The 222,778-nt window shown below is 55.7% G+C and carries 225 protein-coding genes, 4 tRNA genes, 1 other RNA gene and 1 pseudogene (2 of these 231 cut by a window edge); 125 read left to right on the top strand and 106 right to left on the bottom strand.

Annotated elements, in window-relative coordinates; genetic code table 11:
- Positions 1-456, top strand: partial view of a GlxA family transcriptional regulator gene (locus AC2FH9_RS01730; RefSeq protein WP_142634201.1) — the 3' portion only. The gene continues 549 nt to the left of window position 1, outside the view; only the last 456 of its 1,005 coding nucleotides appear in the window; its start codon lies off the left edge, out of view; it ends in the stop codon at positions 454-456.
- 7 nt (positions 457-463) lie between these two features.
- On the opposite strand, the gene AC2FH9_RS01725 is transcribed toward AC2FH9_RS01730, so the two are convergent.
- The 5 genes from AC2FH9_RS01725 to AC2FH9_RS01705 all read right to left on the bottom strand — a co-directional run bounded on the left by AC2FH9_RS01725 (position 464) and on the right by AC2FH9_RS01705 (position 6,445).
- The gene (locus AC2FH9_RS01725; protein WP_496870552.1) at positions 464-1,024 is read right to left on the bottom strand and encodes a sarcosine oxidase subunit gamma; all 561 of its coding nucleotides are present in this window, start codon (positions 1,022-1,024) and stop codon (positions 464-466) included.
- Positions 1,017-3,962, bottom strand: coding sequence for a sarcosine oxidase subunit alpha family protein (locus AC2FH9_RS01720; RefSeq protein WP_496870551.1), 2,946 nt, complete (start codon positions 3,960-3,962; stop codon positions 1,017-1,019). Before AC2FH9_RS01720 ends, AC2FH9_RS01725 begins: the two co-directional genes overlap by 8 nt.
- Complete coding sequence (locus AC2FH9_RS01715; protein ID WP_496690657.1) at positions 3,959-4,246, bottom strand: sarcosine oxidase subunit delta; 288 nt, start codon at positions 4,244-4,246, stop codon at positions 3,959-3,961. Before AC2FH9_RS01715 ends, AC2FH9_RS01720 begins: the two co-directional genes overlap by 4 nt.
- Positions 4,247-4,260: 14 nt before the next feature.
- Positions 4,261-5,511 carry a sarcosine oxidase subunit beta family protein gene (locus tag AC2FH9_RS01710; RefSeq protein ID WP_496695231.1) on the bottom strand — a complete coding sequence of 417 codons (1,251 nt, stop codon included), beginning with the start codon at positions 5,509-5,511 and terminating at the stop codon, positions 4,261-4,263.
- 85 nt (positions 5,512-5,596) lie between these two features.
- Positions 5,597-6,445 (bottom strand): LysR family transcriptional regulator, encoded by an 849-nt coding sequence (locus AC2FH9_RS01705; protein WP_496870548.1) that lies wholly within the window; start codon positions 6,443-6,445, stop codon positions 5,597-5,599.
- 108 nt (positions 6,446-6,553) lie between these two features.
- On the opposite strand from AC2FH9_RS01705, the gene AC2FH9_RS01700 reads away from it, so the two are divergent.
- Genes AC2FH9_RS01700 through AC2FH9_RS01675 form a run of 6 tightly spaced genes read left to right on the top strand, consistent with a single transcriptional unit; the run spans position 6,554 to position 12,242 of the window.
- Positions 6,554-7,153, top strand: coding sequence for an amino acid synthesis family protein (locus AC2FH9_RS01700; RefSeq protein ID WP_142634190.1), 600 nt, complete (start codon positions 6,554-6,556; stop codon positions 7,151-7,153).
- Positions 7,125-7,904, top strand: coding sequence for an alpha/beta fold hydrolase (locus tag AC2FH9_RS01695; protein ID WP_496870546.1), 780 nt, complete (start codon positions 7,125-7,127; stop codon positions 7,902-7,904). The genes AC2FH9_RS01700 and AC2FH9_RS01695 overlap by 29 nt, the downstream gene beginning before the upstream one ends.
- Positions 7,901-8,809: a flavin reductase family protein gene (locus tag AC2FH9_RS01690; RefSeq protein ID WP_496870544.1), complete on the top strand. Its 909-nt coding sequence runs from the start codon at positions 7,901-7,903 to the stop codon at positions 8,807-8,809. Before AC2FH9_RS01695 ends, AC2FH9_RS01690 begins: the two co-directional genes overlap by 4 nt.
- A gap of 12 nt (positions 8,810-8,821) precedes the next feature.
- The gene (locus tag AC2FH9_RS01685) at positions 8,822-9,856 is read left to right on the top strand and encodes an LLM class flavin-dependent oxidoreductase (RefSeq protein ID WP_496750519.1); all 1,035 of its coding nucleotides are present in this window, start codon (positions 8,822-8,824) and stop codon (positions 9,854-9,856) included.
- Between the two features lie 8 nt (positions 9,857-9,864).
- Positions 9,865-11,343, top strand: a complete 1,479-nt coding sequence (locus AC2FH9_RS01680) for an aldehyde dehydrogenase (RefSeq protein WP_496870541.1) — start codon at positions 9,865-9,867, stop codon at positions 11,341-11,343.
- A gap of 32 nt (positions 11,344-11,375) precedes the next feature.
- Positions 11,376-12,242: an urea carboxylase-associated family protein gene (locus AC2FH9_RS01675; RefSeq protein WP_496704751.1), complete on the top strand. Its 867-nt coding sequence runs from the start codon at positions 11,376-11,378 to the stop codon at positions 12,240-12,242.
- On the opposite strand, the gene argE is transcribed toward AC2FH9_RS01675, so the two are convergent.
- The 3 genes and pseudogenes from argE to AC2FH9_RS01660 form a co-directional block, all read right to left on the bottom strand.
- Positions 12,239-13,396, bottom strand: a complete 1,158-nt coding sequence (gene argE, locus AC2FH9_RS01670; RefSeq protein ID WP_496870539.1) for an acetylornithine deacetylase — start codon at positions 13,394-13,396, stop codon at positions 12,239-12,241. The genes AC2FH9_RS01675 and argE overlap by 4 nt on opposite strands.
- Positions 13,393-13,626: pseudogene (locus AC2FH9_RS01665) on the bottom strand (M24 family metallopeptidase); the annotation flags it as partial. The gene argE and the pseudogene AC2FH9_RS01665, both read right to left, overlap by 4 nt.
- 82 nt (positions 13,627-13,708) lie before the next feature.
- On the bottom strand, positions 13,709-13,909 hold the full coding sequence (locus AC2FH9_RS01660) for an aminopeptidase P family N-terminal domain-containing protein (protein WP_496749043.1): 201 nt from the start codon (positions 13,907-13,909) through the stop codon (positions 13,709-13,711).
- A gap of 86 nt (positions 13,910-13,995) precedes the next feature.
- Between AC2FH9_RS01660 and AC2FH9_RS01655 the strand changes: the two genes are divergently transcribed.
- The 6 genes from AC2FH9_RS01655 (at position 13,996) to AC2FH9_RS01630 (ending at position 21,840) form a co-directional block, all read left to right on the top strand.
- Positions 13,996-15,039 (top strand): pyridoxal-phosphate dependent enzyme, encoded by a 1,044-nt coding sequence (locus tag AC2FH9_RS01655; RefSeq protein ID WP_496749042.1) that lies wholly within the window; start codon positions 13,996-13,998, stop codon positions 15,037-15,039.
- Positions 15,040-15,615: 576 nt separating this feature from the next.
- On the top strand, positions 15,616-16,707 hold the full coding sequence (locus AC2FH9_RS01650) for an ABC transporter ATP-binding protein (protein WP_496749041.1): 1,092 nt from the start codon (positions 15,616-15,618) through the stop codon (positions 16,705-16,707).
- A gap of 100 nt (positions 16,708-16,807) precedes the next feature.
- Positions 16,808-17,896, top strand: coding sequence for an extracellular solute-binding protein (locus tag AC2FH9_RS01645; RefSeq protein WP_142634172.1), 1,089 nt, complete (start codon positions 16,808-16,810; stop codon positions 17,894-17,896).
- 70 nt (positions 17,897-17,966) lie between these two features.
- Positions 17,967-19,241 (top strand): ABC transporter permease, encoded by a 1,275-nt coding sequence (locus tag AC2FH9_RS01640; RefSeq protein WP_271946783.1) that lies wholly within the window; start codon positions 17,967-17,969, stop codon positions 19,239-19,241.
- Between the two features lie 5 nt (positions 19,242-19,246).
- A complete protein-coding gene (locus tag AC2FH9_RS01635; protein WP_281972192.1) occupies positions 19,247-20,458 on the top strand; it encodes an ABC transporter permease in 1,212 nt (403 codons plus the stop codon).
- Between the two features lie 161 nt (positions 20,459-20,619).
- Positions 20,620-21,840: an aminopeptidase P family protein gene (locus tag AC2FH9_RS01630; RefSeq protein ID WP_496870536.1), complete on the top strand. Its 1,221-nt coding sequence runs from the start codon at positions 20,620-20,622 to the stop codon at positions 21,838-21,840.
- A 21-nt stretch (positions 21,841-21,861) separates the two neighbouring features.
- Here AC2FH9_RS01630 and speB read toward each other — a convergent pair whose 3' ends face one another.
- A complete protein-coding gene (speB, locus tag AC2FH9_RS01625) occupies positions 21,862-22,836 on the bottom strand; it encodes an agmatinase (protein WP_496870534.1) in 975 nt (324 codons plus the stop codon).
- 136 nt (positions 22,837-22,972) lie between these two features.
- Here speB and AC2FH9_RS01620 point away from each other — a divergent pair, with 136 nt between their 5' ends.
- From AC2FH9_RS01620 to AC2FH9_RS01610, 3 genes are all read left to right on the top strand, one after another.
- Positions 22,973-23,815 (top strand): glycosyltransferase family 25 protein, encoded by an 843-nt coding sequence (locus AC2FH9_RS01620; protein WP_496695254.1) that lies wholly within the window; start codon positions 22,973-22,975, stop codon positions 23,813-23,815.
- Positions 23,816-23,909: 94 nt separating this feature from the next.
- Complete coding sequence (locus tag AC2FH9_RS01615) at positions 23,910-24,311, top strand: group I truncated hemoglobin (RefSeq protein WP_345741800.1); 402 nt, start codon at positions 23,910-23,912, stop codon at positions 24,309-24,311.
- Complete coding sequence (locus AC2FH9_RS01610; protein WP_496695256.1) at positions 24,308-25,366, top strand: adenylate/guanylate cyclase domain-containing protein; 1,059 nt, start codon at positions 24,308-24,310, stop codon at positions 25,364-25,366. Before AC2FH9_RS01615 ends, AC2FH9_RS01610 begins: the two co-directional genes overlap by 4 nt.
- Before the next feature lie 5 nt (positions 25,367-25,371).
- Here AC2FH9_RS01610 and AC2FH9_RS01605 read toward each other — a convergent pair whose 3' ends face one another.
- The 8 genes from AC2FH9_RS01605 to guaA form a co-directional block, all read right to left on the bottom strand.
- Positions 25,372-25,986, bottom strand: coding sequence for a TetR/AcrR family transcriptional regulator (locus AC2FH9_RS01605; protein ID WP_142634158.1), 615 nt, complete (start codon positions 25,984-25,986; stop codon positions 25,372-25,374).
- A gap of 104 nt (positions 25,987-26,090) precedes the next feature.
- Positions 26,091-26,960 carry a polyphosphate kinase 2 gene (gene ppk2, locus AC2FH9_RS01600; protein WP_281994702.1) on the bottom strand — a complete coding sequence of 290 codons (870 nt, stop codon included), beginning with the start codon at positions 26,958-26,960 and terminating at the stop codon, positions 26,091-26,093.
- A gap of 49 nt (positions 26,961-27,009) precedes the next feature.
- Positions 27,010-27,969, bottom strand: coding sequence for an alpha/beta fold hydrolase (locus tag AC2FH9_RS01595; RefSeq protein ID WP_496870233.1), 960 nt, complete (start codon positions 27,967-27,969; stop codon positions 27,010-27,012).
- A complete protein-coding gene (metA, locus tag AC2FH9_RS01590; protein WP_496870531.1) occupies positions 27,953-28,870 on the bottom strand; it encodes a homoserine O-acetyltransferase MetA in 918 nt (305 codons plus the stop codon). Before metA ends, AC2FH9_RS01595 begins: the two co-directional genes overlap by 17 nt.
- 39 nt (positions 28,871-28,909) lie before the next feature.
- Positions 28,910-29,782, bottom strand: coding sequence for an ATPase (locus AC2FH9_RS01585; RefSeq protein WP_496870530.1), 873 nt, complete (start codon positions 29,780-29,782; stop codon positions 28,910-28,912).
- A gap of 233 nt (positions 29,783-30,015) precedes the next feature.
- On the bottom strand, positions 30,016-31,140 hold the full coding sequence (locus AC2FH9_RS01580; protein WP_142634147.1) for an OmpP1/FadL family transporter: 1,125 nt from the start codon (positions 31,138-31,140) through the stop codon (positions 30,016-30,018).
- Positions 31,141-31,265: 125 nt separating this feature from the next.
- Positions 31,266-32,165 carry a DMT family transporter gene (locus AC2FH9_RS01575; protein WP_496870528.1) on the bottom strand — a complete coding sequence of 300 codons (900 nt, stop codon included), beginning with the start codon at positions 32,163-32,165 and terminating at the stop codon, positions 31,266-31,268.
- 96 nt (positions 32,166-32,261) lie between these two features.
- The gene (gene guaA / locus AC2FH9_RS01570) at positions 32,262-33,821 is read right to left on the bottom strand and encodes a glutamine-hydrolyzing GMP synthase (RefSeq protein WP_281994698.1); all 1,560 of its coding nucleotides are present in this window, start codon (positions 33,819-33,821) and stop codon (positions 32,262-32,264) included.
- A 276-nt stretch (positions 33,822-34,097) separates the two neighbouring features.
- On the opposite strand from guaA, the gene AC2FH9_RS01565 reads away from it, so the two are divergent.
- Positions 34,098-35,642, top strand: a complete 1,545-nt coding sequence (locus AC2FH9_RS01565; RefSeq protein ID WP_496870526.1) for a trimethylamine methyltransferase family protein — start codon at positions 34,098-34,100, stop codon at positions 35,640-35,642.
- Here AC2FH9_RS01565 and AC2FH9_RS01560 read toward each other — a convergent pair.
- Positions 35,635-35,943 carry a DUF6477 family protein gene (locus tag AC2FH9_RS01560; RefSeq protein WP_142634139.1) on the bottom strand — a complete coding sequence of 103 codons (309 nt, stop codon included), beginning with the start codon at positions 35,941-35,943 and terminating at the stop codon, positions 35,635-35,637. The genes AC2FH9_RS01565 and AC2FH9_RS01560 overlap by 8 nt on opposite strands.
- Positions 35,944-36,184: 241 nt before the next feature.
- Here AC2FH9_RS01560 and AC2FH9_RS01555 point away from each other — a divergent pair, with 241 nt between their 5' ends.
- Positions 36,185-37,291, top strand: a complete 1,107-nt coding sequence (locus AC2FH9_RS01555) for a DUF6456 domain-containing protein (RefSeq protein ID WP_496870524.1) — start codon at positions 36,185-36,187, stop codon at positions 37,289-37,291.
- Between the two features lie 52 nt (positions 37,292-37,343).
- Positions 37,344-38,264: a hydrogen peroxide-inducible genes activator gene (locus tag AC2FH9_RS01550; protein ID WP_496700205.1), complete on the top strand. Its 921-nt coding sequence runs from the start codon at positions 37,344-37,346 to the stop codon at positions 38,262-38,264.
- Between the two features lie 46 nt (positions 38,265-38,310).
- Here the strand turns inward: AC2FH9_RS01550 and AC2FH9_RS01545 are convergent, their stop codons facing one another.
- Positions 38,311-38,859, bottom strand: a complete 549-nt coding sequence (locus tag AC2FH9_RS01545) for a peroxiredoxin (RefSeq protein ID WP_496691335.1) — start codon at positions 38,857-38,859, stop codon at positions 38,311-38,313.
- A gap of 265 nt (positions 38,860-39,124) precedes the next feature.
- Here AC2FH9_RS01545 and lipA point away from each other — a divergent pair, with 265 nt between their 5' ends.
- Both lipA and AC2FH9_RS01535 read left to right on the top strand, forming a co-directional pair.
- Positions 39,125-40,075 carry a lipoyl synthase gene (gene lipA / locus AC2FH9_RS01540; protein ID WP_496696084.1) on the top strand — a complete coding sequence of 317 codons (951 nt, stop codon included), beginning with the start codon at positions 39,125-39,127 and terminating at the stop codon, positions 40,073-40,075.
- Positions 40,072-41,217, top strand: coding sequence for an amidohydrolase (locus tag AC2FH9_RS01535; protein ID WP_496870521.1), 1,146 nt, complete (start codon positions 40,072-40,074; stop codon positions 41,215-41,217). Before lipA ends, AC2FH9_RS01535 begins: the two co-directional genes overlap by 4 nt.
- 51 nt (positions 41,218-41,268) lie before the next feature.
- Here the strand turns inward: AC2FH9_RS01535 and AC2FH9_RS01530 are convergent, their stop codons facing one another.
- Together AC2FH9_RS01530 and hpt are read right to left on the bottom strand one after the other, a co-directional pair.
- Positions 41,269-42,273: an alpha/beta hydrolase gene (locus tag AC2FH9_RS01530; protein ID WP_496870519.1), complete on the bottom strand. Its 1,005-nt coding sequence runs from the start codon at positions 42,271-42,273 to the stop codon at positions 41,269-41,271.
- Positions 42,274-42,464: 191 nt separating this feature from the next.
- A complete protein-coding gene (hpt, locus tag AC2FH9_RS01525) occupies positions 42,465-43,004 on the bottom strand; it encodes a hypoxanthine phosphoribosyltransferase (RefSeq protein WP_496695281.1) in 540 nt (179 codons plus the stop codon).
- Between the two features lie 72 nt (positions 43,005-43,076).
- On the opposite strand from hpt, the gene AC2FH9_RS01520 reads away from it, so the two are divergent.
- Together AC2FH9_RS01520 and AC2FH9_RS01515 are read left to right on the top strand one after the other, a co-directional pair.
- Positions 43,077-43,523: a type II toxin-antitoxin system RatA family toxin gene (locus tag AC2FH9_RS01520; protein WP_142634123.1), complete on the top strand. Its 447-nt coding sequence runs from the start codon at positions 43,077-43,079 to the stop codon at positions 43,521-43,523.
- A 38-nt stretch (positions 43,524-43,561) separates the two neighbouring features.
- Positions 43,562-44,857: an MmgE/PrpD family protein gene (locus tag AC2FH9_RS01515; RefSeq protein WP_496870518.1), complete on the top strand. Its 1,296-nt coding sequence runs from the start codon at positions 43,562-43,564 to the stop codon at positions 44,855-44,857.
- Here AC2FH9_RS01515 and pyrC read toward each other — a convergent pair.
- On the bottom strand, positions 44,854-45,891 hold the full coding sequence (gene pyrC, locus AC2FH9_RS01510) for a dihydroorotase (protein WP_142634119.1): 1,038 nt from the start codon (positions 45,889-45,891) through the stop codon (positions 44,854-44,856). The genes AC2FH9_RS01515 and pyrC overlap by 4 nt on opposite strands.
- Positions 45,892-46,052: 161 nt before the next feature.
- On the opposite strand from pyrC, the gene AC2FH9_RS01505 reads away from it, so the two are divergent.
- Positions 46,053-46,961, top strand: a complete 909-nt coding sequence (locus AC2FH9_RS01505; RefSeq protein ID WP_271946832.1) for an AAA family ATPase — start codon at positions 46,053-46,055, stop codon at positions 46,959-46,961.
- Positions 46,961-48,217: a vWA domain-containing protein gene (locus AC2FH9_RS01500; RefSeq protein WP_496785219.1), complete on the top strand. Its 1,257-nt coding sequence runs from the start codon at positions 46,961-46,963 to the stop codon at positions 48,215-48,217. Before AC2FH9_RS01505 ends, AC2FH9_RS01500 begins: the two co-directional genes overlap by 1 nt.
- A gap of 3 nt (positions 48,218-48,220) precedes the next feature.
- Here the strand turns inward: AC2FH9_RS01500 and AC2FH9_RS01495 are convergent, their stop codons facing one another.
- On the bottom strand, positions 48,221-48,721 hold the full coding sequence (locus AC2FH9_RS01495; protein ID WP_246097135.1) for a hypothetical protein: 501 nt from the start codon (positions 48,719-48,721) through the stop codon (positions 48,221-48,223).
- 225 nt (positions 48,722-48,946) lie between these two features.
- Here AC2FH9_RS01495 and AC2FH9_RS01490 point away from each other — a divergent pair, with 225 nt between their 5' ends.
- The 5 genes from AC2FH9_RS01490 (at position 48,947) to AC2FH9_RS01470 (ending at position 54,847) form a co-directional block, all read left to right on the top strand.
- Complete coding sequence (locus tag AC2FH9_RS01490; protein ID WP_496870516.1) at positions 48,947-49,915, top strand: XdhC family protein; 969 nt, start codon at positions 48,947-48,949, stop codon at positions 49,913-49,915.
- Complete coding sequence (locus AC2FH9_RS01485) at positions 49,912-50,913, top strand: molybdopterin-binding protein (protein WP_496870514.1); 1,002 nt, start codon at positions 49,912-49,914, stop codon at positions 50,911-50,913. The genes AC2FH9_RS01490 and AC2FH9_RS01485 overlap by 4 nt, the downstream gene beginning before the upstream one ends.
- A 147-nt stretch (positions 50,914-51,060) precedes the next feature.
- Positions 51,061-51,546: a (2Fe-2S)-binding protein gene (locus tag AC2FH9_RS01480; RefSeq protein WP_142634109.1), complete on the top strand. Its 486-nt coding sequence runs from the start codon at positions 51,061-51,063 to the stop codon at positions 51,544-51,546.
- 54 nt (positions 51,547-51,600) lie between these two features.
- Positions 51,601-53,961, top strand: a complete 2,361-nt coding sequence (locus AC2FH9_RS01475) for a xanthine dehydrogenase family protein molybdopterin-binding subunit (RefSeq protein WP_281994691.1) — start codon at positions 51,601-51,603, stop codon at positions 53,959-53,961.
- 94 nt (positions 53,962-54,055) lie between these two features.
- The gene (locus AC2FH9_RS01470) at positions 54,056-54,847 is read left to right on the top strand and encodes an FAD binding domain-containing protein (protein WP_142634105.1); all 792 of its coding nucleotides are present in this window, start codon (positions 54,056-54,058) and stop codon (positions 54,845-54,847) included.
- 52 nt (positions 54,848-54,899) lie between these two features.
- Here AC2FH9_RS01470 and AC2FH9_RS01465 read toward each other — a convergent pair whose 3' ends face one another.
- Complete coding sequence (locus AC2FH9_RS01465; protein ID WP_496870512.1) at positions 54,900-55,799, bottom strand: MurR/RpiR family transcriptional regulator; 900 nt, start codon at positions 55,797-55,799, stop codon at positions 54,900-54,902.
- Between the two features lie 83 nt (positions 55,800-55,882).
- On the opposite strand from AC2FH9_RS01465, the gene AC2FH9_RS01460 reads away from it, so the two are divergent.
- From AC2FH9_RS01460 to AC2FH9_RS01450, 3 genes are all read left to right on the top strand, one after another.
- Positions 55,883-56,650 carry a beta-keto acid cleavage family enzyme gene (locus AC2FH9_RS01460; protein WP_496749018.1) on the top strand — a complete coding sequence of 256 codons (768 nt, stop codon included), beginning with the start codon at positions 55,883-55,885 and terminating at the stop codon, positions 56,648-56,650.
- Entirely contained in the window at positions 56,647-57,963 is a 1,317-nt protein-coding gene (locus tag AC2FH9_RS01455; RefSeq protein WP_496870509.1) for an aspartate aminotransferase family protein, read from the top strand. Before AC2FH9_RS01460 ends, AC2FH9_RS01455 begins: the two co-directional genes overlap by 4 nt.
- Before the next feature lie 70 nt (positions 57,964-58,033).
- Complete coding sequence (locus tag AC2FH9_RS01450; RefSeq protein ID WP_496870507.1) at positions 58,034-58,426, top strand: hypothetical protein; 393 nt, start codon at positions 58,034-58,036, stop codon at positions 58,424-58,426.
- 48 nt (positions 58,427-58,474) lie between these two features.
- Here the strand turns inward: AC2FH9_RS01450 and infC are convergent, their stop codons facing one another.
- The 7 genes from infC to cobA all read right to left on the bottom strand — a co-directional run bounded on the left by infC (position 58,475) and on the right by cobA (position 64,098).
- A complete protein-coding gene (infC, locus tag AC2FH9_RS01445) occupies positions 58,475-59,056 on the bottom strand; it encodes a translation initiation factor IF-3 (RefSeq protein ID WP_246097134.1) in 582 nt (193 codons plus the stop codon).
- 123 nt (positions 59,057-59,179) lie between these two features.
- Positions 59,180-60,013, bottom strand: coding sequence for a ferredoxin--NADP reductase (locus AC2FH9_RS01440; protein WP_496695304.1), 834 nt, complete (start codon positions 60,011-60,013; stop codon positions 59,180-59,182).
- Positions 60,014-60,122: 109 nt separating this feature from the next.
- The gene (locus tag AC2FH9_RS01435; RefSeq protein WP_496695306.1) at positions 60,123-60,530 is read right to left on the bottom strand and encodes a DUF934 domain-containing protein; all 408 of its coding nucleotides are present in this window, start codon (positions 60,528-60,530) and stop codon (positions 60,123-60,125) included.
- Positions 60,527-61,288 (bottom strand): phosphoadenylyl-sulfate reductase, encoded by a 762-nt coding sequence (locus AC2FH9_RS01430; RefSeq protein ID WP_496749015.1) that lies wholly within the window; start codon positions 61,286-61,288, stop codon positions 60,527-60,529. The genes AC2FH9_RS01435 and AC2FH9_RS01430 overlap by 4 nt, the downstream gene beginning before the upstream one ends.
- Positions 61,278-62,942, bottom strand: a complete 1,665-nt coding sequence (locus tag AC2FH9_RS01425) for a nitrite/sulfite reductase (protein ID WP_496870505.1) — start codon at positions 62,940-62,942, stop codon at positions 61,278-61,280. Before AC2FH9_RS01425 ends, AC2FH9_RS01430 begins: the two co-directional genes overlap by 11 nt.
- Before the next feature lie 65 nt (positions 62,943-63,007).
- The gene (locus tag AC2FH9_RS01420; RefSeq protein WP_496749013.1) at positions 63,008-63,322 is read right to left on the bottom strand and encodes a DUF2849 domain-containing protein; all 315 of its coding nucleotides are present in this window, start codon (positions 63,320-63,322) and stop codon (positions 63,008-63,010) included.
- Positions 63,322-64,098 (bottom strand): uroporphyrinogen-III C-methyltransferase, encoded by a 777-nt coding sequence (gene cobA, locus AC2FH9_RS01415; RefSeq protein WP_496749012.1) that lies wholly within the window; start codon positions 64,096-64,098, stop codon positions 63,322-63,324. Before cobA ends, AC2FH9_RS01420 begins: the two co-directional genes overlap by 1 nt.
- Before the next feature lie 142 nt (positions 64,099-64,240).
- On the opposite strand from cobA, the gene AC2FH9_RS01410 reads away from it, so the two are divergent.
- Positions 64,241-64,720, top strand: a complete 480-nt coding sequence (locus tag AC2FH9_RS01410; RefSeq protein WP_142634084.1) for an Lrp/AsnC family transcriptional regulator — start codon at positions 64,241-64,243, stop codon at positions 64,718-64,720.
- A gap of 3 nt (positions 64,721-64,723) precedes the next feature.
- Here the strand turns inward: AC2FH9_RS01410 and AC2FH9_RS01405 are convergent, their stop codons facing one another.
- Entirely contained in the window at positions 64,724-65,905 is a 1,182-nt protein-coding gene (locus AC2FH9_RS01405) for a cytochrome P450 (protein ID WP_496870502.1), read from the bottom strand.
- Between the two features lie 47 nt (positions 65,906-65,952).
- Here AC2FH9_RS01405 and AC2FH9_RS01400 point away from each other — a divergent pair, with 47 nt between their 5' ends.
- From AC2FH9_RS01400 to AC2FH9_RS01375, 6 genes are all read left to right on the top strand, one after another.
- Positions 65,953-67,686, top strand: coding sequence for a sensor histidine kinase (locus AC2FH9_RS01400; protein WP_496870501.1), 1,734 nt, complete (start codon positions 65,953-65,955; stop codon positions 67,684-67,686).
- Positions 67,683-68,912 (top strand): sigma-54-dependent transcriptional regulator, encoded by a 1,230-nt coding sequence (locus AC2FH9_RS01395; protein ID WP_271946867.1) that lies wholly within the window; start codon positions 67,683-67,685, stop codon positions 68,910-68,912. Before AC2FH9_RS01400 ends, AC2FH9_RS01395 begins: the two co-directional genes overlap by 4 nt.
- A gap of 362 nt (positions 68,913-69,274) precedes the next feature.
- Entirely contained in the window at positions 69,275-70,276 is a 1,002-nt protein-coding gene (locus tag AC2FH9_RS01390) for a DctP family TRAP transporter solute-binding subunit (protein WP_496679567.1), read from the top strand.
- A 113-nt stretch (positions 70,277-70,389) separates the two neighbouring features.
- Positions 70,390-71,067 carry a TRAP transporter small permease gene (locus tag AC2FH9_RS01385; RefSeq protein WP_142634075.1) on the top strand — a complete coding sequence of 226 codons (678 nt, stop codon included), beginning with the start codon at positions 70,390-70,392 and terminating at the stop codon, positions 71,065-71,067.
- On the top strand, positions 71,067-72,443 hold the full coding sequence (locus AC2FH9_RS01380) for a TRAP transporter large permease (protein WP_496870500.1): 1,377 nt from the start codon (positions 71,067-71,069) through the stop codon (positions 72,441-72,443). Before AC2FH9_RS01385 ends, AC2FH9_RS01380 begins: the two co-directional genes overlap by 1 nt.
- A 156-nt stretch (positions 72,444-72,599) precedes the next feature.
- A complete protein-coding gene (locus tag AC2FH9_RS01375) occupies positions 72,600-72,911 on the top strand; it encodes a DMT family transporter (protein WP_496870498.1) in 312 nt (103 codons plus the stop codon).
- Here the strand turns inward: AC2FH9_RS01375 and tpiA are convergent, their stop codons facing one another.
- The gene (tpiA, locus tag AC2FH9_RS01370) at positions 72,912-73,661 is read right to left on the bottom strand and encodes a triose-phosphate isomerase (protein ID WP_496870497.1); all 750 of its coding nucleotides are present in this window, start codon (positions 73,659-73,661) and stop codon (positions 72,912-72,914) included. It lies immediately after the preceding gene.
- A gap of 116 nt (positions 73,662-73,777) precedes the next feature.
- Here tpiA and AC2FH9_RS01365 point away from each other — a divergent pair, with 116 nt between their 5' ends.
- Entirely contained in the window at positions 73,778-74,701 is a 924-nt protein-coding gene (locus tag AC2FH9_RS01365; protein WP_496870495.1) for an isopenicillin N synthase family dioxygenase, read from the top strand.
- On the opposite strand, the gene AC2FH9_RS01360 is transcribed toward AC2FH9_RS01365, so the two are convergent.
- Positions 74,698-75,063: a HesB/IscA family protein gene (locus AC2FH9_RS01360; protein ID WP_142634067.1), complete on the bottom strand. Its 366-nt coding sequence runs from the start codon at positions 75,061-75,063 to the stop codon at positions 74,698-74,700. The genes AC2FH9_RS01365 and AC2FH9_RS01360 overlap by 4 nt on opposite strands.
- A 200-nt stretch (positions 75,064-75,263) precedes the next feature.
- Between AC2FH9_RS01360 and AC2FH9_RS01355 the strand changes: the two genes are divergently transcribed.
- Positions 75,264-75,593 carry a hypothetical protein gene (locus AC2FH9_RS01355; protein WP_496749008.1) on the top strand — a complete coding sequence of 110 codons (330 nt, stop codon included), beginning with the start codon at positions 75,264-75,266 and terminating at the stop codon, positions 75,591-75,593.
- 22 nt (positions 75,594-75,615) lie between these two features.
- On the opposite strand, the gene AC2FH9_RS01350 is transcribed toward AC2FH9_RS01355, so the two are convergent.
- The 3 genes from AC2FH9_RS01350 to AC2FH9_RS01340 all read right to left on the bottom strand — a co-directional run bounded on the left by AC2FH9_RS01350 (position 75,616) and on the right by AC2FH9_RS01340 (position 77,244).
- Positions 75,616-75,978, bottom strand: a complete 363-nt coding sequence (locus AC2FH9_RS01350; RefSeq protein WP_142634063.1) for an SUF system Fe-S cluster assembly protein — start codon at positions 75,976-75,978, stop codon at positions 75,616-75,618.
- A gap of 97 nt (positions 75,979-76,075) precedes the next feature.
- On the bottom strand, positions 76,076-76,354 hold the full coding sequence (locus AC2FH9_RS01345) for an NfeD family protein (protein WP_142634061.1): 279 nt from the start codon (positions 76,352-76,354) through the stop codon (positions 76,076-76,078).
- A complete protein-coding gene (locus AC2FH9_RS01340; RefSeq protein WP_142634059.1) occupies positions 76,354-77,244 on the bottom strand; it encodes an SPFH domain-containing protein in 891 nt (296 codons plus the stop codon). Before AC2FH9_RS01340 ends, AC2FH9_RS01345 begins: the two co-directional genes overlap by 1 nt.
- A gap of 173 nt (positions 77,245-77,417) precedes the next feature.
- On the opposite strand from AC2FH9_RS01340, the gene AC2FH9_RS01335 reads away from it, so the two are divergent.
- Both AC2FH9_RS01335 and tgt read left to right on the top strand, forming a co-directional pair.
- Positions 77,418-78,329, top strand: coding sequence for a nucleoside hydrolase (locus AC2FH9_RS01335; RefSeq protein ID WP_496695324.1), 912 nt, complete (start codon positions 77,418-77,420; stop codon positions 78,327-78,329).
- 63 nt (positions 78,330-78,392) lie between these two features.
- Positions 78,393-79,523 carry a tRNA guanosine(34) transglycosylase Tgt gene (gene tgt, locus AC2FH9_RS01330; RefSeq protein WP_496870492.1) on the top strand — a complete coding sequence of 377 codons (1,131 nt, stop codon included), beginning with the start codon at positions 78,393-78,395 and terminating at the stop codon, positions 79,521-79,523.
- Between the two features lie 49 nt (positions 79,524-79,572).
- Here the strand turns inward: tgt and AC2FH9_RS01325 are convergent, their stop codons facing one another.
- Positions 79,573-80,742, bottom strand: a complete 1,170-nt coding sequence (locus tag AC2FH9_RS01325) for a sugar-transfer associated ATP-grasp domain-containing protein (protein ID WP_496870490.1) — start codon at positions 80,740-80,742, stop codon at positions 79,573-79,575.
- Between the two features lie 351 nt (positions 80,743-81,093).
- Here AC2FH9_RS01325 and lon point away from each other — a divergent pair, with 351 nt between their 5' ends.
- Positions 81,094-83,502, top strand: coding sequence for an endopeptidase La (gene lon / locus AC2FH9_RS01320; RefSeq protein WP_496749005.1), 2,409 nt, complete (start codon positions 81,094-81,096; stop codon positions 83,500-83,502).
- Between the two features lie 112 nt (positions 83,503-83,614).
- Here the strand turns inward: lon and AC2FH9_RS01315 are convergent.
- Both AC2FH9_RS01315 and AC2FH9_RS01310 read right to left on the bottom strand, forming a co-directional pair.
- A tRNA-Val gene (locus AC2FH9_RS01315) sits at positions 83,615-83,689 on the bottom strand.
- A gap of 143 nt (positions 83,690-83,832) precedes the next feature.
- Positions 83,833-85,659, bottom strand: a complete 1,827-nt coding sequence (locus AC2FH9_RS01310) for a M10 family metallopeptidase C-terminal domain-containing protein (protein WP_496870488.1) — start codon at positions 85,657-85,659, stop codon at positions 83,833-83,835.
- Positions 85,660-86,221: 562 nt separating this feature from the next.
- Between AC2FH9_RS01310 and AC2FH9_RS01305 the strand changes: the two genes are divergently transcribed.
- From AC2FH9_RS01305 to uvrA, 3 genes are all read left to right on the top strand, one after another.
- A tRNA-Asp gene (locus tag AC2FH9_RS01305) sits at positions 86,222-86,298 on the top strand.
- A gap of 44 nt (positions 86,299-86,342) precedes the next feature.
- Positions 86,343-86,419 (top strand) — tRNA-Asp (locus tag AC2FH9_RS01300).
- A 168-nt stretch (positions 86,420-86,587) separates the two neighbouring features.
- Positions 86,588-89,446: an excinuclease ABC subunit UvrA gene (uvrA, locus tag AC2FH9_RS01295; RefSeq protein ID WP_496870486.1), complete on the top strand. Its 2,859-nt coding sequence runs from the start codon at positions 86,588-86,590 to the stop codon at positions 89,444-89,446.
- A gap of 17 nt (positions 89,447-89,463) precedes the next feature.
- Here uvrA and AC2FH9_RS01290 read toward each other — a convergent pair whose 3' ends face one another.
- From AC2FH9_RS01290 to AC2FH9_RS01260, 7 genes are all read right to left on the bottom strand, one after another.
- Positions 89,464-89,790 (bottom strand): site-2 protease family protein, encoded by a 327-nt coding sequence (locus AC2FH9_RS01290; protein WP_496870484.1) that lies wholly within the window; start codon positions 89,788-89,790, stop codon positions 89,464-89,466.
- On the bottom strand, positions 89,724-89,909 hold the full coding sequence (locus AC2FH9_RS01285; RefSeq protein WP_496693334.1) for a hypothetical protein: 186 nt from the start codon (positions 89,907-89,909) through the stop codon (positions 89,724-89,726). Before AC2FH9_RS01285 ends, AC2FH9_RS01290 begins: the two co-directional genes overlap by 67 nt.
- Before the next feature lie 354 nt (positions 89,910-90,263).
- A complete protein-coding gene (locus AC2FH9_RS01280) occupies positions 90,264-90,656 on the bottom strand; it encodes a hypothetical protein (protein WP_496870482.1) in 393 nt (130 codons plus the stop codon).
- Between the two features lie 95 nt (positions 90,657-90,751).
- Positions 90,752-91,624, bottom strand: a complete 873-nt coding sequence (gene mmsB / locus AC2FH9_RS01275) for a 3-hydroxyisobutyrate dehydrogenase (protein WP_496870480.1) — start codon at positions 91,622-91,624, stop codon at positions 90,752-90,754.
- 3 nt (positions 91,625-91,627) lie between these two features.
- On the bottom strand, positions 91,628-92,668 hold the full coding sequence (locus tag AC2FH9_RS01270) for an enoyl-CoA hydratase/isomerase family protein (protein ID WP_496870478.1): 1,041 nt from the start codon (positions 92,666-92,668) through the stop codon (positions 91,628-91,630).
- Positions 92,669-92,675: 7 nt separating this feature from the next.
- Positions 92,676-93,818, bottom strand: coding sequence for an acyl-CoA dehydrogenase family protein (locus AC2FH9_RS01265; protein WP_496695337.1), 1,143 nt, complete (start codon positions 93,816-93,818; stop codon positions 92,676-92,678).
- A gap of 128 nt (positions 93,819-93,946) precedes the next feature.
- A complete protein-coding gene (locus tag AC2FH9_RS01260; RefSeq protein WP_142634035.1) occupies positions 93,947-95,062 on the bottom strand; it encodes a carboxylate-amine ligase in 1,116 nt (371 codons plus the stop codon).
- Between the two features lie 144 nt (positions 95,063-95,206).
- Between AC2FH9_RS01260 and AC2FH9_RS01255 the strand changes: the two genes are divergently transcribed.
- Together AC2FH9_RS01255 and AC2FH9_RS01250 are read left to right on the top strand one after the other, a co-directional pair.
- Positions 95,207-96,052 (top strand): class I SAM-dependent methyltransferase, encoded by an 846-nt coding sequence (locus AC2FH9_RS01255; RefSeq protein WP_496870476.1) that lies wholly within the window; start codon positions 95,207-95,209, stop codon positions 96,050-96,052.
- A gap of 77 nt (positions 96,053-96,129) precedes the next feature.
- A complete protein-coding gene (locus AC2FH9_RS01250; protein ID WP_496695341.1) occupies positions 96,130-96,606 on the top strand; it encodes a fasciclin domain-containing protein in 477 nt (158 codons plus the stop codon).
- A gap of 55 nt (positions 96,607-96,661) precedes the next feature.
- Here the strand turns inward: AC2FH9_RS01250 and AC2FH9_RS01245 are convergent, their stop codons facing one another.
- On the bottom strand, positions 96,662-97,249 hold the full coding sequence (locus AC2FH9_RS01245; protein ID WP_185956612.1) for a L,D-transpeptidase: 588 nt from the start codon (positions 97,247-97,249) through the stop codon (positions 96,662-96,664).
- Positions 97,250-97,450: 201 nt separating this feature from the next.
- Positions 97,451-98,950 carry a CoA-acylating methylmalonate-semialdehyde dehydrogenase gene (locus AC2FH9_RS01240; protein WP_281972157.1) on the bottom strand — a complete coding sequence of 500 codons (1,500 nt, stop codon included), beginning with the start codon at positions 98,948-98,950 and terminating at the stop codon, positions 97,451-97,453.
- Positions 98,951-99,051: 101 nt separating this feature from the next.
- Between AC2FH9_RS01240 and AC2FH9_RS01235 the strand changes: the two genes are divergently transcribed.
- The 3 genes from AC2FH9_RS01235 (at position 99,052) to coaD (ending at position 101,029) form a co-directional block, all read left to right on the top strand.
- Positions 99,052-99,954 carry a LysR family transcriptional regulator gene (locus AC2FH9_RS01235; RefSeq protein ID WP_496870474.1) on the top strand — a complete coding sequence of 301 codons (903 nt, stop codon included), beginning with the start codon at positions 99,052-99,054 and terminating at the stop codon, positions 99,952-99,954.
- Between the two features lie 60 nt (positions 99,955-100,014).
- Positions 100,015-100,452 (top strand): CBS domain-containing protein, encoded by a 438-nt coding sequence (locus tag AC2FH9_RS01230; RefSeq protein WP_142634023.1) that lies wholly within the window; start codon positions 100,015-100,017, stop codon positions 100,450-100,452.
- Between the two features lie 85 nt (positions 100,453-100,537).
- Complete coding sequence (gene coaD / locus AC2FH9_RS01225; RefSeq protein WP_142634021.1) at positions 100,538-101,029, top strand: pantetheine-phosphate adenylyltransferase; 492 nt, start codon at positions 100,538-100,540, stop codon at positions 101,027-101,029.
- Here the strand turns inward: coaD and gap (AC2FH9_RS01220) are convergent.
- The 3 genes from gap (AC2FH9_RS01220) to gap (AC2FH9_RS01210) all read right to left on the bottom strand — a co-directional run bounded on the left by gap (AC2FH9_RS01220) (position 101,021) and on the right by gap (AC2FH9_RS01210) (position 103,324).
- Positions 101,021-102,025 (bottom strand): type I glyceraldehyde-3-phosphate dehydrogenase, encoded by a 1,005-nt coding sequence (gene gap, locus AC2FH9_RS01220; RefSeq protein WP_496748996.1) that lies wholly within the window; start codon positions 102,023-102,025, stop codon positions 101,021-101,023. The two genes, coaD and gap (AC2FH9_RS01220), sit on opposite strands and share 9 nt — an antisense overlap.
- Before the next feature lie 82 nt (positions 102,026-102,107).
- Entirely contained in the window at positions 102,108-102,251 is a 144-nt protein-coding gene (locus AC2FH9_RS01215; RefSeq protein ID WP_496679620.1) for a hypothetical protein, read from the bottom strand.
- Between the two features lie 71 nt (positions 102,252-102,322).
- Complete coding sequence (gene gap, locus AC2FH9_RS01210) at positions 102,323-103,324, bottom strand: type I glyceraldehyde-3-phosphate dehydrogenase (protein ID WP_142634017.1); 1,002 nt, start codon at positions 103,322-103,324, stop codon at positions 102,323-102,325.
- A gap of 184 nt (positions 103,325-103,508) precedes the next feature.
- Here gap (AC2FH9_RS01210) and AC2FH9_RS01205 point away from each other — a divergent pair, with 184 nt between their 5' ends.
- Entirely contained in the window at positions 103,509-104,471 is a 963-nt protein-coding gene (locus tag AC2FH9_RS01205; protein ID WP_496870471.1) for a DUF808 domain-containing protein, read from the top strand.
- 58 nt (positions 104,472-104,529) lie between these two features.
- Here AC2FH9_RS01205 and tkt read toward each other — a convergent pair whose 3' ends face one another.
- Positions 104,530-106,554 carry a transketolase gene (tkt, locus tag AC2FH9_RS01200; protein WP_496870470.1) on the bottom strand — a complete coding sequence of 675 codons (2,025 nt, stop codon included), beginning with the start codon at positions 106,552-106,554 and terminating at the stop codon, positions 104,530-104,532.
- A gap of 234 nt (positions 106,555-106,788) precedes the next feature.
- Here tkt and AC2FH9_RS01195 point away from each other — a divergent pair, with 234 nt between their 5' ends.
- From AC2FH9_RS01195 to AC2FH9_RS01185, 3 genes are read left to right on the top strand one after another with little or no spacing between them, the layout of a single operon-like run.
- Positions 106,789-107,535, top strand: a complete 747-nt coding sequence (locus tag AC2FH9_RS01195; RefSeq protein WP_496748995.1) for a hypothetical protein — start codon at positions 106,789-106,791, stop codon at positions 107,533-107,535.
- Positions 107,535-107,930: a cell division protein ZapA gene (locus tag AC2FH9_RS01190; protein WP_281994664.1), complete on the top strand. Its 396-nt coding sequence runs from the start codon at positions 107,535-107,537 to the stop codon at positions 107,928-107,930. Before AC2FH9_RS01195 ends, AC2FH9_RS01190 begins: the two co-directional genes overlap by 1 nt.
- Before the next feature lie 32 nt (positions 107,931-107,962).
- Complete coding sequence (locus AC2FH9_RS01185; RefSeq protein WP_271946931.1) at positions 107,963-108,280, top strand: MliC family protein; 318 nt, start codon at positions 107,963-107,965, stop codon at positions 108,278-108,280.
- Here the strand turns inward: AC2FH9_RS01185 and grxD are convergent, their stop codons facing one another.
- From grxD to AC2FH9_RS01155, 6 genes are all read right to left on the bottom strand, one after another.
- Positions 108,281-108,643 (bottom strand): Grx4 family monothiol glutaredoxin, encoded by a 363-nt coding sequence (gene grxD, locus AC2FH9_RS01180; RefSeq protein WP_496748994.1) that lies wholly within the window; start codon positions 108,641-108,643, stop codon positions 108,281-108,283.
- A 1-nt stretch (position 108,644) separates the two neighbouring features.
- Positions 108,645-108,920, bottom strand: coding sequence for a hypothetical protein (locus AC2FH9_RS01175; protein WP_496870468.1), 276 nt, complete (start codon positions 108,918-108,920; stop codon positions 108,645-108,647).
- Between the two features lie 238 nt (positions 108,921-109,158).
- On the bottom strand, positions 109,159-109,395 hold the full coding sequence (locus AC2FH9_RS01170; protein WP_142634001.1) for a BolA/IbaG family iron-sulfur metabolism protein: 237 nt from the start codon (positions 109,393-109,395) through the stop codon (positions 109,159-109,161).
- A gap of 134 nt (positions 109,396-109,529) precedes the next feature.
- Positions 109,530-111,689, bottom strand: coding sequence for a phosphoribosylformylglycinamidine synthase subunit PurL (gene purL / locus AC2FH9_RS01165; protein WP_496700435.1), 2,160 nt, complete (start codon positions 111,687-111,689; stop codon positions 109,530-109,532).
- A gap of 234 nt (positions 111,690-111,923) precedes the next feature.
- Positions 111,924-114,173 (bottom strand): mechanosensitive ion channel family protein, encoded by a 2,250-nt coding sequence (locus AC2FH9_RS01160; protein ID WP_282027424.1) that lies wholly within the window; start codon positions 114,171-114,173, stop codon positions 111,924-111,926.
- Positions 114,174-114,450: 277 nt separating this feature from the next.
- Positions 114,451-115,356, bottom strand: coding sequence for a LysR family transcriptional regulator (locus AC2FH9_RS01155; protein ID WP_142633997.1), 906 nt, complete (start codon positions 115,354-115,356; stop codon positions 114,451-114,453).
- 169 nt (positions 115,357-115,525) lie between these two features.
- Here AC2FH9_RS01155 and AC2FH9_RS01150 point away from each other — a divergent pair, with 169 nt between their 5' ends.
- The 10 genes from AC2FH9_RS01150 (at position 115,526) to AC2FH9_RS01105 (ending at position 126,942) form a co-directional block, all read left to right on the top strand.
- On the top strand, positions 115,526-118,945 hold the full coding sequence (locus AC2FH9_RS01150) for an indolepyruvate ferredoxin oxidoreductase family protein (RefSeq protein WP_496870466.1): 3,420 nt from the start codon (positions 115,526-115,528) through the stop codon (positions 118,943-118,945).
- Positions 118,946-119,023: 78 nt separating this feature from the next.
- Positions 119,024-119,902 (top strand): lysophospholipid acyltransferase family protein, encoded by an 879-nt coding sequence (locus AC2FH9_RS01145; protein ID WP_496748989.1) that lies wholly within the window; start codon positions 119,024-119,026, stop codon positions 119,900-119,902.
- An 8-nt stretch (positions 119,903-119,910) separates the two neighbouring features.
- Positions 119,911-120,720 (top strand): glutamate racemase, encoded by an 810-nt coding sequence (murI, locus tag AC2FH9_RS01140; RefSeq protein WP_271946944.1) that lies wholly within the window; start codon positions 119,911-119,913, stop codon positions 120,718-120,720.
- Positions 120,721-120,814: 94 nt separating this feature from the next.
- Positions 120,815-121,843, top strand: coding sequence for an N-acetyl-gamma-glutamyl-phosphate reductase (gene argC, locus AC2FH9_RS01135; RefSeq protein ID WP_496695358.1), 1,029 nt, complete (start codon positions 120,815-120,817; stop codon positions 121,841-121,843).
- A gap of 7 nt (positions 121,844-121,850) precedes the next feature.
- Positions 121,851-122,297, top strand: coding sequence for a cytochrome c maturation protein CcmE (gene ccmE / locus AC2FH9_RS01130; RefSeq protein ID WP_281972148.1), 447 nt, complete (start codon positions 121,851-121,853; stop codon positions 122,295-122,297).
- A gap of 121 nt (positions 122,298-122,418) precedes the next feature.
- Positions 122,419-123,030 (top strand): holin-associated N-acetylmuramidase, encoded by a 612-nt coding sequence (locus tag AC2FH9_RS01125; protein WP_496700242.1) that lies wholly within the window; start codon positions 122,419-122,421, stop codon positions 123,028-123,030.
- Positions 123,021-123,599, top strand: coding sequence for a holin family protein (locus tag AC2FH9_RS01120; protein WP_496700958.1), 579 nt, complete (start codon positions 123,021-123,023; stop codon positions 123,597-123,599). The genes AC2FH9_RS01125 and AC2FH9_RS01120 overlap by 10 nt, the downstream gene beginning before the upstream one ends.
- A 75-nt stretch (positions 123,600-123,674) precedes the next feature.
- Positions 123,675-125,639, top strand: a complete 1,965-nt coding sequence (locus tag AC2FH9_RS01115) for a heme lyase CcmF/NrfE family subunit (RefSeq protein WP_142633981.1) — start codon at positions 123,675-123,677, stop codon at positions 125,637-125,639.
- Complete coding sequence (locus AC2FH9_RS01110; protein ID WP_142633979.1) at positions 125,636-126,094, top strand: cytochrome c-type biogenesis protein; 459 nt, start codon at positions 125,636-125,638, stop codon at positions 126,092-126,094. Before AC2FH9_RS01115 ends, AC2FH9_RS01110 begins: the two co-directional genes overlap by 4 nt.
- 71 nt (positions 126,095-126,165) lie before the next feature.
- Positions 126,166-126,942 (top strand): enoyl-CoA hydratase-related protein, encoded by a 777-nt coding sequence (locus tag AC2FH9_RS01105; protein WP_142633977.1) that lies wholly within the window; start codon positions 126,166-126,168, stop codon positions 126,940-126,942.
- 5 nt (positions 126,943-126,947) lie between these two features.
- On the opposite strand, the gene bmt is transcribed toward AC2FH9_RS01105, so the two are convergent.
- Positions 126,948-127,961 carry a betaine--homocysteine S-methyltransferase gene (bmt, locus tag AC2FH9_RS01100; protein WP_496870462.1) on the bottom strand — a complete coding sequence of 338 codons (1,014 nt, stop codon included), beginning with the start codon at positions 127,959-127,961 and terminating at the stop codon, positions 126,948-126,950.
- Positions 127,962-128,079: 118 nt separating this feature from the next.
- Positions 128,080-128,397, bottom strand: a complete 318-nt coding sequence (locus AC2FH9_RS01095) for a DUF1476 domain-containing protein (RefSeq protein ID WP_142633973.1) — start codon at positions 128,395-128,397, stop codon at positions 128,080-128,082.
- Between the two features lie 186 nt (positions 128,398-128,583).
- Here AC2FH9_RS01095 and purC point away from each other — a divergent pair, with 186 nt between their 5' ends.
- The 7 genes from purC to AC2FH9_RS01060 all read left to right on the top strand — a co-directional run bounded on the left by purC (position 128,584) and on the right by AC2FH9_RS01060 (position 137,549).
- The gene (purC, locus tag AC2FH9_RS01090; protein WP_271946969.1) at positions 128,584-129,339 is read left to right on the top strand and encodes a phosphoribosylaminoimidazolesuccinocarboxamide synthase; all 756 of its coding nucleotides are present in this window, start codon (positions 128,584-128,586) and stop codon (positions 129,337-129,339) included.
- A 129-nt stretch (positions 129,340-129,468) separates the two neighbouring features.
- On the top strand, positions 129,469-130,128 hold the full coding sequence (locus AC2FH9_RS01085) for a MarC family protein (protein ID WP_271946972.1): 660 nt from the start codon (positions 129,469-129,471) through the stop codon (positions 130,126-130,128).
- Between the two features lie 95 nt (positions 130,129-130,223).
- A complete protein-coding gene (gene purS / locus AC2FH9_RS01080; protein ID WP_142633967.1) occupies positions 130,224-130,454 on the top strand; it encodes a phosphoribosylformylglycinamidine synthase subunit PurS in 231 nt (76 codons plus the stop codon).
- Positions 130,455-130,476: 22 nt separating this feature from the next.
- Entirely contained in the window at positions 130,477-131,145 is a 669-nt protein-coding gene (gene purQ, locus AC2FH9_RS01075; protein WP_271946978.1) for a phosphoribosylformylglycinamidine synthase subunit PurQ, read from the top strand.
- 36 nt (positions 131,146-131,181) lie between these two features.
- The gene (locus AC2FH9_RS01070) at positions 131,182-132,960 is read left to right on the top strand and encodes a sensor histidine kinase (protein WP_496803657.1); all 1,779 of its coding nucleotides are present in this window, start codon (positions 131,182-131,184) and stop codon (positions 132,958-132,960) included.
- Positions 132,961-132,972: 12 nt separating this feature from the next.
- Positions 132,973-134,307: a sigma-54-dependent transcriptional regulator gene (locus AC2FH9_RS01065; protein WP_142633961.1), complete on the top strand. Its 1,335-nt coding sequence runs from the start codon at positions 132,973-132,975 to the stop codon at positions 134,305-134,307.
- A gap of 506 nt (positions 134,308-134,813) precedes the next feature.
- Positions 134,814-137,549 (top strand): Rne/Rng family ribonuclease, encoded by a 2,736-nt coding sequence (locus AC2FH9_RS01060; RefSeq protein ID WP_496870460.1) that lies wholly within the window; start codon positions 134,814-134,816, stop codon positions 137,547-137,549.
- A gap of 45 nt (positions 137,550-137,594) precedes the next feature.
- Here the strand turns inward: AC2FH9_RS01060 and AC2FH9_RS01055 are convergent, their stop codons facing one another.
- Positions 137,595-137,828 (bottom strand): sulfurtransferase TusA family protein, encoded by a 234-nt coding sequence (locus AC2FH9_RS01055; RefSeq protein ID WP_271946987.1) that lies wholly within the window; start codon positions 137,826-137,828, stop codon positions 137,595-137,597.
- A gap of 105 nt (positions 137,829-137,933) precedes the next feature.
- On the opposite strand from AC2FH9_RS01055, the gene AC2FH9_RS01050 reads away from it, so the two are divergent.
- From AC2FH9_RS01050 to AC2FH9_RS01035, 4 genes are all read left to right on the top strand, one after another.
- Complete coding sequence (locus tag AC2FH9_RS01050) at positions 137,934-138,686, top strand: cytochrome c biogenesis CcdA family protein (RefSeq protein ID WP_271946989.1); 753 nt, start codon at positions 137,934-137,936, stop codon at positions 138,684-138,686.
- Between the two features lie 63 nt (positions 138,687-138,749).
- A complete protein-coding gene (locus tag AC2FH9_RS01045) occupies positions 138,750-139,964 on the top strand; it encodes a hypothetical protein (RefSeq protein WP_496870458.1) in 1,215 nt (404 codons plus the stop codon).
- Positions 139,961-141,310: a cytochrome P450 gene (locus tag AC2FH9_RS01040; RefSeq protein WP_496870456.1), complete on the top strand. Its 1,350-nt coding sequence runs from the start codon at positions 139,961-139,963 to the stop codon at positions 141,308-141,310. The genes AC2FH9_RS01045 and AC2FH9_RS01040 overlap by 4 nt, the downstream gene beginning before the upstream one ends.
- A gap of 72 nt (positions 141,311-141,382) precedes the next feature.
- Positions 141,383-142,264, top strand: coding sequence for a fructose bisphosphate aldolase (locus AC2FH9_RS01035; protein WP_271946996.1), 882 nt, complete (start codon positions 141,383-141,385; stop codon positions 142,262-142,264).
- A 6-nt stretch (positions 142,265-142,270) separates the two neighbouring features.
- Here AC2FH9_RS01035 and AC2FH9_RS01030 read toward each other — a convergent pair whose 3' ends face one another.
- The 4 genes from AC2FH9_RS01030 to fumC all read right to left on the bottom strand — a co-directional run bounded on the left by AC2FH9_RS01030 (position 142,271) and on the right by fumC (position 144,724).
- Positions 142,271-142,873 carry a DNA-3-methyladenine glycosylase I gene (locus AC2FH9_RS01030; protein ID WP_496870454.1) on the bottom strand — a complete coding sequence of 201 codons (603 nt, stop codon included), beginning with the start codon at positions 142,871-142,873 and terminating at the stop codon, positions 142,271-142,273.
- Between the two features lie 68 nt (positions 142,874-142,941).
- On the bottom strand, positions 142,942-143,157 hold the full coding sequence (locus AC2FH9_RS01025; RefSeq protein WP_271947000.1) for a ribbon-helix-helix domain-containing protein: 216 nt from the start codon (positions 143,155-143,157) through the stop codon (positions 142,942-142,944).
- Positions 143,154-143,330 (bottom strand): DUF4169 family protein, encoded by a 177-nt coding sequence (locus AC2FH9_RS01020; RefSeq protein ID WP_142633944.1) that lies wholly within the window; start codon positions 143,328-143,330, stop codon positions 143,154-143,156. Before AC2FH9_RS01020 ends, AC2FH9_RS01025 begins: the two co-directional genes overlap by 4 nt.
- Positions 143,330-144,724: a class II fumarate hydratase gene (gene fumC / locus AC2FH9_RS01015; protein ID WP_281994652.1), complete on the bottom strand. Its 1,395-nt coding sequence runs from the start codon at positions 144,722-144,724 to the stop codon at positions 143,330-143,332. The genes AC2FH9_RS01020 and fumC overlap by 1 nt, the downstream gene beginning before the upstream one ends.
- Before the next feature lie 206 nt (positions 144,725-144,930).
- Between fumC and AC2FH9_RS01010 the strand changes: the two genes are divergently transcribed.
- Positions 144,931-145,494: a hypothetical protein gene (locus AC2FH9_RS01010; protein WP_281972138.1), complete on the top strand. Its 564-nt coding sequence runs from the start codon at positions 144,931-144,933 to the stop codon at positions 145,492-145,494.
- 34 nt (positions 145,495-145,528) lie between these two features.
- On the opposite strand, the gene AC2FH9_RS01005 is transcribed toward AC2FH9_RS01010, so the two are convergent.
- The 7 genes from AC2FH9_RS01005 to AC2FH9_RS00975 form a co-directional block, all read right to left on the bottom strand.
- Complete coding sequence (locus AC2FH9_RS01005) at positions 145,529-145,987, bottom strand: SspB family protein (protein WP_281972137.1); 459 nt, start codon at positions 145,985-145,987, stop codon at positions 145,529-145,531.
- A gap of 76 nt (positions 145,988-146,063) precedes the next feature.
- Entirely contained in the window at positions 146,064-147,320 is a 1,257-nt protein-coding gene (gene chrA, locus AC2FH9_RS01000) for a chromate efflux transporter (protein WP_496748979.1), read from the bottom strand.
- A complete protein-coding gene (locus tag AC2FH9_RS00995; RefSeq protein WP_496708427.1) occupies positions 147,317-148,120 on the bottom strand; it encodes a chromate resistance protein ChrB domain-containing protein in 804 nt (267 codons plus the stop codon). Before AC2FH9_RS00995 ends, chrA begins: the two co-directional genes overlap by 4 nt.
- 129 nt (positions 148,121-148,249) lie before the next feature.
- Positions 148,250-148,681, bottom strand: coding sequence for an ester cyclase (locus tag AC2FH9_RS00990; RefSeq protein ID WP_142633933.1), 432 nt, complete (start codon positions 148,679-148,681; stop codon positions 148,250-148,252).
- Between the two features lie 100 nt (positions 148,682-148,781).
- Positions 148,782-149,127, bottom strand: a transfer-messenger RNA (tmRNA) gene (ssrA, locus tag AC2FH9_RS00985).
- Between the two features lie 37 nt (positions 149,128-149,164).
- Entirely contained in the window at positions 149,165-149,527 is a 363-nt protein-coding gene (locus AC2FH9_RS00980; protein WP_496748978.1) for a DUF4345 family protein, read from the bottom strand.
- 7 nt (positions 149,528-149,534) lie between these two features.
- Positions 149,535-150,269 (bottom strand): FadR/GntR family transcriptional regulator, encoded by a 735-nt coding sequence (locus AC2FH9_RS00975; protein ID WP_142633929.1) that lies wholly within the window; start codon positions 150,267-150,269, stop codon positions 149,535-149,537.
- 87 nt (positions 150,270-150,356) lie between these two features.
- On the opposite strand from AC2FH9_RS00975, the gene AC2FH9_RS00970 reads away from it, so the two are divergent.
- From AC2FH9_RS00970 to AC2FH9_RS00890, 17 genes are all read left to right on the top strand, one after another.
- On the top strand, positions 150,357-151,148 hold the full coding sequence (locus AC2FH9_RS00970) for a DUF2182 domain-containing protein (protein WP_496748977.1): 792 nt from the start codon (positions 150,357-150,359) through the stop codon (positions 151,146-151,148).
- A gap of 4 nt (positions 151,149-151,152) precedes the next feature.
- Positions 151,153-151,857 (top strand): DUF1326 domain-containing protein, encoded by a 705-nt coding sequence (locus AC2FH9_RS00965; protein WP_281994647.1) that lies wholly within the window; start codon positions 151,153-151,155, stop codon positions 151,855-151,857.
- A 140-nt stretch (positions 151,858-151,997) separates the two neighbouring features.
- A complete protein-coding gene (locus AC2FH9_RS00960) occupies positions 151,998-153,101 on the top strand; it encodes a dimethylsulfoniopropionate demethylase (protein ID WP_496748976.1) in 1,104 nt (367 codons plus the stop codon).
- A gap of 85 nt (positions 153,102-153,186) precedes the next feature.
- Positions 153,187-154,182, top strand: coding sequence for an acryloyl-CoA reductase (acuI, locus tag AC2FH9_RS00955; protein WP_496870451.1), 996 nt, complete (start codon positions 153,187-153,189; stop codon positions 154,180-154,182).
- A 186-nt stretch (positions 154,183-154,368) separates the two neighbouring features.
- Positions 154,369-154,932 carry a ribosome recycling factor gene (gene frr, locus AC2FH9_RS00950; RefSeq protein ID WP_142633921.1) on the top strand — a complete coding sequence of 188 codons (564 nt, stop codon included), beginning with the start codon at positions 154,369-154,371 and terminating at the stop codon, positions 154,930-154,932.
- A gap of 9 nt (positions 154,933-154,941) precedes the next feature.
- The gene (gene uppS / locus AC2FH9_RS00945; RefSeq protein ID WP_271947031.1) at positions 154,942-155,673 is read left to right on the top strand and encodes an undecaprenyl pyrophosphate synthase; all 732 of its coding nucleotides are present in this window, start codon (positions 154,942-154,944) and stop codon (positions 155,671-155,673) included.
- Positions 155,670-156,452 carry a phosphatidate cytidylyltransferase gene (locus tag AC2FH9_RS00940; RefSeq protein ID WP_281972132.1) on the top strand — a complete coding sequence of 261 codons (783 nt, stop codon included), beginning with the start codon at positions 155,670-155,672 and terminating at the stop codon, positions 156,450-156,452. Before uppS ends, AC2FH9_RS00940 begins: the two co-directional genes overlap by 4 nt.
- Positions 156,452-157,627 carry a 1-deoxy-D-xylulose-5-phosphate reductoisomerase gene (gene dxr, locus AC2FH9_RS00935; protein ID WP_496870449.1) on the top strand — a complete coding sequence of 392 codons (1,176 nt, stop codon included), beginning with the start codon at positions 156,452-156,454 and terminating at the stop codon, positions 157,625-157,627. The genes AC2FH9_RS00940 and dxr overlap by 1 nt, the downstream gene beginning before the upstream one ends.
- A 1-nt stretch (position 157,628) precedes the next feature.
- Positions 157,629-158,981, top strand: a complete 1,353-nt coding sequence (gene rseP, locus AC2FH9_RS00930) for an RIP metalloprotease RseP (protein ID WP_496748973.1) — start codon at positions 157,629-157,631, stop codon at positions 158,979-158,981.
- 92 nt (positions 158,982-159,073) lie between these two features.
- Positions 159,074-159,202 carry a hypothetical protein gene (locus AC2FH9_RS00925; RefSeq protein ID WP_496695396.1) on the top strand — a complete coding sequence of 43 codons (129 nt, stop codon included), beginning with the start codon at positions 159,074-159,076 and terminating at the stop codon, positions 159,200-159,202.
- Positions 159,203-159,330: 128 nt separating this feature from the next.
- Entirely contained in the window at positions 159,331-161,691 is a 2,361-nt protein-coding gene (gene bamA / locus AC2FH9_RS00920; RefSeq protein WP_142633911.1) for an outer membrane protein assembly factor BamA, read from the top strand.
- Between the two features lie 108 nt (positions 161,692-161,799).
- Positions 161,800-162,282 carry an OmpH family outer membrane protein gene (locus tag AC2FH9_RS00915; protein ID WP_496695397.1) on the top strand — a complete coding sequence of 161 codons (483 nt, stop codon included), beginning with the start codon at positions 161,800-161,802 and terminating at the stop codon, positions 162,280-162,282.
- 72 nt (positions 162,283-162,354) lie between these two features.
- On the top strand, positions 162,355-162,828 hold the full coding sequence (gene fabZ, locus AC2FH9_RS00910; RefSeq protein ID WP_496691266.1) for a 3-hydroxyacyl-ACP dehydratase FabZ: 474 nt from the start codon (positions 162,355-162,357) through the stop codon (positions 162,826-162,828).
- Positions 162,825-163,610, top strand: coding sequence for an acyl-ACP--UDP-N-acetylglucosamine O-acyltransferase (gene lpxA, locus AC2FH9_RS00905; protein ID WP_271947043.1), 786 nt, complete (start codon positions 162,825-162,827; stop codon positions 163,608-163,610). Before fabZ ends, lpxA begins: the two co-directional genes overlap by 4 nt.
- A 4-nt stretch (positions 163,611-163,614) precedes the next feature.
- Positions 163,615-164,409 carry an LpxI family protein gene (locus tag AC2FH9_RS00900; RefSeq protein ID WP_496748972.1) on the top strand — a complete coding sequence of 265 codons (795 nt, stop codon included), beginning with the start codon at positions 163,615-163,617 and terminating at the stop codon, positions 164,407-164,409.
- Positions 164,409-165,566 carry a lipid-A-disaccharide synthase gene (lpxB, locus tag AC2FH9_RS00895; RefSeq protein WP_281994639.1) on the top strand — a complete coding sequence of 386 codons (1,158 nt, stop codon included), beginning with the start codon at positions 164,409-164,411 and terminating at the stop codon, positions 165,564-165,566. Before AC2FH9_RS00900 ends, lpxB begins: the two co-directional genes overlap by 1 nt.
- On the top strand, positions 165,566-166,147 hold the full coding sequence (locus tag AC2FH9_RS00890) for a cadmium resistance transporter (protein WP_496870447.1): 582 nt from the start codon (positions 165,566-165,568) through the stop codon (positions 166,145-166,147). The genes lpxB and AC2FH9_RS00890 overlap by 1 nt, the downstream gene beginning before the upstream one ends.
- Here the strand turns inward: AC2FH9_RS00890 and mnmA are convergent.
- A complete protein-coding gene (gene mnmA, locus AC2FH9_RS00885) occupies positions 166,144-167,289 on the bottom strand; it encodes a tRNA 2-thiouridine(34) synthase MnmA (RefSeq protein WP_496794262.1) in 1,146 nt (381 codons plus the stop codon). The two genes, AC2FH9_RS00890 and mnmA, sit on opposite strands and share 4 nt — an antisense overlap.
- A gap of 129 nt (positions 167,290-167,418) precedes the next feature.
- Here mnmA and sciP point away from each other — a divergent pair, with 129 nt between their 5' ends.
- The 5 genes from sciP (at position 167,419) to AC2FH9_RS00860 (ending at position 173,084) form a co-directional block, all read left to right on the top strand.
- Positions 167,419-167,712 carry a CtrA inhibitor SciP gene (sciP, locus tag AC2FH9_RS00880; RefSeq protein ID WP_496870446.1) on the top strand — a complete coding sequence of 98 codons (294 nt, stop codon included), beginning with the start codon at positions 167,419-167,421 and terminating at the stop codon, positions 167,710-167,712.
- An 82-nt stretch (positions 167,713-167,794) separates the two neighbouring features.
- Complete coding sequence (gene ctrA / locus AC2FH9_RS00875) at positions 167,795-168,511, top strand: response regulator transcription factor CtrA (RefSeq protein ID WP_281972126.1); 717 nt, start codon at positions 167,795-167,797, stop codon at positions 168,509-168,511.
- Positions 168,512-168,634: 123 nt separating this feature from the next.
- A complete protein-coding gene (ligA, locus tag AC2FH9_RS00870; RefSeq protein WP_496870445.1) occupies positions 168,635-170,761 on the top strand; it encodes an NAD-dependent DNA ligase LigA in 2,127 nt (708 codons plus the stop codon).
- Positions 170,758-172,848 carry an ATP-dependent DNA helicase RecG gene (gene recG, locus AC2FH9_RS00865; protein ID WP_496748967.1) on the top strand — a complete coding sequence of 697 codons (2,091 nt, stop codon included), beginning with the start codon at positions 170,758-170,760 and terminating at the stop codon, positions 172,846-172,848. Before ligA ends, recG begins: the two co-directional genes overlap by 4 nt.
- Positions 172,849-172,910: 62 nt before the next feature.
- Positions 172,911-173,084 carry a hypothetical protein gene (locus AC2FH9_RS00860; protein WP_496676229.1) on the top strand — a complete coding sequence of 58 codons (174 nt, stop codon included), beginning with the start codon at positions 172,911-172,913 and terminating at the stop codon, positions 173,082-173,084.
- 186 nt (positions 173,085-173,270) lie between these two features.
- On the opposite strand, the gene AC2FH9_RS00855 is transcribed toward AC2FH9_RS00860, so the two are convergent.
- The gene (locus tag AC2FH9_RS00855; protein WP_142633886.1) at positions 173,271-173,909 is read right to left on the bottom strand and encodes a MarC family protein; all 639 of its coding nucleotides are present in this window, start codon (positions 173,907-173,909) and stop codon (positions 173,271-173,273) included.
- A gap of 60 nt (positions 173,910-173,969) precedes the next feature.
- Entirely contained in the window at positions 173,970-174,422 is a 453-nt protein-coding gene (locus tag AC2FH9_RS00850) for an iron-sulfur cluster assembly scaffold protein (RefSeq protein ID WP_496870444.1), read from the bottom strand.
- A gap of 48 nt (positions 174,423-174,470) precedes the next feature.
- Between AC2FH9_RS00850 and hisI the strand changes: the two genes are divergently transcribed.
- Positions 174,471-174,860, top strand: a complete 390-nt coding sequence (gene hisI / locus AC2FH9_RS00845; protein ID WP_281972122.1) for a phosphoribosyl-AMP cyclohydrolase — start codon at positions 174,471-174,473, stop codon at positions 174,858-174,860.
- Positions 174,861-174,864: 4 nt separating this feature from the next.
- Here hisI and gluQRS read toward each other — a convergent pair whose 3' ends face one another.
- From gluQRS to AC2FH9_RS00825, 4 genes are all read right to left on the bottom strand, one after another.
- Entirely contained in the window at positions 174,865-175,761 is an 897-nt protein-coding gene (gene gluQRS / locus AC2FH9_RS00840; RefSeq protein ID WP_496870443.1) for a tRNA glutamyl-Q(34) synthetase GluQRS, read from the bottom strand.
- Positions 175,758-176,372 carry a class I SAM-dependent DNA methyltransferase gene (locus tag AC2FH9_RS00835; RefSeq protein WP_496748965.1) on the bottom strand — a complete coding sequence of 205 codons (615 nt, stop codon included), beginning with the start codon at positions 176,370-176,372 and terminating at the stop codon, positions 175,758-175,760. Before AC2FH9_RS00835 ends, gluQRS begins: the two co-directional genes overlap by 4 nt.
- Before the next feature lie 37 nt (positions 176,373-176,409).
- Positions 176,410-177,750 (bottom strand): methylenetetrahydrofolate--tRNA-(uracil(54)-C(5))-methyltransferase (FADH(2)-oxidizing) TrmFO, encoded by a 1,341-nt coding sequence (gene trmFO, locus AC2FH9_RS00830; RefSeq protein WP_496691256.1) that lies wholly within the window; start codon positions 177,748-177,750, stop codon positions 176,410-176,412.
- A 261-nt stretch (positions 177,751-178,011) separates the two neighbouring features.
- Positions 178,012-178,797, bottom strand: a complete 786-nt coding sequence (locus AC2FH9_RS00825; RefSeq protein WP_496870442.1) for an enoyl-CoA hydratase — start codon at positions 178,795-178,797, stop codon at positions 178,012-178,014.
- Positions 178,798-178,855: 58 nt separating this feature from the next.
- Between AC2FH9_RS00825 and AC2FH9_RS00820 the strand changes: the two genes are divergently transcribed.
- Complete coding sequence (locus tag AC2FH9_RS00820; RefSeq protein WP_142633872.1) at positions 178,856-179,299, top strand: PaaI family thioesterase; 444 nt, start codon at positions 178,856-178,858, stop codon at positions 179,297-179,299.
- 59 nt (positions 179,300-179,358) lie between these two features.
- Here AC2FH9_RS00820 and AC2FH9_RS00815 read toward each other — a convergent pair whose 3' ends face one another.
- On the bottom strand, positions 179,359-179,586 hold the full coding sequence (locus tag AC2FH9_RS00815) for a DUF1127 domain-containing protein (RefSeq protein WP_142633870.1): 228 nt from the start codon (positions 179,584-179,586) through the stop codon (positions 179,359-179,361).
- Between the two features lie 99 nt (positions 179,587-179,685).
- Between AC2FH9_RS00815 and AC2FH9_RS00810 the strand changes: the two genes are divergently transcribed.
- From AC2FH9_RS00810 to rpsI, 4 genes are all read left to right on the top strand, one after another.
- On the top strand, positions 179,686-181,089 hold the full coding sequence (locus AC2FH9_RS00810; RefSeq protein WP_271947069.1) for an aminotransferase-like domain-containing protein: 1,404 nt from the start codon (positions 179,686-179,688) through the stop codon (positions 181,087-181,089).
- Positions 181,090-181,100: 11 nt separating this feature from the next.
- Positions 181,101-181,631: a GNAT family N-acetyltransferase gene (locus tag AC2FH9_RS00805; protein WP_496870441.1), complete on the top strand. Its 531-nt coding sequence runs from the start codon at positions 181,101-181,103 to the stop codon at positions 181,629-181,631.
- A 147-nt stretch (positions 181,632-181,778) separates the two neighbouring features.
- Positions 181,779-182,237, top strand: a complete 459-nt coding sequence (rplM, locus tag AC2FH9_RS00800; RefSeq protein ID WP_113790645.1) for a 50S ribosomal protein L13 — start codon at positions 181,779-181,781, stop codon at positions 182,235-182,237.
- 5 nt (positions 182,238-182,242) lie between these two features.
- A complete protein-coding gene (rpsI, locus tag AC2FH9_RS00795) occupies positions 182,243-182,728 on the top strand; it encodes a 30S ribosomal protein S9 (protein ID WP_281972117.1) in 486 nt (161 codons plus the stop codon).
- A 102-nt stretch (positions 182,729-182,830) separates the two neighbouring features.
- On the opposite strand, the gene AC2FH9_RS00790 is transcribed toward rpsI, so the two are convergent.
- The 11 genes from AC2FH9_RS00790 to AC2FH9_RS00740 form a co-directional block, all read right to left on the bottom strand.
- Positions 182,831-183,919 (bottom strand): SGNH/GDSL hydrolase family protein, encoded by a 1,089-nt coding sequence (locus tag AC2FH9_RS00790; protein ID WP_496870440.1) that lies wholly within the window; start codon positions 183,917-183,919, stop codon positions 182,831-182,833.
- Positions 183,920-184,072: 153 nt separating this feature from the next.
- The gene (locus AC2FH9_RS00785; protein ID WP_496785145.1) at positions 184,073-184,738 is read right to left on the bottom strand and encodes a YrbL family protein; all 666 of its coding nucleotides are present in this window, start codon (positions 184,736-184,738) and stop codon (positions 184,073-184,075) included.
- A 144-nt stretch (positions 184,739-184,882) separates the two neighbouring features.
- Entirely contained in the window at positions 184,883-186,043 is a 1,161-nt protein-coding gene (locus tag AC2FH9_RS00780; RefSeq protein ID WP_496870439.1) for an ABC transporter substrate-binding protein, read from the bottom strand.
- 29 nt (positions 186,044-186,072) lie between these two features.
- On the bottom strand, positions 186,073-187,959 hold the full coding sequence (locus AC2FH9_RS00775; RefSeq protein WP_496870438.1) for an AMP-dependent synthetase/ligase: 1,887 nt from the start codon (positions 187,957-187,959) through the stop codon (positions 186,073-186,075).
- Between the two features lie 4 nt (positions 187,960-187,963).
- Entirely contained in the window at positions 187,964-188,737 is a 774-nt protein-coding gene (locus tag AC2FH9_RS00770) for an ABC transporter ATP-binding protein (protein ID WP_496748962.1), read from the bottom strand.
- Positions 188,734-189,498 (bottom strand): ABC transporter ATP-binding protein, encoded by a 765-nt coding sequence (locus AC2FH9_RS00765; RefSeq protein WP_496691247.1) that lies wholly within the window; start codon positions 189,496-189,498, stop codon positions 188,734-188,736. Before AC2FH9_RS00765 ends, AC2FH9_RS00770 begins: the two co-directional genes overlap by 4 nt.
- Positions 189,495-190,592, bottom strand: a complete 1,098-nt coding sequence (locus AC2FH9_RS00760) for a branched-chain amino acid ABC transporter permease (protein WP_142633851.1) — start codon at positions 190,590-190,592, stop codon at positions 189,495-189,497. Before AC2FH9_RS00760 ends, AC2FH9_RS00765 begins: the two co-directional genes overlap by 4 nt.
- 3 nt (positions 190,593-190,595) lie before the next feature.
- Positions 190,596-191,471 carry a branched-chain amino acid ABC transporter permease gene (locus AC2FH9_RS00755; protein WP_496870437.1) on the bottom strand — a complete coding sequence of 292 codons (876 nt, stop codon included), beginning with the start codon at positions 191,469-191,471 and terminating at the stop codon, positions 190,596-190,598.
- Positions 191,472-191,542: 71 nt separating this feature from the next.
- Complete coding sequence (locus AC2FH9_RS00750; protein WP_496870436.1) at positions 191,543-192,574, bottom strand: zinc-binding dehydrogenase; 1,032 nt, start codon at positions 192,572-192,574, stop codon at positions 191,543-191,545.
- Positions 192,575-192,775: 201 nt separating this feature from the next.
- Positions 192,776-193,297: a hypothetical protein gene (locus tag AC2FH9_RS00745; protein ID WP_281972111.1), complete on the bottom strand. Its 522-nt coding sequence runs from the start codon at positions 193,295-193,297 to the stop codon at positions 192,776-192,778.
- Positions 193,298-193,641: 344 nt separating this feature from the next.
- A tRNA-Ser gene (locus AC2FH9_RS00740) sits at positions 193,642-193,731 on the bottom strand.
- 144 nt (positions 193,732-193,875) lie between these two features.
- Here AC2FH9_RS00740 and AC2FH9_RS00735 point away from each other — a divergent pair.
- The 9 genes from AC2FH9_RS00735 to AC2FH9_RS00695 all read left to right on the top strand — a co-directional run bounded on the left by AC2FH9_RS00735 (position 193,876) and on the right by AC2FH9_RS00695 (position 201,291).
- Positions 193,876-194,697, top strand: a complete 822-nt coding sequence (locus AC2FH9_RS00735; protein WP_496870711.1) for a DUF2059 domain-containing protein — start codon at positions 193,876-193,878, stop codon at positions 194,695-194,697.
- Entirely contained in the window at positions 194,697-195,494 is a 798-nt protein-coding gene (locus AC2FH9_RS00730) for a DUF2059 domain-containing protein (RefSeq protein ID WP_496748959.1), read from the top strand. Before AC2FH9_RS00735 ends, AC2FH9_RS00730 begins: the two co-directional genes overlap by 1 nt.
- 210 nt (positions 195,495-195,704) lie before the next feature.
- Positions 195,705-196,322, top strand: coding sequence for a 50S ribosomal protein L21 (locus tag AC2FH9_RS00725; RefSeq protein WP_271947092.1), 618 nt, complete (start codon positions 195,705-195,707; stop codon positions 196,320-196,322).
- An 11-nt stretch (positions 196,323-196,333) separates the two neighbouring features.
- Complete coding sequence (gene rpmA, locus AC2FH9_RS00720; protein ID WP_120635433.1) at positions 196,334-196,603, top strand: 50S ribosomal protein L27; 270 nt, start codon at positions 196,334-196,336, stop codon at positions 196,601-196,603.
- 93 nt (positions 196,604-196,696) lie between these two features.
- The gene (locus AC2FH9_RS00715) at positions 196,697-197,305 is read left to right on the top strand and encodes a LysE family translocator (RefSeq protein ID WP_496870435.1); all 609 of its coding nucleotides are present in this window, start codon (positions 196,697-196,699) and stop codon (positions 197,303-197,305) included.
- The gene (locus tag AC2FH9_RS00710; RefSeq protein WP_142633834.1) at positions 197,302-197,838 is read left to right on the top strand and encodes a GNAT family N-acetyltransferase; all 537 of its coding nucleotides are present in this window, start codon (positions 197,302-197,304) and stop codon (positions 197,836-197,838) included. Before AC2FH9_RS00715 ends, AC2FH9_RS00710 begins: the two co-directional genes overlap by 4 nt.
- 37 nt (positions 197,839-197,875) lie before the next feature.
- The gene (obgE, locus tag AC2FH9_RS00705; RefSeq protein ID WP_496695437.1) at positions 197,876-198,910 is read left to right on the top strand and encodes a GTPase ObgE; all 1,035 of its coding nucleotides are present in this window, start codon (positions 197,876-197,878) and stop codon (positions 198,908-198,910) included.
- On the top strand, positions 198,898-200,004 hold the full coding sequence (gene proB, locus AC2FH9_RS00700) for a glutamate 5-kinase (protein ID WP_496748958.1): 1,107 nt from the start codon (positions 198,898-198,900) through the stop codon (positions 200,002-200,004). The genes obgE and proB overlap by 13 nt, the downstream gene beginning before the upstream one ends.
- Positions 200,005-200,028: 24 nt before the next feature.
- Positions 200,029-201,291 carry a glutamate-5-semialdehyde dehydrogenase gene (locus tag AC2FH9_RS00695; protein WP_496870434.1) on the top strand — a complete coding sequence of 421 codons (1,263 nt, stop codon included), beginning with the start codon at positions 200,029-200,031 and terminating at the stop codon, positions 201,289-201,291.
- Here AC2FH9_RS00695 and AC2FH9_RS00690 read toward each other — a convergent pair.
- Positions 201,288-201,884 carry a histidine phosphotransferase family protein gene (locus AC2FH9_RS00690; protein WP_496870433.1) on the bottom strand — a complete coding sequence of 199 codons (597 nt, stop codon included), beginning with the start codon at positions 201,882-201,884 and terminating at the stop codon, positions 201,288-201,290. The two genes, AC2FH9_RS00695 and AC2FH9_RS00690, sit on opposite strands and share 4 nt — an antisense overlap.
- 42 nt (positions 201,885-201,926) lie before the next feature.
- Between AC2FH9_RS00690 and AC2FH9_RS00685 the strand changes: the two genes are divergently transcribed.
- From AC2FH9_RS00685 to tsf, 5 genes are all read left to right on the top strand, one after another.
- Positions 201,927-202,109, top strand: a complete 183-nt coding sequence (locus AC2FH9_RS00685; RefSeq protein ID WP_008756567.1) for a DUF3553 domain-containing protein — start codon at positions 201,927-201,929, stop codon at positions 202,107-202,109.
- A 97-nt stretch (positions 202,110-202,206) separates the two neighbouring features.
- On the top strand, positions 202,207-202,962 hold the full coding sequence (gene olsB / locus AC2FH9_RS00680; RefSeq protein WP_496870432.1) for an L-ornithine N(alpha)-acyltransferase: 756 nt from the start codon (positions 202,207-202,209) through the stop codon (positions 202,960-202,962).
- Positions 202,963-202,966: 4 nt separating this feature from the next.
- Complete coding sequence (gene olsA / locus AC2FH9_RS00675; protein WP_496870709.1) at positions 202,967-203,803, top strand: lyso-ornithine lipid O-acyltransferase; 837 nt, start codon at positions 202,967-202,969, stop codon at positions 203,801-203,803.
- 167 nt (positions 203,804-203,970) lie between these two features.
- Positions 203,971-204,762, top strand: a complete 792-nt coding sequence (rpsB, locus tag AC2FH9_RS00670; RefSeq protein ID WP_142633821.1) for a 30S ribosomal protein S2 — start codon at positions 203,971-203,973, stop codon at positions 204,760-204,762.
- A gap of 77 nt (positions 204,763-204,839) precedes the next feature.
- Entirely contained in the window at positions 204,840-205,715 is an 876-nt protein-coding gene (tsf, locus tag AC2FH9_RS00665) for a translation elongation factor Ts (RefSeq protein WP_142633819.1), read from the top strand.
- A gap of 394 nt (positions 205,716-206,109) precedes the next feature.
- Here tsf and AC2FH9_RS00660 read toward each other — a convergent pair whose 3' ends face one another.
- The 3 genes from AC2FH9_RS00660 to AC2FH9_RS00650 form a co-directional block, all read right to left on the bottom strand.
- Positions 206,110-206,865, bottom strand: a complete 756-nt coding sequence (locus AC2FH9_RS00660; RefSeq protein ID WP_142633818.1) for a LuxR family transcriptional regulator — start codon at positions 206,863-206,865, stop codon at positions 206,110-206,112.
- 5 nt (positions 206,866-206,870) lie between these two features.
- Positions 206,871-207,311: a type II 3-dehydroquinate dehydratase gene (gene aroQ / locus AC2FH9_RS00655; RefSeq protein ID WP_496700298.1), complete on the bottom strand. Its 441-nt coding sequence runs from the start codon at positions 207,309-207,311 to the stop codon at positions 206,871-206,873.
- A 100-nt stretch (positions 207,312-207,411) separates the two neighbouring features.
- A complete protein-coding gene (locus AC2FH9_RS00650; RefSeq protein ID WP_496870431.1) occupies positions 207,412-208,407 on the bottom strand; it encodes an NADPH:quinone oxidoreductase family protein in 996 nt (331 codons plus the stop codon).
- Between the two features lie 151 nt (positions 208,408-208,558).
- Here AC2FH9_RS00650 and AC2FH9_RS00645 point away from each other — a divergent pair, with 151 nt between their 5' ends.
- Together AC2FH9_RS00645 and AC2FH9_RS00640 are read left to right on the top strand one after the other, a co-directional pair.
- A complete protein-coding gene (locus tag AC2FH9_RS00645) occupies positions 208,559-209,377 on the top strand; it encodes an SDR family NAD(P)-dependent oxidoreductase (RefSeq protein WP_496870430.1) in 819 nt (272 codons plus the stop codon).
- A gap of 24 nt (positions 209,378-209,401) precedes the next feature.
- Positions 209,402-210,421, top strand: coding sequence for a phosphotransferase family protein (locus AC2FH9_RS00640; protein ID WP_496870429.1), 1,020 nt, complete (start codon positions 209,402-209,404; stop codon positions 210,419-210,421).
- 12 nt (positions 210,422-210,433) lie between these two features.
- Here the strand turns inward: AC2FH9_RS00640 and AC2FH9_RS00635 are convergent, their stop codons facing one another.
- Positions 210,434-211,045 carry a 2-hydroxychromene-2-carboxylate isomerase gene (locus AC2FH9_RS00635; RefSeq protein WP_496870428.1) on the bottom strand — a complete coding sequence of 204 codons (612 nt, stop codon included), beginning with the start codon at positions 211,043-211,045 and terminating at the stop codon, positions 210,434-210,436.
- A 183-nt stretch (positions 211,046-211,228) separates the two neighbouring features.
- Between AC2FH9_RS00635 and AC2FH9_RS00630 the strand changes: the two genes are divergently transcribed.
- Positions 211,229-212,446, top strand: a complete 1,218-nt coding sequence (locus AC2FH9_RS00630) for a serine hydrolase domain-containing protein (protein WP_496870427.1) — start codon at positions 211,229-211,231, stop codon at positions 212,444-212,446.
- Between the two features lie 49 nt (positions 212,447-212,495).
- Positions 212,496-213,365 (top strand): acyl-CoA thioesterase, encoded by an 870-nt coding sequence (locus tag AC2FH9_RS00625; protein ID WP_496870426.1) that lies wholly within the window; start codon positions 212,496-212,498, stop codon positions 213,363-213,365.
- On the opposite strand, the gene AC2FH9_RS00620 is transcribed toward AC2FH9_RS00625, so the two are convergent.
- The 9 genes from AC2FH9_RS00620 to AC2FH9_RS00580 form a co-directional block, all read right to left on the bottom strand.
- On the bottom strand, positions 213,362-214,129 hold the full coding sequence (locus AC2FH9_RS00620) for an SDR family oxidoreductase (protein WP_496870425.1): 768 nt from the start codon (positions 214,127-214,129) through the stop codon (positions 213,362-213,364). The two genes, AC2FH9_RS00625 and AC2FH9_RS00620, sit on opposite strands and share 4 nt — an antisense overlap.
- A gap of 121 nt (positions 214,130-214,250) precedes the next feature.
- Positions 214,251-215,480 carry an acyl-CoA dehydrogenase gene (locus AC2FH9_RS00615; protein WP_281972097.1) on the bottom strand — a complete coding sequence of 410 codons (1,230 nt, stop codon included), beginning with the start codon at positions 215,478-215,480 and terminating at the stop codon, positions 214,251-214,253.
- A 121-nt stretch (positions 215,481-215,601) separates the two neighbouring features.
- Entirely contained in the window at positions 215,602-216,291 is a 690-nt protein-coding gene (gene phoB, locus AC2FH9_RS00610) for a phosphate regulon transcriptional regulator PhoB (RefSeq protein WP_142633798.1), read from the bottom strand.
- 11 nt (positions 216,292-216,302) lie between these two features.
- Complete coding sequence (phoU, locus tag AC2FH9_RS00605; protein ID WP_271947126.1) at positions 216,303-217,004, bottom strand: phosphate signaling complex protein PhoU; 702 nt, start codon at positions 217,002-217,004, stop codon at positions 216,303-216,305.
- A 16-nt stretch (positions 217,005-217,020) separates the two neighbouring features.
- A complete protein-coding gene (gene pstB, locus AC2FH9_RS00600) occupies positions 217,021-217,818 on the bottom strand; it encodes a phosphate ABC transporter ATP-binding protein PstB (protein ID WP_142633794.1) in 798 nt (265 codons plus the stop codon).
- A gap of 12 nt (positions 217,819-217,830) precedes the next feature.
- On the bottom strand, positions 217,831-219,192 hold the full coding sequence (gene pstA / locus AC2FH9_RS00595; protein WP_496870424.1) for a phosphate ABC transporter permease PstA: 1,362 nt from the start codon (positions 219,190-219,192) through the stop codon (positions 217,831-217,833).
- The gene (gene pstC / locus AC2FH9_RS00590; RefSeq protein WP_496688112.1) at positions 219,189-220,661 is read right to left on the bottom strand and encodes a phosphate ABC transporter permease subunit PstC; all 1,473 of its coding nucleotides are present in this window, start codon (positions 220,659-220,661) and stop codon (positions 219,189-219,191) included. The genes pstA and pstC overlap by 4 nt, the downstream gene beginning before the upstream one ends.
- A 78-nt stretch (positions 220,662-220,739) precedes the next feature.
- Complete coding sequence (locus AC2FH9_RS00585; RefSeq protein WP_142633790.1) at positions 220,740-221,780, bottom strand: substrate-binding domain-containing protein; 1,041 nt, start codon at positions 221,778-221,780, stop codon at positions 220,740-220,742.
- A 195-nt stretch (positions 221,781-221,975) separates the two neighbouring features.
- Positions 221,976-222,778, bottom strand: partial view of an ATP-binding protein gene (locus AC2FH9_RS00580; RefSeq protein WP_496870423.1) — the 3' portion only. The gene runs 244 nt beyond the window's last position; the window shows 803 of its 1,047 coding nt (coding positions 245-1,047); its start codon lies off the right edge, out of view; it ends in the stop codon at positions 221,976-221,978.

Genomic DNA, 222,778 nt, shown 5'->3' with positions numbered 1-222,778 from the left:
CATGAGGTTGCGTGCTGGTTTCAACATCCGATGATGCGCGGTGCGGCAGTGCGTCAGCAGGTGCCCAATGCGACAGCGCCAAGAACGGGAGACCGCCTTCCACCGCTTGTTTCACGCAGCGTTGAAATGTTTGCCGCCAATATAGGTCAAGCGATCTCGATTGCCGAAGTTGCGAAACAAATGGGCGTCACGCCCCGTCAGATCGAGCGGGCATTCAAACAGGCAACCGGACACAGCCCCAGCCATTATTACCGCGCAATGCGGATGAAGGCGGCGCGTCAGATGGTGGTTTATACCAAAGACCCCATTTCCCAGATCGCGGCCGCTGTCGGCTATGGATCTGTTGCGCCCTTGGTGACACATTACCGGTCGGCTTTTGGCCTGAGCCCCAGCGAGGACAGGCGCCGCATCAACCGTTTCCGGGTTGAGGATAACGCCCCTTTGCCCTCGGTCTAGGCGCTGACTAAAGCGCCGATCGCATCGCCGTCAGGATCGCATGGTGCAGAGATTTGGCGGACGAGCGCGGACCGTACAGGCTGTAGTGATCCGAACTACGACACAGCACGAAACAGCCAATATGGTGGATCGAGCTGCGCGCCGCCGTTCCCATAGTCAATATGCGCAGATCCAACTGGCACAAAAGCTCCAGCACTGCTTGAATGTTCGCACCAGCCAGGTCGAAACGCACCCAGGCATCGGTCTGTTCAGTGACAGAGGCCGCAGACCCAATGGCAGATTTTACTTGCGTAGCAAGGTCCTCGTGCGTGTCATGCGGTGCTTCAACCATCCATTGCCCTGGCCCCGCCCAAAAGGCGGTGATTGCGGTTCCTTCAAACCTCTGGACCTTTGGTGCCTCAGCGCCAATTAATTTCTTTAATGCGGCTTTGGCCGCTGTTTCCTGACCGAGCCGCGCCGCGACTGATGCCAACGCCACGTCCGGTATCTCGGAACAGGTGACAGGCCCAACCGTGTTTACCCGAGGGTCAGCCGCGCCGAGGGCGGTTATCGCAACCAGATTATCCACGCAGACGTTCTCCTTCCGGGTCAACGAAATGGGCCGAGACAATTTCCACCTCGACCGTCAGGTCCGTCAGCGGAGAGACAAGGCGCATTTTTTCGCCCAGCCTGTCGCCGCCGTTTTTCAACAGTCCCAGCCCAATGCTACTGTTCAGAATGGGTGAGTAGACGGCTGAGGTGACATAGCCCTGATCATGGGCTGCATCGACCGGGCCGTCAGTGTTCATCAGGTGGCCACCGGCGGTTACCTTGTTTTCAGGCTCCAACGGTTTGATCCCCACCAGCATCAGCGCGTCCGGTTGGATCAGTGCCTCGCGTTCCGACAGGGTTGATCCGATGCTGTCCTTCTTTTTGGACACCATGCGGCCCATTCCCAGGTTCAGGGCGGTTGTGGTGCCGTTCAACTCGCTGCCTGCAGCATGGCCTTTTTCGACCCGCATGACGCCCAGTGCTTCGGTGCCATAGGGGACAACGTCGAACTCTTCGCCCTCGGTCATCAGCCTGCGCATCAATGCGTCGCCATAGCGAGAGGGAACCGCGATTTCGAATGCCAGCTCGCCTGAAAAGGAAATCCGGAACAGCCGCGCCCGAAGGCCGCCGCACACGGTGATGGTTCCACAGGCCATAAAGGGAAAGGCCTCATTCGAGATGTCGAATTCCGGGTCGATGATTTTTCGCAGCAGCTTACGGGAATTGGGCCCGGCAACGGCATATTGCGCCCATCCTTCAGTGGTGGATATCAGCTGCACATCCATGTCCGGGCACAGGCACTGGCGCACGAATTCCATGTGGCGATAGACGACTACGGCATTTGCGGTCGTGGTAGTGACGACGAAATGATCCTCGGCCAGCCTTGCCGCTGTGCCATCATCCATCGCCATGCCATCTTCGCGCAGCATCAGGCCATAGCGGGTTTTGCCGACTGCCAGCTTGGCGAAAGCATTGGCATAGACGCGGTTCAGGAACGCTGCCGCATCGGTGCCCTGGACGTCGATTTTGCCCAAAGTCGTACAATCGCACACCCCGACCGAGGCGCGGGTCTGGCGCACTTCACGGTCCACGCTCTCGCGCCAATGGGTCTCGCCGGGCAGGGGGAACCACTGCGCACGAAGCCAGTTTCCAACCTCGACAAACACCGCGCCGCGTTCTTCGGCCCAGTGATGTGAGGGCGTCAGGCGCGTAGGGTGGAACTCTTTGCCCTTCATCCGGCCTGCGAAAGTAGCAATCGGGACGGGGGTATAGGGCGGGCGGAAGATGGTGGTACCGGTCTCGGGGATCGACTTACCGGCCAGCTCGGCCATGATCGCCAGCCCGCCGATATTCGAGGTCTTGCCCTGGTCCGTGGCCATGCCCAGCGTGGTATAGCGTTTCAGATGCTCGACCGAACGGAAGCCCTCCTGATAGCTGAGACGGACATCCTTGACCGTCACATCGTTCTGTTGGTCAAGCCAGGCGCGTTTGCAGCCCTGGACGTACCAGAATGGTGTCTGCGCGATGGGCGCGTCCTCGGCCTCGGGCAGATCGGGTTTGGCACTGGTAAGGTCCAAAGCGGCGATTGCGGCCTCGGCGCCAGAGCGCAGCGCGCCGTGGGTCGACATATCGCCGTTTGCCGCGCCGGCAACGGACATGCCCACCGGCAGGTCCGCGCCGGGAACAAAGGCGGCCAGCGTCTCATCCCAGGTGGGGCGGCCCCGCTGATGACAGGTCATGTGGACATTCGGGTTCCACCCACCAGAAACGCCCAAGGCACCACATTCCAATGTCCGGGTTGAGCCATCGGGCAGGGCGACTTCGACAAAACTCAGCCCCAGACGGCCCTTGGTATTTGTGACCTGAGCGCCCTGTAGAACTTCGTATTCGTGGCTGATTGGCGCGTCCTTGCGTACATCGATCACCGCGGTGATTTTCACACCTTTGGCGTGCAGATCAGCTGCGGTGCGGTGACCGTCATCGTTGTTGGTAAAGACCGCGACGCGCTGCGATACCGCTGCTCCAAACCGGTTGGCATAGGTCCGCAGGGCGCTGGCTGTCATGATGCCGGGGCGATCATTGTTCTCGAATGCGATTGGCCGCTCGGTCGCGCCTGCGCACAGCAGCGCCTTTTGGGTATAGATGCGCCACAGGACTTGCCGGGGTTTGCCTGCGGGCAGGCTGGGCAGGTGATCGCCCGTACGCTCGACCGCGCCATAGATGCCGTGGTCAAACGCGCCAATCACTGTGGTGCGCGGCATCAGGCGCACATTGGGAAGCGCGGACAGCTCGGCCACAGCCTGCGCCGCCCAGTCAGACGCCGCAGCATCGTCTATGGTGAGTGTTTCGCTGTTCAGGCGACCGCCCAGGGCGAAATCCTCATCCGCCAGAATTACATCCGAGCCCGCACGACCCGCGGTCAATGCCGCCATAAGACCGGCTGGTCCGGCACCAATGATCAGCAGATCGCAATGGCGAAAACCCTTGTCGTATTCGTCCGGGTCCTCTTGCATCGAAAGCGATCCAAGCCCGGCTGCGCGACGGATTGTAGGCTCGTACAGCTTTTCCCAGAAGGCTGCAGGCCACATGAAAGTCTTGTAGTAGAAACCCGCAGACAGGAAGTTGGAAAACATGTCATTCACGGCCAGCGCGTCGAATTTCAGGCTGGGCCAGCGGTTCTGTGATCGCGCCTCAAGCCCCTCGAACATCTCGATGGTTGTTGCGCGGGTATTGGGCTCTTTGCGGGGGCCCGAGCGCAGTTCGACTAGGCCGTTCGGCTCTTCGGATCCTGCGGTCAGCAATCCGCGCGGACGGTGGTATTTGAAAGACCGCCCGATCAGACGCACATCATTGGCCAGCAGGGCAGATGCCAAAGTGTCGCCGGGATGGGCGGTATAGCTGCGCCCGTCAAAGCGGAAGTTCAGCGTGGTGTTGCGGTCAATCTGTCCGCCATTCAGCCGGTTCACCTGCGTCATTTGGAGCGCCCCCGTTCGCGGGCCACATCGCGGGCCAGTTCCACCTTTGAAATCTCGTGGGTCAGCGTGTTGCGCGTGACGACCAGCCAGGATCGGTCACCTGTTTCATGGTACCAAAGTTCACGGTGCTCGCCTGCCGGGTTGTCACGCAGATAGGCATAGTCGTGAAAGACCTCGGCGGCATTTTCCGCCTGCCAATCGGGGCGGTCAATCAGCGCGGCGTCGCCCAGATAGGTGAATTCCGATGCATCGCGAGGCCCAAGAAGGGGGTGGTTGATTATCATGTCTGGTGTCCCCTTTAATGCAGGTTGGGCTGATTGCCCGCGCCTTTTTCGTCGATCATCCGGCCGGTGCGGAACCGGTCCAACCGATAGGCCGTTGCGACAGGGTGCGGTTCGTCCTTCGCAAGCAGATGTGCAAAGCAATAGCCCGAAGCCGGAGTTGCCTTGAACCCGCCATAGCACCAGCCCCCGTTGAAATAGAGGCCCTCGACCGGCGTTTGGTCAATGATCGGTGAGCCATCCATCGACATATCCATCACGCCGCCCCACATCCGCAGCAACCGGGCGCGTCCGATCATCGGCATCAATGCCATGCCACCTTCGCAAACATCCTCGACCACGGGCAAGTTGCCGCGTTGGGCATAGGTGTTATAGCCGTCAAGATCGCCACCGAACACCAGTCCGCCCTTGTCAGACTGACTGACATAAAAATGCCCCGCGCCATAGGTGATGACACTGGGCAGGACAGGCTTTAGCCCCTCAGATACAAAGGCTTGTAGAACGTGGCTTTCGATAGGCAGGCGCAGTCCGGCCATCCCCATAACGCGCCCCGAACTGCCCGCAACGGCGCATCCGACTTTGGAGGCGCCGATAAAGCCTTTGGTTGTTTCGACCCCAAGACATTTGCCATCTTCGATCCGCAGCCCGGTAACTTCACAGTTCTGGATAATATCGACGCCATGCAGGTCGGCTGACCGGGCATAGCCCCAGGCCACTGCATCATGGCGCACGGTACCGCCGCGCCGTTGAACAAGGCCGCCCTTGATCGGAAAGCGAGCGTCGTCGAAATTCAGATAAGGGTGTTCGCGCCGCACCTGATCTGCGTCCAGCAATTCGGCATCGGCCCCGTTCAGGATCATCGCATTGCCACGTCGCGTATAGGCGTCACGCTGTCCGTCTGTATGGAACAGATTGACGATACCGCGCTGACTGACCATTGCGTTATAGTTCAGGTCCTGCTCGAGCCCTTCCCACAGCTTCAGCGAGAACTCATAGAACGGCTCATTCCCATCCAGCAGGTAGTTCGAGCGAATGATCGTGGTGTTTCGGCCCACATTTCCGCCACCGATCCAGCCTTTCTCGATTACGGCAACATTTCGTTGGCCGTAGATTTTGGAAAGGTAATGCGCGGTTGCCAGACCATGCCCGCCGCCACCGATTACGATGATGTCGTAATGGGCCTTAGGTTCAGGTTCACGCCAAACCGGTTTCCACCCTTTGTGGCCGGTTAGCGCCTCTTTGATAACTCGAAAGCCGGAATATCTCATGAATCGGACCTTTTCTTCCAAACTTCATTATTTTCGGGCGCGGCGATATCCCCATATGCGACATGGGTGTGTCTGAATCAGACCCTCAGGCACAAGAAATAAGGCCGGAAAACCAATCGGTGAAATCCGATACCTCGGCTGAGTTGCGAAGGACGGATAAAAAATAGCCCTCACTGGCGGGTGCGGAATCTTTGCTGGCAAGGCGGACTTTGCCTGATTTCAGGGCTTGCTCTGCGATGATAGAATTCACCAGCGCAACACCGCTGCCTGAAACAGCAAGTTGCAGGGCGAGGCCATAGGAATCCACAAAATATGATGGCTTGCGCAGTTTCTGGCCGGTGATTTCACCCCATGACGCCCAACTGTCCGATGTTCCAACGGATTCGATCAGGGGCAGTTCAAACCAATTGCCGCTTAGATTCGGCGACACCACCGGGACAAGGCGATTGGGATTCAACGGTTTCGCATTTTTCCCGACTTGTTTTTCTGAACCAAAGCGTACCTCAATATCGGCGCGCGATGCTGCGTATTCGTCAGGCCAGATCGTGCTGACAAATCGGAGTGAGGTTTCCGGGTGCTGGGCCTGAAATTCGGGTAATGCCGGCGAGATGACCCATTCGATGATGCTGATAGAGGCAGCCACCGTGATATGGCGAGCTTTTTCTTCGGCCAAATAGGGTGAGGCTGCGGAGTGCAGCATATCCAAGGCTGCCTCGACCTGTGGCAGCAGCTTCCGCCCTTCATCCGTCAAAGAAAGACCGCGCGCGTGGCGGTGGAACAGAACGACGCCCAGACGGGTTTCCAAGGCTTTGATTTGTTGGCTGACTGCGGATTGCGTCAACCCGATTTCATCTGCCGCCGCAGTCGAACTGAGCCGCCGTGCGGCCGCTTCGAACGACCGAAACCACGTTAGAGGAGGGAGTGTTTTTGCCATCGGTAACTGACCTATTAGTGCTATTAATACCTAAGGCTCAAGTTCTTTCGTTTGTCAAAAGATGTTTCTAACGGTGATATTTCCTCAAGCAGATTTGGGGAGACGGCAGTGCAGCCAAATATCAGAAAAATAGTGACTTTCGACGAAGAGGTTCTGGTTGAAGGATTTCGGGCAGCGGAACGCCCGTGGCGCATGTTTGCCGTAGCGGCGGTTGTGTCGAACCCCTGGGCTGGCCGGTATGTCGAGGATCTGAGGCCGGAAATTCTGGCCTATGGACCTGTGCTGGGGCAAATGTTGACTGACCGGATGGTCACGCTTGCAGGCGGCGGCGAGGTGATCGAAGCCTATGGCAAAGCGGCGGTCGTTGGGCTGGATGGCGAGGTCGAACATGCCTCGGGCCTGATCCACACGCTGCATTTCGGGAATTACTATCGTCAAGCGGTTGGGGCCAAGTCCTATCTGTCCTTCACCAATACCCGCGGTCCGGCGAACACTCCGATCATGGTGCCCATGATGGACAAGAATGATGCCGGGCGTAGATCGCATTATCTGACGCTGCAGTTTGCAATCCCCGACGCACCGCGCGCGGATGAAATTGTGGTCGTGCTGGGTGGCGCAACCTCGGGCCGTCCCCATCATCGGATCGGCGACCGTTATCAGGACCTCAAGGATTTGGGCCATGACGTGGACAACCCGGCCTCGGTCTGAACTCAGCACCCTGGCGGTGATTGATCAGGGCCAAGGGCCGCTGGTTATTCTGCTGCACGGGGTTGGCCTGCGGGCCGAGGCGTGGGGCGCGCAGATCGACGCCCTGGTCGCGGCGGGGTATCGTGTCTTGTGCCCGGATATGCCAGGACATGGTCAGTCGAGCTTTGATCATCCGACTGGCTTGGAGGCCTACGTGCACCGCACGGCGTCCGTGCTGACAGAGCCCGCTGTCTTGATCGGCCATTCAATGGGCGCCCTGATAGCGCTCCGACTGGCGGCGGATGTGCCAGATAGCGTTCTTGGCGTTGCGGCATTGAATGCGATCCATCGGCGTCCGGTTGCCGCGCACAAGGCCGTCGTCGCACGTGCCTCGGCCTTGGAGGTATCGGGGCCAAATGATCCCACGGTCACGTTGCAACGTTGGTTTGGCGAAGCCTCGTCCGCCGAGCGACAGGCCTGCAGGCGCTGGCTAACTGAGGTTGATCCGGCGGCCTACAAATCCGCGTATACCGCTTTTGCCCAAACGGACGGTCCTTCCGATGATGAACTGGCCCGTATCGCTTGTCCCGCCTTGTTCATGACCGGCGCGGATGAGCCGAATTCGACGCCTGAAATGTCTCGGGACATGGCGCGTTTGGTTCCCTCGGGACAAGCGTCAATCATCGCAGGTGCCGCACATATGTTGCCGATGACTCATCCCGCCGAAGTAAACGCACAGCTGTTGGAATTTGTGGGGGGGTGCCAGCCATGACAAGTATGGACCCCCGAGCTTTGCGTGACGCCTTTGGCAGCTTTATGACCGGGGTGACAGTGGTGACGGCACGGGATCCGCAGGGCGCGCCAGTTGGGTTCACCGCAAACTCGTTTTCGTCCGTATCGCTTGACCCGCCATTGCTGCTGGTGTGTCCGGGGAAGTTTCTGTCCAGCCACGATATTTTCGCCAACTGCACCCGGTTTGCGGTGAATGTGCTTGCAGATGGACAGCAAGAGATATCGAATACTTTCGCTGGGTATAAAGGGGACCGGTTTGCAAAGGTCGCGCACAGCAATGGTCTTTATGATCTGCCCCTGATCGACGGTGCGCTGGCGCAGTTTTGCTGCGAGACCCATCAGGTCCTTCCCGCCGGTGATCATACCTTATTGATCGGTGAAGTGGCAGAGTTCTCGCACTCGGTCGGGCAGGGTCTTGGATATGTCGGAGGGTCGTATTTCAGCCTGGGGCTCGAACGTGAAATCGACGCCATGGTACCGACGATATGCGGCGCGATCATCCGCAAAGATGACAGTGTTTTGCTGGAGCAGAGCAACGGTGCCTATCGTCCCGTTCAAATCGCCGGGGTCGAGCGGGGTGGGCAGCGAAACCGGTTGACCCAGGGCCTGTCCGAACGCGGGCTGAAGGTGCAGGTCGAACAGGTCTATTCCTCATTCGACGATGCGGAAACAAAGCAGCATTACACCTATTTTCTGGCCAGCTGTTCCCGACCAACGCCGCTTGAGGGCGCCGAATGGATCAGAACGGATGACCTTCCGAACCTGAAATACGTGTCCGGCGGTGTCCGCCACATGATGACCCGCTATGCGATGGAAGCCAAAGAGGGGGATTTCTCTCTCTACCTAGGTGACGCCTCGCAAGGCGACATTCACAGCTTACGATAAAGGAGCAGGTCAATGGAATTTTCCCTGTTTGCCCATATGGAACGTTTGTCGCCAGATCAGCCGCATGACGTTCTGTATGACGAATTCGTCAGCCTTGTGAAAATGGCGGACGAGGGCGGGATGCGCGCCGTCTGGACGGGTGAGCATCACGGGATGGAGTTCACCATCGCGCCCAACCCCTTTATCTCGCTAGTCGATCTGGCTCATCACACCCGGAATGTACGGCTGGGGACGGGTACGGTAGTCGCCCCGTTCTGGCATCCGATCAAATTGGCCGGAGAGGCCGCCGCGGCAGATCAGATTACCAAAGGCCGGATCGAACTGGGGATCGCACGCGGCGCATATTCGTACGAGTATGAGCGCCTGATGCCGGGGATGGATGCCTGGGAGGCGGGCCAGCGGATGCGCGAAACCACCCCTCTGCTTCCGCAAATCTGGCAGGGCGATTGCGCGCATGAGGGTGAGTTTTATTCCTTTCCGGCGACCACATCTGCGCCGAAACCGTTTCAGAAAAACGGTCCGCCGATCTGGATCGCGGCGCGGGACCCCAATAGTCATGAATTCGGTGTCCACAACGGGTTTAACATCCAGGTCACTCCCCTGTGGCAGGGCATGGAAGAGATTGAAACGCTGATGGACCGCTTCAATGCAGCCTGCGACAGCCATACCGGACCGCGCCCTAAAATCATGCTGTTGCATCACACATATGTCGGCAAAGACGCAGACGATGTTGCGCAAGGCGTTCAGGAATTGCGCCGGTATTACAACTATTTCGGTGCCTGGTTCATGAATAAACGCCCGGTCGCACAGGGTTTGATCCAACGGATCACCCAGGACGAGATGGATGCAAACCAGATGTACACAAGTGATAAGCTGGCGCGCGACCTGACGGTTGGTACAGCGCAGCAGGTTATTGACCGGATCAAACGTTATGAAGATTTGGGCTATGATGAGTTTTCGTTCTGGGTCGACAGCGGGATGACGAACGAGCGAAAACGTGCCTCTTTGGCGCGGTTCATCGACGATGTCATGCCAGCCTTTCAGTGAGGAACACTATGGGAAATCTACTGCATTTTCAGCTTTTCATTGATGGCGCCTGGTCTGAGGGGGCGACGTCTCAGGTTATGACATCTGCAAATCCCGCAACTGGGCAGGGGTGGGCTACGTTTTCCTGTGCGGCACCTGAGGATGTCGACAGGGCAGTCGCCGCCGCCAAACGTGCGCTTGATGATCCGCAATGGCGCGACATGACGGCCACCGCGCGCGGCAAGCTTCTTTATCGCCTGGCCGACCTAGTTGCCGAAAACGCTGCACGGCTTGGAGAATTTGAGACAACAGACAGCGGTAAACTGCTGGCAGAAACCTCGGCGCAAACTGGGTATGTCGCGGACTACTACCGCTATTTCGCAGGGCTTGCGGATAAGGTTGAAGGGACGGTTCTGCCCATCGACAAGCCGGATATGCATGTGTTTACCACGCGCGATCCCATTGGTGTTGTCGCGGCTATTGTGCCCTGGAATGCACAAATGTTCCTGACGGCGACCAAGTTGGGCCCGGCGCTTGCGGCTGGGTGTACCGTCGTGCTGAAGGCATCCGAAATCGCGCCGGCCCCGATGCTGGAGTTCGCGCGTTTGATTGAACAGGTAGGATTCCCCGCGGGCGTTGTCTCGGTCATCACCGGGGATGCGGAAAACTGTGCAATTCCACTGACCCGCCATCCCGATCTGGATCGCATCGCCTTTACCGGTGGCCCCGAGACAGCGCGCCATGTGGTCAGGAATTCCGCCGAAAACTTCGCCGTCACTTCGCTGGAGCTTGGTGGCAAGTCGCCGATACTTGTTTTTGAAGACGCGGATCTGGATGGGGCCGCAAATGGCCTGATCGCCGGAAACTTTGGCGCGTCGGGGCAAAGTTGCGTTGCGGGCACGCGCGGGCTGGTGCAGCGATCCGTTCTGCAAGATCTGATCGGCCGCATCAAAGAAAAGGCGGGTGCAATCGTTCTGGGTGACCCGCTGGATGCCGGTACCCATGTCGGACCGCTATGTACCATGGCGCAAGTGAACAAGATCGAAGAGACCCTGGCCAAGTCAGCGGAGCAGGGGGCCGTGGTCCATTTCGGCGGGCAACCTGCGGATCGGCCCGGCAATTACATGAACCCAACACTGGTCGAGTGCATATCGCCCGAGACCGAGACGTTGAAAGTTGAGATGTTTGGCCCGGTTATGTCTCTGCTGCCCTTCGATACCGAAGAAGAGGCCATAGCATTAGCCAACAGCACGGTCTTTGGGTTGGGGTCTGGCGTGTTCACGCAGAATCTGGCGCGGGCGCATCGGGTGTCCAAGCGGATCAAGTCGGGGATTTGTTGGGTTAATACCTATCGCGCGATCTCTCCTATCGCGCCGTTTGGCGGATTCAATCAATCAGGGTATGGCCGTGAAGCCGGGGTTGAGGCGATCCTGGATTACACCCGGACCAAGACCACCTGGATCAGCACCTCGCAAGAGCCGATGGCGAACCCGTTTGTGATGCGCTAGGTCTGTTGTCAGACAGATATCGGAGCGCGGTCATGAAGTTGAAACATCCGAATTTTGAACCTCCGGCAGACGCAAATGACCGGAGGGCGATCCCTCCAGTCATTTGCTATCCGCCCGAAACGATACCGCAACCTGATCTGGCTGCGTTGACTGACCTGAGGCAGCGCGCGGTGAAAACCGCCGAAGTCATAGCAGCCCCGCGTGATGCGGCCTGTATTGAAGTGCCCGCGGGGGCCTTTATTCGGGTGGTGTCGGTCGATGGCGCGCAGGTCGGTGATCTGAACATGTGGTACAAGCACGACCTGACCGAACGGTTCTATTCCGGCAAAACCCGCGCGCTGCATGGCACGCATCTGTCGACCGGGGATCGGATGTGGTCAAGTTTTCCGAATATGCGGCCCATGGCGACCATCGTTACGGATACTCTGGATTGGTATGGGTTCGATTCATACGGCGGATCCGTGCATGACGTAATCGGGACCCGCTGTGACCCCTATACCGGGCGACTGCTGTCTGGCGATGACTACCATTATTGCTGCCATTCCAACCTGACACGGGCATTGGCCAGCCATTGTGGCCTGCCGCTGCATGAGGCCGAAATGCACGTCCACGACGTGTTGAACGTCTTCATGTGCACCGGATTTACGCAGGACACAGGCCAATACTTCATGAAGGCAAGCCCGGTGCGTCCGGGTGATTATCTGGAATTCTACGCCGAGATTGACCTGATCGTCGGCCTTTCAGCTTGTCCCGGGGGCGATTGCTCGTCCGAGCATTCCTCGGACGCAGCCGCCTGTTATCCATTGGTTATGGAAGCCTATGACCCCGGTGAAGACATCCGAAACGCGCATATTCAGCCCAAGCGATCTGCTTATGATCGCACTCATGGGGCAGGTTAAGAGGTCAGGCGTTGCCCAAGCCGGTCCAGCATCCGACAGCATAGGTCGAGCTGTTCGATCTCGACGTACTCATCTGCTTTATGGGCCTGTGTGATCGAGCCGGGACCGCAGACAATCGCGTGGGTGCCAAGCTGCTGAAACAGGCCAGCTTCAGTGGCGAATGACACAACACCTGTTCCGTTCGCCCCGGTCAGCTCGGCAACCAGTTTGCGGGCGGCGTTTTCTTCCATGGGCTCAAGGCCTGCAACCTCGGCCGTGATATCCTGCGTGATGCTGGCTTCACTATGGACGGCCTGCATTTCGGGCAGCAGGCTGTGCGTCACATAGTCAGTCAGGGTTTGCTTGACGAAATCTGCATCGCTGGCCTGAACCGGGCGCATTTCCCAGCCGACATCGGCTTTGCTGGCAATGACGTTATGGGCGACGCCGCTATTGAAGAACCCCACGTTTATAGTGGTCCAGGGTGGCTCGAAGGGGCTGTTTGTTGGCGCGCGGGATTTCAATATCTGGCGCAGTTCCAGAAGTTTTCCTACATAGCGTGCCGCGTATTCCGCCGCATTAACCCCATCATCGGGGGCCGAGCTGTGTCCTTCGAGCCCGACAAATCGTGTCGTGTATTCATAGCACCCCTTATGCCCTTCGATCAGGCACATTTCGGTGGGCTCTCCGATTATTGCGATATCTGGCACAATTCCTCGTTCGGAAAGATCGTTCACCATGTTCTGCGCGCCCAAACATCCGGTTTCTTCATCATAGGTGAAGGCAAAGTGCAGCGGTTGGGTCAGTTTTCTGGCATCCAGCGTTTCGGCAAGTGCAAGTGCGGCGGCGATGAAGCCCTTCATGTCACAGGTGCCACGTCCGTAAAGTCTGCCATCTTTCTCGGTCATCAAAAACGGGTCTGATGTCCAGTTCTGATCCGCGACGGGAACCACGTCCGTGTGGCCGGATAACAGGATGCCGCCGGGAATGTCTGGGCCTATGGAAGCAAATACATTGGCCTTGGTGCCAGTATCATCCTGGGTTTCGATGCAGCGTGCACCCAAGGCCTGCAACCTGTCCCTTAGATAGCTGATGATCTGAAGATTGCTGTCTGCAGATACCGTTTCAAACGCGATCAGATCGGCGAGGATATCTTGGGTTCTTTGCAGGGTCATGGCTTTACAAACAGCTTTCTTGGGCGGTTACAGTAACATTCGGCAGGACCGGTATCGGTTATCAGGATCGACTCGGTGATCTCTAACCCCCAGTCATTCAACCAGAGGCCAGGCATAAAGTGAAACGTCTTGCCAGGTTCCAGGATTGTCTCATCCTCGGGACGCAGAGATATCGTGCGCTCACCCCAGTCCGGGAGATAGCTCAGACCCACTGGATAGCCGCAGCACGCGCGGCTTTCAATGTGGACGTATCTGACAATCAGGCATCCACACTGTATGTCGTTCCCCATTAGTATCCTGATTGCGTCCCCACTAGATCGGGTCTGCGTCATGAAAGACCAAAACGCCCTGATGGACGTAGAACGACCACCCCTCGTATCCGGTTAGCCACGTCATGTTCGAAGGGGCTTCGAAGAACAGCGCGTCCAGCCCGGCCTTGGCCATGGCTTTTCGTGTTTTGGACAGCTGGCGGTTAAATTCCCCCCGTGTGAATGCCGGATTCACATAGCTCATCGGATCCTCGTGTCGTGATTAGAGACGTGTTGACAGAACTTTACGAATCCGATCACGTCAATGGACAACTCAGGAAGGAAATACTGTTGAAACTCAGTTCAAACCCACACCGCGGCAAGGAAAAATTGATTCCTGATGCTCCATTTCCTTCGATAAACGCGGCTCGCGTAGCTGATTTGTTAACAGTATGCCCTGCAGCAGCAGAAACCAATCTGGTTGAAGCCAAGGATTTGGCCAATGTCGCCGATCTATGGGTCAAAGATGAGCGTGGGCGCATGAACCTCGGGTCATTCAAGGCTTTGGGGGCTGCCTATGTCATCGCCCGTCACGCTGCTGATCTGGCGCAGACACCGGATGAGTTTACTTTACGCGGGATAACCTATGTCACCGCTAGCGCGGGTAACCACGGGATGAGTGTAGCAGCAGGTGCACGGATATTTGGGGCTGATGCAGTGGTCTATATCGCCGAAACCGTACCTGAAAGTTTCGCGGAACGCCTTCGTGCGCAAAAAGCCAGGGTCGTTCGTCAAGGCACGGATTATGCCGCCAGTATGGAGGCTGCTGGCAAAGCGGCGCAGGCTAACGGTTGGACATTGCTATCTGACAGTTCGTGGGACGGGTATTACGAGCTGCCGCACACCCTGATGGAGGGGTATCTGCAGATGGCTGCAGAAGCGGTGCGCCAATGCCCAAATGCGCCCACGCATATCATTTTGCAGGCCGGGGTAGGTGGGCTGGCAGGGGCGGTTGCAGCTTATGCGCGCCATGCCTGGGGGGATGGACCCAAGATCATTGTCGTGGAACCCGAAGCGGCCCCTGCGTTGCAAGCCAGTATCGAAGCAGGTACCTGCGTCTTTGCGGATGGGCCTGACAGCATCATGGGGCGGCTGGACTGTAAAGAACCCTCGCTGATCGCGCTGAATGGTCTGGCGCGGGATGCAGACTGTTTTCTGACGCTCTCGGATGACGACGTGGTGCGGTATTTACCGGCCATGGCAGAGGCTGGGTTGGCGACAACTGCTTCGGGCGGGGCGGGCGTCGCAGCAGCGATGAATGCAGATGTCTGCGAGGCCCTGAACATTGGGAGCGATGCCCAAGTTCTGTGCATTTTATCCGAAGTGCCGGATTGAAGAAGGTCAAGAAACATCTGAATCCTGCCCCGGAATAAGCGCAGGAAGCCGCAAGTTAAGAGGGTGCAACTGCCCCCAAAGGCAGAATCCGATTGCGCCTGAAAACGGGAGGTGCGCAAATCCGAACCTCCGCCCTATCAAAATGAGATTAATTGCCCCCCAAAGCGCGGTTTTTAGATTGGATTGCGCCAGATAATTTTGGCGTTTTCCAATCGGTCGAGGAATTTCGACATGCGAATCTCTCAGCACCTCAGTATCGATGCCGAGGTCTGGGTTGCGAGATGTGGTGGTTTAGGTTGTAATTATAACCTATTAAAAATATTATATTAATGTTGTGGGTGAGGAAGTTGAATAGAGGCGAATGAAGCAAGTTAATTACGCTATTCAAGGCCTTGCGTTGCGGGCGAGATATCGAAATATCAGTTGAGCAGAAGTGAATTTCAGGATTCTTTGTCGCCTAGCTGTCACATTTATGGTTGCGTGGTTGGTCCCCCATGTCCTTAAATAGGGTGGACTGGTCTTTGAGATCCGGATGAACCGGGCAAGCAAAGACCGCACAGGGGAGCCAAGTTGGTAATGTCAAATGACGCAGCGTTCGTCGAATTTCAGCGTGTTCAAAAATCTTATGACGGCGAGATACTCGTCGTAAAAGATCTTAACCTCTCAATGCCAAAGGGTGAGTTTCTGACAATGCTGGGCCCCTCTGGGTCTGGCAAGACAACTTGCCTAATGATGTTGGCCGGATTTGAAACCGCTACTCATGGCGAAATCATGTTGGACGGACGCCCGATCAACAACATTCCACCACATAAGCGCGGGATTGGCATGGTGTTTCAAAACTATGCATTGTTCCCGCATATGACTGTGGCTGAAAACCTTTCGTTCCCGCTTGAAGTGCGCAACATCGGCAAAAGCGATCGGGAAGAAAAAGTGAAGCGTGCGCTGGATATGGTCCAGATGGGCGCCTTTGGCAGCCGCCGTCCGGCGCAACTGTCCGGCGGTCAGCAACAGCGGATCGCCTTGGCCCGTGCCTTGGTGTTCGAGCCCGAGCTGGTCTTGATGGACGAGCCACTGGGCGCGCTGGACAAGCAACTGCGTGAACATATGCAGTTCGAGATTACCCGTCTGGCGCATGAGCTGGGGATTACGACAGTTTACGTGACCCACGACCAGACAGAGGCGCTGACGATGTCGGATCGCGTGGCCGTGTTCGACGACGGACGCATCCAGCAGCTTGCGCCGCCGGATCTGCTGTATGAAGAGCCCGAAAACAGCTTTGTTGCCCAATTCATTGGCGAAAACAACACGTTGGAAGGCGTTGTTAAATCAATCAGCGGCGACTCCTGCGTGGTTGCTCTGGATGATGGGTCAGAAATCGACGCCAAACCGGTCAATGTCACTGCAGCCGGTGAACGGACCAAGGTTTCAATCCGTCCCGAGCGGGTCGAATTCAACAAAGATCGCCTGCATGCTGATGCGCATACGCTCAAGGCGACTGTCAAAGAATTCATCTATATGGGTGATGTCTTCCGGTTCCGCCTGTCCGTGGCGGGTAATGAAGACTTTATCATCAAGACCCGAAACGCCCCTGACGCGATTCGGTTGTCGCCCGGCCAGGAAGTTGAAATCGGTTGGTTGGCCCATGATTGCCGGGCACTTGACGCCTGATGCAGAACGTCCCCTGGTGGATCGCTGGGGGTAAATGGCGGCCGGGTTGCCCCGTGATCCGGTCTGTTCAGAAATTTACGGGTATAACAGGGAGTTAACAATGAAAGTTAAGACCACTTTGATGGCAAGCGCCATTGTTGCCGTGGCCGGAGGCGCCATGGCCGAGGAGATGACGATTGTCTCGTGGGGCGGCGCCTATTCCAAGTCACAGCTGAAGGCGTATCACGAGCCCTATTCTGAAAAGAGCGGCATCACTATCCTTAACGATGACAGCTCGGCCGAAGCGGTTGCCAAGCTGCGCGCGATGAACGAAGCGGGCAACATCACCTGGGACGTAGTGGATGTTGTTGCTGCGGACGCAATTCGTCTGTGTGACGAAGGTCTGGCGATGGAGATCGACCCCGACACCATGCTGGCCCCGGCGCCCGACGGCACTTCGGCTGCCGATGATTTCGGTGACCTGCTGGTCAGCGAATGCTTTATTCCGCAGATCGTGTATTCGACCACATTTGGCTATCGTACGGACCTGGTTGGTGACACACCTCCGACAGATGTCTGTGCCGTATTTGATCTGGAGGCCTATCCGGGCAAGCGTTCACTGGAAAAGCGCGCCATCAACAACATGGAATGGGCGCTGATCTGTGATGGCGTCGCCAAAGATGACGTTTATGACGTTCTGGCGACCCCTGAAGGTCAGGATCAGGCGTTGGCGAAACTGGGAACCATCAAGGACAACGTCGTCTGGTGGTCCGCGGGTGCCGACACGCCGCAGCTTCTGGCCGATGGCGAGATCATCATGGGCTCGACCTATAACGGCCGTCTGTTCAGCGTGATCGAAGAGCAGAAGCAGCCCGTTGCCATGCTGTGGGACGCGCAGATCTTTGACCTGGATGGCTGGATCATCCCCGCCGGTCTGAGCGAAGAGCGTCAGCAGCGTGCGCTGGACTACATCATGTTCGCAACGGACACGCAGCGTCTGGCGGATCAGGCCAAGTACATCTCGTACGGTCCGGCCCGTGCCTCGTCGGCTCCGCTGGTTGGTCAGCATGCCGAGCTTGGCATCGACATGGCGCCGCACATGCCGACCGATCCGGAAAACGCCAAGAACACGTTCCTGTATAACTACGAGTTCTGGGCGGATTACCGCGATGACATCGAAGCGAAATTCCAGGCTTGGCTTGCGAAATAATCGTTTGATTTCATGAAACAGTCGGGGGCGGTGCGCCGCCCCCAGACCCAAGCAGAGTCAAGGGGCACAGATGACTGACGCAAGCCAAAATGCGGGGCCGATGCTGGCAGCGGACGGAACGCCGCTTAAGCAATCGCTGGCACGTTCACTGCGGCGGCAGAAGTTACGAGCATTGATGCTCGTCGCTCCGCTTCTGCTATTTGTCATGTTTTCCTTTATCGTGCCGATTGCTTCAATGCTGTTCCGCTCGGTTGAAAACAGCATGGTTTCAGAGACCCTCCCGCTTACGGTGGAAGCCCTGCAAAGCTGGGACGCCCAAAGCGGTGAGCTTCCGGACGAAGCAGTATACGACGCATTCGTTCGCGACATGGTCGTTGCCGTTGATAGCAAAACCCACACCCGCCTTGGCTCGCGTCTGAACTACGAGGAGACTGGCATGTCTTCTTTGTTCCGCCGCTCTGGCCGGAAAATGGGCAAGCTTGACCCTGAAACCGATGGACCCTTTAAGGAACAGATCATCGAGATTCACGAGGGCTGGGGTGATCCTAAGACGTGGGCCGTGATCAAGACCCATTCGCCAACGGTTACCAATGGTTATTTCCTGAACGCGGTCGATATGCGCCGCACGCCCGAAGGCGCGCAGTCGCAGCCTGAAGACAAGCAGATTCTGATCAAGCTGTTTGGCCGCACATTGTTCATGTCGCTGGTGATTACAGTGTCCTGTATCCTGCTGGCCTATCCGGTTAGCTACCTGCTGGCGACCCTACCGATGCGGGTGTCGAACCTGCTGATGATCCTTGTCCTCTTGCCTTTCTGGACCTCACTTCTGGTGCGGACCTCGGCGTGGAAAGTGATGTTGCAACAGCAGGGCGTGATTAATGAAACATTGGTCTGGCTTGGACTTGTGGCCGATGATGCACGACTGGTGATCATCAATAACCAGATCGGCACGATCATTGCGATGACGCATATCCTGCTGCCGTTCATGATCCTGCCGATGTATTCAGTGATGCAGACGATCCCGGTGACTTACACGCGCGCGGCGAAATCAATGGGCGCGACCAATTGGACGACGTTCTGGCGCATCTACTTCCCACAATCCATTCCGGGTATCGGAGCGGGCTCGATCCTCGTATTCATTCTGTCGATCGGATACTACATCACGCCTGAAATCGTTGGCGGCACAAAGGGTGTCTTCATCTCGAACCGGATCGCCTATCACATCTCGTCCTCGCTGAACTGGGGACTGGCTGCGGCCTTGGGTACGATCCTGCTGGGTGTCGTCATGCTGCTCTACTGGGTCTACGACAAGATCGTGGGCATTGATAACGTGAAGTTGGGATAATCGACATGGCTGCACTTACACCGATATCCCGCAAACCGCTCTCCATGGTTCTGCCCAGTGTCGCCTTGGCGGGTGCCTTCGCCGGTGTCTTTGTCGGCGCGGGCAACGGCTCGATCCTTTTGGGCATTCTGGGTGGCGCAGCTCTGATCGCCGCGCTGGCCTGGGTCTACATCAACGTTCTGAAGAACGAAAAACTGGCGCGCTGGATCAATATCCTGGGTTTCGGCATCATCGGTTTCCTGTTGTCAGGTCCGATGGGTGGCATTCTGGGCCTGTTGGGCGGTTGGTTTTTTATCTTCTTTATCTATTGGCTCTATGAAGGCCGGTATCGCCGTAAACTGCTCAGCTATCTGACGCCAAAACAGGTATTCTATCACTATCTGTTCCGGGTTATCTGCGGTGCGATCTTCGTGTTCCTGATCACCCCGATCCTTGTGGTTCTGCCGCTGTCGTTCAACGCGCAGGACTTCTTTACCTTCACCCCTGAGATGCTGAGTCTGGACCCCGAAGGGTATTCGCTAAAGCATTACCGCGATTTCTTCACCAACAATGAATGGCAGCGCAGCTTCAAGAACTCGCTGATCATCGCGCCGATTGCGACGATCATCTCGGTCTCGCTGGGCACGTTGGCGGCCATCGGCCTCAGCCAGAGCCACGTACCCGGCCGCCGCGTCATCATGGGCGTCCTGATCTCGCCGATGATCGTGCCGTTGATCATCTCGGCCACCGGCATGTTCTTCTTCTACAGCGATATCGGTCGCTTCATGGAAGGCACGCTGGGCATGAACAAGAACTTCGTGGGCTATGTGAAAGTTGTCCTTGCCCACGCCGTTCTGGGCATCCCCTTCGTCATCATCACCGTGACTGCGACGCTGGTGGGCTTTGATCGCTCTCTGACGCGGGCGGCGGCGAATATGGGCGCGGGTCCGGTGCGGACGTTCTTCAAGATCCAGATGCCCTTGATCCTGCCGGGCGTGATCTCGGGCGGCCTCTTCGCCTTTATCACCTCGTTCGATGAGGTGGTTGTGGTGTTGTTCGTTGGCTCTGCCAGCCAGAAGACACTGCCATGGCAGATGTTCACCGGCCTGCGCGAACAGATCAGCCCGACCATTCTGGCAGTAGCGACCATCCTTGTGGTGATCTCGATTGCGCTGTTGACCACGGTAGAACTGCTGCGGCGGCGGTCTGAACGCCTGCGGGGGCTCAGTCCCGCTTGACGCGACTCACAAGGTGATTTAGCGATTTCACCATGCACCCCGGTCACGATGGCGTCGTGACATCTAGGCGGGTGCATGGCTCTCGGTTCCCGAGGCCGCTTGTCCTGAACGCCGGGACTTGTGGCCGGGCTTTGCCTGTCCGGCATCGAGGAGAGACCAAGATGAATGATCTAAACAATCGCCCCGAATTCTTTACCTGCCACAACGGTGACAAGGCGCCTTTGCCCTTTAGTAAGGCGGAATATGCACGCCGTCTGGCCAGCTTGCGCGCCACGATGGCCGCCCGCGATATTCCAGCAGTTCTGCTGACTTCCATGCAAAACATCGCCTATTACTCGGGCTTCTTGTATTGCTCGTTCGGGCGTCCTTACGGTTGCGTTGTCACTCAGGACAAATGCACCACTGTGTCGGCCAATATCGACGCCGGCCAGCCTTGGCGTCGCTCGGTTGAAGACAATGTGATCTATACCGACTGGAAGCGGAACAATTACTGGCGCGCGGTGGCTGATCTGATTGAATCAGCCGGTCGGGTCGGGATCGAAGGCGATCACATGACACTGGCAATGCGCGACACCGCACTGGATATGCTGGGCGGGCCGGAATTGGTGGATATTGCACCTGACACGATGGCCGCACGTATGGTCAAGTCAGCTGAAGAGATCGAGCTGATCAAAGGCGGCGCACACACTGCAGATGTGGGCGGCGCAGCCATTCACGCGGCGATCCGCGAAGGCGCGACCGAGATCGATATCGCCATGGCGGGCCGTGACGCGATGGAGGCCGAGATTGCTCGTGCTTACCCAGAAGCCGAGTACCGTGACACCTGGGTCTGGTTCCAATCCGGCCTGAACACTGATGGCGCACATAACCCGGTCACCAAGCGGGCGCTGGAAAAGGGCGATATCCTGTCGCTGAACACATTCCCGATGATCTCGGGCTATTACACTGCGCTGGAACGCACCTTGTTTCTGGGCGAACCCGACGCTGACAGCCTGCGCATCTGGAAGGCAAACGTCGCCGCGCATGAGTTGGGGCTGAGCCTGATCAAACCGGGCGCGACCTGCTCGGGGATCACGGCTGAGATCAACCGTTTCTTCGCCGACGAAGGCCTGCTGCAATACCGGTCCTTTGGCTATGGCCATTCCTTCGGCATACTCAGCCATTACTACGGTCGTGAAGCGGGTCTTGAACTGCGCGAGGATATTGACACGGTTTTGGAACCCGGCATGGTCGTGTCCATCGAGCCGATGCTGTGGATACCTGAAGGTCAGAAAGGCGCCGGAGGCTACCGTGAGCACGACATTCTGGTGGTCGAAGAGGCCGGTGCCGAGAACATCACCGGCTTCCCCTATGGGCCTGAGCACAACACGATCAGCGCCTGATCACATGGGCAGGAGGGGCGATTAGCCCTTCTTGCCCCGTTCGTGAAAGATGAAGCCGATAAAGTTCAACAGCAGCTGTGCCGCCAGAATCTGCGTGCTTTCGGTTGGGTCGTAACTTGGGGCGACTTCAACAAGGTCGATCCCGACCACGTCACCGCGTTTCGCCAGCCCCTGAAGAATTTCCAGCACATCGTAATACAAAAACCCGCCATGGCTGGGCGTACCCGTGCCAGGTGCGATTGAGGGGCAAAACGCGTCGATATCAATCGTAACGTAATACCGCGCGCCCTCGGGGATGCGCTCCAATACACCCTCGGTGCCCAACTTGCGCACCTGTCGTACGGACAAGATGTCCGAGCCGCGAGCGCGGGCATCCTCATACCCTTCCTTGGCGGTTGATGACACGTTTCGGATCCCCAACTGGGTCATGCCGGCGACATAAGGCTTTTCAATCGCCCGCCGCATCGGATTGCCGTGGCCAGCAGTGACGCCATGACGCTCGTCAACGAAATCCAGATGCGCGTCGATCTGGACCACATGGATCGGACCGTTCTGCGCGCAATCTGTGGCAAAGGCGTTGATGCAGGGGATATTCACCGAATGATCGCCGCCGATGGTGACGGGCAGGGCGCCTGCGGACAGAATACGTTCGACGCCGTATTGAATATTGGCGTGGCTCTCATCTGTCTTGGTGTGGATAATATCGGCATCCCCAATATCGACCATCCGCTCCGATCCATCCAGATAAGTGGCGTCATCCTCATGGTCATAGGCCCCGGCATGGCCAAAGCTGAACAGGGTTGAGGCCTCGCGTACAGCACGCGGCCCAAAGCGCGCGCCGGACCTCCATTGGGTGCCAAAGTCGAAAGGCGCCCCCATGACTGCGACATCCGCGTCGATATTGTCCCAATCCTCGACATACGGCGCTTTGCCGAAGGTCGAAATGCCGACGAAAGGCAGATTAAGCCGCCCACCGCTATACCCATGTGATGACATGGCGAGTTTCCCGTTTCTTGCTGTTCAACGGCAGCTTAGACAGGAATTCCAGGCGGCGATAGGTGGGGGTGATCTGTGGGCTTGATTGTCCGATTGTGCGATGTGTATCTGGTGCAGGCATTAAAAAGGAACAGCCGTGGGCCATCATGAACTGCCACCGGGAACGGGTGTCTACTATATCAATCTGGATCGGGTACCCGAGCGGCGCAACTTTATGGAGGCGCAGTTCGCCCATACCGGGCTGATTGGGGCCGCGCGTTTCAGTGCGACCGACGCGCAACAAGAAGGCGCACTGGATGGTCACGGCTATGTTGCCGGTTCTGGCAGCCGCTGGGGTCTGAAACAAAGTGAAGTCGCTTGTTTCGAAAGCCATCGCGCCGTTTGGAAGCGTGCCGTTCAGCAAGACCTGAAGGCTGTTGCGATCTTTGAAGACGATGTCGAAATGTCGACCCAAGCTGGCGGTGTGATTGCCAGATTGCTCGAAGCAGGGTCAGGGTTCGACTTCCTAAAGCTGGACTATTCCCCCCGGTCGCTGAGGTTTGGCCCGGAACAGCAGATATCCGGCGTACCGGTTCGCCCGATGCTGGAAATGGCACCCAGCGCGGCCGCATATATCCTGTCGCAGGCGGCCTGCCGTAAATTGCTGAAGTGGTCCGAGAAATACTCGGATCACCTGGATGATTTTGTATCTATCCCCCGCCCGGATTGGCAAATGTATCAGTGTTTTCCAGCAGTCGGCGTTCAAATGATCTGGTCGAAACAGCAAGATCAGGCTGAAGATACCGTGAAAGTCAGTGAACGTTCACAAAACAGAAAGACCAATAGCGGTCTGGATAAGGGACCCCTATGGTTTCGCATTCGTCGCGAATTGCAGGCCGCGAAACGCAAGTTGTATTGGCGCCAGAGAGGCGAAGCCCGATTGCTTGAAAGCGGGGGTTATGTCGGATTTATCCCCTGTGCCGAAGACCTGAGGGTTTAGTTTAGATCGTAGGCTGATCACGGCTTTCCAACCAAGCAAAAATAGTAATTCTCGATAAGCGTTAACAAAACTGTCAAATTGATATAATCTTCCAGTGTTGTTGGTGTTTTTCCGGTTTGGGGTTGGTGTGGGTCAGACAATCTATGAGCATTATGGCGGTTTCAAAACGATCAGCCGGATCGTTATGACCTTTTACGAAATGGCACTGGAGTCTGATCAGATCGGTGACCATTTCGAAGATATCGACATGCCAAGGCTGATTGATCACCAGACCAAGTTCGTATCGTCTCTGATCGGTGGCCCGACATCTTTTAGTGATGATCGAATTGAAGCGGTTCACAGAAATCTGAACATCTCGCACGCAGATTTCGACGAAATGGCAGATCTGTTTGGTGAAGCGCTGGCGTTACATGGAATGGAAGATCGGCACGTAAAGATTGCCTTGGGAGCGATCGAATCCAAACGTGCAATTATTGTTACGCGCGATGCGGCATGAGCATTCTTGCGATCAATGAACAACTGCTGCGCGCGATCGGTGTTGGTGTCGCAGTGGTTCGGGCTTCGGATCTTACATTCGTATTCTGCAACGGCCCTTTTCAGGAATGGTTTGGCCCTCCGGCTGATGGACAGACATTGTTGGATATTTTTCCTGACCTTGATGCGCGTGAACTTGAAGACGTAAAGCAATCTGGGCTCAGATACTCGGTCGAATTGCAGATCAAGCCGAAACGCAGGACACTGGTTTTCGCAACGGCAGTTTCTCTGGCAAACGGTCTTTCGGAACAGGTTCTGGTCATCGAGTTTCAGAACATCACCAAAATCCGCGAACTTGAAAGCATGATTGACAGCTACTCGACTATGGTCGAACGCAACACGCGCGAGTTGGAGCGTGAGAAGGAGCGGGTTGAAAGGCTGTTGCTGAACCTGATGCCGCGCGCTGTTTATGAAGAATTCAAGACATTCGGTGTGGTCACGCCGCAGCTTTACGATCAGGTGTCAGTTGTGATGCTGGACTTTGTGGGGTTCACGGATTTTGCCGCCAAGACGGACCCGACGGTTACCCTAAGCGAGTTGAATGACATCTTTACGGCCTTTGACCGGATCGTCGAACAGTTCGGATGTGAGCGGATCAAGACTATTGGCGATGCTTATCTTGCGGTGTCAGGCATGCCGGATGCTACGCCAGATCATGCGACTGCTGCTGCCCATTGTGCAGTCAGGTTCCTTCGCTATCTTGAGCGGAGAAATGAAAGCCATCCGCACAAGTGGCAGGCACGTGTGGGGCTGGGTATGGGGCCAGCGGTAGGATCTGTGGTTGGTATTCAGAAATATGTCTATGATGTTTTCGGGCCCGCCGTGAACATCGCTTCCCGGCTACAAGTCTTTGCAAACCCAATGAATATTGTTGCGCCTGAAGAAATGAAATACGCCCTGATTGACGAGTTTCAGGTCTCTGATATCGGGCGTGTGGACATCAAGGGTATGGGTGAGATGGATCTGATTAATGTCACATCCGGTCTCAGCATACCGCAACGGAAACCGGTGTTCTGACGGCCTTATTCGTCCGGAGGCACCAGCCCTAGTCCCCGCAAATAAATACCGATCCCCGTTTCCAAAAGATCTTCGGGCGGGAAGGGTGCGGTGGCGCCGGTGTTACGGGCAAACAATTCGACTACACCGTGACTCAGCGCCCAGATATGTGCGCTGAACATTGAAGCCGGCGGACGTTTTTCCGGCGGAATATGTTGCGACAGATCGGCTGCAGCTTTTTCTAGAACATCTCTGGCCCGGTTTGCAGCCAGGGCAAGTTCTGGGGTGCGGTTGACGGAAATCCCACTTTCGAACATCGCGATATAGTGGCCAGGATTCTTGCGAGCAAAGGCCAGATAGGCGCGCCCGGTTGCTTCGAATGCAGCCAGCGCCGAAGGCTGGCCTTTGTCATAAGCGAATTGAATTAGATCGGCGAACATCTCGAACCCCTGACGCGCCGCCTCGGCGATCAGGTCCTCGCGCCCGTGATAGTGGCGATAAACAGCTGCAGGCGTGACGCCTGCCGCTTTTGCAGCCTCTGACAGGGTGAACCCGGTCGGACCCTTTTCCTCGATCAGGGACAGAGCTGCGTCGATCAGAGCCTGTTTCAGGTTGCCGTGGTGATACCCGCGTTTTGTCATCCCTGATTCAGACGCCTTTTTTGTACAATTCTTGAGGAACTAAGACATAAACCGGTAGCACGTATTCGTCCAATCTTTGTGATGATATTGGCCGGCAAGAAAGATCAGGCATCCCAGATATCTGGCCCGCCACATATCTTGGTGTCGATATCGCCAATCGCATTTTTGTCCTTTTCATCATAGTCCAGCGCATGAAGCACGGTTCGGATTGCTGCCAGCCTTGCCCGTTTCTTGTCGTCGGAACGAACTATGGTCCAGGGGCAGGCTTCGCTGTGACTGCGTGTAAGGGTTTCGGAAATCGAAGCAGAGTATTCATCCCATTTGTCCAAACCAGCGATATCGATTGGGCTTAGTTTCCAGTGTTTCAACGGGTCCGTTTCGCGCGCAAGAAACCGGTTCAACTGCTCGGCCCGTCCGACGTTCAACCAGAACTTGAACAAGCGGATACCATCGTCACACAGGCCGGTCTCTAACGGCAGAACCTGTCGGAAGAAGCGTTCACGCTGTTCTGTGTTGCAGAACCCAAACACATTTTCCACCACGCCGCGGTTATACCAGCTGCGGTCAAAGAACACGATTTCTCCGGCTGCGGGCAGATGTGGGATATAGCGCTGAAAATACCATTGGCTGCGCTCTTGATCCGATGGCTTGCTGAGCGCAACGTTCCGGGCCCCACGCGGGTTCAGGTTCTCACGGAACCGCTTGATTGTCCCGCCTTTTCCAGCGGCATCGCGGCCTTCGAAGATAACAGCGACACGCTGGCCGGTTTCCTTCACCCAAAGCTGCATTTTCACAAGCTCGATCTGCAGGGACTGCATTTGTTTCTCATACGCCTTACGCTTCATGCGTTCGTCATAGGGGTATGTAGGGTTCAGAATGTCATCCTTATCGGCCTCTTTGATCTCGTTCCGGACTTCTTCTGGTGCACGTTTTTTGTAATATTCCTCGATGGTGCCTTTGCCAGTTCGTGTCATGAGTCACCTCGCGATAAAATCCATATCTTACTATGGATTAGCCTCGGAATTAACGCAAACCCGCCCGCTGAGCAGCCCGGATGATTGCGGCCGCTACTTCGGGTGCGGCAACGATCTGTGGCATATGGCCAATTCCCGGCAATTCGATCAGTTCAGCGCCGGGGATTTGGTCGATCAGGGGTTCCGCATGCCATTCCAACCCGACCGTTGTGTCGGCGGTGCCATGCACAACCTCGGTCGGGACCGAAATATACTTATAGCGCGGCTGCAGCGCACGAACTTCGTCCAACAGATTGGCGCGTTGCATTGCGTTGGCATGCATCGAAGCCGGGCGCATGGTCAGCCCGGGGCCGAAATGTTCGGCATAGCCTTCGGGTGCAGTTTGGGGGGAAAAGACACCGTCTAGGGCCTGCTCGACATACCAATCGGGGACAAAGGCGTTGATCAACGGCAGCACAAGCGCGTTTCCGGGTTTGGTCGCGGCCATTCGGTTGAAACCATCCAGCGGCGTTTCCCAAGGGATCGCGGCGGGGGCAATCAACACCAGCGCCGAGATGTGTTCGGGCTGTGTAACCGCCCAGGCCAGCGACACCGACCCGCCATAGCTTTGCCCTGCAACAATGGGTTTGTCCGCGCCCAGCTTGACAGCTGCACGGCGTAGGATTTCGGCTTGTTCTTCAAGGGTTTCTCCGTCCGGATTGAAGCTGTCGGAATACCCCAATCCGGGCCGGTCAAAAACAATGACACGGAAATCTTCTGCCAGAATTGGGGCGAGGGCAAAAGTCATGTCCCGAGTGTTGCCACTGGACCCGTGGATCAGCACGACATCGGGCCCGTGCCCCATGACTACGGCATGAACGCTGACTCCATCGACGTCGATCAGCTGACCCTCGGGTGGGAAACTGGCCTCGGCTACAGCTTCGTTCCGTGACACGCGCCAAGTTGTTACGGTGGCCAGGCCAGCAATCAGCAGGGCAAGAGCTATGATGGTTTTAAGAACCAATTTGATCCATATCGAACGGTGTTGTCTGATAGATTTCGTTAATCCAGTTGCCATAGAGCAGGTGCGCATGGCTGCGCCATCTGTTCTGAGGCCGGCGCGAGGGGTCGTCGTCTGGATAGTAGTTCATCGGCACGTTTATCGGTGTGCCGTTGTCGATATCGCGATCATATTCCTGCTTGAGCGTATCACTGTCATATTCAAAGTGGTTGAAGATATAGATCGCGCGATGGTCCTTATCTTCGACTAAGCAGGGGCCTGCCTCATCACTACCCAGCAAGGTGGTCAGGCCCGTAGCGTTGTCGATTTCGGACTGCTTCATCTCGGTCCACCGGCTGACCGGGATGACGCAATCATCGGAAAACCCGCGCAGAAACGGTGAGGAGGGGGCCAGATTGCGGTGCCGGAAACATCCGAAAGCCTTGGCGTCCAACATATGCTTACGCACCCCATGGAAATGGTTGATCATCGCCATTCCGCCCCAGCACACGCCAAAGGTCGAATGGACATTTGTCTGGGTCCAGTCAAATACTTCGCTGATCTCTTCCCAATAGGTGACATCCTCGAATTCAAGATGTTCGATAGGGGCGCCGGTGATGATCAGGCCGTCAAATTTTTGGTCCCTTACCTCCTGAAACGGGCGGTAGAACTCGGCCATGTGCTCGGCTGCGGTGTTCTTGGTCCGATGTTCGGTCATACGGATCAGCGACAGGTCGATCTGCAGAGGGGTTGCACCGATGAGTCGCGCGAACTGGTTTTCGGTCTGAATCTTCTTGGGCATCAGATTCAGCAACCCAATCCGAAGGGGGCGAATATCCTGACGCATTGCCTGATCCTCGGACATGACCATGACGCCCTCATTGGTGAGAACGTCATATGCGGGCAGGTCAGAGGGAATCTTGATCGGCATCGGATGCAAGCCTTTGGTTTAAGAGTGTAAGTGCCGTAGTTAATCGCGCTTTGGCCGGGTCTCAAGTGCACGTTCGATCAACTCATCGAAATCACCGTCGTCGCGAATACTGTGCATGTCGCTGGCAGCGATCGTCAGACCCCAGTTGTCGGCCATTGCCCTGTATCTCGGTTGCCGGTGCGCAAGAGCTTTGGCATAGGTCCAGCGAATGAATGCGTTGGGATCGACCTGTTCGGCGGAACAGCCTTGTTGGATCAGATATTCGTCCCAGACACGTGTCAGGAATTCGGGCTGATAAGACATGGGCTTGGGCGCACGGTCAAAGCGCCTGATCAGCTCGGACGTGTGGTCGTCATCACCTTTGATCCAAATCATCAGCGTTTGGCGCGACAGCTCAGTCAGGACCTGATCCCGCGGATCATTGGGGTCAACCCATTCGCTTATCGAACCGCCAGTATCGCAAATGAAATGCGGGTATTGGTACAATCTCTGCGCCCGATCCACGAAATACTCGGTATCCAGCAGAGCGTGAATTTCTGCCAAACGGAATTGTTCCTGACGGCGTTTATACTCTGTCAGCTCCATGCCGCCCTGTGCCGGGTTGCCCGGTTTTCCCAGATAAGCGGCGACAGGGGTCAAGTTCTCGAACGAGATATTTGATCCGATGTAAATGGAATCAGACAACAGCAGGTCACGCAGGAAAGGGACCCTCATGGCCTCGGCTTTGGCGTTGTCGATGATATACTCGCCCATGTATCGTGTGCCGATCCGGTAATCGACCGAATAGTGGAACCAGTCCCCGGAATCGCGCAGAACGTTAGACACATAGGTCTTTCCCAGGCCTGACATGCCAAAAAACAGCACCTTTTTGCGCGCGGCTTCCCGCCAGTCTTTTGCCGAGTTGTAGATCATTGTCCACTATCCCTTTTCCGACCTTGCTAAAACGGGCGGGGGGCGGCGTCAATCGCGCGTGCAGCGGTTGTTTAGAACCAACAGTCTTGGGCACAGGTTTCGTTATGCCAGAATGGGAGTAGATATCTGTTCCTTGCCACGCAGGACCGCATCATCTCAATTCGTGATCATGCGGATCTATGCAAAAAAGGCTCCGCCGGAGGGCGGAGCCTTGTGAACAGTTTTGCCGCTGATCAGTTCAGAGAGTAGGTCAACTGAAGGCCGACGCTCCAGGCAGAGTTGCCGCTGAATTCACCACCCGTGGTGGTTGTCGCATCGCCAATGTCCGTATAACGGACACCGCCCGAGATCTGAGCATTTTCCACGGTGTAAGTACCGCCTACGCCAATGCTCCAGAAACCGTCAGTCGGCCCCAAGTTTGATACTTCGGTACCATTCGACTTTTCGTAAGATGTGGATATCGCGCCAGAAAAAGCCTCTGAGAACTGATATCCCATTCCAAGAGTATAGGTGAATGTGTCGTCGTCAAAGTCGACGAGGTTGTCCCCAACGATCCCGACATAGGCGGCAGGTGCCACTACTGTCTGAGGCCAGTCAACCCAGCGGATCGATCCGAACACCAGCGTTTTTGGGGCAACCCCGGTCTGGAAATCCAGGTTGATGGATTGCGGTGTCTCGACCCTGGTCGTGTCATCGATTGTTTGCAGCCCGGCGGGGACGGGCGGCACTACGTTGAACGACTCGGTCGACGACAGATCGTGAGTGATCTTGGAGTTGTAGACCAGCGAAACACGAGCTGCGATTTCAGGTTTTTCCCAGGCAACCCCGACGAGATAACCAAAGTCAGTATCGGCATCCGCGTCAAATTCGTATCCGGCTGCTGCCGGTACAACGACTTTTGCGCTAGCACGTTGCGCGCGAATACCGCCAATGGCGCTGAAGCCACCGTCAAGCTTGTAGCGCAGCAATGCGGTGAGGGAGTCGACATCAGCGCTGGCTCTCAGAATCCCGCTGCGTCCTCCAAACGCTGCAGTTGGATTCTGCGACAGGGGATAGTCGGCGGAATACCCAATATCCGCACCGAATGGTTCGTCATAGATCAGCGCAAAGTCCAGTTTGTCAGTAAATGAACGTTTGTAAGCCAGGCCCGGTGAGAAGAAAGCATTCGACACATCACCTGATTCTACGCCATTTTGTTCACCGCTTACGTCGGGTGACGCATATCCAAGACGAAGTTGGACCACGGATCCCTCTTCGAAAATGATATTGATTCCCTGTCCACTACGGTCCAGACCACCGGCTTGAATGCTTGTTGCGCCCACGCACAAAGCACACGCCTGTAGAAGCGTCTTCTTCATCCATTCCTCCCAATTATATCGCTAAGTTGCGCGAATTTGTGGTGTCTGCGCACAACCGAGTTATTCTTACAGGTGGATTTCACTCTCTCTACAATAGCTGGTCAACGGGTGACTGAACGTTACCCTTAGTGAGTGTTGCGAGAATCTGTTGCTAAACTGTTACGGTTTTCCGACTGAACGTTAAGGAAGATACCCACAAAAATGACAGCAGCCCCCACGAGCGTCCACTGATCGAGAGCCTCATGATAGAAAAGCATACCGACAATCGCGATTGTAGGAAGGCGCGCAAAATCGAATGGGATCACAACCGTAGCCGGTGCGATTGAGAGTGCATTCGTAATGCAGAAATGCGCTAATAGGCCTGCAAGCCCTACAAGCAAAAGCCAAGGCGCGGTTGCCATCGTTGGTAACGCAAGTTCTCCGTCGATCGCAGAGGCTGCCAGCCCAAGACCAGCCTGTATAACGGTAAGCCAGAACATGATGCACCCGATGCTTGCAGAACGCGTGAGTTTTTTTGTGGAAATTGTAGTCAAAGCGAAGAACACCGCCGACATTGCGGCGGCGACAATTCCTGCGCTTAACGGAACAGCCCCCGGTCGTGCGACTATAAGGATACCAGCAAAACCGATAAGTGCTGAAAGGACCCGCACGACTGTCAGCCGTTCGGCCAGCAGCATCGGGGACAGCAGGATCACCCAGATCGGTTGCGTAAACTCAAGTGCAAAGACCTGTGCCAGTGGTGCCACGGAAACAGCGTAGAACCAGAGATTCTGACCGGTGAAATGCAGGGTATTTCGTACCCCGTGGAGGCCAATCCGTTCGGTCGATACCTGATGCCACTTTCCCGAAACCGTCAGGACAAGGCTGACCACGCACATGCCGACCAGGCTGCGATAAAACATGATTTCAAAGGTGTCATGGGTGACGCTCAGCTCACGTCCGGCCACGGCCATAGACGTAAAAGATGCGATTGCCCCGATCATCCACAGCGCGGCTTTGCCGATTTGGGGTTTGCTGCTTTCCATTGAGTTGCCCGCGCATTAGGAGTTCTACGATGTTGATTGGTAACTAAATATTTGTGTCGCAGAAACAAAAAAGCCGGGCACTGGCCCGGCTTGTTTTCATTCCCACTCGATTGTGCCCGGAGGCTTCGACGTGATGTCATAGGTGCATCGGTTGATGCCTTTGACCTCATTGATGATCCGGGTGGCGGTTTCGCCCAGGAATTCATGACTGAACGGGTAATAGTCGGCGGTCATTCCGTCGACTGAGGTAACTGCCCGCAGGGCGCAGGCATAGTCGTACGTGCGGCCATCGCCCATGACGCCGACGGTTCGAACCGGTAGGATCGCCACGAAGGCCTGCCAGATATCATCATAAAGCCCATGTTTGCGAATCTGGTCGATATAGATCGCATCGGCTTCGCGCAGGATATCTAGTTTTTCGCGGGTGATTTCACCGGGGCAACGGATTGCCAGACCAGGGCCGGGGAAGGGGTGGCGGCCGATAAAGCTTTGGGGCAAGCCCAGCTCGCGTCCCAATGCGCGGACTTCGTCCTTGAACAGTTCGCGTAGCGGTTCGACCAGTTTCAGGCCCATTTTCTCTGGCAGACCACCAACATTGTGGTGGCTTTTGATCGTGACCGAAGGCCCGCCCGAGAACGAAACGGATTCGATCACATCGGGGTAGAGGGTACCTTGGGCCAGGAATTCGGCCCCGTCGATCGTGTCGGCATGTTTCTGGAACACGTCGATGAATAGCTTGCCAATTATCTTGCGCTTGGTTTCCGGGTCGCTTTGCCCCTCAAGCTCACCTAGGAACAGATCGCTTTCATCCGCGTGGATCAGCCGAATATTATAGTTGTCGCGGAACATGCCGACGACTTCGTCAGCCTCGTTCTTGCGCAACAGGCCGTGATCAACGAACACACAGGTCAGCTGGTCGCCAATCGCCTCGTGGATCAGGATCGCCGCGACCGAACTATCGACACCTCCGGACAGACCGCAGATCACTTGTTTATCGCCCACTTGTTCGCGGATTGTCGCGATCATCTGCTCACGATAGGCACCCATGGTCCAATCGCCGCTGAACCCGGCGAGCTTTACAAAATTCTCATAAAGCTTGGCGCCCTTTGGTGTGTGGTGCACCTCGGGATGGAACTGAACTGCATAAAAATGGCGGGACGTGTCTGCGGTGATCGCAAACGGTGCGTTGGGCGAGGTGCCATAAACCTGAAACCCTGGCGCGATTTCACTGACATGGTCGCCGTGACTCATCCAGACCTGTTCATCGCCGTCGGTGAACCAACCATCGAGAATATCCAGTTGGCTTTTGGGGGTCACAAAGGCGCGGCCGAACTCTGCGGTGCCATGGCCGCTTTCGACCTTGCCGCCCAACTGGTGCATCATCACTTGCTGCCCATAGCAGATACCAAGGATAGGAACGCCAATGTCAAAGATTTCCTGCGGGACCCGCGGAGACCCTTCTCGTGTCACGCTATCGGGGCCGCCCGAGAAAATAACGGCCTTTGGGGCCATTTTCCGAACAAAGTCCGTGGTAACATTCTGATAAGGATGGATTTCACAATAAACATTCAGCTCACGCAGGCGGCGCGCAATCAGTTGCGTTACCTGGCTGCCGAAGTCGATGATCAGAAGGCGGTCATGGGTGTCTTGGGTCATGGGTCTGCTACTAGGTTGCGAAGATGATAAGCGCAAGGGATTTCAAGTGGTATAGACACGCCAGTTAGTCGCGGTTAGGGCACGCTAGTCTGGTGGTCGGTCTCGAAACGAATGACGAAGACCCGCGCGACTTTAAAAACATGTGCTGGGTTATTTGTGGCGGTTGTCCCCGACATTTTGTCGCTTTTTCCCCTATAGCGCCGTTATCCACGACTGCCATTGCGGCGGGTTCCTGTAACACACATGTAAATTCAACAACTGATACGGGATTTTCTCATGACAGAGGCAAACACCCGGCGCAGGGCGAGAGGTGGCGGTGGCGCTGCCCGCCGGGCCGAACGTACAGCGGTTCGTATCGAGACCGCAAAGTACATCGAACGCAATATTCCGAATTTCGAGGTTCTCAACGAAGAAGCGTTGCAGATCATCGAAACAAATGCGGAAACGCTTCTGGCCGAAGTCGGCGTCAATTTTGTCGACAACCCTGCGGCGCTGGAACGTTGGAAAGACGCGGGCGCCGATGTGGATGGCGAACGGGTGCGCATCCCACGCGGCCTTGCGCGCGAGTTGATCAAAACTGCGCCAAGCGAGTTCACGCAGCACGCAAGAAACCCTGAAAAGTCCGTGGTCATCGGCGGTCGCAATCTGGTTCTGGCGCCGGTCTATGGCCCTCCGTTCGTGCGTGATGCGCAGGGTGGCCGTCGCTATGCGACCATGGAAGATTTCAACAAGTTCGTGAAACTGGCTTACATGTCAAAGTGGCTGCACCACTCGGGCGGTACTGTGTGCGAACCCACAGACGTTCCGGTGAACAAGCGTCACCTGGACATGCTGATGGCGCATATGACCTTATCGGACAAGCCATTCATGGGCTCGGTCACCGATCCCAGCCGCGCTCAGGATTCGGTGGAAATGTGCGAGGTCCTGTTCGGCAAAGAGTTTGTTCAGGAAAACACGGTCATGACTTCGCTGACCAACATCAACTCGCCGATGACCTTCGACGATGTGATGATGGGGTCGCTGGAAGTCTACGCCAGGAATAATCAGGCCTGCATCATCTCGCCGTTCATCGTCGGTGGTGCGATGGCGCCGGTTTCGATAGCGGGGACATTGACACAGGTTCTAGCCGAAGTTTTGGCCGGTGTCGCGTACAGTCAGATCATCCGCCCAGGAGCGCCTGTTATCTTTGGTGCGTTCGTTTCGTCGATCGACATGAACTCAGGCGCGCCAACCTTTGGCACGCCCGAGGCGTCAATGGTCACCTATGGTGCGGGACAGCTGGCGCGGCGTCTGGGTCTGCCGTTCCGCTCAGCCGGGTCTTTCTGTGGCTCGAAACTGCCCGATGCGCAGGCCGCTTATGAGACCGCGAACTCGCTGAACATGGGGCTGATGGCGGGTGTGAACTTCATGCTGCATTCCTGCGGTTGGCTTGAAGGCGGCCTGGTTGCGGACTTTGAAAAGTTCGTCATGGACGCAGATCAGCTTGGCGTTCTGCACGGTCTGGCCAAGGGTGTGGCCTATGATGAGAACGCTCAGGCCATGGACGCAATCCGCGAGGTCGGCCCGGGTGGCCACTATCTGGGATGTGCCCATACGCAGGCAAACTTCAAAGAGGCGTTCTGGAAGTCCGACCTGCTGGACTACAAACCTTACGAAACCTGGGAAGACGAGGGCGCGCGCGATACGCGACAGTTGGCCTCGTCTCGGGTCGAGCATTTGATTGCCAACTACAAGCAACCGGAACTCGACCCGGGAATTCACAGCGCTTTGGCCGAATATGTTGAAAAGAAAAAGGCCTCTATGCCGGACGCTTTCAGCTGATAACTGAAAACTGTGAGGCGCGGCTGGCTTTGTACAGCTGCGCCTCACCCAATAGCGCGATCAGAAGGTCCAAATGACGGACCAGCGAATAGCCTGCATCTTCTGCCAGTCTCTGCGCGTTAACCTCTCGTTCAATATCCATCAAACGCATCAGCGCCGCACCCGACCCAGGTAGCGATCCGTACCCAAGTATGCGTTGCAGGTGGCGGTCCCGATCATAGTCCTGCGCGCCGTGTTTGGCTGCCCGCGCCAATAGGCGGGGGCGGCGGAGGGCGGAAATCATGGTCATCAGGTCCTGCATCTTTGGGCTCCACTTGTCGGATTAATGTTGCCCAATTTGTTACACAACCTAAGCGGGTGTTGCCTTAATCGGGTTCTCCCCGAACTCTCGCTTCATGAGTGTTTATGAATTTGAATGAAATCTGGTCATCACCTCCGGCAGTTAACGAACGAGTAACGAAAGCGACTCTAGTTAGAATTGGTTAACAAAGTCACCGGGGGCGATAGAGAACAGATTGTTTCGTCGATGAGGGCACAGAACTATGGAAAACAACATGGCTTTCACCATTCCGGCTTGGGTACCTGAGGGGGCACAACGATACCTGGCCCACACAGAAACCGGCCAGTCGATCCGCGATATTGCGCGATCTGCGGGGTGCCATGCTTCGACCATTCTTAGACAAATCCGCCGAATTGAGATGCGCCGTGACGATCCATTGGTGGATGCGGCTTTGCAGTCGTTGGCCGAAGAACATTTTTCGGTCAATGATGCTTCTGATCGCACGGTTTCAGCGTTCAGTCATGATTCACACGTCGAAAAAGAAGAGGAATTCAACCACGAGGCCCTAAGGGTACTGCGCAGACTGTGTGAGACCGGTTCGGTCCTGGCTGTCGCTGAAGAAATGAACAAAGCAGTGGTGGTGCGCGATACCGGCGACGCCGCTGCGACCAGGACTGCAGTGGTTGATTGCAAGATCGCACAGGCATTGGCGTTGAAGGATTGGATTTCCTGCGACAACCCAGGCCGGATATCGCGCTACCGGATTACTAGCGCGGGCCGTACGGCACTGAGCCAGTTAATGGCCGATTTCGAGAACCAGGCAAGGTCTCGCAACGAACATGGAATGGCAGACGCGCCTGCTTCGTTTCATGGGGCGCCCTCTCACGCGACGACAAATCGCGCCCATCCAGAACGTCCCAGAAGAATGCGCTATAGCGCCGCAGAAAGCCCGCTGATCGCCCTGGCAAGGCGTCGGGATCGGGATGGAAAGCCGTTTTTAGATGAAGCACTTGTCGGGGCAGGAGAGCGCCTACGTGAGGATTTTGAACTGGCTCAGATCGGACCTCAGGTTGCGCAGAACTGGGACCATTTCCTGACTGCCGGTGGGCGCGGAAGTTTTGGAAGCGACGACACTGGCAACCGGGGTTCTTCAGAAGCGCGCGGCCGCGTAGAGCGTGCATTGTCTGACCTTGGACCGGGGCTGAGCGACGTGGCTTTGCGCTGCTGTTGCTATCTGGAGGGGTTGGAATTGGCGGAAAAGCGAATGGGGTGGTCAGCGCGGTCCGGCAAAATCGTTTTGCGTATCGCATTACAGCGCCTGAAACGTCACTACCAGGATCAGGAAGAGCGCAGCCGTATGATCGGATAACACTTTGATCGGTTTTGGTTGCGGTTTCAGGGTGGAGTGATAGCTAGGGGTTATGAATTTTACCCTTCGACAGCTCCTATACTTTAACGCCGTTGCGCAGCAGCGCAACTTTGGGCGGGCGGCGCAGATGTGTAACGTTTCGCAACCGGCATTATCGGTTCAGATCAAGGCGTTAGAAGAGACCCTCGGTGGTGCCCTGTTCGAGCGTAAGGCCCGTGACATATTGCTTACCCCTTTGGGGCGGGATGTGCTTGAATATGCGCGTCAGATACTTGGTGCCTCGGACAGGCTCGACCAATTTGCCAAGGATCACTCAAGCGGGCATCGGTCTTTGTCGATCGGAATAATCCCGACGATTGCGCCCTATGTTCTGCCAGGTGTTCTGGCGGGGTTAAGGGCGGCCGATGTTTCTTTGAGAGTGCAGATACGCGAAGCGCGGACAGAGCGCCTGTTGACGATGCTGCGCGCTGGTGAGATCGACGCAGGTGTGGTCGCGCTGCCCTCCGGGGGAAGCGAATTGTTCGAACTTCCCTTGTTCGAGGATCGGTTCTTATTGGCTGGAAGTTCGGCACGGTTGCGCAATTTTTCCAGCGATACAGAGCGGTTGCGCCCTTTGGACCTTCAAAATGCACAGCTTATGCTACTGGATGATGGGCACTGCCTGACGGATCAGGCCTTGGAGGTTTGTGGTCAGGACCGCAGCAGCGGTCTGATTAACATGGGTGCCTCGTCTTTGGCGACATTATCCCGTTTGGTTGCCGAAGGGTTTGGATTAACGCTCATGCCAGAGCTTGCCGCCCGTTCCGAATCCGACGCGGTACCGGGTCTTGAGCTGATGCGATTTGCCTCGCCGCAGCCGGCAAGGACAGTGGGGCTAGTTCGTCGATCTTCTACCTCGCAGGAAGATTGGTTCGAAAGCCTGGCGGATACCATTCGCACCGTCGGCGAGAGCATTGTCACGCAAACGCGCTAGTCACAAAAAAGCCCGCCTGAAGCGGGCTTTTCTGTTGAGGACGAACTCAGGCCAGTTCCGGCTCTTTGACTTCGTTCAGATGTTTCATCAGGTTTTCCGGTGACGAAACGCCATAGGGGTCCTCGGGGCAGTTATCCATCAGTCCGGGCTCTTCGAACCAGGCTTCGACGACGCCGTCATTGATGATGGCCGCATAGCGCCAGGACCGCATACCAAAGCCCAGATTGTCCTTGTCGACCAACATACCCATTTTGCGTGTGAACTCGCCCGAGCCATCAGGGATGACTTTGACGTTTTTCAGGCCCTGATCCTGTGCCCATTTGTTCATGACAAAGCTGTCGTTCACGGACATGCAGTAAATCTCATCGACCCCAGCGGCCTGGAAATCTGCGTATCCGTTTTCGAAACCAGGCAGCTGATAGGTCGAGCATGTCGGGGTGAATGCGCCCGGCAGCGAGAACAGAATTACGCGCTTGCCCGAGAAGTAATCCGCCGTGGTTTTGTCTTCCCAGCGGAACGGGTTTGGTCCCTCGATTGCGGCGTCGCGGACGCGGGTGTGAAAGGTCACTTCGGGCAGTTTGGCGCCAGATTTCATGATCGAACTCCTGTGAATCACATGCGGTTTTCGTGGACTTAAAAGGATTCCAAATCCGCTTCAATGGCGGATGTTCCAGGTGCGTCAGAATTTACCTGACAACGCGTAAGCTGCAGTTAATGATAGGAAATTATTTAGAATTTTGGCCCTGAGACGTCAAAGTCTTTCACCCTGATGCATAGCGGCTATGCATGGGTGGTGTAATAGCAGAGGTCAGTTTATGTTATGGGTAAACCGAATTGACCCAAAGTCAGAAAGACAGGCCGTGCGCGATCTGAACATTCCCGAACAAAGACACCCAGAAAAGGCTCATCGGCCCGACAATTCGCAGCCGAAAAAGCCCAGTTGGATTCGCGTCAAAGCACCCGGTGGTCAGGGTTATGCCGACACGCGCAAGATCATGCGTGACAACAATCTGGTTACGGTCTGTGAAGAAGCCGGATGCCCCAATGTCGGTGAATGTTGGAGCCAGGGCCACGCGACCATGATGATCATGGGCGAGATTTGTACCCGCGGCTGTACCTTTTGCAACATCGCCACCGGTCGCCCGGATTCGCTGGATGCGTTTGAACCGGGTCGCGTTGCTCATGCGGTTGAAAAGCTGGGGTTGAACCATGTGGTCATCACCTCTGTCGACCGCGATGACCTTGCAGATGGCGGGGCAGAGCATTTTGCGCAGACCATTCGCGCCGTGCGTCACCGGTCTCCGGGTACGACGATTGAAATACTGACGCCTGACTTTCTGAAATGCGAGCCGTCCGTTCTAGAAGTTGTCGTTGAGGCAAAGCCAGACGTCTTTAACCATAATCTTGAAACCGTACCCGGCCTCTATCCCGAAGTGCGCCCGGGCGCGCGGTATTTCCACTCTTTGCGTCTATTGCAGCGCGTGAAAGAGCTGGACCCGTCTGTCTTTACCAAATCCGGGATCATGGTCGGTTTGGGTGAGGATGGTCAGCAGGTCCGGCAGGTCATGGATGATATGCGCGCCGCTGAAATTGATTTCCTGACCATCGGTCAGTATCTGCAGCCCACGCCCAAACACCACGGAGTCGATCGGTTTGTGACGCCCGAAGAATTTGCAGCCTATGAAAAGGCGGCATTTGGCAAAGGGTTCCTGATGGTATCGGCCACACCTTTGACCCGGTCGTCTTATCACGCCGGAGACGATTTCGCCCGGCTGCGCGAAGCCCGGAACAACAAGCTGGGGCTTGCATGACGCCAGCGCGCCTGGCTGAGCTGGTCAAACTGCGCCAAGCACTGCATCGGATCCCAGAAATTTCAGGGGCCGAGGAACAGACCGCCGCATTGGTTGAAAATCAACTGCGGTTTTGTAAACCCGACCAGTTGCTGACCGGTTTGGGTGGCCACGGGGTAGCCGCCGTTTTCGACGGTGTGTCCAAAGGGCGCACGGTTTTGATCCGGTGCGAATTGGACGGATTGCCGATCCCCGAAATCTCGAACCAGCCTTATCGGTCCATTCACGAAGGCCAGGGCCATCTGTGCGGACATGACGGGCATATGACGATGGTGATTGCCTTGGCCGAATGGCTTTCGGTCAACCGTCCCGCCCAAGGTCGGGTGGTGCTGTTGTTTCAGCCTGCGGAGGAAACCGGCAAAGGTGCTATGCAGGTGATTGCAGACCCGCAGTTCAGTTCAATCGTGCCTGACTACGCATTTTCGCTGCACAATCTGCCGGGGTTGCCAATAGGTCAGGTCGCTCTGTGTTCTGGGGCGGCAAATTGCGCCTCGCGCGGGATGCGTATCCGGTTGTTCGGCAAAACCTCTCATGCTGCCGCGCCTCAGGATGGGGTTTCGCCCGCCCGAGCGATCTCGCGCCTACTGCCCGCTCTGACGGCGCTTTCAGAAGGTGATGATCTGGGGCCTGAGTTTGCCTTGGTCACCCTGACACATGCGCGACTGGGTGAGGCCAGTTTCGGCATCGCACCGGGGCAGGGAGAGTTATGGGCCACTTTGCGTACAGTTACTGACGCGCGCATGGCGCAGCTTTTAGTCGATGCCCGCGCGCTGGTTGAACAGGTTGCCACCAGCGAAGGGTTAACCTGCAAAATCGAATATGATGACATATTCGACGCCTGTACCAATCATTCTGAGGCAGTTTCTATCTTGCAAGCAGCGGGGCGTTCATCCGGGCATCCGATGCAGATGTGTGACACCCCGCAGCGCTGGTCCGAGGATTTCGGCCAGTTCGGCAAGCTCGCAAAAACGGCGATGTTCTGGCTAGGATCAGGGGCTGATCAGCCCCAATTACACAACCCCGATTACGACTTCCCTGACCAGGCTCTACCTGTTGGGGTCAGTGTTTTCACCGCCGTGATTGACGCGCTGCTGAACTCATAGACCATATTCAACCCTTTGCCGGTGATGGTGGTTCACTGGTTTGCATGACAGTCAGATGTTTTCGCGCAGGATCTGCACCACTTCATCATGTGCGGCCCGTGCGGCGGGGATGTGTTTGGCAAAGTGAATAAAGGGGTGGGTCAGGTTCTTTTTCAGCCGGACGTCCGTCCTGACGCCCGATTCTTTCAGTTTTTCGCCATAGGCGAGACCTTCGTCGCGCAGGGGGTCAAAACCGGCGACCATCAGCGCTGCGGGGCAGACTCCTTCAACGTCCCCAAGCAAAGGCGAGGCCAGGGGATCCAGAGCGTCTGCTTCGGTGCGAAGGTAATGTTCTGTATACCATTCCATCTCGGGCTTTTCGAGGAGGAACCCAAGGTCGAACAGCTCATAGGAGCGCGTCTGTTTGCTCATATCGACCCAAGGCACCCAAAGCATCTGGAACCTGGGCGGATGGTCGGCGGTCTTGCGCTGCTGAGCGACAACAGCCGCAATATTGCCCCCGGCACTGTCGCCTCCGATCGAAATCCGGTCGGGGTCGAATCCCAATTCGGCGGCTTCTGAAACGACCCCGTCATAGGCGGCCAGACAGTCGATGATTCCGACAGGGAACTGATGCTCGGGCGAAAGGCGATAGTCGACGGCCAGTACGACGCAGTTGACCTCGAATGCAATCCGGTTGCAGACCTCACGATGCGTCGTGAGCGATCCCATCGCATATCCGCCGCCGTGGTAGAAAACGAATACAGGCGCTTTCTCGGGCAGTCCATTGGGCCGATGGGTTTCACAATTTATGGGCCCGTTTGGGCCACTAAAGACATGTTTGGTGATAGGCACATCCGGGCTGAGTGGAAAGGCCAGCCAATGGGCCTTGATGTCGTAATCCAAGCGCTTTTGTTGGATCGGAGGGATAACGCCGGGCGGGTCCGAAAAATTCTTGACGATGTAGCTGATCAAGGGGTCCAGGGTCTGACCATCTTTCTGGATCGGAGGGCCGCCCAGCACGCGAAGGACAGGCGCGGGCAGGCGACAAATGGCGCGCGAGGCAGTCCTGAGCATTGCGTTTTTCAATTCGAGCCCTCTTTTCTGATGCCATCCGAACATTGGATTAGGTTTTGAAAAGGCGCAGTTTTCCGGCTTTCAGTCAACCAAAAGAAACAGAGAAACCTGGCACCACTGACTGGTTGCCCTTGAACGGGTCCTGTGCTGCATCTGTGAATTTCTGGGAATCGGCGACTGGCAACCCGCGGTTATTCGGTGAACCTGACCTTGCCAATGAAAGGCAGGTTGCGGTTGCGCTGTGCATAGTCGATGCCATAGCCGACGACAAACTCATCAGGAATTTCAAACCCGATCCAGTCCGAACGGAAATCGACTTCGCGCCGGCTGGGCTTGTCCAATAGTGCGATCGAGCGAAGTTTTCCAGGATCGCGGCTTTGCAGCAGATGAGTAACATGGTTCAGCGTGTGCCCGGTGTCGACGATATCCTCGACTACCAGAACGTCGCGACCCTCAATAGCGCCGCGCAGGTCTTTTAGAATGCGGACTTCCCGGCTGCTTTCCATCGCATCCCCGTAGGATGACGCCTCAAGGAAATCCACTTCAATGGGCAAGTCCAATTCGCGCACCAGATCGGCGATAAAGACAAAGCTACCACGCAGCAGGCCGACAACAACCAGCTTGTCGGTTCCGTCGAATTCGGCAGTGATTTCGCGGCAAAGTTCTTCGATCCTGGCGGCAATGGCCTTTGCCGAGATCATCTCATCAATCACATATCCGCGCTGGCTCATCACTGCCCCCTTGATCTTTGGCGCGCAACATACGACATGACGCGCCATTGTCACCTGCAAAAACCGGACGCCATGCCTATACATTCGGAAACGCGACACCTGCCTTACACTGCGCAACAGATGTACGATCTGGTTGCCGATGTAGCAAAGTATCCCGAGTTTTTGCCCTGGTGTGCGGCTGCACGTATCCGACGCTCATATGCAGCAGGAGAGGCACAGGTGATGGAAGCTGACCTGATCATTTCGTTCAAAGTGTTCCGCGAACGCTTTGGCAGCCGGGTTACCCTGTTTGCCGAACAACGCCGGATCGACACGGAATATCTGGATGGGCCCTTCAAATACATGAAGTCGGACTGGCATTTCGAGGACGCGGCAGAAGGCGGGTGCAACGTTTCGTTCCATGTTGATTTCGAATTCAAGAATGCCATTCTTCAGGGTATCATCGGAGTGGTCTTCAATGAGGCGATGCACAGGATCGTGAGGGCGTTCGAGGGCCGGGCAGAGGAATTGTACAGCTAAGTCTTTACCCGAAAGCGGCGCTTGCTAGACTGCGCCACATGACTGATTTTACCACAGCATTGGCCGATTTTGCCTCGGGGCCTGTTGCGACCTCGTCAGAGGCCCGTCTCGTAACCTCTCTGTCTGCGCTGGATTGGGTAGCTGTTGGCCGCGTCGGTGTTAGCGAACCCGTATCTCAGACCGTGCGCGCGCTGGTTCTGGATGAAGGGGGCAACCCGCAGGCCCATCTATTTGGCGGGCGGCTGGCTCCCGTCAGGGCAGCTGGTTTGGTTAACGGAACCATTTCCCACGCTTTGGATTATGATGACACGCATTTTGCGCATATCGGGCACCCTTCGGTCGCGGTTATGCCTGCGGCCTTTGCCCTTTGTGATTGGGACGACCGGATTCTTGTCGATGTCCTTGAGGCCGCTCTTGTCGGGATGGAGGTTTCGATCCGCGTAGGGCTTTGGCTGGGGCGTGCGCATTACCAGGGCGGGTTCCATCAGACCGCGACGTCAGGTGCCTTTGGTGCGGCGGTCGCCGCTGGCCGGGTGCTGCGGTTCAATACGGAAAAGATGCGCCGGGTTCTTGGTCTGGCGGCCACCCGCGCCGCAGGGCTGAAAGCTCATTTCGGCACGATGGGAAAGCCCTATAATGCCGGGCTAGCTGCCGCTGCAGGGGTTGAGGCTGCGCTGTTGGTGTCCAAGGGGTTTGAACCCAACTCGGATGCGCTTGAGGGGCCCTATGGTTTTGGTGCAACTCATATGGGTCAGTCCGAACAGGCCGCTGCTCTGGATGGAATTGGAGAGACGTGGCTGTTCAAAGATGTAAGCCATAAGTTTCATGCCTGCTGTCATGGGTTGCACGCCGCATTAGAGGCCGCACGTGACCTGGATATTGCAGAGCCCGAAGTAGCCGAGATCAGGATCAAGACCCACCCACGTTGGATGACAGTGTGTAATCAAACCTCTCCGACCACCGGGTTGGGGGCCAAGTTTTCCTACCGGACGGTAATTGCTATGCAAGCGCTGGGATATGACACAGCCTTGCCAGACAGTTTTTCGGATAAGGTATGTGCGGATAGGCGCCTGCAATCGCTGCGGGACCGGATTTCGGTCGAAGCCGATGAGACGCTGTCTGAAACTCAAGCGGATCTGTCTTTGCTGCGCCGCGATGGGGCACGAAAACAGGCCAGCCACGATTTGCTTGGCCCTATGACATTGGCCGACCGGGAAGATAGGGTCAGAAGCAAGGCGGCCAAGCTGATCGGTGCCGAGGACGCAGACGCGATCTGGTCGATGCTGCGTACCGGTGGCCGCACCCGTGATCTGGCGAAAATGCTGGCGCGTTAGACGACGCGCCAGTGCAAGGGGAACCCGGGTTCGAATACTGTTACCGGGCCGTCGTCAGTTTCGATCTTGTCGGGATATTCAACGGGGTCGCCCTTGGTAAGGGTGATGGTTTCTTTATTCACCGGCAGGCCATAAAACGCAGGTCCGTTCAATGATGTGAACCCTTCCAGCTTGTCCAGCGCACTGGCTTTGTCAAACATCTCGGCCACAAGGGACATGGTGTTTGTGGCGGTGAAGCATCCCGCACAGCCACAGGCCATTTCCTTGTTTGCATCTGTGTGTGGCGCGCTGTCGGTGCCAAGGAAGTAGCAAGACATCCCAGAAGTTGCGGCGCTCATCAAAGCCTGGCGATGGGTCTCGCGCTTGGCCACGGGCAGGCAGTAGTAATGCGGTTTGATCCCGCCCACCAGGATGTGATTGCGGTTGATGATCAGGTGATGGGCCGTGATTGTTGCAGCAAGATCATCTCCACCGGATTGCGCATAAATCGCACCCTGAGCCGTCGTGATGTGTTCCATCACGACCCGCAAACCAGGAGTCGCCTGGCGCAGTGGATCAAGTATCGTATCGATAAAAACCTCTTCGCGGTCGAAAATGTCGACCTCGGCATCCGTCACCTCGCCATGGACACACATCGGCAGACCGATCTCAGCCATTCTCTCAAGCACCGGGCGGACCTTGTCGAAATCACGCACGCCCGAGGCGGAATTGGTGGTTGCGCCTGCGGGATACAGCTTTACGGCCTTGATCAGCCCACTTGCATGGGCTGCGGCGACATCCTCGGCGTCGGTGTCTTCGGTCAGGTACAAGGTCATCAGCGGCTCGAACGGCATGCCTTCGGGCAGGGCGGCCAGAATGCGGTCGCGATATGCGGCGGCCTGATCGCCGCGCACAACTGGCGGAACGAGGTTTGGCATAATGATCGCTCGGGCAAAATGGCGTGCGGTTTCGGGCAGAACGGCCTGCAACATGGCGCCATCGCGCAAATGCAGATGCCAGTCATCGGGGCGGCGAATGGTCAGCGTATCAGTCATGCGCACCCGCTAGCACAGCCTCGGCCAAAGACCAACCAAACCGTGAGGATCTGGTGCAAAAACTTCACCTATATGCGGCGATGGCGTCTGGGTGGCGGGGCCGGGGCCTTGACGCCCCTGCGCTTGCATGACCTGTTAAGCAACGAAAGAAAGAGGGTTCCATGACGCAGCAAGATTCCATTGATACCGTGCAGCAGATGCTGGGCTCACAGGGTTACGTATGCGGTCGAGCCTTGGCGACAGTGGTGTTTTTGTCATTGAAACTGGGCCGTCCACTGTTTCTTGAGGGTGAGGCTGGTGTCGGAAAAACCGAAATCGCTAAAGCACTGGCCGCTGGTCTGAACCGCCGTCTGATCCGCCTGCAATGTTATGAGGGGTTGGACGCATCCTCGGCGGTTTACGAATGGAATTTCCCGGCGCAAATGGTGGCGATCCGAACTGCCGAAGCCTCGGGCGGCGCTGACCGGGGTTCGTTGCAGACCGAATTGTTTTCTGACGACTACCTGATCGAGCGTCCGTTGCTGCAGGCCATGCGCCCGGATGAAAACGGGGCACCCGTCCTGTTGATTGACGAACTTGACCGCACGGATGAACCGTTCGAGGCCTTCCTGCTGGAAGCGCTCAGCGATTTTCAGGTCACCATCCCCGAATTGGGAACTGTCAAAGCGCCGGAGCCACCGATTGTCATCGTTACATCGAACCGAACGCGAGAAGTGCATGACGCCCTGAAACGCCGTTGCCTGTACCATTGGGTCGATTACCCGGATTTTGACCGTGAAATTGAAATTCTGAACGCCCGCGCCCCCGAGGTCGCCGAGGCGCTAAGCCGAGAGGTCGTCGCCTTTGTCCAACACCTGCGCACAGAGGATCTGTTCAAGAAACCAGGAGTGGCCGAGACCATCGACTGGGCCAAATGCCTGCTGGCGCTGGACGTCATCAACCTTAGCCCCGAAGTGATCGGCGACACGCTGGGGGCGATCCTGAAATATCAGGACGATATCCAGCAACTGCAAGGGTCCGAGGCGAAACGTATTCTGGATGAAGCCAAGGCGTCGCTGGAACCTGCCTGATGGCTGAACAGCTCCCTCTCGACATCCCCGACAACCCAAAACTGGCGCAGAACATCACTCATTTCGCGCGGGCTTTGCGCAAGGCCGGGTTGCCCATCGGCACCGGGCGGGTCGTGGATGCGATCCGGGCGGTTCAGGTTGCGGGCTTCTCGGAGAAGCGCGACTTTTACTGGACGTTGCACGCTTGTTTCGTGACCCGACCCGAGCATCGGGCGGTCTTTGCACAGATCTTTCGCATGTATTGGCGCGATCCGCGGTACATGGAGCATATGATGTCGATGATGTTGCCAGCGATCCGCGGCGTCCAGGAAGAGCGCAAGGCCGAAGCTGCAGAGAAACGCGCGGCCGAGGCTCTGCTGGACGGCGTTGAACGGGACTTGCCTGACAGCTCTGACATCGAGGAAGAAACTGAGCTGGAGATAGATGCGTCGCGGACCGCGTCCTCGGAAGAACGGTTGCGCAATCTAGACTTTGAGCAAATGAGCACCGAAGAAATTGCCTTGGCCAAGCGCATTCTGGCACAGCTGAAATTGCCGGTAAAACCAATCGAGTCGCGCCGAGGCCAAGCCAGCCACCTTGGGCATCGGATCGACCGCGCCCGCACGCTGCGCGCATCCATGCGGCAGGGTGGTGAACTGCGGGATATCGCGTATTTGAAGCCGAAACAACGGTGGCCGAACCTTGTCGTTCTCTGCGATATCTCAGGATCTATGAGCCAGTACTCTCGTATCATCCTGCATTTCCTGCATGCGGTTTCAAACTTCAAAGGCGCGGGGTGGGCCAAGGTTCATGCGTTTACCTTCGGCACGAGGTTGACGAATATCACCCGGCACCTGCGCCAACGCGATGTGGATGCTGCCCTGTCGGCGGCAGGGGCCGAGGCGCAAGATTGGGAGGGTGGCACGCGGATCGGGGAATGCCTGCACGCTTTTAACCGTGACTGGTCGCGTCGGGTTCTGGGGCAGGGTGCGGTGGTGTTGTTGATTACGGATGGTCTGGATCGGGGCGAACCCGAGGTGCTTGGAAAAGAAATCCAGCGCCTGCATCTGTCAGCCCGCCGTTTGATCTGGCTGAACCCTTTGTTGCGATGGGATGGCTTTGCGCCAAAAGCGCAGGGGGTGGCGGCGATGCTTCCCCATGTTGACAGCTTTCGGGCCGGTCATTCCATTGCGTCGCTGGAAGATCTGGCCAAAGTCATCTCAAAACCGGATGACATGGGTGAGAAAGCGCGGTTGATGGCCGCGCTTTCGAAGTAGGTCTCAACCAAGCTGTTCTTCGTTGCACTTACGCGCCATTTCCATCGCTTTGTACGTGCCGGTCAGATCGACGGTGAAGGCGAATTCCTTTTCGGGGAACACAACCATAACTTTCTGTTTGGCAAGGTCTTCGGCAAACTTGGGGTCATCCGACAGCACATAGCCACCCGAATAGCCTTTGGTGATGTTGCCCTTCATGCCGGTGGCTTCTCCAAGATACAGGTTTTCGCCCAGCAGGATCGCCACAGCCTCGGTTTCGCCACGCTTGATGTTGGTTTCAGCTTTGGTGAATACGCCAACATATCCCACGCCGCGGTCTTCGGTCAGGCCCATTTGAACCACGTTTTCCGCGTCATCGACAGCTTCGATCAGGCAGGATTTCTTGTCTTCGTCGATGAAGATTTTCCATCCGTCCACTTCGCCATAGCGCAGGAAGGTATCTGCGCTGGCCACTGTCGCCGCTAGCATTCCCAATACTGATCCGAGTGTAATAATGTGTTTCAAGTCTCTGTCTCCTTTTGAAAATAATCTGCGTCACAGCTGCGCATGATCCGCGTTTAGGTCAGAATCGGGAGGGCTGGCAATCAATGCTTGGGATGTTCGGCTGAAACCCGCGGGGCTTTGCATAGCATTTGGAATTTCTTTCAAGGCCCATGAGTTAGCCTGATGGTTTACTTTTCATCCTGCCAAACCTGCCTATGTTGGTGCGGGAAACGCCAGGAGGGCGATATGGACAGATTCGACAACAGCCCCGAGACTGCTCTGGATTGGTATGAAACGGGAAAGCCAGTTGCGCTGGCTACGGTTGTTCAGACTTGGGGCAGTGCCCCCAGACGTGTTGGCGCTCAGCTTGTGATAGCAGGTGATGGCCGCTTTGAGGGGTCAGTATCGGGTGGTTGTGTCGAAGGTGCGGTTGTCGTCGAGGCGTTGGAAGCGATCGAAGAGGGTGAAGCGCGCCTACTTGAATTCGGGGTCAGTGACGAAGATGCTTTTGCGGTCGGGCTGGCCTGTGGCGGAACAATTCGGGTACTGGTCGAACCTATTGGATCCGTCCTTCCTGAAAGCATGTTACGCGATCTGGTCGCTGCACGCGCGCAGCGCGAGCCTGTGGCTTATGAGGTGAATATCGAATCCGGCCATCGTGCATTGCAGCGCGATCGTTATCCCGAACGCATGCGCATGGACCGGTCCGGTTTCGAAGAGGATGCGAAGACATTTGTTTCGGTCCACAATCCGCCCTTGCGGTTGATAGTGGTCGGGGCCGTTCATATTGCACAGGCTCTGGTCCCGATGGCGCGGATTGCCGGCTATGACCCCGCGATTGTGGATCCGCGAGACGCCTTTGCAACCGCCGCAAGATTCCCTCAGGAAACCGTGCTGACGGATTGGCCGGATGAGGCCGTTGCAAAGCTTGGAATGGATGCGCGAACGGCTGTTGTTTTGCTGACCCATGATCCAAAACTGGATGATCCCGCGTTAGAGGCCGCCCTGAGAGCCGGTGTGTTCTATATTGGGGCGCTGGGGTCAAATCGAACGCATGCGAAACGCGTCACCCGGATGAAAGAAGCCGGATTTACTGAAGGGCAGATTTCACAGATTCACGGTCCCGTAGGCTTGGATATCGGTGCCGACGATCCTGCGGAAATTGCGGTTTCCATATTGGCCGAAATGACTGCGGTGTTGCGGGGCAAAGCATGAAGTTTGGCTCGGTTCCTTTGCGCGAGGCCGCTGGTGCAATTCTGGCGCATTCAGTGAAAGCCCAAGACACAAAGCTGCGTAAGGGCCTTTTGCTCACGCAAACTCATCTGGATGAAATGGCCGCCGCCGGGTTGACCTCGGTCACTGTTGCGCAGCTGGAACCCGGTGATTGTCACGAAAACGACGCTGCCCGGATGTTGGCAGAGGCTTTGGCCCCGGACCCGACAACCGTGGGATTGCGCGTCACCGAGCCGTTCACAGGGCGCGTTAACCTCTTGGCGAGAGGCCCCGGAGTCGCTGTTCTGGACGTACAGGCGCTGGAAGCGTTCAACTTGGTTAACCCAATGATTACCGTGGCCACAGTTCCCCAATATCAACAGATGGGATCAGGCGGGATGGTGGCGACGATCAAAGTCATTTCTTATGCCGTTCCCGGCGAAGATGTGGTGCGTGCCTCGGCGCTGGCACAAGGGGCGGTGCGCCTGTCTGGCCCGGTGTTTCGCAGTGCTGGCCTGATCGTCACAGACATCCCCGGAGGTGTTTCGAACGACAAGGGTATTGCCGCAATCCGAGGGCGTGTCGAAGCCCTGGGTATGGGTTTGGATGACATTCGGGTGGTGCCACATGAGATTCAGGCGCTGTCTGCTGCATTGACGGGCGTCAAAGGGGATATTGTCCTGATTTTGACGGGCTCAGCAACTTCGGATGCGCATGATGTTGCGCCGCAGGCTGTTCGTGTTGCAGGCGGTCAGGTGGATCGGTTTGGAATGCCAGTAGATCCGGGCAACCTGTTGTTCACCGGTCTGCTGGACGCCAGACCTGTAATCGGTTTGCCGGGGTGTGCGCGCTCTCCTGCACTGAACGGTGCGGATTGGGTTTTGTCGCGCGTGGCTTGCGGGATTGAAACGACAGCGGCGCATATTGCAGGCATGGGGGTCGGTGGATTGCTCAAGGAAATCCCGACCCGGCCACAGCCACGCGCATCTATCAAGCGGTAAGGCGTTTGACATCAATTTAAGACCCAGATCGGGCCGCTTTGTTCGGCATTGTGATCTGTCCTAAACGGCGCCCTGCGAAATTTTTGTTCTCAAACAATAAGTCCCGTGTTTAACTCGACAGAGAAAAATATGACATGGGAGGAACTTATGACACAGGTCACCATGACCGTGAACGGGAGGTCTGTTAGCGGTGAGGTCGAGGGTCGGACGTTGTTGTCTGGATTTTTACGTGATCATCTGTCGCTGACCGGAACGCATGTTGGATGTGACACGGCGCAATGTGGGGCGTGTGTTGTCCATGTGAATGGCGCGGCGGTGAAGTCGTGCAACATGCTTGCGCTGGAAGCGGACGGGTCCGAGGTCGCCACGATTGAGGGCCAGGCCGCTGAGGATGGGTCTTTGAACGTGATTCAGCAGGCGTTTCAGGATCATCACGGGTTGCAATGCGGGTTTTGTACGCCGGGCATGGTGATGAGCGCCGCCGCCTTGCTGAAAGAGAACCCGCGCCCGAGCGAAGCCGAGATTCGAAAGTATCTGGAAGGCAACCTGTGCCGCTGCACAGGCTATCACAACATTGTCAAAGCGATCATGGCCGCATCGGGCCAGGACGTAAGCGGCATCGCTGCCGAGTAATACCGACGTAAAGAATTTTCGACGAAAATTCTTTTTCAGGGAGGAGAACAAGCAATGCCCAAAGACAGTGGCATCGGAGCCAGTTCCAAACGGCGCGAGGACGTGCGCTTTTTAACCGGAGCAGGCAATTACACCGACGATATCAACGTGCATGGCCAGGCCTATGTGCATTTTCTGCGGTCCGACATCGCGCATGGCCGGATCAACAGTATCGACACTTCGTCTGCCGAGGCCATGCCGGGCGTGGTCAAAGTGTTTACCGGCAAGGATTTTGAAGGCGTGGGCGGCATGCCCTGTGGCTGGGAAGTGACCGACAAGCACGGCGCACCGATGCAGGAACCTCCGCATCCCATTTTGGCACAGGGCAAAGTGCGCCATGTGGGCGATCCGATTGCGGCTGTGGTTGCCGACAGCCTGGAACAGGCCCGCGACGCGGCTGAGGCGATCGAGCTTGATATCGAGGAGCTGCCCGCCGTGATCGACATGAAGGCCGCCGCGCAAGAGGGCGCGACGCTGGTCCATGACGATCTGAAAAACAACATCTGCTATGATTGGCAGCTGGGCGAAACCGATGATGCCAAGGTCAATGAGGTCTTTGCCAATGCGGCCCATGTCACCACGCTGGATCTTGTGAACAACCGTCTGGTTGCCAATCCGATGGAGCCGCGTGTGGCGGTGGGCGAGTACAGCCGCGGCACCGAAGAATACACGCTTTATACCACGTCGCAGAACCCGCATGTGATCCGCCTGTTGATGTGTGCCTTTGTTCTGGGCCTGCCCGAACACAAGGTTCGCGTGGTCGCGCCGGATGTGGGTGGCGGCTTTGGCACCAAGATCTTCCACTATGCCGAAGAGGCATTCTGCACCTTCGCCGCCAAGGCTTGTAACCGTCCGGTCAAATGGACCTCGAGCCGGTCCGAGGCGTTCATGTCAGACGCGCATGGGCGCGACCATGTCGGACAGATCGAACTGGCGCTGGATGCGGACAATAACTTTATCGGTCTGCGCACCAACACCTATGCAAATATGGGTGCGTATCTGTCGACCTTCTCCAGCTCGGTACCGACATGGCTGCACGGGACGCTGATGGCGGGCAACTACAAGACGCCGGTCATTCAGGTCAACGTCAAGGCGATGTTCACCAATACGGTCCCGGTGGATGCCTATCGCGGCGCGGGCCGTCCTGAGGCGACGTTCCAGTTGGAGCGGGTCGTGGACAAGGCAGCGCGTGAACTGGGTGTCGATCCGATCGCCCTTCGACGGCAGAACTTCATCACCCAGTTCCCCTATGACACACCGGTGGCGCTGACCTATGACACAGGTGATTATAATGGGACGATGGACAAGCTTGAGGCCGCTGCTGATCTGGCAGGCTTTGCCGCGCGTCGCGCTGAAAGCGAGGCCAAGGGCAAGCTGCGGGGTCTGGGCGTCAACTGTTATATCGAGGCTTGCGGCATCGCGCCGTCGAACATCGTTGGCATGCTGGGGGCCCGTGCGGGTCTGTATGATGCGGCGACTGTGCGGGTGAATGCCACCGGCTCGATCAGCGTCATGGTAGGTGCCCATAGCCACGGGCAGGGGCATGAAACGGCTTTCCCGCAGGTTGTGGCGGACATGATCGGTATCGACGAGTCGATGATCGAGATCGTGCATGGCGACACTTCGAAGATTCCGTTTGGCATGGGCACCTATGGCTCGCGGTCTTTGGCGGTCTGTGGATCGGCGATGGTCAAGGCAACCGAGAAGGTGATCGACAAGGCCAAGAAGATCGCGGCGCATCTGTTGGAGGCGTCCGAGGCTGATATCGAGCTGAAGGACGGTCAGTTCAGTGTGGCAGGGACCGACAAGTCGGTGGCCTGGGGTGATGTCACCCTGACGGCCTATGTGCCGCATAACTTTCCGCTGGAGGTCGAGCCCGGGCTGGAGGAGACCGCCTTTTATGACCCGGCCAACTTTACCTTCCCGGCTGGCGCCTATGCCTGTGAGGTCGAGGTTGACCCCGAAACCGGCCGGGTCACCATCGAAGCCTTCACTGCCGCTGATGACTTTGGCAATATCGTCAACCCGATGATCGTGGATGGTCAGGTGCATGGCGGCATCGGTCAGGGCATCGGTCAGGCATTGCTTGAAAACTGTGCCTATGACGAAAACGGTCAGCTGCTGAGCGCATCCTTCATGGACTATGCGATGCCGCGTGCCGATGATGTGCCGTTCTATGCGGTGGACCACTCGAGCCAGACGCCCTGTACGCATAACCCGTTGGGTGTGAAGGGCTGTGGTGAGGCCGGGGCAATCGGTTCACCACCTGCGGTGGTCAACGCGGTGCTGGATGCGTTGAATTCAGGCGGCAAAGCCATCGATCATATCGATATGCCGGTGAGTCCATCGCGTGTCTGGACCGCGATGCACGGGTGAGAGGTTGGGGTGCGAGGGGTCAACCCCTCGCGCTCCCCGAGATATTTATAGCCAGATGAAGGGCGGATCAGCGCCTTTCGGAAAGGAAGACGAAATGTACAATTTCGAATTTGAGAAACCCTCGACCATAGCCGACGCGGTTGCCGCTTTAGGGGCTGAGGATGCGCAGGCGTTGGGTGGTGGGCAAACCCTGATCCCGACGCTGAAACAACGATTGGCGGCGCCATCGGCACTCGTCTCGCTCAGCGGAATTCCCGAAATGCAGGGAGTCTGTGTTGGGGATGACGGGTCGGTTTCTATCGGTGGCGCAACGCCGCATGCAGTTGTTGCGCAAGAGGCAGCGGGATCATACCCGGCGCTGGCCGCATTAGCCGGTCAGATCGGTGATCCGGCGGTGCGCAACCGCGGCACGATTGGCGGCTCGGTTGCGAATAACGATCCGGCGGCCTGTTACCCGGCGGGTGTGCTCGGATCCGGGGCCACGATCGTGACCAACGCCCGTCAGATTGCGGCAGATGCGTTTTTTGATGGCATGTTCTCGACCGCACTGGATGAGGGTGAGATCATCACATCCATCCGCTTTCCGGTGCCACAGGCCGCGAGCTATCAGAAGTTCTTGCAGCCAGCCTCGCGCTTTGCGTTGGTGGGCGTCTATCTGGCCCGGTTCGCCGATGGTGTGCGTGTGGCGGTCACAGGCGCCAGCGAGGATGGGGTGTTCCGCTGGTCCGAAGCAGAACAGGCGCTGAATACTGAATTCCGACCGGACGCGTTGATGGGGCTGAACATCAACCCGGCCAACATGATCGGCGATCTTCATGGCAGCAAAGCGTATCGCGCGCATCTGGTCAGTGTGATGACCAAGCGGGCTGTGCTGGCCTGCATGTAATTAAATCGGCTTTTAGTCGCAAAGCCCCGGGGTGTGTCCCTCGGGGCTTTTTCTATTTTCGGCGAATTTTCGGAAGCTTGTTTGGCTGCCAATAGGCCCCGGTATCTTCGCGCGCCTTTTGATAGGCCTCGACGCGGTGGGCTGCGGTTTCGCCGCCTGCGTCAAATAAATGGCCGATGAGGCATTCGAGCACGGCCATGACCCCAGTAAAGCTTGAGGTGTGATGTTGTGACCTTGTGCTGACGGTAAAGGCGACATCCGGCTCGACACCCGGCGCAATAACTTCGCTGTCCGAGATCAGGATGACCCGAAGCCCCTTTTCTTGGGCGAACCGTATTGATTTAATCGTTTCTGCCGAATAGGGGCTGACCGTGATTGCCAGCAGACAGTCCTTGTCATCCGCATCCAGCAGATCATCCGTGGCTGAGCCGATGTGGCGGGGGATCAGCTGAATACCCGGATGCGCCATGCGCCCGGTATAGGAAAAGTAATAGGCCAGCGCGTAACTGGCGCGGGTGGCGGTCACGAAGCAACGGCGGGACCTGAGGATATGGTCAACGGCTAGATGCGCTGTCTCGGGCCTCATCAATCGCAGGGACCTGACGACGACATTCTGTTCGTTGCGGGCAAGCCTAGCCTGAAGCTGACCATGGGCGCCGTCCGCTTGCATGTGGGTTTGCCAGGACGCGCCAAGGAATTCTTCGGTATCCGTCGCCAGGTTTTGCCGGAACGGTGCGCGAAAGGCCTGAAACCCGCCAAAACCCATATGCTGGGCCAGTCGGACAAGGACATTTGCGCTGACACCGATCTTGTCGGCAGTGACTCGTATCGGGTCGAGGCCAAAATCCGCCGGATGATCTATGATGTATTTGGCTGCCGCCTGAAGCCGGGGTGGCATCTGGTCGATGTTTTTCCTCAGATGATCTGTCAGCTGGTGTTGGGTCTCGGTCATGAAAAAACATATGTTATGAAAGTAGAAGATGTAAAACATACGCTGCTTACATAGATGCGGCAACATGCAAACGGGGGCAGCGAATGTCACAGCATCGGTCGAAATCGGAACCCTATATTCTGGCAGCGCCCAATGGTGCGCGCCGAGGTGCGGCAGATCACCCAGCCCTGCCTGTCACAACCGTGCAAATTCTTGAAGCGGCCAGAGCATGCCATGAGGCCGGTGCGGCCGGTCTTCATCTGCACATTCGGGACACAGAAGGCCGTCACTCTTTGGACGCGGGACAGTATCTGGAAACACTTGCCGAACTTCGGCGGAGGGTTCCGGCCCTGGACATCCAGATCACAACCGAGGCGGCAGGGATTTTTGATGTAAGCAGCCAGTTCGAATGTCTGAGGAAGGTTAGACCGGCTTGGGCGTCGATCTCGGTCCGCGAAATCGCGCGCGATAACGATCTGGCTGACCGGATCTATGGTCTTTGCGCGGATCAGGGGACGCGGGTTCAGCATATTCTTTACGACGCTGAAGATGCGGCCCTATTAACACGGTGGCAAAAGCGTGGTGTTGTGCGCGAACAGCAATCCGACCGTTTGCTTGTTCTGGGGCGCTATCGGACTGATCAGGAATCAAAGCCCTCGGATCTGGATGCGTTTCCGGACGGGGATTCGCCCTGGATGATCTGTGCCTTTGGAAAACAAGAGCATGACTGTCTGGTACATGCGGCGTCCTTGGGCGGTGATGTCCGGGTCGGATTTGAAAACAGCATCGCAGATCGGAACGGAGACACTTGGGAAAATAACGCCGCCTCAGTCGCGGCCCTTGTTGCCAGATTGAAAGAGGATAGATCATGAGCCACGTTTTCCCACGCCATACGAAATCTCAGCTGCCAGTCGCGGTTGGCGGCGAAGGCTGCTATCTGATCGATGCTGACGGTAAGCGGTATCTGGATTGCGGTGATGCTGCTGTGTCCTGTCTTGGCCACTCAAACCGGGCGGTGATCGAGGCGGTTCAAAGCCAGGTTGAAAAGATCGCCTTTGCGCATACCGGGTTTATGACGTCCGAACCTGCCGAAGCCCTTGCGGACCTTCTGATTGATCATGCGCCCGGGGATTTGGATCGCGTTTATTTCGTATCCGGAGGGTCCGAAGCAACAGAGGCCGCCATCAAACTGGCGCGGCAGTATTTTCTTGAGATCGGTCAGCCCGAGCGCCGCCACGTCATCGCGCGCCGCCAAAGCTATCATGGAAACACTTTGGGGGCCTTGTCAGCGGGGGGAAATGCCTGGCGCCGTGCGCAATTTGCACCGATGCTGATCGAAATGACCCATATCGCGCCCTGCTATGAATATGCCGAAAAGCAAGATGGTGAGAGCAGCCATGCCTATGGTCAACGGGTGGCCAACGAGTTGGAGGCCGAAATTTTGCGTCTTGGCCCTGAAACCGTCATGGCGTTTATGGCCGAGCCAGTCGTGGGGGCAACGCTGGGGGCGGTCCCGGCGGTCGAAGGGTATTTTAGGCGCATACGTGAAATCTGTGATCAATATGGCGTTTTGCTGATCCTGGATGAGGTCATGTGCGGAATGGGGCGCACCGGGCATTTGTTTGCCTGCGATCACGATGGAATTGCCCCGGATATTCTGTGCATCGCCAAGGGTTTGGGGGCGGGTTATCAACCCATCGGCGCAATGTTGTGTACGAGCGGGATATATAAGGCGATCCAAAATGGGTCAGGGTTTTTCCAGCACGGGCATACCTATGTCGGCCATCCGGTGGCAACTGCGGCGGCATTGGCGGTGCTGAAGGAATTGACGAGCCAACAACTGCCCCAGCGCGCCGAGTTTATGGGGCATAGACTGCAATCTGCGCTGGAAACTGCGTTCAGCGAGCACCCTAATGTCGGCGATATTCGGGGCCGCGGGCTGTTCCGCGGTATCGAGCTGGTCTCGGATCGGGCCGGAAAAACACCGTTTGATCCCTCACTTGGTTTCGCGGGCAAGATCAAGAAGGCGGCGTTGAACGCTGGTCTGATCTGTTACCCCATGTCTGGCACGCGCGATGGTCGAAGTGGCGACCATATTCTGTTGGCGCCGCCTTTCATTATCGAAGACGCACAGATTGAGGAATTGGTTGAAAAGCTGGGGGTTGCACTCAAAGCCGCGATCTGACGCTCTTTTGATCTGACCTTCTCTTTTTACTCAATAGGGTATCGACAAAAGGTCAATTCCTGAAGGAGCGATGATGATTGTCGACATCTGGAAGAGTTTTCGGGACTTGCCCGCCTGGGTACAGATCTGGTTGGTGGTGCTGCTCATCCCGACCAATCTGGCACCTCTGGCGTATCTGGATCAGCCAAATGGTATTCTAATCGCAGCACTCGCAATCGGTGGGATGGCATTGAATCTTCCGATCATGCTGGCGACCCGAGGGATGAGCAAAGCGATGGCATTTCCGCATCTAATATGTTGGGTGCCAATGGTTTTCGTCGTGATTGCAGCATTTGCAAGCGAAGCTGAACTGGCGACCGGATATGCGAAATTTCTGGTGTTTCTACTGGTTATTGACCTGATTTCGCTGGCATTTGATGTGAATGACACAAGGGTCTGGTTCAAAAGCCGAAGCGCAAAATAAAACCCCCTCAATCCGAGGGGGTTTCGAATAACTCAGTTGTCGCAGGGCTTACTTCTGCGGCAGCGGGCCGATCATCATAATCATCTGACGGCCTTCCATCTTGGGCATGTTCTCGACCTTGCCGATTTCCTTGGTGTCCACGGCAACACGTTCCAGCAGCTCACGGCCCAGATTCTGGTGTGCCATCTCACGACCACGGAAGCGCAGAGTCACTTTTACCTTGTCGCCGTTTTCAAGGAATTTGAACACGTTGCGCATTTTGACTTCATAGTCATGAGTATCGGTGTTGGGCCGGAACTTGACCTCTTTCACCTCAATGACTTTTTGCTTTTTGCGCGCTTCGGCCTCGCGTTTCTGCGTTTCGTATTTGAATTTACCAAAGTCCATGATTTTGCAAACCGGAGGGTTTGCATTCGGCGAAATCTCGACCAGATCCAGGCCGGCTTCGTCCGCGAGTTGCATGGCTTTGGCGGGATGAACCACCCCGACATTTTCACCTTCGGCGCCGATAAGGCGAATTTCGGGGGCACGGATCTTATCATTGACGCGCGGGCCGGTGTCTCTCTGAGGCGGCGCGTTGTGAGGTCTGCGAGCTATGGGTTCATTCCTTTGATGATTGCAGAATTTCAAGCCCGGAATTTAGACTGGGCTGCGGGACGTTTCAAGCGGCATAAGTGACCACCAGCGTGAATTTCCCATGATATTCCCGCGTTTTTGCCGATCTGATGTCGCATATCAGACCGGCAAACCGGATTAGCCAACAAAGGCCTTTTCAATGACGAATTCCTTGGGGTCGGAATTTGCGCCTTCGCGCAGTCCGAAATCCTCGAGGATTTTTTTGATATCCAGGTTGAAAGCCAATGATCCGCAAACCATCGCGCGGTCCGTATCCGGCTGGATGCCGCCCTCAATCGCCAGATCAGCAAATACTGTGCCGTCTTTCAACAGCTCTGTAATGCGGCCCATCTTGGGGCTCTGTTCGCGTGTGGTGGTCGGGTAGTAACGAATCTTGTCCGCAAAACCTTCGCCCATCAGCTCAGCCAGCATTTCGTCCTGGCGAATGTCTTCGATCAGCTGACGGCCATATTCCAGCTCGGCCACTTCGCGGCAGGTATGAGTGATGATGATCTCGTCATAATCCTCATAGGTCTGCGGTTCGCGCAGCAGTGAGGCGAAGGGTGCAAAGCCGGTGCCGGTGGCAAAGAACCACAGGCGCTTACCGGGCAGCAGGGCGTCATGGACCAGCGTGCCAACCGGCTTGGGCCGCAGGATGATCTGATCGCCTGGTTTGATGTGCTGAAGTTTCGAAGTCAGCGGGCCGTCCTGTACCTTGATCGAATAGAACTCAAGCTCTTCATCCCAGGACGGCGAGGCGATGGAATAGGCGCGCAGCAAGGGTTTGCCGTTGTCACCCAACAGGCCGATCATCACAAACTCGCCCGAGCGGAACCGCAAGGACGCGGGGCGCGACACTTTGAATGAGAACAGGCTGTCAGTCCAATGCTTGACGTCTGTCACAGTCTGGGCGTCCGGCAGAACGGGGGCCTTCACGGCGGTTGCTTCGGTCACGGGTTTCATCTCTGTCATCGTTTCACTGCCGGTGGAGTAAACCGACATCTCCGTTTAATCTTTGATCCAAGTCAGGAAAAGGGGGCTTTTGCCCCTACGTTCCTATTTGAGGCTGCGAAAGGCGATTTTAGCCGCGCAGGCGGGCCTGATAGTTGTTGTCCTGCCAGTTGGCGCGAGCCACCCATTGATCTTCGGGCTGACGATCGGCCAGAGTGTCTTCAATCTCGACCTCATCAAAGCCGCTGCGCCGCGCCATGGCATACTGGTCGGCAAGGACATGACCTTTGGCGCGCAAGCGACCGGTATAGCCTTTCAGGCGCAGGGTCCGCGCGATGGTAAAGCCGCGCCCATCCGCAAAGGACGGGAAATCGACACGCACCATCTTGGCGCAGCCCAGCCGTTCGGCAAGCTCATCGGGATCCGTGTCTGAGCTGACATCCAGCGCGACCACATCATTGGCCGCGTCTTCCAGCGTGACATAGCCATCAGTCCAATCATCGGGGGCGAACCCCTCATCGGTTACGATAACGTTCATGTGTTCTCTCCGGCGCGCATCATCTTGCCATCTACAAAATGAATGCCGCATTCTTCCTTGTTCTGATCGCGCCACCGTCCGGCGCGGGGGTCTTCGCCCTGTTTGACCGGCGAAGTACAGGGCGCACAGCCGATCGAAGGGTATCCTTTGGCCACCAGCGGGTGCCTGGGCAAGTTGTTCTCTTCCATATAGGCGCGCACATCTTCGGGCGCCCAATGGGCCAGCGGGTTGACCTTGATCCGGCCTGTGCCGTCCTCGACCTCAAAGAAATCAAGCGTGGCGCGGGACCCGGCCTGAAACCGTTTGCGCCCGGTGATCCAGCCATCATATCCCAACAATGCCTGTTGCAGCGGGAAGGTCTTGCGCAGGTTGCAGCACGCATCCATGTCCCGCAGACGCAGCGCGCCATAGGGGTCGTCGCGTTGAACATCCTCGTCATCCGCGCGGATGATCTTGACGTTTAGCAACCCCAACCGCTCGCTCACCTCCTGCTGATACTCCAGCGTTTCGGTGAACAGCATCTGCGTGTCGATGAACAGCACCGGGGTCATCTTGTCGACCACGGCCGCCATATGCAGCAACACCACCGATTCCGCACCGAAACTTGAGACCAGAGCGAGATCATCGATCTCTTCCATTGCTCCGTGCATCACGTCATGCGCGCTGTGGTGGCGGAACCGGGCGTTCAACTCACTGACCCGTTCGGTCAGTTCACGTCTATCCCGGCCCAGTTCAGTCTGGATCAGATCAAGCGGCATTCGCTCGCGCCTCGGGGTAGAGGGCCGCCTTGAACGGAGCCATTCCGACACGGCGATAGGTCTCGAGGAAGGTTTCTTCGGTGCCCTCACGCTGCTCCAGATAGGTTTCGACTATGCGCTCAACGGCCGGAACGATCTCATCATAGGCAAAGCCAGGACCCGTACGATCGCCGATTGCGGCGTTTTCCGTGCCGTCACCACCCAGAGTGATCTGGTAGTTTTCGACGCCTGCACGATCCAGACCAAGAATGCCGATATGGCCGACATGGTGGTGACCACAGGCGTTGATGCAGCCCGAGATCTTGATCTTCAGGTGGCCTATATCATGCTCCAGTTTGAGGTCTTCAAACCGGGTCGCAATTTCCTGAGCAACCGGGATCGAACGCGCCGTTGCCAGCGCGCAATAGTCCATGCCGGGGCAAGCGATGATATCGCTGATCAGGCCGATATTGGCGGTCGCCAGCTCGTATTCCTTCAGCTTTGCGTGGATCGCGGGCAGGTCCGATTTGTGGACATGCGGCAGGATCACGTTCTGCTCATGGCTGATGCGCAGCTCGTCATAGGCGAACTCTTCGGCCAGATCGGCCATCACGCGCATCTGCTCGGCAGTTGCATCACCCGGCGTCGCGCCGTGTTTCTTGATCGAGATTGTCACAATCGCGTGGTCCGCATTCTTGTGCGGCGCAATGTTTGTATCCACCCACGAGCGGAAGATCGGATCATTGGTGTAGGCGCCTTCAAACGACGCAACCGACGCTTCGCGGAAGGTAGGTGCAGCGAAGTGGCCCTTGATCTCTTCCAGCAGGTTCATATCCGCGCCTTTGAACTGCGGGCGGGCCTGCAGGAAACGCTCGTTCACCTTGGCGCGGATGGCGTCGATGCCGTGTTCATGCACGGTGATCTTGATGCGCGCCTTGTACTTGTTGTCACGGCGACCGATCTGGTTCCACACGGACACGGTGGCCTCAAGGTAGGCCAGCAGGTCGTCGAAGGCGACGAAGTCAGACAGCTCTTTACCGATCATGGGCGTACGGCCCAGACCGCCACCGACGATGACACGGGCACCCAGAACGCCGTCACGCTCGACCAGTTGCAGACCGATATCATGCGCCTTGATCACGGCGCGGTCATTTTCGGACCCGGTGATGGCGATCTTGAATTTGCGCGGCATGAACTGGAATTCCGGGTGGTCGGTCGACCACTGGCGCAGCAGTTCCGCATAGGGGCGCGGATCGGCGACCTCATCCGCGGCGGCACCGGCGAAATGGTCGGCGGTCACGTTGCGGATGGTGTTGCCGCTGGTCTGGATGGCGTGCATGCCAACCTCGGCCAGCGCGTCCAGCATATCCGGGACGTCCTGCAGCTTGGGCCAGTTGTACTGGATATTCTGACGCGTGGTGAAGTGGCCGTAGCCCTTGTCCCACTTTACAGCCAGCAGGGCCAGTTGGCGCATCTGCGCGCTGTTCAGCGTACCGTAGGGAATGGCGACCCGCAGCATATAGGCGTGCAGCTGCAGATACAGGCCGTTCATCAGCCGCAGCGGCTTGAACTCATCCTCGGTCAGCGAACCGTCAATGCGGCGCTCGACCTGGGCGCGGAACTGTCTGTTGCGTTCTGCCAAAAATGCTGTGTCGAACTCGGAGTAGCGATACATGATTAGCTGTCCTTAAGTGCAGCCCCGAACCTGGGGCCTTTGTAGGGGAGAGAGAGGGCCAGAGATCAGGCCCGGGGCTGCGGGGAAGTTTCCTGTTTGCCGTGGGCATAGTTGGACGGACCAGTCCGGCGGAAGTCTTCCCGAAAATGGGTTGGCTCTGGGCCGTTGTCGCCGGCGACGGCGTCAGCCAGATAGGCACCGACAATCTTGCCTGCTTGGCGTTCGGCATCCAGAAGACGGACCTGTGCGTGGGCTTCGTCTGTGATCAGCTCTGCCTCGGATAATTCACGCGACCAGCGGTCGTCCTCGGTCAGATAGATGACGTCACCTTCCAAAAGATCGTTGGCGGTTACCACTTTGGGGGTAAAAGCGCGGGCCATCAGGCGTGCTCCTTTTTGAATTCAGTCAGGGCCTTGGCTGCCTGGCGGGGGGCAAGGCCGTAAAAAGTAAGGGTGGGGCCGTCCATGTCCGAGGCGTTCAGATCGGCGGGCATGTGATCCAGCGTCGTGGTCAATATGCGCTGATAGGGACGCGACGCGTTTTCGATCAGCGTCACAGGTGTGGCTCGGTCGGCGCCGTGCATGATCAGGCGGCCCTGAATAAACCGGGCAGACTTTTTGCCCATATAGATCGCCGCCACCGAACCGGGCTGCGCCAGGGCGCTCCAATCGTGATCGGCGAAGCCCTTGATGTCGTGCCCGGTCAGGAAACGGATCGAGGAATTGCGCCCGCGGCGCGTCTGGCTTTGCCCGATGCCTGCAACAGCGGCCGAGGCTGCGGTGATGCCAGGGATAATCTGCCACGAGATGCCAGCGGCTTCGACAGCGTCGATTTCTTCGTCCAAACGACCAAATACGGTGGGGTCACCGGATTTCAGGCGCACGACCCGTTGACCCTTCAGGGCGTGCTTTACCAGCAGCGCGTCGATGTCTTCCTGTTTCCACGAGGGGCCAAACCCGGCTTTACCAACATCGACCAGAACGGCCGTTTGCCCGGCAAGGGCCAGCACCTCGGCGCTGATCAGCCGGTCATGCAGAACCACATCCGCGCGCTCGAACGCGCGCAGGGCTTTGAGCGTCAGCAATTCGGGATCACCGGGGCCCGCGCCGACAAAGTCGACATGGCCTGCGTCCTGATATGTTTGCGTCACTTGCATGTTTCGGTCCGGGTTGGTTTGACTTGACCCTCAATATAGGAAATATTCCCGGTATTGCGCCATATGCGCGCATAAATAAGAACAAGCGTTTCGCTGTGTTGGTCAAGCGATACGAAAGTTTCGAAACGAGGAAGAAATTGGAATGTCAGTGCGGATTGATGACACGGATCGGAAAATTCTGGTTGAGCTGCAGCGCGACGCCAGCCAATCGCTGGACGAAATAGCGGCCCGGGTAGGCAGTTCCAAGACGCCTGTCTGGAATCGCATCCGCAAGCTGAAAGGGGCCGGGGTGATCGGTCAGCAGACGGTATTATTGGATGCCGAGGCGCTTGGTTTTGAGGCGACGTTCTTCGTGCTGATCCGCACCTCTGAACACGAGGCAGATTGGCAGCGAAAGTTCCTCAAAGCCCTGCGGGACCGCCCCGAAGTGCAAGAGGCGCACCGGCTGGCGGGGGATATCGACTATATCCTCAAGGTGCGGGTTAAGAACGCGCGCGCCTATGACGTGTTCTATCAGACTCTGATTTCCGAGGTGCGCGTCCACAATGTGACGGCACTGCTGTCGATGGAAGAGATCAAGTCGACGACCATGCTGCCGCTGAATGCCCTGATCGAGAACTAGCGGTCAGACCTGAACCATCAACCGCTTTAGCCCGTGAAAATGGTAGCTGTTGGAATATTCCGGTTCCGCGCTGAGCGCTAGGTTGGGACAGCGTTCGAACAGTGCCGCCAGCGCTATTCGCATTTCGAGTCGGGCCAACGGTGCTCCGACGCAGAAATGCAGACCCGCGCCAAAGCTGCTGTTGGTCAGGATGGGGCGGGTTGGATCGAACTTATGAGGTTCGGCCCAGACTTGGGGATCACGGTTCGCGGCTCCAAGCAACAAAGCGACTTCGTCACCGCGTTTAAAACTGTGCCCGAACAGGTCGATCTCTTCATAGGCATAGCGCGTGAACATATGCAGCGGGGGATCAAAGCGCAGGATTTCTTCGACGGAGGCGTCAATCGTTTCAGGCTGAAAGGCATCGGCTTTTACACCTTTTCGCAATACGGTCCTAAGCCCATTTCCCAGAGAATGAACCGTGGCCTCATGACCGGCATTCAACAGCAGAATGCAAGTTGCAACCAACTCGTCACGCGACAGTTTTTCACCATCTTCTTCAGCGGCGATCAACCGGGTAATCAGGTCATCCCGAGGGTCAGACCGGCGCTTTTCGACGTAAGACGAGAGAAAGTCGGTGAACTCTTTTGCCGAGGCCGCCGCCGCATCTTCGGTCTCACGTGTGCGGCTGGCCTGATACATCGCCACCATGTCATGGGACCAGCGCAAAAGCTCGGGCGACATCTCTTCGGGAACGCCTAGAAGGCGGCAGATCGTAACGACCGGAACTTGCGTGCAATAGGTGTCCAGCAGATCGAACGGCGCATCCGGAAAGGCGTCGATCAGCTTGTGGCTGAGGTCTTGGATCGTTGGTTCCAGTGCCGCAATGGCACGTGACGTAAAGGCGCGCATGACCAGGCGTCGAAGCCGGGTGTGGCGCGGCGGCTCTGCTTCTAACAACGAATGAGATTCGACCATCAGCCAGGGGGCTAGATGCGCAGGACCTGGACGCTGCATTTCCGGCGGCACTTCGCGACCGAAACGACGGTCCTTCAGCAAGGCCTGAACCGCCCGGTGCGATACTGCAGCGTGCATCCGGTAGTCGGCCCAATACACAAGGTCGCCATGCGCGCGGGCCGCATCATAATACGGATAAGGGTTCTGGACAAAATTCGGGTCAACAGGGGATTGATGCAAAGTCTTCATGGCGGGCACACTTGCCATGAGGCGCGTTGAATGCAAGACCCAATGTCATGCAAAGGGTATGGTTAATTTCGACATTTCTGATTGCTGTTGGGCTGCTCTCTGTTGGAGTGTGGTCATACGGCTTTCGTCAGGCTTTGTCGCCGCTGAGCGATAAGGCTGAGGCCGATCTGGAATTGGCCGCCGACCGCCTTAGCACACAAATGCAGGTCTATCAGGAGCTGGCTGTCTTGATGGCCAGCCACCCGGCTGTTCGAACGCTTGTCACGCCGAGCGATCGCGCCATCGCGCAGGCTGTGTTGCTGGACGTGGCAGACAAAACTGCCGCCGTTAACATTGTCTATCTGGACCGTCTGGGCAGGGTACTTGCAGCCGCCCACCCGGTGCCTGAATTGACGATGGCAGACCATCCCGCATTCAGGCGCGCCATGCAGGGTGCTATGGGCAGTGCCCACGGTGTCGAGTCCACAAGCGGCGATCGAACCTATTCCTATGCAGCTCCTGCCTTTGGTCCCTCCGGTATAGTCGAAGGCGCATTGATGGTTATAGCCGATGTGCAGGATGTCGAACAGACTTGGCGGGGCAGTACCGAGGCCATTTTCTTTATTGATGGAGAAGGTGTGGTGTTCATCTCGAACCGATCCGACCTGTTGTTCTGGCGTCGGACCGAAGGTCAACCGGGGCTGGTGCCGCCCGAGGGGCAGGCGGTTGATTTCTCGTCGAATCTGATCGGACGACACGAGCTTTGGACCTTGAATTGGGGCCGGTATCTGCCACGGCGTGCGTTACACCTTACGCTCGATCTACCGGTGATAGACATGACAGCCGAGGTGCTAGTGGATGTGGCCCCGGCGCGCCGTCTGGCAAATTTGCAAGCAGCGGCGGTAGCTGCGATCTGTCTGGCCTTCGGGGCGCTTTTGTTTATGGCAACCGAACGCAGGCGCGCGCTTGCTGAGGCCAATGCGGTGCTGGAAAGCCGCGTGACGCGCAGAACCCATGCACTTACCGCCGCGAACACCGCCCTGCGGCGCGAGGTCCATGAACGGGAAGAGGCCGAGGTCGCGCTGAAACATGCGCAGGAAGAGCTTATACAGGCCGGGAAGTTGAGTGCGCTCGGGCAGATGTCGGCGGGCATCAGCCATGAGTTGAACCAGCCGCTGATGGCCATTCGCCAATTCGCCGAGAATGGAACGGCTTTTCTGACCAGAGGTGACGAGTCAAAAGCCGCCGAGAACCTCACCAGAATTTCCGATTTGGCCGCGCGAATGGCGCGAATTATCAAGAACCTCAGGGCTTTTGCCCGCAATGAAAACGAGCCCATGGGCAGAGTTGATCTGGTTCAGGTAATAGAAACGGCGCTGGAACTGACCGAGGCCCGGCTGAATTCGGAAAACGTTCGTATGGAATGGCAGGCTCCGGATGTCCCTATCTATGCTTGGGGTGGCGAAGTGAGATTGGTGCAGGTGTTCGTAAATCTGATTAACAACGCCGCCGATGCCATGAGTGAGCAACAACAACGCATGATCAAGATCTCGATAAACAGTGACAAGACCTTGACGGTCACAGTCAGCGACACAGGTCCGGGGATCGAGAACTCGGAGAAGCTGTTCGAGCCGTTCTATACCACCAAAGCTGTCGGTTCGTCTGAGGGCATGGGGCTGGGGCTGTCGATCTCTTATGGTCTGGTTCAAAGCTTTGGTGGTAATATTCGGGGCACCAACGCTCCGACAGGTGCGGTATTCACTGTGGAACTGGAACATTTCAGGGAAGTAGGGGCAGCATGACCCGCAAAGTGCTTTTGGTCGATGACGACTCGGCAGTGCGCGAAGCGCTGGCCCAAACGCTGGAGCTTGCCGATTATGAACCCGTAACAGCCGGGTCCTTTGTGGCGGCGAAGGATCATATCCGAGCGGATTTCGCAGGAGTGATCGTGTCGGATATCCGGATGCCTGGTCGGGACGGGTTTCACCTGTTGACCTACACCCGCGATATGGATGCTGATCTGCCTGTCATCCTGTTGACTGGAGAAGGCGACATACCAATGGCAGTGCAGGCCATGGGGCAGGGCGCATTCGACTTTTTGGAAAAGCCCTGCGCCGCGGCAGATCTGCTAAAGGTGTTGGGCAAGGCATCCGAAGCGCGAGAACATGTCCTGCAACAACGCGCAATGAAAAGCGAACTCGAACGCGGCGATCCAGCGGCACGCCTGCTGTTCGGTCTCTCATCAAAGGCCGAAGAACTGAGGGAAAGGGTTCGTACGGTAGCCCAGACAGGGGCCGAAGTTTTGGTCACCGGACCGGCTGGCAGCGGAGTGTCCAAAGTTGCCGAGGTCGTTCACCTAATGTCGCCGCAAAGTCAGGGCCCATTTGTCAAACGTCCATCCGCCGGTTTGTCGACCAGCGATCTGGTTCATGTCTGCGAAGATGCAGCCGGTGGTTCCCTTTTTCTGGACGAAATCTCGGCCATGCCCGAGGCCACGCAATATGCAGCACTGGAGATGGTTGAACAGGGTGTAGGCGCCCGAATTCTGGCGGGCACGACCACTGACCTGGCCGAATTGTCTTCGGATGGACGGTTCCTTGCGGATTTGTTCTATCGTTTGGATGTGATGCGCGTTCGCATACCGTCGCTTGCCGAGCGCCCCGAGGATATACCTGTAATCTTCCGCCACTATGTAGCACAGGCAGCCGAACAGGCCGGGATAAAGGAACCGGAAATCACGTCGGACCATCTGGCATCGCTGATGACCAGAGACTGGCCGGGCAATGCACGGTCGCTGATGTCAGCCGCAATGAGGTTTGTGCTGGGAATGCCCGAAGATGTCTCGCAGGCCGCAGAACTGGGGTTGAGCGAGCAGATGGCACGGGTCGAAAGATCTCTGCTGATTGCTGCCCTTGGCCGGCATAACGGCAAAGCATCAGAAGCCGCAAAGGCGCTAAAGCTGCCTCGCAAGACCTTTTACGACAAACTGGCGCGATATCACATTCGTCCGGAAGACTACCGTAGGTGAAAGCTCCTGCCAGCTTTTCCCGCATTGTCATGCGGTTAAGCTGTTGGGTGTAGCAGTCCGCTGACGCGGACCGTGGGAAGAGCCAAAGCCTGGTAAACGATTCGCGTTCGGCGAATCGATATTTGTGCGGAAATCCACACAATGGCGCATATATATGTGCGGATTCTCGCACGGCTTCCCGAATGGCTCGAATGGATACCAGGCAGAAAGTGCGTAACACTCTGTAAATAAATGATAAAATACTACCCGATAGTGAAGCCCACAATAAGTTGAGGGCTTGACCCTGATTCGGTTCACTCGCCGCCATGGGACGGCTTCTGCGCGTCCGGAGACGTAGTGAAGTATCTGGGAGAACTCGACTGATGAAATTTTTGACAACGGCAGCGACGGCCGTCGCTCTAACCGTAACAGCAACCGCAGGCATGGCCGCTTGTGAAGACGGCGAAATCGTCGTGAAATTCGCGCATGTGACCAATACCGATAAACATCCCAAGGGTATTGCAGCCTCGTTGCTGGAACAGCGCGTTAATGATGAGATGAACGGCGTGATGTGCATGGAGGTCTACCCGAACTCCACGCTCTATAACGACGATAAAGTCCTTGAGGCGATGTTGCAGGGCGATGTGCAACTGGCGGCCCCGTCATTGTCCAAGTTCGAGAAGTTCACCAAGCAATTCCGCCTGTTCGACCTGCCGTTCATGTTCAAGAACATTGACGCGGTAGACGCATTTCAGGCTTCGGCTGACGGTCAGGCGATGAAAGATAGCATGCAGCGCCGTGGCCTGCAGGGGCTGGCATTCTGGCACAATGGCATGAAACAGATGTCGGCCAACAAACCGCTGGTCGATCCGTCGGATGCCGATGGCCTGAAATTCCGCGTCCAATCTTCTGACGTGCTGGTCGCGCAGATGGAGGCGATTGGCGGAAGCCCGCAGAAAATGGCTTTCTCAGAGGTTTATGGCGCGTTGCAGCAAGGTGTCGTCGACGGACAGGAAAACACTTGGTCCAACATCTACGGCAAGAAGTTCTTTGAGGTTCAGGACGGTATCACTGAAACCAACCACGGTGTCATCGACTATCTGGTCGTGACATCGGTTGACTGGCTGGACAGCCTGGATCCTGCGGTGCGGGAACAGTTCCTGACCATTCTGGGCGAAGTGACAGAACAGCGGAACAAAGAATCCTTCTCGGTGAACGAGGAAGCTAAGGTCTCGATCACAAATGCGGGCGGTATCATCCGTGAACTTAACCCTGAACAGCGTCAGGCCTGGATCGACGCCATGAAACCTGTCTGGGAACAGTTCGCCGGTGACGTGGGTCAAGAAAAGATCGACGCCGCACAGGCTATCAACGCCGGGTTCTGATCCTGGTATACGCCGCGCGTCCGGGGACTGGGGAGTATTCGACGCGCAGGCAGGGTGGGCCGATTTGGCCCGCCCAAACAGCACTTATCTCAAAAAAATGTGGGGACAGATAGATGTCTGGTGCGCAATCCGGCCAAGGCGGGCTGGTCGACCATATCGAAGAAACCTTGATCGCATCGTTGCTGGGCCTGATGACGGCTGTGACATTTGCCAATGTGATCGCAAGGTATTTCTTTAATTCCAATATCCTATGGGCACTGGAGCTGACGGTATTCGCCTTCGGCTGGTTGGTGCTGCTTGGGGCGTCTTATGCCGTCAAGAAACACGCTCATCTGGGAGTGGACGCCATCCTGAACATGCTCAGCCCTGCGCCTCGACGGATTTTGGCTCTGATCGCTGTAGCCTGCTGTCTGGTGTTTTCTCTGCTGATGCTAAAAGGCGCATATGACTATTGGGCCGTGTTCGCGGATCTGCCGCCCACATCGGGGCGATGGTTCCCTACCGGGTTCAACTTCGATGCACGCAGTCAGAGCTTTTATGAGGTCGACGACATTCCGATGGTTGCCCCGCTGCGGTTTCTTGAGGATCTGATCAACTATGGCGAGGGCTATGAAAAACTGCCCAAGGTGGTGCCGTATCTGGTTCTGCCCGTGTCGATGCTGCTTTTGGTGATCCGCTTTGCGCAGGTTGCGGTACAGATTTGGCGCGGCGAAGCCGACCGGATGGTCGCTAGCCACGAAGTCGAGGACGAGATTGAAGAAGTCCGCGCTCAGCAAGGAGAGCACAACTGATGGATGTCATTCTTCTGTTCTCGATGGTCGTAGGCTTGCTGTTGATCGGTGTACCGATTGCGGTGGCGCTGGGGCTCAGTTCGACCCTGTTTCTGCTGATCTATTCCGACAGTTCGCTCGCCTCGGTCGCGGGTACCTTGTTTGAGGCTTTCGAAGGGCATTTTACTCTGCTGGCGATCCCGTTCTTCATTCTGGCCTCGTCCTTCATGACCACGGGCGGCGTGGCCCGGCGCATCATCCGTTTCTCGATTGCCTGCGTGGGGCACTTGCCCGGAGGTCTGGCGATTGCGGGGGTGTTCGCCTGTATGCTGTTTGCGGCCCTGTCCGGGTCGTCTCCGGCTACGGTGGTGGCCATTGGTTCGATTGTGATCGCTGGCATGCGGCAGGTTGGCTATTCCAAGGAATTCGCCGCCGGCGTTATCTGTAACGCAGGGACGCTGGGTATTCTGATTCCGCCGTCGATCGTGATGGTGGTCTATGCCGCCGCTGTCGAAGTTTCTGTCGGGCGCATGTTCCTCGCCGGTGTGATCCCTGGCCTGTTGGCTGGGCTAATGCTGATGATCACCATCTATGTGATGGCCAAGGTCAAGAACCTACCCAAAGGTGAATGGAAAGGCTGGGGCGAAATCTTAGTCTCTGCACGCGAAGCAGGTTGGGGTCTGTTCCTGATCGTGATCATTCTGGGTGGCATCTATGGGGGTATCTTTACCCCGACCGAGGCCGCTGCGGTGGCCGCAGTCTATGCCTTTTTGATTGCCAGCTTCGTCTACAAGGACATGGGCCCCCTCAGCCGCGAGGGTGAGGAAAAGAATATCTCTTTGCTCAGAAAGCCTTATGCGCTGATCACGGCGATTTTTCACCCCGACACCAAGCAGACGTTGTTTGAAGCTGGGAAACTGACCGTTACCCTGCTGTTCGTTATCGCCAACGCCTTGATCCTGAAACATGTTCTAACCGATGAGCAGGTTCCGCAGCACATAGCAACTGCCATGCTGTCGGCAGGTCTGGGACCGGTGACATTCCTGATCGTGGTCAATGTGATCCTGCTGATCGGCGGCCAGTTCATGGAGCCTTCGGGCCTGCTGGTTATCGTAGCACCACTGGTGTTCCCGATTGCAATCGAGCTGGGCATCGACCCGATTCACTTGGGCATCATCATGGTTGTGAACATGGAGATCGGGATGATCACCCCGCCGGTCGGCTTGAACCTGTTCGTGACCTCGGGTGTTGCGGGCATGCCGATGATGGGCGTTGTCCGGGCGGCCCTGCCATTCCTGGCGGTCCTGTTCGTCTTCCTGATCATGGTGACCTATATCCCGTGGATATCCACCTTCCTGCCCAACACCTTCATGGGGCCGGAGATCATAACAAACTAGCGGGTCCAACCGCTGAGAAAAAGACCGGGCAGGGGATCTCTGCCCGGTCTCTGCGTCTTGAACGGGGCGCCAAGGGGATTATCTAAAGGGCAGAGGACGACCTCTCCATCACGGGACAGTATCCGGGACGACCCGGACTGATCAGAGGTCTCTTCTATGCCCTGGATTATCCTGTTGTTTGCCGGCCTGCTTGAAATTGTCTGGGCCGTGGCGATGAAACAATCTGCCGGGTTCACCCGGTTCTGGCCGACCGCCCTGATGGCGGTTGCGATGCTGGGTTCGTTCACCTTGCTGGCACTGGCCATGCGGACGCTGCCTTTGGGAACAGCCTATGTCATCTGGACGGGAATAGGAGCGGTTGGCGCGTTTACCTTTGGTATTCTTTTTCTGGGCGAAGCCCTGACCGCCACGCGGATCTGCGCGGCAGTCTTGATCATAGCCGGGATGGTGACGATGAAATTGGCCTGATCACGCCTGTTCCAGAGCCTGAATGATGCCCGAGAAATCGTCGGCCTTCAGGCTTGCCCCGCCAACCAACGCACCATCCACGTTCGACACGGCGAAAATCTCGGCGGCGTTCGATGGCTTGACCGAGCCGCCATAAAGCAGCCGGACCGAACGCCCAACGCCTTCGCCAAAGCGCCGTTCCAGCCGGGCACGAATAAAGTCATGCACCTGACCGATTTCGTCCAGAGTGGGAACTTTCCCTGTGCCTATGGCCCAGATCGGTTCGTAGGCGACTATTAGGTTTTCGCCCGTTGCCTGATCCGGGATCGAGCCGGACATCTGACCGCCGATTATATCCAGGGTATTGGCGGCCTCGCGCTGTTCCAGGCTTTCACCGACGCAGATGATCGCCTTTAGCCCACCGTTCATAGCGGCAATAGACTTAGCACGAACATCTTCATTCTGTTCACCATGGTCTTCGCGGCGTTCAGAATGGCCAAGAATGACGGCTGACGCTCCGGCGTCGACCAGCATCTGGGCGCTAATGTCACCTGTATGCGCGCCCGAGTTTGCCGCGTGGCAATCCTGACCGCCTATCTGGATGTTTCCGCCCGGGACCTTCTCTTTGGCCCGATGGATCAAGGTGGCAGGTGGGCAGATCAGAATATCAACTGCCGGGGCAGCATGCATGTGAGAAAGGGCCTGAAGCTCTCTCAAGTTGGCAGCATTACCATTCATCTTCCAGTTTCCAGCCGCCAGTTTGCGCCGCATATCGCGTCCCCTTGAAATAAATCGGTTTTCTGGTGACCGGATATCATTGCCAGTCAGGTCTGACAATTCCGGTTGCAGAGCCCGTTGCAAAACGGCAGTTTCCGCCGCGATGAGGAATGAGCAATATGATCGAACATCTTGATCTTGAAAAACTGGATCGGTGCGACACGGCGGAATTGGCCAAATTGACCCGCGCCGTCGGTGAAGTTGGGTTTCTGACCGTGTCCAATACTGGTATCTCCGCCTGTCGGGTGGAACGGGTCATCTCGGCATATCACGCATTCTTCCGGCTGCCAGAGGCCGAGAAACGGCGCGTTGATATGGCTGTGACCGGGTCCAACCGTGGGTGGGGCGCCTCGCGCTCGGAACAGGTAGATCCAGCTGCAAATCCTGACTTCAAAGAGGTGTTCGATTGCGGATACGAGCTAGCTGAGACCAATAGGTACTTTGGCAAGAACCTCTCGGTTTATGCCCCGAACCAATGGCCGGAAGCTGTGCCCGAGTTTCGATCAATCATCGAGGCCTATTATGGTGACGCTTGTTCGGTTGCCATGCGGGTGTTGCGCGCCATTTCGGTGGCATTGGGCAAGGATGCCAACAGCTTTGACACTGCCTTCGACACGCCCATGGCCCTGTTGCGCGGCAATTATTACCCGCAAAGGCCAGTCTGGGCAGGCGAAAAGGATTTCGGTATCGGAGCGCACACTGATTATGGCTGTCTGACTCTGCTGGCCACCGATGGTCGAGCCGGGTTAGAGGTACAGATGCCGGACCAGAGTTGGGCTCAGGTCCAAGCGCAGCCCGGAACATTCATTATCAATTTTGGGGAGATGCTGGAGCTCTGGACGGCAGGGGCGGTCAAGGCAACTCTGCACCGTGTGATCGGTGGATCTGCTGAAAGGCTGTCGGTTCCTTTGTTCTTCAACCCGTCTTATGACACCAATGTTGCCCCGCCACATTCAGAGAATGTCATCCAGGCAGGAGAGCACTTGACGCGTCGGTTCAACGAGACCTATGTGCTCTTGCAGGCAGCGTCTTAAGGCTGAGTTGCAATGCTTTCGTCGAACTTGATGGATTCTCCGCAACCGCAGGCATCTACAACATTCGGGTTGCGGAACTTGAAACCGGATTCAAGTAACGAGACCTCATAGTCGATCTCTGTTCCAAACAGGAACATCTGTGCCATCGGGGCGATCATGATCCGCGCGCCGTCCTGCTCGACCACTTCATCATTGGTGTCAGGCTGGTCGACATAGTCCATGGTGTATTCCATCCCGGCACAGCCGCCTTTCTTGACGCCAATACGCAAACCAGCATGACCGCCCGAAGTCATCAGGCGGGCAATCTGCTCTGCAGCCTTTGGTGTCATTGTTACGGCCTGTTTGCCGGGGATGCCGAACATCATGATCTCCGTCGTTGTTCGTAGTTGCTAATGTAGTGCCCCGAGGCATCAGGCTCAAGACATAGCAGGTTTTCTTACCTAAGTTTTCCTGTCGGAATAGTTTTTCTACCCCAGCGGGTAAGCAAAGCTTGCTTTGCAAATTACACTCGTCATAGCCTGACCCATGATCCACTTTTGGAAAATATTTGAGGCTGAATAGCATGAAAAGACTTTGGTTTAGAAAAAAAGATATTCTTACAATTCCTTCTCTGATGCTCTCTGTGTTTTTGGCTCAGACGGCGATCGCAGAAGAAAAGCAACATCCGGTAAACTGTGCAACGGCAGAAGGTGATTTGCGCGCGATTGCAACCGAACGAAAACATGCGGAGGAAGAGCAGGCCAAAAGTGTAATTGCCATTACACCTGCTGGGGCGCTTCTAGGCCTTGTGACTGGAACCGAAAAGAAAAAACTAACTATGTTATCAGGAGATTACATACAGAAGCTTAACCAGAGGTCGGACGAAATCAAATCGACCTGCGGAATTCAATAACAGCAGGCCTTCGCACTTGGCCTTACATAAATCCAAGTTCCAGGCGCGCTTCGTCTGACATCATTTCCATGCCCCAGGGGGGCTCCCAGGTCAGTTCCACGTCAACTTCTTTTACGCCGGCCACGGGTTCGATTGCCTCGACGATCCACCCAGGCATTTCGCCGGCAACCGGGCAGCCGGGCGCGGTCAGTGTCATGATGACCTTGACCGCGTTTTCCTGGGTGATGTCGATCGTATAGATCAGACCCAGATCATAGATGTTTACAGGGATTTCGGGGTCATAAACCGTTCGGCAGGCGTCGACCACCGGCTCATAAAGAGGGTGTTCAATCGTTGAAGGGGCAATAAGAGGTGTGCCTTCAAACTGTTCGCTCGGATGAGTCATTCGTGCCTCGGGTTTGTTACCTGACGAATTATATAGGGAAAGCCTCGGGCAGCGTCCAGAGGCACAATGACACCCCCTTAAGGGGTGCCATACGAGTTTAGTCGTTTATGTCATGCCTGAACTTCTTCACCTGGCCATGGGGCAGAGCAAAGACGCGGCGCAGGATCAGCCAGGCAATCAGCGACAAAGTCGCAAAGATCATAAGCAGGATCGGCAGCGACGGTACTATGCCAGGGATTGCCAACAGAATACCCGTCAGCCCGGCCCCGATGGCAAAACCCAGAAAGATGAACCCAGGTAGGACTATTTCGAGGATGCCCAAAGCCAACGCGCCAGCCAGCCATAGCCACCATGTTAACCAAAAGGGATCAGCCATTATGTACGTCCTTTCAACATGTTGAAGGCGTTTCCGAAAGCTTCAAGCGCATTGGCAGGTACAACGATAGTCTGCGAGCCATTGCCGGTGCCCAGCGTGTTCAATGCCTCAACCTGTTTCAATGCAACCTGGTACTGAGCCGCTTCGATACCGTTTTCCTTAATCGCCTGGGCAACAACACTGGTTGCATAGGCTTCGGCTTCGGCTTGAATGCGGCGCGCTTTGGCCGTTTGTTCTGCCGCATAGAGTTCGGCGTCGGCCTGAAGCTCAACAGAGCGTTTCTTGCCCTCGGCCTCGGTTACCTGCGCGCGGCGCGCGCGTTCAGCATTCAACTGTTGCAGCATCGCGTCACGGGTCGCCTGATCGAGGTTAACGTCCAAAATCTCGGCGCGCGTCACTTCGATCCCCCAGTCATCCACTGCGGTTTCGACGCTTCCTTGAATCTGAGTGATCAGTTGAGCACGGTTCGACTGAACTTCGTCCAGGTCCATCTTGCCGATTTCCGCCCGGACGATACCGGCAACGGTCGTCGCGATAGCACCATCTACATCGCGGATGCGGTAGACTGTCTTTTCCGGCTCTAGGATGCGGTAAAAGACCGAAGTGTCGATTTGGACCAGAACGTTATCTTTGGTGATTGCGTCCTGCGTTGCATTGGGAAGCTGGCGTTCCAGAATGGATATCTTGTGCCGCGCAACATCCAGTAAAGGAACGATAAAGTTGATCCCAGGGCCAAGCACCGAATGCAAGCGCCCGAACCGTTCGACCACATACTTTTCCGATTGCGGCACGATTTTAATGCCTTTTAGCGTGATGATGACGATCAATGCCGCCGCGAGCAGGTAAATTATGTTCGAAGAAAGCAATCCAATGATTTGGTCTTCGGTCATATCTGTCCTCTTTTATTGTGTACGATAGTATACATTTGGGGGTTGAATCGCCCTTTTTCAACTCTGGTATGGAGGGATTGTGCTTGGATTCAAAACGCTGATCCATGGATTTTGGTTAGTTTTTGCTATTGTGACCGCTTTGCATCCCCTCGCGTTTGCGCTATCGGGCTCGGATGAAACTGATTATTGATACAGACCCCGGCATCGACGATGCGATGGCCATTGCATATGCCGCTGCAGCCCCCGAGATTGACTTGATCGGCCTGACGACCGTTTTTGGCAACACCCACGTTCATCAATCCAGCCGCAATGCACGGTTTTTGGTGGATAAACTTGGGTTGGACATTCCCGTCGCCCAAGGCGCGGCCTACCCACAGGGAACAGGGCACCACGCACCGTCCGAACATGTTCACGGTCCCGAAGGTTTTGGGGATATTACCGATATCCCGGAAATCGGGGCGAACCATGATTTGAATGCCACGGAATTCCTGGTGGAAATGGCGCGCCGCCACAAGGGAGAGCTGACGGTTTGTGCAATCGGCCCCTTGACTAATATTGCTGCGGCGATGCGTTTGGATCCTGAGTTTTCGCAGAACATCAAACAGTTGGTGATCATGGGTGGGGCGGTTTTCTGCCCAGGCAACATCACGGAACATGCCGAAGCAAACATCTATCACGATGCCCTTGCCGCAAATGAAGTGTTTGCAGCACCGCCGGCGACCGTTGTGGTTGGTTTGGATGTCACCTTGAAAACGCTGTACAAAAGTGCGGATTTTGACGGTCTGGCCCAACGCTCGCCCGATATGGGGGCTTTCCTGCGCGACATCTCGGTATTTTACCTGAAATTCTACAAGGATATCGGCGGGTTGGAGGGCTGCGGCCTGCATGACTCGACTGCTGTGATCGCCTGCACCCATGGCACGATGTTCGAGATGGTCGAAACCGGGGTTGAGGTAATTGTAGGCGGTTCGGAATCCGGCGCTACGCGTCCGGTCTCGACGCGACCGGCTGTGCTGGTATGCCGGGATGTTGACGGGGCAGGGGTTGTTGATCTGTTTACCCGGCAGGTTGCCTCTTTACCCTGACAACTTGCAATGGCTGAACAGATCGGGCAAATCCTGCCCGGTTCAGCGACCCGAGGATGCCCAATGACAGACCGTTTCTCATTTGACCTGAAGGCCACCGACGGCAAGGCCCGCGCCGGGGTGATCCACACTCCGCGCGGTGAGGTGCGTACTCCGGCGTTCATGCCCGTAGGCACTGCTGCGACGGTCAAAGCGATGATGCCGGAAAGTGTTCGTGCAACCGGAGCCGATATCTTGTTGGGGAACACCTATCACCTGATGCTGCGCCCTACGGCTGAACGCATCGACCGTTTGGGCGGGTTGCACAAGTTCATGAACTGGGATCGCCCGATCCTGACGGATTCCGGTGGATTTCAGGTCATGTCCCTGGCTGGTCTGCGCAAGCTGACCGAAAAGGGCGTGACCTTCAAATCTCATGTCGATGGGTCCAAGCACGAGCTGACCCCGGAACGCTCGATGGAGATTCAGCGCTTGCTGGGTTCAGACATCGTGATGTGTTTTGACGAATGTCCGGCCCTACCCGCAGATCGAGATCGAATTGCCGAATCAATGCGCCTGTCGATGCGATGGGCCGATCGGTCGAGACAGGCCTTCGGCGACCGTCCTGGACATGCGTTGTTTGGGATCATGCAAGGCGGGCTGGAACAGGATCTACGCGAAGAAAGCACCGAGGCGCTGAAAGCGATCGGATTCGAGGGTTACGCGGTTGGTGGTCTGGCCGTGGGCGAAGGTCAGGAGGCAATGTTTGGTTGCCTTGACTACGCTCCTGACTTTCTGCCAGCCGACAGACCGCGCTATTTGATGGGCGTTGGAAAGCCTGACGACATTGTCGGAGCTGTCGCCCGCGGGATCGACATGATGGATTGTGTCTTACCCTCACGGTCCGGTCGCACAGGACAGGTGTTCACTCGTTACGGCGTGGTCAACATAAAGAATGCCCGCCACGCGGATGACCCGCGCCCGCTGGATGAGGCCTGCTCATGCCCGGCGTGTTCGAACTATTCTCGCGCCTATCTACACCATGTGTTCCGCTCGAACGAGATGATCTCGGGCATGCTGCTGACCTGGCATAATCTGCACTATTTTCAGGAAATCATGCAGGGTATGCGCGATGCCATTGCAGCTGGTACATTCGATGCCTGGCAGGCGACCTTCCATGCGCAGCGCGCGCAAGGGGATATTGAACAGATTTAGGTTCAGCGCCTTTTCAGTCGACCTAACAAGACACCAGATTGAGGGCGCTTTATCTGCGTTTACCGAACAGCCAGCGCTTCTTTTGTGGTTTTGCATCAAGGTCGTAGCCAAACCCTTCGAAAAAGCTACGAACTTCTGGTGTCAACATCCCACGGCCACTTGCATATTGAGGCAGATCGAAGCCACCGCCATAGTTCAGCTCGACAACGACCGGGCCAGACTCGGTTATAGCGATGTCGGTCGACTGATATCGAATTGGCTGAAAGGTTCTTGCAGCACGGTCATTTATTTCGATCAATTCGTCCCAAAAAGGCAGTTTCAAGCCCATTAAACCGGGGTTGTCAGGATGGTCATCCAGGAATTCTGTTTCCATCTTGGCGCGACGCGCGACGGTTTCGATAACACCGGTTTCGATATTGATCGAACAAGCAAGGTTCCCCGGTCTCCAGAAGGCGTCCGCAATATTGGGGCCCTGCGGAAGTTTAATAACGGCAACTGGGCAAAAGACGTCGTTTTCTCTTACCAGAGTAACCATTCGCACCGTTGCAAGGGCTGAAGCGTAGTCTTGGATTGCAGAGTGATTTTTGAGCAAAGGTTGCACGACATATGAATTCTGCCCAACGAACTCGTCTAGGAATGCCTCATAGGTGATCGGCGGTTGGCCTGCACAAGTGATAGTGGATTGATCCGCGTCCTCGATCAAAAAGGCCCCAAAGCTTACCATCCCCTCGACGATCTTTCCAAAAAGCCCACCTTCCAGATGGTTGCGTACGAGATCGCGCAACGCCTCTGGAGTGTTGATCTTCGTAACCCCGGGGTAGTGTCGGTTCGAACGGTCGATGACGCCAACGGTTTCCGGGACAGGTACACCCGCTGTTTCAAGCAAAGTAGAAGCCAGTATCTTGTCTTCTGCGGCACTGTTCCAACCATGATGGTTACACTTGTGGGCGATGGGCCAATGGAGATCATTGGAGATGTATGCCGCGCGTTCGGCGTCGGTAAAGCGGTCTTCGTGATGAAGGCCATTGCGCACATACTCAACCATATTCAAACGGCTGGGAGGCTTTGCCATTTGATTGAAGCTCCGTTGGACTTGTAAAACAGAGCGCCCAGAGCTTTTGGCGGCATGCGCTAAAAGCGTCGCATGATCGGAGTCGCGGGCAGATAGGTACCGTTGATGGTCGGATTCCGCAGCATTGATATTTTTTGGATTTGTCATCTCTACGACTCACAGTAATCGATCAGAAGTTGGGGTATGCAATCATATTGTTTGCAATGATGGCAGGCTTTGGGCAGCTGCCTGTTAGATAGTGTTGTACTTTTGCTGTTGGTTTCTGAATTTCCAGGCAGGCAATCGCCGAAGAAACCAAGCGGGGTCAAATTGAGAATTTGACAAGACCGATCATGTTATCGTCTTGCGGAGGCGCAACCTTCCGGTCATTGTTAGGTCCACTACAGGTAAGGTTGAAATAGGACGCTTGGCGCACCACCTTTACCTTCCAGACAGGAGACGGCCGGGGGTTGCCTAGATGAGGGACCAGTGCCGTCTTGCCAAAGATAAGGATTGAGCATGCAAGAGCCCCTGAATTCCTCATACCCAGTACTTCCGCTACGCGACATTGTGGTTTTTCCTCATATGATCGTGCCTTTGTTCGTGGGTCGGGAAAGGTCTGTCCGCGCACTTGAGGAAGTGATGCAGGACGATAAGCAAATTCTGCTGTCTAGCCAGATTGATCCAGGTGATGACGATCCGGAAATCGACGGAATCTATCGCTCGGGCGTGCTGGCAAATGTGCTGCAGCTGCTGAAGCTTCCAGATGGAACCGTGAAAGTTCTGGTCGAGGGGCAAGCGCGCGTACAGATTACAGAATACCTTGATAACGAAGAGTTTTTTGAGGCTCGTGCAGAATATCTGACCGAGATTCCGGGTGATGTGACCACTACACAAGCGTTGCTTCGCACCGTTGCCGACGAGTTCGAGCGCTATGCCAAAGTCCGCAAGAACATTCCCGAAGAAGCACTGACCGCTGTTGGCGAAACCGCCGAACCCGCCAAGTTGGCCGACCTTGTGTCGGGACATCTAGGTATCGAGGTCGAGCAAAAGCAGGAACTGCTGGAAACACTGTCGGTCAGCGAACGGCTGGAAAAGGTCTATGGCCTGATGCAGGGCGAGATGTCGGTTCTGCAGGTCGAGAAAAAGATCAAGACCCGTGTCAAAACCCAGATGGAGAAGACGCAGCGCGAGTATTACCTGAATGAGCAGATGAAGGCCATTCAGAAGGAACTTGGCGATGGTGAGGACGGCTCGAACGAAGTGGCCGAGCTGGAAGAGAAAATCGCCGAGACCAAACTGTCGAAAGAGGCGCGTGAAAAGGCCGAAGGTGAGCTGAAGAAGCTGCGCAACATGAGCCCGATGTCGGCTGAGGCCACGGTCGTACGCAATTACCTCGACTGGATTTTGGCCCTGCCTTGGGGCACCAAGTCCCGCGTCAAGAAAGACCTTGGCCGTGCGCAGAAAGTTCTGGACGACGATCACTATGGGCTTGAGAAGGTCAAAGAGCGGATCGTCGAATATCTGGCGGTTCAACAGCGGTCGAAAAAGCTGAAAGGCCCGATCCTGTGTCTTGTTGGCCCTCCGGGCGTTGGTAAAACGTCGCTGGGTAAATCCGTTGCCAAAGCCACTGGGCGCGAGTTCATTCGCATCAGCCTCGGCGGAGTGCGCGACGAATCCGAGATCCGCGGCCACCGCCGGACCTATATCGGCTCAATGCCCGGCAAGATTATCCAGGCGCTGAAAAAGGCCAAAACTACGAACCCGCTGATCTTGTTGGATGAAATCGACAAGATGGGGCAGGATTTCCGTGGCGATCCGGCCTCGGCCATGCTGGAAGTGTTGGACCCGGAACAGAACAGCACGTTCATGGATCACTACCTTGAGGTTGAATATGACCTATCCAACGTGATGTTCCTGACTACTTCCAACAGCTATAACATGCCCGGGCCTTTGCTCGACCGGATGGAGATCATTCCTCTGGCGGGCTACACCGAAGATGAAAAGAGCGAGATCGCCAAGCAGCACCTGATCAGTAAGCAGATCAAGAACCACGGTTTGAAAGCCAAAGAGTTCGAACTATCCGATGAGGCGCTGCAATCGATTATCCGCACCTACACCCGAGAAGCTGGCGTGCGGAACCTTGAACGCGAAATCGCCAAGGTGGCGCGGAAGTCGCTGACCAAGATCATCAAGAAAGAGGCGGATTCGGTCATGGTGACGCCGGACAATCTGGATGAATTCTTGGGCGTGCCCAAGTTCCGCTATGGTCTGGCCGAACAGGACGATCAGGTTGGGGTTGTAACCGGTCTGGCCTGGACTTCCGTTGGCGGCGATCTGCTGCATATTGAGGCGCTGAAACTGCCCGGTAAGGGGCGGATGAAAACCACGGGTAAGCTGGGCGATGTGATGAAGGAATCCATCGATGCGGCCTCATCTTATGTGCGGTCAATCTCACCTAAGATCGGGGTGAAGCCACCCAAATTCGACAACCTGGACATCCACGTCCACGTACCGGACGGGGCAACGCCCAAGGATGGTCCTTCGGCCGGCCTGGCAATGGTGACCTCAATCGTATCGGTTCTGACGGGTATCCCGGTGCACAAGGATATTGCCATGACAGGAGAGGTTTCCTTGCGCGGCAATGCGATGCCCATCGGTGGTTTGAAGGAAAAGCTGCTGGCGGCTCTGCGCGGCGGGATCAAGACTGTTTTGATTCCGGAAGAGAATGAGAAAGACCTGGCCGAAATTCCTGACAACGTGAAGGAGGGGCTGAAAATCATCCCGGTCACGCATGTTTCGGAAGTTCTGAAACACGCTCTGGTTCGGGATCCTGAACCTGTCGAATGGGACGAAGCCGCAGAAGAGGCCGCCGCGGCTGCAGCCAAAACGGCTGAGAACACGTCCCCGTCCGCCAGGGCGCACTAAAGGTCAGAATATGGCAATTAGGGGCGGGGTTAGCACCTCGCCCTTTTTCTTTGGTCAGACCAAATAGTCAGCCAATTACTGGCTTTGCATGTCGGATCACAGAGTAGAGAAATGGTGGGTGATAAGAGATTTGAACTCCTGACATCTTCGATGTGAACGAAGCGCTCTACCACTGAGCTAATCACCCGTGAGCAGGGGTATTATAAGGAGTTCAGCAAAGCCGCAAGAGGTCTTTGCGCCTTTTGGGCCCCGGGGGTTACGCTGCAAATGCCCAGTCGAGGTGCCCATATACGGGCGGCCTTGTGGGGCCGCCCTTTCACTTTTTTGATGTCAAAGAATGAAATCGTCCTGGGTCAGATCGTGCAAGCCAGAGATCTTGATAACCATCTCAGGATTTTTGTCGCCGTCAGTATCCACAAGAACAAGTGTGAAGTCGTTCTTGGTGCCTGCGTTGTTTTTCTTGACGTAATAGATTTCGCCTTCGTCCGACGTCTGGGCGGGTGTTGTACCGTTGAAGACAAATGAATCATCGCCGTCAATTACGGTGCTTGCGTCGATCGCACTTAGGTCGATCTTGTCTTCACCCTGAGTGAAATCGGTAATCCGGTCGGCATATTTCGCTTTGCGTGAACTTTCATCTGTTGACGTAAACACAAAGTCATCGGCACCTTCACCGCCGGTCATGATGTCCCTTCCGGCACCACCGATCAAAGTGTCGCTGCCTGCGCCACCATTCAGTGTATCTTTGCCAAGGCCCCCGTCCAGGCGGTCAGACCCTCCATTACCCTGCAGGATGTTTCGACCGTCCGTACCTGTAATGTCGTCATTTTGCTCGGACCCATCGACGTTTTCGACACCCGTAATGGTATCGGTTCCGTAACCGGTTGCCTGTGCATTGGTGTCAGACAAATCAACGGTTACGGCGCTTGTGCCGATATAACGCAACCAATCCAGGCCCTCTCCGCCGTTAATGATATCGTCGCCGTCGCTGTCCTCGGCTACAAAGTTGTCCGTGCCCTTGTGGCCGTACAGTTCGTCGTTTCCAAGACCTCCGGTCAGGGTGTCATTGCCGCCACCCCCAAGAACAATGTCATTACCCTCGCCAGCAGAAATAACATCGCTACCGCCGACACCCAACAATAGGTTATCAGCTTCATTCCCGACGATGAGATCGCCCTTTTTGCCGCCCACAGCATTCTCAATGACGACTCCATTTGCGATCGTAAATCCGCCGGTTATGCCTTTGGCATGGGATGGAGTGCCGCCTGCATCGCTGCCATCAAGATCCGCGTCATTGAGGTTGATCGTGACGCTGCGCTTAACACCATTTGCTGAAATCGTATCGACCCCATCGGTGTCCCAGATGGATGTCCAGAAGGTCCCGGCGCCATTTTTGCCTTTGATTTTATAGACGTTGTCGTCGGTGTTGTGGTCCGTCGTTCCGTAGATCGCCTGCAGTGCAGCTATATCAAGGGCCATGGGCGAGGCCGTGCCGCCAGCCTTATATGTCTTCAGTGGAACAACTTCGGGATAGCCCGAGTTGTAGGACATGATCGTGTAAACACCCTGGTTCTGCCCATCTGTCCCGTAATCGTCGAAGGGCTGCGTAACCCCCGGGAAAATAGTCGAGCTGCCGCCTTCATCATGTGGGTGGGCTAGACCAAGGCCGTGAAGAATCTCATGAATGATTGTCGCGAAGCCTTCACCGCCTTTGCGTAAGGCCTCTTTGCTAAACAGAGGCGTATCATAGGCAAAGATGCCGAACAGGGCGTCGATGCCAGAATCCTGCAGCAGGGGGTCGTCACCCGGAACTTGATGGACACCAAGAGATCCGGGTCCGCCAAGATCGCTTTGGGTCAGCAAAGCGTAGGTGATGTTAACGTCATTAATCTCGCCTGCTGGTGTCAGAAAGCCGACTTCGTTGAACTCGATCGGAATGATCGTTTCGATAATTGCAAATGCTTTGCGGATTGCTTCCTTCATGTAGGAGGCAAAGCCACGGCGACCTAACGATCCATCATCGAAGGAGTATGTGATTGTGCCCGGAGCACTGACGCCTCCGGCGCTGGTGTCCCAAGACGTGCCCCAAATCAGGCTGTCTACATAAACATGGCCGGTAACATTTGCACCCGGAGAAGTTGTGCTGGCAACTGACATCTTAAATTTCTTCCTTGTCTAACACGCCATTTGTTCCCGGTTTTTCCGGAATACAAAATTGGCGCCGTATATATTGACCGGTTCTAGAAACGGTAATTCTTCCTTTGGCATCAGAAATTTCCAACGTTTTGGCCCGAGGATCAACCGAGCGTATGAAGTCTCTTTTGGCAGAGGTGTTTGTAATCGTCTTGCAGACCATTTGTGGTTGAATTGAGGCAGAACGCGGCAAGCTTTGAGTAACTCTCTGCCAGTAAGTTGATATGACTGTTCACTTTGGGTTTATGTCACAATAAGCTTGGGGATGAGCTTGGAGGCTGTCCTGAGATCTGGATTTAGCGGACCCATGCCAGGTGATGTGCTGCTCAAGGTTTCAGAATGTTTTTGTCTGGCCAAAGGCAGCGGGTCGTGAATTATCGGCTGGTTTCTGTTTGGCCATTCGTCGTGTGACGAGAAAACATCTCTAACAAAAATTACGTTCTGAGAAAAAACTTCAATTCGCCGCTTGACGATGTCCGGGCGTGGCCATAATACACCCCAACGTTCAGCAACGAACGGGCAGCGGGCGGTTGTAGCTCAGTTGGTTAGAGTACCGGCCTGTCACGCCGGGGGTCGCGGGTTCGAGCCCCGTCAACCGCGCCATCGCTGCCATCCTTGGTCCAGGGTAAAGGCCACGAAATAGATGCGCGGTTGTAGCTCAGCTGGTTAGAGTACCGGCCTGTCACGCCGGGGGTCGCGGGTTCGAGCCCCGTCAACCGCGCCATTTTCCACTAGTTTTCAGAAATCATACCGTTTACCGGGTGACTCTATTGGTTTTGTTGTCAGTAGGTGGCGGCAACATCTCTCTCGTTCACATTTTGTTCTAACTTTTCTGTTGGAGACTCAGTGTGGCTCGCTTATCTCTAGGACACTTATGTGTTGGGGGCCAAACATGGCTGAGCTGAAGAATATCGAGGTGCGCGGCGCGCGCGAACATAACCTCAAAGGCATTGACGTGGATATTCCGCGTGACCAGCTTGTGGTCATCACTGGTCTGTCAGGCTCGGGCAAGTCGTCGCTTGCCTTTGACACGATCTATGCGGAAGGGCAGCGCCGGTATGTCGAAAGCCTGTCGGCCTATGCCCGGCAATTTCTGGATATGATGGAAAAGCCAGATGTGGACCATATCAGTGGTCTATCTCCGGCTATTTCCATCGAACAGAAGACGACCTCAAAGAACCCACGGTCTACCGTGGGAACCGTGACCGAGATTTACGACTATCTGCGCCTGCTGTTTGCCCGCGCTGGTACACCGTTCAGCCCTGCCACGGGCAAGCCGATCGAAGCCCAGCAGGTGCAGGATATGGTCGACCGGATCATGACGATGGAGGAGGGCACGCGAGGGTATCTCCTGGCCCCGATCGTTCGGGACCGAAAGGGCGAGTATAAGAAAGAGTTTCTGGAGCTGCGCAAGCAGGGGTTTCAACGCGTCAAGGTTGATGGCGCGTTTCATGAGCTGGACGAGCCGCCGACACTGGACAAGAAATTCCGCCATGACATCGACGTTGTGGTCGACCGGTTGGTCGTGCGCGAAGGTATGGAAACGCGGTTGGCGGACAGCTTGCGCACGGCGCTTGATCTGGCCGATGGCATTGCGATTTTGGAAACCGCACCGCGTGAAGGCGACCCGGAGCGGATTACGTTCAGCGAGAATTTTGCCTGTCCTGTCAGTGGCTTCACCATCCCCGAGATTGAACCGCGCCTGTTTTCCTTCAATGCACCCTTTGGGGCCTGTCAGGATTGCGACGGGCTGGGTGTCGAGCTGTTCTTTGATGAACGCCTTGTCGTTCCGGATCAGACACTGAAACTGTATGACGGCGCCTTGGCACCCTGGCGCAAAGGTAAGTCGCCGTATTTTCTGCAGACCATCGAAGCCATCGCGCGACATTATGAGTTCGACAAAAACACGCCGTGGAAAGATTTGCCCGAAAAGGTGCAGCAGGTTTTCCTGCGCGGGTCGGGTGATGAAGAAATCCAGTTCCGCTATGACGAGGGTGGCCGGGTATATCAGGTAACCCGCAGTTTCGAAGGCGTTATCCCGAATATGGAGCGCCGCTATCGCGAGACTGACAGCGCCTGGATACGCGAAGAATTCGAACGCTATCAAAACAACCGGTCCTGCGGCAGTTGCGAAGGCTATCGACTGCGGGCCGAGGCGTTGGCCGTCAAGATCGCTGGATTGCATGTCGGGCAGGTCGTGCAGATGTCGATCCGCGAGGCGCTGGCGTGGGTTGAGGATGCGCCAAACCATCTGAGTGCTCAGAAAAATGAAATCGCTCGGGTGATACTCAAGGAGATTCGTGAGCGGCTTGGGTTCCTGAATAACGTTGGTCTGGAATATCTTACGTTGTCACGTTCAAGTGGAACGCTTTCGGGCGGGGAAAGTCAGCGTATTCGTCTGGCCAGCCAGATCGGTTCGGGTCTGACCGGGGTGTTGTATGTACTGGACGAACCCTCGATCGGGTTGCATCAGCGCGACAATGACCGCTTGCTGGGTACGCTCAAAAACCTGAGGGATCAGGGGAACACGGTCATCGTTGTGGAACATGACGAGGAAGCCATCCGCGAAGCCGACTATGTCTTTGACATCGGTCCGGGTGCGGGTGTGCATGGTGGGCAAGTGGTTAGCCATGGTACCCCGTCCGAGATCGCGACCGATGCAGCCTCGATCACCGGCCAATACCTGTCAGGCACCCGCGAAATCCCGGTGCCGTCGGAGCGGCGGAAGGGGAACAAAAAGAAAGTGACTGTGGTCAAGGCCACCGGGAACAATCTGAAGAAAGTGACCGCTGATTTTCCTCTGGGCAAGTTCGTCTGTGTGACCGGCGTATCCGGCGGTGGCAAATCGACCCTGACGATTGAAACCCTATTCAAGACAGCCTCGATGCGGCTGAACGGCGCGCGGCAGACACCTGCGCCGTGCGAGACGATCAAGGGGCTCGAGCATCTGGATAAGGTGATCGACATCGACCAGCGGCCCATCGGGCGTACACCACGCTCGAACCCGGCCACGTATACGGGGGCGTTCACGCCGATCCGTGACTGGTTCGCCGGTCTGCCCGAGTCCAAGGCGCGAGGGTACAAGCCTGGCCGGTTCAGCTTTAACGTCAAAGGCGGTCGGTGCGAGGCTTGTCAGGGCGACGGTGTCATCAAGATCGAAATGCACTTTCTGCCCGATGTCTATGTAACCTGCGAAACCTGCAAAGGCGCGCGGTACAATCGGGAAACGCTCGAGATCAAGTTCAAAGGCAAGTCCATCGCGGATGTCCTTGATATGACAGTGGAAGATGCACAAGAGTTCTTCAAAGCCGTGCCGTCGATCCGCGATAAGATGGACGCGCTGGCGCGGGTCGGTCTGGGGTATATCAAGGTCGGGCAACAGGCGACGACCCTGTCGGGCGGTGAAGCGCAGCGGGTGAAGCTGTCAAAGGAACTCTCCAAACGCTCAACTGGTCGGACGCTTTACATTCTGGATGAGCCGACGACCGGTCTTCATTTCGAAGACGTCCGCAAGCTGTTGGAAGTGCTGCATGAATTGGTTGATCAGGGTAACACGGTTGTTGTGATCGAACACAATCTGGATGTTGTCAAAACGGCCGACCACATCATTGATATCGGGCCCGAAGGCGGTGACGGTGGTGGTGAAATTGTCGCCACGGGAACGCCCGAAGATGTTGTTGCTGTGGAACGCAGCCATACGGGCAGGTATTTGAAACAGTTGCTGAACCCCGAGCGGGTCGCGGCGGAATAACCTCCGTCGCGGCAACTTCAGTATCTGCCGTACCGCAGAATCTGCCAGTGGCGCAGTATTGGCGGAAAGAACAGTAACACGAAGCCGAAGCTGACATGGGCAAAAATCATCATCGGGATCCACAGCAGAACGCCAACCAGCCCAGTAAACCCGGAAACACGCGCGGCTGAGTTCGCCGACATAATGCGCGTGAGCAAAGCAAAGAGCAGACGCCCCCCATCCAGCGGCATCAGGGGCAGCATGTTAAACAGCGCCAGCCACAGGTTTAGCTCTGCCGTCACCACCAGAACCCAGCCAATTTCGGGCGAGTTGGAAACGGTTCCAGCAATGAACACACGGTCCACAGGGTCAGGTTCACAATCGGCCCCATGGCCACAATCAATTCGTCTTCATATGCCGAGGTTGACCGGCGATGTTCGCAGAATCCGCCGCCCCCATAAAGGACGACTCGATTGACGGGCACGCCCTGCACAAGACAGCCCCATGCGTGGCCCAACTCGTGCAGGAGAATCGAAATCAACTAAATCGCCACGAAGGCGAGCGCATAGGGCAGGTAGACCGAATCGGCGTGAAATCCGACAACGATCAAAACCAGAAAAATAAGGCTTTGGCTGAAATGTATCGGTACGTTCCATCGGTCGCGGGACTCTCAAATAGCACGTTTTCAGTATTCATAATAAAACCTCGAAATAGTGAGGTTTATGACGATGTTAGATCGTGTCAAAATTTTAAAACAGGCCGGAAAATGCCCGAGCCTGCTTACTTTCTCAAATCGACTGAGGTTGGTTTTCGCCCGCTTGAATTCAGGCCGCGATTGTCAGTTCAGGATGTCTGCAACCGCGCCGATCAGGTTCAGAACTTTGCGTGTATCCGGGTCGACACGATACACGTAGTCGCCTGCGCGGACATAGCTTCCCCTATTCAGGCCATACCGAAACGGATCATCAATCCAGCGATAGTCGCCATTGATAAACTCGCCATTTCTGTACAGCTTTTTGGCCTGTCCCGGAGGGACACAGGGTACGTTTTTCTTGGCCAGACCCGGCGGGCAGTGGCCGGCGTTTCCAGTTGCAACAATACCGCCCTGAGGTGCAATGCGGATGACCTTATTCTTGTTCTTGCCGGTTCCTTTCCCGTTACCGGCCATGGCCGCCACCGGGGTCACGACCAGAGCAAGAACAGTAAGCGCTTTGACCAAATTATGCGTCATCGTAGCCCCCTGGAATCGATGTTGAACTTCTCCATTAGATGGACATCGGCAGGAAAGGGGTCAACCCAATGGGCAGGAAGCCGCCCAAGGGCATCCTAGTTCCGACCGCGCTTTTCAAATCGCGGAAGCATGGCCGAGAAGTCCAGCCCCAGTCCATCTTCGCTTTCGACGAATTGCTGATACAGCTCGGTCGCCATCAACCCCATTGGGGTATCGGCATCCGAGCTTTCCGCCGCCTGTTGGCTGAGGCGGAGGTCTTTCAGCATCAGCTCGGCGGCAAAACCGGGTTGATAGCCATTGTCAGCCGGGCTTTGGGGGCCGATACCGGGGGCAGGGCAATATGCGTTCATCGTCCAGCTATACCCCGAAGAGGTGCTGACAACGTCGAACATCTTCTGCCGATCCAGCCCCAGTTTATCGGCCAGCGCGAAGGCCTCGCAGGTTGCAATCATGGTGACACCCAAAATCATGTTGTTGCAGATCTTGGCCGCCTGACCCGCGCCCGCGTCGCCGCAATGCACCGCCTTTTGCCCCATGATGTCGAACAAAGGCCGGGCTTTTTCGAATGCCTCGGGGCTTCCACCTGCCATGAATGTCAGCGTCCCAGCCGAGGCGCCTCCGATACCGCCCGAGACGGGCGCGTCGACGGCCAAAACTCCCGCAGCCAATGCCATATCGGCAACAGCTCGGGCGCTGTCGACATCCACTGTCGAACAATCGACCCAGACGGCCCCTTCATTCATCGCTGGAATGATCTCATTTGCGACGAATCGAAGTATCTGGCCATTCGGAAGCATGGTGATGACGATGTCTGCGTCTTTTGCAGCGTCGGCCCCTGACCCAGTCAAAGTAACACCGGAAACCGACACCTCGGCCATATCAAACCCAGCGACTTCATGCCCGGCATTGGCAAGATTGACTGCCATTGGATTGCCCATGTTTCCAAGGCCGATAAACCCGATTTTCATTCTTTAATCCTCCTCGAATGTCAGGGCGACGCTGCCCAGGGGCCGCAGCATTGCGGAAATATCCACGGCGGGAACAGGTTTGCCATGGTGACGCCAATTTGGAGAGCGATCCTTGTCTATGATCTGCGCGCGGATACCTTCCAGAAAGTCTCCGTGTTCCATGGCGCGCGCCGTAAAGCGGTATTCCATCTCCAGGGCTTTTCGGATCGACAGATCCAGCGCCTTAAGCCGATGAATCATTTCAATGGTACAAGCCACGGATAGTGGAGAGTTGCGGCCCATCAACTTTTGCGCCGCGTCAGAGAACGGGGTTTCGGAAAAGCGCAACGCGTTGAAGATGTCGTTCAACCCCTCGCCATTGAAAAGCACGTCGATTTCCGCCTGGACCTTTTCAAGGTTACCTGTGGGTGGTGTCTGGGAATGCTCCACCAACAGGTCTGTGCTCCCGGAAGCTTCGAGCAGTTCGATCAGGCCGGGCCATTCTTCAATGGGGATAAAATGGTCGGCAAAGCCCGCATAAATGGCGTCCGCAGGGCCCATTCGGTGACCTGTTGTGCCCAAGTATTCTCCCAGTCGACCCGGAGCCAGCGCGAGCATCAGAGAGCCACCAACATCCGGCACCAAACCGATAGAGCACTCGGGCAGGGCAATCTGAGATGTTTCACCGACTATGCGGTGGCTTCCATGGCACCCAATTCCGACGCCGCCACCCATAGTAAACCCTTGTAGGAAACTGACCACGGGTTTGGGGTATTCGAAAATCAGTGCATTCAGCCTGTATTCATCGCGCCAGAAAGTCTGCCCATAGGCAAAGTCGCCTTTGCACCCGGTATCATAAAGCTCTGCGATATCTCCCCCGGCGCAAAATGCTTTATCGCCAACGGCGTCCAGTATGATCAGGTCAACTGACTCGTCCTCGCGCCAGTTGCGCATGGCCGTATCTATCGCCATGCACATGTCATAACTCAGCGCGTTCAAAGACTTGGGGCGTGTCAGAGTGATGCGTCCAGCGCGGCCGGTAGTGTGAATTTCAATATCTGGCATCGGGGTCTCAGCGTTGGGCAAGCATCTGACGAGAAACAATGACGCGCATGATCTCGTTTGTGCCTTCCAGAATTTGATGAACGCGCAAGTCGCGGACAAGCTTTTCGATACCGTAATCGGCGAGATACCCATAACCGCCGTGCAGTTGCAGGCATTGGTCGACCACTTTTGATCCGGTTTCAGTCACGAATTTCTTGGCCATTGCACAGAACTTGGTGGCATCCGGTGCGCCAGTGTCCAGTTTCCAGGCTGCCTGACGCAAGAACGTCCGGGCCGCCTGCAATTCTATTTCCATATCCGCAAGCCTGAACTGCAGCGCTTGAAACTGATCAATCGACTTCCCGAATGCCTGACGCTCGGACATATACTGAAGCGTCATGTTCAGACCTGCTTGTGCCGCCCCCAAAGAACATGAGGCAATATTCAAGCGACCGCCATCCAGGCCCATCATCGCATACTTGAATCCGTCACCTTCTGTACCCACAAGATTGCCCGCCGGAACTTTGCAGTCGTCAAACTGAACCTGCGCCGTTGGTTGGCTTTTCCAGCCCATCTTTTGTTCAAGCGCGCCAAAGCTAAGACCTGGAGTGCCATCTTCGACATACAGAGTTGAAATCCCTTTGGGGCCATCCTGTCCGGTGCGCACCATACAGACATAAGCATCTGAGTATCCGCCGCCCGAGATGAAGGCCTTTGTTCCGTTCAGCGTATAACCTTCGTTCGTGCGTTCGGCGCGAGTTTTCAGCGCGGCTGCGTCCGAGCCTGATCCGGGTTCGGTCAGGCAATAGCTGAGGACTGTGTTCAGGTTAAGAATATCCGGCATGATCCGCGATTTCAGCTCATCCGCGGCAAATGTGTCCAACATCTTGGCGCACATATTGTGGATCGTCAGGAAGGCCGCGACTGAAGGGCAAGCCATCGAAAGGGCCTCGAACACCATCGTCGCATCCAGCCTACTAAGACCGGAACCGCCACTATCTTCGGACACATAGAGACCGCCAAAGCCAAGCTCCCCTACACGGGGCCAAAGGTCTTTGGGAATAGTGCCTTCTGCCTCCCATTGCCGGGCGAAGGGTGCGATATGCTCCTGCCCGAACTCATAGGCCATATCGAAGATAGCAGTTTGCTCTTCGGTTGGTGCAAAATCCATTGGTTTCCTCCCACGTCGCCGGATGAATTGAACGAGTGTTTATTTCCTGATTCTTACAGAAATTTTGCACGCCCAGCAATTCCTGACAGGGATATTGCGAAAACGATTAGATCATACTTCGAGGCAGGTCATAAATCCTGATGGAATTCTTCGATCAGATGCTGAACCACAGCCCTGCCTGCATCCGCACCTTTGGCCGTCGCTTCGGCGTGAACACGTCGTTGCCGCGTGGCAGATGTGCCGTTTTGTGCGATTTGCTGTAGCCGGGCAAGTTCAGTCATGGTGCCCAGTGCTTCGGCATCTTCGGCCAGCATCCCCATCAGTTCACCCATAAGTTCCGGCATGGGCTTGATGGATCGATCCCCGAAATCAATCATGCCTTCGCCGACTCCGTAACGCTGCGCACGCCACCGGTTTTCACCAATCAGGAACCTGTCATATTGCCTCCAACGCAAATTGCGGTCTTTCAGACGGCACAACATTCGGACCAGCGCCTGCACCATGGCGGCCAGCGACAATGTGTGCTCCAACCTCGGCTGTACGTCCATGATGCGTGTTTCAAGCGTTGGAAAGCGATGCGAGGGGCGCAAATCCCACCAGATTTTCGAGGTATCCTCGATCACGCCAAGTTCGACCAGAATGCCTGTCGTACGTTCATATTCCGACCAACTTGCCAGGACCGGTGGTAATCCGGTGCGGGGCAGGTTGTCGAATACGGTCAGACGATAGGAAGACAGGCCGGTATCCTCTCCGTTCCAATAGGGCGAGGATGTGGAGAGCGCCAACAGATGCGGCAGGAAATAGGAAAGCTGCGGCATCAGGTCGGCCCGCAAGGATGGTTCTTCAACACCGACATGCACATGCATCCCGCAGATCAGCATCCGTCGCGCGACACCGCCCAGGGCATGCTGCAAGGCGTCATAGCGCTCTCGGCGCGTGTGGTGCTGTTTCTTCCAGTCCGCAAAGGGGTGGCAGGACACAGCAATCGGGGCCAGATTGTATTCTGCGGACCGATCCGCCACACCCGCCCTCAGGCGTTTCAAATCTTCTCGGGCCGTGCGGATCGTCGCATGGGGGCGGGTGCCAACCTCGATCTGGCACTGCAGAAACTCAGGGCTGACCTGGCCCTGAAAATCGGCCTGGCAGGCTTCCATCAGGGCAGCGGGTGCTTGGGCAAGTTCAAGGCTGTCGCGGTCGACCAGAAGATACTCTTCCTCAATGCCCAGCGTGTATTCCTGCTGCATGGCGGCCCTCTTTCTAGCTTTATGCGAAACAGTGAATACGGAAATACGCTTTTTGCCAAGTGTTTACCGGCAGAGTCCTTGCGGTCATCGGGCTAGCAACGGTAAGGAACGGGTCAAAGTTCAGAAGAACCCCGGAGCCTTTGTGTGAAACCCAGGAAATTCCCCCGGCTGAATGCCGTTCTCGACCGATTTGGTGTCAGGCTGATTGACAAAGTCACGGAACGGGACGAGCGCGCCCGGCTGGAGGCGTTCGAAAGGGCAGGCGGGCTGACCCGTCCGGCTTATTCGTTGTCACCGGGAATGGCCGAATTCGACATCTCGCAGCTGGTAGCCGAATATGGTGAACATGCCGCCGCTTTGGCTGCATTGAAAGATCCGTCCCGCAATCAAACCGGGTATAGGATCGGCAACGGGTATTATGACAGCCCAGATGCGGATGCGTTGTATCTTATGGTCCGTCGTTTCAAACCCAAGCGGGTGATTGAGGTTGGCTGCGGTAATTCAACGCGCGTGACACGGCAGGCTGTATTGGATGGCGGGCTGCAGACGCAAATCACCGCGATTGATCCTTATCCGCGCGCGGACATCGCGCAAGTTGTCGATCAATTCGAACAGAAACGGTTGGAAGAGGTCGATCCAGCCCTCTTCGAACAGCTTGAAGCGGGTGACATCCTGTTCATCGATTCCAGCCATGTTGTCCGGATGAGCAATGATGTCGCGCATCTGTTCTGTCGCATCATACCGGCCTTAAAACCGGGCGTTGTGATCCATGTGCACGATGTTTTTCTACCCTACGAATACCCCAAGCGGTTCTTCTATGACTGCCCGGGATGGGGCGAGCAATATATGTTGCATGCATTGTTGCAATCTAGTGCATATTCAATGCTTTGGCCTGGATACTTCTTGCAACAGGATCGCCAGGATGCGGTCGAAGCGCTACCGTTTTTGAAAGATGGGCGCGCGCAAAGTATTTGGGTTCAGGTCAAATAAATCTGACACTAAATTGATCCGGTGCAGCGAAACGCCCGTACCCCTTTCCATAACAACCTGGATAGGAGATCTCAAATATGTTTCGCCGTACTTTCCTGAGCGCCGCCGCCGCAATCGCACTTACCTTGCCGGTTCAAGCGAAGGCCGCCGATATCGTGGATACCGCCGTATCTGCCGGATCATTCACCACTCTGGTCGCGGCGGTTCAAGCGGCGGGTCTGGTCGATACGCTGAAAGGGGACGGTCCGTTCACCGTTTTTGCCCCCACGGATGAGGCCTTTGCCGCACTGCCCGAAGGGACGGTGGAATCGCTGCTACTGCCCGAGAACAAAGACCAACTGGTCGCAATCCTGACTTACCATGTGGTTCCGGCCAAAGTCATGTCAGGTGACATCGCTGGCAAGCGCGCCAAAGTCCTGACCGTGCAGGGTGATCGCCTGAGTGTGAATGGTAAGAACGGCGTAAAAGTGAATGGCGCCAAGGTTGTGCAGGCCGATATCGAGGCCAGCAATGGCGTGATCCACGTCGTCGATGCGGTGATCCTGCCGGAATAATTGGCAACCACCGTGTTCAAGCAAAAACCCCGGCCGTTATGGCCGGGGCGTTCTGTCAGACCAATCTGACCTTGGTGCCAACCTGAACCAGCGGGTACAATTCTTCAACATGCTGATTATAAAGGCCAATACATCCAGAAGAACTTTGGCGACCAATCTTGCGTGTATCGTGCGTGCCGTGCACCAGATATGCTGGCCAGCCCAGATACATCGCCCGCGTACCCAGCGGATTCCCGGACTCGCCACCTTCTATTCGGATGGGCAGGTTCGGGTCGCGCTCGCGCATTGAGGCGGTCGGGGTCCAGCTTGGGTTTTCGCGCTTGCGTACTACTTCGGTATAACCACGCCTTGTGAGTTCTTCGCTCATAGGGACTGAGCTGGGGTACAGTTTGTACGTCCCGTCAGCCCCCCAATAGTGTACAGCGCGGCTTGTGATATCTGCCAGCAGGCAGCCGACACCTAACTCATCGAAGTGATCCTGCCAATTCTGGTGCGAGAATGAGGAGACATTCCGCCGCACAGCGAGCTGTGTGCTGATCGCCTCTTCGTCGAGCGGGAAAGCATCGGCGCTGCTTTGAGCCCGCACCAATGCAGGTGTCATCAACAGAGACGCTGCACCTAACAATGCAGAGCGACGGGTCATGCGGGGATCTGACAAATTGGCCTCCGGTTCAGGAACTGCTCGCGCGAAACTGCGTGTAACTTATGTTTTGCTGATCAGATTTCCTAGGGAGTGTTGAGTGAATTTATTGTGAAGCGAACATCACAAGCGAAACTTGGCCGTGTATTAAAAAAGCCCGGCCAGTGGTGGCCGGGCTGTGTGGATCCGCCGCTTTCGTTTGGATCAGTCCATGGCTTTGAAGTTGAACTCGCCGCCTTCTTTGATGCCTGACGGCCAACGCGCGGTGACCGTTTTTGTGCGTGTATAGAATTTGAAGCTATCCGCACCATGCTGATTCAGGTCACCGAACATGGATTTCTTCCAGCCGCCAAAGGTGTGATAGGCCAAAGGAACCGGGATCGGAACGTTGATGCCGACCATGCCGATATTGATCCGGCTGGCAAAGTCACGCGCGGTATCTCCATCGCGGGTGAAAATCGCCGTGCCATTGCCGTATTCGTGATCCATAGCCAAGCCAATCGCTTCTTCGTACGATCCTGCGCGGACGGTCGACAAAACCGGACCAAAGATCTCTTGCTTATAGATGTCCATGTCGGGCGTCACGTGGTCAAACAGGTGAGGGCCGACGAAGAAGCCGTCCTCATAGCCCTGCAGGCTAAAGTCGCGATTATCGACAACCAGTTTGGCACCTTGTTCAACGCCCGAGCTGATCAGTCCCAAAATGCGCTCTTTGGCAGCACCGGTCACGACCGGTCCCATGTCAACATCATCGCCGGCAGTGTAGGGGCCGACCTTCAGTTTCTCGATACGCGGAATAAGCTTTTCGATCAGCGCGTCGGCGGTATCCTCTCCGACCGGGACGGCAACCGATACGGCCATGCAGCGTTCGCCAGCCGCGCCGAAACCGGCGCCAACCAGGGCATCTGCTGCCTGGTCAAGATCGGCGTCGGGCATGACGATCATGTGGTTCTTGGCACCGCCGAAACACTGCGCGCGTTTGCCGTTGGCCGTGGCGCGCGAATAGATGTACTGCGCGATTGGGGTCGAGCCTACAAAGGAAACGCCCTGAATGATCTCGCTGTCCAACAGGGTGTCCACGGCCTCTTTGTCGCCATTGACCACCTGGAACACACCTTTGGGCAAACCTGCCTCAACGAACAGTTCTGCCAGCATCAAAGGTACTGAGGGATCGCGTTCGGACGGTTTCAGAACAACCGCGTTGCCACAGGCCAGGGCAGGGCCCACATGCCACAGTGGCATCATGGCCGGGAAGTTGAACGGCATGATCGAGGCCACAACCCCTAAAGGCTGGCGCATAGAATACATGTCGATGCCTGGGCCCGCACTGTCGGTGAATTCGCCTTTCAACATCTGCGGAGCACCGATGCAGTATTCGATCACTTCCAGACCGCGCTGCAGATCGCCTTTCGCGTCAGGGATCGTCTTGCCGTGCTCGCGGCTCAGCGCTTCGGCCAGCTTGTCCATGTCGCGGTTCATCAGGTGAACCATCGCCATCATCACGCGCCCGCGTTTTTGCGGGTTCGTTGCACCCCAGGCCGGTTGTGCGGCTGCGGCGCTAGCAATGGCTGCTGTGGTCTCGGCAGCACTTGCCATCGGGCATTTGTACTGTACCTCGCCGGTAGCGGGGTTGAACACGTCATCATATCGGCCGGACGTGCCGGCGACATTCTCACCGTTGATGAAATGGGACAGTTCGTTCATTGCGAATTCCTCCGAAGGTCTGCGCGCAGAATAGGCTTGCATAAATGGCTTGAACAGAGGCAATGTCCCAAAGGTGTTTTGCAAAATTGCAAAGGTGAAGCGTGACACCTAATTGGGATGATATGAGGGTCTTTCTGGCCGTTGCCCGCGAAGAAAGCCTTTCGGCGGCGGGTCGATTGCTTCGGATTGACCCGGCTACGGTCGGTCGCCGTGTAGCGCGGTTGGAAGCGTCTCTGGATGCGCCGCTGTTTACCAAATCGCAGCAGGGATATGTGCTGACCTCAGCTGGTGAGCGTTTGATGGACCACGGTTTGAAAGCCGAAGAGGCGATGCGCGCTGCAGCAGGCGCCATGGCAGAACCATCTGAGAGGTTGAGCGGGCAAATCCGGATCGGCGCACCGGACGGGTGTGCGAATTACTTGTTGCCGCAGGTGTGTGGCAAGATTTGTGACACCAATCCCAATCTGGACATACAAATTCTGGCCTTGCCGCGCGTCATCAACCTTTCCCGCCGTGAAGCCGATATGGCCGTGACCGTTAGTGCACCGACCGCTGGAAAACTGCTTGTACAGAAAATTACCGATTACAAACTTCATCTTGTCGCAACGCAGGAATACCTTGCCGATCACCCTGCGGTTTATTCCATCAGCACGTTAGGGGGGCATCGTATGATCGGATACATACCTGATATGATATTCGACCGCGAACTGGACTATCTGGTCAATCTGGGTGTTGACCGAGTCGCGCTGGCCTCGAATTCGGTCTCTGTCCAACTGCGGCAGGTTTCGCAGGGATCAGGGATCTGCATTGCGCATGATTTCACACTGCCATTTCACCCGAAGTTGAAGAAAATATTGGTTGATCAAGTGAGTTTGACACGCAGTTTTCATCTGGTCCGACATCAAGGTGACCAACGAAACGAGCGGCTGAATCGGTTCGCGCAGGCCCTGTCCCAAGGGATTCGCGATGAAGTTGAGCGGCTTGAGGCTGAAGCTTCACCTTGACAGGCTATTTCATTCCGGCAACGCTTTGGAAAACACGAAGTTATTTCGGAGGTTACGTCAATGCTTGTTCAGGCCATTCTGAAATCCAAAGCCACCGGAGGCGTGGTGACAGTTGCTCCTTCGCGCACAGTTTCAGAGGTTGCAGGAATCCTTGCGGAAAAGCGCATCGGAACGGTGGTTGTATCAGAAGACGGCGGCAAGACCGCATCAGGCATCTTATCAGAGCGTGATATTGTGCGCGAACTGGCCGCAAGCGGCAGCGGATGCCTATCAAAACCCGTAAGCGCGTATATGACCCGCGAGCTGGTGACAGCGACGCAACAGGATACTGTCCAGGATATAATGTCGCGGATGACCGAAGGGCGCTTTCGCCATATGCCGGTTGTTGAGGACGGTAACCTCGTTGGCATTGTTACCCTAGGCGACGTTGTCAAAGCACAGCTTTCCGAACTGGCAATGGAAAAAGACGCATTGGAAGGCATGATCATGGGCCATTAAGCCCATAGAAACGCGACGCAACTACTTGCACCCATAGCCAAGTTATGTTTGCTTGCGCAGAAATTTCGTTGCGCAGGAGGCGGCAATGAGGGTTGGATTGTATCCCGGAACATTTGATCCGATCACCCTGGGTCATATTGATATCATCCGTCGCGCGGCTGCTCTGGTTGACAAGCTCGTGATTGGGGTGGCGATCAATCGGGAAAAGGGGCCGTTATTTTCGTTGGAAGAACGGGTCGAGATGATCGAAGCCGAATGTTCCTTTCTTTCCGAACAGACCGGAACTGAAATTGTCGCCCATCCTTTTGAAAACCTGCTTATCAACTGTGCCCGCGACGTAGGTGCTCAGGTCATCGTCAGAGGTCTGCGTGCTGTTGCGGATTTCGAGTATGAGTTCCAGATGGTCGGTATGAACCGCGCATTGGACGACTCGATCGAGACGGTGTTCCTTATGGCTGAGGCCCGCCATCAGGCGATTGCCTCGAAACTGGTGAAAGAGATCGCGCGATTGAACGGGGACGTGTCGAATTTCGTCACGCCCCGCGTAAATGACGCGCTGCGTGCGCGCTTAGGATAGCGCGCCCATCGCGGCCGCCGTGTCCAGCATCCGGTTCGAAAAGCCCCATTCATTGTCGTACCAGGCCAGCACCCGGACCAACGTGCCGTCTGTCACCTTGGTTTCAGCCAAAGAGACGGTCGAACTGTGTGCGTCGTGGTTGAAGTCGATCGACACTAGTGGGCGGCTTTCCGCAGCCAGGACACCGGGAATATTGGCCGCGGCATCAATGAACAACTGGTTGACCTCTTCTTCGGTTGTTGGGCGCGACACTTCGGCCACCAGATCCACAACCGAGACGTTCGGAGTGGGAACACGGATTGCCTGTCCAGTCAATTTACCTGCCAACTGGGGCAATACGAGACCTACGGCTGAGGCTGCCCCCGTAGTGGTGGGAATCATCGACAATGCAGCCGCGCGTGACAGATACGGGTCTTTTCCGGCGGTATCGTGAACTGGTTGGCTGGCTGTATAGGCATGAACGGTTGTCATGTTTCCGTGGACAATGCCCAAACCCTCGTCCAGCGCCGCAGCAACGGGCGACAAACAGTTGGTCGTGCAGGATGCGTTCGAAACGATCGTATCCTCGACGGTCAGTTCATAGTCATTTACCCCGAAGACGATGGTTTTGACCGCACCATCCCCGCGGGCAGGAGCAGAAATCAGAACTTTTTTGGCGCCGTTGTCAAAATGGCGCGCCGCGGCTTCGCGCGTGCGGAACACGCCTGTGCATTCGAGAACAACGTCAATATCGGACCAATCGAGTTTCTCAGGCTCGCGTTCGCTGGTTAGGCGGATCGGGCCTGCACCGACATCCAAACCGGCGTCGGTCAGGGAAACGGGCTTTGTATAACGTCCATGCACACTGTCGAATTCAAAGAGATGCGCGTTAATTTCGGGCTTGGCCAAATCGTTTATGGCCACGATCTGAACGTCGGTCCGCCCAGATTCCATCAAGGCCCGCAAAACACCGCGCCCGATCCGTCCAAATCCATTGATTGCCAACTTGAGTGTCATGGTCTGCTCCGTCTGGGTGTCTGTTATTGCAAAGTTAGCGCTAACAAAGCTAGATCAAGGAAAAAGTCAAGAAAAACCTCTGTCAGCGCCAGAAGGCGAGCCAGTCCAGGAAGGTGTAAAGTTTCTTTCCCAGGAAGATCAGGTTCTCAGAGTCGAACATTGCGTAATCGACTAGCAGACAGCCAAGTATTAGAAGGCCAAGCCAGATAGCAATTTGATTGGTCATGTTGGCCCCGAATGAAAACACCCGCCCAGATAAACTGAGCGGGTGTAAAGGTACAACATTTCTACGGCGTTTTAGTTAAGCCGTCCCATGGCAACGGCGACGTCTGCCATACGGACCGAGAAGGCCCATTCGTTGTCATACCAAGCCAGAACACGAACCATGCGGTTGTTAACGACCCGTGTCTGGTCTGGTGCGAAAATCGAGCTTTCTTCGGTATGATTGAAATCGGTCGAGACCAGCGGCGCGGGCTCATAGCCCACGACGCGCTGCATTGATCCCCGTGATGCTTCACGAACGATGGCATTAACATCTTCGACAGTCACGTCACGCGCCGCATGGAAAGTCAGGTCGACAGCAGAAACGTTTGGTGTTGGTACACGGATAGCCGAGCCGTCCAAACGACCCTTCAGGTTCGGCAGAACTTCGCCCAGAGCTTTGGCTGCACCTGTTGAAGTTGGGATCATGGACATTGCCGCAGCGCGCGCGCGATACAGGTCACTATGACGGCGATCCAGTGTCGGCTGGTCGCCGGTATAGGCATGGATCGTAGTCATGATACCGTGTTCGATCCCGATACCTTCGTCCAGCACCTTGGCAAGCGGAGCAAGGCAGTTCGTGGTGCAAGAGCCATTCGAAACCATTCTATCTTCAGTAACCAGGCTGTTGTGGTTCACGCCATAGACAATGGTTTTATCAACATTCTTACCTGGCGCAGACAAGAGAACCTTCTGAGCACCGCGTTCCAGATGCGTTTTGGCTTTCAGGCCATCGTTGAATTTTCCGGTGCACTCCAGAACGACGTCACAACCTTCCCAATCAAGCTCGTTCATATCGTAAGTCGAGAACACCTCCATTGGGCCGCGGCCCAAATCCATGGTGTTGCCTTCGATCGAAACATCGCGGGGAAAGCGGCCGTGGATGCTGTCGTATTTCAGCAGGTGGGCGGTGGTTTCCAATGGGCCGGTCGCGTTGACCTTGATCACTTCGATGTCGTTGCGGGCCGATGCCGCAATATGCGACAGGGTGCAGCGGCCGATACGGCCAAATCCATTGATGCCGACCTTGATGGTCATCTGACGTCTCCAAAAATGCGCTTGCTCTGCGGGGCATATAGCGGCACAGACGCTTTCTCAAAAGGGCAAAAGTGACATATTCTTAACGTGTTAGCGCAAACCTTCGCCGGTTGCGCTAACGCTTGCGCTAGCCGTCGGATCGGGTAGGGTCCCCTGGCGACAGGTGAGATGAGAGGAAACACGCATGAGTGGTTTGTTGGCACTGTTGGATGATGTTGCTGGCATAGCAAAGGTTGCTGCGGCGTCAGTGGACGATGTGGTCGCTGCCGCCGGCAAGGCCGGGGCCAAGACTGCGGGCGTGATCATCGACGATGCAGCAGTTACTCCGAAATATGTGCAGGGCTTTGCCCCGGCGCGGGAATTGCCGATCATCTGGCGCATTGCGCGCGGCTCGATTTTCAACAAGATTATCCTGCTGTTGCCAGTCGCCTTGTTGCTGGCCAATTTTGCACCCTGGTTGATAACGCCCTTGTTGATGCTTGGCGGGTCCTATTTGTGCTTCGAAGGGGCAGAAAAGATATTTCACCTGCTTTTCCCTCATGGCAGCCACGTTATAGACGAAGATATGAAGGTCAAAGACCCGGGCCATCTGGAAGAGCAGAAAGTCAAGGGTGCGATCAAAACCGATTTCATCCTGTCCGCCGAGATCATGACAATCGCCCTTGCCGCCATCGAGGCACCGAATATCCGGATGCAGGCGGCAACGCTGGCCGTTGTTGGACTAGGTGTGACCCTGGCCGTTTATGGCTCGGTCGCCTTGATCGTGAAGATGGACGATGTGGGCCTTTTCCTGGCGCGGAACGCACCAACGCCGATCGGGCGCGGATTGGGGCGTGGATTGGTCAAGGCGATGCCGGTTGTCATGAAAGTGCTGTCGATTGTCGGCACAGCTGCGATGCTGTGGGTTGGCGGCTCGATCATCATTCACGGGCTTGAGGTTCTGGGTTTTGGCTGGTTGGGGCATCAGATCCATGACATGGCCTATGCAGCCGGGCATGCGGTTTCGGCGCAATGGGAAGGTGCCGTGGAGTGGATTTCCAAAGCCACGATGGATGGCATATTCGGACTGGCCTGGGGGTTCGTGCTGATCCCGATTGCAACCAAAGTGGTCGCGCCGATTTTGTCTCGGAAATCTGAAACGCATTAATCAGAAAACGAAAAGGGCGGCGCATGGCCGCCCTTCGCTTGATATTTGAAATTGGGAATTACGGCTCCAGCAATTCCTTGACCTTTGCAACTGTGGCCTCGGCAGTGATGCCGAAATGTTTGTACAGTTCATCAGCGGGGGCAGACGCGCCAAAGCCCGACATGCCGATGAAGCCTGCCTTGGCGTCACGGCCGCGTTCACCCAGCAGCCAGCGGTCCCAGCCTCCGGCGCGGACGGCGGCCTCGATGCCGACACGGACGGCTCCACCGGGCAGAACCCGCTTGCGATACGCTTCATCCTGCTCGGCGAACAGTTCCATGCATGGCATCGACACGACGCGCGTGCCAATGCCCTCGGCCTCGAGCATCGCCTTGGCTTCCATCGCCAGCGACACTTCCGAACCGGTTGCGATCAGGATTGCCTGACGCTTGCCTTCGGCTTCGGCAAGAACATAGCCGCCTTGTGCAGTCAGGTTTTTGGTTTTGTGATCCTTGCGTACGGTCGGCACGCCCTGGCGGGTCAGGGACAAGACCGAAGGGCTGTCCTTGAAAGTCAGCGCCAGTTCCCAGGATTCCGCTGTTTCAACGGCATCCGCCGGGCGGAACACATAGGTATTCGGTGTCGCGCGCGAGATCGCCAGATGCTCGACCGGCTGGTGGGTCGGGCCGTCTTCGCCCAGACCGATCGAGTCATGGGTCATCACAAAGACAGTTGGTATCTTCATCAACGCCGCAAGACGCATCGAGGGCCGCGCATAGTCGGTGAACGCCATGAAGGTACCGCCATAGGGGCGGATGCCGCCATGCAGCGCCATACCGTTCATCGCGGCGGCCATGCCGTGTTCGCGGATTCCGTAGTGGATATAGCGACCCTTGCGGTTTTCCGGCAGGAACACGCCCATATCGGCCGATTTTGTGTTGTTCGAACCGGTCAGGTCGGCAGACCCGCCAATAGTTTCCGGCATGATCGGGTTGACCGCGTTCAGAACTTTCTCGGACGAGGCGCGGGTGGCCAGTTTGGGTTGGTCTTCCGACATCTGCTTTTTGAACGAGCGGATGGCACCGGCCAGCTTTTTGGGTGCCTCGAACGCATAAGAGCGGTTGAACTCGGCCTGTTTGCGTTCAGAGATCTGCGCGAAACGCTCCTCCCACGCAGACCGATCGGCCGCGCCGCGGGAACCGATTGCTTCCCAGGCAGTTTTGACATTTGCCGGAATTTCGAACGCGCCATGCGGGGCGGCATAGGCCTCTTTGGCCGCTTTCAGCTGTTCCTGATCGGTCAGGGCGCCGTGGCCTTTCGAGGTATCCTGCGCGGCGTGACCCAAAGCAATATGGCTTTCACAGGCGATCATGGTCGGCTTGTTTGACGATTTCGCCTTGGTGATCGCCTCGTCGATGGCCTGCGGATCATGGCCGTCAATCTCGATGACCTGCCAGCCCGAGGCGGCAAAACGTTTCACCTGATCGGTCCGGTCGGCGATGTCGACCGTGCCGTCGATGGTGATGTTGTTGTTGTCCCAGAACACGATCAGCTTACCCAGCTCGTGACGGCCGGCCAGCGTGATGGCCTCTTGGCTAACGCCTTCCATAAGGCAGCCGTCGCCCGCGATGACATAGGTATAGTGATCTACGATCTTCTTGCCGTAATGAGCGCGCTGAATTTCCTCGGCCATGGCAAAACCAACGGCGTTCGAGATCCCCTGACCCAGCGGGCCGGTTGTGGTTTCGATCCCGTTGACAAGGAAGTTCTCGGGGTGACCTGCAGTTTTTGCGCCCAGCTGACGGAAATTCTTGATCTGTTCCAGCGTAACGTCAGCGTTCCCAGTGAGATACAACAGCGAATAGATCAGCATCGAGCCGTGACCGGCGGACAGGATGAACCGGTCGCGGTCGGGCCAGTTTGGGGCCGAGGCGTCGAATTTCAGGTGCTTTTCGAACAGTACAGTCGCGACATCGGCCATGCCCATTGGCATACCGGAATGGCCGGAATTGGCGGCGGCGACGGCGTCGAGGGTCAATGTGCGGATGGCCGCAGCTTTGTCCCAGTGTTCGGGGTTGGCATTGCGCAGCGCAGTCAGGTCCACGGGTGTTGTTCCTTTGGATTACAGGCAGATGGCCGCTCAATACCATTCAGCCCTCAAAGTGCAAGTAGAACTGGGTGCTGCAGGGTTTTGCTGGATCAAGAATGTGACCCAAGTCGTTGAAAGCAAACAGTGGGTATTTTCGATGCCATTGGGTTAGACTAGGCCAAGACGCGTACAAGGTTGATTCGGATAACCTCGCGAAACAAGGAACCTTGATAAAAAGGTGGCAGGGGCATGAGCCAGATCGAAGAACTACAACGCCGTATTGTGGCCGCGATGGATCGGATTGGATCCGGCATTGCGACAATGGCGGAAGTTGGCGCAGGCAGCGGTGGAGAAGATGACACTCTGCGTGTAGCTCTGGATGATGAGAGGGTTGCGAATGCTCAACTTGAAGAGCGTCTCAGATCATTAAAAGAAAGGCACGATTCCGAAGTCGATGCCATGCGCCTAGAAATCGAAGGCTTGCGCAATACGCCGTCTGATAGTCAGGAAAGTGCAGCGCTGCGCGAGCAACTCGAAGATGCCAAGGCACAGCTTACTTCGGTCGAAGCCGCACGGGCCGAGTTGGCAAGCGCAAAGGCAGCATTGGAAGATCAGGATGTTGTCGAAGAACTGAAAGCCGAAAATGCCCGTCTTCGTTCGGAATTGGCGGATAGTGAACGCGTGGCGGAACTCAGTGCCGAGTTAGAAATGCTGCGCGCCGAACGCAGTAGCCATGGCTCGGCGATGTCGCGTCTGGATGATGATCTGCAGCGCATGCGCAAAGCCAACGAACAACTACGAATGTCGGTCGAAGAGCTGCGCACAGCTGCAGAAGACGGAATGACCGATGCGGATCTGTTGAACCGTGCCACAGCTGCCGAGCTTGAGGCAACGCGCGCAGCGCAGGCCACCGATGCGGCCGAAGCACATGCCGTGCTGGCCCGGTTGGAACCGTTGCTGTCTCAGGCGAAATTGGCCGAAGGAGAGGTGGAATAATGCCTGAATTGACCATTCAAATCGGGGGGCGCGGCTTTGAGGTTTCATGCCAGGAAGGCGAAGAGGTTTTCCTGCAAGCTGCTGCAAAATTGCTGGATGATGAAGCGCAGGTATTGTCGGATCAGATCGGTCGGATGCCTGAATCCCGGATGCTTTTGATGGCTGGATTGATGTTGGCAGACAAAGCCGCCGCCACAGGTGACAAAATCAACTCGCTGGAAAATAAGCTGGCGGAGGCCGAAGCCGAGCTTCGGAACCTGCGTAGCATGCCACAGCCCGAGCCGGAAAGAATTGAAGTTGCCGTGGTTCCACCTTCGGTCACTGACACCTTGGCAGAGTTGGCTGCTCGGGCCGAGGCAATGGCGGCATTCATAGAAGAAAAGTCAACGAAATGATAAATATGCGTACTATTGCTATTGCAACTTTCATGTCTGTGTCAGCGCAGGTTTCCTGGGCTGGGATCGATATTCTGCCCGTCACATTTACTTGTGATAACGGCGTGCCTCTTGAGGTTGCCTATTTCAATGCCGAGGACGGATCCAGCGCGGCAGCCATGATGGTCGACAATAAGCTGGTGACTTTGCGCCAAGCTCAGAGCGGCTCTGGTATCCGCTATGAATCCGACGGAACAACTGGCACTTACATCCTGCGCTCCAAAGGCTGGGACGCCACGGTGAGCTTTCTGGCGACAGGTGCAGATGCCGCCAGCGAGCAGGTCTTATTGGGAAATTGCGTCAGCCGCTGATCAGGCGTTTGCTTCCCTGATTTTATCAGCGGCTTCCTTGTTGTAGCCGACACCGTTTTCGTCAAACAGCGTGTCCAATTCGCCCGACAGGGTCATCTCGGTGATGATGTCGCATCCGCCTACGAACTCGCCTTTGACATAGAGTTGCGGAACAGTCGGCCAGTCAGAATAGTCCTTGATCCCCTGACGCAAGCCTTCGTCGGCCAGCACATTCACGTCAGAAAATTCTACGCCCATGTAGTTCAGCACGCCTGCCACGCGCGAGGAGAATCCGCATTGCGGCATTTCCTTGGTGCCTTTCATATATAGCACCACATCATTGGCTTTGACGGTCTCATCGATCTGGGTTTTCACGTCGGTCATGTTACTTTTCCTTGTCATCCGCATCCGGGGCGGTCGTTTCATCCTTTGATGGGGCGGCGACCCATCCTTCCTTTTCCAGCCGTCGGTGTTCGGCCTGCGCCAGAGCCAGCGGATTCAGCCCGTATCTCTCGATGCCGTCAACCTTGCTGATTTTGTCCGGGTTTGGACGCATGTCGACCAGTTTACGCTTTCTGTTTCGCTTCACATAGGCCTCGATCAGCGCGGCGGCAACTATCAAAGCCGCGATTGCTGAAATCCAAGCCAGCCATGTACTCATTTTTTTGGAGCCATGGCTTTAGCGTATTGCTGCGGATCTCGGGTCACCCTCGCCACAGTCGGGTGTCCACCGCCCGGGCCGCCCGTATGCACGCCATGAGTTATTAGTTGATCTCCTCGGCCGGGTTCGCTTCCGCGAGCTTTCTTATTGGTGCCGGGCAAAAAAGCTGATCGAACAACCAATATGCACCCAACCAGCGCCACCAAAGAGCAAATCCCGTAAATCCAGAAAGTCGTGCTCACTCAGGCACTTTCGTCGTCAGAGCCAGCGCGTGCAAGTCGCCATCCGGGCCGTCCATCTTGCCTTTTAGGGCTGCATAGACTGCTCGCTGTTGTTGCACCCGGTTTTTGCCACGAAAGCTCTCATCCACTACCATGGCCGACATATGTACGCCGTCGCTGCCGCCGACCTGAATGTCCGCATCGGGAAACGCGTCGCGCAGCAGGTTCTCAATCTCGTGGGCGCTCATCGGCATGTAGGTTTCTCCTGAAAGTCTTTCCCAAGATGTAGTGCGCCGGGGCGGGGCGCGCAAGGGTCAGATAGACGCCCCGAAATGACAAAAACCTGCACTTGTCAAAGTGCAGGTTTTCAGAAGCGCAGGTGCCAAAATCAGGCGACGGCTTCGGCGAAGCTGTTGCGGAAAGTGGCAGTCAGTTCATCAAGCAAGGCCTCAGAAGAGCCGATGCGGACGCTGTCGCCCGTGAACCGCCCGACCGATACCAGTGGAACGCCAGCCTGACCTGCGGCAATCATCAGGGCTTCGGCCTGGTCAAAGTTGCAGGCGACCAGATAACGGGCCTGATCCTCGCCAAACAGGAATTCGGTCGAGGCGTCGTCAAGCGTTATGCCGACGCCGGTTGCTTCGGCCAGTTCGAAGGCTGCCAATGCCAGACCACCATCGCCAAGATCGGTGCAAGCCTTGATCATCTCTCGGTTTGCGCGGATGAACTCTCCGTTGCGCTTTTCGGCATCCAGATCGACATGCGGCGCGTCGCCATCTTCGCGGTTGAACACTTCGGCCAGAAGGGCGGATTGGCCCAGATGCCCCTGCGTATCGCCGATGACCAGAGCCACGTGGCCGTCGCGGACCTCATTACCTATGATCTCGTCCGTGTGCGCCAGAAGGCCGACCGCTCCAATTGTCGGGGTCGGCAGGATCGCCTGACCGTCGGTTTCGTTGTAAAGTGACACGTTGCCGGACACGATGGGCATATCCAACGCTGCGACGGCCTTACCAATGCCTTGGATGGCACCGACGAACTGGCCCATGATCTCGGGCTTTTCCGGGTTGCCAAAATTCAGGTTGTCAGTGGTCGCCAGCGGCAATGCCCCGACGGCGGTCAGGTTGCGATAAGCTTCGGCAACAGCTTGCTTGCCGCCTTCTACAGGGTTGGCTCGCACATAGCGCGGGGTAACGTCACTGGTGAAAGCAAGAACTTTGTCGGTGCCGTGTACACGAACCATGCCGGCGCCCAGACCAGGCGTACGCACGGAATCAGCCATAACCATGGTGTCATACTGCTCGTAAACCCATTGCTTGCCCGCATAGTTTGGCGAAGCGAGCAGGGCGCGCAGACCGTCGATTGGGTCGATCTGAGGCACGTCGGCCAGATCTTCTGCTTGCGGTGTAGGCTCCCACGGGCGATCATATTCGGGCGCGGTTGAGGAGAGTTTGGACAGAACCAGATCGGCTTTGACCTCACCATTATGCATGATTAGAAAGCGATCTTCGGCGACGGTTTCACCCACGATGGCGAAATCCAGGTCCCATTTATCGAAAACGGCGCGAGCCTCGGCCTCAAGCTCGGGTTTGAGAACCATCAACATGCGTTCTTGGGATTCCGACAGCATCATCTCATAGGCTGTCATGTTCTCTTCGCGCTGGGGGACGTTTTCCAGATCAAGCCGAACGCCCAGACCGCCTTTGTCACCCATCTCAACTGCGGAACAGGTCAGGCCCGCCGCGCCCATATCTTGGATCGAGATCACCGCGCCGGTCTGCATCAGCTCCAGCGTCGCTTCCATCAGGCGTTTTTCGGTGAACGGGTCGCCAACCTGAACGGTGGGGCGCTTTTCCTCGATCGTGTCGTCAAATTCGGCGCTGGCCATGGTGGCTCCGCCCACGCCGTCGCGTCCGGTCTTGGCCCCAAGATAGACAACCGGCATGCCGACGCCCGATGCGGCTGAGTAGAAAATCTTGTCACTGTCAGCCAGCCCGGCTGCGAAGGCATTCACAAGGCAGTTGCCATTATAGGCCGGGTGAAAGCGCACTTCGCCGCCAACGCAAGGGACGCCGAAACAGTTGCCATAGCCGCCGATACCTTCGACCACGCCATTGACCAGCTGACGGGTCTTGTGGTGGCCGGGTTCACCAAAAGACAGCGCGTTCATCGAGGCGATTGGGCGCGCACCCATGGTGAAAACGTCGCGCAGGATACCTCCAACCCCGGTGGCCGCACCTTGATAGGGTTCGATGTAAGACGGATGGTTGTGGCTTTCCATCTTGAAGACCACGGCCTGACCATCGCCGATATCGACCACACCTGCATTTTCACCCGGTCCGCAGATCACCTGGGGTCCAGAGGTGGGCAGGGTGCGCAGCCATTTCTTGGAGGATTTGTAGGAACAATGCTCGTTCCACATGGCCGAGAAAATGCCCAACTCGGTAAAGGTTGGCTCGCGCCCGATAATCTCCAGGATCATCTCGTATTCTTCGGGTTTCAACCCGTGCGCGGCAATCAGATCCGGTGTGATGGCGGGCTCTTGCATCGTTTGTCCTGTATCCATGGTGGCCGAGATTGCGGGCCTTGTAGGGCAAGGGCGCGTCTGTGGGAAGGGCCAAGTCAGCGCAGGGTCGAATAACGTAACCGGCATATGCCAATTTCGAGCTTTTCTGCGCTTTGTGTACCCAGAAAAAGAAACGGAACCGCGCCAGTGGCCGGTTCCGTCTATAGTACTTCCTGCCAGGCGGCCCAAAAGCCGCGTGGCGTCTGTATCTGGTCTTTAAGCTGGGGTTTCTCCCTTGTTGATCGAGTCCGCCGCAGCGGCCCCAACAGCAGCTTTTTGTTGTTCGGTAAGGTTCTCGGCCTCTTCCAGACCAGGAATTGCTACGCGAACTTCGCGGCGGGCAAAGTCGATGCCATTGGCATTGAACTCGGCCTTCACCCGGTTGAAGATTTCCTTGCGAAGCGTGAACTGCTTGCCCGGCTTGGCCATGAACTTGCCGCGGATGATCATGCCAACATCGTCAAAGTCGAACACACCTTGCGATTTAAAGGGCTGCAAGAAGCCTTCTTTGTGGGTTTCGTCCGCCATCATCTCGGCGCCGATCTTCTTGAAGATCTTCTTGACCTTGTTGGGATCAGTGTCAAACGGCACGGTGAACTTTAGCTTCATGATCACCCAGTCACGGCTGAAATTGGTCAGCTTTTGAATCTCGCCATAGGGGATCGTGTGAACGGGCCCACGGTGATGGCGGAGCTGCATCGAGCGGATCGAGATTTTCTCGACGGTGCCCATGGTGCCACCGACATCGACATATTCACCCACGCGAAACGCATCGTCGATAAGGAAGAAGACACCGCCGACGATATCAGCCACCAGCTTCTGAGCGCCGAAACCGATCGCAAGACCAAGGACACCGGCACCTGCCAGAAGTGGGGTGATGTTGATGCCCAGCGCGCCCAATGCGAGCAGGCCGAAGATGACCGCAATCGTGACTTGCGCCGTGATCCGCAGCAGGGGAAGAACCGTCGCCAGACGTGAGCCGCCTGCGCCGCCACCCTCGCCACCGGCCTCTTCATCCAGCTCTTCTGCCGTTGTCTGTTCCTTGGCAAGACGACGGTTGATCCATAGTGAGACGACCTCGTTCAAGATGTATCCGACAGCGATGATCATCAGGAATTCGATAACCGTACCGCCAACGTCGGTTCCGATCCCGGCAGAGGCGACATGTCGAAGATCAAGCTGCCAGACCCGCGCGATCATAAAGACCACAAACAGGCCCGCCAGCACGCGACCGATCCGGATATAGCTGCGCTTGGCTGATTTATAGGCGCGTTCGGCCAATGGTCCGTCGCCCAACATTGGGGGTTGAAGATGGCGCACTAGGCCACGGATCAGCGTATCAAGCGCTGGTGCGATCAGCAGCCAGAACATCGTCGTGAAATGTGGCCCTTTGCCAAGCAGGGCAAGTGTTCTGGGATCACGCTGTGCGATCAGGAATTCGACCAGGAACCATATCACCACCGAAACGCCGATAGCGAAGTAGGGATAGTAATGAGCGACCTTTTCATCGAATTTGGTGTGATCCGGGTCCGTGCCCAACATCATCTGAGACAACCCTTCGCGCGCGGTCCAAGCGATGATCCCAATGTATATATGGATGCCAGCGTTCAGCCAGAAACCGATACGCGTATCGGCCGGGGTGATACCGTTAAGCAAGTTGAACCGTACGATAAAGAGCGTGAGGCCGATCAATAGAAGAAGGCCAATCAGGTTGCGATGCAGATATTTGGCCCAATGATCGTCTATGTTGACCAACCGGTAATGTGGCTTTTTGGGCGCCAGCACAAAGCGTGAGGCGGCTGCGCCCAGACGCGGAATCCAAATCAGGTAGAAAACGAATGGGGCGGCATAGGTAAGCTGTTCTGTCGTCAGCAAGCCCCGTCCAATCGCCCGGATAACAACATAGAACACAACAAGCCCTGCGATTTCCCGGCAGAAACGGCGGAACAAGTAACGTACCGCGCTCCAAAGATCAGCATCGGAATTCCCATCGGGCTCTTCGTGCCATTTGCGGGTGAGAAACCCAAACAATTTCTCAGCAGCGTATCCGGCCACCAGAACTGCTAGGATCAACCCAAACAGGCCAAACACCCCGGTAGATCCGAATTTCGCTGAGAAATTGCTGAACGCCACAACCTGGGCGCCGACGATATTTGGCAATGTGGTCAAAACCTGCGTCCAAGAGGTAACCATCTCGGCCCAGATTTCACTGATTTCGGTAAGCGGATCTTCATGGTTTTCGTTTGCTGCCGCCTGCTTTTCTGCAACCGCATCGAGCCGTTCCAGCAAAATGGCGCGAACCTGATCGTCGGACATACGTGCCACCAAGCCATCAACCTGATCGGGCGTCAGGTCCTCTGGAATTGTGACCGTAGACGACACGGCCCCACTGTCTTGTGCGTGTACTGGTACCGCAAGAAGAATGGCGGAAATCAACGCCAGTAATAGGCGGAGTGGATGGTGCATGAATTTTCCCTCGAACACGAATTTTTGATCTTTTACGGGATTATAGGCGCGGAGGTGGAAATTTCCCAGCAATTTTCGGCTGTTCGGTGTCACCGATTAAGTCAGGGCCAAAAAAAAGGCCGAGCACTAAGCTCGGCCGTAGTCCAACAGGGAGGTATGAAGATGATGAGCGTTACAGCATCACCGCCTTCGAGTGCTCATTTAGGCATCAGTTTGATAACGATCAAGGCGTTTCAGTGTGATAGTCCGTCATGTCCGCTATGACGTTGACGCATAGCTATAGTTTCCCCATTTTCTTCAGGTGTTTACGCTGCGCGATGATCTCGTCCTGCACAAAATCGCGGAAGGCTGCCACGCGTTTGGAGTGGCGTAACTCTTCGGGGTAGGCGAGATAAACAGGAACGTCTGCCGTTTCGATGTCTGAAAGTACCGGCAGCAGATGCGGGAAATCATGCGTGACATAATCGGGCAGCAAGCCAATTCCCAGATTGTGCAGTACGCCCTGCAAGACACCGAAATAGTTGTTCACTGTCAGCAACGACGCCGGGTTATAGGTCATCAGATGCCGTACCATTGCCGCACTGGCCCCTACTTGGGGGGCTGAGGGGGTCTGACAGATAAGTCGATGGCTCGAGATTTCTTCGAGGGAGGCAGGTTGACCGCTTTCCTTTAGATATTCCGGGGTAGCATAAAGCAGCATCTGTACTGTCATCAGGCGCTTGCGCACCAGATCTGCCTGGCTAGGCTCTTTCATACGAATGGCGACATCGGCCTCGCGCATTGGCAGGTCAAGAACGCGTTCCTCAAGCATGAGGTCGATATTTAGGTCCGGGTATTGTTCATACAGCTTTGGCAACCTCGGAGCGAGCCATAGGGTCCCGAACCCAAATGTGGTTGTGACCCGTAGCACACCAAAGACTTCTTCTTCGCTGTCTCGTATGCGCGCCGCTGCCGCGTCCAGTCGCTTGGACATTGCCGAGGTGGCGTCGAACAGCAGCTCACCCTGTTCGGTCAGAATCAGACCGCGGGCGTGACGATGGAACAACGTCGAATCAAGTGACTCTTCCAATGCCCGAATTTGTCTGCTGACTGCCGATTGAGATAGGTTCAGCTTATCGCCTGCATGTGTCAGGCTGCCCGCATCTGCAACCGCGTGAAATATCCTAAGCTTGTCCCAATCCATCGCCGCAACTTTCGTTATCCTGCCGAACGCCTATATGAAATAGGTGACAACTTCTACATTCAAACGGCGAAATCCTTGCGTTTCAGAGGATAAGCCCTAGGCAGGTCAGTTATTATGACCTAATATGGAAGCAGATGAAGCACACTGATCTGACGAGGGGAGGCGTTTGATGAGTAAGCCACAAATTTCTTTGAACGACCGTTTCGACCTAAGCAAAAACACGGTTTTATTGAACGGCACTCAGGCGCTTGTGCGCCTTATGCTGATGCAAAAAGCGCGCGACACGAAATCGGGTCTGAACACTGCAGGATTGGTGACGGGATACCGCGGATCGCCTCTTGGAGCGGTCGACCAGCAGATGATGCGCGCGCAGAAACAGCTGACAGAAAGCCATGTCACTTTTCAATACGGTCTGAACGAGGATCTTGCGGCAACCGCGCTTTGGGGCAGTCAGCAGGCCGGGTTAAGGGGTGACGGCAAGTTCGATGGCATCTTTGGTCTGTGGTACGGAAAAGGACCTGGTGTAGATCGGTCAGGCGACGTGATGCGCCATGCCAATATGGCAGGGACTGCGGCACATGGTGGCGTTCTGATGGCCATGGGTGATGATCACACGGGCGAAAGCTCGACCGTGCTGCATCAGTCCGAGTGGTCGTTGGTTGATATGTACATGCCAGTGGTCAGCCCGGCCGGAGTACAGGAGATACTCGACTACGGCGTTTACGGATTCGCGCTCAGCCGGTTCGCCGGTGTCTGGGTCGGCCTCAAGACCATGAAGGACACGATAGAGGTGACTTCGGTCGTTGATGGCAACCCCGATCGCATGAAAGTCGTGGTGCCTGAGTTTGATATGCCCGAAGGAGGGCTGAACATCCGGCTTGGCGATACGCCTCATCTGCAGGAAGAGCGCATTATTGATTACAAGCGTTTTGCGGCTGAAACGTTTTCACGCGCTAACCGGATGGACAAACGTGTCTGGGGCAAACCCGGTGCAAAGATCGGACTGGTGGCCGCTGGCAAGAACTGGCTGGACCTCGCCCATGCGCTTTCCCTGCTGAATATTGATGAGGCCGAAGCCGAGCGCCTTGGCATCACGACCTATAAGGTCGGACAGACATTCCCTCTGGATATGTCCGGATTTCATGACTGGGCAGAAGGTTTGGACCTGATTGTAATCGTTGAGGAAAAGCGCAAACTGATCGAGGTTCAGGTTAAGGAAGCGATCTTTGACGACCGCCGTGGTCGACGAGTCTATGGCTGGTACAAGGGCGGTGCTGGGACGCTACACCGGGAAGAGCTGTTTCCCACCCGCGGTGCCCTTGATCCGAACATGATCGCTGAAAAACTGGGCGGTATTCTGATTGAAGAAGGCCGTGATACCGACGGGGTCCGCGCAGGTTTGACCAAGCTGACCGAAGCGCGCCGGGCGGACAATGCCGAGGAAATAGCCTCGCGCCTTCCGTATTTCTGTTCTGGATGCCCGCATAACAGTTCGACCAAGGTACCAGACGGAAGCCGGGCCTATGCAGGCATCGGATGCCATTACATGGTTCAGTGGATGGATCGAAGCACATTTGGCTTTACTCAGATGGGTGGCGAAGGGGCAAACTGGATCGGGGAAGAGCCGTTCTCGACCACCAATCATGTGTTCCAGAACCTCGGAGACGGCACCTATAACCATTCCGGTGTTCAGGCGATCCGGGCAGCTTTGTCGGCGGGTACGAACATCACCTTCAAGATTCTGTTCAACGATGCAGTCGCAATGACGGGCGGGCAGGGCAATGAGGGTGATCTGACCGCCGAAAGGATCGCGGCCGAGGTCAAGGCTATGGGCGTCACACATGTCGCGCTGGTCTATGACGAAAAAGAAGATGTAAACTTCAAAGCCTTACCCGCAGGGGTAGAGAGCTTTGAGCGCGCCGAACTGATGACTGTGCAAGAGAAATTCCGCACCTATGAGGGCGTCTCGGTCATCGTCTATGTCCAGACCTGCGCCGCTGAGAAACGCCGTCGTCGTAAACGCGGAACCTTTCCCGACCCGGACAAAAGGGTCTTTATCAATACGGATGTCTGTGAGGGCTGCGGTGACTGCGGCATCCAATCGAACTGTGTTTCGATTGTTCCCAAGGAAACCGAACTTGGCCGGAAACGCGCGATTGACCAATCAAGCTGTAACAAGGATTTTTCGTGTCTGAGTGGGTTCTGCCCCTCCTTTGTGACGCTGGAAGGCGCGAAGATTCGCAAAGAAGCGACGACCGAACTTGATCTGCCCGATCTTCCGATGCCCGAGCTGCCTGAAATAGTGGGCACACATAATGTTGTCATCACCGGCATCGGTGGGACCGGAGTTGTCACGCTGGGCGCGATTCTGGCACAGGCGGCCCAGATTGACGGCAAAGGCGCCGGAATGATGGAGATGGCAGGCTTGGCCCAGAAAGGCGGTGCGGTTCATATTCATTGCCGTATTGCCAACCGGCCAGAAGATATCAGTGCAATACGTGTGGCAACGGGTGAAGCCGACACATTGATCGGTGGTGATTTGGTTGTGTCCGCCGGGGCCAAAACACTTGGCCTGACACGCTTGGGTCAGACCGGAGCGGTGGTCAACAGCCACGAAACCGTTACCGGTGACTTCACGCGCGACACTAAGTTTAGGATTCCTGGTGAGAGGCTGGAATTGGCGCTGCAAGCACGATTGAAAGAAGACGTTTCCCTGTTTGATGCCACTGAGCTTGCGCGCGCAGTGATGGGAGACTCAATCTATTCGAACATGATGGTTTTTGGGGCCGCATGGCAGCGCGGGCTGATACCCGTCAGCCTCGATGCGGTGATTGCAGCCATTGATCTGAACGGAACGGCGGTTGAACGCAATAAAAGAGCCTTTGAGATCGGTCGTTGGGCGGTTTTACACCCGGAAAAAGTCGATGAGATTCTACGGCCAAGTGTTTCCAACCTCCCGAAATCACCAGAGCAGGTCATCGCGTTCCGCGCAGATCATCTGACCCAGTATCAAAGCGCTCGTTTGGCGAAACGCTACCGCAAAATCGTTGACTCGTTTGAGGATGCAGAAATTCGTGATGCTGTCGCAAAAGGATATCATAAACTGTTGTCTTACAAAGACGAATACGAAGTAGCCCGGTTGTTACTGTCCAGTCGGGAGAAAGCCGCCGCTGAATTTGATGGCGAATTCAAAATGACATTCCACCTTGCCCCACCGCTGCTTGGTGGCAAAGGACCAGATGGCCGACCCCGCAAACGGAGTTTCGGCGAATGGATGCTGAAGCCGCTGAAATTCATGTCTCGGCTAAAAGTTCTTCGAGGTACTCCGCTGGATATCTTTGGCTATAGTGTCGAACGTCGAATGGAGCGTGAGCTGATCAAGCAATATGAGCGTGATCTCAAAGAGATCACTCCGCTGATTTCCATCCAAACAAAGGATGCCGTAATTTCGCTCGCTAAGTTGCCCCTGGATATCAAAGGTTTTGGACCCGTCCTTAAGGCGAATGAGGCGAGCGCCGCCAAACGCAGAGAAGAATTGTTGACCACGATACGGAACGGAGGACCTGAATTACAGGCCGCCGCCGAGTAATTCGTCACAACCGTGTCACGACAGCTAGGCAAAATTGTTACTTGCATTTAAAATGCAGGTACAAAACCGGAGACTTCCATGCCCTCGCGACGCCATGTTGCACGTGACATTTCTTATGCCTATTCCGCCGAAACCAAAAGCGGACGGATGGTCATCAAGCTTATGGAGAACACCACAGGCCGCCTGCGCCTTATCAGGCGTGCTGATGGGTACGAAAAAGACGTGGCCAACGGGCGAGATTTCTGGTCGGTCATGGTTGAGAGATACGGTTTGTCTCTGGATGTGGTTGGCGGGTCATTGTCTAATATTCCCCGTGATGGCTCTCTGATTCTGATTGCCAATCACCCATACGGAATTCTGGATGGGTTGATGATGGGGCACATGTTGTCCAGTACGCGTGGGGATTTTCGCATTCTGGCCAACCATGTGTTTCGTAAGGCAGAGGATCTGAATCGGGTCGTTCTGCCGATTTCATTCGACGATACAAAAGCTGCGATGAAGCAGAACCTCGAGACCCGCAAGAAAGCTTTGAACTATCTGGGCGAGGGCGGCGCGATTGGCATATTTCCCGGCGGTACCGTCAGCACAGGGGCAAAGCCTTTCTCGTACCCGATGGACCCGGGCTGGCGTGGCTTCACAGCGCGGATGGTTGCCAAATCAGACGCGACAGTTGTGCCGGTCTTTTTTGACGGTCATACCTCACGCCTGTTTCAGATCGCCAGCCATCTGCACAATACATTGCGCATGGGATTGCTGATCAAGGAATTCAAAAAACGCGTTGATACCCCGGTCCAAGTGGTGATCGGAGAGCCCATCGGCCGCGACGTTCTGGACCCGTTGGCCAAGGATACGCGCAAGATGATGGATTTCTTGCGCAAAGCAACGTATGAGCTGTCTCCAAAGCCACTAAAGTCTTATGACTATGGCTATGAATTTGAGGAACGGCATCGCGCCTAAAGGGGCAAATGGCAGTAGGCATTTTTGATTCTGGTTTGGGCGGTCTGACCGTTCTGAACGCCGCGCAGAAACGTCTTCCCGACGTTGATTTCCTGTATTACGCGGACAGCGCACATGCGCCTTACGGGGTGCGTGATGTAGAGAATATCTATGAGCTGACCCGGGGTGCGGTGAACGACCTCTGGAACCGGGGCTGTGATCTGGTGATTCTGGCCTGCAATACGGCCAGCGCTGCTGCTTTGCGGCGGATGCAGGAAGAGGGCGTGCCTCAAGGCAAGCGCGTCTTGGGCGTTTTTGTTCCATTGATCGAAGCGCTGACTGAGCGGCAATGGGGTGACAACAGCCCGCCGCGTGAAGTCGCGGTCAAACATGTCGCTTTGTTTGCGACCCCGGCCACCGTATCCAGTCGCGCGTTTCAACGCGAATTGGCCTTTCGTGCGATTGGCGTAGATGTTGAGGCGCAGGCCTGCGGTGGGGTCGTTGATGCCATCGAGGAAGGCGACATGATCCTGGCCGAAGCGCTGGTGCGAAGCCATGTGGACGCCCTGAAACGCAAGATGCCAGAGCCTCAGGCCGCAATTCTGGGCTGTACGCACTATCCCTTAATGGCTGAGGCGTTTCAGAAGGCCTTAGGACCCGACGTTGAGGTGTTCAGCCAGGGTGATCTGGTTGCAGAAAGTCTGGCAGACTATTTGCAGCGGCATCCGAATATGCAGGGTGCGGCAAAGGGCGGTTATCTGACCACTGGTAAGCCAGGCGTTGTCAGTGATCGCGCCACCCAGTTCCTCCGACGACAAATTACTTTCGAGGCTGTCTGACTTTGGTCAAAGACGCGGCCTGAAAGAACCCGTAATCCCATGACTGTCACAGTGGCGGGCATGAACAGTGGCATACAGTTTCAAGAGGTCCAAGATGACCCACAAAATCGCAATTCTGGGCGCTTCGGGTTATACCGGCGCTGAACTGGTTCGGTTGATCGCCGAGCATCCGAATATGGAAATCGCTGCACTTTCTGCCGAGCGGAAAGCCGGACAGTCGATGGCGCAGGTATTTCCACATTTGCGGCACTTGAAATTACCGGTTCTTTGCAAAATTTCAGAAATCGACTTTTCAGGGATCGACCTGTGCTTTTGCGCGCTGCCACATAAAACCAGCCAGGAAGTTATCCGCGATCTGCCGAAGGACCTGAAAATCATCGACCTGTCCGCCGATTTCCGGCTACGCGACCCTGAGGAATATGAAAAATGGTATGGCAACCCTCATGCGGCTTTGGAGCAGCAGGAGGAGGCCGTTTACGGCCTGACCGAGTTTTATCGCGATCAAATTTGCACGGCCCGTTTGGTTGCCGGAACAGGTTGCAACGCCGCTACCGGACAATATGTATTGCGTCCCTTGATTTCGGCCGGTGTCATTGATCTGGATGACATCATTCTGGACCTCAAATGCGCTGTGTCTGGTGCCGGGCGGTCGCTGAAAGAAAACCTGCTGCATGCCGAACTTAGCGAAGGGTATAACGCATATGCAGTTGGCGGTACGCATCGGCATTTAGGGGAATTCGATCAAGAATTTTCTGCCCTTGCAGGGCGCCCGGTCAATGTTCAGTTCACTCCGCATCTGGTTCCAGCAAACCGGGGTATCCTAGCCACTACATATGTCAAAGGTGACCCCACGAGCGTTTATGAAGCGCTTGTGAAAACCTATGAAAGCGAACCATTTATCCAGATTCTGCCATTTGGCGAAACACCCTCGACCCACCATGTGCGCGGCTCGAATTTCTGCCATATCGGCGTGGTCAGCGACCGGATCGAGAGGCGCGCCATTGTGATCGGAGCACTGGATAACCTGACAAAAGGTAGCAGTGGCCAAGCCTTGCAGAACGCTAACCTAATGTTAGGTGAAGCTGAAACTGCGGGTCTGATGATGGCCCCACTTTTCCCATGAGGAACAAATGAAAACGCTCAAGAAACGTCGTCGCGTTCAAATCATCCTTCTGTCAATCGTTGCTTTGGCAGTGTCTACGGCGTTGATCGGATACGCTATGCAGGACGGCATCAATTTCTTCCGCTCGCCCAGTGAAGTAATGGCAGAGCCGCCAAAACCGACTGAAATATTCCGGATCGGTGGTCTGGTCGAAGAGGGTTCGATCGTGCGGGGGCAAGGGGAAACCGTGCGTTTCGTAGTGACGGACGGTGGCGAAAGTGTGCCGGTCACGTTTACTGGGGTTTTGCCTGATTTGTTCTCGGAAAACCAGGGTATGATTGGCACCGGAAGCTACGTAAACGGAGTCTTTGAAGCCTCAGAAATTCTTGCGAAACACGATGAGACCTATATGCCAAAAGAGGTTGTGGACGCGTTGAAAGAACAAGGTATTTACAAGGAGGCCGGCGAGAGCTGAGCCATAGGCTTTGAGATCGGAATTCGGGCGTTGCGTGGATCGACATGCAGCGCCCTTTCTATTTTCGCTGTATTAACAGAATTGTCCGAGCGTTTGTCTGTCCCAAGTTGGAGAACAGTACATGCAGACGGTTCGGCAGATCGCGGAACAGATAGTTACGCGTGAAGGTGGTTTTGTCGATGACCCCGACGATCCGGGTGGAGCGACAAAATTCGGTGTAACAGTCCATACCATGCGCAGATTGCAACTGGACCTGACGCAGGACGGGATGGTTGATGTATCCGATGTAAGGCGGCTGAGCCGGTCGCAGGCCGTTGAAATCTTTATCCGCCACTATTTCTCAAAACCGCGATTACACCTACTGCCTAACATTCTGCAGCCATCTGTCTTCGACATGTACGTGAATTCAGGCGCTCAAGCTGTTAAAATTATGCAACATTTGCTGCGTGAAATGGGGTATCGTGTCGTCGTAGATGGCGTTGTAGGCCCGCAGACGGCGCAGGCTTGTAGTGCTGCGTCTGAACCGGACCCTGTCGCGCTGCGGGATGCCTATGGCGTTGCCAGGAGAAACTATTATTTCCGGATAGCGGAACATCGTCCAGCCTCTCGCAAATATGCTCGGTCCCGGTCTGGGGCAAAAGGTGGCTGGATACGACGCGCTGAGGAATTCCTGTCACCGACCTATCATCTTAGCGACGCAGAATTTCAAAGGAGGGTTTCTGAATGGGGCTGATCTCGGGGATATTTGCGTTCTTGTTTGGCGAGGGTCGGAATGTCGTGCGTGAAACAACCGAAGTCTTTCGTGAAAATGCTGAGCAGGGCGCTAAACGCGACCTGACGCGACAACAGGGAGTACTGGAACAGTATAGGGCTGAGTTCGAGCGGGTTCAAAAAGGTGCATTTGACCGTTTTATGGATGGGCTCAACCGGCTGCCGCGCCCCGCCATGGCCTTGGGAACATTGGGACTGTTTGTCGCCGCTATGGTAGATCCGCTTTGGTTTGCCGCTCGGATGCAGGGGATTGCGTTGGTGCCTGAGCCCTTGTGGTGGTTGTTGGGCGTGGTCGTCTCGTTCTATTTCGGCGCAAGACACCAGACCAAGGTGCAGGATCTGCAGCGTGAAATTTCGGCAACGATGACACGTACTCCGAAAGTTATGGAAAACATCGAAACACTGGCAGAGATGCGGGAACGATTGATTGGGGTCGCTGATACTGGGACAGATGCAGGCTTGGCCGATGAGGTCCTAAAACCCGATTTCAACCCTGCGCTCGAGGATTGGCGGCGGGGTCGGTCCGCCTGACCCGCGACACTATGTGCGTCCTGCAGAGGCGAAAGTGATTGGTGATTGTCCCTCAACAGGAATATATGCGGGACCATGATTACAGAACTTGGTCACTTCGCGCTGATACTCGCCTTTCTCGTCGCCATCGTTCAGACGGTCATTCCGCTGATAGGGGCTGCGAAACGGTGGACTGGCTGGATGTCCTTTGCAGAAACCGCCGCTATTGCACAGTTTCTGTTAGTCGCCTTCTCTTTCGCGGCGTTGGTCTGGGCCTTTACCACCTCTGATTTCTCATTGCGGATAGTGGTTGAAAACAGCCATTCCGCCAAACCGATGCTGTATAAAATCAGCGGCACGTGGGGCAACCACGAAGGGTCAATGTTGCTGTGGGTCCTGATCGTTGCAGTTTTCGGGGCCATGGCCGCTTTTTTTGGCGCAGGGTTACCTCCGACGCTCAAAGCGCGCGTGCTGGCGGTTCAGGCGGCCGTAGGGGTGGCGTTTTACGCTTTTATCCTACTCACCTCGAACCCATTTGACCGTCTGATTATCGCCCCGTTTGATGGGCGGGATCTCAACCCATTGTTGCAAGATCCAGGCTTGGCATTCCACCCGCCGTTTCTGTATCTGGGCTATGTCGGCCTGAGCATGGCCTTCAGCTTTGCAGTGGCCGCGCTGATCGAAGGGCGCGTGGATGCCTCTTGGGGGAGGTGGGTGCGTCCCTGGACGCTGGCCGCATGGATTTTTCTGACCATTGGGATCGCGCTTGGATCTTGGTGGGCCTACTACGAGCTGGGCTGGGGCGGGTTCTGGTTCTGGGATCCGGTCGAAAACGCTTCTTTCATGCCGTGGCTATTGGCGGCAGCCCTGTTGCATTCTGCTATCGTGGTCGAAAAGCGTGAAGCGCTGAAGAGCTGGACCATCCTTCTGGCGATCATCGCCTTTGGCTTTTCGCTGATCGGGACGTTCATTGTGCGATCGGGGCTTTTGACTTCGGTACATGCCTTTGCCAATGATCCTGAACGCGGCGTGTTTATCCTGATCATTCTTGTGGTCTTCATTGGCGGTGCGTTGACACTCTATGCGGCACGCGCGCAAGCGATGGAGGCCAAGGGCGTGTTTGGTATGGTCAGCCGCGAAAGCGCCCTGGTGCTGAACAATATTCTACTGGCGGTCAGCTGTTTCGTTGTGTTCTTCGGAACCTTGTGGCCGATGGTGGCCGAGATGGCATTTGATCGCAAACTCTCGGTCGGCGCGCCGTTCTTTAATGCGGCGTTCACACCGTTCATGGTTGCGCTGGGGATTGTATTACCGCTTGGTGCAATGCTTCCGTGGAAACGTGGAAAGCTTGGCAAGGCGGCGCATTCGTTGCGGTTCGCATTCCTTCTGGCGGTTGCGCTTGGCTTGCTCGTTTGGGTCATGCAGACCGGTCGCAGCGCATTGGGACCCGTGGGGCTGTTTCTGGGGGCCTGGATCACATTTGGCGCTATTGTGGACCTTTGGAGCCGTACTGGAAGAAAAAACAACCTGCAGCGTCTGTTCAGACTGCCCGGTGCCGATTGGGGCAAGGCTGCAGCCCATACCGGACTGGGGGTTACGATCTTTGCCATCGCCGGGCTGACCGCATGGGAGGTCGAGGATATCCGCGTTGCGCAGACGGGGCAGCCTTTCGAGGTTGGCCAGTTCACCCTGACACTTGAACAGGTTCGGAATGTCGAGGGGCCCAACTATTTCTCAACCACAGCCGATGTTAAGGTCGAACAGGCCGGTCGAACAATCGCAACACTGCATCCGGAAAAACGCGACTACCCAGTTTCAAGGATGCCAACGACTGAAGCTGCGATTGACTATCGGTTTCTCAGGGATCTTTACGTCGTCATTGGAGATCAGCAGGCAAATGGTGGCTGGGTCGTGCGGACTTATATCAAGCCTTTAGCGAATTGGATTTGGGGCGGGTGCCTACTGATGGCGCTCGGAGGCGTTCTTAGCCTTTGCGACAGGCGTTTTCGCGTTGCGGCAGGCGCGCGCAAGACGCCGACGCAGGGGGTTCCGGCGGAATGAAACGGTTTCTACTGATACTGCTTTTACTGGCAACGCCAAGCATGGCTGTCCAACCTGACGAGGTGCTTGATGATCCGATCCTGGAACAGAGGGCGCGGGATCTGAGTTCCGGCTTGCGCTGTCTGGTTTGCCGCAACGAAAGCATAGACGAAAGCAATGCAGGATTGGCCCGTGACTTGCGCCTGTTATTGCGCGAACGCCTGGTGGCCGGCGACACAGATGGACAGGCGATTGACTTTATCGTTGATCGCTACGGCGAATATGTTTTGCTAAGGCCAACAACGTCAGGATCGAACATCCTTTTGTGGCTGGCCGGTCCGATCATGCTTTTGATCGCTGTGGCGACTGGTTTCAGCTTTTTACGCAAAAGATCGGCGGAACAGGACCGAAGGGAAGGTGACGGCCTCCTTAGCGACGCCGAGAAAGAACGATTACGCGAAATCCTCAAAGATTGACCTTCGGTTCACCTTTTCCTTCATTGGAAATTGAGGCAGGGTCGCAGGCGCAGCGAACCTTGGAGGGGTGGATGGAATACGAAGCGATCCTGTTGGACATTGCGGATGATCTGGCAGTGGTAACTCTGAACCGCCCAGAGAAGTTGAACGCAATGACCGCTCAGTTGCGGGCCGAAGTCACACACGCGATGAAACACGCTGCCACCCATGCCCGCGCGATTGTTTTGACCGGTAAGGGAAACGCTTTTTGCTCGGGTCAGGATTTAGGTGATGCCTCAAGCACCGGGAAGATTGATCTTGAGCGCACGCTGCGCGACGAATACGAGCCCATGCTTGAAGCAATCTATAATTGCCCGGTTCCAACAATCGCCGCAGTAAATGGCGCTGCTGCGGGGGCAGGGGCCAATCTGGCGCTATGCGCGGATATCGTGATCGCGACGGAGAGTGCTTATTTCCTGCAGGCTTTTGCCCGTATCGGCCTGTTGCCCGATGCTGGTGGCACCTGGTTTATGCCGCGCCAGATGGGGTTCGCCAAAGCCATGGGCGCTGCTCTTTTTGCCGATAAGATCAGTGCTCGTCAGGCCGATGACTGGGGCCTGATCTGGGAAGCCGTTCCCGACGCGGAATTCGAAGCGCATTGGCGCAAGCGGGCCATGTATCTGGCCAAAGGTCCAACCTCAGGGTTTGGCGCCATCAAAAAGGCTATTCGCGGCACCTATGAAAACACTCTGCCGCAACAGCTCGAGGCAGAGGCGCATCTGCAAGGTGAATGTGGCCGCAGCCGAGACTTTTCCGAAGGCGTCGTTGCCTTCATGCAAAAACGCCCCCCGAAATTCGAAGGGCGTTGAGGTTGTCAGGCGCGGCGGCGTTTACGCACGCGCCGTTCCGGAAGGGCGGACTCGCCAGTCCCGTCAGTTGCGGATGAGAACGGGCCCAGCGCGTCCGTGATCTGATCAAGGGTTGGGCGTATACCGGACGGGGCACCGTCAAGCGCAGCTCTCATGTGCCGCAGATGCTCGGGCATTGTGCCGCAACATCCGCCGATAATGCTTGCGCCAGCCTCTCGCGCCATGGTCGCATAATGGCCCATCAGTTCCGGCGTGCCGTCATAATGAATATGTCCATCCACATATTTCGGAATACCGGCATTGCCTTTTGATATCAGCGGTCGTTCCGTACCTTGTGCGACAAATCCAAGGACAGTGCGCAGAATATCAGACGCGCCAGTCCCGCAATTTGCGCCAAAGGCAACCGGCGGGTTAGGGAGCGTTTCAACCAACTGAGCAAAGTCGGCGGATGTGACACCCATCATGGTGCGGCCAGCCGTGTCAAAGCTCATCGTGCCACACCAGGGCATATCGACCAGCGCAAAGGCTTCTGCCGCGGCCCTGAACTCTTCTGGGGCGCTGATGGTTTCGACCCAAAGAACATCGACACCGCCGTCCTTCAATGCCTGCGCCTGTTCGTGGAACATTTCCACGGCATCGGCATGGGACAGGGCGCCAACAGGCTGCATGATCTCGCCGGTTGGTCCGACCGATCCCGCGACGATAACCGGACGGTTGGCTTTGTCAGCAACCTCACGGCCAAGTTCTGCGCCTGCGCGGTTCAGTTCAGCGACCCGGGTCTGAGCCTCGTGCAGTTTGAGACGCGCAGATGTCCCGCCGAATGTGTTGGTCAGGAAAAGGTCGCTGCCTGCGTCTACTGAGCCCTGATAGAGCGCGCGGATTTTATCCGGTGCATCGACGTTCCAAAGCTCGGGCGCGTCGCCCGACTGCAGGCCCATGTTGAATAGGTTTGTACCTGTTGCTCCATCCGCCAAAAGAGTCGTGTTGGAGTCCAGAAGTTTGCTGAGCGCATTTGTCATAAGAATATTCCGAAACTGGCGAGCCGCGCTAAAAATGCGAGACGCCCCGTGTCTCATGACCGGGGCGTCAAATCAAATTCATAAATCTCATGAAGATCATGAATATTGCGGGGAGACCTTAGTTGGTTTCGTTGAGAACCTGTGCTTTGGCCTCGACCAGAAACTCGGCCATTTTTGCGCGGATATCGTCATCCGAAGACAGATCCCCGAGATCGCCGGAAACTTTGCGCACGACATCCTCGTGCCCGGTTTCTTCCAGGTCTGAAATCACAACGGATTTTGCGTATTCATCGGCTTCATTACCGGTTTTGCCCAGTTTTTCGGCCGCCCAAAGGCCAAGCAGTTTGTTGCAACGCGCCTGTGCTTTGAACTGCATTTCTTCATCATGGGCGAATTTTGCTTCGAATGCATTTTCGCGCTCGTCAAACGTAGTCATCAGTTGGACCCCTTGGGTTGGTAGTTCTTTCCTTAATGATATGACGATACGACGATCCGGGTGCAAGGTATTTGCGCTGCGTCAAAGCCTCTCGGTCCTCGGAACTTGCGGGAAGGTGGGGGTTGGACTAAGAGAGCGCCAAGGCGAAGGAACTTTTTCCCTCGCGACAGTCTGGAAAGGTCGCTCATGGCGCGTCGCAAGAAAATTTACGAAGGTAAGGCCAAGATTTTGTATGAAGGCCCTGAACCGGGTACAATCGTGCAGTATTTCAAGGATGACGCCACCGCCTTCAACGCTGAAAAGAAGGACGTGATCGACGGGAAAGGTGTGCTGAACAACCGCCTGAGCGAATACTTCATGAACGGGTTGAATCAAATCGGTGTGCCGACCCATTTCATCCGTCGCCTGAACATGCGCGAACAGTTGGTCCGCAACTGCGAAATCGTACCGCTTGAAGTTATTGTTCGCAATTTCGCGGCTGGCACGATGTCCAAACGCCTTGGCATTGCCGAGGGGACACAGCTGCCGCGCCCGATAGTGGAATACTGCTACAAGGACGACGCGTTGGGTGATCCTCTTGTCACCGAAGAACATATCGCCGCCTTTGGATGGGCCAGCCAGCAGGACATGGAAGACATTCTTAGCCTCGCATTGCGGGTGAATGATTTCATGAGCGGTGTGATGCTGGCGGTTGGCATTCGTCTGGTCGATTTCAAAATTGAAATCGGTCGCGTCTATGAAGGTGACTTCCAGCGCCTGATCATAGCGGATGAAATCAGCCCAGACAGCTGCCGTCTTTGGGATATCGAAACCGGCCAGAAGCTGGACAAGGACGTGTTCCGCCGCGACTTGGGCAGCCTGACCGACGCCTACTCGGAAGTTGCGCGTCGACTAGGCGTTCTGCCGAAAAGCAATGTGTCCAAACCGACCTTGATCAACTGATCGAACGCCGAAGAACAACGCAAAAACGCCGCCGATATTGGGCGGCGTTTTTATTTGAGATCGGGTATTTGACAGGGCCGCAGCTTGTCCGGCATTGTTTGTTGAACAAGCGTAATCGGGTGAACAAAAATGGCCGAGCTATTTGATCAGGCAGTATTTTTAAAGTTCCTCGCTGCGCTGCTGGCGATTTTCAACCCGCTATACGGCATCCCGATCTTCCTCAGCATGACCGAGGGGTACAGCCCGCCAGAACGTAAACGCGTTGCAATGGTTGTGACAGCCACAGTGGTGATTGTATCACTGATTTCGGTACTGATCGGCGAAGAAATTCTGGCGCTTTTCGGTATCGACATTCCGTCTTTTCGCATCGCCGGTGGGTTGATTATTCTAGGGGTTGGCATGTCGATGCTGAACGCGTCTGACCGGTCAGAAAGCGATCAAAAAGCCGTTAAAGATGGCGCGCAGAAGAAGAACATTGCGGTTGTTCCCCTGGCTATCCCGTTGACGATTGGGCCCGGCACTATCGCGACAACCATTGTGTTCGCGCATAGTTTGCCCGACGGCGCCGAGGTAGTAACGTTGGGGGCGGCCGTTTTGATTGCCTGCGCTATTGTCGGGCTGGGATTGTTATTCGCTGACCCTATTTCCAGGTTCTTTGGGCCGACAATGATCAATGTGATCACCCGTGTTATGGCCATCATTTTGGTTGCCGTAGCGGTTGAAATGGTTCTGACAGGGACCTTCAACGCAATAGATACGCATTATCCCGCGCTAAAGGGTTCCGGGTAGGTGCTGACAAGGGTTGTCGAACGCCGACAGTCGCGCTATCCCCGCGCACAACGGAACGGGCCTCAAATACCGGCCCTCAGCTGGAGTTGCAGTAAATGAAAGCACGTGTGCATGTGATGCTGAAAACCGGGGTACTTGACCCGCAGGGTGAAGCGGTGCGCCACGCATTGGGTGCCATGGGTTTTGATCAGGTTGAAGGCGTCCGTCAGGGCAAGGTGATTGATCTTGAACTCGCCGAGGGTGCGACGGAATCGGACGTCACCGAGATGTGCGAAAAACTGTTGGCTAACACGGTCATCGAACGCTACGAGATCGAACTGGTCTGAACCGCTTGCAGGAGGGCTAGCCATGCGCGCAGCTGTCATCGTTTTCCCCGGTTCCAACTGTGATCGGGATCTTGCCGTTGCCTTTGAACAGGCCGGATTCCAGGTAGACATGGTCTGGCATAAAGATGCTGCTCTGCCCAAGGGCGTGGACATTGTCGGTGTCCCCGGCGGGTTTTCTTATGGAGACTACCTGCGCTGCGGAGCGATTGCCGCACAATCCCCGATCTGCAAGGCCGTGGTCGACCACACCGAGCGTGGCGGATACGCCGTTGGTATCTGTAACGGTTTTCAGATCCTGACCGAAACGGGCATTCTGCCCGGCGCTCTGCTGCGCAATGCGAACCTGAAATATATCTGTCGTACCGTAGGCCTGAAGGTCGCAACCAGCGACAGCGCCTTTACCCAAGGCTATAACGCTGGCGATGTGATCGGCATTCCGATTGCGCATCATGATGGAAACTATTTCGCGGATGAGGCTACATTGTCCACGCTCAGGGATCACGACCGGATCGCATTCACCTATACCGAGAATCCGAACGGCTCGGTTGGCGACATTGCGGGCATTCTGTCTGAAAACCGCCGTGTTCTTGGTATGATGCCGCATCCCGAACGAGCGGCAGACGAAGGGCATGGTGGCACCGATGGAACGGCATTGTTTCGCGCATTGTCGGGCATCGTCGCACCTGCGTGACTTGAGCTTGCATCTTAGCCCGCGTAACTTTCGGGAATGAGTTCCGACACACGCTCTACCTGGTCTGCACTGTTCAAACCGCTCCGCGCTGCGCCTCTTGGCTGGCCTTTGCGCGCGGCTGTTCTGGTGCTTTTGTTGGTAACGGTTGCGACGATATGGATAACCAACAGTCTGCTGACGGATCGGTTTACTGAATCCACGCGAAACCGGGCCGAACTGCGCCTTGCTCTGTATTCCGGGAACCTGCTGAGCGAGCTGCGCAGAAATGCGATTGTGCCGCAGCTGCTAGCGCGGGATCCGACGCTGATCTCGGCGTTGCAATCCAGCGATTTTACACTGTCCACGCAGCGACTTATTTCTTTTGTCGAAGAGATAGGCGCCGCATCCTTGATGCTTTTAGACCGGGATGGCCGATCTGTTGCCGCAACTGATCGCAGCCGGTTGGGCGAGACGCACAGAAACGCGCCGTATTTTGTAGATTCCATTCGGTCAAACTCGACCATCTTCACCGTGATTGAAAAGGAATCCGGTGGTTACAGCTTTATCTATTCGCGCCGGATGGAGGCCTCGTCGGATATCCTTGGTGTCATCGTTGTCGAGGTTGATCTGCAGAAATTCGAACGCGCCTGGGCAGGGATCTCCGATGCTGTTCTGGTCGCTGACAGTACGGGCACCATTATTCTGTCGACTGAACCGCAATGGCGCGGAGTAGAAGAGGGGGCTGCCATGCTGCGGCAGCCGCCGCAAAGTGCCATCCAGCGCGCTATCAGGGCCACGACCGATTGGACGGCTCTGCCCCCCGACGCCTATTTGCAGGGCGAGGCGGTGATCCGCATGGAGACACGCATTCCATTCCGCGGCTGGACCATGACCTCGTTCACGACCTACGCCTCGATCCGTGAGAAGGTAAACAGCGTTCTTGCATTGGAAATCATGGGTTTTGCGATTCTGTTGGCGCTTGCCTTCTATGCGCTCAGCCGTAGGGCCACGTTCAGAATGGCCTTGTTCCAGCGCGAGTCGGCAGAGCTTCGCGCATTGAACGCAAGGCTACAGCGGGAAATCGCTGAGAGGGAACGGGTTGAAAAGACGCTGGAAGTAGCCGAGCAGACGCTGGCCCAAAGCTCGAAACTCGCGGCCCTGGGCGAGATGTCTGCGGCCGTCAGCCACGAGCTGAATCAACCTTTGGCTGCAATGAAGACCTATCTTGCCGGCGCGCGTTTGCTGCTGCGACGGAACCGCCCCGAAGAGGCGCTGGCCAGCTTTGGCCGCATCGACGGCCTGATTGAACGGATGGGCGCAATAACACGCCAGCTCAAGTCCTATGCACGCAAGGGTGCGGATGCGTTTTCACCAGTTAACCTTGGCGAAGCGCTGGCTTCGTCGCTGTCAATGATGGAGCCGCAACTGCGTCAGAGGCACGTCAAGATTACGCAGATACTACCGGAAGAAACCGTACTGGTCATGGGCGACCGCATGCGGATCGAACAGGTGATGGTGAACCTCTTGCGTAATGCCTTGGACGCCACCAAGTCTGTATCGGAACCGGATGTTGAAATCATACTGGCCGCGGGTGACCAGGCGGTGCTGACTGTACGTGATAACGGCTATGGGATTGAAGACATCGAAAACCTGTTTGAACCGTTCTACACGACCAAACAACCCGGCGATGGAGTCGGTCTGGGGCTTGCCATCTCATCCGGTATCGTGAACGACCATGGGGGACGGCTGACCGCGCGCAACAGCCAGCACGGTGGCGCGGTGTTTGAGATGCAACTGCCGATACTTGGAAGCGATGGCCTTGAGGCCGCTGAATAACGAGGAATGAATATGGCACAGGCCATGAAAATCGCCATTGTTGATGACGAACAGGACATGCGCCAGTCGATCAGCCAATGGCTGGCACTGTCGGGATATGACACTGAAACCTTTTCCAGTGCCGAGGATGCACTGAAAGTTCTGGGTCCGGATTATCCGGGTATCGTCATATCGGACATCAAGATGCCTGGTATGGACGGTATCCAGCTGTTGAAAAAGCTGATGGGCGCGGACAGCACCTTGCCGGTCATCATGATTACCGGCCACGGTGACGTGCCAATGGCGGTTGAGGCCATGCGCGTGGGTGCGTTTGATTTCCTCGAAAAGCCGTTTAACCCGGATCGGATGTCCGAACTGGCCAAACGTGCCAGCAATGCCCGCCGGTTGACGCTGGACAATCGGGCCCTGCGCCGCGAGCTGTCCGGTGGCACTCAGATCATGAACAAGCTCATCGGTGCCAGCCCCGTGATGGAGCGCCTGCGCGAGGATATTCTGGATCTGGGGCAGGCTGACGGTCATGTTCTGATCGACGGAGAAACCGGCACCGGGAAAACCCTGGTTGCACATGCGTTGCACGCTGTTGGCAGTCGCGCAGGCAAAAAATTTGTTCTGGTTTCGTGTGCTGCCCTCGAAGAAGAGGCCTTGGGAAAGCGTCTGTTCGGCCCGATGATGCCAGAAGACAGCCAGTTGCCCGCGATTGAGGAAGCTCGGGGTGGAACCCTGGTTCTGGAGGATGTCGAGGCACTCAGCGATACGCTTCAGGCGAAACTGCTGAGTGTCATGAATGATCAGGGCACGCCTGCAGAAACCCGCATCGTCGCCATATCCAACCTGCAGGAAGCTGGGAAAACCAGCGAGGACGTTCTGCGCCCTGATCTGTTCTACCGGCTAGCAGCTTTGCGGATCACAATGCCGCCGCTGCGTCAGCGTGGTGAAGACATTCTGACCCTGTTCACGCGGCTGAGCGAGCAATTCGCCGAAGAATACGGCTGCGATGCACCTCAGGTCAGTGCGCAAGAGGCGGCTCAGCTTTTGCAAGCGCCGTGGCCCGGAAACGTACGGCAGCTGATAAACATCGCGGAACGTGCCGTGCTGCAATCCCGTCGCGGATCGGGGACGATCGCGTCCCTGTTGATGTCTGATCACGAAGAAATGCAGCCCGTGATGACGACCGAAGGCAAGCCGCTCAAGGAATATGTCGAGGCATTCGAGCGGATGTTGATCGACAATACCATGCGGCGGCATAAGGGGTCGATTGCCTCGGTTATGGATGAGCTATGCCTGCCGCGTCGCACATTGAATGAGAAGATGGCCAAATATGGCCTGCAACGTTCCGATTACCTGTGACGGGCTTGAGGCGATGCCTTTGTCGCCCTTTGGGTGATACCAAGTAATGTTTTTAGCTGGATAACGAGATCCCGACCGGTGGTCGGGATCTTCAATGCAGTTTGCCCATTGTCTTTTCCACAGGACTGCTTTTATTGTAACCAGACGGGCCGGGCGGATTTGACGCCGAAAAGTCCCGATCTTTGAGATTCGCTGCTACGCCACTGGTGGAGACCAGGTCCCACACTGGCCAAGCAGACCGATTGTGCCCCTTACCGGGGTGATTGAACGCCTGAGCCCGCAGAAAAGCGGGCGAAAGGAATAAATGGGCAGGCAGCGGTCGTTCGCGTCTGTCGGAGAAGAACCGCGATGACGCGCGCGCAACGACTGAGTGTACGGGCAGGGGGCCACAGTGCCAGACCCTGCAGCGCGCCGTCTGAAATCGCCCTGACAAGACACCACCCCAAAAGCACCTGTCCTCCTGGACGGGTTAGGACAACGCGTTTGGCGCGGTGCACCAAGGAAACATGGCTAAGAAAATGCTTATCGATGCCACCCACGCGGAAGAAACCCGCGTCGTGGTGGTTGACGGAAACAAGGTCGAGGAATTTGATTTTGAATCCGAAAACAAACGTCAGCTTGCTGGCAACATATATCTAGCAAAAGTTACACGGGTCGAACCCTCGCTGCAGGCAGCTTTTGTTGACTATGGCGGAAATCGCCACGGATTCCTGGCTTTCTCCGAAATTCATCCCGACTATTATCAGATTCCCGTCGCTGATCGCGAAGCTCTGATGGAAGAAGAGCGCGCCTATGCCGAGGCAATGCGTGCGCGTGATGAGGCTGAGGAAACCAAGCCCAAAAGACGCCGTTCGCGCTCGCGCGCCAAGGCCGCCGATATCAAATCGGATGATGCAGTGGAATCGGTCGAGGTCTCGTCCGAACCCACAGGCATGGAAACGATTGACCTGGATGAGAGCGATGAGGCCAATGATCCTTCTGTAGAAGAAGGAACATCTCCGGCCGATCATGTGGCAGAAACTCCGGTAGAAGAGCCGACGGAGGAACCGGAGGCGGAAGAAGCAACCGCAGAAACTGAAGACGCGCCTGCGGATGAAATCGACCAATCGGATGCCAGCGCTGATCAAGTCGGCACGGACGAAGAGGCCGGGGCGCAGGAAAGCTCCGCGACTGAGACGGACGCGGATGACGCGACAAGCGCTGAAGCCAACGCCGAGGACGCCTCTGACGAGGTTGGCGACGACGAAGAAGAAAACACCCGTACGGACGCCACCGCAAAAGACGAGACTATTGAGTCGGTTGCCGACGAAGATGACAGCGAAGACATCCGTCCACCGCGCAAACCGCGCGCGCGCCGGTACAAGATTCAAGAAGTCGTCAAAGTACGCCAGGTTCTGCTTGTGCAGGTCGTCAAGGAAGAGCGTGGCAACAAAGGAGCAGCTCTGACCACTTATTTGTCACTTGCTGGCCGATATTGTGTTTTGATGCCGAACACCGCGCGGGGCGGCGGCATCAGCCGTAAGATTACCAACGCGCCTGATCGCAAAAAGCTTAAGGAAATTGCGGCTGAGATTGACGTCCCGACAGGGGCCGGTCTTATCATTCGGACCGCCGGGGCGAAACGCACCAAATCCGAAATCAAGCGCGATTACGAATATCTGCAACGTATGTGGGAACAAATCCGCGAGCTGACGTTGAAATCCATCGCGCCTGCGAAGATCTATGAAGAAGGCGATCTGATCAAACGGTCGATCCGTGATCTCTATAATCGTGACATCGACGAGGTACTTGTCGAAGGCGAGGGCGGATATCGCATCGCCAAGGACTTCATGAAAATGATCATGCCGTCGCACGCCAAGAATGTGCAGCGGTACGAAGACGCGCTGCCATTGTTCGCGCGCTATCAGGTGGAAAGCTATCTGGCGGGGATGTTCAACCCGACGGTCCAGTTGAGATCGGGTGGCTATATCGTGATCGGCGTGACCGAAGCGCTTGTGGCGGTCGACGTGAACTCGGGTCGGGCAACCAAAGAAGGGTCGATCGAGGAAACGGCCCTGAAGACCAACCTTGAGGCCGCCGAAGAGGTGGCTCGCCAGTTGCGCCTGCGTGATCTGGCCGGCCTGATCGTCATCGACTTTATCGATATGGACGAGCGGAAAAACAACGCCGCTGTCGAAAAACGCCTGAAAGAAAAGCTGAAAACAGATCGTGCGCGCATCCAGGTTGGTCGCATATCTGGTTTTGGTCTGATGGAAATGAGCCGACAGCGCCTGCGTCCCGGTATGTTGGAGGCAACGACACAGCCTTGTCCGGCCTGCCATGGCACCGGCCTGATCCGTTCGGATGACAACATGGCGCTGAGCATTCTGCGCCAGATCGAGGAAGAAGGTACGCGCCGTCGCTCACGCGAGGTGCTGGTGCGCTGCCCGGTCAGCATCGCCAACTTCCTGATGAACCAAAAGCGCGAGCATATCGCACAGATTGAGGCGCGCTATGGTCTGTCGGTTCGCATCGAAGGGGATGTGCATCTGGTAAGCCCTGATTTCTCGATGGAGAAGTTCAAGACCGCCAGCCGGATTGTTCCCGAAGCCAGTGCGCCGGTTGTATCGGTTGATGCCACGCTGATGGAAATGGTCGACGCCTCTGAAGAAGAGACCGTCGAAGAAGAAACGCCGCAGGCTGAAGATGAAACCAAACCCAAGCGCAAGCGCCGTCGGCGTCGTCGCAAGAAGGGCAATGGTGGTGCCGAGGGGCAGGATTCTAACGGGCAAGAGGCTGATGAAGATACAGCTGAAGCGTCCGAGGAAGCTGTGGAAGAACCTGCAACAGATGCCGTAGTAGCGGTGGAAGAGACGCAGGAAGAAGCGCCTGCCAAGCCTAAACGCCGCCGGGCTCAGCGTCGCAAGAAGAAGGACGCCGAAGATGCCGAGACGATAACCGAACAGGTCGTCAAAGCTGAACCAGAGGCCAAGGTCGAAGCTGAAACGGAAGCTCCGGCAGAAATCGAAACTGTCGAAGCCGAAGCAGCACCGAAACAGGAAACAGTTTCGGAAACTGCCGTGCCGACAGAAGAAACGCCGGAAGCGGCAGAGCCTGTTCAAGAGGTTGTTGCGGTTGAAGCCACTGAGGAACCAGCAGTAGAAGTCACAGAGCCTGTGCTGGAAGTGGTTGCGGATGAACCGGAAACGCCATCGGAGCCTGCCAAGCCAAAACGGCGCGGTTGGTGGTCGTTGGGCCAGTAACTTGAAAAGGCGGGCCTCAGAGCCCGCCTTTTTCTTTGATAGGCCTCAAACGGACTTCTGGATGGTGTAGACCTGATGCCCGTCAGATTCTTCCTGTGACAGCAATCGATGTCCACTTTCCATGCAGAAATGTGGAACATCAATGACTGCAGCGGGATCATCCGCTAGCACTTTCAAGACCGCTCCCGCGGGCATTGACTTGAGCCGTTTACGGGCCTTCAGGACGGGCAGAGGGCACAGCAGCCCCAACGCGTCCAGTGTCTCGGTTTGGTTTGACATGTACCTGAGATATTTCCACTTTCAGACGGTGTCCAGCGTGCAACCACGAGGATGTGACCGAATGGCCCCGTGACGCGGGCGACTTCATGACATATGTGCTGAAACATGTTCGGAATTGATATCATTGACGCAGGGCTGTTGCCCGCCATGTTCATCGCATTGCTCGGTGGGTTGATCAGCTTTTTATCGCCCTGCGTGCTACCGATTGTGCCGCCCTATCTCGCCTATATGAGTGGCGTCACGATCAACGAGATGCAGGATGAGGCCCGTGCACGCAGAAAGGCGACACTTTCGGCGCTGTTCTTTGTTATGGGGCTGTCCACGGTGTTTCTGTTGCTTGGCTTCACAGCCTCTGCGTTTGGGGCGTTCGTGCTGCAGAACCAGGTGCTGTTCGCCAAGATCTCGGGCGCGGTTGTCATAGTCTTTGGCCTGCATTTCCTGAACGTTTTCCGCATCCCATTCCTTGACCGTGAGGCCCGGATCGAAGCCGGCGACAGCGGCGGGTCTGTCTTTGGGGCCTATATTCTGGGTCTGGCCTTCGCCTTTGGCTGGACGCCCTGTATCGGCCCGCAACTGGGTGCGATCCTGTCGTTGGCTGCCTCCGAGGCATCCGTCGCACGTGGGACATTGTTGCTGGGCGTCTATGCAGCGGGTCTTGGCATACCTTTCCTGCTCGCCGCGATGTTCCTGAACCGATCCATGTCGGTGATGAACCGAATAAAGCCCCATATGGCACTGATCGAGAGGATCATGGGTGGCCTGTTGCTGTTTGTTGGTATCATGCTGATCACCGGCCTGTTCACTGAGTTCAGTTGGTGGCTGTTGGAAGCCTTCCCGGCGCTGGCAAACTTTGGGTAACCCTCTTATCTGACTTACTTTGGCTGTAATGCTGCGCTAACCTGCGTCGCAGAAGGTAAGACCATGAGCAGTCAGACAAATCAACCTCGGGTGAAACGGCGTAGGGTATTCTATATTCCCGGATATGACCCGATCCCCCCACGGCGCTATCGCGAGCTTTACCGCAGTGAAAGCGCAAGACAGGCGGCTATTTCAGGGTATGAAATCTCGGTCTCGCCCAAAACCGGAGAGGGCTTGTATGGATGGCACGTCCATTCGGTTCAGGACGGGGCTGAAGTTCACACAGATGTCGAGGTGCTGGTCTGGTCCGACATCGTACGCTCCAGCATGTCGAACTCGATTGCGGCCACCTATCTGCAGATGCTGCGTACGGCATGGATCTATATCTCGACCGGCGTGTTATGGCGCCTGATGCGATTGCGCAAAGGTCCGGTGATTGCCGCGATTTATCCGATCGTGATGCTGATCGCACAGCTTTTGGTCGCAATGGCTGTGGTCATCGGGCTGACAGTTCTGATTGCGCCGGTCCTGTCTTTGGTGGCGTTGGTTCTGTCTATTGGTGTTGCCTATGTGCTGATGCTGTGGTTCCGGAAAATCGACAACAAGCTGTTCGTCTATTATCTGATGCACGATTACGCCTATTCAGCGGCTTCAGGTGGTAAAACACCTCCTGAATTGGCTGGACGCCTATCGGAGTTCACAAATGCGATTGCCGCAGCTCTTACCGATGAGATGGATGAGGTTCTGATCGTCGGCCACAGTTCCGGCGCTCATCTGGGTGTCACGGTTCTGGCCGATCTGATCCGATCCGGACGGGTGGGCACAGACGGGCCAGAGCTGTCCTTTCTGACATTGGGGCAGGTGGTTCCCATGGTCTCGTTCCTGCCCAACGCATATGATCTGCGCGCGGACCTGAGGTTTCTTTCGAAACGCGAAGACTTGGCTTGGGTCGACATTTCTGCACCCGGGGACGGCTGCGCATTCGCTCTGTGTGATCCTGTCGCTGTAAGCGGGGTCGCGGATGCCGATCAGCGCTGGCCTTTGGTGTTATCTGCCGCGTTTACGCAAACGCTGTCAGCAGAACGGTGGCGCGCCCTGAGGTGGCGGTTTTTCAGACTGCACTTCCAATATCTCTGCGCCTTTGATCACCCGGACAGGTACGATTATTTCCGCGTGACTGCCGGGCCTCTGTCGCTTGGGCATCGGTTCGCAGGGCGTAAACCCTCGGGATCACGGATTGCGCAATCCGTTTCCAAATATGTATCGGTGCAGCCATGACCCCGCCAAAGCCCACATCGCGGCCAGACAGGGTTTCGCTGTGGCGCTATTTCAGGTTGTTTCGCAAGGACATCCTCTCGGCACAGCCGCAGCGATTGTACCGCGCATGGATGGCCGAGTTTAAGACGCCGTTCTTTCGATCATATTTGACGAACCAACCAGAGCTTGTTGAAACCGTTCTGAAAAAACGCCCCGATGATTTTCCGAAATCAGACCGTATTGGCGAGGGTCTGCGGCCGTTGCTGGGGAATTCGGTCTTTCTGACCAATGGTGAAAACTGGAAACGCCAGCGCCGGGTTATCGACCCGGCGTTTGAGGGCGGGCGCCTGAAAGATACCTATCCGGCCATGGTTCAGGCGGCAGAGGCCTGCGTCGCGCGTCTGCGCGGGCAGGCCGGTTCTGTCATCGAGTGCGAAGAGGTTACCAGTCACGTCGCCGCGGATGTGATCTTTCGAACGCTTTTTTCTGTACCGATTGAAGACCGCGTTGCGTCTCAGGTTTTTGAGAAATTCCGAACCTATCAAAGAGAGCAACCGCTGTTGAATTTGGCGGCGTTTCTGCCTCTGCCCAAATGGATGCCGCGGCTACATTCCAGAAAAACTCGCAAGACCGCGCGTGAAATCAGGACGCTGATCACCGAAATGACCGCTCAACGCGCGAGGATGATTGAGGCCGGGCAGGCGCCGCATGATCTGGCAACAAAGATCATGACAACGGCTGATCCCAAGACCGGCAAGTGTTTTGACACGCAGGAGATGGTTGATCAGGTGGCGATCTTCTTTCTGGCAGGCCACGAGACCAGCGCTTCTGCGTTGGCTTGGGCATTGTACCTTTTGGCGACCCACCCGGATTGGCAGGACAAGCTGGCGGCCGAGGCGCAAGGGCTGGACCTATCCGATTTTACCTCCGTATCGCTGTTGAAGCTCAGCCGCGACGTGTTTCGCGAAACGCTGCGCCTGTACCCTCCGGTCCCGATGATGGTGCGAGAGGCCACATGCCGCGAAAACTTCAGGGGCCGAGCGATTAAACCGGGCTCGCAGATAGTCATCAGCCCGTGGCACCTGCATCGGCACGAACGTCTGTGGGCAGACCCCGACGGGTTCGACCCGTCTCGCTGGGCCAAGGGCAATGAGGAAAGCTGTCCCAGAGAGGCTTTCATCCCATTCTCTGCCGGGTCGCGCATTTGCATCGGTGCCGGATTTGCAATGGTCGAAGGTCCGGTATTGCTGTCGTCACTACTGCGGAAGTTCAGGTTCGAAATCTCGGACACGCCAGAGCCGGTTCCGGTGGCTCATCTGACCGTCAGATCCAAAGATGGAATTTGGTTGCGCCTGGTTGAGCGCTAACAAACTACCATCGGCATGCTCCATGCTGTATGCGGTTGAAAAACGCGGAATCATTTCGAACGGGAAAGTCATATGTCCAAAACACAACAGCGCGAGCAGATGTCCAACGGTGCCGGTTTTATTGCTGCACTGGACCAAAGTGGCGGCTCGACCCCCAAGGCGCTGGCGCTTTATGGGGTAGACGCGTCAGAATACGACTCGGACGCAGAGATGTTCGGCGAAATCCAGAAGATGCGCGCGCGTATCATTCTGGCGGATGGCTTCACAAACGACAAAGTCATCGGCGCGATCCTGTTCGAACGCACGCTCAGTGAAGAGATTGATGGCCGTAAAGTCGCAGATTTTCTTTGGAACGTAAAAGGCATTGTTCCGTTTCTGAAGATCGACAAGGGCCTCGAGGATGAGGCCGATGGCGTTCAGGTCATGAAACCGATCCCCGGTTTGGCCGATACTTTGGCTAAAGCCGAAGGCGTTTTCGGCACTAAGGAACGTTCCGTGATCCATGAGGCCAACGCCAAAGGCATCGCAAACGTTGTCGCGCAGCAGTTCGATGTGGCGCGTGAAGTCGTTGCCGCCGGGTTGGTTCCGATTGTCGAGCCCGAGGTGAACATCAACTCGACCACCAAAGCCGAAGCCGAAGCAATTCTAAAATCGGAAATCTTGCAGAACCTAGATCAGTTGGATGATGGTCAGGATGTCATGCTTAAGCTTACCATCCCCAGCCAGGCTAATCTGTATGACGATCTGGCTGACCACCCCAGAGTTTTGCGGGTCGTAGCCCTGTCCGGCGGATATTCGACCGAACAAGCCTGTGATCTGCTGGCGCAGAATAGCAAGATGATTGCGTCTTTCTCTCGTGCGCTGACCGAAGGACTGTCGAAAAAGCAGTCAGATGCCGAATTCAATACGGCCCTCGGCAGCAATATCGATAAGATTTCTCGCGCCTCTGCCTAAGCTGCGCTATTCCGGTTTAGTGAAATCGCGGCGCATCTGTGCCGCTTTTTCCCGCATAGAGCACTCGGTCGCATGATCGTTTACAAGACCCATGGCCTGCATGAATGCAAAAACCGTGGTCGGGCCCACAAACTTCCATCCCCGCTTTTTAAGGTCTTTGGACATGGCAATAGATTCAGCCGAAGTTGAGGCTGTTTGTGGCGCTGGCGGTGAACTGGCCTCATAGCGCCAGACATAAGCTGCAATCGACCCCTCAGCTGCCACCAGCTCCTGGGCACGCCGGGCGTTGTTGATGACTGCTTCGATCTTTCCGCGGTGCCTGACAATGCCTGCATCCAGCAAAAGACGGGTGACATCTGCCTCATCAAATTTCGCTATTGCGTTGTAATCAAAATGTTTAAATGCTTTTCGAAAGTTCTCGCGTTTGGAAAGAATGGTGCGCCAGCTGAGGCCGGACTGAAAGCTTTCAAGGCAGAGCTTCTCAAACAAACGCTGATCGTCGCTGACCGGATAGCCCCATTCATTGTCGTGATAGTCGAAAAACTCTGGCGCAGACTGACACCATGCACAACGCGGTTGACCGTCTGGGCCGGTAATTGTCTTGCTCATCGCGATGTACCCCTTTTGTTCTGGTATGAGCATAGGCGTTTTTCAGAGGTCAAATCAAGAACGGAAAGTCAGCCGCGATACCAGTTCAGAATATAAACGCGTATTGCCGAAGCCAATCCGACCTCAGGGTCGCGGTTAAAATCAATTTCCGCAGCTAAGGCGTTGATTGCCATATCTTTATCAGCCGCAATGGCACGAAAGGCTTTCCAAAACTCGTCCTCAAGAGATACCGAGGTTCGATGACCTTTAAGCGTCAATGAGCGTTTGATGGGACGTCCACTCATTTGTCGATCTCGTGCCCATCCAAGTCGCGCCGCGACTTTTCCAGATGTTTTTTACTTGCGTCTTTCTCGGCTTTGTTGCGCCCAAATGACACGGCGTTCTGGTCGGCGCGGGCCTTTTTCTCGGCCCGCGCCTTGTCTTTTCTGTACCGGTTCAGATTGACCGGCTTTGCCATCAGTCCTTGGGCCCAATCATTTGTTCGGGGCGCACAACCGCGTCAAAGGTTTCGGCGTCGACAAAGCCAAGCGCGATGGCCTCTTCCTTAAGGGTGGTGCCGTTTTTATGCGCGGTCTTAGCAACAGTCGTTGCGTTGTCGTACCCAATGGTTGGCGCCAGCGCGGTGACCAGCATCAGCGATTCCTTCATCAGCTTTTCGATGCGTGGTTCGTTGGCCTGAATGCCTAGCAACATCCGCTCGGTAAAGCTGTCTGTGGCATCACCAAGCAACTGGATCGACTGCAAAAGATTGTAGGACATCATGGGGTTATAGACGTTGAGTTCGAAATGCCCCTGGCTGCCGGCGAATTTTATGGCGGCATCGTTGCCCATGACATGTGCTGCGACCTGAGTCAGTGCTTCGGCTTGTGTTGGGTTTACCTTGCCTGGCATGATGGACGATCCGGGCTCATTCTCAGGCAGGATCAATTCGCCCAGTCCGGAACGCGGTCCAGATCCCAAAAGTCTGATATCATTTGCAATTTTATAGCAGCTGCCAGCAATGGTCGCCAAAGCACCCGATAGGAAAACCATCGCATCATGGGCGGCCAGCGCCTCGAACTTATTCGGAGCGGTAACAAAGGGCAGGCCGGTGATATCTGCCATGTTCGCAGCGACCGCCTCGCTCCAACCGGTTTGGGTGTTCAGGCCAGTGCCAACAGCGGTTCCGCCCTGGGCAAGCTCGTAAATTCCCGGCATCGCGGCGTTAACCCGTGCGATACCCTGACGAATTTGATGGGCGTAGCCGCCAAATTCCTGACCCAGCGTCAGCGGCGTGGCATCCTGCGTATGGGTCCGGCCGATCTTTATGATGTCTTTGAATTCTTCGGCCTTCTGCTCCAGCCCCGAGGCCAGCTTTTCCAGACCCGGCAGCAGAACGTCCCGAACGCTCATACCTGTGGCGATATGCATGGCCGTCGGGAACGTGTCGTTCGAGGACTGGCCCATGTTGCAATGATCGTTCGGATGAACCGGGTCTTTTGTGCCGATTGTACCACCCAGGATTTCGATAGCCCGGTTCGCAATAACCTCGTTCGAGTTCATGTTCGACTGGGTGCCGGATCCTGTTTGCCAGACGACCAGCGGAAAGTTGTCATCGAACTTACCTTCAAAAACCTCACCCGCGGCCTGAATCACCGCATCCGCAATCCGCGCGTCCAGTTTCCCTGTCGACTTGTTCTGCATGGCGCAGGCTTTTTTGATCACACCCAATGCCCGCACGATGGCCACAGGCTGTTTTTCCCATCCGATCGGGAAGTTCATAATCGAACGCTGGGTCTGTGCACCCCAATATTTGTCTGCGGGAACTTCCAACGGGCCAAAGCTGTCGGATTCGGTGCGGGTTTGAGACATCGGTCACTCCGTCATGTATACCATTGCATGCCAATTACAGTCAGCAGCGTCGCGGTGCAATCGGCCAGTTGCGCGCACCATAAACTTATGCCTGACAAAGGTATAGGCGCAGAGCTGCGTCATTTTTCTCGAAGCAATCGCCATCACCGCCATTGTACGCGCCGGTGGGTGAGCTACTATAGAGTCAGAGCACGCCGGAGGCCGCAATGCGTCTGAATCACCCGACCACTTGCCTGAAATTCATTATCTATTCCTTTGCCACCGTTCTGTGGGCCTCCTTGGCGGTAAATCCGCTTCATGCGGCAGATATTGAGCCCTTTGTTGGCAGCTACGTTGGGTCTGCCAATGTCGTCGATGCAAACGGGACCGAAACACCTCGTGATATGAGTGTGTCAATCCAGGAATTGAAGAACGGGTTCAATGTTAGTTGGAAGACGACAACTTACAAACTGAATGGCCGCGTCAAGGAACAGGCATTCTCGATTGATTTTCAGACCTCGGACAGATCGGACATCTTTTCCGCGGCCATGAAGCGCAATGTATTCGGCCATGAAGTTCCGCTTGACCCGATGCAGGGGGAACCGTTCGTCTGGGGCCGGATTGAGGGTCAAACTCTGACCGTGTTTTCGTTGTTCATTGCAGAAAATGGCGGCTATGAGCTGCAGCAATATGACAGAACGCTGGCAGAAGGCGGTCTGAACCTGTCATTTTCCCGTTTCCGCAACGGTACCAAATCACGTTCCGTAGAGACGTTCCTGACGAAAGAGTAAGCCCCGCAAACCGCGAGGCTTTCCAGCGCATATACTATTTTCTGAAGCTGTCCAGCGACACGACATCAGCGTCATGCTGTTGCGGTTCTTCTTCGACCTCGATTATCTCATCGTCCATCGGATCAAAGTCATCCTCTTCATCCGGGCTTTCAAAACGCAGGCCAAATTCCACAGAGGGGTCGACAAATGTTTTGATCGAGGCATAGGGGATGTACAAAGGTTCCGGCGCGTCGCCAAAGTTGAGCGTGATGGCAAATCCGCTTTCGCCGACCTCAAGATTTTCGAACCAATGCTGCATCACGACAGTCATCTCTTCCGGATAACGATCATGCAGCCAGTCGGCAATTTCCACGCCGTCACACCTGGTATCAAACGTAATGAAAAAGTGGTGCGCACCCGGCAGGCCATTTTCTGAAACGCTGGTCAGAACCGTCTTGATCAACCCGCGCATGGCGGTGTGCATCAGGTTCCCATAGTCGATGTCTTGCGACATGTGTCATCCTCAAAAGTGGCTTCCCTCAGCATAAGGGATTCCTTTGGAAACGAAAGGCCGGTTACACGCTGACTGTTCAGAGAAAAAACAGGCCGGTGCCAGCAGCTAGCATAACCATTAGCGTAAGCGCCATGCCGAATTTAAGTTTAAAAATCAACGCTCCGGCGAAGACAGTCAGCACAGCGGCTTTCACATCCAATGAGGTCAATTCAGGCCAGGGCAGGCTGATTGGTCCAAAGGTTTTATTTGGCAGTTCTGAAAACAGCACATTCAGGGCAAACCACACGGATAGGTTGAGAATCACCCCAACTACAGCAGAGGTAATACCTTGCAGGGCCGCCGATAACCGGGGCCGCGCAGCGATGTGGTCAAGATAGGGGGCTGTGAGGAATATCCACAGAAAGCAGGGAACGAATGTTGCCCAAAGTGCAACGATACCTGCGGCGATGGCCAGCATCGATCCGCCCGAGATCTGACCGGTCAGCATAGCGACAAATTGTGTTACCAAAATCAAAGGCCCCGGTGTCGTTTCCGCCAGACCAAGCGCGTCGATCATCTGATCTGTGGATATCCAGTTATACTGATCCACAACGGTCTGCGTCATGTAAGCTAGAACAGCGTAGGCTCCGCCAAATGTCACAACTGCGAGGCGGGCAAAGAACCAGCCAAGATCGCTGAGAAGTTTCTGACCAGAAAGACTTAACAGCCACAACGGGCCAAGCCACAGAACCAACCAGATCGACGCGTTCCGCAGCACTTCGCTTAGGCGCGGGGTGGGGGTGTCGACCGGTCGGGCGGCGACGCCGTTGAAGCTCAGATACCCCCAAAGGGCTGCCGCCACTATGATCGCTGGGAAGGGGAGGTCGAACAGAAAGATTGCCAGAAACGCGAGGCCCGAGATCGCACGATGTGAGACGTCCGACAGCGCTTTGCGGGACAGGTTTCGCAGGGCCTGTAGCACGATGATGATCACCGTAGCTTTGACGCCGAGAAACGCGGCCTGCACCAGAGGAAGCGCGCCATAGGCCGCGTATAGTGCCACCAATGCTGAGATAATGATCGCACCGGGCAGAACAAACAGGCTGCCTGCGATCATACCGCCCGAGACGCCGCGCAGACGCCAGCCGGAATAGGTTGCAAGCTGCATCGCCTCGGGGCCGGGCAGCAACATGCACAGCGACAGCGCCCGAAGATAGGTTTCCTCATCCAGCCAGGGGCGCTTTTCGACGAGTTCCTGATGCATCAATGAAATCTGAGCTGCGGGTCCGCCGAAGGACAGCAATCCAATGCGGCCGAACACTCGGATGAGTTCAGGATATGTTGGTGTGCTCATTTCTCGACTGCCGGCCAATCATGTTTCTCGTCAAACCCGTCGCGGGCCCAGAGATACAAGGCATCGTACAGATGCATCCCGGCCTCGATGGCCTGATGGTCGTCTTTATATAGGCGCGATAGCCCCACCGAAACCGCAAGAAGCCCGGCTGCTTCGGGCGCCAGATCATGCCTGTTCGTATCCGCGGCCCGGACAACTGTCGCAAGCCTGTTCATTGCGGGCGTAGCAAGCTGGAAATCTTTTACCAAAGCATCAAATGTGCAGTTATCGCCACGATGGCTCCAGCGGACGCCCTCAACATCGAACGGGGTGGCGTTAAAGACTTCGGATACCTTTGCCACTTCGGATGGGGCAACAAACAGAAAACGTGCGTTGGGGTCGATGAACCGGCGGATCAACCAGGGGCAAGCGATGCGATCAATCTTAGGCCGATGGCGCGTTACCCAGAGTGAAGGAGACGCTGGTATATCTGCAAATGGGATGCGCGGAGCATCGGGTGTTTCGCGCCATGCGTATATGCCGCCTTCCAGATACTCAGCGGCCACGCCTTCACTCCTCAGCCAGGAAACAACGGCCTGACTCAGCTTTTTGCCCTTTTGGCAAATGATGATGCTGGGGCGGTTAGCGATGAGCCCCTTCAGCCCATCCAGATCCTTCGCCGGATGACGAACCGAGCCCGGTATCAGAAAGGGATCCATTTCAAAATCGGCATCGGTGCAGATATCCACCAGAACAGGCGCCCGAGGCGTTCCGATCAGACGTAACAGTTGTTTCGGTGTGATAGCATTAGGCGCAGGCATAGCATGTCTCCTGTGATCGACGGATACATGCGAAACTTGGGCTGTCGCCTCACGGGGCGTTCGCAATCTTACCCCATAGGCTTTGCTACCGCGACAGGCCGGTCGGGGTCAAGATTGCGAGCCCATTTCCTAGGCCCAGTCCAGCCGTTGACCAGTCATGCATACGGGCAGGGTGTCCTTGGGAAACTGACCAAGCTGTTCAAATAAGGAAATGAAGTCAAACTGATTATACGCCTCGACAATACGACCTTCTTTAATGCGGCCAATCATACTGCCAGAGGCCTGCAGTGGTGCGCCGTTATCGGCGCGTGTTGTGCTGACCTGCAATATCGCCGATACCCAATCGCCATTTTCGATGATTTTGGGCAGCTCAACATGGATATCGCCCAGAATGTGGCGAAACGCCATGACCAGATCCCGAAAATCATCGGCCCCCACCTGCATTTCCGGAATCAGTCCTTCGGCTGTTGTTTCCGGCGCGAAATACCGATCAATCGCATCGGTATTTCCGTTTTCCCAAACCTCTGAATACCATTCTCTGAGTATATCTGCGTGTGACATCCCAGCTCTCCTTTTCCTCACGGGCCGAGCATGACGCGAATGAGTGAACAAACTCTGAACGTGAACACAGACAGGGTTAAACAGCAGACATTTAAGGGAAAATGCAGGTTTCTGTTGCCAGGTACCTGCGAACCCCGCCTTACGCTGCTAGGCGCAAGGGCTTAAGTTTCGGTCTTGCTACTGCTTACGCAGCAACTGCAACCGGAGCACGATTGTCATTTGCAATTGTACTGTTTGGGCCGGTACGGTGGCACCCCGCCGAGACAAAGCTAACCCCTTTAGACGTTCGTCGATCCTATTTCGGCCCCGCGATCCTCAAATGAAGGATGTTGGTGGAGCCGCCGGGTACCGCCCCCGGGTCCGATCCGCTTATTACGAGCGCGTTTATGTCCATAGTCCCGAAGGACATCCCTTATATAGGTGAGCCACAAGGGGAAAGCAAACCCCATACTTCAACGAAAAGACGGATTATATAATAACGCCTTAGCTTGGTCGGTTAATGTTTGCCAAGATCAGCCACAGCGCCAATATCAGCTCGATTCCCCCAAATGCCATCGCTTTGATCAAAGGGGGGTGATCCAGAATGACGGAAACAAACCGGCCCAAGGCTGCGCCGGCATAAACAACGCCCAACATCGCATAGGCCATGGGAGTGTTCAGCCAAATGACCGCAATTCCTGTGACGACAAAAAGCCCACCGACCGAAGCTCGCATTTCGCTTAGACCCATCGTGCTGTTCGTGGGTGCCAGGTCCAGCGAGGCCGCGGTCCAAGCGGGTGCTAGAAACCCAAAGAGGCCGAAACCGATTGTCAGAACCGCCGCTGCAATATTCAATATCGACGTCATTGTACCCTCATTCGGTTGGTTTGCGCCGCTGTTTGGCGACGTCCAGGGCAAGCTTACGGGTATAAGCTTCGAGATCCACCAGTGCTGAATCTACCGCAGCAGCGTCCCGCCGATCCAAAGCATCGGCAATCTGGTTGTGCAACACGATGATCTCTTCTCGGGACCGCGCCGTAAACGTGATCATGTTCATCAAAGGCTGCATCGCCTCGACGGCGCCGGCCAGTTGATATGACAACACCGGATTGCCAGCCCCATCGACCAATGCCCGGTGAAAGGTCACATCCGAGGCGCAAAAGGCTTCGTCTGTCAGCCCGGGTTGAGCCTGCCGAAATATCTCGGCACGCATCGTCGCCAGATGATCCGCCGTCCTGCGTTCGGCTGACAAAGTAGCGCAGGCGCGTTCCAGCGAATACCGGGCCTCGCAAGCCGTTTCAAAGCTGACCGCGTTCATGGACAGCAGCAACGTGGATGTGGTGATCTGTTGGGAATACGCATCCTGATAGCTCAGCCGATTGACAAATGCGCCGCCGGTCGCGCCACGTTGGGTGCGGATCAGGGACTGTGCCGCAAGGCGTTTAAGGGCCTCACGCACGGTTGGTCGGGACACCTGAAACTGGTCGGACAGTTCCGCCTCAGAAGGCAGGCGTTCATCTACAATCAACCGACCCGATATGATCGCATCTCGGATTGATTGGGCGATCTGAACCGAAAGATCAGCAGGTTTCTTGGGGTCGATTTTCATTTTGAGCAGGGCCGCAGGCAAAATTTCATTTGTCTGACATTTAAAAGTCTGACATTTGAATTGCAAGGACTGAGTCGGGAGGAACAAGTGAGTCGCGCAGTTCTACGTAATGGGTTTTGGCTGGGATTCTACGCTCTGATCCTGTGGGCGTGGTGGATGATGTTCGTGATGAACCGCGCCATGGATCTGGATTGGATCGGCCGTCCCGGAGCGATGGGGCAGGCGATGCGCGCCATGGACCCCAGGATGGACATGTATATGCCCATGGCAGAGTTCGGCCCGCTGTTTTGGATGTGGGCCATCATGATGGCCGCAATGATGTTGCCGACCATTATTCCAACTCTGCGCAGCTACGACGATCTAATCCGCAGTGCAAATGGCACACGCTCCGGCTGGATTGGTGTCTTGATTGGCTACTTCGTGGTCTGGGTCGGGTTTGCCGCGCTCATTACCGGGGTGCAACTGGTTCTGCTGTTTGGCGGCGTTGTCGACATGCTGGGCATTGCGAAATCCGGGCTTGTTGCGGGCGGGTTGATGATCGCCGTCGGCGCCTTTCAATTCACCCGCGCCAAAGAGCTGTGCCATGGGGTCTGCCATGCCCCAATGACCTATTTTCTCGGCCATTGGAAAACCGGTTTTTCAGGCGGTTTTAGCATGGGGCTTGGCCTTGGTGCGTTCTGCGTCGGATGCTGCTGGGGCTTTATGGCGCTCGGCTTTGTGGGCGGCGTCATGAGTCTGCTGTGGATGGGTCTGGCGACATTTTTCATGGTTCTCGAAAAACTACCCCAGATCGGTCACGTGATTACACGACCGCTGGGATTTTCTCTTATCGCGGGCGGCTGTACCTTGCTCGTGTACCCCTTTATCTATGGAGGATAAGCTATTGGCTAAGAACAAAAAACCAGAGGCAGATCGCCTGCCGATCAGCCAACGTATCGACAGCCGCATGCCCAACCCCAAGCGGCGTGAGATGAGCCCGACGAATTGGGCGATCAAGGGAGAGCTGATCCTTAACTGCTCGTGCGATCTGTTCTGCCCCTGTGTCGTATCGCTGGGCGCGCATCCTCCGACCGAGGGTCATTGTCATGCCTGGATGGGAATTGTCATCGATGAAGGCCATTACGAGGGCGAGGATCTCTCGGGGCTCAATGTTGGCCTTCTGGTCGATATTCCGGGTCGCATGGGTGAGGGGCAGTGGAAAGTTGCTGCCTATGTCGACGAACGAGCCAGCGGCAAGGCCTATAACGGGTTGCTCCAAATTTTCAGCGGACAGGCCGGGGGCACGACTGGCTTGTTTACCATGCTGGTCAGCGAAATTATCGGGGCCGAACGTGCCCCGGTTCAGATCGAACGCGACGGGACCAAGCGCCGCATCATGATTGGTCGGAAAATCCAGGGCGAAATCGAGATGTTGGCGGGCAAAGACCCCGAGCATCCGGTGATGGTCTCAAACTCGAAATACTGGATGGGACCGGACATTATCGTGGCGCGCGGCACCAAATCCAAGGTCCGCGACTACGGTCGGGTCTGGGATTTCGGTGGAAAATCCGCTGAAATCTGCCCAATTGATTGGCAGGGGCCAAAATAATACGAAATCACAAAGGATTACGCGCAATACGTGATCCTAATTTTTAATCGTCAGACACGCCATCGCGGCCTGTTGCACCAGATGCTGACGGGACCGCAGGCTTCGAATTGTGATCTGGCATTATGCCCGAGGAGGCTTGAGTGGCCAATATTTCCTTCTCTCGCCGGTTGCGGCGCACACCTTTTTCTGAAGGGGTCGAAGCCGCAGGTGTAAAGGCATTCACGGTTTATAACCGGATGCTATTGCCAACTGTATTCGACAGCGTCGAGGCTGATTACCGGCACTTAAAAAAGCATGTGCAGGTCTGGGATGTCTCGTGTGAGCGACAGGTCGAACTCAGAGGTCCCGACGCGGCACGCCTTATGCAAATGCTGACGCCACGCGATTTGAGAGGCATGTTGCCCGGCCAATGCTATTACGTCCCTATCGTTGATGAGACCGGTGGCATGTTGAATGATCCGGTTGCGGTGAAACTGTCCGAGGACCGCTGGTGGATCTCAATCGCGGATAGCGATTTGTTGTTATGGGTCAAAGGAATCGCGAACGGCTATCGGTTGGATGTTCTGGTGGATGAGCCGGACGTCTCACCCCTGGCCATACAAGGTCCCATGGCGGATGAGCTGATGTCTCGCGTATTCGGCGAGCGCGTCAAAGATATCCGGTTCTTCAAATTCGACATGTTCGAATTTGCGGGCCGTGATCTGGCCATCGCAAGGTCAGGCTATTCCAAACAGGGCGGGTTCGAGATCTATGTCGAAGGCAGCGATATCGGAATGCCGCTGTGGAATGCGCTGTTTTCGGCCGGTGAGGATTTGAACGTGCGGGCGGGTTGTCCCAACCTGATCGAACGCATTGAGGCTGGGTTGCTGTCCTACGGAAACGATATGACCGACGACAACACCCCGCATGAATGTGGTTTGGGCAAATTCTGTAACACGCATACCGCAATCGGCTGCATTGGCCGGGACGCATTGTTGCGGGTCGCGAAAGAAGGGCCGATCCAGCAAATCCGTCCGATTGAAATCGCTGGGCCGGCTGTTGGTGCCTGCGTTGCACCATGGTCGGTTTATGCGCAGAGGAAAAGGGTGGGGCAGATTACATCTGCCGCCTGGTCTCCGGATTTCAACACCAATGTTTCCATTGGGATGCTCAAACTCAGCCATTGGGACGCGGGCACAAGGGTTGAGGTCGAAACGCCCGACGGTATGCGTGAGGCGACTGTACGGGAAAAGTTCTGGATCTGATCGCAAACGGCGTATCGGGTTCAGAAACAGGTTATTACACGGGGTCGGGGCTTTACTCTGACGTCCAAAACAGGAGGACATTTTGATGTTCAACGCACTGGTGATGGAAAAAGACGAGGAAAGCGGGCTGGCCAGCCCCTCGGTTCAACAGCTTTCGGAAGGGGATTTGCCGCAGGGTGAAGTTACCGTGGCGGTTCAGTATTCAACGGTAAATTATAAGGATGGTCTTTGCCTGTCGCCCAAAGGCGGGGGGCTGGTACGCAGCTATCCGCATGTTCCTGGCATCGACTATGCGGGGACGGTCGAGTCGTCTTCGGATGAGCGATATAAACCGGGTGACAAAGTGGTCCTGACCGGTTGGCGTGTCGGTGAGGCGCATTGGGGTGGGTACTCACAAAAAGCCAATGCCCGTGCCGATTGGTTGGTTCCGCTGCCCGATGGGTTGGAGCCCCGCCAGGCGATGGCCGTCGGAACCGCTGGGTTCACCGCGATGCTGGCGGTTATGGCACTTGAGGATCATGGGCTGAAACCGGGGCAGGGTCCGGTTTTGGTCACAGGGGCAGCAGGTGGTGTTGGTTCGGTCGCGACGGCGATTCTTGCCAATTTGGGATACGAAGTGGCAGCCGTCACCGGACGGCCGGAAACCAGCGATTACCTGAAGTCTTTGGGCGCCACGACCATTGTGCCACGCGAAGAGTTGAACGAGACAACTAAGCGCCCCCTGGAAAGCGAGGCATGGTCTGGCTGTGTGGACGCGGTCGGCGGCGCAATGCTGGCACGCGTTCTGGGGCAGATGAAATACGGCGCTTCGGTCTCGGCCGTGGGGTTGGCTGGCGGCGTGGGCCTTCCGGCAACTGTTATCCCGTTCCTTTTACGCGGTGTGAACCTCTTGGGGATCGACAGCGTTATGCAGCCTTATGAAAATCGGCTGCGGGCTTGGCAGCGGATAGCAACCGACCTTCCGATGGACAAGCTTGAGGCGATGATCCATCCCGCAAAGCTGAGCGATCTGCCCCAATTAGGGGCGGATATCCTGCAAGGTCAGGTTAAAGGTCGTGTTGTCGTAGACGTAAACGCCTGATCCGGAATGAATATGTCTGACCGACCGCATTGATTTGCGGTCGGTTAATTTTGTGGCTGCAGGTTCGCGAAAATCCGGCAAACACCTCTGGTCAATGGCGTAAATACGGATCATCATTGCTATACATCCCAAATTGAATGGCTTATGAGCCATGCAAACAGTACCTGAAGACGGGGAGTGAGCAGAATGTCTGACGATTTCGAACTGGACACAGACGACCTGAAACGCCGCATGGACGGCGCAATGTCAAACCTCAGAACCGAATTTGCATCGCTGCGCACCGGGCGCGCCTCCGCCTCGATGCTCGAGCCGGTGATGGTCGATGCCTATGGTTCGATGACGCCGATCAACCAGGTGGGAACGGTCAATGTGCCCGAGCCGCGTATGGTAACGGTCAATGTCTGGGATAAAGGGCTGGTCGGCAAAGTGGAAAAAGCGATCCGTGAAAGTGGGCTGGGCATCAACCCTCAGCTCAACGGAACGATCATCATGCTACCGATCCCGGAACTGAACGAAGAACGCCGTCGCGAGTTGGGCAAGGTCGCCGGGCAATATGCCGAACACGCACGGGTCTCGATCCGGAATGTGCGCCGCGACGGGATGGATCAGATCAAGAAGGCCAAGGCCGACGGTATGTCCGAAGATGACCAGAAGTTCTGGGAAAGCGAAGTGCAGGATCTAACCGATCAGATGATCAAGGTAGTAGATGCCGCGCTTGAGACCAAGCAGGCAGAAATCATGCAGGTCTGAGACCGGGTGATGCCCTCTTCCTCGCATACCATGCCCGAAAGAGGGCCCCAGCATGTCGCGATCATCATGGATGGTAATGGTCGCTGGGCGCAGGCCCGCGGGCGACCTCGTCTGTTTGGCCACCACGCCGGGGCAAGACGTGTGCGCGATGTGGTCGAGGCCTGCCCGAGGCTTGGTATCAAATATCTGACTGTTTTTGCGTTTTCGACCGAGAACTGGAAACGCACTCAGGTCGAAGTTGCCGGTCTGATGAGCTTGTTTCGGCGCTATATTATAAAGGAAACCCGGACGCTCCGAGACTCGGGTGTTCGGGTGCGTTTCATCGGTGACAGAGTCAGGTTGGATGCCAAACTGATCGAATTGATGGATACGCTTGAGGCCGAGACCGAGGGAAATGATCTGGTTCACCTGACCATTGCGTTGAACTATGGCGGTCGGGATGAAGTCGCGCGGGCTACCAAACGTCTGGCACAGGATGTCGCTGACGGGCGCTTGCATCCTGATGATGTAGACGAAGAAACGCTGCCGAAATATCTGGACACACATGTTCTTCCCGATCCTGATCTGGTGATCCGAACCAGCGGCGAGGCGCGTATTTCCAATTTTCTGTTATGGCAATCCGCCTATTCGGAATACGAATTCATCGACACGCTCTGGCCAGACTTCACTGCGGCAGAGCTTGAGCGCCTGTGCCGGAGCTATGGCAGCCGCGACCGACGGTTCGGAGCTGTACCGGCATGAGTGACGGGCGCTGGTCCGACCTGACTGCCCGCGTATTGTCGGCGGGTGTCCTTGTTGCCGTTGGCGCTGTCGAGGTCTGGCTGGGCGGTCTGTGGTTCGAAGCCTTCATTTCCATTGCTTGCGGGCTGATGACCTGGGAACTGGTCCGTATGATCGACCCGGGCAGGAAAGCTGTTGCGATCCAGCTTGCCATATTGACCGGTTTTGCGGTGGTGCTGAGTTACCATCTTCCGGCACTCTATAAACTTCCCTTCTTGCTTGCTCCGGCGCTGGTCGGGGCAGGGCAGGTCAGCCGGTACCGGGGTATCTATACCCTATTTGCGCTGTGGATCGCGGCCGCGGGGCTGGGCTTTATCTCAATCCGGACGAATATGGGATTTGTCTGGATGGTCTGGCTGATATCGGTCGTCGTTGCTACGGATGTCGCCGGATATTTTGTTGGAAAGGCATTGGGTGGGCCAAAATTCTGGCCACGAGTCAGCCCGAAAAAGACGTGGTCGGGAACAGCGGGAGGCTGGGTAGCGGCTGCCATTGTTGGCTTAGCCTTTGCGGCTTACGGCGGCTTCGGAACTTGGTTCATCGTGATCTCGGTTCTGGCGTCAATGGCCAGCCAGGCCGGCGATATTGTCGAAAGCGCGGCCAAACGAAAATTCGGCGTCAAGGACAGTTCGAACCTGATTCCCGGCCATGGCGGCTTCCTTGATCGATTCGATGGGATGATGGGGGCCGCTCTGTTCGTTCTGCTTGTGGGGCTGATTTATTCCCCCGGAGCCATGTGATGCGTAAAATCTCTGTTTTTGGCGCGACGGGTTCTATTGGGCAAAACACGATAGATCTGATTGACCGAAATCCATCAGCGTATGATGTTGTCGCCCTGACCGGTGGAGCCAATATCGAACAACTTGCGCGTGACGCCAAACGTTTGAAGGCGGATATCGCGATTACAGCCCTTCCAGACCGGCTTGAGGACCTGCGAGCGGCCTTGGCCGGTTCTGATGTCGAGGTCGCCGCCGGGGCGAATGCTCTGGCCGAAGCTGCGGCGCGACCGGCTGACTGGGTCATGTCTGCCATCGTTGGGGCTGCGGGGTTGCAACCAGGGCTGACGGCGCTTGAACAGGGCGCGACGCTGGCTTTGGCGAATAAAGAAACGCTTGTCTGCGCGGGTTCGTTGGTTCTGGATACTGCCCGAAAGCACAATGCCCGATTGCTGCCGGTGGACAGCGAACATTCTGCCGTTTTTCAAGCTCTGGTCGGTGAAGATATGGCATCGGTCGAGCGTATCATCATCACTGCCAGCGGCGGCGCTTTCCGTGATTGGCCACTGAGCAAATTGGCCTCAGCCACGGTTGAGCAGGCCTCGAGCCACCCGAACTGGAATATGGGGCAGCGGATCACGATTGATAGCGCTTCGATGTTTAACAAGGCGCTCGAGGTGATCGAAACACGCGAATTCTTCGGCATATCCCCGGATATGATCGAAGTGATTGTGCATCCGGAATCCATCGTTCATGCGATGGTCGGGTTTAACGATGGCGCGGTTATGGCCCATATGGGCGCGCCAGATATGCGCCACGCGATCGGATATGCCCTGAATTGGCCAAAACGTCAGACCCTTCCGGTCGAAAGGCTGAACCTTGCAAAGCTGGGACAGTTGCGATTTCAGGAACCAGACGAAAACCGATATCCGGCTTTGCGGTTAGCACGCGAAGTCATGGAGCGGGGCGGGCTGTCCGGAGCGGTTTTCAACGGAGCCAAAGAATGTGCACTCGACCATTTCATTGCAGGTCGCATTGGTTTCCTTGATATGGCAGACATCGTGGCCGCCGTCTTGGATCGTTTCGATGCACAAGACAACCATATTGACGCCCCAATGACCCTTGATAACGTGCTGCAAACCGACCATCTGGCACGTATATGGGTCGATAACGCCGTTGCGCAACGAGCAGGAAAATAAATTGGACGTACTCTCACTGATCCCACAATTCGGCAATTTGATTTACACCATATTCGCCTTTGTGATCGCGTTATCCGCCATCGTAGCCGTACATGAATACGGGCATTACATCGTTGGCCGTTGGTCCGGCATCTACGCCGAAGTGTTCTCAATCGGTTTCGGTCCCGTACTCTGGAGCCGTATCGACAAAAGAGGAACGCGCTGGCAGATCGCAGCGCTTCCATTCGGCGGGTATGTCAAGTTTTTGGGTGACGCCAATGCAGCATCCGGCAAAGACGAAGCGGCTATGTCTGAAATTTCCGAGCAAAGCCCGGAGGAGCTGCGCCGCACAATGCATGGCGCGCCACTTTGGGCCAGGACGGCAACTGTTGCGGCAGGGCCAATCTTTAATTTCGCAATGTCGATACTGGTCTTTGGCCTAATTTTCTTTACGCAAGGCGCAACCAGAGACCCTCTGACCGTTGGGTCTCTGCATCCTCTGCCGGGGACAGTTCAAGAGCTGCGTGAAGGTGATGAAATCCTCGCGATTGCAGGTATTGACCTGCCAGATTTCGAACAAGAAGGATCGTGGAGCGAGTTCGTAGACTCTTTGCCCGTTGACCCCGTTCTTGATTACACAGTTCTTCGTGACGGTGACACATTGGACGTTTCCGCACCTTGGCTGTTCCCCCCCCTGATTCAACAGGTTGTTCCGCGCAGCGCAGCAATGGATATCAGCCTGGCACAGGGGGATGTCATAACAGCGGTTAACGGCGAACCGGTTTATGCCTTTGAACAGCTCAAGGACCATGTGGAAGGCTCTGATGGGCGGCCACTGCTGTTGAATGTCTGGCGTGACGGAGCGGAACTGGAGTTTGCCCTGGCTCCACGCCGCACGGATGAGCCGCAGTCTGACGGTGGTTTTGTAACGCATTGGAGGATCGGGATCGTCGGCGGCATGATGCTAGAACCTGCAACCGAAAGGGCGGGCATCCTGACATCTCTTGGCGGCGGTGTGCGACAAACATTGCGTATCATTGACGGGTCTCTTTCAGGTATCTGGCACATGGTGACCGGAGCGATCAGCACCTGCAACATGTCCGGCCCGATCGGAATCGCCGAAACCTCGGGTGCGATGGCCAGCCAGGGGGCGCAAAACTTCATCTTCTTTATCGCCGTTCTGTCAACTGCTGTCGGTTTGCTGAACCTGTTTCCGATTCCGGCTTTGGATGGGGGGCACTTGGTATTTTACGCATATGAGGCCATCTCGGGGAAACCACCGAGCGACAAAGCGCTGCGGATTTTGATGGGCATCGGAGTGTCAATCATTCTGGCTCTGATGCTGTTTTCCGTCTCAAATGACCTGTTCTGTTGATTTGGGCGGAGCTTGCACAATCTAGTCGCAATTCCGCCCCAATTCCCTCATAGGATGTGTTCGTTTCATAATTTTGTCTGTCAGAGGCGATCATGGCGAATGCTATCAAAAAATCATATCGCAGCTTTAGCTTCCTGCTTGTGCTGAACTGGGACTCGATCTTGTTTTTCGGCGCCACTGCGTTGGCTATGGGTGGATGCGCTTATCTGATCACCATGTGATTCTGTTCCTTTCTTTTTATTTGCTGAACAGCGGCCCAATGGGCCGCTTTCTGTTTTTCGGCTTTTGACAAGGCCAGACAATCCCGTTACTCAGCTTTAAAGTCTTAAAATTCTGGGTAGAGAAAAATATGACCGACAGGCGAGGCGCAGGCACATCCTGCGGGGGGCAAAAGCCGGTAAACAAGATTTTGTGGCAGGCCCTAACATTCTTTTTCCTATTTGCCACAGTTAGTTTGCTGTCACTGCCGCAGGCTGCTCAGGCGCAAAGCTACACCATCAACTCGTTCGAGGTTGAGGGGAACAGGCGCATAGAGACATCGACAATCATTGCACGTTCGGGAATCGAACCTGGGCAGACGGTGACAGCTGGACAACTCAACGATGCCTTCCAACGGCTGCTTGACAGTGGTGTTTTTGAAACAGTCGATTTGACCCCTCGTGGCAGCACTTTGGTCATCAAAGTTCAGGAATATCCGACGATCAACCAGATCAGCATCGAGGGCAACAAGAGGCTTAAGGATGAGCTGTTGCTCAATGCCGTTTCGTCTCAACCCCGCCGGGTCTTTACGCCTCAAGTTGCTGAAGCTGACGCAGACATGATTGCCGAAATCTATTTGGCTCAAGGACGTGTTGCAGCAACCGTCATCCCCAGAATCATCCGCCGCAGCGACAATCGGGTAGACCTCGTTTTTGAAATCTCCGAAGGTACGACGATCGAGGTTGAGCGCGTAAGCTTTGTTGGCAACCGGGCCTATTCCGACCGGCGTCTGCGCCGTGTGCTTGAAACCAAGCAAGCCAATTTCCTGCGTACATTCCTGCGGGGCGATACTTTTATCGCTGACCGGATCGAGTTCGACAAACAAGTGATCCGTGATTTCTACTTATCGCGTGGCTATGTCGATTTCCGCGTCAACAGCGCCAATGTTGAATTCACACGTGAGCGCGACGCGTTTTTCCTGGTGATGAATGTAACTGAAGGTCAGAAATTCTCATTCGGCAAGATCACCACCGTAAGCGAAATACCCGGTGTGGATGCGGCCGAATATCAGGCCGCACTCAAGATCAAGCCGGGTGTCACCTATTCTCCTTCACTGGTCGAAAACTCTATCGCCAGGCAAGAGCGTCTGGGCATTCGGCAAGGGGTGGACTTTCTGCGGGTTGAGCCGCGCGTCACGCGCAATGCACGTGATCTGACGCTGGATGTTGAATTCGTTCTGACCAAAGGACCGCGTATCTTTGTCGAGCGTATCGACATCGAGGGCAACACCACCACGCTTGACCGCGTGATCCGTCGTCAATTCGACACCGTCGAGGGTGACCCGTTCAACCCGCGTGAAATCCGGCAGGCGGCTGAACGTATCCGGGCATTGGGCTATTTCGCCGTCGCTGACGTTGAACCGCGCGAGGGTTCGACGCCCAGCCAAGTGATCGTGGATGTCGACGTCGAAGAACAGCCAACGGGCTCGCTCAGCCTCGGTGGTAGCTACTCGATCTCTGACGGTTTCGGCATTGCAATCGGCCTAAGTGAGTCAAACTTCCTAGGCCGTGGACAGACCGTCGGGGTTACGATTTCGACCGCACAGGATTCAGAAGAGTACTCCCTGAATTTCACCGAACCCTATCTTTTGGGCCGCAAGCTTCGCTTTGATCTTGGTCTGGGTTTGGCGTCGACCGACTCCAGTTTTGCCAGCTATAACACCGAGCGTGTGTTCTTTAACCCTCAGTTGAGCTATGCGATCGGAGAGCTGTCTTCGTTGCGCGTTCGCTATGCCTGGGAAAACAGCGAGATGAAGCAGCAGGACAACGAGGCAAACGGCGCGGTCATCGCCTCTGAGATTGATCAGGGTGAACGCACGACTAGTTCTTTGGGTGTGTCCTATGTATATGACAGCCGCCTTGGTGGGCTTAACCCCAATGCCGGTGTTCTGTTTGAGGTTGGCCTGGATGCCGCTGGACTGGGTGGGGACAACAAGTTCTACAAAACCAGCGCACGCGGGATTGCCCAAACACGCGTTCTGAGTGAAGAAGTCGTTCTTCGTGCATCGCTTGAAATGGGTGCAATGCACTGGACTGGCAACGATTTCAGCCGGACGTTGGATCGCTTTGTGTTGGGCCCCAATAAATTCCGCGGGTTCGAGCCAGCCGGTTTGGGGCCACGGGATCTGTCAAATGGTCAGGATGACGCTATCGGCGGGAATTACTATTGGGTCGCGCGTCTGGAATCGGACTTTCCTCTGGGCTTGCCCGAAGAATTGGGCCTGCGTGGAGGCGTGTTCTATGATTTCGGTAACCTGTACAATATCGACGATGTAAACACTTCGGGTGCCAACATTGTCGGTGCGGATGGGTCTATCCGTCATGTTCTGGGTGTTGCAGTCCTATGGGAAACACCTTTTGGCCCGCTGCGCTTTAACTTTTCGCAAGCGCTCAAGAAAGAGGACTTTGACAAGGAACAGAATTTCGACCTGACCATTCAGGCGAGGTTCTGATCTCGGATGCGAGGTAGTCTTCAAACCTATATGCAGGGCCCCATTCGGGCCCTGTGTCTTTTTCTGACCTTAACCCTGGCAGGACCGGTTACCGGACAGCAGCTTGGCGTGACACAAGCCAGCGTCCTGACAATCTCCAGCGAACGGTTGTTTTCTGACTCGGCGTTTGGACGTCGCATTCTCAGTGAGATCGAAGCAGAGGGGACTCTGCTTGCTGCCGAGAACGAGCGGATCGTTGCAGAGCTCAGCGCGGAGGAGAAGGACCTCACCGAAAAGCGCGCCTCTCTGTCTGCTGAAGAATTTCGTCCCCTCGCAGAGGCGTTCGACAGAAAGGTTCAGAACCACCGAGAAGGGCAGCGCGCCAAGCTTGATGCCCTTGCGCGTCGCAGTGAAGATGCACAACAGATGTTTTTTGAACTCGCCCGCCCAGTATTGATCGATCTTTTGCGCGAATCTGGCGCCTCGGTCATTATTCAACGCTCCAGCGTGTTTCTCAGTTCGGATCTGTCCGATGTGACAGATGCCGCCATCACCCGAATTGATACAGCCATTGGTGATGGAACAACACTTGACGAAGGTACAGGCGAATAGGTTTGCTTGCCCTCGGGTCGCGGTGTTGCTAACCACATTGAAAAGAGAAATCCAGAACAGGATATCAGAACTATGAGCACGGACACCAAAAGCGCCGACATTCAGCTGATTCAACGGATATTGCCGCACCGCTATCCGTTTCTGCTGGTCGACAAGGTGGTCGAGATTTCAGGCTATCAGTCAGCGGTCGGCATCAAGAACGTCACCATGAACGAGCCGCATTTCCAGGGCCATTTCCCTGGTACACCGATCATGCCTGGTGTGACCATTGTTGAAGCAATGGCGCAGACCGCAGGTGTTATGCTTGGCGTTGGGATGGATGTCATCGACAGCGACTTGTTGATCTATTTCATGAATATCGACAAGTGCAAGTTCCGCCGCAAAGTCGTGCCCGGTGACGTGCTCGAGATGCATGTTGAAACTGTGCGCGGCAAGAAGGGTGGCAAGATTTTCAAGTTCTCTGGCAGGGCCACGGTTGATGGAGAGGTCGCAGCCGAAGCTGAGTTCTCGGCCTATGTTGATTGGGACATGGAAAAGACAACATGAGCGGCATTCACCCTAGCGCAATCATCGAAGACGGTGCTCAGATCGGAGAGGGCTGTGTCATCGGCCCTTTTTGTTTTGTTGGTTCAAGGGTGCGGTTGAAAGACCGGGTAGAACTGAAGTCGCATGTTGTTGTTACCGGTGACACCGAGGTGGATGAAGACACCATAATCTTCAATTTTTCGGTCATCGGTGAAATCCCGCAAGACCTTAAGTTCGGCGGTGAAGATACGCGGCTGGAAATTGGCAAACGAAACCGTATCCGTGAACATGTAACAGTGAATTCTGGAACAGACGGCGGTGGCGGTGTAACCCGGATTGGCGATGACTGTTTGCTGATGGCTGGTGTTCACGTGGCTCACGACGTTCAGATTGGCAATCGCGTGATCATGGTGAACCATTCTGGTGCCGCGGGACATTGCATTATCGAAGACGATGTTATCGTCGGTGGGATTTCGGGTTTGCATCAATGGGTTCGTGTGGGCCGAGGGGCGATTATCGGCGCGCTGACGATGGTGCCCAACGACGTGATTCCCTATGGGCTTGTTCAAGCGCCTCGCGGCGAGCTGGACGGCCTGAATCTTGTTGGCCTCAAACGGCGTGGTGTCGCACGAGCTGATATTTCAGCTTTACGGGCAGCGTTTCGCGAATTGTCCGATGGTGACGGAACTTTTATGGACCGCGCCAAGCGCTTGGGTGAAGATGCCGAAAGCGAATATGTCCGCGAAATCGTCAATTTCGTAACCGGCGATTCGGATCGGTCCTTTCTGACACCGAGGAAGTAATATCATGTTGGCACTGATCGCGGGAACAGGTGTGTTGCCGGACGAAGTGGTTTCCTGTCTGGCTGAACGGCCCTTGATCTGTGCGATGGAAGGCTTTGCCCCGGATACTCTGTCTGCCGAAATCGTTTTCCCGCTGGAACAGCTTGGATCATTCATCGCAGATCTCAAAACCCGTGGCGTAACTGAAATCTGTATGGCCGGAGCGGTTCAACGTCCCGCCGTTGACCCGTCGCGCATTGATGCCGCGACGATGCCGTTGGTGCCTATTCTGGTGCAGGCAATTCAATCCGGCGATGACGGCGCATTACGGGCTGTCATTGGGATATTCGAAAACTCAGGCCTGAATGTCCGTGCCGCGCATGAGATTGCGCCTGAACTGCTGCCTCCGCTTGGTTGTTTGACAGAGGCACAGCCCTCAGACGCGGATCGCGCAGATGCGGATCGGGCATCCAGTATCCTGCGTGCCATGGGGGCAGCTGATATCGGCCAGGCCTGTGCAGTTTCCAAAGGGCAGGCTTTGGCGATCGAAGGAATTTTTGGCACCGCATGGATGCTCGAGTCTCTGACTCAACGGCCCGATGCGGGGGGTGGGGTGCTTTTCAAGGGTCCAAAGCCCGATCAGGACTTTCGCGCGGATCTGCCAGCTATTGGACCTGAAACCATTTCCAGCGCCGTCGCAGCTGGTTTGTCCGGGATCGTGATCGAAAAGGGCGGGGTGCTTGTATTGCAGCGACAACGTGTAATTGCTGAGTGCAATCGCCTGGGTTTGTTCCTTTATGTGCGTGAGCGAACCAACTGATGCGGGTGTTTCTGGTCGCCGGCGAACCTTCGGGCGATCGATTGGGCGGCGCGTTGATGGAAGGGCTACGTGCCCTTGTCCCAGATGTTACATTCGACGGGGTCGGCGGACCATTGATGCAGGCCCAGGGTCTGAACAGCCGCTTTCCGATGTCCGAATTGTCAGTGATGGGCCTGATCGAGGTATTGCCAAAATTCTTTCACCTCAAGCGCCGGATATCTGAGACAGCGCAGGCCGTGCTGGACACCAAACCTGACGTATTGATCACCATCGACAGTCCGGACTTCTCGTTGCGCGTTGCCAAGCTGGTCAAAGCGGCAAGCGATACTCGAACCGTCCACTATGTGGCCCCCAGCGTTTGGGCGTGGCGACCGGGGCGTGCGGATAAGATGGCCAAGGTCATCGACCATGTGCTGGCGTTGCTTCCGTTTGAGCCGCCCTATATGGAACGCGCCGGGATGGAATGCGATTTTGTTGGCCATCCGGTTGCAAGCGAACCCATCGCCTCAGATCGCGATATCCAGGAGTTTCGCGCCGCCTATGATCTTGGGGATGCTCCGCTGGTTCTTGCCTTGCCGGGGTCGCGCAAGGGTGAGGTTGACCGTCTGGCGCCTGTATTTGGTCAGGCCTTGGGGCAATTCCTAGCCGACCGGCCGGGTACGCGGGTTATTGTTCCGGCGGTTGCACATATGGTCGAGGCCGTAACCGAACATCTGCAGACATGGCCAGGCAATCCCGTCGTGATCGACCCGCGCAATGTTCCGACCGAAGAGGCGGTTCAGCAGAAACGCGCAGCTTTTGCCGCAGCGGACCTTGCTCTGGCGGCATCGGGTACCGTGTCGCTTGAACTTGCAGCCCAGGCAACACCCATGGTGATTGCCTACCGCCTCAGCTGGCTGACCCAGAAACTGGCAGTACGTATGGTCAATCTGGACACGGTTACATTGGTCAATCTTGTCTCGGAAACGCGTTCCATCCCGGAATGCCTGCTGGATGACTGCCTGCCGGACAAGATTGCCGTAGCACTACGAGAGGTCGCCCTGAAACCTGACGCGCAGCGCAGCGCGATGGATCTGACAATGGAGCGCCTGGGTCGTGGCGGCGACGCCCCTGGTTTCAGAGCTGCAAAGGCCGTGTTGGCCAGAATGCCGTCCTGATGGCCGAGTTCATCCTCTTTGGTTTTTCGGCCTTTCTGGCATTGATACTGACCAATCTGGATAATCTTGCCGCCTTGGTGGCGCTGATCTTGGTGTCAGGGGACAAGCGGGCCGTCTTTGGCTTTCTGTTCGCACAGGGCTTGGTGATTTCGGCGTCCTTGCTGTTCGCCATGGGGATCGAGGGCGTAATACCGGGCTGGGCCGGATATCTGGGGATGATCCCGCTGACACTGGGCTGTCTGGCCGCCATCCGCCAATGGCGCGGGCAGGGCGTCGACACTCCTGCGCATCTCGAAGCCGGAGCATCAATTTTGGTGACAACCTTACTGTTTACCAGCCTGTCGATGGACACTTTGGCCGTTCTGGCGCCGTTACTGGCGGATTCCACACCCGCGTTTCGGATCGCCGGAGCCCTCGGCGCAGGGCTTGCCGTGTTAGGGCTGGCCACGCTGGCGCTGCTGGGCGCCAAATCTCCGCTCATCAGTGGTCGCATCGCGCGCAAGCTTGAGATGCTTGTTCCTTATGTGATGATCTGCGCTGGCCTTTACATTCTCAGCAACTCGTGGACTGACGCAGTTTAATATCCGCGCCAAATCCAGCCGCCGCCAAAGATGCGGCTGCCTTCGGACGCATAGAAAACACAGGCCTGACCGGGCGACACACCTTCTTCCGGGGTCAGCAACTCGACCTCGGCCGTGGTGTCCGAAAGCGGACGGATAATGGCCTCACGCGGGGGTCGGGTCGAGCGAACCTTAACCAAGACGTGCCATTCATCGCGTGACGTAAACGGCTCATCGCCCAGCCAGTTGATCTCACGCACCGGAATAGTGCGGGTGGCCAACATCTCTTTGGGGCCAACCACAACCTGTTTCTTGTCGACATCCAGCTTCACCACGTAAAGCGGGTCGCTGAGGCCTCCGATACCAAGCCCGCGGCGCTGACCAATGGTATAGTGGATCACCCCGTTATGCTGGGCCAGCACACGACCATCCGCATGAACGATCTCACCCGGTTCCGCCGCGCCGGGGCGCAGCTTTTCGATGACGCTGGCATAGTTGCCGTTGGGCACGAAACAGATGTCCTGACTGTCGGGCTTGTCGGCAACAGCCAGCCCATATTGCGCAGCCATTTCGCGCGTTGCGTCCTTGGAGGGCAGGTGGCCCAGTGGAAAGCGCAGGAAATCCAGCTGTTCCGGGGTCGTCGAGAACAGGAAATAGGATTGATCGCGGTTGGCATCCTCGGCGCTGTGCAATTCCGGCCCGTTGGAGCCTGTCTTGCGCTGAATATAGTGGCCGGTGGCCATGCAATCAGCCTCAAGATCCTTGGCGGTTTCCAGCAGGTCCTTGAATTTCACCCGTTCGTTACAGCGAATGCAGGGAACCGGCGTCGCACCGGCCAGATAGCTGTCGGCGAATTCGTCGATCACTGCGTCTTTGAAGATGTTCTCATAATCCAGAACGTAATGCGGAAACCCACGTTCTTCTGCGACGCGGCGCGCATCGTGAATGTCGATACCCGCACAGCAGGCCCCTTTTTTGGCCAAAGCAGCACCGTGATCGTACAGTTGCAGGGTGACGCCGATGACGTCATACCCCTGATCCGCCAAATGCGCGGCCACGACCGAGCTGTCCACGCCTCCGGACATGGCTACAACCACCCGTGTTTCAGACGGGGGCTTGGCAAAACCAAGAGAGTTCAGCGGTGTCTCGGTGTCGAGGGCCATGACGGTTCCAGTACGGGTTAAGAAAGACCGGCAGAATATAGGAAAATTCTAGATACTCTCAAGGGGCGGTTTCACAACACATTAAGTAGCATGGTGTCAGCTTTGTCGCAGCACGAAGAGGACCGAAAGATGTATTTGCACAAAGTAGAGGGGCCCAGGTCGGTAACCCTGCCGGATGGAACGGTTTTATCCCGGGCTGATCTGCCGCCAAAAGAGACAACCCGCTGGGTGGCATCCCGTAAAGCGATTGTAGTCCGTGGCGTTCTTTACGGATTGATCACGCTTTCGGAAGCCAAAAACCATTATGGCCTCAGCGATGAAGAATTTAATTCCTGGGTTTCTGCGGTCGCAGAACACGGAACGGACGCATTAAAGGTCACCACAATAAAAAAATATCGACAACCTAAAGGAGAGTGTGAATAAATGATTCAACGGTAACGTCAGATTAACCATTTTTGAGCAGGCTCGATTTTAATTGGTAAATTGAGCTGAATTGGAGCAGTAAATGCGTATACTTCTTGTCGAGGATGATCCAACCACGTCCAAAAGCATCGAACTGATGCTGACACATGCCAATCTGAACGTATATGCGACAGATTTAGGCGAAGAAGGGATCGACCTCGCAAAACTTTACGATTACGACCTGATCCTCCTTGATCTCAACCTTCCGGATATGAACGGGCATGAAGTGCTGCGCCAGTTGCGGGTTGCGCGGGTGGAAACGCCGATCCTGATCCTGTCGGGGGCCGACGATACAGAAAGTAAAATTAAGGGCTTCGGATTTGGTGCTGACGATTATCTGACCAAACCATTCCATAGAGAAGAATTGGTTGCACGTATCCACGCCATTATTCGCCGCTCAAAAGGGCATTCTCAATCCATAATCCACACCGGGCGCGTTGCAGTGAATCTGGATGCGAAAACCGTCGAAGTGGAAGGCAAGGCCGTTCACCTGACCGGCAAAGAATATCAAATGCTCGAACTTCTGAGCCTTCGAAAGGGTACAACCCTGACCAAAGAGATGTTCCTTAACCATCTCTATGGGGGAATGGATGAGCCCGAATTGAAGATCATTGACGTCTTTATCTGCAAATTGCGCAAAAAACTTAGCAATGCCACCGACGGCGCAAATTATATCGAGACCGTCTGGGGCAGGGGATATGTGTTGCGCGATCCTCAGAAAAACAGCGTCGACGAACCTCGCATTGCGGTTGGCGCCTAGGCGCGCAAGTTTTACGTCGCCAAGGGTCCGGGGCGACACCCTCGCTCACTGAACAGCACGTCTGGACCTAGCCATGCCCTCGCCCTATCACTGAACTCCAAGAACAGTTGACGGGGCGAGGGCATGAGCAATTCCATTTCTGTATCAGACCTGACGGAAGATCAGGCACGCAATGAACTGGCGCGGCTGGCTGGGCTTTTACATCATGCGAACGCATTGTATCACCAGAAAGACGCCCCCGAGATTTCTGATGCCGACTATGATGCGCTGAAACTCAGAAACTCAGAAATCGAGTCGCGATTTCCGCAACTCAAGCGATCTGACAGCCCAACGGATATCGTTGGTGCCCGCCCCGCCGATGGGTTCTCCAAGATTTCACATGCCGTGCGCATGCTGTCTTTGGGCAACGCTTTTCAAGACGAAGACGTCTCTGATTTCGATCGGTCTGTCCGAAAATACCTAGGGTTGGATGACGAGACGAGTTTGAGCTATACGGCTGAGCCCAAGATCGACGGTCTCTCCCTTTCGCTTCGGTATGAGAGGGGTAGGCTTGTCCAGGCGGCCACGCGGGGAGACGGAGAAGTCGGGGAAAATGTTACCGCAAATGCGCTGACTATTTCGGATATCCCACAGGTAATCACCGGCGCACCAGACATCCTTGAGGTTCGCGGCGAGGTCTATATGTCTCACGACGACTTTGATCGTCTAAATGAGAGCCAGTCCAAGAAAGGCGAAAAAACCTTCGCCAACCCGCGAAATGCCGCCGCAGGATCCCTTCGTCAGTTGGATTCCGCAATTACCCGTTCTCGTCCCCTCAAGTTTTTTGCTTATGCCTGGGGGGAGCTGTCTGAGCCTCTGGCAAGCACCCAATACGCAGCCATACAGCGCCTGAAGGAATTCGGATTTTCAACCAACCCGCTAACCCGTTTATGCGCGGATACAAAGCAGATTCTGGATCACTATCGCAGCATCGAGCTGCAGCGCGCGACGCTTGGATATGACATTGATGGTGTGGTCTACAAGGTAAACGATCTTGCGCTGCAATCACGGCTTGGGTTCCGGTCCAGCACACCACGTTGGGCAATTGCGCATAAATTTCCGGCCGAGCTTGCCTGGACCCGTCTTGAAGCGATCGACATTCAGGTCGGCCGCACCGGCGCGCTGAGCCCGGTGGCCAGGCTGCACCCGGTTACTGTCGGCGGTGTGGTCGTGTCGAACGCAACGTTGCACAACGAAGATTACATTTCTGGTAAAGACGCAAAAGGCGGCGAGATACGCGAAGGCAAAGACATTCGGATCGGCGACTGGGTTCAGGTTTATCGCGCCGGCGATGTGATCCCGAAGGTTGCCGATGTCGACATTTCGAAACGCCCGGATGATGCCGAAAAGTTCATCTTCCCGGAAAAATGCCCCGAATGTCACAGCGATGCGATCCGCGAGGAAGGTGACGCGGTCCGTCGCTGTACCGGTGGCGTTATCTGCCCTGCGCAAGCCGTTGAGAAATTGAAGCATTTCGTCTCACGCAAGGCCTTTGACATCGAAGGGTTTGGAGCAAAGCAGATTGAGATGTTCTATGATGATCCCGATCTGCCAGTTCGGACCCCGGCTGACATTTTTACTCTGAAACAACGAGATAGTGTAAACCTGAACAGGCTGGCTAATCGCAAGGGATGGGGGGCGCAGAGCGCCACCAATCTGTGGCAAGCGATTGATGAAAAACGAGTTATTCCACTGGGTCGGTTGCTGTTTGCACTGGGCATTCGACATGTCGGCGAGGCAGCGTCGAACCTAATCGCAACGCATTACGGATCATGGGATGAGCTGGAAAAAGCGGTTACCATAGCGCATTGTCAGACCGGGTCAGAATGGGATGAGCTGCTGAACGTTGACGGTGTTGGTGAGGTTATGGCCCGCGCATTGGTTTCAGCCTTCGCCCAACCTGCCGAACGGCAGAGCATCGACGATCTTGTGGCTCAGCTTGATGTCCAAGACGCGAAACGGCCCGATACCTCGGGCAGCCCTGTTGCGGGGAAGACAGTGGTTTTTACGGGAACGCTTGAAAAGATGACCCGCGCCGAAGCCAAAGCACGTGCCGAGGCACTGGGCGCTAAAGTGTCGGGGTCAGTGAGCAAAAAGACCGATCTTTTGGTTGCAGGACCGGGCGCTGGATCAAAGGCGAAAAAGGCGGCTGAGCTTGGGATCGAGACGCTCGACGAAGATGGCTGGTTGCAGCTGATCGACGGCAAATGAGTGGTCGTCCCGAATCTCTGTTCCCGCTGTTTTCGCGGCTGGAAACGCTTGACGGCGTGGGGCCGAAGACGGCTCAGGTCTTGGCGCAGTCAGGTGTCGAGACCCCGCGCGACGTCTTGTTCGGGCTGCCTTATGCGGTGATTGATCGGCGCAGAAGAGACACCATTCAGGGCGTGGATTTGCCCTCGACGCTGACCGTAGAAGTCAGCGTTGGCATCCATCGCCCCCCTAGAAACAAGGGCGGTGCGTACCGTGTCCATGTTGAAGACAGCCAGACTGAATTTCAGTTGGTGTTCTTTCATGCCCGCGGCGATTACTTGCAAAAAGTGCTCCCTCAAGGCGCGCGCAGGGTGATTTCTGGCAAGATCGAGCTTTTCGACGGCATTGCTCAGATGGTTCACCCGGATCACATGCTGCCGCCTGCGGATGCAAAGGATATCCCTGAGTTTGAGCCTGTCTATCATTTGACCCAGGGGCTGACCCAGAAAACTGCCTTCAAGGCCGCGCGTAGCGCGGTTGCACTCTCGCCGGAATTGACGGAATGGATTGATCCCGCGCAGGTCGCAAAAGAGAACTGGCCAGACTGGCTGAGCGCTGTACAAGCAGCGCATAATCCGCAGGGTGCGGATGATGTAGCGTCTTTTTCTCCAGCGCATGAGCGTTTGGCCTATGATGAGCTGTTCGCGCATCAACTTACGTTGGCATTGGCCCGCCAAAGAGAGCGCAGGGTCAAGGGGATCGCCAGCGCTGGTACGGGCAAGCTGCAATCCCGTGTGTTGTCGAACCTGCCATACAAGCCCACCAACGCCCAACAGCGCGCAATTCAAGAGATCGCAGGGGATATGGCCTCCGATACGCGCATGAACAGATTGCTTCAGGGGGATGTTGGGTCCGGCAAGACTCTGGTTGCGTTCATGGCGCTGCTGGTCGCGGTCGAGGCGGGCGGGCAGGGCGTCATGATGGCCCCAACCGAGATACTCGCTCAGCAGCATCTGGAAGGGTTGCGCCCCCTCGCCGAAGAGGCGGGCGTGGTTCTGGAAATCCTGACCGGTCGCGACAAGGGGGCGGATCGGCGTGCCAAGCTGTTGGCGCTTCAACGGGGGGATATTCACATTTTGGTGGGCACTCACGCCGTATTTCAAAGCGATGTCGCGTTTCAGGAATTACGGCTGGCAATCGTCGACGAACAGCACCGATTTGGGGTCCGTCAACGCATGGAGCTGTCGGAAAAAGGCAGGGGGGCGGACGTTTTGGTCATGACAGCAACGCCGATCCCACGCAGTCTGGCCCTGACTCAATACGGTGACATGGACGTGTCCGTGCTTGATGAAAAGCCGCCGGGGCGTAAACCTGTCAAAACAGCGGTTGTGAGCACTGAACGGATTCAAGAAGTTGTCTCGCATCTGCAAAAAGCTATTGCTGAGGGCCGCCAATGCTACTGGGTTTGCCCGCTTGTCGATGAATCCGAAGTATCGGATCTGACAGCTGCCGAGGAACGGTTCAAAAGGCTGCGAGCAATTTTGGGGGACGGGATCGTGGGGCTGGTTCACGGCCAAATGCCGCCCGCCGACAAAGACGCTGCGATGAAGGCATTTCAGCAGGGGCAAACCAAAGTTCTGGTGGCGACCACGGTAATCGAGGTTGGCGTGAATGTTCCAAATGCCTCGATCATGGTTATCGAAAGGGCCGAGATTTTTGGCCTGGCGCAGCTGCATCAGCTTCGCGGCCGTGTTGGGCGAGGCGAGGCAGAATCGACATGTCTGCTGATGTATCAGCCGCCCCTCGGCGAAGGGGGGCGCAAAAGGCTGGAAGTTCTGCGCGAAACCGAAGACGGGTTCAAAATCTCTGAGACAGACCTGCAAATGCGCGGAGCGGGCGATCTGATCGGTACCGCGCAGTCAGGTCTGCCGAAGTTCCGTATCGCCGATTTGGAAAGGCAGGCCGGTTTGATGGCAGTTGCGCAGTCTGACGCAAGGGCTCTGCTGGGCGCGGACGCCAAACTTGAAACGCAAAGGGGCAAGGCGGCTCGTGTTCTTTTGTGGCTGATGAAACAGGATCAGGCAATCCGTTTGATATCAGTTGGTTAGACGAAAACAGGAACATTAGTTCACAAATGTTCTCAAAAAGTTCTTTACCAAGACATCAAAATATGAGAACAAAAGGTCAACAAAGGATTAAAACCCTGACCGGAGGAACCCATATGCTGACCCAGATCAAGACCACCCTAAGTCGTTCCCAGTCGACGCTGTTGCAGGACGCAGCAGGTGCGGTTGCACTGGTGGTCATACTTATGGTCGCACTTCATCTTCCCGGAACGTATTAAGCCTTTCTGCCTGCGATCTCGTGCCGATCACGCCGCGCTTGTCATCCCCATTTCAATCAAGGGTGACCTGCCTGTCCCAATACCCTTGAAGGGCCATGCCTCGGCCCCGCGCGGATATCCGGACCCCACATGAGAAACGCATTACCTGCCGCCGCCCTTTCCGCCCGGAAGGAGCGGCGGTTTTTTTTAGAGCTGGCCGGTTTTCATAATTTCCAACAACGCCGACAGAACCGAGTTTACTGCGACCGATGCCAGGATCATCCCCATGACACGGCTGATGATGGCGGCGCCTGAATGGCCGATCAGCCGAATGATCGGTTCGGCCAGCAACATCAGGACAAAGGCAATCGCAACAACCGACAGCATGACCAAAGCCGTGATCCCCTGATCAGCAACACTGTACCTGTTGTTATCGGTCAAGATGACGATGGCCAGCATCGCACCTGGTGAGGCAAGCGAGGGGACGGCAAGAGGAAAGATCGCTGGGTTGTGTTTGTGGAGTTCGTCTTTGATGTCGTCCTCGGCAGCGCGCTGCTCGACTTCCTGTTTGGGCTCGCCAAAAATCATGGTCAGCGCGAACAGGAAAAGGATAATGCCGCCAGCGACTTGAAAAGAGTTCAGGCCGATATCCAGTGCCTCGATCAGCAGTTGCCCGAAGACCAGGAAAAACAACAGAATCCCGGCGCTGATAAGCGAGGCCACAAGCGCCATTTTGCGGCGTGCAGCGGCCCCAAGCCCTGCGGTAACAGCGATGAAGACCGGGATTGTTCCAATAGGATCAATAACAACCCAAAGCGTGACAAAATGCTCAAGTAAACCGTTCAAAACTGGAATTCCCTTCGTATATTCCGAAAGGCTATAACGTTTCGCCCGTCAAAACCATGTTTAGGCGCAATTTGCACGTTCCGCCTGTTCAAATGCCTCTGCGGTTGCATCAAGAACCAGCAGGATCGAGGCATGGCGGTTCTTATATTCCCGTGCGGGCATCAAAACCTCTAGCCCATCAAATGGGGCCTCGGGTGCCGATCCATCCTTTTTCAGCATCGCGGACAGTTGCTCGCGCGCCTTTTCGACCTGAGCACGCGTTGTTCCGACGATTGCCCCGCCAACAACCGAAGCGGAGGCCTGTCCCAAAGCGCAGGCTTTCACGTCCTGACCGAACTCTGAAATTCTGCCATCCTGAACTTTGACATAAACCGTGATGGTCGACCCGCATAGGGGCGAGCGTTTTTTCACCGTAGCGTCAGCATCATCAAGCCGGCATAGGTGTGGGATGTCAGCAGCAAGGGCCAGAATTCGGCCAGAGTATAGCTTTATCAGGTCATTCTCACCGGACATGGCTTTCCCTCGTTGAATGTTCCCAATACATAGTGGCCATCCACCGGGATGCAAAAGGTTTTTGTCATGTCTTCCTCAGTCGCGTTCGATGCATCGAGTTTGAAATTCAACGAGGCTGGGCTGATTCCAGCCATCGCTCAGGACGAAAATACGGGCGAGGTATTGATGATGGCCTGGATGAACCAGAGCGCCATTGAAAAGACGCTCGAAACCAGACGCGTTACCTATTGGTCCCGCTCGCGCCAGTCATTCTGGATCAAGGGTGAAAGCTCGGGCCATGTGCAGGAATTGGTTGATCTCCGCGTGGATTGCGACCGGGATTGCCTGCTTGTCCTTGTGCGCCAGACCGGCCCGGCCTGCCACACCAACCGTCGATCTTGTTTCTACACAGCGGTCAGAGACGGGGACGAGGTCGAAATCATGCACCCCATGACCTGATTGGTCAAAGCCCCACCATCGCCCGAATATCTTCGGGCGTCGCACCTTCCTCGCGGAACTTGGCAATGGCGCGCGCATCGTCGCGTTTGGCCAGCCGTTTGCCGGCCTGATCGCGTATCAGGCGGTGATGCAGGTAGATCGGTGTCGGCAAACTCAACAGCGTCTGCAGCAGAACGTGGATACGTGTGGCTTCGAACAGATCCTGACCGCGAACCACATGCGTAACATTTTGTGCAGCGTCATCCAGAACGACCGACAAGTGATACGACGTGCCCATATCCCGGCGCGACAGAACGACATCCCCAACCGTTTCCAACATCTCTGCCTGTGTAAACCGGACACAGCCGGATTCAGCGCCTGGACCTTCTCCAATCTCTTGAAACCATGCAGTGTTTTTATCGATCTGAAACAGGCTGGATGTTTGTTGCAAAGCTTCGGCCATATTCAATCGCAACGGAATATTCAGCGGGCGTGGTTGACCCGATGAACCCTGTTGTTTCCAACGTGTGCGACACGTTCCCGGATAGATAATCCCGTCCGGACCAAGAAGTGGGGCTCCTTCCTGGGGAGCGCTGGCCGCGTTGGCGATGTCTTTTCGGTTGCAGCTGCACGGGTACAACAGCCCCCGCGACCACAGATCGTCCAGCACGGAATCATAGATTGCGGTTCGCGTGGATTGGCACAGCACCGGTTCAGGCCAAGACAGGCCAAGCCAATGCAAATCATCGTAAATCTGGGTTTCCCATTCCGGGCGCGAGCGAGATCGGTCGATGTCCTCGATTCTCAGCAAAAACAGCCCATTATTCGACTTTGCAAAATCATGGGCCGACATCGCCGAATAAGCGTGGCCAAGATGCAGCGGTCCTGTGGGCGAAGGGGCAAATCTGGTTACTAAAGTCACACTTTTTCAACAATATAAACGTCAGACTTCATGTCCATTCCCGGAAGGTGCGGGCCATATTCCCGGAACAGCAATCGTGCTGCGCCCATATCCAGCCAATCGCTGAGGCGAACGGTATAGCTGTGATATTCAAGCGTATGATCATTATAGGAAAAAGCAATAAGGCCGCCTGACGGTAACGCGTTGATGAGCATATCCAAAGTCTCAGGTGGTGCGGCACCCACGCCGATGACCCCGATTGCGGTGATGACCTTATACGCGCCAGACTGCAGCGGGCTGGGATCTGCGATGTCAAAGCTGATCAAGTTGCGATAAACCCCCTTTGCCAGAGCGCCCTCTAACATCTGCGGGGTGGGGTCTATTCCATCGACGACCTCAAACCCGACCGCGTTCAGCGCGACACCTGACAGGCCGGTACCGCAGCCATAGTCCAGAATTGGGGTTTTGGGCTCGGGCAGTTGCGACCAGAGAGCCCGGGCGATACGTCCCGGGGTCGCATAACCGTTTGACCCAACCTCATCATCATAAGACGAGGCCCATTTTTGATAATGTGCTTTGGTCGCCTGAGGCGAATCCAGCCCATAGACATCCTTTAGGAATTTATCGCTCATACCGATATGTTAGGACGTCGGGGCCGGACCCGTCCAGTCACCAATGCGCCAACCACTTGGTCCATTCTTCCTTGGCCCGGTCAGTATAGGCCTTGTAGCGGTCTTTTCGGCCACGCCGACCGCCTTTTAACCCATCGACAGGACGGAACAGACCGAAATTCACGTTCATAGGCTGGAATGTCTTTGCCTCGGCACCGCCAGTGATGTGGTGGATCAAAGCGCCCATGGCACTGTCCTGCGGAACTTCGGGAACGGTACGGCCCAACATCTCGGCAGCAGCCAGACGTCCGGCCAAAAGACCCATCGCGGCGCTTTCCACATAACCTTCGACACCGGTAATCTGACCGGCGAACCTGATATTGGGCTTTGATTTCAGCCGCATCTGGGAATCCAGCAATGTCGGAGAGTTGATGAACGTATTGCGATGAATACCGCCCAGCCGCGCAAAACTGGCATTCTCCAACCCCGGAATCATGCGGAACACATCGGTTTGGGCTCCGTATTTCATCTTGGTCTGAAAGCCGACAATGTTGAACAATGTTCCTAGCGCGTTATCTCGGCGCAGTTGAACCACCGCGTGAGGCTTTACCTCGGGCTGATGCGGGTTCGTCAGGCCGACCGGCTTCATCGGTCCGTGGCGCAACGTTTCACGACCGCGCTCGGACATAACCTCTATCGGAAGACAACCATCGAAATAGCCTGCGGTCTCTCCTTCATGGAACTCGGTCTTGTCCGCGGCCAGCAGGGCGTCGATGAAGGCGTCGTACTGTTCTCGGTCCATCGGACAATTCAGGTAAGCGGTGCGTTCTTCTTCGGTCTCACCCTTGTCATACCGAGATTGCATCCAAGCTTTGCTCATGTCGATGCTGTCTGCATATACGATTGGTGCAATGGCATCAAAGAACGCCAACGACTCGGCGCCGGTTTCCGCGCGGATTGCTTCTCCCAATCCAGCAGACGTCAGTGGGCCGGTGGCGAAAATCCATTGGCCGTCATCGGGCAGGGCGGTCACTTCTTCGCCAGTGATTTCGACAAGGGGGTGAGCCTTTAACCTGGCCGTCACAGATTCCGCAAACGGATCGCGATCTACAGCCAATGCGCCCCCGGCCGGCAGTCGGTGCGCATCTGCCGTTTTCAAGATCAACCCTTCGGCCTCGCGCATTTCCCAATGCAGCAGTCCAACGGCGTTCTGTTCGTCATCATCCGACCGGAATGAGTTCGAGCAGACCATCTCGGCCAAGTTGCCGGTCTGATGCGCAAAAGTTCCGACTTTTGGGCGCATTTCGTGAATCACGACCTCGACGCCCATTTCCGCCGCTTGCCATGCGGCCTCGGACCCGGCCATGCCGCCGCCCACGATATGCAATTTCTGTGTCATAAGCTGCCACATAGGGCACAGAAGATCGCAACGCAACACAGCAGCGATGGCGCACGGGAAATCATGTTTTCAAGGGATTTTTGGGGTCGCCGATGCGGGAATGTCTGCGCCAGTGAGAGAAACCAGCTCGGAGGGACCTTCCGCCCACGGCGACCCAAAAAGTGTTCAAGGCCTCAGCCTCGTCTCAGCATTGCCACAGTAACGCCCATTTGAAAAGTCCAAAAATGGCGACATTGCGGAAAAATATGCATGACAAATTCCTTATTGGCTCCAATTTGGATCTCTTTTTCCGATAAATGCAGATATTCCTTCTTCGGTATCCCGATGCATCATATTCTGAGCCATTACCTCGCCGGTATAGGAATAGGCTTGATCCAATGGCATATCCAACTGGCGGTAGAAGGCCTGTTTTCCGACTTTCACGGCAGATCCCAGTTTGGAGGCAAGCTGCTCGGCCAGTGAAACAGCCTCATGCTCCAACAGCATTTCTGGCACCACACGATTGACAAGACCCAGCTCAGCAGCTCGTGACGCCGGAATGAAATCTCCAGTCGTCAACATCTCGAAGGCGTGTTTGCGTGGAATGTTTCGGCTAAGAGCAACCATTGGGGTCGAACAGAACAGCCCGATATTCACACCGTTTACGCCAAACCGCGTCCCTTCAGCAGCTACAGCAAGATCGCAGGTTGCAACCAACTGGCATCCGGCCGCCGTAGCAATGCCGTGCACCTGGGCAACAACCGGCTGCGGAAGCGACTGAATTGAAAGCATCATTTTCGCACAGCGATTGAATAGGTCCTGGAAATAGGCTTTGCCGCCGTCTTCAGATTGGCGTCCTGCTGTCATCTGTTTCAGATCATGACCCGCACAAAAAGCTTTGCCTTTACCAGAAAGGATCACCGCCCGGATGGAACTGTCTTCGCGCAGGGCATCAAGTTCAGTCTGTAGCGCAGCCAGCATTTCGTCACTTAGGGCGTTGAGACGGTCTGGCGCATTCATTGTAAGCCTAGCCACGGCGTCTGCGTCATTTCGTTCCAGAATTCCCATCTTGCCCTCCGATCTGATGTGAGGCCAACTCTAGGTCGGCAAATCCAGGAGGGGAAGTATGTCATTGGCAATGAATCGGGAGGAACTGGAGGATTATATGAGCCAAATCTTCCCCCAGGTCAGTCAGGATTATTCGGTCCAGGATCTGACCGAAGAGTCCATCGTCATGAGACTTGCCGTTGGCGACCGTCATTTGCGCCCCGGTGGGACCGTCTCGGGACCGTCTATGTTTGGATTAGCTGATGTAAGCGTTTACGCACTGATCCTGGCGCGCAGGGGCCAGCAGTCTCTGGCCGTGACAACCGGTTGTTCAATGGACTTCATGCGCAAACCGGATGGAAATGCAGATTTGATTGCGCGCTGCACCTTGCTGAAGCTAGGAAAAACCCTTGCCGTAGGTGACGTTCTAATATTTTCGGAAGGGTCAGACAAACCCGTCGCTCGCGCAACGATGACCTATTCTTTACCACCAGAGGGGTCAGCTGCGGCAGCTTTTGGGTGAAAAAATGGCCGGGATAAACCCGGCCAAGGAAGAGGTCCCATATAGGGACTGGGGATTACCTAGCCCTGCCAAAAAGGGCGTTCGATTTCTCGTCTGGCCTGATAATTAGTCAGGCCCACATCCTTCAGCAGCCTGTCATCGAGATTGGACAAGTTAATTCGGCTGCGGCGTTGCCGCTCCCATTTTGTGACCGTCGCCGCAAACCGCACGGCCAGTGCGGCAATCAGCGGCAGCCGGGGGCTGTCGTTAAGCGCTATCAGGGCGGGGTTGTGCATTGCGCGTGTCATCTTGGGGTTCCTTTCAAATTGTATTGACACAAACGTAATATGTTCGGTATGAACAATTGATACATTCAGAATTGTGCTGCAATCAAAGGAAGAATTGTAATGGATACAATTTGGCCAGAGTCACTGCCTAAATCCAAAGGGCCAAAATATACACTGGTCGCCGATACAATTCGAAAAGCTATAGATAACAATCTTTTGGAAGTCGGTACAAAGCTGCCGCCGGTGCGGGAACTTGCCTATAGGTTACAAATCACACCGGGCACCGTTGCGCGCGCCTATACGATACTCACAGACGAAGGTCTGCTCAGCGCCGAAGTAGGACGTGGTACATTTGTGGCCCCGCCCAAGGCGCCTCTGCTCGATGATGTCTGGGCTCGGCAACTTCATCTCAGAGATGACAAATATGAAGCCAATGTCAGCCTGTTCAGCCCGAGGCTTGCCGATATGGGGCAGGTGGCCCTGATCCGCGAATGTATGCAGAAAGTGGCACAATCCGATCCACGCCTGTTTATGAACTATCCAACCCGCGATGCGTATAAACCTATGCGACAGGCTGTTGTAGATTGGCTTTCCGATTTGCCATTGGGACCAATTTCGCAGGACGATATCGTTCTGACCCACGGCGGACAAAACGGTCTTTGCCTTGTATTTCAGACAATATTACGTGGACCAAAGCCGATTGTTCTGGTCGAAGATCTGTCATACGCAGGGTTCCGACGCGCCGGTGAGTTGATGCGTGCAGAGGTCATTGGCGTAAAGATGGACAAATGGGGCGTGGATCCCAACGCTATGGAGCATGTCCTTCGCCAGTCGGCGGCGCAGGCCATATGTGTCTCACCCGAGGTTCAAAATCCGACCGGCTCACATACACCACTGGAACGCCGCAAAGAAGTTGTGGAAATCGCGCGGCGGTTTGGCGTCCAGATAATCGAGGACGACTGCTACCGCATGGGTGATGCAAGAGCGCCCAGCTATCGCGCCCTGGCGCCGGAAAGGGGATGGCATGTGTCGTCGATCTCGAAGATTTTGACGCCCGCACTGCGTGTCGGGTTTGCCATAGCGCCGCGCGAGCGCAGCGTTGATCTGCGCCGTTCAGCGGAATATGGCTATTTTGGCCTTGCTCAGCCGCTTGCCGAACTGGCGCGGCTGATGTTGTCTGATCCGCGGACGCGCCAAATCGCAAAAGATGTCCGGACCCGGATGGGGGAATATGTGCGCGTGGCCGTAAACGCCCTGGGTGGGTTCGACCTGAACTGGGCCTCAGATGTACCTTTTGTCTGGCTGAACTTGCCTTCTGGTTGGCGAGCGGCTGCGTTCAGCCGCGCAGCCGAGCGAGAGGGAATTCAACTGCGGTCTGCCGATGAGTTTGCTTTGCGTGACGGGCGCGCGCCCAATGCGGTGCGCATTGCCATGAACGGGCATGTATCGTTGGATCAATTCGAGGACGCAATGCAGCGTCTCAGGCGTCTGCTGGATAATCCACCCGAACAGATTTCGGTGTAAGGGGACGCTTAATGGATATTCGGGAAATGCGGGGCAGGGGATTTGTCGTCACACCGATGCTCAAAAGTGACTTCGAAGACCTGCACCTTGCAGCCAGCGATCCGTTGATTTGGGCCGGGCATCCCGCCAAATCCCGCCATCAGAAAGAAGTTTTCGCCCCTTATTTCGATTTTCTGTTGAGCGCAGGAGGGTCAGTGACAGTACGCGAAGAGGCGACAGGCCGGGTCATAGGGTGCTCTCGCTATTATGAGCCTCCCGAAGTTCCCGGGGGCATCGGCATCGGATACAGCTTTATCACCCGTGATCACTGGGGCGGAGCCAGCAATCGGATGATCAAATCGCTGATGGTAAATCAGGTGTTCGGCGAACTGGATGAGGTCTGGTTTCATATCGACCCAACCAACTTGCGATCACAAAAAGGGACCGCGAAACTTGGGGCGCGGTACGTTGATACCCGGCAACTTGTTCTTGGTACCGGGGCTGGGCAGTGGATGCGTTGGGTATTGACGGAAAAAGATTGGCAAAAACATGGGGTAAAATAATACCTATTTTGTAATACATTGTTTTTGCTAAGTTAAAACTGATTTGCGTGTATTGACCCGCCTTTCGCGTGGGTTTAAACCCCATCCATCGAATTCGGACCGCTCCGTATGGGGGCGGTCTTTCACATCAAACAGGACTATCCTGCCATGAAAACCTTTTCTGCAACACCTGCAGACATCGACAAGAAATGGATCCTGATCGACGCCGAGGGCGTTGTTCTGGGCCGTCTTGCTTCGATCGTCGCCATGCGTCTGCGTGGCAAGCACAAAGCGTCGTTCACCCCGAACATGGACATGGGCGACAATGTCATCGTGATCAACGCTGACAAAATCCAGATGACCGGCAAGAAGCGCGAAGAGAACTTCTACTGGCACACTGGCCACCCGGGCGGCATCAAGTCGCGCACCAAGCAGCAGATCCTCGAGGGCAAATACCCCGAGCGCGTCGTGACCCAGGCGGTCAAGCGCATGCTGCCGGGCAACCGCCTATCGCGTCAGGTTATGACCAACCTGCGTGTTTATGCCGGTGCCGAGCATCCCCATGAGGCGCAAGCGCCCGAAGTTCTGGATGTTGCATCCATGAACAAGAAAAACACCCGGAGCTAATGACCATGGCTGATCAGATCAATACTCTCGAAGAGCTGAGCGCCGTTGCAGGCGTTGAAGCCGTGGCCGAAGAAGTCATCGTGCGTGAACCCGTACGTGACGAACTGGGTCGTGCCTATGCCACCGGCAAGCGTAAAGACGCTGTTGCCCGCGTTTGGATCAAGCCGGGCTCCGGCAAGGTCACCGTGAACGGCAAAGACCAGGACGTGTATTTTGCACGCCCCGTTCTGCAGCTGATCCTGCGCCAGCCTTTCCAGGTTGCCGGCGTAGAAGGTGAGTTCGACGTTGTTGCAACCGTCAAAGGCGGTGGCCTGACCGGTCAAGCCGGTGCGGTCAAGCACGGCGTGTCGAAAGCGCTGCAACTGTACGATCCGTCGCTGCGTGGCGCACTGAAAGCCGCTGGCTTCCTGACCCGCGACAGCCGCGTTGTGGAACGTAAGAAATACGGTAAGCGCAAAGCGCGTCGTTCGTTCCAGTTCTCCAAGCGTTAATCGCTGGCACGAACCTTCAAGACTGTTTCAAACGGCCGCACAATGTTGCGGCCGTTTTTCTTTTGTTGATTGGGATTTAGTTTGCCGAATCTGTTGTCGAACTCAGCCAGCTGCTTTGGTTTCGATCAGCGGGGCCAGAATCTGGAACATGAAGTCAGACAGAACCCTGTTGCCGTCCGCATTCAGATGGCCATCGTATCTGAAATACAGGTCTTCACCCTTGGTGCTGTATTCCTCAGCGAGGTAGGGCAGCGCTTCGTGCCACTGAAACCCTTGCTCGGCCACCATCCCCTCCATCAGGCGGTCGGGTAGGCCGGGATCGACCTCGGGATCAGAAGATGTTTTCGCGGCCTGAAGAACCTGAAACAACTGTGGGACGGACACGACCACAAGCTCGGATCCCTGCGACTGCGTGAAGGTTGCCATGCGGGAAAACACCTGCTTTGTCGTCTCGACTTTGGCTTGAAACAGATCGCTCATCGGGGTGGTGAAAAAGGCCTTTCGCGGCGTCATCAGGTACAGTTGGGTATAGGTCTGATCGTTCGCCATCAGCATTCGCTTTAACAGCGTTACCGAGTGTAGCGAGGATTTCTTGATATTCCCCGAGCCTACAACCGAACTGACATCGCTAAAGGCGACATCAACGCCATCAACGGTCCGAATGGGCTCATTTGCGAACATATCATTGGGAAGAAAGGTCACCAGCACGATATCAGGGTCATATTTTTCGCTTAACCGCTCAAGATACAGCGCCTGTTGAGATGTGTTATATCCCGGAACACCTGCGTTGATCAGCTGAACAGGCATGCCTTGATCCAGGAACTTCTGGGCCAAGAGTTCTGGCCAGATATCGCCCAGCTCATTTGAGGCGCCGAAGGTAAAGGAATCTCCCAGCAACAGGATCTTGATGGTTTTTCCATCGTCTGATGCACTGGCTGGAAAGCGGGTTTCACGAAACCCGTTTTCGTCGATTTTATACTCGACCGTGAACTCTGGTGCATTTATGGCGACGACGGTGTTTGGCCTGTTCGTATGCCCGACGACCGGGTCCTTCAATCCAAGTGGACCACCCTCTGGATATGTTGTCAGAACGCCTTGTGGTGACAGCCAACGGATGCCCAGCTCCACACCAGCAAGAAGCGTTGCAGAGATCATTACGATGATCAGAAAGTTCAGAATTTTTGACCGCATTTTTTATCTAACTACCTAGAATACCATTTACCGAATTGGTCCCGTTATCGTTGTAATGACGAGGACGCACAAAAAACATTTCTGAATGTTGAGATTAACAGCCCGCACACGTCAAGCGTGAGACGAAAAGAAAGTCACTCCAACACGGATTTGTCAGTCCGTTTCACGTCCTAAAGCCTGTTGAGCCAAAGCAAGGAATTTCTGCCGAGTCTGGTCGATCTTTCGTTTGTTCAGGCTTGGGAACCACCGGCGAACAGGGATCGCCTGCTTATTTCCGAAACTGTCTATCCAGACCCATCGTCCAGACCCGTGGGCCAGCGTCTGATAGACGATGTTGCCGGGGTTCTGGTTACTGACCAAAACGTTCTCTTTGACCAAAATGTCAAAATGCGCGTTCAACGAATCCAAGTGATGCGGCTTAAGGTGACGGCTTTGGACCAAGCCAATAAGGCTGGGCGATAGCTGTCCGTCAGGCTCGGAAATCCGCTCGTACATAAGCGCCAGACCCAGGTCCGTCTGAACCACACCTCGCACCTCACATACGGGGATAGGGGCAGCGGATTTCTGGTGACGCACCATAAGATCAAACGACTCGTGAAACTCGCGCAGAAATCCTTTGAACGCCGTCGAGCGTCGAAACATCCGATCAAACCAGGTATCCGTCACAAGATGAGCTTCGTCATCTATCGTCTGAGGTTGCGGGATCTTCAGCAGAGTGTCCGGCAGATCAGGGTGTTGATAGACAAATTGCCGATTACCCTGCGCTATGATCTTACGATCTTTCAACGACAACAGATTTTCGATTCGAGTTTTTTCCATTTGGCCTAACTATAGCGGTTTTGCATTGGAACCAATTATCCGCAGGTGGATAGCCCAAAACAAAATGAGAAAGCCGCCCGTATTGGAACGGACGGCTCATGGTTTCTAACGCCTGAATGCTGATCAAACTCTGTTTTTCAGTCGTTACTCTTCGTGGACCAGCTTCCAAGCACCGTTTTCAACAACGCTCACAAACACCGTGTCGGCACCTTGGTGGTCGTCCGGCGAAAACGAGATGTGATTTCCAACCAGTTCGTCGTTGTAGTCGAGTGTCTCCATCGCAGCGATAAAACTGTCATGAGTCAGATCGGGGCCGGCGGCGTCCAGCGCCTTAACCATCATTTCAGCCGCAGAATAGCCCAACATCGCAAATCCAACGGGGTCTTCGCCTGTTGCAGCCTTATACTCTTCGATGAAGGCTGCAGGGGCCGGTTGATCCGCGCGGGCCCACAAGTCCAGCCATGAGGCGGCGGCAAAAAAACCATCCGTCACGCCACCCGGCACCTGCGCAACGACGGTCAGGAAGCTGGCTGATGTTCCCAAGAATTTCATATCCGTTAGACCCATCTTTTTGGCGGTGCCAACCACAGTGATCGCCTGCCGAACCCCAAGGGCCATGGTGACGATATCGCAGCCTTCATCTCTGAGCTTGCTCAGAGAGCCCACGAAATCGGTCTCATCAGGCTTGTGGGTGGTTTCTGTGCCAAAACCGATCCCAGCCTCTTCGGCACCCGCCTTGCTGCCTTCCAGAATCTCCTCGCCGAAATCGGTGGGCAGATACATGGTGCAGACTGTTTGCGATCCGAATTCGCCGGCCAGATAGTTCACGCCGACACGCGCCTGATCGAAATAGGTGGAAAAGGACGTGAATTTGTTGCGCACTGGTTCTTGCAGCATTTTCTGCGACGACGTCAAAGGCGCGACATTCGGAATGCCCTTGGGATCCAGCAGTTTGAATCCGGCCAGGTTCATCGGCGTACCCAGAGATTGCAACATCGCAAACACCTTGTCGCGGTTCAGCAACTTGTTGTAGCCCTGCATCGCGCGCGGCATCTGATAGCCATTATCCTCAACCACAAAACGGATGGTCCGACCGTGAACACCACCTGCAGCGTTCACGCGGTCGAACACCACATTGGCGCCTTTGGTGGCTGGGACACCAACAGCGGCGAAGATACCGCTCAGATCATTGACCGAGCCGATTACGATCTCATCATCCGTAACACCCTGTGTCTGAGCGCTGGAGAGTGTCGCGACAGCCGTCAAAACTGTGGCAGCGGACAGCCGTTTAATCAGATTCCTCATTATAATCCTCCCTTTGGATAACGTTTTGTCTAATTGTACATGTCTTCAATAAGATGTTCGTGTTTCTTTTCCACAAAGCTGCGCTTGAGCTTCATTGTGGCCGTCAGTTCGTCATCATCTGCCGTCAGCAGAACATCTATCAGGCGGAAATCCTTGATCTGCTCAACCCGTGCGAAATCCTTGTTTGCGGCACCCACTTCGTCTTTGATCTGGTCCCGAACCTCGGCGGAGGCACAAAGAGAGGCAAAATTCGAGAAGGGGACCTTTCGATCCTGCGCAAATTTCTCCACGTTTTCCTGATCAATCATGATTAGTGCAGTCAGGAACTTGCGCTTATCACCAATTACAACTGCGTCCGAGATAAACGGGCTGAACTTGAGACGGCTTTCAATCTCGGCCGGGGCGATATTTTTGCCGCCCGCCGTGATGATAAGATCTTTGAGGCGGCCCGTAATGGTCACGAAACCGTCTTGGTCGATCTGGCCCATATCACCAGTACGCAACCAACCATCCGCAGTGAAAGTCTCGGCTGTTTTGGCGTTGTTTCGCCAGTAACCCTGAAAGATGTTCAGCCCTTTAAGCTGAATCTCTCCGCCTTCGGAAATACGGACGTCATTAACGGGCACAGCCTTTCCAATGGTTCCGATCCTGTTGTTTCCAAGTGTATTCAATGTTGCCAGGCCCGATGTTTCGGTCATACCAAAACCTTCGACCAGAGGTACACCAATGGCCCAGTACCATTTCAGCAAATCCGCCGAAATCGGGGCGGCGCCGCTTCCACCGCGCCGCATATTGTCCAGCCCCAGCATCCGGCGCAGGTTACGCAGAACCAAACGATCCCAAAACCAGTACTGCGCGGCAACACTGGCCGGGACCGGCTTGCCCGCCAGGATATATTCGGCACGTGCCAGACCCGCCTTTACCGCCATTCCAAAGGCCGCGCGCCCGGTCGAGGTTGCATCCTGGGCCATGATCTGAACCTGAGAATAGATCTTTTCCCAGACACGCGGGACCGCCGTAAACGTCGAAGGAGAAACCTCTTGCAGATTTGCGAAAACAGTCTCGGGGCTTTCGGCAAAGTTGACGACAGATTTCGTTGCCAGCGGGAAATATATGGAAACATCACGCTCGAGGATGTGGCAGAGCGGCAAAAAGCACAGCTGTTCATCTGTTTCCAATGCGGGCAAGGAATGGGCGCCGGCTTCGATTGCGGCCAGGATGTTCTCGTGGCTCAGCATTGCGCCTTTTGGCATGCCGGTCGTGCCCGATGTATAAACCAGAAGAGCGGTATCCTGCGGGGATGCAAGCGCGATTTCGGCGTCAAAGCGGTTCGGCTCTTCACGCTCGGTTTGCTGACCTAGCTCATAAAGATCGCCGATCAACATGCAGCGGTCATGGTCCAGGTCATGCAGACCTTCATCCTCAAGGATGATAACCTTCAAAAGATTGGAAAGATCACCTTCGACCTCAAGGAACTTGTCCAACTGCTCTTCATTTTCGACCACCAGAAAACGACTGCCACTGTCATTGATCAGATATTTCAGTTGCGCGGCCGAATCCGTCGTATAGATGCCCGAGGCGATCCCCCCGACGCCCTGAATGCCCATATCGAACCAAGCCCATTCTTTTCGGTCCTCGGACAGGATCGATACGACCTCACCGCGTTTCAAACCGAGCTTTTGCAGGGCGAGGCCTATCCATTTCGCGTGCTGCCAGTAATCCGCCCAGGAATAGGATTTCCAGATACCGAAATCCTTTTCACGATGCGCCGTACGCGCGCCCAAATCGGCACAACGCTTTTGAAACAGCTGACCGATGGTTGTGCATTCGTCCACATAGACCGGTCGCTGACCGGGATTAGCGTTGTACTGAACACCGTTGATCATGATCTGAGAGGGCAGGGTGCTTATATTCATGCGCTCACCTCCACGTCTTCTTGCGTTTCCAGCGGCGGTTTTCACGCGCACCTTCTTCCTGCACACCCAGATAGAAATTCTGGATGTCTTCTGACTGCATCAGCTCATCCGCGGGGCCATCCATGACGATGCGCCCAACCTCCATGACATAGCCGTGATGGGCCAGTTCCAGCGCAGCATTGGCGTTCTGCTCAACCAGCATCATCGTCATGTTCTGCTCGTCGTTCAGGCGCTTCAGGATGCCGAAAATCTCTTGCACAAGCAAAGGGGACAGGCCCAGAGACGGCTCGTCCAGCAACATAATCCTTGGATTTGCCATCAAGCCACGCCCGATGGCCAGCATCTGTTGTTGGCCGCCAGAAAGGGTGCCTGCCTCTTGCGTGCGCCGCTCTTTCAGGATCGGGAAGTAGGAAAAAACCAGTTCGCGGTCATGGTCAATCTGGCCTCGGTCCGAGGATGTATAGGCGCCGAGGCTCAGGTTCTCATCCACGGTCAAAAGGGGGAATACTTCGCGCCCTTCGGGTACGTGGACGACGCCTTTCTGCACAACTTTATGTGGCTCGGCCCCTTGAATTTCGACCCCGTCAAAGCTGATCTTGCCCTTTTCCGGGTCCATTACGCCGGACACGGTTTTCATCAATGTGGTCTTGCCGGCCCCATTGGCCCCAAGGATCGACACGATTTTACCCGGAGGCACATCCAGCGACACGCCCCGGATTGCCATGATTGGCCCGTAAAAACTTTCGACATTGCGAATGGTCAGGATCGGATCGCTCATGACACTTTCCCTAGATAGGCCTCAACCACTGCCGGGTGTGACTGTACCTGCGCAGGGGTTCCCAGTGCGAGCATTGCCCCATCCGCCATTGCAAGGACCCGATCCGAGACGCCCGAAACCAAAGCCATGTCATGTTCGACCATCAGCACCGTAATCCCCATCTGCCGCCGGATATCATCTATCCACCAGCGCATATCGGTCGTTTCCTCGACCGACAGCCCCGAGGCCGGTTCATCCAGCAGCAACAACTTGGGATCGGTGGCCAGGGCGCGGGCAACTTCAACCACTTTGCGCACACCGTAGGGCAGGCCTGATATCATCTTGTCGCGATAGGCCTGCAAATCAAGAAAATCTATGATCTCTTCTACCTTTTCACGGTTTTCGATCTCTTGCCGCCGGGCCGACGGCAGGAACAGCACCTCGGACAAAAGTTTTGTCTTGCGGTGCCGATGACGCCCGACCAGCAGGTTCTGCAGAACAGTGGCGTGTTCGAACAGTTCGATATTCTGAAACGTCCGCGCAACACCAAATGCTGCAACGCCGGACGGTTTCACCTGCAGCAAGTCATGCCCGTCATACCGGATTGAACCCTCTATTGGTTCATAAAAGCGCGAGATCAGATTGAAAACGGTCGATTTACCCGCGCCATTGGGGCCGACTATGGCAAAAACCTCGCCGTCTTCGACTGAAAAGGACAGGTCGTTCACAGCCGTGACGCCACCAAATTTCAAGGTGACATTCTTAAATTCAAGCAGGCTCATCTCAGACGCTCCGTCTTGAGATAGGATTTCTGACGTTTGAACATGTCCTTGCGATAGAAGGGAAACAGTTCGAACCATGTCCGGATCTTCAGCCAACGTCCATACATCCCCATGGGTTCAAACAGGATAAAGGCGATCAAGATCATGCCGAAGATACCAAATTCCAATCCCGGAATTGCGACGGTGCTGCCCCCGAAAACTGCGCCGACATACTCTTTTGCGATCGACAAAAATTGCGGCAGAAACCCTATGACGACAGCGCCCAGGAATGCCCCGTGGATTGAGCCCAGACCACCGATCACGATCATCATCAGCAGCTGAATTGAGATTAGGACGCTGAATGTCTCGTTATTGAATGCGCCCGAGAACATCCCCATCAGAGCACCTGCCCAGCCGGTCACAGCGCAGGACAGGGCAAATGAAATCATCTTGGTCTGCGCAATATCAACACCCATCGCCTGGGCCGAGACCTCAGAATCTCGCACGGCGATGAAACTGCGCCCAAGCGGTGCGCGCAGCAGGTTGATATAGCCCAGAGTGACCAGAACCGCGACTGCAAGCACCAGCCAAAAGAATTGGACCGGCGTAGCCCAGCGATCGACCATGAATCCAAATATCTCGACCCCGCCGATATATTTACCGGCGACCCCGCCGGTGATCGGCTCGGCCAGGACAATCACGTCATCCATCAGGATCGACAGGGCCATGGTAAAGATTGCCAGGTAGATACCGTGAAGGCGCAGGGCCGGGATAGCAACGGTCACCCCTGCTATCCCGGTCAGGATACCGGCGATCGGGAAGGCCAGCAGGAATGGCAAGCCTGCCTCAATCAAGATGATATTCGCATAGCACCCAAAGGCCAGAAAAGCCGCATGCCCAAGGCTGACCTGTCCGGTATGGCCGGTCAGTATCATCAACCCAAGACCTGCAATCGCCCAGATCAGAACATTTGTCAGCTCACCCAGATAGAATGCGTCCAACCACCACGGAGCGGCGATCACGACGCCTAGAAGGATCAGGTATAGGCTCAGTTGATACCGGTCTTTCCAAGGCCGGATATCTTGCATGTAACTGGTCTTGAAAATGATCCGCATGGCTTAAACCTTTTTGACCCTAACTTGGCTGAACAGCCCATTGGGGCGAAAGATCAGGACAGCCAACAACAGCGCATAAGGTGCAACCTGACTGTACCCAGCAGCGATATAGCGACTGGCAAACGGTTCGATTACGCCAACGATCAAACCTCCGGCCAATGCTCCAGGTAAACTTCCGAATCCGCCAATGACCGCAGCGGCGAAGGCCTTAATGCCCAGAAGTCCGGTTGCCGGGTCCACGGATCCTTTCGCGGCAAACAAAATGCCTGCGATACCCGCAACCACGCCGGTCAACGCCCAGATGAAACCCTGCACACGTTTTACCGGGATTCCCATATAATAGGCCGCCAGCTGATTTTGTGAGGCACCCTGCATTGCAAGCCCAAGCTTGGTGCGACTGAAGAACTGGTACAGCCCCCAGGTCAGCAGAACGGTAACGACAATAACCGCCACGTCCTCCATCCCCAGTACAAGGCCACCAAAACGCACTTCTTTTCCGGCCAGTGGATTCTGCAGCGTCTGCGGTTCGTGCCCCCAAATCAGACCAGCGACAAATCGGATTACAAAGCCCAGGGCGATGGTCAGAATGACCACAGCCGTCTGGCTTTCCCCGAAAAGTCGCCGAATGATCAACCGGTCCAGCAAGTACCCCAGCACGCCCATGATCCCCAACGAGATCGGCAAGGCCAGCCAAAAAGGCAGCCCCATATATTCGGCATTTGTAAGCCCGATGGTAACAAAGGCGCCCAGCATCATGAGATCACCCTGTGCGAAGTTCACTGCCTCGGTCGCCTTGTAAATCAGAACAAATCCGAGCGCGATCAGCCCATAGACACAGCCATTCGCCAGCCCGCTTGTCAGCAGCTGCGCATTATCCAAACTCACCTCCCTATACCGGTTGCTCCGGGTTCATTTAGATCCCGGGCCTCCTCCTTAGCCCGAGGTTAGTACTACAATGGCGTGATAATTACCTTTCCGTCACTCTTTTGCAGTGCATCAACCAGCCCGGACATAACATTTTTTAATGTAAGCTTTTCAGAAACATCTGTTTTCCAACGCCCGTCCGCAAAGCGGGCCTGAACCTCGGCAACGACACGTACCACATCTTCGCGAGGCGTCGCTGTCATCCATTGTGTCAGCCAAAACCCTTCGATTTTCTTACCCATAAAGATGAGCTGTCCCGTCTGCGTTAGTTTGGGCAGTTCAGGGCTGAGCTTGCCATAACACACCCAGCGCGCACCTTTCGGCATCGCACAGAAAATCTGTTCGGAAATCTGGTCGGCGACGGCATCCAAAAAGACCCGAGGTTTAAGCTCTTTGCTAAGCGCTGCGAATTTCTGCAGCATGTCGGGGTCTGATGTTACCAGCACGTCATGCGCGCCCAGCTCTTTCAATGCAGCAACGGTCTCAGCGCGTCTCACGATCGCAATCGGCTTGAGCCCAAGATCGCGACCGAGGCTGCACATAAGCTTGCCTAACTGACTGGTTGCGGCAGATACGATAAAAGCATCTCCGGCCTGACGCGCCAGATCGACCATCGCCATGGCCGTCATCGGGTTCACAATCTGTGCTGACCCATCGTCATCCGAGATATCCGGGCGCAGTGGAATACACATTTGTGCATCGGTCAGAGCGTACTCGGCCCAGGCACCGGAATGAGTGGCCATGAATGCCACGCGCTGTCCCTGCAAACCCTCGGCTCCGGCACCGGTGGCGACGACGTCTCCACATCCCTCAAACCCGGCCGGAGATCCCTTTACCCTAGGCTGCCCGTATTCACCCTTGATAAAATGAAGGTCGGACGGATTAACTGATGACGCCCTCAGACGGATCAGAACCTGTCCTGCGCCCGGCTCGGGCACAGGCATTTCCGTTTCGGCCAGCCAATCAGACGCATTTTGGATGCTGGGACCAGTGGCTTTGCCCGAATACCCATGATGAGTTTGAACGATCGCAAACATGGAAGAGGGAAGGGGGGTCATGAGCGTACCTTTTCTGAACGATAGGAAACTGTCGGGTCCTGCTTGACTGCATCAAACCAACAATTTCGAAAATGATGGCCATGATCGACATCAACCGTGGCATATGTGTTCAGATCAGCCAAGCAAATGGCCAAAGGCGCGTCAATCGAACTATTCTTTGACGTAGGGAAAGACCGCCTGTTTCGGCGGTCTTTCAAATTCTTACTGACCAGTCAACAGGGCCTGAAGTTCCTGAATTTTCAGCGCGATTGTTGCAGGTGAGGCTTTGATATCATCGAGAATACCAACCGCTTTTACCTTCAGTTCTTCTGCCAGTGTGCTTTCCTGAACTGAGGCAACCATGGCGTCATAGTCAAAGTTATCAACACTCATAGCGCCGCTCTCAACCCAGGAATTCAGCAGCTCTTGCCCCTGGTTGGTGAGGGCAGCGACCTCTTCTCCAGCCTGATCGGCCAGCTCAGTCGCTGTTTCACCGGCTTGAGTGGCTAGGTCAGACGCGGCTTCGCTGGACTGTTCGACGATTTCAGCCGCCTGTTCCGTAACGGAAGACGCAGCTTCGCCAGCCTGTTCGGTAACCGATTCTACGGCTTCAGACACGGCGTTTCCGGTTTCTTCAGCGGCGGCTTGCGGCTGTTCGACCGGAGCGGCAGGTTGATTCAGATAGTAATAGATTGCGGCGCCAACGCCGGCGACGACGACCCCTAGCAAGATTATACGCGACATGGGATTCTCCTTTGAAATATGTGTCGCCGAGATGGGGGGAAACTAGCGGACTGGAAAGGGGAATTCGTGGAACATCCTCTCAGAACAAGGGATTGAGCCAGTGTACGCCGATCTGGGCCGATCCCGTGGCAATAACACGCCAACGTTGAACAACCGGTGGTCGAGATGCCATTCTTGTCAACCGACCCACAGGGTCGCACGGATGCCTGTTCAGCAGGGAAGCACAGAGGCTAAGAATTCTCGTAGGAACGCGCGCAAAGCGAATAAGGCGACAAAGGCCTGCATTTCAGGTGCTTGAGCTAAATTCCGGAAAGCTGGTTACCAATCATGCGCTGAATGGCTGATGGCGGAGAGACAGGGATTCGAACCCTGGGTGGGCTTGCACCCACAACGGTTTTCGAGACCGCCCCGTTCGACCACTCCGGCACCTCTCCGCGGGGGTCTGTGAGGGGGGGATTTAGTGATGAACACCCGGGGGTGCAAGCAGAAAGTTTCATAATTTATCAATCCCAGGATTTTCCGTTGCCAGATGCCGCAAAACCCCTAGGCTTCTGTACATGAGACATTTTACGCACCACATGACCACCGCCCTTTCGCTGTTTCTTTTCACAGTATTCATGTTGCCAATCCCGGCATCCGCTGCCGGGCGCGATAGGATCGAGGCATTCTTGACCACGACCGGTTTCGACGTTGCCCTTGAAAGTATTGCTCTGGCCTCGGCCTCGGCGCCTCAGATGCTGGGTTTTGACCCCGATGGATTCGGGTCGGACTGGGCGCGGCTGACCGAAGAAGTTTTCGATACCAAAGACATGCATGAAACTGCAGTTTCGATTTTAGAGCAGACGCTTAGCGATCAGGCGCTGAATCACGCGGTAGAATTCTATGCATCAGATCTGGGTCAACGACTGGTCTCTGCTGAAAACGCTTCCCATCTGATCGAGGATGACGAAGTAAAACAACAGCAGGGCCAAGAGATAGTCGCTCAACTTGTCCGGGAAGGCTCTCAACGTGTTGAGAGTCTAAAAAGGATGAACACTGCCATCGACTCAAGCGGTACTTCTTTGCGCGCCCTTCAGGAAATACAAATCCGGTTCCTCCTCGCCGCCAGCGCTTCAGGTGTGATCGAACTGCAGTTGGATGCAGATGAATTGCGCGCAATGATGAAACAGAACGAAACCGGGATGCGACAGGCCTTACAGCTCTCCGCACTTGCCGGTGCTGCTTATACCTATCAGGATTTCTCGGATGCGGATGTCATCACCTATGTCGAGGCGTTGGAACAGCCTCTAATGCAGGAAGTCTACGAACTTTTGAACGCCATTCAGTATGAGATAATGGCTATGAAATTCGAAGTCCTGGCAACCAAAATGGCCGAGCTTCACCCCGCACAGGACATCTGATGCGCATTCTGATCGTTTTTGCCCTGATCTTCTGGGCCACATCATCCGGCGCCGTGGAAAAAGCGGATCGGCTGGCGCAGGCAATGCGTCTGGAGAACCTGATCGAAATCCTCCTGTCCGAAGGCGGAAAGATGAGCCAAGAGATGGACGCCACTTTGTTGGATGGCAACGGTGGCGCTCTGTTCGAAACTCGGGTCGAGGCGATTTATGATCCCGATTGGATGTATGATAAGTTGGTCCAGGGATTCCGGCAAAGCCTGGATGAAGTGCATTTGGAACGCGCCATCGCCTTTTTTGAAAGCGATCTTGGCCAGACCATCGTTTCCCTTGAGAATTCCGCACGGCTTGCATTTGTTGATCCGGCAATCGAAGACTTGGCAAAACAGGCCTATTTCGAAAACACCAAAGACAGCATGCAGTTCAAACTGGTCGAAGAGTACATACTGGCCAACGACCTGATCAAACAGAACGTGCGGAGCGCTTTGAGCGCGGATTACAACTTTTTCAGGGGGATAAATGACGGCCAAGTTCTCGATGACAGCGACCTTCTGGACAACCTTCTGCTGCAAAAGGACGGGATCGAGCAAGAGACAGAAACCTGGCTGTATTCCTTTCTGTTGATGGCCTATAACCCTTTGAGCAACGCCCAAATGCGCAAGAACATCGCGTTTTCTCGAACGGATACAGGGCAAGCGCTGAACAGCTCACTGTTCGAAAGCTTCGACAGTATGTATGATCAGATCTATTACGATCTGGGAAAGGCGGTTGCGGCTGTCTTACAGGGCTCTGATCTTTAGTCGCCATTTCATGTTGACTTTCCTCTGCAATCTTTGGATAAGCGCCCATCCCGGCCGGAATCTCCGCGCCGGGTATCGTTATTATTGACCCAAGGGGCTGATCCATGGGTCATTCACACAGCCCGAAAAAGGGCGCGCTGTTCGAGGTGGCTGAGGCCGAAAACACCCGCAAGGGGACCACAGAACGCGGGTTAGACAAAGGAAAGACGCATGTTTGCGGTCCTCAAGACTGGCGGCAAGCAGTACAAGGTTCAGGCGGGTGATATCCTCCGCGTTGAAAAATTGGCTGCCGACGCAGGTGAAAAAGTTCAATTCAACGATGTTCTGATGCTGGGCGGTGACGCTCCGGTTGTTGGTGCACCGTTTGTAGATGGTGCAGCCGTTCAGGCCGACGTGATCGAACAGATCAAGGGTGACAAGGTCATCAACTTCGTCAAGCGCCGTCGTAAGCACAGCTCGAAGCGTACCGTTGGCCACCGTCAGAAGCTGACCCTGGTCAAGATCACCGACATCCTGTCGTCGGGCGCTGACAAGTCGGGCATCAAAGCTGCAACCGGTTCTGCACCGGCAGGCGAAGCTGCACCCGCAGCGAAAAAGCCCGCCAAGAAAGCAGAAGCCAAAGCAGAGGCACCCGCCGCTGTTGCTGCTGCAGACGATCTGACCGCGCTGAACGGTGTCGGCCCAGCCGCTGCCAAAAAGCTGAACGAGGCCGGTATCGAGAGCTTTGCCGCTCTGGCCGCCTTGTCGGACGAGCAGATTGCTGCTATCGAAACGGTCAAAGTGAAACCCGAATGGGTTGAGCAGGCCAAAGAGCTTGCTAAAGGCTAAGGAGAGAGAGAATGGCACATAAAAAAGCTGGCGGTTCCTCCCGTAACGGTCGCGACTCAGCTGGTCGCCGCCTTGGCGTGAAACTGTATGGTGGCCAGGCCGCCATTTCAGGCAACATCATCGTGCGTCAGCGCGGCACCAAGTTCTGGCCGGGCGAAGGCGTAGGCATTGGCAAAGATCACACCATCTTTGCAACTGTTGATGGCGCTGTGAAGTTCCACAAAGGCCTCAAAAACCGCACCTTTATTTCGGTCCTGCCAGTGGCGGAGGCCGCAGAGTAAGCCGAAACCCATAAGGTTTGAAAATTCTTGGGGGACCGGCAGAAAATGCCGGTCCCTTTTCTCGTTTTAACGCAGGTTCGATCAAACAGTCCGATGACAGTCGCAACCACCAGTTTCCTGATCTTTGCCGCCAGTCAGGTCGGCACGCCGGGACCGGCCAATATGGTCCTGCTGGGAACCGGTGCGCGTTACGGGTTTCGGGCAGCGCTGCCTTTTGTGGGCGGCGTCATTCTGGGCAAGCAGCTAATCATCTGGCCGGTGGGCTTTGGGTTGCTGCAATTGGCGGATCAGGCGCCGGCGGTGTTTGCTGTTCTGAAATACGCCTCGGCGGCCTATATCATGTGGCTGGCGTGGAAGATCGCCAACACGCGGCTGTCCCGGCAAGAGGCTGATGGCGCAGCGCCAGGGTTTCTGGCCGGATTGATTGTTCATCCGCTCAATCCCAAGGCCTGGGCCATGATCGTTGCGGGGTTCACGGGGTTTGTCGCCGTCGGAACACCAACTTTTGAGGCAACGCTCGCAATCGCGGCTTGTTTATTGATTTGTCAGGTGATTCTTCATCCAATCTGGTCATTTGCCGGAGATAGAATTGCCCACGCGGTTGAAGGTCGGCCGATGGAAAAATATCTGATGTGGACGTTAGCAGGTCTCACTGTTGCGTCTGTACTTTTTGTGTTGTTCGGAGGAGGAACGCACCTATGAAACTTGAGACGATCATAAACCAGCCGGTCATAGAAACCGAGCGGTTCGATCTGCGCCCTCTGCGCCGGTCGGATCTGGGTCTCATCGAACATTATGCCGGAGATGAGCGGGTTGCGCGTATGACGACAAGGATTGCGCACCCTTTGCCGCCCGGCGCGGTTGAGGCCTTTGTGACCCGGTCCATGGCCGAAGACCGCAGCGAGGATGTCTGGGCGATGGACGCGACCAAGGATGGCGGTCCGGAGCTGATAGGCCTGATCTCGCTGGAACGCCTGGATCGCAACCAATCCGAGGTCGGCTATTGGGTGGCTCCTGTCTATTGGAACACCGGGATCGCATCTCTGGCGGTCGAAGCACTGGTTGTCGCCAATCCGCTTGAAAACACGTCGATGTTCGCAAGCGTATTTCAGGACAATCCAGCCTCAGCCAGGGTGCTGACGCATTGTGGTTTCGAATACCTGGGTGATGCCGAAATCTATTCGGTGGCGCGTGATGCGAACGTGCCCACTTGGACATACAGTAAAAAACTCTGACTTGTGGCCGGTGGGGCCTTTGCAGTAGGGGACAGTCATGAAATTTCTCGATCTTGCAAAGGTCTACATCCGGTCCGGGGCCGGCGGTGGCGGCTGCGTCAGTTTTCGGCGCGAAAAGTACATTGAATACGGCGGTCCCGATGGTGGGGACGGCGGTAAAGGTGGCTCTGTCTGGGTCGAAGTTGTGGATGGGTTGAATACCCTGATCGACTTTCGCTACCAGCAGCATTTCTTTGCCAAGAACGGTCAGCCTGGCCGGGGGCAGCAGCGCACCGGAAAAGATGGTGATGACATCATTCTGCGCGTCCCGGTCGGCACTGAGATCCTGGACGAAGACGAAGAAACCGTCATCTGCGATCTGACAGAGGTGGGCCAAAGGGTCCTGCTGGCCAAGGGCGGCAATGGCGGTTTTGGCAACCTGCACTTCAAATCGGCCACTAACCAGGCTCCTCGTCGGGCTAATCCGGGTCAGGCAGGTATCGACCGCACGATCTGGCTGCGCCTGAAACTGATTGCCGATGTCGGCCTGTTGGGGATGCCTAATGCCGGCAAATCGACCTTTCTTGCTGCGACATCGAACGCACGCCCCAAAATTGCCGATTACCCCTTTACCACCTTGCACCCCAATTTGGGCGTGGTGGGTGTCGACAATGTGGAATTCGTGGTGGCCGACATCCCCGGTCTGATCGAGGGCGCACATGAAGGACGCGGAATCGGAGACCGCTTTCTGGGCCACGTCGAACGCTGCGCGGTATTGCTGCATCTGGTCGATGGCACTTCCGAGACAGTGGCAGAAGACTACCGTACGATCATTCACGAGCTCGAAGCCTATGGTGGAGAATTGGCCGATAAGCCTCGCATCACTGTGCTGAACAAGGTCGACGCCTTGGATGACGAGGAACGAGAGCTGGCAAAGTCCGAGCTAGAAGGGGCCGTTGGTGGCCCTGTGATGGCCATGTCAGGTGTCGCGCATCTTGGCGTAACCGATGTCCTGCGGGCCTTGCGCAGTCAGATCGACGATGACCGCGTACGTCAGAAACCCGCCGAGGAGGAACTGCCTTGGCAACCCTGACCGCAGCCAAACGCCTCGTGGTCAAGATCGGATCCGCCTTGCTGGTGGATCGGAACACAGGGTTGCTGCGATCTGATTGGTTACATTCGCTTGCTGAGGACGTCGCATGGCTAAAGGGGCAGGGGACCGACGTCATCCTGGTCTCATCGGGGTCAATCGCGTTGGGGCGTGGCGTTTTGGGTCTGCCCATGGCCACGCTTCCGTTGGAACAGTCGCAAGCCGCCGCCGCTGTCGGGCAAATCCGGCTGGCCCGCGCCTATGAAGAAGCGCTGACGCCTCACAGCATTACTACTGCACAAGTGCTCGTTACGCTGGAGGATAGCGCCGATCGTCGTCGCTATCTGAATTCACGCGCCACCTTGGAAACGCTGCTGGGGCTTGGAGTCGTTCCGATTGTCAATGAGAACGATACAGTCGCCACTGATGAGATCCGATATGGCGACAATGATCGGCTGGCGGCACAGATTGCCGTCACTGTTGGCGCCGACCAGTTGATCCTGTTGTCGGATGTTGATGGGTTCTACTCGGCCAATCCAAATGAGGATGCCTCGGCCAAGCGGTTTGACATGATCGAAGACATCACGCCCGAGATTGAGGCGATGGCGGGTGATGCCGGTTCCGGCCTATCAAAGGGCGGGATGAAGACCAAACTGTTGGCGGGAAAAATGGCCACGGCTGCTGGTTGCGACATGGCGATCACCGAAGGTTCCCCTCTGAACCCGTTGAAAACGCTTGAAAACGGCGCGAACTGTACATGGTTCATCGCGACTGTTGACCCGCATGCCGCACGCAAACGCTGGATTTCAGCGATGAAACCCCGGGGTGAGATTGTTGTAGACGCGGGGGCCGCGCGGGCGCTGAGCAATGGCAAAAGCCTTTTGCCAGCAGGAATAGTCGAAGTGTCCGGAGATTTCGGGCGCGGTGATCCTGTTTCGATCATGGACCCACAGGCGCGACGGCTTGCACAGGGGCTCAGCCGCTATACCGCGCAAGAAGCAGACGCTATCAAGGGGCGCAAATCGACCGAGATCGAAGCCACTCTAGGCTATCCTGGCCGCGCGGTGTTGATCCACCGCGATGATCTGGCTGTTTGACAAATTGACTGAAAGGCACCTGAGATGAAGGATTTCGACAGCATCCCCGACCTGATGACCGATCTTGGGAAACGCGCCAAGGCCGCCGCTGCCGAGCTGGCATTTGCAAGCGCCGAGCGTAAACATGCTGCCCTGATCGGTGCCGCCGATGCCGTTTGGGCCAATCGTGAACAGATCATTGCGGCCAATAAGAAAGATATGGAATTCGGGCGCGACAAAGGGTTGAGCCCGGCGATGATGGATCGCCTGATGCTGGATGAGGCCCGCATTCAGGGCATGGTCGACGGGCTGCGCGCCGTTGCTGAGCAGGCCGATCCTGTTGGTGAGGTTCTGACCGAATGGGACATGCCCTCGGGCCTGAACATCCAGCGTGTGCGGACACCTTTGGGGGTTATCGGCGTGATTTATGAGAGCCGCCCAAATGTAACTGCGGATGCGGGTGCCCTCTGTCTGAAATCCGGGAACGCGGTCATCCTGCGCGGTGGATCAGAAGGCTTTCATTCCTCGTCAGCCATCCACGCGTGTTTGGTTCAGGGCTTGAAATCGGCGAACCTGCCCGAGGATGCCGTTCAGCTTATCCCAACCCGCGACCGGGCGGCGGTTCAGGAACTGCTGACCATGACCGATTATGTCGACGTGATCGTTCCCCGTGGAGGCAAAGGGCTGGTCGGGCTAGTCCAGCGCGAGGCCCGCGTGCCCGTGTTTGCCCATCTGGAAGGCATTGTGCATATCTATATCGACAAGGCCGCTGATCCGCAAAAGACGCTCGAGGTGGTTTTGAACGCCAAAACCCGTCGTACCGGAATCTGCGGTGCTGCCGAATGTCTGCTGATCCATCAGGATATCGCTGAAACGCTGGGACGGGATGTCATATCGGCGCTGCTGGCCGCAGGTGTCGAAGTACACGCCGAAGGTACATTGGCCGTTGATGGCACTATCGCGGCCACTTCTGATGATTGGGGCAAAGAATTTCTGGATAGTATCATCGCGGCCAAGCCGGTGGCTGATATCGACGCCGCCATTGCGCATATCCGCAGGTTTGGGTCGAACCATACCGATTGCATCATGACCGAGGATCCCGCTGCAGCTGCCCGGTTCTTTGAACGGCTTGATAGCGCGATCCTGATGCATAACGCCTCAACTCAATTCGCCGATGGCGGTGAGTTTGGCATGGGGGCCGAGATTGGCATCGCCACCGGAAAGATGCACGCGCGCGGCCCCGTAGGGGCGGCTCAACTGACCAGTTTTCAGTATCTGGTGCGCGGTTCAGGGACTGTTCGGTGTTAGAACCGGATTTCGACGCGGGTTGAGGCCGTATCGGTCGCGACCCGCCGTCCAATCGACGATGCGGATTCAGGCAGCAGCGCAAATTGAACCTGCGCAGGGGTGACCTTGTTGGTAAACCGTCCGCTGGGCAGGTTCTTCCATAGCTCGGCTTCCAGCTTCATTTTGTCCGCGGTTCCTGTCACAGACCAGTTCTTCCCATCGTTTACGATCGTTACATCCCCGCCAAATGGCATCGCGCTTTCGCAGCACATCAACGCCAGAAAGGCCAGTTTCACCTGATTACGCGGCACCGCTTCGGTCAGGTTCCAGTTGACACGAACACGACCTGCGCGTTCGACATCATTCAACAGCTCTAAAACCTCGGCCCGCCCAAGGGGATGATCGCTGGCCGACCCAAAAGCGACCCTGAAAAAGCGGATGCGTGCGCCGGCGCTGCCGACACTTCCCGCGATCAGTTCCATCTCGGGGCCTTGCACCGCGCCAACCATTTCAAGCAGCTCCAAGCCGTTGGTGATCGCCCCGATCGGGCTGATCAGATCGTGGCAGATCCGCGAGCCGATCAGTTCGGCCAGGTTGACGTCCAAGTCGCTCATGCGTACCTCCTGCTGTATCTGCCGCCGGACCGGAGCCCCTTGATGACAGATCTGAATGCCATTCTTGCACCGGGCATGTATGTCCGCCACCCCGATTTCCCCGATTGGGGCGTTGGACAGGTACAATCCAACATCGCAGGTAAGATCACCGTAAACTTCCGCGAGCAGGGAAAAGTGGTAATCGACGGGACACGCATCGCCCTGATGCCGGTCTTTGATCCGTGAAACTGGTTTAAGAAAGGTTAACGTTTGATCGAAGCGCTCTATGTTGCCATTCCCCTGAAACCTGCGGTATCAGCGCAGAAACAACACGGAACCTCTGATGCCGGACGCAGGCCCTTCTTTCACCGTCAAACTCGCCGAAAATGACACCGAATTGCGGGCTGCACAGCGGCTACGCTATGACGTGTTCATACGTGAACTGGGCGGCGGTGGGGAAATGGTCGACCACGATGCCGGGCTGGAGCGCGACAGGTTCGATCCCTATTTCGATCATATGTTGGCGATTGACGATCGATCTGGCAAAGTTGTTGGCGTTTACAGGCTGTTACCAGGTGATCGTGCTTCTGAAATCGGACAGTTCTATTCCGAAGATGAATACGATCTTTCCATCTTGAAACAAGGCGGACGCAAGCTGTTGGAGTTGGGACGTTCATGTCTACATCCCGATTATCGCGGCGGCACTGCAATGTATCACCTGTGGAACGGGTTGGCCGCCTATGTCGCCGAGCGCGAGATCGAGGTCTTGTTCGGCGTCGCCAGTTTCCACGGCACCGACCCTCAAGCTCTGGCTCAGCCTTTGTCCATGTTACATCACAATCATCTTGCGCCTCCGGACCTTCGGGTTCGGGCTCAGCCCGAAGTGTTCCAGCCCATGGATATGCTGGATAGCGATAAACTGGATCGGCGCGCAGCGATGGTGCAGGTTCCAGCACTGATAAAAGCATACCTGCGTCTCGGCGGGTTTGTGGGCGAGGGTGCCTTTATCGACCATATGTTCAATACCACCGATGTTTGCCTTATCCTCGACACGGCGCGGATGAATGAGCGACAACGGCGCATCTATGGCGGAGCGTAACGTGATGAGTGACGCCTCATGGCACAGTGAAGACGCACCTGACCCAATCAATCTGGGGGTCTGCGGATGGCTATTGGTCTTCCTTCGGGGTTTACCACTTGCTGTATTTGTATTCAGCGGGCTGATTGTCCTGCTGATCCTTCGCATGATCGAGCGCCCGCTCTATGGGGTTCACCGTCCGGTCACGCCCTTCATCACGCAGTTCGTATGCCGTAATGCGTTCCGGATTCTCGGGATTAGCTACCGTACAACCGGCGAGCTTATGACCCAGCGTGGTGCGGTTGTTGCGAACCATTCCTCGTGGCTTGATATTTTTGCGCTGAATGCCCGTAAAAGGATCTATTTTGTCTCGAAGGCCGAGGTAGCCAAATGGCCCGGTATAGGCTGGCTGGCGCGAGCGACAGGTACTGTTTTCATCGAGCGCGACCGCAAGAAGGCACGCGAACAGACACTTCTGTTTCAGGAGCGCCTGACAGCCGGTCACAAGCTGCTGTTTTTTCCAGAGGGTACGTCGACCGACGGTCTACGGATTTTACCATTTAAAACAACACTTTTTGCGGCATTCTTCACCGAAGATCTACGCGATTTCATGTATGTTCAACCGGTGTCGGTCGTTTACCATGCACCTAAGGGTGAGCCTGAACGGTTTTATGGCTGGTGGGGTGACATGGATTTTGCACCGCATCTGTTAAAGACTTTGGGAGCACGTCGCCAAGGTGGCGTAGAGCTAATTTATCATTCGCCAGCCAAGGTCAGCGACTTTGAGAACCGAAAGGCCCTGGCCGCCTATTGCGAAGATACCGTGCGTCAGGCGCACAGCCTTGCGCGGCTTGAAAAATAGGGCGATTGGCCCTTGCACTGCCTGAAAACCTGCCGTATACGCGCGCCATTCAAACCCGCAGGCGGGGTTTGGGCTTTATAGGGGAGACATCCTTATCTGGCCCGCCGGTTGGAGCATCCGCTTCTTTCACCCCCGCCGAGGCGTAAACCGGAAAAAGGAAATAAAGCATGGCTCTTCCCGAGTTCTCCATGCGTCAGCTGTTGGAAGCTGGCGTTCACTTTGGTCACCAGACACAGCGTTGGAATCCCCGCATGGGCCCGTTCATCTACGGCTCGCGCAATGGCATCCACATCATGGATCTGACCCAGACCGTTCCAATGCTGGACCAAGCTCTGCAGGCTGTTCGTGACACTGTTGCCAAGGGCGGCCGCATTCTGTTCGTAGGCACCAAGCGTCAGGCCGCAGGCCCAATCGCCGAAGCAGCTGAAAAGTCAGCCCAGTACTACATGAACCACCGCTGGCTGGGCGGCACCCTGACCAACTGGAAAACCGTTTCCCAGTCGATCAACCGTCTGAACCAGATTGACGAAGCCATGGAATCGGGCGCCGAAGGCCTGACCAAGAAAGAGCGTCTGGGCATGGAACGTGACCAGGGCAAACTGCAGGCTTCGTTGGGCGGTATCCGCGAAATGGGCGGCGTCCCGGACCTGCTGTTCGTCATCGACGTCAAAAAAGAAGCACTGGCCATCGCCGAAGCCAACAAGCTGGGTATCCCGGTCGTGGCAGTTGTCGACACCAACTGCTCGCCCGATGGTGTCGATTACATCATCCCTGGCAACGATGACGCAGCCCGCGCGATCTCGCTGTACTGCGATCTGGCAGCACGTGCCGCTCTGGACGGCATGACCGCTCAGATGGGTGCAGCAGGCGTTGATCTTGGCGCATTCGAAGAAGCACCTGTTGAAGAAGTCGTTGCGGAAGAAGCACCCGCAGCAGCAGAAACACCTGCCGAAGCGTAAGCTGCCCGTCACGTAAATGACATCTGGGGCAGGGTATGACCTGCCCCAATTCCGTTTGAATTGAGGAGAGCCAAAAGATGGCAATCACAGCAGCAATGGTAAAAGAACTGCGCGACACCACTGGCGCAGGCATGATGGACGCGAAAAAAGCGCTGACCGAAACCGGCGGCAACATGGACGAAGCCGTTGATTGGCTGCGCACCAAAGGCTTGGCCAAAGCGGCCAAGAAATCGGGTCGTACCGCGGCGGAAGGTCTGGTTGCCGTTCACGTAAACGGCAACAATGGTGTTGCAGTTGAAGTGAACTCGGAAACCGACTTCGTCGGGAAAAACGCCGAATTCCAGGAAATGGTTGGTAAGATCGCATATGCCGCAGAAGGCGTCGACAATGTCGAAGCTCTGCTGGCAGCTGATCTGGGTGGCAAAACCGTTGCGGAAACGCTGACCGACAAGATCGCCACCATCGGTGAGAACATGTCGGTGCGCCGTATGTCCAAACTGTCGGGCGACACTGTTGTATCTTACGTCCATAACGCAGCCACTAACGGCATGGGCAAGATCGGCGTTCTGGTCGCTCTGACCGGCGGTGACGAAGCCATCGGCAAGCAGATTGCGATGCATATCGCGGCTGTGAACCCGGCAGCTCTGTCCGAGGCAGACATGGACCCGGCGATCGTCGAGAAAGAAAAGCAGGTCCAGATGGACATCGCGCGCGAATCCGGCAAGCCGGAGCAGGTCATCGAAAAGATGATCGTTGGACGCATGAAGAAGTTCGTCGCTGAATCGACCCTGTTGAACCAGCAGTTCGTTGTAAACCCTGACCTGACCGTTGAGGCCGCTGCCAAAGAAGCAGGCGCGACCGTCACCGGATTCGTGCGTCTGGAAGTTGGCGAAGGCATCGTTGTCGAAAAAGAAGACTTTGCCGCTGAAGTTGCAAAAGCAGTTCAGGGCTAAGCATCACAGGCCCTGAACAGGGCCTGTATCAATCTGAGAAACCGGGTACGCCATGCGTATCCGGTTTTTCTTTGCCCTTAGTGTAGAAATGATGCCTAGAAACGAAAAAGGACGCCGAAAGCGTCCACAAGTTAAACCTGGTTTAAATGAGGGGCCCCGCAAAGATGGGGATGGACGAGGCCCCCCAAAATTCCGACAAAGAGACGCGGACAAATAGGCGCCCTATTGTCAGAGCGATCGGAGAGCTTTGTTATTGCAAAGATCCGACCAAATGTTCCCAGGCTAAAGCCACCACTCACGGAACAATACCACTTTGCAACTTTAGCGTTAGATTCGGAAAGTCATGTTTTCCTTACCCTAGGTAAATTGACGCATATTCGCGTCACTCCCTGAGTCAAACCCCAACGATGAACATCTGATTTTGAAGAGATGCTTTCAAAACTGCCTGCGCCGTTGTCTCGACCACGAGGGCCTCGCGCGCCAGACGCAGATGCTTTTCGACAGTGGCCGAAGTCAGCCCCATCAGAATCGCAATGTCCTGAGTTGTTTTGCCGTCGCCGACCCACTCAAGCGCCTCACGCTGACGTTTTGTCAGGGCACGATTTGGTGCGTTATAGGGCAGGGTGAGGATTTTCAGATGAGCAACGTTGTTCATCAGAAGAATATCCTGGCCAAATTCCTCCCAGACAGCATCCACATCGTCTTGTGTACGCGATCCATGCGCTGAAAGCGAAATTGCCCCTTTTGACCGAACCGAAACCGAGTCGAAACTGACCGTATAGCCGGCGACGACACCTTTGGTTTTGTTGAACTCGATGACGTCTCGCTCTTTTGCGGTCAGGGTGCCATCAGTCATCAGATCCTGGGCGATCCTCCAGCTTGCGGCCCCTTCATTATGCAAAGCCCATTTCAGCATTGGAGCATGGAAATACAACCCGCCTCCCAGAAACCCATCCAGGTAATCTTTGCTGTGATTGGTCAGGATTACAAAATCCTCGGGATCCCCCAGCGACGTTTCGGTGCGATATCGCGTATATCCGTACAGCAAACGATCGAACCCATATTCTGCCATTTGCCGGCAATGGGCATCCCAGAGCTCTTCCAGGGTTTTGGTATAGCTGAGGAAATTCAGATACTCAGAAAGCTTCATAGCGATCATTCACCCTGTAAATGGAACCGCAACGCATCCAGCGCCAGCACATATCCCTGCGGACCCAATCCGCAAATCATGCCTACAGCCACACGTGAGATATAGGATCGGTGTCGAAACTCCTCACGCGCGTGGATATTGGACAAATGAACCTCGATGACCGGCAGCTCAACCGAGGCGATTGCGTCCATCAGGGCAATCGAGCTGTGCGTATAGGCACCTGCGTTCAAAACAATGCCGTCCTGCACACCTTTGGCGGCATGAATGGCATCAATCAACGCGCCTTCGTGGTTGGATTGGAAATGAATCACTTCCATCCCGATAGACTTACCGTGTTCGAGGCACATATCCTCGACCATTTGCAGCGTTGTGCTTCCGTAAACCTCGGGCTGTCGCGTGCCCAGCAGATTGAGGTTCGGACCATTCAGAATAAGAGCTTTATGCATTGTTATACTGTCCCCATAACAAGGTTCTTAAACGTGAACAGGTAGAGATGTCCACCGAACCTGGATCATGCGTCAGAACCGCGGCCATTAGGACACGAGGCTATGCCATGGTCACGACAATCTTCCCAAGGGCCTTTCGGCTGGCCAAAAGCTCTAGCGCTTCTTGCGCTTGGTCCAGAGGGAACTGCGCGCTGATCTGTGGTTTGATCTGACCTTTGGCATATAACCCGAACAAATCTTTCATGTTTTTGCCATGTCCCTTCGGGTCGCGAAACACCGAGGCGCCCCAGAAAACACCAACAATTTGACAACCCTTAAGCAGAGGGAGGTTCAATGGTATCTGAGGGATTCCGGCTGGGAAACCGACGACCAGGAATCGCCCCTTCCACCCCAAGCTGCGCAGCGCTGGCTCTGAATAGGCACCGCCAACGGCATCGTAGACGACATCAACGCCCTGACCACCGGCTAAGGCCTTGATGTCCGATCCAAAGACCTTCTGCGCCGGTTTGTCCATGTCGCGCGCGTAAATGATCGTTTCGTCCGCCCCGATCTGACGACAGAAATCTGCTTTGTCCTGCGATGAGACTGCCGCAATAACCCTAGCCCCCATGGCATTGGCTAGCTCAATCGCAGCCGTACCAACTCCGCCTGCTGCACCCAGAATCAGGACCGTTTCCCCTTGTTGCAGCGCAGCGCGGTCCTTCAGGGCGTGATATGAGGTGCCATAGGTGAAGATAAAGCTCGCCGCGTCCTCAAATGGCATTGAGCTCGGGAATTTAACAGCTGTCGCCGCTTTGACCGCCAGATGTGTGGCAAAACCTCCGTGTCCGGTCAGGGCCAGCACGCGGTCGCCAACGTTAAAGCCCGAAACACCTTCGCCCAACCCGATAACCTCGCCAGCGATCTCACTTCCGGGGGCAAACGGTCTTGGTGGCTTTATCTGATACAGGTCGCGTATCATCAGTGTATCCGGGAAATTAACGCCTGCGGCCCGCACGCGAACAAGCAATTCGCCCTTGCCTGGAGACGGATCGGGCAGGGTGGTCAGTTCCAATGTCTCCGGCCCGCCCGGAGCGACGCTGAGTAAGGCTTGCATGTTTACGCTAATGTCCCTGTTATTCGGTAAGGAGGAACTTTTGGCCTACTGTTCTGAGTTGTCAAGAAACCACCCGGCACAACCGGGTTAGGCGTTACCCTTGACCGACAAATGAGACAGTTTGCCAAAATCAAAAACCGAGGAGCAGGTCATGACCCCCGAAACTCTTTTCTCATTGCAGGGCAAAACCGCTCTGGTCACGGGTGGGGCCACCGGAATTGGCCGAATGGCAGCCGAGGCGCTGGTCCGGGCGGGTGCACGTGTACTGTTGGCATCTCGTAAAGGTGACGCGTGCGAGGCGGTCGCGGCCGAATTGAACGCACTGGACGCCATAGGAACCGCCGAAGGGTTTGCCGGTGATGTCGGATCAAAAGAGGGTGTCGACAATCTGGTAGCCGAAGTGCTCAAGCGCACGGACCGGCTGGATATCCTCATGAACAATGCCGGTGTTTCCTGGGGCGCACCGATGGGTCAGTTTCCCTACGAAGCCTGGGAAAAAGTCATGTCAGTCAATGTGACAGGAATCTTCGAACTGACCCAAAAACTGTTGCCGATTCTGATGTCTTCCGGGACTGCCGAAGATCCATCCCGTATCGTCAATGTTGGATCGGTTATGGGTGAAGTTCCTATGGGCGACGGTGCGTATAGCTACTCTGCCTCAAAGGCGGCTGTGCTGCATCTGACCAAAATCATGGCCAAAGAACTTGCTTCCCATCACGTCACCGTCAATGCGCTGGCGCCTGGACCCTTTGTCTCTCGGATGACGGCATTTGCCACATCTGACGAAGGGACGCGCAAGAAAGTCGGCAAATCCGTGCCCTTGGGTCGCGTTGGACGTGACGAGGATATCGCAGGCTGTATGCTGTTCCTGTGCGGTCTGGGTGGCAGCTATGTCACCGGCGCGGTTATCCCGGTTTCGGGCGGGATCAATGTTGTCACCGCCGGCAACATCTTTGCTGAAGCACTCTGAAGCATCGGCCAAAGGGAGCCACAAATGGACAGCGCAATTCTGGATCTGAAACGCGTCGATGCCTATCTCGGCACGCATCTCAAAGGGTATCGGGGTCCGTTGGAGGCGAAAAAATTCGAGATTGGCCAATCAAACCCAACTTTTGAGTTAAAAACGCCTGAGAATTCCTATGTTCTGCGCCGCAAGCCGCCGGGCGTGTTGCTGAAATCCGCCCATGCCGTTGACCGCGAGTTCAGGGTTCAAAGTGCTCTGGCCGAAAGCGATGTGCCTGTACCCAAAATGCTGCTGCTTTGCGAGGATGATGACGTCATCGGGTCGGCGTTTTATGTGATGGAGCATCTCGACGGCAGGACGTTTCTTGAACCCACAATGCTTGGCGAAAGAACCGAAACCCGCACGGCAATTATCGACGAGATGAACCGCGTTCTAGCGGCGCTGCATAAGGTCGATATCGATTCTGTTGGCCTGTCCGACTATGGCCCGCCGGGAAGCTATTTTGAGCGTCAGATCGGGCGGTGGACGAAACAATTTCGGGCGTCCGAAACCATTCAGATTCCGGATATGGATGCCTTGATCGAGGCTTTGACCAACGCAACCCCCAAGGATGATGGTCAGAGAACGCTGGTTCACGGCGATTACCGCATCGACAATCTGATGTTCGAAAAGCAGGGCACCCGCTGTCTGGGCGTACTGGATTGGGAATTGTCGACAATCGGGCATCCCTTTGCCGATCTCGCAGCCGTTATCATGCAATGGCAGATGCCACCTGGAAAAGAGGGGCGGGGTCTGGCTGGCATAGACCGGTCCTCGCTCGGCCTGCCATCCGATCAGGCTTTCATTGATCAATACTGCGAGCGCCGCGACCTGCCCGGAATTGATAACTTTGGGTTCTATCTGGCGTTCAATTTCTTCCGAATGGCCGCGATCTTGCAGGGTGTTTATAAGCGGGCGCTTGACGGAAACGCCTCTGATCCGAAAAGAGCTCAGATTTTTGGTAGTTACGTTCCTAAGTTTGCACAACGAGGGCTGACTGCATTGGGCTGAGCATGAAACCGCCTAGGGCGCATGAAATCTCGACAATTCAAGCTCAAGGTTAGCCAGGCTGTTTTTGCCAAAGAACATCTCAGTGTCTACAAACATGCTGGGGACACCGAAAACACCCCGCTTGACCATAGCCTTGGTTTGGTTTTTCAGGTTTTGCTTTACGTTCAGATTGGTCATGGCCTCGCGCAGTTTTCGTATAGGCAAGCCGTTATCCTGAAGAATTTCGCAAAGGACACCCAGATCATCCACTTTTTGCCCATGCACCCAAATAGCATCAAATATGGACTCTATATATATGTTTTCCCATGATTTACCGGATGCTACCAAAGCCCCGCGCATGGCGAATTTGGTGTTCATCGGGAAATGTGGGCTCATATGAAAGCTCAACCCACGGTGACGCGCAAAGCGATGGAGATCGCGGGTCAAATAGGCCGTCTTCTGCCGGTTCTCTGAAAAAGCCTTAAACGGACTTTGGTTATTGGTGGCTTTGAAAACAGTGGCCAGCAGAACCGGAACATATGTAACACCGACTTCGTGCTTTGCAGCGATATCAGATATCATCTTCTGCGCGAGGAAGGCGTTCGGACTGCAAAAATCATAAACAAATTCTATATGTTGCGGCATATTTCTCCTCCATCAGGCGAGAGTCGAACCGGACACGAATCTATCTGCGAGCACATTAGCAGGCAAAACCCTTTTGGCGTACAGGGACATTGTTGGATTGAGGTGATTTAGCTGTCCTTTTTCCGCTTAACCCCGCAATATCCGGGAAAGATACGTTAATTTCTCAAAGTTGAGCACACACAGATGAAGTTCGAACAAGCCCGGCTAGATCGTATTTGCGATTGGATGCAATCCTATGTGGATGATCGCAAATATGCCGGAAGCTCATTCTTGATGATGCATCAGGGCAGGGAGGTTCTGTTTCATTCCTGCGGGCTTAGAAGCGTTGAGAACAATCTGCCATTCGAGCGGGATACCCTCGTTCGCATCTATTCGATGACCAAGCCGATAACCACTGCGGCCCTGATGATCCTTGTTGAACGCGGTGAGGTTCACCTCGGCGCTCAAGTGTCTGAATATATATCTGATTTCACCGCAACACAGGCGCTGGTCCCCGGCGCCACAAGGTTGGATCAAACCGAACCTGCACCTGCACCAACGCTTCATCAGCTGCTGACCCATACAAGTGGCCTGAGCTATCCTTTCAACCCCGGCATCCTGGCTGCGGCAATGGACGAACTTGATCTTGTTTTCGGCCCTAAAGAAGGGCCTTTGGCCGAAAGAGTATCTTTGCTGTCCACTTTACCTTTCGCCTTTCAGCCGGGAACGCGATGGGAATATTCGGTGGGGATAGACGTTATTGGTCGCGTGATAGAAGTTCTTTCTGGCCAATCTCTGGAGCAATTCCTTGCGGAAGAGATTTTCAAACCTCTTGGCATGTCCCAGACCGGGTTCAGGGTTCCGGCGGGAGCGGGGGATCGGTTTGCCTCGCTCTATACGCCTTTGGCGGGCAATGCGATGGCGCTAAACGAAGCCCGTACGGGTGAGCAGACATTGCGTCTGGTCGACAATGCCGACGCATCGCCCTTTGAATCGGCAACAATGTACTCTGGGGGCGGAGGGCTGGTTTCAACCATTGATGACTTTGCTAGGTTTTCAGAGATGCTCCGAAATCGCGGAAATTTCGGTGATCAACAGATTCTTGCACCAAAAACTGTAGAATTCATGCTTCACAACCACTTACCCGGCGATATTGCCTCGATGGGACCGCAGAGTTTTGCGGAACAACCCATGGAGGGCATGGGCTTTGGCCTTGGTGGCGCTGTCGTCAATAACCCCGGCAGAACCTGTGTTCCGGGCAGCATGGGGGATTTCAGCTGGGGTGGTATGGCATCGACCTTCTTTTGGGTTGATCGTCAGAACGATTTTACAGCGATCTTTTTCACCCAACTGTCACCATCCAGCTCTTATCCCTCCCGCGCAGAATTGAAGGCGCTCACCCTCGGGTCAATCATTGAATGACATTCGGCGCGCTGATACCCATTCGCCAAGATTAATCGGAGTACCGCATATGACCGAAGCAGAGAAAGTTCTTCTGGATCTTCTGGACGTTGAAAGACTGGAAGTAGACCTGTTTCGGGGAACAGGGTCGGGCGGCGAAACACCTATGCGAATTTTCGGCGGTCAGGTCATCGCACAAGCACTAGCCGCAGCATATCGCACCGTCGACAACCGCCTGTGTCATTCCCTGCACGCCTATTTCATCCGCCCGGGCGACCCAAGCATTCCCGTAATTTATCAAGTTGATAGGGCCCGTGACGGAGGTTCGTTCACGACGCGCCGTGTGGTTGCAATTCAGCATGGTAAGCAGATTTTAAACATGTCCGCCTCATTCCACATTCAGGACGAAGGTTGGGATCATCAGCACGACATGCCTGAGATGGAAACGCCCGAATCCTACCCATCGCGATCAGAGCTCAAGAAGAAATATCTGGACAAAGTACCGCCCAGCTTTCGCGGAGAACTAACACGCGAGCGCCCGATCGAAGTCCGCGAGGTCGGCCATCTGGATCCTTTCAACCCAGAGAAATCAGATGACCGCAACCAGATCTGGTTCCGGATGGGAGCCGCGGCCAATGCCGATGCGGTCACGCAGCATCTGTTGCTGGCCTATGCTTCAGATATGTATCTCATGAGCTCGGGAATGCGCCCGCACGGCCTAAGCTGGTTTACTGGTGAAGTGAACGGCGCCAGCCTGGACCATGCGATTTGGTTTCACGCGCCGTTCAAGTTCGAGAATTGGCATCTGTATTCCATGGATTCACCATGGGGCGGGCGAGGGCGCAACTTCAACCGTGGATCAATCTATTCCGAAGATGGCGTTCTGGTCGCATCAGTTGCCCAGGAAGGCCTGATGAGGCGCCCTCAGAACAAAAGTTAAGTCTCTTCAATAAACATTTGATTTAACTTCTGCATTCCTGAAATCCACCTGTCATAATCTCCGGATTTATGGCGAATGTAGTCCAGAACCTTTGGATGCGGCAGTACCAGAAATTGCTCAGAAGATATTGCCTTTACGCAAGCCTCGGCAACATCTTCAGGTTCCAACATTCCGTCAATCGAAGCCACGGAAGTTTCGTGCCCGCGCGTCATATCGGACCGTACGGCCTGTGGGCAAAGTACCGAGACCCGCAAACCTTTATGTCCGTATGTAAGCGACAACCATTCAGCAAACCCAACGGCTGCGTGCTTTGTGACGCCGTATGGCGCGGCACCTGGCTGGTTTAACAATCCCGCAGCAGACGCCGTGGTCATGATGTAGCCTCCGCCACGCTCCAGCATTCTGGGCACCAAATGCCGCGCGGTCCAAACATGGGACATCACGTTGATTTTCCAGATACGATCCCAGTCTTCATCCGGAACCTCCAAGCCACCAATCGTCAATATCCCGGCATTTGCACAAAACAGATCGATAGGGCCAATCGAGCTTTCTACAGCTTCGATCAACTCGGCTGTATTAGCCTCAAGCGAAACATCACAATGGAATGAATGGCCGCCAATCTCTTTTGCGACAGCGTCTGCGCCGGTTTTGTTGATATCAGCGCAGGCAACCGTGGCACCTTCACGAGCAAATCGCTGTGCCAAACCTTTTCCGATGCCATCAGCGGCACCGGTCACAACAACGATCTTTCCGTTCAATTCCATTCGATCCTCATGATGCAGTAGGTGTCAGGAACAGATCGTAAGGTATTGTGAGGATTCGAAAAGTTTCCCAAGCGAATTGGCATTATTTTAACATAATACCAATTACACGAATTCTGGAAACTTAGTAAAACGCCTGCAATCCCGTCTGCGCACGCCCCAGGATCAACGCGTGAACATCATGCGTCCCCTCGTACGTGTTGACCGTTTCTAGGTTCACCATATGTCGGATGACCTGAAACTCTAGCGAAATGCCGTTGCCGCCGTGCATGTCTCGCGCATGACGTGAAATATCCAGGGCTTTGCCGCAATTGTTGCGCTTAATGATCGAAATCATCTCGGGCGCGGCTTCGGCCTTGTCCATCAGTCGCCCGACACGCAGGCTTGCCTGAAGACCCAGAGCAATTTCTGTCTGCATATCCGCCAATTTGCGCTGGAAAAGCTGCGTCTGCGCCAATGGCTTGTCAAATTGTTTCCGGTCCAACCCATATTGGCGTGCCGCATGCCAACAGCTTTCGGCAGCGCCCATAACACCCCAGCTGATTCCGTAGCGTGCGCGGTTAAGACATCCAAACGGGCCTTTCAGGCCCTGAACATGAGGCAGCAAAGCATCCTCGGTGACTTCGACACCCTCCAGCACAATTTCACCGGTGATCGAGGCGCGTAGGCTCAGCTTGTTCTGGATTTTCGGCGCGCTCAGACCTTTGAGGCCTTTTTCAAGGACAAAACCACGGATCTTTCCGTCATGTGCATCAGATTTGGCCCAAACAACAAACACATCCGCAATCGGGGCGTTCGATATCCACATCTTGCTGCCAGATAGACGATATCCACCGTCGATCTTTTCCGCACGCGTTTTCATACCTGCCGGATCAGAGCCCGCATCAGGTTCGGTCAGACCAAAACACCCGATCCATTCGCCGCTGGCCAGTTTCGGAAGGTATTTCCGGCGCTGCTCCTCGCTGCCATAGGCATAGATCGGATACATCACCAACGAGCTTTGTACAGACATCATCGAGCGATAGCCCGAATCCACGCGTTCCACTTCTCGGGCGACAAGGCCGTATGAGACATATCCGCCCCCTAGCCCGCCGTATTCTTCCGGGATCGTAGTGCCCAGCAAACCCATTTCACCCATTTCACGAAAAATCTCGGGGTCAGTTTCTTCGTTCTGAAATGCTTCTGTCACCCGCGGCTGAAGCTTTTCCTGCGCATAGGCTTGCGCACTGGCCGCAATCATTCGTTCGTCTTCGTCTAGCTGGTCCGACAGGCGGAACGGATCATCCCAGGCGAACTGGCCCATGTCAGGCGCATCTTTGGCGCGTAATGTCGGCTTGGTGTCAGGGGCATTCATGGTGCGTCTCCGCTTTGTCAGCTTCGCGGCAAACTAACCCGTCGGCCCGCCAAAAAACAGTAAGAGTTTCGCATCCACCCTTGAGTAAAACTCATAGCTTGCAGCCACCTGCCCCACACGTTCAACCCAGCGCGTATCCCGCACCGCGAACAGTGCGAACCGGATCATCTCCACCATACTGCGTTAGTGCTTTGCGTAAGCGGCCGATATGAACGTCGACCGTTCGTGTATCGACATAAATATCCCGCCCCCAGACGCGATCCAATAGCTGTTCTCGGCTCCAGACGCGGCCCGGCTTTTCCATGAATGTGCTCAGCAAGCGAAATTCGGTTGGGCCAAGCTTTAGTGGTTTGCTGTCGCGGCTGACCTTATGAGTTTCAGAATCCAAAACGATGTCTGCGAATTCCAGCCTAATTCCTACAGTCGCAGGCCGGACACGCCGCAACTGGGTGCGTACCCGGGCCATAAGCTCGACAATCGAATAGGGTTTGACCACATAGTCATCAGCCCCGGTTTCCAGACCTCGTACTTTGTCGATTTCTTCCGACCGGGCCGACAGCATGATAATTGGGATCGACCGGGTGTCGGAGCGGGTTTTCAGCCGGCGGCAAACCTCGATCCCGCTAAGATTGGGCATCATCCAGTCCAGTACGATAATGTCCGGACTGTCTTCATCGACCAGCAACATGGCCTCTTCACCATTGGCTGCTTTGGATACGCGAAAGCCTTCTGCTTCGAGATTATAGGCCAGGACTTCGCGCTGAGCCGGCTCATCCTCGACAACCAGAACGGTCGGTTGATCAGCGGACATTCTCAAATCTCCTAGACGGATTGCGATGTAAAATCGGCTTTGGGACGCGCTTCTGTCGGGCGCTCTCCGGTCACCAGATAGACGACCTGCTCGGCAATGGCCGTCACATGATCGCCCATACGTTCTATATTCTTGGCGATGAAATGCAGGTGCATACAGGATGAGATGTTGCGCGGGTCTTCTGCCATGAAAGTCAGGAATTCTCGGAACAGACCATTATACATCTGGTCGACTTCCTCATCACGTTCGATAACATCCGCCGCCAGCTCAGCGTCGCGCTGGACATAGGCGTCCAAAGCGTCCCTGAGCATCCGCTCGACCTCACGTGCCATACGTCGCAAGGCGGCGGCACTGCCATTGATCTCACTGGTATTGACCAGGACGGTCGTGCGTTTGGCTATGTTCTTTGAATAGTCGCCGATGCGTTCCAGGTTGGCGGAAACCTTCAATACCGATAGGACCAGACGAAGATCGCTTGCTGTTGGCGCACGCAGCGCGATCAAACGCGCCGTTTCTTCATTGATCAGCTCTTCCAACGCATCAATGGCCTTGTCGCCCTGACGCACCTCTTGCGCGAGTTCGACATCGCGCGACTCAAGCGACCGTGCCGCGCTCATGATTGCGGCTTCGACGAGGCCGCCCATTTTCATGATATGCGCCTGAATGGCTTCCAGATCCCGGTCGAAGGCGGATGCGATATGTTGTTCTGTCATCTCTGAATACCTATGTTCAGCCGATACGGCCGGTGATGTAGCTTTCGGTGCGGGGATCTTCGGGGTTGGTGAAAATCTGTCCAGTTTCACCAAACTCGACAAGGTTGCCCAAATGGAAAAACGCGGTCTTCTGGCTGACGCGAGCGGCCTGCTGCATCGAGTGGGTAACGATCACCACCGAGTATCGCGACCGCAATTCGTCGATCAGTTCCTCGACCTGCGCAGTCGCAATCGGATCAAGGGCCGAGCACGGCTCGTCCATCAGTAGGACCTCAGGTTCCGTAGCCACCGCACGGGCGATGCACAAGCGCTGTTGCTGACCGCCGGACAGGCCGGTTCCAGGCGCGTCAAGACGGTCTTTGACCTCATCCCAGATGGCGCCGCGGCGCAGTGATTTCTCAACAATCTCGTCCAGTTCAGCTTTGTTTCTGGCCAACCCGTGGATACGCGGGCCGTAGGCCACATTGTCATAGATCGACTTGGGAAACGGGTTCGGTTTCTGAAACACCATACCAACCTTGGCACGCAGCTGAACCGGGTCGACGCGTTTGTCATAGATATCTTCGCCATCCAGCAGGATATCGCCCTCGACACGGCAGATGTCGATCGTGTCGTTCATCCGGTTCAGGCAGCGCAGGAAGGTGGATTTTCCGCAACCCGAGGGACCAATAAAGGCGGTGACGGTCTTGTCTTCGATCCTGACGTCGACGTCTTTGATGGCGTGATTTTCACCGTAATAAACCTGAACCTTGTTCGCGGCGATCTTGATGTCTTTGGCGTCCACGGTTCTCTCCACTCGTGTCATATCGTTCATAATTGACCCCATTTACCAGCGGCGTTCAAAGCGACGGCGCAGGATGACTGCGATTGCATTCATTGTTACCAGGAAAAGCAGCAGGATAATGATGCCCCCCCATGCGCGTTCGTAAAAGGCCGGGTCGGCGCGCTTGGACCATTCGTAAATCTGTGCTGGCATGGCCGAGTTCGGAGACAGAAAACCGTCCACTATTCCATCCGGCGGGTTCGAGGCGATAAAGCCCACCATCCCGATCAGCAGCAACGGCGCAGTTTCACCAAGCGCCTGCGCCAGGCCAATAATAGTACCCGTCAGGATGCCAGGTGCGGCCAGTGGCAACACATGATGAAACACTGCCTGCATTTTCGAGGCCCCTACCCCCAACGCAGCGTCTCGGATCGACGGCGGCACCGCCTTGAGTGAAGCTCGGGTCGAAATGATAATTGTTGGAAGCGTCATCAGCGTCAGAACCAGACCACCAACCAGCGGCGCAGAGGTCGGTAAATGCATATAATTGATGAACACAGCCAAGCCCAGAATACCAAATACAATCGAAGGAACGGCCGCCAGATTCGAGATGTTCACCTCGATGATATCGGTAAACCGGTTCTGAGGCGCGAATTCTTCCAGATAGATCGAGGCGGCGACCCCGATCGGTAAGGCCAGCGCCAACACGACCAGCATCATGAACAGAGAACCCAGCATGGATACTCCGATCCCGGCCGCCTCGGGCCGCTGATCGGAGGCGTCCGCCCCGAAGATAAAGTCAGGGTTGAACGCCTTGTACAGCACACCAGCAGCACGCAACTGATCCACGAAGCCCAGCTGTGCGACCGAGATGCTTTTGTCATTTGCGATGGAATGGCGTGTCACACGGCCCTTCAGATAGCCATCAACGCGGCTGTTCACCAAAAAGCGGAAGCTGACCGACGTACCGATCTCATCCGGGTTCGAAATGACGTAGTTGCGCAGGTCCGCCTGTGCGGATTTGGACAGGATTTGCCCCATCTCTTTGGGCGACAGATCGGACTGGATGCCCAGTTTCTGCACCTCAACCTCCAGCGCTGAGGCGATCAAAGGCGCGTATCCGAAGGTCGAAACCTTGCTGATATCCGCGATGTCGCGGTTGCCCTTTTTGTCGAGCTTGTCTGCCTTCAGCTCTACCGACAGCTCTAGGAAGCTTTGCTGAAAAGCGCCCGTACCAGCGGTGACGATATTAGTCACCAACACAATCAACATCACAAGACCGATACCAATGGCCGCGATACCGTACAATTTGAACCGGGTTTCGGTCGCATTGCGACGCTTGGTTTGTGTGTCCTGATTGAACAGCGAAGCCCCTTTGTGTTTAGCGGCAGGTGCTGCGTCTTGTTTTTGGGACATGTCAGTCATTCATACTGCTCCCGGTATTTGCGCACGATATAGAGGGCGAAGATGTTCAGCCCCAGCGTGATGATGAACAGGGTCAGACCCAGGGCAAAGGCCACAAGAGTCTCCGGGCTTGCGAAATCAGTATCCCCGGTCAGCTGGCTGACGATCCTAGTGGTGATTGTGGTCATGGCTTCGAAAGGGTTTCCCGAGAATTTGGCAATCGCACCGGCGGCCATCACGACAATCATGGTCTCACCGATTGCGCGGCTTGCGGCCAACAAGATTGCCCCTACGATCCCGGGCAAAGCTGCCGGCAGGACGACTTGCCTGACAGTTTCGGAATGCGTTGCGCCTAAGCCTAGCGATCCGTCTCGCATTGACTGGGGCACCGCGTTGATGATGTCGTCAGATAGTGACGACACGAATGGGATGAGCATGATGCCCATGACCAGACCCGCCGTGAGTACAGCGTTCGAACTGGCCATCCAACCAACGCCCAAAGCACCCCCCTGCCCGAACACAGATACCAGTGCCGGACCGACCGTCAGCAGCGCGAAAAGACCGTAAACGATGGTTGGGATACCGGCGAGGATTTCCAGCAAAGGCTTGGCCACAGACCTTGCAACGCTCGAGGCATATTCGGAAAGATAGATCGCAGCGTACAGCCCAATCGGAACCGCAACCAGCAACGCGATCAGAGAAATATACAAAGTCCCCCACAGCAGTGGGAGGATCGACAGTTCACTTCCGCCCCGGAAGTTCGGGGCCCAGGTGCTTCCAAAGAAAAAGTCTTTCCAAGAATGAAGTTCGAAGAAATTCATCGTTTCAAAAAACATGGACAGGACGATGCCAACTGTGGTCAGAACTGCGATCGAAGCGGCCAGCAGCAGCAGCGCCAGAATGCCTTGTTCGACAACATTTCGGGCGCGAAATTCTTTATGAGTGCGGATATAGGCAAATGAGGCCCCGATCAGCGTCACAACCAAAACCGCGATCTGCATCGCAATGGTTCCGCTTGCGCTCATCGAGCGATATTTCTGCGCCGCCAGCAGAATAGGTGCGGTTACCTCTTGCGTAATGATCTGACCAGCCCCTTTCAATCGAGCGGTCACATCGGCAAAATCCTCATGCGCGCTGCGGGCAAAATCTTCGGTCATGGTGCCTGCGGCGACAGCGCCATCCAGGCCGTTGGCAACTCGGCGCACCTCACTCATCAGCAAACCGCGGGTTGACCCCTCGGGGATTGCCGAATCCGGGAGCAATCCCGAGGCAGAGCTGCTTACGACCAAGGGCTGCACCAGCAACCAGGTGACCAGCAAAACGAACCCCGGTATCAGAGCCGTCAGCGCGACGTTGTAGCCGTAGTAGGAAGGAAGAGAGTGCAGATTGCGCAGGTTTCCGTCCGCGCTGGCCATCGCGCGGGACCGGCCCGCAAAATAGCCAAGAACAGCAATCGCCAGCAAAATGAGCAGCAGCCAGGTTAGTGCCATGAGAACTCCGTCAAGCGGCAGGAGTGGATTTAAGAAAACCGGGGCGTAGACACCGCCCCGGTTCAGTCGTGTGAAAGCTTAGGAACCGCCGCCCAAAGTGGTTTCGCTGGCTACGATTTCCTGAACCTTGACCAGCTCAGGGTCTGATACCAGACCGTATGCAGCCAGAGGACCATCGGGGCCTGCAACCTCATCAGCGACGAAGAACTCTGCATATTCTTTCAGCCCGGGGATAACGCCGATATGTGCTTTTTTCACATAGAAAAACAGCGGGCGCGATACCGGGTATTCGCCAGTTGCGATGGATTCGGTCGAAGGCACGATGCCTGCCATGGTCGCAACCTGCAGTTTGTCGGTGTTGTTTTCGTAGAACGCCAGACCAAAGACGCCGATGCCGTCTTTGTTGCTGTCGATACGCGCCAGGGTCTCGGTATAGTCACCGTCGATGTCGACCGAAACGCCATCGGTACGCAGAGCGATACAGGCTTTTTCAGCGGCCTTTTTGTCGTCGCCATTTGCAGCTTTGTAGACATCAAAGTCACCCAGATGCTCACAACCGGCCAGGATCACCTTGTCTTCGAACACTTCACGCGTGCCGTGCTTGGTGCCGGGGATAAAGGCTGCGATCGGCTGCGCTGGGAATGCAGGGTTCACGTCGGCCCAGGTCTTGTTGGGATTGTCGACCAGCTGGCCATCAACCACAATCTGAGCGGACAGCGCTTTGTACCAATCTTCCGGCGTGAACTCGAATGAGTTGCCGTTGATGTCGGATGCGAAAACGATGCCGTCATAGCCGATCTGAACTTCGATGATGTCGGTAACACCGTTTTCGGCACAGGCTTTGATCTCTTTTTCACGGATCTGGCGCGAAGCGTTCGCTACGTCGATGGTGTTTTCGCCAACACCTTCACAGAACCGCTTGAGGCCGGCCGAAGATCCGCCCGATTCAACAACCGGGGTCTGGAAGTCAAAGTTTTCGCCAAAGGCTTCTGCAACGATCGAAGCATAGGGCAGAACGGTGGAAGAACCAGCAACCTGAACTTGATCACGCGCGGTGGCCGCAGTGGCCGAAACAGCAGCGATAGCCAGAACCGAAGCCGACAGTTTTACAAAGGACATTTCAGTCTCCTTGAGAAATATGTTTTTGGATCATCCTCATGATGATCTTGGCCGAACCTCTAAAAGTCGTGCGTAAGTCTTTTGTGACATGTGTGTAACGGTTTCATGACACGTTTGGATTTTCAGCCGATACGCCACAGAACATATGCTGTGAAAGAAACAAAACAGATCCGACAACTGGCTTGACCCAAGTGATCAGCGCGGCAAAATCACTGTAAAAACAGAGCCTTTTCCAAGATTGCTTTCCACCCGCAATCTGCCGCGATGGCGGTTTAGAATATGTTTTACAATCGCCAGGCCCAACCCGGTTCCACCCAGTTGCCGTGACCTATGACTGTCCGCGCGATAGAATCGTTCGGTCAAACGCGATACATGCTTCGGGTCGATTCCAGGTCCCCTGTCCACGATCTGAACGCGAACGCCGGGACCGCGCATGGCGGTATCGTGATCCGAAGATTTGACGCGAACTTCTACCCGACCACCGCTGCCGCCGTATTTAATTCCGTTCTCGATCAGGTTGGTAAATACTTGGAGCAACTGGTCGCTGTCGCCAACTAGCATTATTTTGTCTTCGGGCGCATCTAGGCTCAGCACTACATCCGCGCCATCTGCCAATGGGCGCAGAGAATTGAGGGTCGATCTAAGAAGTGCTGTCAGCTCAAGTTGTTCTTTCGGGCGAACCCGCTCTTCGCTTTCGACGCGGTTCAAAGACAGAAGATCACCGACAAGCCGGTTCATTCGATTTGCCTCGTCGTTCATGATCTGAAGAAAACGATCCCGGGCAGCCTCGTCATCTCGGGCCGGACCGCGCAAGGTTTCAATAAAGCCCATTAATGCCGTCAGCGGGGTCCGCAATTCATGGCTGACATTCGCGACGAAATCACGTCGCATCTGATTTACTTGCTCAACATGCGTAACGTCCTGAAATACAGCAAGCAACGCACCGCCGGATACTGCACCGACCCCATTCATATACCGGCACTGAACTTCGAAAGTTG

This window comes from Ruegeria sp. CDSC081 (assembly GCF_059610485.1).
The sequence above is the reverse complement of the archived record's forward strand: the minus strand, read 5'-3'. Positions and strand labels throughout refer to the sequence as shown.

What these genes read in the sequence shown, in the direction of transcription:
- AC2FH9_RS01720 (WP_496870551.1), bottom strand. Translation starts at nt 3,962, where the DNA reads ATGACGCAGGTGAACCGGCTGAATGGCGGACAGATTGACCGCAACACC.
- AC2FH9_RS01715 (WP_496690657.1), bottom strand. Translation starts at nt 4,246, where the DNA reads ATGATAATCAACCACCCCCTTCTTGGGCCTCGCGATGCATCGGAATTC.
- AC2FH9_RS01710 (WP_496695231.1), bottom strand. Translation starts at nt 5,511, where the DNA reads ATGAGATATTCCGGCTTTCGAGTTATCAAAGAGGCGCTAACCGGCCAC.
- AC2FH9_RS01705 (WP_496870548.1), bottom strand. Translation starts at nt 6,445, where the DNA reads ATGGCAAAAACACTCCCTCCTCTAACGTGGTTTCGGTCGTTCGAAGCG.
- AC2FH9_RS01695 (WP_496870546.1), top strand. Translation starts at nt 7,125, where the DNA reads ATGACGTGGACAACCCGGCCTCGGTCTGAACTCAGCACCCTGGCGGTG.
- AC2FH9_RS01690 (WP_496870544.1), top strand. Translation starts at nt 7,901, where the DNA reads ATGACAAGTATGGACCCCCGAGCTTTGCGTGACGCCTTTGGCAGCTTT.
- AC2FH9_RS01685 (WP_496750519.1), top strand. Translation starts at nt 8,822, where the DNA reads ATGGAATTTTCCCTGTTTGCCCATATGGAACGTTTGTCGCCAGATCAG.
- AC2FH9_RS01680 (WP_496870541.1), top strand. Translation starts at nt 9,865, where the DNA reads ATGGGAAATCTACTGCATTTTCAGCTTTTCATTGATGGCGCCTGGTCT.
- AC2FH9_RS01675 (WP_496704751.1), top strand. Translation starts at nt 11,376, where the DNA reads ATGAAGTTGAAACATCCGAATTTTGAACCTCCGGCAGACGCAAATGAC.
- argE (WP_496870539.1), bottom strand. Translation starts at nt 13,396, where the DNA reads ATGACCCTGCAAAGAACCCAAGATATCCTCGCCGATCTGATCGCGTTT.
- AC2FH9_RS01660 (WP_496749043.1), bottom strand. Translation starts at nt 13,909, where the DNA reads ATGAGCTATGTGAATCCGGCATTCACACGGGGGGAATTTAACCGCCAG.
- AC2FH9_RS01650 (WP_496749041.1), top strand. Translation starts at nt 15,616, where the DNA reads ATGTCAAATGACGCAGCGTTCGTCGAATTTCAGCGTGTTCAAAAATCT.
- AC2FH9_RS01645 (WP_142634172.1), top strand. Translation starts at nt 16,808, where the DNA reads ATGAAAGTTAAGACCACTTTGATGGCAAGCGCCATTGTTGCCGTGGCC.
- AC2FH9_RS01640 (WP_271946783.1), top strand. Translation starts at nt 17,967, where the DNA reads ATGACTGACGCAAGCCAAAATGCGGGGCCGATGCTGGCAGCGGACGGA.
- AC2FH9_RS01635 (WP_281972192.1), top strand. Translation starts at nt 19,247, where the DNA reads ATGGCTGCACTTACACCGATATCCCGCAAACCGCTCTCCATGGTTCTG.
- AC2FH9_RS01630 (WP_496870536.1), top strand. Translation starts at nt 20,620, where the DNA reads ATGAATGATCTAAACAATCGCCCCGAATTCTTTACCTGCCACAACGGT.
- speB (WP_496870534.1), bottom strand. Translation starts at nt 22,836, where the DNA reads ATGTCATCACATGGGTATAGCGGTGGGCGGCTTAATCTGCCTTTCGTC.
- AC2FH9_RS01610 (WP_496695256.1), top strand. Translation starts at nt 24,308, where the DNA reads ATGAGCATTCTTGCGATCAATGAACAACTGCTGCGCGCGATCGGTGTT.
- AC2FH9_RS01605 (WP_142634158.1), bottom strand. Translation starts at nt 25,986, where the DNA reads ATGACAAAACGCGGGTATCACCACGGCAACCTGAAACAGGCTCTGATC.
- ppk2 (WP_281994702.1), bottom strand. Translation starts at nt 26,960, where the DNA reads ATGACACGAACTGGCAAAGGCACCATCGAGGAATATTACAAAAAACGT.
- metA (WP_496870531.1), bottom strand. Translation starts at nt 28,870, where the DNA reads ATGCCGATCAAGATTCCCTCTGACCTGCCCGCATATGACGTTCTCACC.
- AC2FH9_RS01585 (WP_496870530.1), bottom strand. Translation starts at nt 29,782, where the DNA reads ATGATCTACAACTCGGCAAAAGACTGGCGGGAAGCCGCGCGCAAAAAG.
- AC2FH9_RS01580 (WP_142634147.1), bottom strand. Translation starts at nt 31,140, where the DNA reads ATGAAGAAGACGCTTCTACAGGCGTGTGCTTTGTGCGTGGGCGCAACA.
- AC2FH9_RS01575 (WP_496870528.1), bottom strand. Translation starts at nt 32,165, where the DNA reads ATGGAAAGCAGCAAACCCCAAATCGGCAAAGCCGCGCTGTGGATGATC.
- guaA (WP_281994698.1), bottom strand. Translation starts at nt 33,821, where the DNA reads ATGACCCAAGACACCCATGACCGCCTTCTGATCATCGACTTCGGCAGC.
- AC2FH9_RS01565 (WP_496870526.1), top strand. Translation starts at nt 34,098, where the DNA reads ATGACAGAGGCAAACACCCGGCGCAGGGCGAGAGGTGGCGGTGGCGCT.
- AC2FH9_RS01560 (WP_142634139.1), bottom strand. Translation starts at nt 35,943, where the DNA reads ATGCAGGACCTGATGACCATGATTTCCGCCCTCCGCCGCCCCCGCCTA.
- AC2FH9_RS01555 (WP_496870524.1), top strand. Translation starts at nt 36,185, where the DNA reads ATGGAAAACAACATGGCTTTCACCATTCCGGCTTGGGTACCTGAGGGG.
- AC2FH9_RS01550 (WP_496700205.1), top strand. Translation starts at nt 37,344, where the DNA reads ATGAATTTTACCCTTCGACAGCTCCTATACTTTAACGCCGTTGCGCAG.
- AC2FH9_RS01545 (WP_496691335.1), bottom strand. Translation starts at nt 38,859, where the DNA reads ATGAAATCTGGCGCCAAACTGCCCGAAGTGACCTTTCACACCCGCGTC.
- AC2FH9_RS01535 (WP_496870521.1), top strand. Translation starts at nt 40,072, where the DNA reads ATGACGCCAGCGCGCCTGGCTGAGCTGGTCAAACTGCGCCAAGCACTG.
- AC2FH9_RS01530 (WP_496870519.1), bottom strand. Translation starts at nt 42,273, where the DNA reads ATGCTCAGGACTGCCTCGCGCGCCATTTGTCGCCTGCCCGCGCCTGTC.
- hpt (WP_496695281.1), bottom strand. Translation starts at nt 43,004, where the DNA reads ATGAGCCAGCGCGGATATGTGATTGATGAGATGATCTCGGCAAAGGCC.
- AC2FH9_RS01520 (WP_142634123.1), top strand. Translation starts at nt 43,077, where the DNA reads ATGCCTATACATTCGGAAACGCGACACCTGCCTTACACTGCGCAACAG.
- AC2FH9_RS01515 (WP_496870518.1), top strand. Translation starts at nt 43,562, where the DNA reads ATGACTGATTTTACCACAGCATTGGCCGATTTTGCCTCGGGGCCTGTT.
- pyrC (WP_142634119.1), bottom strand. Translation starts at nt 45,891, where the DNA reads ATGACTGATACGCTGACCATTCGCCGCCCCGATGACTGGCATCTGCAT.
- AC2FH9_RS01505 (WP_271946832.1), top strand. Translation starts at nt 46,053, where the DNA reads ATGACGCAGCAAGATTCCATTGATACCGTGCAGCAGATGCTGGGCTCA.
- AC2FH9_RS01500 (WP_496785219.1), top strand. Translation starts at nt 46,961, where the DNA reads ATGGCTGAACAGCTCCCTCTCGACATCCCCGACAACCCAAAACTGGCG.
- AC2FH9_RS01490 (WP_496870516.1), top strand. Translation starts at nt 48,947, where the DNA reads ATGGACAGATTCGACAACAGCCCCGAGACTGCTCTGGATTGGTATGAA.
- AC2FH9_RS01485 (WP_496870514.1), top strand. Translation starts at nt 49,912, where the DNA reads ATGAAGTTTGGCTCGGTTCCTTTGCGCGAGGCCGCTGGTGCAATTCTG.
- AC2FH9_RS01480 (WP_142634109.1), top strand. Translation starts at nt 51,061, where the DNA reads ATGACACAGGTCACCATGACCGTGAACGGGAGGTCTGTTAGCGGTGAG.
- AC2FH9_RS01475 (WP_281994691.1), top strand. Translation starts at nt 51,601, where the DNA reads ATGCCCAAAGACAGTGGCATCGGAGCCAGTTCCAAACGGCGCGAGGAC.
- AC2FH9_RS01470 (WP_142634105.1), top strand. Translation starts at nt 54,056, where the DNA reads ATGTACAATTTCGAATTTGAGAAACCCTCGACCATAGCCGACGCGGTT.
- AC2FH9_RS01465 (WP_496870512.1), bottom strand. Translation starts at nt 55,799, where the DNA reads ATGACCGAGACCCAACACCAGCTGACAGATCATCTGAGGAAAAACATC.
- AC2FH9_RS01460 (WP_496749018.1), top strand. Translation starts at nt 55,883, where the DNA reads ATGTCACAGCATCGGTCGAAATCGGAACCCTATATTCTGGCAGCGCCC.
- AC2FH9_RS01455 (WP_496870509.1), top strand. Translation starts at nt 56,647, where the DNA reads ATGAGCCACGTTTTCCCACGCCATACGAAATCTCAGCTGCCAGTCGCG.
- AC2FH9_RS01450 (WP_496870507.1), top strand. Translation starts at nt 58,034, where the DNA reads ATGATGATTGTCGACATCTGGAAGAGTTTTCGGGACTTGCCCGCCTGG.
- AC2FH9_RS01440 (WP_496695304.1), bottom strand. Translation starts at nt 60,013, where the DNA reads ATGACAGAGATGAAACCCGTGACCGAAGCAACCGCCGTGAAGGCCCCC.
- AC2FH9_RS01435 (WP_496695306.1), bottom strand. Translation starts at nt 60,530, where the DNA reads ATGAACGTTATCGTAACCGATGAGGGGTTCGCCCCCGATGATTGGACT.
- AC2FH9_RS01430 (WP_496749015.1), bottom strand. Translation starts at nt 61,288, where the DNA reads ATGCCGCTTGATCTGATCCAGACTGAACTGGGCCGGGATAGACGTGAA.
- AC2FH9_RS01425 (WP_496870505.1), bottom strand. Translation starts at nt 62,942, where the DNA reads ATGTATCGCTACTCCGAGTTCGACACAGCATTTTTGGCAGAACGCAAC.
- AC2FH9_RS01420 (WP_496749013.1), bottom strand. Translation starts at nt 63,322, where the DNA reads ATGGCCCGCGCTTTTACCCCCAAAGTGGTAACCGCCAACGATCTTTTG.
- cobA (WP_496749012.1), bottom strand. Translation starts at nt 64,098, where the DNA reads ATGCAAGTGACGCAAACATATCAGGACGCAGGCCATGTCGACTTTGTC.
- AC2FH9_RS01410 (WP_142634084.1), top strand. Translation starts at nt 64,241, where the DNA reads ATGTCAGTGCGGATTGATGACACGGATCGGAAAATTCTGGTTGAGCTG.
- AC2FH9_RS01405 (WP_496870502.1), bottom strand. Translation starts at nt 65,905, where the DNA reads ATGAAGACTTTGCATCAATCCCCTGTTGACCCGAATTTTGTCCAGAAC.
- AC2FH9_RS01400 (WP_496870501.1), top strand. Translation starts at nt 65,953, where the DNA reads ATGCAAAGGGTATGGTTAATTTCGACATTTCTGATTGCTGTTGGGCTG.
- AC2FH9_RS01395 (WP_271946867.1), top strand. Translation starts at nt 67,683, where the DNA reads ATGACCCGCAAAGTGCTTTTGGTCGATGACGACTCGGCAGTGCGCGAA.
- AC2FH9_RS01390 (WP_496679567.1), top strand. Translation starts at nt 69,275, where the DNA reads ATGAAATTTTTGACAACGGCAGCGACGGCCGTCGCTCTAACCGTAACA.
- AC2FH9_RS01385 (WP_142634075.1), top strand. Translation starts at nt 70,390, where the DNA reads ATGTCTGGTGCGCAATCCGGCCAAGGCGGGCTGGTCGACCATATCGAA.
- AC2FH9_RS01380 (WP_496870500.1), top strand. Translation starts at nt 71,067, where the DNA reads ATGGATGTCATTCTTCTGTTCTCGATGGTCGTAGGCTTGCTGTTGATC.
- AC2FH9_RS01375 (WP_496870498.1), top strand. Translation starts at nt 72,600, where the DNA reads ATGCCCTGGATTATCCTGTTGTTTGCCGGCCTGCTTGAAATTGTCTGG.
- tpiA (WP_496870497.1), bottom strand. Translation starts at nt 73,661, where the DNA reads ATGCGGCGCAAACTGGCGGCTGGAAACTGGAAGATGAATGGTAATGCT.
- AC2FH9_RS01365 (WP_496870495.1), top strand. Translation starts at nt 73,778, where the DNA reads ATGAGCAATATGATCGAACATCTTGATCTTGAAAAACTGGATCGGTGC.
- AC2FH9_RS01360 (WP_142634067.1), bottom strand. Translation starts at nt 75,063, where the DNA reads ATGTTCGGCATCCCCGGCAAACAGGCCGTAACAATGACACCAAAGGCT.
- AC2FH9_RS01355 (WP_496749008.1), top strand. Translation starts at nt 75,264, where the DNA reads ATGAAAAGACTTTGGTTTAGAAAAAAAGATATTCTTACAATTCCTTCT.
- AC2FH9_RS01350 (WP_142634063.1), bottom strand. Translation starts at nt 75,978, where the DNA reads ATGACTCATCCGAGCGAACAGTTTGAAGGCACACCTCTTATTGCCCCT.
- AC2FH9_RS01345 (WP_142634061.1), bottom strand. Translation starts at nt 76,354, where the DNA reads ATGGCTGATCCCTTTTGGTTAACATGGTGGCTATGGCTGGCTGGCGCG.
- AC2FH9_RS01340 (WP_142634059.1), bottom strand. Translation starts at nt 77,244, where the DNA reads ATGACCGAAGACCAAATCATTGGATTGCTTTCTTCGAACATAATTTAC.
- AC2FH9_RS01335 (WP_496695324.1), top strand. Translation starts at nt 77,418, where the DNA reads ATGAAACTGATTATTGATACAGACCCCGGCATCGACGATGCGATGGCC.
- tgt (WP_496870492.1), top strand. Translation starts at nt 78,393, where the DNA reads ATGACAGACCGTTTCTCATTTGACCTGAAGGCCACCGACGGCAAGGCC.
- AC2FH9_RS01325 (WP_496870490.1), bottom strand. Translation starts at nt 80,742, where the DNA reads ATGACAAATCCAAAAAATATCAATGCTGCGGAATCCGACCATCAACGG.
- lon (WP_496749005.1), top strand. Translation starts at nt 81,094, where the DNA reads ATGCAAGAGCCCCTGAATTCCTCATACCCAGTACTTCCGCTACGCGAC.
- AC2FH9_RS01310 (WP_496870488.1), bottom strand. Translation starts at nt 85,659, where the DNA reads ATGTCAGTTGCCAGCACAACTTCTCCGGGTGCAAATGTTACCGGCCAT.
- uvrA (WP_496870486.1), top strand. Translation starts at nt 86,588, where the DNA reads ATGGCTGAGCTGAAGAATATCGAGGTGCGCGGCGCGCGCGAACATAAC.
- AC2FH9_RS01280 (WP_496870482.1), bottom strand. Translation starts at nt 90,656, where the DNA reads ATGACGCATAATTTGGTCAAAGCGCTTACTGTTCTTGCTCTGGTCGTG.
- mmsB (WP_496870480.1), bottom strand. Translation starts at nt 91,624, where the DNA reads ATGAAAATCGGGTTTATCGGCCTTGGAAACATGGGCAATCCAATGGCA.
- AC2FH9_RS01270 (WP_496870478.1), bottom strand. Translation starts at nt 92,668, where the DNA reads ATGCCAGATATTGAAATTCACACTACCGGCCGCGCTGGACGCATCACT.
- AC2FH9_RS01265 (WP_496695337.1), bottom strand. Translation starts at nt 93,818, where the DNA reads ATGGATTTTGCACCAACCGAAGAGCAAACTGCTATCTTCGATATGGCC.
- AC2FH9_RS01260 (WP_142634035.1), bottom strand. Translation starts at nt 95,062, where the DNA reads ATGCAGCAGGAATACACGCTGGGCATTGAGGAAGAGTATCTTCTGGTC.
- AC2FH9_RS01250 (WP_496695341.1), top strand. Translation starts at nt 96,130, where the DNA reads ATGTTTCGCCGTACTTTCCTGAGCGCCGCCGCCGCAATCGCACTTACC.
- AC2FH9_RS01245 (WP_185956612.1), bottom strand. Translation starts at nt 97,249, where the DNA reads ATGACCCGTCGCTCTGCATTGTTAGGTGCAGCGTCTCTGTTGATGACA.
- AC2FH9_RS01240 (WP_281972157.1), bottom strand. Translation starts at nt 98,950, where the DNA reads ATGAACGAACTGTCCCATTTCATCAACGGTGAGAATGTCGCCGGCACG.
- AC2FH9_RS01230 (WP_142634023.1), top strand. Translation starts at nt 100,015, where the DNA reads ATGCTTGTTCAGGCCATTCTGAAATCCAAAGCCACCGGAGGCGTGGTG.
- coaD (WP_142634021.1), top strand. Translation starts at nt 100,538, where the DNA reads ATGAGGGTTGGATTGTATCCCGGAACATTTGATCCGATCACCCTGGGT.
- gap (WP_496748996.1), bottom strand. Translation starts at nt 102,025, where the DNA reads ATGACACTCAAGTTGGCAATCAATGGATTTGGACGGATCGGGCGCGGT.
- AC2FH9_RS01215 (WP_496679620.1), bottom strand. Translation starts at nt 102,251, where the DNA reads ATGACCAATCAAATTGCTATCTGGCTTGGCCTTCTAATACTTGGCTGT.
- gap (WP_142634017.1), bottom strand. Translation starts at nt 103,324, where the DNA reads ATGACCATCAAGGTCGGCATCAATGGATTTGGCCGTATCGGCCGCTGC.
- AC2FH9_RS01205 (WP_496870471.1), top strand. Translation starts at nt 103,509, where the DNA reads ATGAGTGGTTTGTTGGCACTGTTGGATGATGTTGCTGGCATAGCAAAG.
- AC2FH9_RS01195 (WP_496748995.1), top strand. Translation starts at nt 106,789, where the DNA reads ATGAGCCAGATCGAAGAACTACAACGCCGTATTGTGGCCGCGATGGAT.
- AC2FH9_RS01190 (WP_281994664.1), top strand. Translation starts at nt 107,535, where the DNA reads ATGCCTGAATTGACCATTCAAATCGGGGGGCGCGGCTTTGAGGTTTCA.
- AC2FH9_RS01185 (WP_271946931.1), top strand. Translation starts at nt 107,963, where the DNA reads ATGTCTGTGTCAGCGCAGGTTTCCTGGGCTGGGATCGATATTCTGCCC.
- grxD (WP_496748994.1), bottom strand. Translation starts at nt 108,643, where the DNA reads ATGACCGACGTGAAAACCCAGATCGATGAGACCGTCAAAGCCAATGAT.
- AC2FH9_RS01175 (WP_496870468.1), bottom strand. Translation starts at nt 108,920, where the DNA reads ATGAGTACATGGCTGGCTTGGATTTCAGCAATCGCGGCTTTGATAGTT.
- AC2FH9_RS01170 (WP_142634001.1), bottom strand. Translation starts at nt 109,395, where the DNA reads ATGCCGATGAGCGCCCACGAGATTGAGAACCTGCTGCGCGACGCGTTT.
- purL (WP_496700435.1), bottom strand. Translation starts at nt 111,689, where the DNA reads ATGCAAGAGCCCGCCATCACACCGGATCTGATTGCCGCGCACGGGTTG.
- AC2FH9_RS01160 (WP_282027424.1), bottom strand. Translation starts at nt 114,173, where the DNA reads ATGCACCATCCACTCCGCCTATTACTGGCGTTGATTTCCGCCATTCTT.
- AC2FH9_RS01155 (WP_142633997.1), bottom strand. Translation starts at nt 115,356, where the DNA reads ATGGATTGGGACAAGCTTAGGATATTTCACGCGGTTGCAGATGCGGGC.
- AC2FH9_RS01150 (WP_496870466.1), top strand. Translation starts at nt 115,526, where the DNA reads ATGAGTAAGCCACAAATTTCTTTGAACGACCGTTTCGACCTAAGCAAA.
- AC2FH9_RS01145 (WP_496748989.1), top strand. Translation starts at nt 119,024, where the DNA reads ATGCCCTCGCGACGCCATGTTGCACGTGACATTTCTTATGCCTATTCC.
- murI (WP_271946944.1), top strand. Translation starts at nt 119,911, where the DNA reads ATGGCAGTAGGCATTTTTGATTCTGGTTTGGGCGGTCTGACCGTTCTG.
- argC (WP_496695358.1), top strand. Translation starts at nt 120,815, where the DNA reads ATGACCCACAAAATCGCAATTCTGGGCGCTTCGGGTTATACCGGCGCT.
- ccmE (WP_281972148.1), top strand. Translation starts at nt 121,851, where the DNA reads ATGAAAACGCTCAAGAAACGTCGTCGCGTTCAAATCATCCTTCTGTCA.
- AC2FH9_RS01125 (WP_496700242.1), top strand. Translation starts at nt 122,419, where the DNA reads ATGCAGACGGTTCGGCAGATCGCGGAACAGATAGTTACGCGTGAAGGT.
- AC2FH9_RS01120 (WP_496700958.1), top strand. Translation starts at nt 123,021, where the DNA reads ATGGGGCTGATCTCGGGGATATTTGCGTTCTTGTTTGGCGAGGGTCGG.
- AC2FH9_RS01115 (WP_142633981.1), top strand. Translation starts at nt 123,675, where the DNA reads ATGATTACAGAACTTGGTCACTTCGCGCTGATACTCGCCTTTCTCGTC.
- AC2FH9_RS01110 (WP_142633979.1), top strand. Translation starts at nt 125,636, where the DNA reads ATGAAACGGTTTCTACTGATACTGCTTTTACTGGCAACGCCAAGCATG.
- AC2FH9_RS01105 (WP_142633977.1), top strand. Translation starts at nt 126,166, where the DNA reads ATGGAATACGAAGCGATCCTGTTGGACATTGCGGATGATCTGGCAGTG.
- bmt (WP_496870462.1), bottom strand. Translation starts at nt 127,961, where the DNA reads ATGACAAATGCGCTCAGCAAACTTCTGGACTCCAACACGACTCTTTTG.
- AC2FH9_RS01095 (WP_142633973.1), bottom strand. Translation starts at nt 128,397, where the DNA reads ATGACTACGTTTGACGAGCGCGAAAATGCATTCGAAGCAAAATTCGCC.
- purC (WP_271946969.1), top strand. Translation starts at nt 128,584, where the DNA reads ATGGCGCGTCGCAAGAAAATTTACGAAGGTAAGGCCAAGATTTTGTAT.
- AC2FH9_RS01085 (WP_271946972.1), top strand. Translation starts at nt 129,469, where the DNA reads ATGGCCGAGCTATTTGATCAGGCAGTATTTTTAAAGTTCCTCGCTGCG.
- purS (WP_142633967.1), top strand. Translation starts at nt 130,224, where the DNA reads ATGAAAGCACGTGTGCATGTGATGCTGAAAACCGGGGTACTTGACCCG.
- purQ (WP_271946978.1), top strand. Translation starts at nt 130,477, where the DNA reads ATGCGCGCAGCTGTCATCGTTTTCCCCGGTTCCAACTGTGATCGGGAT.
- AC2FH9_RS01070 (WP_496803657.1), top strand. Translation starts at nt 131,182, where the DNA reads ATGAGTTCCGACACACGCTCTACCTGGTCTGCACTGTTCAAACCGCTC.
- AC2FH9_RS01065 (WP_142633961.1), top strand. Translation starts at nt 132,973, where the DNA reads ATGGCACAGGCCATGAAAATCGCCATTGTTGATGACGAACAGGACATG.
- AC2FH9_RS01060 (WP_496870460.1), top strand. Translation starts at nt 134,814, where the DNA reads ATGGCTAAGAAAATGCTTATCGATGCCACCCACGCGGAAGAAACCCGC.
- AC2FH9_RS01055 (WP_271946987.1), bottom strand. Translation starts at nt 137,828, where the DNA reads ATGTCAAACCAAACCGAGACACTGGACGCGTTGGGGCTGCTGTGCCCT.
- AC2FH9_RS01050 (WP_271946989.1), top strand. Translation starts at nt 137,934, where the DNA reads ATGTTCGGAATTGATATCATTGACGCAGGGCTGTTGCCCGCCATGTTC.
- AC2FH9_RS01045 (WP_496870458.1), top strand. Translation starts at nt 138,750, where the DNA reads ATGAGCAGTCAGACAAATCAACCTCGGGTGAAACGGCGTAGGGTATTC.
- AC2FH9_RS01040 (WP_496870456.1), top strand. Translation starts at nt 139,961, where the DNA reads ATGACCCCGCCAAAGCCCACATCGCGGCCAGACAGGGTTTCGCTGTGG.
- AC2FH9_RS01035 (WP_271946996.1), top strand. Translation starts at nt 141,383, where the DNA reads ATGTCCAAAACACAACAGCGCGAGCAGATGTCCAACGGTGCCGGTTTT.
- AC2FH9_RS01030 (WP_496870454.1), bottom strand. Translation starts at nt 142,873, where the DNA reads ATGAGCAAGACAATTACCGGCCCAGACGGTCAACCGCGTTGTGCATGG.
- AC2FH9_RS01025 (WP_271947000.1), bottom strand. Translation starts at nt 143,157, where the DNA reads ATGAGTGGACGTCCCATCAAACGCTCATTGACGCTTAAAGGTCATCGA.
- AC2FH9_RS01020 (WP_142633944.1), bottom strand. Translation starts at nt 143,330, where the DNA reads ATGGCAAAGCCGGTCAATCTGAACCGGTACAGAAAAGACAAGGCGCGG.
- fumC (WP_281994652.1), bottom strand. Translation starts at nt 144,724, where the DNA reads ATGTCTCAAACCCGCACCGAATCCGACAGCTTTGGCCCGTTGGAAGTT.
- AC2FH9_RS01010 (WP_281972138.1), top strand. Translation starts at nt 144,931, where the DNA reads ATGCGTCTGAATCACCCGACCACTTGCCTGAAATTCATTATCTATTCC.
- AC2FH9_RS01005 (WP_281972137.1), bottom strand. Translation starts at nt 145,987, where the DNA reads ATGTCGCAAGACATCGACTATGGGAACCTGATGCACACCGCCATGCGC.
- chrA (WP_496748979.1), bottom strand. Translation starts at nt 147,320, where the DNA reads ATGAGCACACCAACATATCCTGAACTCATCCGAGTGTTCGGCCGCATT.
- AC2FH9_RS00995 (WP_496708427.1), bottom strand. Translation starts at nt 148,120, where the DNA reads ATGCCTGCGCCTAATGCTATCACACCGAAACAACTGTTACGTCTGATC.
- AC2FH9_RS00990 (WP_142633933.1), bottom strand. Translation starts at nt 148,681, where the DNA reads ATGTCACACGCAGATATACTCAGAGAATGGTATTCAGAGGTTTGGGAA.
- AC2FH9_RS00980 (WP_496748978.1), bottom strand. Translation starts at nt 149,527, where the DNA reads ATGACGTCGATATTGAATATTGCAGCGGCGGTTCTGACAATCGGTTTC.
- AC2FH9_RS00975 (WP_142633929.1), bottom strand. Translation starts at nt 150,269, where the DNA reads ATGAAAATCGACCCCAAGAAACCTGCTGATCTTTCGGTTCAGATCGCC.
- acuI (WP_496870451.1), top strand. Translation starts at nt 153,187, where the DNA reads ATGTTCAACGCACTGGTGATGGAAAAAGACGAGGAAAGCGGGCTGGCC.
- frr (WP_142633921.1), top strand. Translation starts at nt 154,369, where the DNA reads ATGTCTGACGATTTCGAACTGGACACAGACGACCTGAAACGCCGCATG.
- uppS (WP_271947031.1), top strand. Translation starts at nt 154,942, where the DNA reads ATGCCCTCTTCCTCGCATACCATGCCCGAAAGAGGGCCCCAGCATGTC.
- AC2FH9_RS00940 (WP_281972132.1), top strand. Translation starts at nt 155,670, where the DNA reads ATGAGTGACGGGCGCTGGTCCGACCTGACTGCCCGCGTATTGTCGGCG.
- dxr (WP_496870449.1), top strand. Translation starts at nt 156,452, where the DNA reads ATGCGTAAAATCTCTGTTTTTGGCGCGACGGGTTCTATTGGGCAAAAC.
- AC2FH9_RS00925 (WP_496695396.1), top strand. Translation starts at nt 159,074, where the DNA reads ATGGCGAATGCTATCAAAAAATCATATCGCAGCTTTAGCTTCCTGCTT.
- bamA (WP_142633911.1), top strand. Translation starts at nt 159,331, where the DNA reads ATGACCGACAGGCGAGGCGCAGGCACATCCTGCGGGGGGCAAAAGCCG.
- fabZ (WP_496691266.1), top strand. Translation starts at nt 162,355, where the DNA reads ATGAGCACGGACACCAAAAGCGCCGACATTCAGCTGATTCAACGGATA.
- lpxA (WP_271947043.1), top strand. Translation starts at nt 162,825, where the DNA reads ATGAGCGGCATTCACCCTAGCGCAATCATCGAAGACGGTGCTCAGATC.
- AC2FH9_RS00900 (WP_496748972.1), top strand. Translation starts at nt 163,615, where the DNA reads ATGTTGGCACTGATCGCGGGAACAGGTGTGTTGCCGGACGAAGTGGTT.
- lpxB (WP_281994639.1), top strand. Translation starts at nt 164,409, where the DNA reads ATGCGGGTGTTTCTGGTCGCCGGCGAACCTTCGGGCGATCGATTGGGC.
- AC2FH9_RS00890 (WP_496870447.1), top strand. Translation starts at nt 165,566, where the DNA reads ATGGCCGAGTTCATCCTCTTTGGTTTTTCGGCCTTTCTGGCATTGATA.
- mnmA (WP_496794262.1), bottom strand. Translation starts at nt 167,289, where the DNA reads ATGGCCCTCGACACCGAGACACCGCTGAACTCTCTTGGTTTTGCCAAG.
- sciP (WP_496870446.1), top strand. Translation starts at nt 167,419, where the DNA reads ATGTATTTGCACAAAGTAGAGGGGCCCAGGTCGGTAACCCTGCCGGAT.
- ctrA (WP_281972126.1), top strand. Translation starts at nt 167,795, where the DNA reads ATGCGTATACTTCTTGTCGAGGATGATCCAACCACGTCCAAAAGCATC.
- ligA (WP_496870445.1), top strand. Translation starts at nt 168,635, where the DNA reads ATGAGCAATTCCATTTCTGTATCAGACCTGACGGAAGATCAGGCACGC.
- recG (WP_496748967.1), top strand. Translation starts at nt 170,758, where the DNA reads ATGAGTGGTCGTCCCGAATCTCTGTTCCCGCTGTTTTCGCGGCTGGAA.
- AC2FH9_RS00860 (WP_496676229.1), top strand. Translation starts at nt 172,911, where the DNA reads ATGAGAACAAAAGGTCAACAAAGGATTAAAACCCTGACCGGAGGAACC.
- AC2FH9_RS00850 (WP_496870444.1), bottom strand. Translation starts at nt 174,422, where the DNA reads ATGTCCGGTGAGAATGACCTGATAAAGCTATACTCTGGCCGAATTCTG.
- hisI (WP_281972122.1), top strand. Translation starts at nt 174,471, where the DNA reads ATGCAAAAGGTTTTTGTCATGTCTTCCTCAGTCGCGTTCGATGCATCG.
- AC2FH9_RS00835 (WP_496748965.1), bottom strand. Translation starts at nt 176,372, where the DNA reads ATGAGCGATAAATTCCTAAAGGATGTCTATGGGCTGGATTCGCCTCAG.
- trmFO (WP_496691256.1), bottom strand. Translation starts at nt 177,750, where the DNA reads ATGACACAGAAATTGCATATCGTGGGCGGCGGCATGGCCGGGTCCGAG.
- AC2FH9_RS00825 (WP_496870442.1), bottom strand. Translation starts at nt 178,797, where the DNA reads ATGGGAATTCTGGAACGAAATGACGCAGACGCCGTGGCTAGGCTTACA.
- AC2FH9_RS00820 (WP_142633872.1), top strand. Translation starts at nt 178,856, where the DNA reads ATGTCATTGGCAATGAATCGGGAGGAACTGGAGGATTATATGAGCCAA.
- AC2FH9_RS00815 (WP_142633870.1), bottom strand. Translation starts at nt 179,586, where the DNA reads ATGACACGCGCAATGCACAACCCCGCCCTGATAGCGCTTAACGACAGC.
- AC2FH9_RS00810 (WP_271947069.1), top strand. Translation starts at nt 179,686, where the DNA reads ATGGATACAATTTGGCCAGAGTCACTGCCTAAATCCAAAGGGCCAAAA.
- AC2FH9_RS00805 (WP_496870441.1), top strand. Translation starts at nt 181,101, where the DNA reads ATGGATATTCGGGAAATGCGGGGCAGGGGATTTGTCGTCACACCGATG.
- rplM (WP_113790645.1), top strand. Translation starts at nt 181,779, where the DNA reads ATGAAAACCTTTTCTGCAACACCTGCAGACATCGACAAGAAATGGATC.
- rpsI (WP_281972117.1), top strand. Translation starts at nt 182,243, where the DNA reads ATGGCTGATCAGATCAATACTCTCGAAGAGCTGAGCGCCGTTGCAGGC.
- AC2FH9_RS00790 (WP_496870440.1), bottom strand. Translation starts at nt 183,919, where the DNA reads ATGCGGTCAAAAATTCTGAACTTTCTGATCATCGTAATGATCTCTGCA.
- AC2FH9_RS00785 (WP_496785145.1), bottom strand. Translation starts at nt 184,738, where the DNA reads ATGGAAAAAACTCGAATCGAAAATCTGTTGTCGTTGAAAGATCGTAAG.
- AC2FH9_RS00780 (WP_496870439.1), bottom strand. Translation starts at nt 186,043, where the DNA reads ATGAGGAATCTGATTAAACGGCTGTCCGCTGCCACAGTTTTGACGGCT.
- AC2FH9_RS00775 (WP_496870438.1), bottom strand. Translation starts at nt 187,959, where the DNA reads ATGAATATAAGCACCCTGCCCTCTCAGATCATGATCAACGGTGTTCAG.
- AC2FH9_RS00770 (WP_496748962.1), bottom strand. Translation starts at nt 188,737, where the DNA reads ATGAGCGATCCGATCCTGACCATTCGCAATGTCGAAAGTTTTTACGGG.
- AC2FH9_RS00765 (WP_496691247.1), bottom strand. Translation starts at nt 189,498, where the DNA reads ATGAGCCTGCTTGAATTTAAGAATGTCACCTTGAAATTTGGTGGCGTC.
- AC2FH9_RS00760 (WP_142633851.1), bottom strand. Translation starts at nt 190,592, where the DNA reads ATGCGGATCATTTTCAAGACCAGTTACATGCAAGATATCCGGCCTTGG.
- AC2FH9_RS00750 (WP_496870436.1), bottom strand. Translation starts at nt 192,574, where the DNA reads ATGACCCCCCTTCCCTCTTCCATGTTTGCGATCGTTCAAACTCATCAT.
- AC2FH9_RS00745 (WP_281972111.1), bottom strand. Translation starts at nt 193,297, where the DNA reads ATGTCGCGTATAATCTTGCTAGGGGTCGTCGTCGCCGGCGTTGGCGCC.
- AC2FH9_RS00735 (WP_496870711.1), top strand. Translation starts at nt 193,876, where the DNA reads ATGACCACCGCCCTTTCGCTGTTTCTTTTCACAGTATTCATGTTGCCA.
- AC2FH9_RS00730 (WP_496748959.1), top strand. Translation starts at nt 194,697, where the DNA reads ATGCGCATTCTGATCGTTTTTGCCCTGATCTTCTGGGCCACATCATCC.
- AC2FH9_RS00725 (WP_271947092.1), top strand. Translation starts at nt 195,705, where the DNA reads ATGTTTGCGGTCCTCAAGACTGGCGGCAAGCAGTACAAGGTTCAGGCG.
- rpmA (WP_120635433.1), top strand. Translation starts at nt 196,334, where the DNA reads ATGGCACATAAAAAAGCTGGCGGTTCCTCCCGTAACGGTCGCGACTCA.
- AC2FH9_RS00715 (WP_496870435.1), top strand. Translation starts at nt 196,697, where the DNA reads ATGACAGTCGCAACCACCAGTTTCCTGATCTTTGCCGCCAGTCAGGTC.
- AC2FH9_RS00710 (WP_142633834.1), top strand. Translation starts at nt 197,302, where the DNA reads ATGAAACTTGAGACGATCATAAACCAGCCGGTCATAGAAACCGAGCGG.
- obgE (WP_496695437.1), top strand. Translation starts at nt 197,876, where the DNA reads ATGAAATTTCTCGATCTTGCAAAGGTCTACATCCGGTCCGGGGCCGGC.
- AC2FH9_RS00695 (WP_496870434.1), top strand. Translation starts at nt 200,029, where the DNA reads ATGAAGGATTTCGACAGCATCCCCGACCTGATGACCGATCTTGGGAAA.
- AC2FH9_RS00690 (WP_496870433.1), bottom strand. Translation starts at nt 201,884, where the DNA reads ATGAGCGACTTGGACGTCAACCTGGCCGAACTGATCGGCTCGCGGATC.
- AC2FH9_RS00685 (WP_008756567.1), top strand. Translation starts at nt 201,927, where the DNA reads ATGACAGATCTGAATGCCATTCTTGCACCGGGCATGTATGTCCGCCAC.
- olsB (WP_496870432.1), top strand. Translation starts at nt 202,207, where the DNA reads ATGCCGGACGCAGGCCCTTCTTTCACCGTCAAACTCGCCGAAAATGAC.
- olsA (WP_496870709.1), top strand. Translation starts at nt 202,967, where the DNA reads ATGAGTGACGCCTCATGGCACAGTGAAGACGCACCTGACCCAATCAAT.
- rpsB (WP_142633821.1), top strand. Translation starts at nt 203,971, where the DNA reads ATGGCTCTTCCCGAGTTCTCCATGCGTCAGCTGTTGGAAGCTGGCGTT.
- tsf (WP_142633819.1), top strand. Translation starts at nt 204,840, where the DNA reads ATGGCAATCACAGCAGCAATGGTAAAAGAACTGCGCGACACCACTGGC.
- AC2FH9_RS00660 (WP_142633818.1), bottom strand. Translation starts at nt 206,865, where the DNA reads ATGAAGCTTTCTGAGTATCTGAATTTCCTCAGCTATACCAAAACCCTG.
- aroQ (WP_496700298.1), bottom strand. Translation starts at nt 207,311, where the DNA reads ATGCATAAAGCTCTTATTCTGAATGGTCCGAACCTCAATCTGCTGGGC.
- AC2FH9_RS00650 (WP_496870431.1), bottom strand. Translation starts at nt 208,407, where the DNA reads ATGCAAGCCTTACTCAGCGTCGCTCCGGGCGGGCCGGAGACATTGGAA.
- AC2FH9_RS00645 (WP_496870430.1), top strand. Translation starts at nt 208,559, where the DNA reads ATGACCCCCGAAACTCTTTTCTCATTGCAGGGCAAAACCGCTCTGGTC.
- AC2FH9_RS00640 (WP_496870429.1), top strand. Translation starts at nt 209,402, where the DNA reads ATGGACAGCGCAATTCTGGATCTGAAACGCGTCGATGCCTATCTCGGC.
- AC2FH9_RS00635 (WP_496870428.1), bottom strand. Translation starts at nt 211,045, where the DNA reads ATGCCGCAACATATAGAATTTGTTTATGATTTTTGCAGTCCGAACGCC.
- AC2FH9_RS00630 (WP_496870427.1), top strand. Translation starts at nt 211,229, where the DNA reads ATGAAGTTCGAACAAGCCCGGCTAGATCGTATTTGCGATTGGATGCAA.
- AC2FH9_RS00625 (WP_496870426.1), top strand. Translation starts at nt 212,496, where the DNA reads ATGACCGAAGCAGAGAAAGTTCTTCTGGATCTTCTGGACGTTGAAAGA.
- AC2FH9_RS00620 (WP_496870425.1), bottom strand. Translation starts at nt 214,129, where the DNA reads ATGGAATTGAACGGAAAGATCGTTGTTGTGACCGGTGCCGCTGATGGC.
- AC2FH9_RS00615 (WP_281972097.1), bottom strand. Translation starts at nt 215,480, where the DNA reads ATGAATGCCCCTGACACCAAGCCGACATTACGCGCCAAAGATGCGCCT.
- phoB (WP_142633798.1), bottom strand. Translation starts at nt 216,291, where the DNA reads ATGTCCGCTGATCAACCGACCGTTCTGGTTGTCGAGGATGAGCCGGCT.
- phoU (WP_271947126.1), bottom strand. Translation starts at nt 217,004, where the DNA reads ATGACAGAACAACATATCGCATCCGCCTTCGACCGGGATCTGGAAGCC.
- pstB (WP_142633794.1), bottom strand. Translation starts at nt 217,818, where the DNA reads ATGAACGATATGACACGAGTGGAGAGAACCGTGGACGCCAAAGACATC.
- pstA (WP_496870424.1), bottom strand. Translation starts at nt 219,192, where the DNA reads ATGACTGACATGTCCCAAAAACAAGACGCAGCACCTGCCGCTAAACAC.
- pstC (WP_496688112.1), bottom strand. Translation starts at nt 220,661, where the DNA reads ATGGCACTAACCTGGCTGCTGCTCATTTTGCTGGCGATTGCTGTTCTT.
- AC2FH9_RS00585 (WP_142633790.1), bottom strand. Translation starts at nt 221,780, where the DNA reads ATGTCCTTTGTAAAACTGTCGGCTTCGGTTCTGGCTATCGCTGCTGTT.